The following is a 230,686-nucleotide window of genomic DNA, read 5'->3' as shown; positions in this document are numbered from 1 at the left end:
ATGTCCTTAAAAACAGCCAACATTTATTTATTATTAAAAAAAGAGCCTAACAACTGAAACATTTATTAAATTTGTTCGACTAATCTTTAAACTAATTTGCAAAAATAGGGTATTTTAAAATATGGCGAAAGTAAAATATTATTACGATTCTGTAAATCTAGCATATCGGAAAATAAAAATCAGAAAAAGACGAAAAGTAGGCTTTGCCATACTGTTTTTATTAGCCTCTGCTATATTCGGATTCTTAACCTTTATCATATTATTGAACACTCCCTATTTTGACACCCCAAAAGACCGTTTGCAGGCTAGGGAAATTGAAAATTTAAAATTGAATTACGCCATTTTAAACAAAAAAATGGATGAGATAGATGATGTAATAGAAGATATTGAGGATAGGGATAACAATTTATATCGAGTATATTTTAACACTGCGGCAATTTCAGAAGAAAAACGAAAAGAAGGATATTCCAATACGCATCGTTATGCAGCCTTACAAGGGTATAACAATTCAAAACTAGTATCCACCACCACTGAAAGAGTTGACGCGTTGAGTAAAGAATTGGCCATACAATCTAAATCATTGGATGAAATTGTAAAATTAGCCAAAGCCAAAGGCAAACTGCTCTCGGCAATCCCAGCGATTCAACCCGTAAAAAATGAGAGTTTAAAACGAATGGCATCCGGATTTGGTTACCGATCTGATCCGTTTACCAAAGCCAGAAAAATGCACGAAGGAATGGATTTTACAGCCAAAACAGGAACACCAATCTATGCTACAGGTGATGGAGTCGTTGCAAGAGCAGACAATACCGCTTCTGGATTTGGAAACCATGTAGTAATCAGACATGGTTATGGATATGAAACATTATATGCCCATTTAAGCAAATACAATTGCAGACCGGGAAAATCGATAAAAAGAGGTGACATTATTGGTTATGTTGGTAGCACAGGACGGTCCGAAGCACCACATTTGCATTACGAAGTACACAAAAACGGAAAAGTAGTGAACCCGCTAAATTTTTATTATGGCAATATTTCAGCAGTAGAATACGTTGCTATTTCAAAAATAGCCAATCAGGAAAATCAGTCTTTGGATTAATTTAGAAAAGTATTCAGTGTTCAGTTAAATAGTAATCAGTACTAGGAGACTATAAAAGTGTTCAGAAAAAAAATAAAAAATATGCATATTGAACTTTCACCAGATAAAAGATACTACAGCATAGGCGAAGTCGCCAAAGCATTTGAAGTAAACGCTTCCTTGATTCGTTTTTGGGACAGTGAATTTGACATTCTGAAACCTAAGAAAAATGCCAAAGGAAATAGAATGTTCACGCCCGAAGATATCAAAAATTTACAGCTTATTTATCATTTGGTTAAAGAAAGAGGATTCACTTTAGAAGGTGCCAAAACCCATTTGAAAGAAGGGCAAAAGAAAACCATGGATAAATTTGAAATTATCAGTAAATTAGAAACCATAAAAATGCAATTAATCAGTATTAAAAACGAGTTATAAGCCCCCTAACCCCCAAATGGGGGAATAAAAAAAACAATAAACACATTAAAACAACAAACAAACTTTAAATTAAACAATCATGAGAAGATTTTTGCCTTGGATTATCGGAATTGGAGTAATAATAGTAATTGCTTTTTGGGTGATGGGATTAAAAAATACAGCGCTACGCCACAGTCAAGCAGTTGGAAAAGAATGGGGTAACGTTGATGCAGCCTATCAAAGGAGAAACGACTTAATTGGCAATTTAGTAAACACTGTAAAAGGTGCTGCCGATTTTGAAAAAAGCACTTTGACAGCAGTAATCGAAGCTAGAGCAAAAGCAACAGCTGTTACCGTTGACCCAACCAATATTTCACCTGAACAATTAAGTGCTTTTAGCAATGCACAAAGTGGCGTATCAAGTTCATTGTCAAGATTATTAGTGTCTGTAGAACGTTATCCAGAATTAAAAGCAAATGCTAATTTCTTGAAATTACAAGACGAATTGGCTAGTACAGAAAACCAAATTTTAACAGCAAGAACCCGTTTTAATGAATCCGTTGAAATATACAACGGCTATATTTTAGCGATGCCACAAAGCTTTTTCTTAGGAAGCTATAAAGAAAAACCTTTCTTCAAATCTGTTGAAGGTGCAGACAAACCTGTTGAAGTAAAATTCTAAAGCCTCCCCACCCCCTCCAAAGGAGGGGCTTAAAGAGGAACTAATAATAAATCTAACACAGATTTCACAAATTCTCACAAATTTTATCTGTGAAATTTTTGACCCGAGCGGTAGCGAACAGGCGAAGCAAATCTGTGTTCAAAAAATAATTCCAATGTCAAAAGTAGAAGATTTTTTAAGCGAAGAAGACGAACAGGAAATTGTCGAGGCTATTCGAATAGCCGAGAAAAACACTTCTGGCGAAATTAGGGTTCATTTAGAAAAAACGACTTCTCTAGATGCGTATGATCGTGCTTTAGAAGTTTTTCAGGATTTAAAAATGGATGAAACCGAATTGCAAAATGGGGTTTTAATCTATCTGGCTGTTGAAGACAAAACCTTTGTGATTTGCGGTGATAAAGGGATCAATGATATTGTTACCAATACTTTTTGGGACAGTACCCGAGATGTTATGGTTGCCCAATTCAAACAAGGAAATTTTAAACAAGGATTAATTGATGGTATTTTGAAAGCTGGAGAAGAGCTCAAAAAACATTTTCCTTGGCAAGAAGGAGACACCAATGAATTATCAAACGAAATATCAAAAGGATAATGAAAAAAAGCCAAAAAGCAGAAGGCAGAAAGCAGAAGGCAGAAAGCACAAATCATTTAACAATATCGGGGTGGAAATTATTTCTTTTTGCTTTTGCATTCTTAAATAGTGGTTTTTTGTTTGCTCAATTTACAATTCCAGAGAAACCTAGTTTTCAAACATCGGTTTATGATTATGCCAATGTTTTGAGTCCAGAAGAAAAAGCGCAACTCGAAGAAAAGTTAATTAAATATTCTGATTCTACTACAACTCAAATTGTAGTCATTACTATTGAAAGTCTGAAAAACGAAGATGTTAGTCTATTAGCTACTAAATGGGGGCAAACATGGGGTATTGGCGGAACAGCAAAAGATGACAATGGGGTTGTTATACTATTAGCCAAAGCAGAAAGAAAGATAGCTATTAATCCTGGCTATGGTCTCGAAGATCGATTGACAGCAGGAATTGGTGGTGAAATAATTAGAAACATCATCATTCCCGAGTTTAAAGCGGGTAGTTACTACAAAGGTCTTGACAAAGGAACGGATGCTATATTTGATGTTTTCAAAGGCAAATACAAAGGTGAACGCAAACAAACTAAAGAAAAAAGCTTTCCAATTTTTCCAATCATTGTCATTATAGTAATCATTTTATTTTTATTTTCAAGGAATAAAGGAGGTGGCAGTGGGAATTCAGGAAACCGTGGAGGAGGAATTGGCCCTAGCCTACTCGATGTCATTATCCTAAGCAGTCTTGGAAGAGGCGGCGGAGGTGGTTTTGGAGGCTCTTCAGGCGGTGGCTTTGGAGGCGGTGGCGGAGGTGGCTTCGGCGGAGGTTTTGGCGGTGGCGGATTCTCTGGCGGAGGCTCAAGCGGTGGCTGGTAGAAAAATCAAATAAACAAAAGAGAGTTCAACATGGACTCTCTTTTGTGTTTTAAAAAAGACAATATTTATTTTGAAAACGGATGCCCTAGCCCAGACAGTAGCGGCATCCTTTCTTGTCCCGATTTTTCCTCGGGACAAGAAAGATACAGCGGATGGCTGGATAAAGCTCCTTATTAAAAAAATTATAACTTTTCTAATCTATGACCGTAATCAGATTGGATTCCTAAAAAATTATATTTTAAAAAATTAAAAAAAAAGCTATATTTGATTCTTTAAAAAGAATATACTTATTTTTTATATTCGTTATAACAAATTATCACGACAATATGCTTTCACATAAGACCAAATATGCCCTTAAAGCGCTTCTTTATTTAGCACAACAAGATGAAAATCACATTTCAAGAACCATTGAAATTGCGGAAGGCGCATCCATTCCAAAAAAGTTTTTGGAACAAATCCTTTTGGATTTAAAAAGAGGACATTTTGTAGGCAGCAAGCAAGGAAAATATGGCGGATATTATCTTTTAAAAGACAAAGAAACGATCACTTTGGCCGATATTCATCGATTATTTGATGGTGCAATAGCGTTACTTCCTTGTGCCTCCTTAAATTTCTACGAGCGTTGTTCCGATTGTGTAAGCGAGTCGGAATGCTCATTACGACACGGGTTAGTGGCTATTCGAGAAGAAACTTTGAAAGCCATGCAAGGCATAACAATTGCCTCATTGGTGAAAAAATAAAAAAATATATTTTAAACTATACTAATTTTATAGAATTAATTATATATTTGCACCGAATTAACGTATGATTAACAATCAAAATTAAGAAAAATGCAAACGAATCACACTCAAAAAAAGAGAGTCAGGAAAACGATTATTTTAAGTTTAGAAAAAAACATCAGTCCAATGATGTGTATGTGTATGTGCTAGTATCATAAAAAAAAATTGATTTTAAATTCTACTAATTACATATAATATACCCAATAATGAGAACTATCTATACCAAAATAATTTTAAGTCTAATACTACTATTCATTTTTTCAACTTCATTTGCACAAAACATCGTAAAAGGAGTACTAACAGATAACCAAAAAAATCCTTTAGAGGCAGTAAATATTGTTATAAAAGGAACTACATACAACACAACTTCTGATTCAAGTGGAAAGTTCACAATTGATACACCACAAAAACCACCTTTTTCTATCCTTATACAATATGTGGGTTACAAAACAAGAGAAATCAAAATCGGTTTAATTTCAGACAATCCCTTAGAATTAACACTAAATACAGAAGATGAAAATGTTTTATCTGAAGTAGTTGTTTCTTCAAGACGCCGAATAGAAAAAGCACAAGAAGTACCAATTGCCGTTTCCGTTGTAACTGGAAAACAAGCAGAACAAGCTGGGGCATTCAACGTTAATCGAATAAAAGAATTAGTTCCTTCGGTTCAATTATACTCATCCAATCCAAGAAATACAGGAATAAACATTCGTAGTCTTGGTTCTCCTTTCGGATTAACCAATGATGGTATTGACCCTGGTGTTGGTTTCTATGTTGACGGTGTTTATTATGCTCGCCCAGCGGCAACAACTTTAGATTTTATTGATGTTGAACGAATTGAAGTTTTACGTGGACCTCAAGGATCCTTATTTGGCAAAAACACAACTTCTGGAGCTTTTAACATAACTTCTCGTAAACCAAGTTTTACTTCAGGAGCTGACTTTGAATTGAGCTACGGAAACTATGCTTACTTACAAGCCAAGGCATCAGTAACTGGGGCTTTGAGTAAAAAAATTGCAGGTCGTATCTCCTTTTCAGGTACACAACGTGATGGTATAATCGATAATATTAGAACAGGAAAACCTACCAATACACTAAACAATCAAGGTATTAGAGGGCAATTGCTATTTACTCCGTCTGAAAACACCAACATTATATTGGCAGGTGATATTACAACACAACATAATGACGGATACGCTCAGGTTGTTGCTGGTGTTGCACCAACGCAAAGAGCTGCTTACCGCCAATTTAATGCTATTATTGCCGATTTGAATTACCAACTTCCAAGTTTGAATGCCTTTGACCGCAAGATTGACCACGATACGCCTTGGCGTTCCAACCAAGATTTAGGTGGAGCATCCCTTACTATCGATACAAACATTGGAGGAGGTACTCTTACCTCAACAACTGCTTGGCGTTTTTGGACTTGGGATCCATCCAATGACAGAGATTTTACAGGATTACAAGTATTGGCGAAATCGCAAAACCCTTCTAGACAAACACAAATAACGCAAGAAGTTCGTTATGCAGGTCAGATCACTTCTAAAATAAGTGGAGTTGCTGGAGTGTTTTTTATTGATCAAACATCAAAAACAAATGGTACAGAAGAATCTGGAAATGCTCAATGGAGATTTTCGCAAAGTAGTACAAGCGCATTATGGAAAACTCCAGGACTTTTTGAAGGATATGGAATACGAACAAATTCAAAAATACATTCGACCAGTGCGGCAGTATTTGGACAATTGGACTGGGCTGTAACAGAACGTTTGCACGTGTTACCAGGTTTACGATACAATTACGATAAGAAAGCAGCTGATTACGACAGAAAAACTTATGGAGGTCTACAAACAACCGATCCTGCATTGATTAAATTACAACAATCTGTATACACGGACCAAGCCTTTACTTCGGATACAGACAAAACTGATTTTTCTGGAAATATAACAGTCTCTTATAAAGTTTCTGACAAAATTAACGGTTATGCAACTTATGCTAAAAGTTACAAACCAGTTGGTGTGAATGTAGCGGGACTTCCAAGTCTTGCAGGAAAACCAATTCTGGAACTTGCCGTAATTAAACCAGAAGATGTGAACCACTATGAATTTGGGGTAAAAACATCACCATTAAGAAACTCAATACTTAACTTAACTTACTTTAATACTGAAATTAAAGATTTTCAAACGAATGTTCAAGCTGCTGAATTGGGTGTGAATCGTGGATATCTTGCCAATGCAGATAAAGTAAGAGTTCAAGGTGTTGAACTAGATGCTAGTTTTGTACTTAATAAACATTTTGCTTTCAACGCGGCAGCAACTTATACTGACGGTAAGTATGTTAAATTTACAAATGCTCCGCTTCCTCTAGAAGAAACAGGAGCTGCAGTTTCCTTCAAAGACGTTTCAGGAACTGATTTGCCAGGTGTTTCAAAATGGGCAGGAAGTTTAGGTGGAGAATATAGTAAAGACGCAAAATTCTTCTCTAACACGGGAAAATTATTCGTAGCCTTAGACGGATATGCTCGCTCTGAATTTTCTTCAAGTCCTTCAGCATCTAAGTATTTAATAGTTGATGGTTATGCTATTTTTAATGGCCGTCTAGGTTTCCGTGCATCAGAGGGTTTATCTATTCACATTTGGGGACGTAACCTTTTGAATAAAGATTATTACGAACAATTATTGCCTGCTGGAGGAAATTCTGGACAATATGCCGCTGTTCTGGGAGACCAAAGAACGTATGGAATTACGCTTCGTTATTCTTTGTAAAATAAAAAATAAGAAGAACCCTCAAAATAAATTTTTGAAGGTTCTTTCTTTTTTACCATATAAAATACTAACGACTAGCATAAGAATAAAGTCAAAAATATTGTTTTCAACAGTAATTCATTTTATAAAAATCGAATATGAAACATATAGACTAAATATAACCAACAATTTATACAGCGTTTATTTACATTTGCAAAAATGAAATAAACCCAATGAAAACCATCAGAATCTTTTGTCTTTTAGCAGTGTGTTTTGTATCTAGAGCCCAAACCAAAAAAAATGTAGATCATCAAATTTTACTATGGACTCGCTATTACAACCAATTAACAATAAACAACAAATGGTCTTTACACACTGAATTTGACAATCGGATTTTTATAAATCCTACCGAAGAAAATCTATATGTAGTACGAGTACAAGGACGTTATAAAATTAACAACAACCTAGAAATTGGTGCTGGATATGCCTATTTTTCTGTCGCTACACAAGTTCCTGAGGCCAGTTATGATTTCAGAATCCCAGAAAACAGAGGACAACAAGATATTACTTGGAAAAAGGAAGTGGGCAACTTTACCATGAATCAACGGTTTCAAATAGAAGAACGATACATTCACAATGCCGATAAAGTTGGGCTACTTCCGGGAACTACTTTTTATTGGAGATTTAGATACCGACTTCAAGGTGAATATTCCTTTTGGAAAAAAGACAGTCAGTATTTAAGAACAATTGTGTATGATGAATTGATGGTTAATGGAGGAAAAAATGTTGTTTATAATACATTTGACCAAAATAGAATTTACAGCGCTTTGCAATATGGCGTTACTAAAAATAGTGCCTTTGAATTGGGGTATTTAAAAAGTTTCCAACAACGTCCGAGCGGTTTTGATTATTTTGACAGAGATATTATTCGGTTTACCTTTTTTCATAAAATAAAAATAAAACATAAAATACAGACTAATTAAAGTTTTATGGAATTCTGTTCCAAAACAAAGTTAATCTACTTGTTTTCTCTATTGTTTTAATGAAAATAGCAACCTCAATTCTACTGATACAAACTATTAAAGAAAAACAAACATGAGTACAGAAAAACTGAATTATACTTTAATTGATTTAATAAAATATTTCCTAAAGCTGGGCACAATAGGCTTTGGAGGCCCAGTAGCTTTGGTTGGCTATATGCATCGCGACTTGGTAGAGAATAAAAAATGGATCAACGATTCCGACTTCAAAGAAGGACTAGCCCTTTCACAATTAGCTCCTGGTCCATTGGCTGCTCAATTGGGAATTTACATTGGCTTTGTACATTTTGGTGTTTTGGGAGCTACACTTTCAGGATTAGCCTTTGTTCTTCCCTCCTTCATAATGGTGGTTTTATTAGGCATTGCTTACCAAGCGTATGGCGGATTACCATGGATGCAAGCTATTTTTTATGGCATCAGTGCTGCGGTAATTGGGATAATTGTATTGAGTTCCTATAAGCTTACCGTTAAATCCATCAGCAAATTTGAAGTTCCTGCGATAAAAAACAATTGGTTACTTTGGATATTTTATATCGCAGCTACCGTCCTTACAGCTGTAACTCAAAAAGAGGAACTGTTGTTGTTTGTTGCTTTAGGTTTTATTTATATGATCGTAAAAGCGCCACCCGAATGGATTAAACGCCCGAAAACTGCTTCTTTATTTTTTCTGACAACTGCTGGATTATCGAGTATTGAACTTGGAAAATTAGGAGACTTAGCTTGGTTTTTCATCAAAGCAGGAGCCTTTGTTTTTGGAAGCGGACTCGCCATCGTTCCCTTTTTGCACGCGGGTGTTGTCAATGAACACGGATGGTTGACCGAACATCAATTTGTTGATGCAGTAGCAGTAGCAATGATTACACCCGGGCCTGTTGTAATTACAGTGGGCTTTATTGGGTATTTAGTCGCGGGAGCAACGGGAGCAACAATTGCCGCTTTGGGCGTTTTTCTGCCTTGCTATTTATTTACAGTAATTCCCGCTCCCTATTTCAAAAAAATATCACAAAACAAAAGCATCAAAGCATTTGTTGACGGAATAACCGCTGGAGTAATTGGCGCTTTGGTGGGGGCTGTAATTGTAATTGCGCTCCGAACTATTGTAGATATTCCAACAGCAATGATTGCTACAGGTACCGTTCTGATTCTCACTTACATCAAAAAAATACAAGAACCTCATATTATTGCTATTGCAGCTCTGTTAGGAGTTTTACTTAAACTGTTTTAATTTTATATGACTATCCGTGACTAGTACCATTTCAAAGAATGCATTATATTATTGAATGTTAGTCATAAACTTTAGCCTTTCTGTTTTTTTGCGTCTCTGCTCCTTTAATTGAATTTGGGCTCGCAAAGGCGCAGAGACGCAAAGTATATATTCAATATTTGAACTCTTGGTATGAATTGCGGACAGTCATATAATTTTATAAAAAAAGCGGTTGTCAATGACAACCGCTTTTTTCTTATTTTTCTCTGATATAAATATCAATTGGCACTCCTGAGAAGTCCCATTTTTCTCTAATTTTATTTTCAAGGTAACGTTTGTAGGGTTCTTTAACATATTGTGGCATATTGGCAAAAAACACAAACTGAGGCGTTGGTGTTGGCAACTGCATACAATATTTAATTTTCACATATTTTCCTTTAGTTGCTGGTGGTGGATACGCTTCAATCACTTTCAGCATAAATTCATTGAATTTAGAGGTTGCGATATGTTGCTTTCTATTTTCAAAAACCTGAACTGTTGCTTCCAATGCTTTCAACAAACGTTGTTTGGTCAAAGCCGAAACAAAAAGAATAGGCACATCCGTAAATGGCATTAATTCTTTTTTGATTTTTTCTTCGTAATCACGAGTTGACATGGTATCTTTCTCTACCAAATCCCATTTGTTTACCAAGATCACTACCCCTTTACGGTTTTTCTCAGCCAACCAGAAAATACTTTGATCTTGTCCTTCAAATCCGCGGGTGGCATCAATCACCAAAATACAAATATCAGCATGTTCAATCGCACGAACCGAACGCATTACGGAGTAAAACTCTAAATCTTCTTTCACTTTCGCTTTACGACGAATACCCGCCGTATCGACCAAGTTGAATTCAAAACCAAAACGGTCAAACTTCGTATCAATAGCATCACGAGTAGTTCCCGCAATATCCGTTACCATAAAACGTTCTTTACCAATTAAAGCATTGATAAAACTCGATTTTCCAGCATTTGGGCGACCCACTACTGCAAAACGAGGCAAAACTACTTCTTCTTGAACCGGTTCAGGTTTCACTGGAAAAGCTTCAATCAAAGCATCCAATAAATCTCCTGTTCCACTTCCAGATATACTGGCAAAAGTAAAATAATCACCCAAACCAAGATTGTAAAACTCAAGAGCGTCTTTTTCACGCATGGCGTTATCTACCTTGTTCACCGCCAATAAAACGGGTTTAGTTACTTTTCGCAACAAACGGGCAACAACATCGTCCATTGGGGTAATCCCCTCTTCAACATCTACCACAAAAATAATAACATCGGCTTCATCGATTGCCAATTCTACTTGTTTACGGATTTCACCTTCAAAAACATCATCCGATCCACGAACGTATCCTCCCGTATCAATCACAGAAAACTCTTTTCCGTTCCACTCGCTTTTACCATAGTTTCTATCTCTGGTTACCCCAGAAACCGAATCTACAATAGCTTCTCTTCTTTGTATCAGCCTATTAAAAAGGGTTGATTTCCCTACATTAGGTCTTCCTACTATCGCAACAATATTGTTCATAATATAAATTCAAATATTTATTTCTCCCGAATACTGCTTTCCAGTTTCGGGTTGCAAAGGTAGTGTTTAAAACCATGAATATCAATTTTTTTGGTATATTAGCACAGCCTTACCAACTTAACCACTTCATTTCTAAAATTATGGACACCAATAATGAGATCCGTTTGCGTTTGCGCTTTTACAAAGAAGTCAATCAGAACATTGATTCCCTGCGACAAAAATTCATCCAATTTACGACCACCCATTCTCCAGATTATATTTTAAAAATAAAAGAATACCACATTTGGATCAACATCAAAGGCAACAAAAAAGCCTATTGGTCACCGCATTTGCATCTCGAAATGGAATCCAAAGGCGAAAACCAAACCCATATTCGAGGACTATTTGGCCCCGATCCCAATTTATGGACGTTTTTCATGTTTTTACACTTTATGATTGCGGGAACTTTCATCATTTTTTGCGGCATCGCCTACTCTGACTACATTCTAAAAAAATCCACAACCAGTGATTTTCTTGTAATGTCTCTTATGGTTTTCGCGTGGTTTCTACTCTATGTCATCGCCAAACAAATCCGAAGAAATGGCGAAAATCAAATGAATGATATCGAAAAATTGTTTCTGGAAATCATAGAATATCAATAACAAGTAGCCAATCCAGCTCTCCATTGCAACTCCTCGCTCAAAAAGGAGTTGTTCCAATGCGCTTGCACGAGCTTCTTACAGTCGCTCAGGAACAACAACCTTTTTTCACTGTGGGGTTTTCATTTCACACGAGCGAAACGAACTGGCGAAGCAATCTGGGCTAAAAAAAAATCAGCATTAGAAACAAATTCCAATACTGATTTAAAATTATTTAATTTCAATCTTTTATAGGTCATCAAATTCACTGAACATTAAAAAATTGAACACTGAACACTACTTATTGATTATATCCAAAACGCTTCAACATATTCGCGTTGCTTCTCCAGTTTTTATTCACTTTAACGTACAATTCAATATGGATTTGCTTACCAAAGAATTTCTCCAAATCGGCACGAGCTTCCATTCCCACTTTTTTCAAAGCAGCGCCTTTGTGACCAATAATAATTCCTTTTTGGGTATCGCGCTCCACCATAATCAAAGAACGAATGCGGATGATATTCTCATCTTCAAAAAATTCTTCCGTTACGATTTCAACTGCGTATGGAATCTCTTTACTGTAGTTCAATAATATTTTTTCACGAATCGTTTCATTCACAAAGAAACGTTCCGGTTTGTCTGTTAATTGATCTTTTGGATAATACGCTGGTGATTCCGGCAACAACGAAATGATTCTTTGAAAAACTTCGGGAACATTAAAATTCTGCAAAGCCGAGATTGGATAAATTTCGGCGTTTGGAACTTTAGCAGTCCAAAAAGCGACTTGTTCTTCCAATTGCGTTTGATTTGAATTGTCTATTTTATTCAACAATAACAAAACTGGAATTTTAGAATGGATAATTTTATTAAAAAAAGCTTCGTCTTTCAATTCCTGCTCACCAATCTCTACCATATAGATCAAGACATCGGCATCTTCAAAAGCGGACTTCACGAAGTTCATCATCGATTCCTGCATTTCGTAGGCCGGTTTGATGATTCCAGGTGTATCCGACAAGATCATTTGAAAATCTTCTCCATTTACAATTCCTAGAATTCTATGACGTGTTGTTTGTGCTTTTGACGTAATAATGGATAACCTTTCACCAACAAAGGCGTTCATTAGTGTTGATTTCCCAACGTTTGGATTCCCTATGATGTTTACAAAACCTGCTTTATGTGACATTTCTACTTAAATTTATGTTGCAAAGGTAGTCATATCAAGTCAATACAGGAAATAAAACATTTTTTAAAGTTTTCATTGGATTTGTCAAAATTCGGCGTATCTTTGCACCCGAAACATCGCGGGATAGAGCAGTAGGCAGCTCGTCGGGCTCATAACCCGAAGGTCACAGGTTCGAGTCCTGTTCCCGCTACTAAGGTAGCCTTATTGAGATTACAAAACGCACATCGCGGGATAGAGCAGTAGGCAGCTCGTCGGGCTCATAACCCGAAGGTCACAGGTTCGAGTCCTGTTCCCGCTACTGAGAACGACCCATCAACATTTTGATGGGTTTTTTTATGCTTATCATTTTCATCACCTCCCGTAAACAGTGGAATTAACTCAAAAATACCGTTCACTTTTTTGGTTAGATATTCCCTATTTTCTGACCTAATGGACAAACCTTCTGGAAACACTAATTTTTGAATTCTTATCTTATTCTCAATATCTCCTCTACCCCAACAATCACTGATATTTTTGATTTTTTCAACTACTTTTTCTATATGAATCTGGTGGTTAGATAATTTTTTTTCATTACTCTCAATTTGCTCCTCGATGGCTTTTAATTCACCTTCAAATTGCAAAATGTATCGATTGTATTTTTCATCACCGAAATTTGGATTGTTAAAATAACGGTCATCCAGATTTTTCATTTTAATTTCTAAATCTTTTTTCTTCAAAGTTAAACTCTTCATTTCTTCCTTCGCTTCAGCATTCATAGTACCAAAGAGCTTATTTAACTGCAACTTAAAAGGTTCGATAAATTGACTGTTAAGTGTATATTTTGACAATAAAACTTCAAAAGAATCATTCAATCCTTCCGTTTTTGACCTTTTCGTAGTTGAAGCATTATAACTAGCATTTTTACATTTTTGACACTTATAATAGTGCAGAGATTTCTTCTCAACTATATAGCTAGTAAGCAAACAACCACATTCACAACGCAAAGAACCTATTAATGGCCTAAACTCACTAATCTTTGTTTTAGAGTATTCTACCTTATCAGCATCTTTTCTATTGCTTGTAAGCATCTTTTCAACTTTCCAAAAATCTTCTTCACTAACCAATCCTACCCAATTTCCTCTTATTGGTTCTTCAATTAATGAATTTAACAACACTCCACAATAGAAGGGATTTCTCCACATACTACTTAGAGCTTGCTTAGTGATTCCTAAACCTAAAACTTCAAGTTTTTGCTGAATCACATAGTCTCGTTCGCCACGGAGCTTCCATTTCCAAGCTTTTTTCAAAACCTCACCTTCTCCATTAATTGTTATCGATTGAGTTTGTTGAACCAAAGCATAATCGTTTACTTTTTTTCCTCTCATGGTATAGCCTCGAGGAACTTTACCAAGCCAATTACCAGCTTTTAACAATGCTTTCATCCCAGGGAGAGTCTTCTCTAGCCTATCCATGTTTTCTTTTCTTGCCTCAAGAAGCTTATTATAGATATCCATCTTTTTATACTCATTATCCGTACAAAGTCCAGATGATGTCTCAATCAAATGCACTCCCAACTTATCAACCAGTTCATGCACAATACCTATGGCACTTGCTCCAGAACGTGAAAATCTATTGATAAATTTTATCGCAATAGCGTAAGGTTTCTTCTTAGCGCTCTTAACCTCATCCAGCAATCTCACAAACTCTTTCCTTGTAAAATCACCCGAGGCACTTTCATAAGTCCCTCCTAGCATTTTCCCCAAAGAATATTCCTTTGCATTAGCAAATTGAACTATTTCAGTCCTTTGTTCCTCTAAACTATAATTTTCTAACTGTCCCTTGGAGCTAACTCTTGTATAACCCCAAATTTCTTTTACCTCAACTTTTTCAGCTACTTTTTCTTTCTGAAATTTTTTAAAACTCTCTATTCCCATCTTTTTATTCCTTTATATTATATCCTATTATAGCTAATTGAAATAAACTTTCTATTATTTCTTTGGCCTCTGATTCTGATATTTCCTCAAAACCTTTAAATTTTCTTAACTCTTCAATTGTTAATTTTGTATTGTCTTCATTTAATCCATCATTGTACATTGTTAAAGCTTCTGCACTCTCTCATTTTTTTATGGCAGGAGATTTATTATTTTGGTCACAGCATACCAAACCCAATCATAAAAAAATTACGATTAGTATTTAAAACAATCCTAAAACTCTAATTTTTGATTAAAATAAAAATAGGAATGCCCGTAAGAATTGAAAAATCCTTATCTGAATTATAAAATTTGATGTGCTGAAACCACTTTTTAAGTACAAAGTGGATAATTGATTGTTATCGTCTAAACAGTAAAAACTGCCCTCATACGGTTCTGGGTAAACTACTAAAAAGAGCTGATTTAAGAGTCAGTTTATGGCTTTGTAGTAATTATATACAAATGTACGATTTTATTCCCATATATACAAGTATTTGTAATCACAAGCTACCCATTAGGCTGATTCTAATAGCATTCTATTGTATAGTTGATGTACTGTTGGAGCGAGGAATTGATTACCATATCGAGTCTTGAAGTTTAGCTCGTTGAGGTATTTAGCAATCTCCCTGTAACTCATCCCTCGTTCTTTACAACTTAGAATAACGGACTGAGCTTGTCTATTCCTATCGTTGTTGATAGCGTTTTCCTTAATCTTTTGAATACCTTTAGCTCGTGCATCACTATTAAGATTCTTAGGATTACCAAGAACGACCCCGATTTTGCGTAATTCGGCTAATGCTAAACGAGTCCTAGAACTAATTAATTTGGCTTCTTGCTCGGCCAATGCCGAAAAAATATGAATCGTAAAATTATTTGCTGAAGGCATGTCCACTGCCAAAAACTCAATACCAGCATCCATCAAAGAACTTACAAAACTAACATTACGAGACAAACGGTCTAGTTTAGCGATTATGAGTACCGCTCTGTCCTCTTTTGCTTGTTGAATAGCTTTTTGTATTTCAACACGCTCCTTTTTATTTGTACCAGTTTCAATTTCCGTATAGTCACCTATAATTTTCCCGTTTTGGGAGATTACATATTTTTCTACTGCTGTTCTCTGAGCAGACAAACCTAATCCACTTAAACCCTGCTCTTTTCGGCTAACACGATAATAAGACACAAATTTTTTCATAGCTTCAATTTTAAGTGTAATAAACCTTAGACGTCCGTTTGTGATTTATTACATGACAAATATCCAGGTGTAATTTGGATAATCCTAGAAAAATCCTGGATTTCCTGGGCTTGCTGGATTTTTGGAGAATTTGGCACAAAAAAAAACGAGGTCTTAGCCTCGTTCTTTGGATTGCAATAATTTTTGAAACTCTGAAAATTCTTTATCGGTCAAATCTTCCATTTTAAAACTGATAGGTAATTTTAGCGGTTCGGACACCAGAATCCGTTTTAACTGAGAAAGCTTAAGCTTAATTCTCATCAGCTATGGTCTTCTTGCTGTTATTGATAAAATCCCAGTCCTCTCCATTTAAACCTTCCTTTGTCATATAGAACAATCCAGCTTTGTATCGGTCATAACTACTCACATCAACTCGGTCATAATTGAAGTAGTCCTGAATATCGGTTACAACCTGCTCGTGAAGTCGCTTATCTTCGATATAAATCACAAAATGATTGTGATAGCCTTTCCTGTTCGTGAATGGTTCGGATTTAAAAAACAGTCGCAATTCTGTTGAATTACCGTATTTCTCAGCCAAACAATCATAAAGACCGTGCATTTGCTTAAAACAGCTATTCTTGTTACGTTCCAGTTTGTACGCCACCGTAAAGAAAAAACTCCAGTCCATCTGCCAGAACGCATGCTGTAGACTCTCTTTATCCGCTAAACAGTCGATAAGGTTTCTCATGGATTGGTTTTCCTGTCTTAGGATTTTATTCTCATCAAACATGACTTCACTGTCAAAATATCTGGCGTGGCCTGTTGGAAATAGTCGCTTTCCATTTGGTTTTTTAGTTTCTAGGAATATGTCTTCATTCTTTTTGTAGAAGCGGTAAATCGTACTTTTGCTTGCTTTTGTGCTTATTATAAATTTCTTTAAATCTTCATATTTCATTTCATTGTTGATTAGTATCTCGTTATTGGCAGATACAGGAACTCCATACAAGGAGGTAAGTCAAGCATCTATGTTTATAAATACTAACAAACTTTCAAAAGTGTAGCTTTTTGGTACTTTTTTTGAAAAATATTTTTTTGATTAGGAAAAATAAGTGTTTCAAAGTGAGACATTGTTACGTGGAATTTCAAAAATTTGCGCAATTTTCGTTTGAAGCATGAATGGTAACGATTGAATTACGTACACTTTTTGCCCCACGGGCGGATAACTTGAAGAAGTAAATCAGGGAATTTAGTAATGAAATAGCCGATATGGGAGGAGGCGGGGTGTATTGAAATCCGATTCAAATTATTTTTAGGTCTTCCAGTGGATGCTGGCTAATCTAGGTACATAATTAAGTCTTTAGGTACATTTATAAACATAATAAACTTCTAAGTGCTATTGTTTACAAAACATATAAAAAATTGCTTATCGGTCAGGTTATACATATATTTGTTTTAACATAACTTGCATCTTACAATGTTATGTACTCACGATAAAACCCTAAAATTTGGAAAAGGAAAAAATAACAAATGAGATATTAATAGAAATACATGGCAATTTGTTGCACCACATATCCGAAACCTTCTCAAATAATAACAAAATCAATAAGCAATTTGGACATTGTGAAGACATATTCCATTACACATCAATAAATGGTTTTATATCTATAATTGAAACTCAAAGTCTTTATTGTACCAATGTAAATTTTTTAAACGATTCAAAGGAACTTAAGCATGGAATAGAACTAATCTTAAAGGCATTAGAAATCGTGAAAAATTCTGAAAATAATGACATAATTGAGAGTACAAAAAATAATATAGAAATCTTAAATAAAACGGAGAAATATGTTACTTGTTTTTCCAAAGATGGAGATTCACTAAGCCAATGGAGAGCTTATGGAAATGATGGAAAAGGAATTTCTTTAGGATTCGATTTTTCAGGTCTAAAAAATAATTTTAACAAAAATCTTACTGGGCTACACATAGAATATGACGAACGATTACAATACGAAGCAATTGAGGAATTTATTAAAATTATTATTGCTTTTTATAACAATATTAAAAGCAGATTTGATTGGAGCGAACATGATTTCAATCATACTACCTCTATCTCAATTATAAGATTTTTAAATCACATCATTTACTCATATAAACACCCTTCATTTATAGATGAAAAAGAGTATCGACTGCAATTTGAACTTAAAAAAAATAGTAAAGCAGATATTTTATTCAGAACATCTACAAACCTAATTATCCCATACACAATAATTAAAAACTCATACACCGCCTACTTAGAAACTAAGAAACCAAACGAAACCGAACCTATTTTTGGAATAAAAAAACTCCCCTTAAACAAAATAATTATCGGCCCAAGTTTAGACTATGAAATTGTAAAAATAGGATTAGAAAAATTTCTAATTATGAATGGTTACGAGAATATTGAGATAATCAAATCAAATGTTCCATATAGAGCATAGTGATTTTTAAAAATTATTACTAGTTATCAAAACACTGGTTTTCAAAAATATTCACTAGCACAAACAATTTTATAGAAATCATCAATAAATTGGTTAGATTTATCAAGATTTCCCGCTACTAGAAAAGCTTCAGAGAAATCTGGAGCTTTTTTTTATGATCTAAAAATAGATATATGAGAGAAATTAATTAAATCTATTTCTTATATTCAAAACAATCATAAACCTAAAAAAAAGACTAATCAATTACGAATAGCCTTTTTTTTATGCTTTTAAGAAATTGGCTTACACAGCAAACAAACCTTGCTTGTGGGCATTGTATAAAACCAAATCGTAAGGAACTAATTTTACACCTACTTTCTCTGAAGCAGCATCAAATTGAATACCGTTATGTTTTCTAAACAAGTAAATCTCCTTTAAGCAATTAGACAAACTCTGGTGAATAAATGTCGTAAAAGTCGGTAACTGCTTATCGCCTACCATTAAGTCAATTTGGTAATTCGAACTGCTTTTTGATAAATTGTTCCCGATTATTCTTAAAGTAAATGTTGTTGGGATTCCGTTTTGTTTCCCTTGATACTGTACTACCATACTATTTAAAATTAAAATGTGGTTAAATTAAAATTATTATCCAAACTCTATATTCATTGAATTCTTTATTAAAGCTTTTATAAATACGAAATCGATATAATAACAGCTCTAAAATTATTAACTTATAACAAAGCTACTCAATAAAACCGTTTCAAGCCCAATTAAAGCATGTAAATTTTTCATAATTTATTTCTCAAAATGACTATTATAAACCACAAACACTTTTAAACTTTTAGAAAACGAAAAACCCTGTAAAGTATGAATTTACAGGGTATTCTAACTAAATGTATTAAAACAAACAACTTTCAAAATCTTTAACCTCGCAAAATTACTATCCTTTTATAACGGGTAAGGAAATCACATTCCCTAATTCATTTCGCATGGTCATATTCAATTTATCCAATAATGACAATTTATTGGAAACCATACCAGTAAACAAATTATAAGATATATTCATTTTTTTTAAATGTGTTAATTTTTCCAATTCTAAAGGAACAGTACCTTTAAAATCATTATCAAACAATTGTAAATTTTCTAACAATAACAAATTCCCAACTGCGGGACTTAAAGTGCCGGAAAACTTATTACTGTACAATGACAAAAACTTCAAAGATTTTAAATTATAAATCGAAACGGGCAATTGTCCTTTAAAAGAATTCTCATACAGCGATAAAGATTCCAAATTAGAAAGCTTCCCAATTTGCGGAGGCAATTCACCGGATAAAATGTTTCGATCCAATGATAACACTTTCAAATTTGGAAGTGCACAAACCGATAGCGGTATAAACCCTGTCAATCTACAATTAGAAAGATTCAATAATTGTAACGATTTCAAATTACCAATATTAAGAGGTATTTCCCCATTAATCAAATTTGAACCCAAATCTAATTCCTGTAAATTGGTCAAATCACTGATCTCAACTGGAATTCGACCTGTTAAATTATTACCCTTTAAGTTTATCGATATTACCTTATCGTCTAAAACTTTAACCCCATACCATTTGTCCATAGGCAACGAAAGATCCCATTTCTTGATCCATTTACTACCATTGGTAACTTGATTGAGTTTTATTAAAATTTCTTTATCAGCTTGTGAAACTTCCGCAAAAACAGAAAGTGTAAAAAATATGGAAAATAGTAAAGTAATTTTTTTATTCATAAATTTCAAATAAGGTTCATCGAATCAAAAATAATTAAAAAGTTCGCTAACCAACAATAAAAATCGATAAATTAACGTAAATATTCTTTTTATACGTACTATATCTTACAAATAATTAACTACATAATTTAAAAATAAAATCAAAAAGCGCAATAATTTAGAAACTAAACTATTGCGCTTTTCACTCTAAAAATCAAATAATATAACACCAATTAACTAAACCATAAATATTATAAAAACTATTCATCTGCAGCCAAAACACCTTTTGCATCAGTTGCAACCTTCAATTTGAAAGCAACACCAGATTCATCTACCATCGTAAGATTAAAATCATCTTTTTGTGCCAAGGCTTTGTTTACTTCACCAGTAAAAGAATTATACGATAAATTTACACTTCTTAAATTTTCCATTTTAACAATGGTATACGGAATTTGTCCTTGCATTTTATTGTCAAACAAACTAAGAGTTTCCAACGATTTTAAGTTTTCAATATTCCAACTAATATTTCCTGAAAATTTATTACTACTTAACAACAATTGTTTTAAATTCTTAAGTTCATACAACGAAGCAGGAAGTTGGCCAGATAATTCATTATTGAATAAAGACACTACTTCTAATTCTTTTAAATTGCCAATTGCAACTGGTAATTCACCAGAAAGATTATTCATAAAAAGCATTACTACTTTTAAATGAGGAATCTCACAAATAGAATTCGGTATTGTTCCTGATAATTTATTAAAAGCCAGATTCAATTCTTTTAAATTTTTTAAAGCTCCAATTTTTTCAGGTATGTTGCCTGAAATTTGATTTTTAAATAAATTCAATTCTTCCAGATTTTTCAGATCTGTTATATCTGCAGGTAACGTTCCAACCAAATTGTTATTGGCCAAAATAATTGCTACCACCTTATCATTTTGTATTTTAACACCATACCAACTTTCAACTGGAGCAGTCAAGTCCCATTTTACTTTCCACTGAATGCCATTTGTTTTTTGATATAATTTGATCAAAATCTTTTTCTCTACGTTTGAAACATTAGCAAATACCGAAACTGAGAAAACAACTGTAATAAATAATGCAATACTATTTTTCATGATCTTTATTTTTACAATTTGATATAATAAAAGTAATGAAAAAATACAATTAAATGCAAATAAAATCGTTTAAATACATATTATAAATTATTTTATAGTCATTTATTTACAATTAATTGCAATTTGAGCCTAATTACAGTTAAAAAAAAATAATTACATTTGATATCCTAACCTTAAAACCTAAAAATATGGAAATGAATTGGATAGCTATTTTAGTAAGTGCCTTTACAACATTAGTAGTTGGATTTATTTGGTATCACCCAAAAGTATTTGGAACAACTTGGATGAAAGAAACTGGACTTACACAAGAAGAACTCGCAAAAGGGAATATGCTGAAAATTTTCGGACTTACTTATATCTTCTCCCTTTTTATCATTTTAACCGAAATGTCATTAACAATACACCAGTCTGGTGCGATAGGAATGGTAGGTGGCCCTTTTAAAATAAGTGAGGCACTCCCCTCATTTAAGGCATTTATGACCGACTATGGAACTGCCTTTAGAACGTTTAAACATGGTGCCTTACACGGCTTTATGTCGGGTTTATTTTTTGCTTTCCCTGTAATTGCAATAAACGGTTTATTTGAAAGAAAATCTTGGATATACATTTTGATACACGCTGGATATTGGCTGGTTACCTTGACCATAATAGGATCATTGATATGCGGTTGGTTATAAATCAATGTTAAATAACAAAGCCTTATTTCTAAACTCAATAGAAATAAGGCTTTTTAATTAAAATAAACTTTCAATTTGTTTGGCCAACTCAAAATCTTTAGTTGTCACCCCGCCCGAATCGTGTGTGTTCAAACGAATATTTACTTTATTATATACATTAAACAATTCTGGATGATGATTCATTTTTTCGGCCAAAACTCCAACTTGGACTATAAAACCAAGTGCTTGCATAAAATTCTTGAATTTAAATTCCTTTTCTATAGCATCTTCTTTAAAATGCCAGTTCGCCAAATCTACTAAAAAAGGTTTCGCTGACTCTTCATTATATGTTTCCATAACGTATTGTTTTTATAAAGTTAGATAATTTAAAACAATACCGTATAAAATTAACTTTATTGGCTAAATTTGAATAAAAATACAAATCCAATTTGAAAACAACTCTTTCTTATCAAATATATGAAACCAAAGACCAACTTCCTGAAAACTGGGATGATTTAGGTTCCAAAAATATTTTTTTATCTAAAGAGTATTTTGAAATATTAGAAAAATCTGCCCCTTCTAATATGACTTGCCATTATATTGGTATTTTCGAAGCTAAAATTTTGGTTGGTATTGCAATTTCACAGTTTTTAGATTTAAATAAATTAGAATCATTTGGAGATAGGGATCGATGTGTTAAAGCTTCCGTCCGGAAATTTATTCTCAAAAACTTTGCTTCTCATGTATTGCTTATTGGAAATAATATGCTTACGGGCCAAAATTCTTATGTTTTTTCAGATTCAATTTCAGCAATAGAAGGTATTAAAACCTTAAAGAAAGCAACTGAAACTTTAAAAACAAGATTTAAATCCATTGGAAAAAAGGTTCACATTACGACTTTTAAAGATTATTCTCAAAAAGATGCCGACAACTTCACTATCGATTTATTCAAAAAAAACTATAGGTATTGCATCCAACCAAACATGATTTTTAAAATTAAAGTGGAATGGAAATCAGAGCAAGATTATATAGATTCCTTAACCAAAAAATACCGCGATCAATACAAAAGAGCCCGAAAAAAAGCAGAAGGGATTGAAAAGAGAAAATTACATTTGGAAGATATCATTAAGTATGAGGATACTATTTATGATTTATACCATCACGTTGCACAAAGCGCCCCTTTTAATACTTTTTTTCTAACTAAAAATCATTTTAGAGTTTTCAAAGAAATTCTAAAAGACAAATTTTTATTTTATGGTTACTTTTTAGATGAAAAACTTATTGGTTTCAATACGTTAATCAAAAATGGAAATGCGATCGACACCTATTTTTTGGGTTATGATGATACTATTCAAAAAGATAAAATGTTGTATTTAAACATGCTTTATGACATGATTGCCTATTCTATTAATAAAGGATTCAAAGAAATTATATTTTCAAGAACTGCTTTAGAAATCAAGAGTTCAGTTGGAGCAAAACCATTGGAAATGTATGGCTTTATGGAACACAATAATTCACAAATAAACAAACACGTTCCAAAAATATTTCCATTATTAGAACCCGAAATTGTTTGGAAAGAAAGAAGCCCTTTTAAAGAGTAATCAGTTTACAGATTTCAGAAGGCAGATTTCATTAAGAATTTAGACAAAAAGAAAGCGAAAGTTCGTCAAAATAGACAAACTTTCGCTTAGCTCAAATAACAAATTTGATCTTACTAATACCTACTTACTGACCTCAATTTACTATTCTCTGTATTTTATTTTCTACAAATTATCAATTTCTTCCTGGACAATTTCCCAATCAAGTAGCAATTTATCCAACTCCGCTTTCTTTTTGTTATAGGCAATAAAAAAGGATGCATCTTCAATATGCTTATCATAGTTAGAAGCTAATAACTTATCATCATGCTGAATATCTTTTTCCAATTGCTTTATTTGACTTTCTACTTTGCTTAATTTGTTTTGCAGAGCCTTTCCCTTTTTTTGATCTTCGTAGGAAGCTTTGTTGCTTTCCTTTGCAGCAGTAGCTTTCAAAGCATCTTTTTTCTCCACTTCACGCATATTTTCCATATTGCGTTCTTCTAAGAAATAATTGATATCTCCTAAATATTCTTTAATTTTCTGATCTTTAAATTCATAAACAATATTTGACATTCCTTGCAAGAAATCTCTATCGTGAGAAACCAGCAATAAAGTTCCTCCAAACTTTTGCAAAGCCGCTTTCAATACATTCTTAGATTTAATGTCTAAGTGATTGGTAGGTTCATCCATTAACAAAACATTGATTGGTTGCAGCAATAATTTACAAAGCGCCAAACGGTTTCTTTCACCTCCAGAAAGGACTTTAACCTTTTTTTCAACATCATCTCCACGAAACAAAAAAGAACCCAGCATATCGCGCACTTTCATACGGTTGGTATCCATAGCCGCATCTTCCATCGTTTGCAACAAAGTAATTTCGCCATCTAAATATTCTGCTTGATTTTGAGCAAAATAACCCAATTGTACATTATGCCCAAGCTTAATAGACCCTTGATATTCAAATTCATCAACAATGGCTTTTATGAAAGTTGATTTTCCTTGTCCATTTTGACCAACAAAAGCAATTTTACTTCCACGCTCTACTAACAAACTAATATCTTTAAGAATCGTTTTGTCACCGTAGCTTTTAGTTACATTTTCAGCTTCTATAACTACTCTACCCGGTTCTTTTGAAACTGGAAACGAAATATTCATCACCGAATTATCATCTTCGTCCACTTCAATACGTTCTACTTTGTCCAGCTTTTTAATTAAAGACTGTGCCATAGAAGCTTTAGAGGCTTTAGCCCTAAACTTCTCAATTAATTTTTCGGTTTCTTCTATTTTTTTAGCTTGATTTTTTTGAGTAGCCAATTGCTTTTCACGAATTTCATGACGTAATTCAAGATATTGAGAATACGGTTTATTAAAATCGTATGCTTTACCAAGTGATATTTCAATAGTTCTGTTGGTTACGTTATCCAAAAACATTTTATCGTGCGAAACAATAACAACAACTCCAGGATAATTGCGCAAAAAACTTTCTAGCCAAATAATACTTTCAATATCCAAGTGGTTTGTAGGCTCATCCAGTAATAAAACATCATTCGATTGCAATAATAATTTCGCTAATTCAATACGCATTCTCCAACCTCCTGAAAAAGTTTCGGTTTGATTGTCAAAAACTTCACGTTTGAAACCCAAACCTAAAAGAATCTTCTCGGTATCACCAACATAATTATAGCCACCTAATAAATCAAAACGATGTGTATAATCCGAAAGATCTTCAATAATTTGACTGTATTCTTCACTTTCATAATCAGTTCGAGTAACCAATTGATGATTGATATCGGCTAATTTTTTTTCAACTATTTTTATTTCAGTAAATGCTTCGTAAGCTTCTTCTAAAACGGTTCTACCCACTTCAAAATCAATATCCTGACGCAAGAACCCCATCCGAATTTCTTTTTCTTGCGAAATTACTCCTGAATCTGGAGCAAAATCTTTTGCCAGTATTTTAAGCATAGTCGATTTCCCTGCTCCATTCTTTCCAACAAGACCAACACGGTCTCCAGCTCCCAAACGAAAAGTAACTTCTTCAAACAAATAAGAACCACCAAACGAAACCGATAAATTATGTATATTAAGCATCTATTAATTATTTTATTCCTTAATGTATTAGTAAATTTGTGCTTTCTAAAAATAGAAAAATTAAATTTTTTGCAAATGTTAAAAAAAGGATCCAAATTATATAGCATTTTAACAGGAACTTGTCCAAAATGCATGAATGAGAGTATGTATGTGGATAAAAATCCTTTACATTTAGGTTCCGTTCTCAAAATGAATGAAAATTGCAGCCATTGTGGCCTTAAATATCAAATTGAACCTTCTTTTTTTTACGGTGCAATGTATGTTAGTTATGGACTAAATGTTGCTTTAGGAATAGCTGCATTTATAGTATCCTATCTTTTTTTTAATGCTAGTATAAAAACTTCCTTTATCATCATTATTGCAACATTAATAATATGTTTTCCAATAGTATTGCGATGGTCAAGAAACATTTATATCAATATGTTCGTATCTTATGATCCTACCACAAAAAAATAACTAAGATTTTTTTCCTTTTTTATTGGTAAATCTCTTTATATCTATTTCTTTATCCAATATAAAATCATTTTCTATATGATCAAACAATGCTTTAGCCATTGCTGGACCAAGCATTACCCCACGTGTGCCTAAACCATTCAAAATATGAAATCTTTTGTATTGGTCGTGGGTGCCCACTAGCGGTCTTCTATCTTTTACGGTAGGTCGAACTCCTGCAAAATGTTGAACAACTTCAAATTCACAGGAAATTATTTCACGAATTCGTTCCATCAATTCATTTTTTCCTTCTTCTGTGGGCAAATCGGTTTTGTCTTTCCAATTGTATGTTGCTCCAACTTTAAACAAATCATTCCCTAATGGCAAAATAAAAACACTGGTATTAACAATAACATCTAAATTCAAATTTGGAGCTTTAATAATAAACAATTCCCCTTTTGTCCCATCCAAAGGCAATTGATTAAAAAAAGGATTGGAATGCAAACCAAAACCTTCGGCAAAAACAACATTTCTTGCTTTTATACCTTTATAAGTAATAAAATCCTCTTGAATGATTAATGCATCATAATCAAAAGTTTCCTTGACCAAAAGTGAATGTGACAAAAGATATTTTTGATAGTTTACAAGCAATGCGGCAGTATCAACGTAACCCGTTTGTAATACTTCACCATATCCAAAAGGAGACTCTATTCCATCATAATTTTTAAAACACAAACTGGTTGACAAAAAAGAAGCTAAAGACTCTTTATCGGAAGCAGAAAACCAATTATTTTGCTCTTCAATCGAATAAAACTTACGCAAAATTGGAATTCTAAAATCAAATTTGATTTGAATTTTAGAAGCTAAATTAGAATAAAAATCACTCATTATTTCCAGTTGTTCTTTAGCACGCCATACTTCGCTAAAACGTTTCAATATAACAGGATTATATAACCCACCGGCAATTTTGGAAGAATTCTGCGAATCATTATCAAATACCAATATACTCCTATTATATCTCAAAGCACATTCAGCAAAAGAAATACCAGCAAGTCCAGAACCAACAATTAAATAATCAATCATAACTTTGTAATAATTAAAAAACAAAAAACTCTTACCTAAATAAAGTAAGAGTTTTTATTATAAAATAATGGAATTTTAGTAATTCCACATATCGTGTTCAAAATCACGAATTTTATCTTTAATTCTATCCGATTCCAATAACTGATTCAATGCATTTTCATTTACATATTCAGTAATTAAACGGTCACCATAAACATTTTCTTCCTTGTAAATAATACCACTAAATTGTCGTGAATCTAAAATCCTATCAAAAGAAATTGGCATAGAAGAATTTTTTTCATTAAATGCTAAATAACCGTGAAGATAATCTCGAACAGAAGGATAAAATATCCAAAACAAATCGATATAATCTGGATTGTCATTACCAACTTCTCTAGCTTCAGGAGCAATAGGACAAATTCCTAACAAACGATATTTCAACTCACTTTGACGTTTATCAAAATACCAATATCCTTTCAATTTGTATCCAGTAATATCTTGAGCTGTTAATTCCTTTTTATTAATAAACTGAGGATCTAAAACCTGTCCAGCAGCTGCAGGAATAATAACTTTCTCTCTTTTTCCTTTTACAGTTTTATAAGTAACAGTTTCTTTCGGAAAATAAGCATCACGATTCGCATTAATAATTTCTTTACCAGCATCTGTAGTATCAATGTAAGTAAAAGAACTACTCATATCTTTAAAAGTCTTTTTGGTATTAAAATAATCATCCGTATACACTTCAGTTATCTTATTTGTTTTAATCCCTTTTATTAATACATCAAACAAAGATCTCCTGTCTTTACCTATATTAACAGAATCAATAGGGAAATAAAGAGGAAAATTAAAACGTTCGCTCAAATCAACAATCTCCCAAGTTGTTTTTCCCATTAAAATATCTCTATCATCAACATAACCATAAGCTAATGGTTTATCATTATCAAGGGACACTTGAGATTTAGTCTTTACACCTATTTGATCCGGTGTTTTAGCATTAAGCAAATTAGATTGTGCGAATGAAGCAAAACTTCCTGCAACAAATGCTACAACAGCTACTAAATTTTTAGTTTTCATCTTTAATTAATTATTAAGTTATTTAAGTAGGTAAATTTTTAACTTAAATATTATTGTATTTCGTAAATTACTACGGCAGTTCTTGAAAGCATGATATCCGAACCAACTAATTTAGTTTTAATATCTGAAATCGTTACTTGGTCACCTCTTGTTGCTCTTGCTAAAGCAGTTTTACATTGAGCATTAACTCTATCTCCAGATACTATTACAGCAGCTTGTCCAGCAACTTTTAACGTAAACCCAACTACATTTAATTTTACATCAAAATCAAAATCAGGTAATTTTGCAGAAACTTGAGAAACTTCCAAACGAGATTTCGCTCCTTTTACAACTCCCATTTCTCCACCAATAGCTCCAACTGGAGGTGGTATACCTTTTATTCTATAGGTCTTTTTATCAGAAACTTTAGATCCATCAGGCAAAGTTCCAGTCACATTGATAACTACTTCAGATCCCTGACCAGGATTCATATTGTAAGCTCCAGCTTTACCTGCAGAACTTAATCCAGGTGCAGAAGCACTAACTTTGTCAGCTGAAATACCAGCAAAAGAAATAGTCATAGGATTAGTAACTCCTCTGTATACAACATTCATTTTATCAGCAGAAATAGTAGCAGAATTTGGTTTAGGTACTACTACATAATTACCAATAATTGGAATCGCAACAGGTTTACCATCTTCCATAAAAGTAAAATTACCATTAATATCATGTTCACCAACATTACCGGCACCAAAACTAAAATCAACTTGACCATCATGTAGCGCAGATCCAAGATTAAGATTACTACCGTTCACCACAACTTTTGTAGGTACTGTAGATTTATCAAAACGACCTAGTACAATTTTTCCCTTTACCGCTTCACCAGAAAAGAAAGCTGATTTCTCAGGAATTACAATAGCAGTATAATTTTTCATAGATGCTGCAGCTACAGCAGTTGCACCAGTTAATCTACTTAAAATTTGATTTTCGATAGTATTAACATCATTTTGAGTAGCTGTTAATTTAGCAACTGACGCTATTAAAGGAAAATGTTTAAAATTATAATCTAAATTATTTTTCTTTACACCCTCTTTATCTACAACATCACCAGTATTAAATTTAGTATTAAATTCAGCTACAATATCTTTAAACTTAGGATCATTTCCTAAAGTAGCTACTATAGTAGATTTGTAAGTATCAATAGCAGCTGCTACTTCTTTACCTTTTGCTGATAATCCATCACCACTAAACCAAGATTCATCTAATTTTGATGAATTATCCATAGTCTCGTATGGCAATTTACCGTCTTTTTCTCTTTCAATATCTTTAGTAAAACCTTGTTTAAGAGATTCAATATACTTGTAAAAAGTAGACGATGCAATAGCTACTTTTTTTCCGATTTCATTAGGAACTTTATATTGCTCTGGTTTGTCTTGAGCTTTCAAATCCAAATCTGCTAAAATAGCCTCATTTGATGTTATAGCCAAACCATTTGCAGTTTCAAATCTTTCGTTTATTAATCCAAAAGCTGATAATACTTCTTTGGACATATTTAATGCTAACATTGCAATGAAAACCAAATACATAAGGTTAATCATCTTCTGTCTAGGGGTTAGTTTTCCTCCTGCCATTTTTTCTAATTAGTTTATTATTAATTTATTTAAATAGTTAAAAAACTAATTATCCTTTATTACTCATTGCAGTAAGCATTCCTCCATAAACATTATTTAAAGAAGCAATATTTGCGGTCATTGATTGCATTTGTTCTTTTAATTTGCTAGCGTTTTCAGCAATTTCTTTATTAGCTTCAGCATTTCTTGATGCACTTTCTAATTGAACTTTATAAAGACTATTTAAAGATTCCATTTGAGCAGCAGCCATAGATAATTCTTCACTATATTTTTTTGTAGCAGCAATTGAATCAACTGTTGGAGAAATATTTCTAGAAGCATCTTCAAAATTTCTGATGCTAGTTCCTAAACTATTCATTAAAGCTCCATCAATCTTAGCTTCTTTTAACATTGCATCTAATTTTGAAGATAACATACCATCTGCATCTTCAGAAACCACATCATTTCGCACAATCTTTTCACCGCCAGCTAATTCTGGATACACCAAAGACCAATCCAATTCATGTTCAACTGGTTCAAATGCAGAAAGAGCAAAAATAAAAGCCTCAGTACAAAGACCAACAATTAATAATGCACTTGCTCCAGGGTAATGTTGAATTTTAAAAAGTGCTCCAATAATTACTACTGCCGCTCCCATTCCATACGTAAAATTCATTGTTTTTTTGCTCAATATAGCCATCTTTGTAATTTTTTTTAGTTAATTTATTAGGTTTATTTAAATTGATTTAGGTTATTTTTTATTACTTGTACTATTACCGGTTGTTTGAGTTCCCATGTAATCTTGAACTGTTCTGAATCCAATGTAACTTCTGGCAGAATCTGAATACTCAAAAGCACGAGTACTTACCTGAAGGAAATAAGAAACATCTTTCCAAGATCCACCTCTTATAACTTTACGTTTATTAGAATTATCAATAACAGCAGGATTCATTGTAGAAACAAAATCATAAGAATTTGCATCATAAGCAGAGTCCGTCCATTCTGCAACATTACCAGCCATGTTGTATAAGTTAAATCCATTAGTTTCATACGATTTAGCTTCTACAGTATACAAAGCATTATCAGCTGCATAATCACCTCTATTAGGCTTAAAGTTTGCTAAGAAGCAGCCTCTATCACTTTTTGTATAAGGGCCACCCCAAGGAAAAGTAGCAGATTCTAAACCACCTCTAGCAGCATATTCCCATTCTGCTTCTGTTGGTAATCTAAATGAATTTACATTGTCAACATGATTTTTCTTTGACTTTAAATAGCTGTTTTTATTTAACGTTCTCCACGCACAAAAAGCTTTGGCCTGACTCCAAGTAACACCTACTACAGGATATTCCCCATAAGCTTTGTGCCAAAAATAATCATTATGCATTGGCTCATTGTAGGAGTAAGCATAATCTTTAATCCAAACCGTAGTATCAGGATATACTTTTACCTCTTCAGTTCTTATAAAATCTTGCCTTTTACCAACTTTTGCTTTAGCAGCTGCCTGAATATCCATCCAAGTATAACGGAATTTTAATTTATTTACATCTATCGTTCTCAATCCATTGTAGGAAGCTTCTAGAGGCAGATACATAGAATCCATAACTTCTACATAGTATTCGTCTGGATATTTTTTGGTATCCTTAATTAATTTAGCTTTTCTATTTAACCTTTTATATGCATTTGGATCCTTATCAGTACCAATACTATAATAATTTTCATACATGTATTTATCATATGCAGACATTTTCTCTGGATCAGAATCATTAAAAGAATAATCTGCTATACTACCATTACTTTTCCCTTTACCTTTAGCATCACTAGCGGCACCCTGACCACTATCTTCTGCTAAAATAGCTAAACGAAAACGAATTGTAGAATCTTTTACCCATTCTACAAACTGACGGTATTCGCTATTTGTAATCTCAGTTTCGTCCATATAAAAAGACCTTACAGTTACAGTTTTTGTTGGAGCATCACCTACATGAGCAACATCATCATCTGATTTACCCATTATATATGAACCTCCTGGCACTAATGTCATTCCATAAGGTTTTTCGGGATGCCATTTTGCTCCTTTTACACCAACCAACTCACCTTTGTCGCTTGATCTACCACAGCTAATCAACACTGTTAAAATTGCCGTAAATGCAATGAAATTCTTCATAAAAATTGGGGTTATCTATTCATTATTATCTTAAGACTGCAAACCTATTTATTTTTAACCTAAAAAACAATACTTTTTTAGTCTGTAATTATTTGGTCAAATGTATATTAAAATTTCTTAAAAAAAAATATTTTGTCGTTAAAGCGATTAAAAAGTGCGATAAAAAACACTTTTTTAAAAAATTTGTAAGTATATCAGAAATGACTAAAGTATTTGCATAATTTTAACATTTCTAATCATTAAAAGTCAATACAAAAAAAGACTTTTCAAAATCAAACAACATTTTTTCTTTGAGCTTTCCACCATCTTTCAGGCATTTCTTGATTACAAGCAGCTAAATATTCTTCATACGAACACGGTAACAACGTATTTTTTTTTAACTTATTGTTCGAACTTGAAATAAATGGTATTTCAATCCACCATCTATCTGTTTTATCACTTTTATAAAAAATCAAATCCTCATCTTCTAATGGGACAATATATTTTAAATAATTTTCCCTGCTTCCAAAAGGATATTCATTTGATCTATAGTGGTATCCTTCGATAAAATACCAAAATATTTGAGCTATTAAAACTGCCTCTTGTTTCGTATTATGATGGTTAAAAACACCAAAAGAACTTACTTTATCACTTATGCCGGCATATCTGGACAAAGAGCAAATTTCTTTTCCATTAAAACCATTTGGATTGAAAACATTAAAATTGCCAGAATCAGCTGATTTCACACTATTTAAATCGATACTAACTAAATCAGCATCTCTAAAAACGGGTTCAGCAATTGAAATATTATTTGACACCTCGCCTAGTCGATATGCATCGAAAAACAATTTCTCAACTAAATCGATTTCTTCTTGAGAATTGAAATAGGTTTGATATCCAATGTTACAAAAATTAAACAAATTATTAGGTTCTTCAATAATAATTTTTGTCAAAAAAGAATCTGAACTGATTCCTTCATTTTCCCTTCCAAAATCAAACTTACTATCGATAGCCACCAAATTGACCATTTGCTCTAAATTATCATAAGCACGATACATTGCATAAGTCAAATCTTGAGAACCTCCAATAACTAAAGGGATGATTTTCTTCTTTACAAGACTCGATATAATTTTCTTCAGTGCAAAAAAAGTATCTTCTTTTGTGTTACCAGCAAGAATATTTCCTAAATCAGCAATAGTAGCTTTCCAATTTCCTGGATACATTCCATACAATTGTTTCCGAATAGCGCTTAAATCATTATCATTACTTCCGTTCTTATTGCCTCTATTTTCCAAAACACCAATTATTGCAATATCAATTTTATCCAAATCGGGTATAGCATCATTAGTATGTATAACAATTTTACTACCAAATTGTTGAGCAGACAATTCTAAAATATGATTTAGAAATTCCTTATCTAATGGTTCTAAAAAGTCAAACTCCATTTTTTATATTTTTTCATTCCTTATTTCACACCAAAACAACACTTATTTATGAAAAAGAGCGAATCGTTTGAATGTTATTCTTTATTTCTTTTTTGCAACAGCTTTTTTGGCAGCGGGCTTCGTAGCAGCTGGTTTCTTAGCAGCTGTCGTTTTTTTAGCTGCAACTTTTTTAGCGGGTGTTTTTTTAGCAATCATTTCCTGAACTTCTGCCAATGTCAATTTTGTAGCATCAACATCTTTGCTTAATTCAATTTTTATTTTGCCTTTTGTAATAACAGATCGACCCCATCTTGCTTTTTCAACCAAAATCCCTTCATCTTCCCAGTTATGAAGCACTTTATCAATATTCTTTTGAAGTTTATCTTCAATTAAAGCTTCAATATCTGATTGAGATAAATTATTAAAATCGTATTTCTTACTTACATTAATAAAAATTCCGTTCCATTTTATAAACGGACCAAAGCGACCAGTCCCCTTTTGTACTCCTTCGCCTTTATAAACAGCAATTGGTGCATCGGCAATCGCTTTTTCATCTATTAATTCTTGAGCTCTTACCATAGAAACATCCAAAGGATCCTCCCCTCTTGGTAAAGATATAAAAACAGATCCGTGTCGTACATAAGGCCCATAACGACCATTACTCACTTCTACTTCTTCATCTTTATATGTACCCAAGTTTTTTGGAAGCAGAAATAAATTTAATGCTTCTTCTAAAGTTATATTACCAATATTTTGTTCATTTCTGAGGCTTGCAAACTTTTTATCTTCATCTTCAGCATCGCCAATTTGTGCCATTGGTCCAAATTTACCCAAACGAACTGAAACCGGCTTACCAGATTCAGGATCAATCCCCAATATTCTTTCTCCACTTTCTCTATCCGCATTGGCTTCAACATCTTTTACTGTTGGGTGAAATTGATCGTAGAACTCCTGCATCATCTTTGTCCATTCAATATTTCCCTCAGCAATTTCATCGAAATCATGTTCAACTTTAGCTGTGAAATTATAGTCCAAAATGTTTCCAAAGTTTTTTACCAAAAAATCGGTAACAATTGTACCAATATCCGTAGGAACTAATTTCCCTTTATCAGAACCTGTGTTTTCTTTGAGCAACTTCTCTATCATTTTACCCGATTGCAGAGTCAGCTGCGTATAATTTCTCTCTTGCCCTTCTAGATTACCTTTTTCAACATAATTTCTGTTGATAATTGTAGAAATCGTAGGAGCATAAGTTGAAGGACGACCTATTCCAAGTTCTTCTAATTTTTTTACTAAAGAAGCTTCAGTATATCTTGCAGCTGCTCTAGAATATCTTTCGGTTGCAGTTATGTAATTATTTTGTAATGTCTCATTAACCTTCAATGCAGGCAACAATCCCTCTTGTTCCTCTTCTTCATCATCGTGTCCTTCAAGATAAACTTTTAGGAATCCTTCAAAAAGCAAAACCTCTCCAGAAGCAGTAAATATTTCTTCATGATTATTTGCTTCAATTTTTACATTGGTACGTTCTAATTTAGCGTCACTCATCTGAGAAGCTAAAGTTCGTTTCCAAATCAAATCATACAATCGAGCTTGATCTCTATCAATATCAACTGTATGAAGAGACATATCAGTTGGACGAATGGCTTCGTGAGCTTCTTGTGCCCCTTTGCTTTTATTGACAAAAGTACGTGGATTAGAAAATTCTTTTCCATAAGACTTAATAATTTCGGCTTGTGCAGCATCCATAGCATCTTTGGACAAGTTTACACTATCTGTTCTCATATATGTAATAAGTCCAGCTTCATACAAACGTTGTGCTAATTGCATGGTTATTCCAACAGGCAAATACAATTTTCTAGCAGCTTCTTGTTGTAAAGTCGAAGTTGTAAAAGGTGATGTAGGAGATTTTTTGGTAGGCTTGGTTTCTAAATCAGCTACCTTATATGTAGAACCTATGTTTTGTTTTAAAAAATCTTCGGCTTCTTTTTTTGTATTGAAATTTTTTGGAAGTTTTGCTTTGAAAGACTTTCCTACTTCGTTTGTAAATTCAGCCACTACAGAATACGTTGCCACTGCAGTAAAATTTTGAATTTCGCGTTCTCTTTCCACAATCAAGCGTACTGAAACCGATTGAACACGTCCGGCAGACAAACCTCCTTTGACTTTTCTCCAAAGCACCGGTGATAATTCATAACCAACCAAACGATCCAAAACTCTTCGAGCCTGCTGTGCATTAACTAAATTATAATCAATTTCACGAGGTTTATCAATAGCTTTAAGAATAGCCGACTTGGTAATCTCATGAAAAACAATACGTTTTGTTTTTTCTTTTTTAAGTTTCAATTCTTCAGCAAGATGCCACGAAATAGCTTCTCCTTCGCGATCCTCATCACTTGCTAACCAAACCATATCGGCATTTTTGGCTAAAGTCTTTAATTTAGATACTAATGCTTTTTTATCTGCGGAAACTTCATATTTGGGTTTAAATCCGTTTTCAACATCAACCCCAATTTCTTTGGAAGGCAAATCGGCTATATGCCCATAACTTGACTCTACCTGATAATCACTTCCTAGAAATTTCTCGATTGTTTTTGCCTTTGCAGGGGACTCAACTATCACTAAATTCTTTGCCATTTTGCTTATGTTTGAACCGCAAAAGTAATTTTTTTTTTTAAATATCGGCCTTTCCTTGATTTTAAAAACCATTTTAATCGGCAAACAAACCATTCCTACCAAACAAAACTCCTAATTATTTAGCCTTTTATTATTAATGCTAAATGTAAATAACTAAGATTGAAAAACAACAATTAAAGTCAATTACTACAAGAAGTCCTTTTACAATTAAGAAAACAAACCTTTCTTTTCCTACTATAATATATAGGTAAGGACAACTTGAACTTATATTTATTTTTTTAGTAAAACCTTTAAATAATTAGTTAAATTTACTACAAAAGACCAAATCTAACCTTTACTATTATATAATGAATCGAAATGAACAACTAGAAAAACTCAAAAAAAACCAAATTTGGGACTTCATCGTAATTGGCGGTGGCGCCAATGGCTTAGGTGTTGCGGTGGATGCGGCAAGTAGAGGTTTTAATACTACACTTTTAGAAGCGGTAGATTTTGCCAAAGGAACCTCAAGCCGAAGCACTAAATTAGCTCACGGAGGTGTTCGTTATTTAGAACAAGGTAATTTATCCCTTGTCATAGAAGCTTTAAAAGAACGAGGTTTAATGAAAAAAAACGCGGGACACTTGGTCAAAAACGAATCCTTCATTATTCCTAATTACAATTGGTGGGGTGGCTATTTTTATACCATTGGATTAAAATTATATGATTTATTAGCTGGAAAACTAAGTCTTGGAAGTTCAAAATATTTATCGAAAGAAAAGACACTGGAATTAATCCCATCCATAGAATCAAAAGGATTGCAAAGTGGTGTCCTCTACCACGACGGTCAATTTGACGATTCCCGATTCGCGATTAACCTAGCACAAACTGCAATAGAAAAGGGAGCTTGCGTAGTCAATTATTTAAAAGTTACACAATTACTAAAAGACAATAAAAACCATATTATAGGAGTCATAGCTTCTGACCAAAAATCAGGAGAGGAATATACGATACAAGGCAAAGCTGTGATTAATGCAACGGGAGTATTTACCAATGCTATTATGAAGATGAACGATACGGTTTATAAAAAATATATTGTTCCAAGTCAAGGTATCCATTTGGTATTTGACAAAACTTTTTTACAAGGAGAGAATGCTTTAATGATTCCAAAAACAAGTGACGGAAGAGTACTCTTTGCTGTGCCGTGGCACGATAAAATTATTATGGGAACTACTGATACTTTGGTAAAAAAATCAGATCTTGAACCAATAGCACTCGAAGAAGAAATTGATTTTGTACTAAAAACAGCTCAAAGATACTTAACTAAGAAACCAACAAGAAGCGAAGTCCTTTCGGTTTTTGCAGGGTTAAGACCTTTGGCAGCACCTGAAAAAAAAGGACAAAGCACCAAAGAAGTCTCTCGTAGCCACAAAATAATTGTATCCGAATCCAGATTAATCACCATCACTGGCGGCAAATGGACCACGTATCGAAAAATTGCAGAAGACATTGTTGACAAAGCCATAAAAGTGCATCAGTTACCGAAAAAAAAATGTAAAACGGAACATTTGGCTATTCATGGAAATAAGAAAAACTGTGCTGAAGATTTTGAAAATCACTTATATATTTATGGAACAGATAAAACAGCAATCATAGAACTACAAGAAAGGAAACCTGAATTGAAAGAAAAACTACATCCAAATTACAATTACACATTAGCTGAAGTGGTTTGGGCTATTCGCCAAGAAATGGCTACTACGGTTGAGGATGTTTTGGCGAGACGCGTCCGGTTGCTATTTTTGGATGCTCGAGCTGCAATTGCTAGTGCTGATAAAGTGGCACATTTACTAGCGAAAGAATTAGGACATGATGAAAACTGGATTCAAAATCAATTGGCCGAATTTAAAACAGTGGCCAATGGTTTTCTTTTGAAAGAGTTTCGAATTCCATAAAAGTAAATAGGAATTTATATTGGAGAAAAAACTAACTAAATACCTAACAGGTCCTGAAAAACTGCTAGGGTATTAAATTCCACAAAATGCAATTCTGAAAACGAATGCCTAGCCCCGATTACAGTGAAAAGCCCGGAGCGAAAAAAGTAAAAGTTTCCTGTTCTAGAAAAGCGACCAAAGGAAGCTCTTTCTAGGACTTTGGAAACTTTACTTTTTTTGTGAGGACTTGTAGAGGAAAGCGGGAAATAGCTCCTCTATAAAACACAGCTTTCAATTCCAATATAAAAGGACATAAAAAGTTGTTAATTCTTCGGCTGACATCTTGTCATAATCACTGTATTTGCCTTATCTTTGCACTTTGAAAATACCCAATGGAAAAGATAATTGAAGAAAACAAACAAGGAAATAGCCTTGTTATAGAACATAAACCAGAGAACACCAAAAAACTTTTTATAGAAAGCTATGGCTGTGCGATGAATTTTTCGGACAGTGAAATTGTGGCATCTATATTGTCTGATTGCGGATATAACACCACTTCGGTCTTGGAAGAAGCTGATTTGGTTTTGGTCAATACTTGTTCGATTCGGGACAAAGCCGAACAAACGATACGCAAACGTCTGGAGAAATACAATGCCGTAAAACGCATTAATCCAAAGATGAAAGTGGGCGTTCTAGGCTGTATGGCGGAACGTTTGAAAGAGAAATTTCTTGACGAAGAGAAAATTGTAGACCTTGTTGTAGGTCCTGATGCCTACAAAGATTTACCGAATTTATTGAGTGAGGTTGAAGAAGGACGTGATGCCATCAACGTGATTTTATCGAAAGAAGAAACGTATGGTGATATATCGCCTGTTCGTTTGATGAGTAACGGAATAACAGCTCTCGTTTCTATTACTAGAGGTTGTGATAATATGTGTACGTTTTGTGTGGTACCTTTCACTCGTGGGCGTGAGCGCAGCCGTGAACCCCAAAGTATCATGAATGAAATTCAGGATTTGTGGGACAAAGGCTTTAAGGAAATCACCCTTTTAGGTCAGAACGTAGATAGTTATTTGTGGTACGGTGGCGGATTGAAAAAGGATTTCGTCAATGCAACTGAAATGCAAAAAGCAACAGCAGTAGATTTTGATCAATTATTGGAAATGGTAGCGGTGGGTTTCCCGAAAATGCGTATTCGTTTTTCGACATCGAATCCACAGGATATGCATGAAAGCATTTTGCACGTTATTGCCAAATATCCTAACATTTGCAAGCATATTCACTTACCAGTACAATCAGGAAGCAATCGAATCTTGAAGGAGATGAATCGTTTACATACCCGAGAGGAATATATGGATTTGATTGACAAAATTCGTTCTATTATTCCTGACGGAGCCATCTCACAAGATATGATTTCAGGTTTTCCGACCGAAACAGAGGAAGATCATCAAGACACTTTGAGTTTGATGGAATATGTAAAATATAATTTTGGTTATATGTACAGTTATTCTGAACGTCCGGGAACATTGGCGGGAAGAAAAATGGAAGATGATGTTCCTGAAACTGTCAAAGCAAGAAGATTACAGGAAATTGTGGATTTACAACAAAAGCATGCTTGGAGTCGTTCTGAGGAATTCATTGGCAAAACAGTGGAAGTTTTAGTCGAAAAAGTTTCGAAAAAATCTAAGGAAGAGTTTTCGGGAAGAAATTCACAAAGTATAACTGTAGTTTTTCCGAAAGAGAATTATAAAATAGGAGATTTTGTAAATGTGAAAATCACATCTTGTACCTCCGGAACTCTGAAAGGGGAAGCTGTTGGATATTCAAATATGAATTGATTTTTTCACCACAAATCACACAAATCACACAAATTAATTTCTTGAATAAATTTACAAAATGACTGATTCTAATGACTTTTATTATAAAAAGGATGAAAACTACGAAATCGTTGGACTGTGTATGGAAGTGCATCGACTATTAGGCCCGGGTTTACTCGAAATAGTTTATAAAGACGCATTAGAAATAGAATTCAGAAATCATAATATCCCTTATGAAAGAGAGAAAGAATATGCAGTAGAATACAAAGGTGTCATTTTACCACATAAATTTTATGCCGATTTTGTAGTTTATTCAGACATTATTCTCGAAGTAAAATCAATAAAAGAAATTAGCAATGACCATCTAGCGCAAACATTAAACTATATGAAACTAGCAGACACCCCGATAGGGATTATTGCAAATTTTCAAAATAAATCATTAGTTCACAAAAGGCTAATTAATACTTGAAATACAAATTTGTGATAATTTGCGTAATTTGTGGTTAAAGAAAATTACATTTAATGAGCTACAAAAAAGGCTTCAAAAACTAAAAAAAAATTAATATGACTAAAAAAAATATACTTGTCGCTTTAATTACTTTTATTGTAGCTTTTGGAACAACATTCTATGTCATTAGAACTTATTTTCCAAAACATAAAGTTGAAAAAACAACTATCCAAAAAGATACGTTGACAAAGCCATAACAATAGAACACTTTTATTTCATTAGATATAAAAAAGTTTGAAAATTTAGATTTAAAGTTAGCTAAGAAATTGAAAAAGTAAACCTTAAACTAAAAAGACTAAAAGCAAATGGATACAGTACAATCAATAAAACAACGATTTGAGATTATTGGGAATGACCCAAAGCTCAATCGTGCGATAGAAAAAGCAATTCAGGTTGCTCCTACCGATATTTCGGTTTTGGTGGCTGGTGAAAGCGGTGTTGGAAAAGAAAATATCCCAAAGATTATACATTCTTTATCTCATAGAAAACACGGAAAATACATTGCTGTAAACTGTGGTGCCATACCAGAAGGAACCATTGACAGTGAACTTTTTGGACACGAAAAAGGAGCTTTTACAGGTGCAACTAGCACTCGTGAAGGGTATTTTGAAGTAGCCAATGGAGGAACTATTTTTCTTGATGAAGTTGGTGAATTACCATTGACAACTCAAGTACGTTTGTTGCGTGTTTTAGAAAATGGAGAATTCATAAAAGTAGGTTCGTCACAAGTTCAAAAAACAAATGTGCGAATCGTTGCCGCAACAAATGTTAATTTGTTCAAAGCAATTGAAAAAGGCAAATTCCGTGAGGATTTGTATTACCGTTTGAGTACAGTGGATATTACTTTACCTCCACTACGAGAACGAAAAGAAGACATTCATTTGTTATTCAGAAAATTTGTTGCCGATTTTGCCAATAAATATAAAATGCCCCCATTAAAACTAGATGAAGGTGCTATTGCTTTATTACAAAAATACCGTTGGAGTGGTAACATTCGACAATTGCGAAATGTTGCTGAACAAATTTCGGTTTTGGAAACCAACAGGGATATTACTGCTGCAACGTTACAAACCTATTTACCCACTGAAGGCAGTAATTTACCTTCGGTAATAAAAGACAAAAAAAACGATAGCGACTTTAATACCGAAAGAGAGATTTTATACAAAGTCCTTTTTGATATGAAAAGTGATCTGCATGATCTAAAAAAACTAACTTTAGAATTAATGCAAAATGGCAATTCCAATGTACAGGAAACCAACAAATCACTTATCAAAAAAATATATGGTGCCAAAGAAGAGGATAGCGAAATAGATTTTGAAGAAGAACCAAGAACATCATATCTATCTAATACTAATATAGAACAAGAATATGAAGAACAAGATTCGAACAATTATCTCTTAGCCGAAACCATCGAAGAGGAAGAAGTGTTGCGACTCGAACAAAAAGAAATCGAAATGATTAAAAAATCATTAGAAAAAAACAAAGGAAAACGAAAAGCAGCTGCCGATGAGTTAGGAATTTCCGAACGCACTTTGTATCGAAAAATAAAACAATTTGATTTATAACAAAAATTTTAAATTTAAATTCCAAATCCAATTTTTATACATTTGAAATTTAAAACAAATTAGAATTTACACCATTTAAGAAATCGATGTGATTTCAAAAAACACTAAAAATCATCGAGTTACAAAGTAAAAACAAACCGATGAGAGAAACAAAGATTAAAAATGGTGAAAACCTAAGCCAATAAAAATACAATTATTCAATTCGTATGAAAAAAGCATCCTATTTTTTTTTAATAATTAGTTCATTTCTTCTAAGCAGTTGTTCGGTTTACAACTTTACGGGTACTGGCAAAATTGACGCCAAAACTTATCAGGTGAATTTTTTTCAAAATAATGCAGAACTTATAGAACCGGGTATAGACAGAACTTTTACACTAACTTTACAAGAGTTAATTCAAGGTCAAACCAATTTGCAATTAGTGAAAAACGGAGCAGACTTAACCTATGAAGGTGAAATTACAGATTACAGAATCAGTCCAATGACTGCAACAGCTAATCAACAAGCTTCACAAAACCGATTAAAAATTCGAATAAATGTTCGCTTTACAAATAAAAAGAAAGAAGCAGATGATTTCGAAAAAAACTTTGAATTTTATTATGATTATCCAGCATCCCAGCAATTGACTGGAGCAACGAAAGATGCCGCAATCAAAGAAATTTTCGAAAGAATCACACAAGATATTTTTAATGAATCACTTGCAAAATGGTAATCTTTTAAAGAAAAAATCGGATTCAGATTCGCAGCGTTAGGCTAGAAAAAATCAACTTTATAAAATTTGAATTATAAACAAAAGAAACTTAAATCACAGAATATATTCTAAACAAATGAACATTAGTAGCTATAATTATTTATTAAATCAACCCGAAGAGATCAATGAAATTCAAACGGTAGCTTTAGAAAAAGTATTGGATGAATTTCCTTATTTTCAAAGTGCTAGAGCTTTAAGATTGAAAGGGCTTTACAATCAAAATAGCTACAAATATAATTTTGCTCTAAAAATTGCAGCTGCACATACAACAGACCGAAGTGTACTTTTTAATTTTATCACTTCAGAATCGTTCACCGCCATTCAAAAAAAGACGTACGAAAAAAAGATACAAGAACTTCTCAACATAACAGTAATTGACAGTCAGATTATTGAAAAAGAAGAAATACCTACAATTGCAGCAACACCTTTAGAACAATCCATTCTTACTTCGATAAAAGAAGCCACATTAAATACCGAGAACTATCATGGTATTACTTTTGAAAAAGCTGAAATTGATAAAAATATAGAACAATCGATACTTGATTCCATTAAAGAAGCGACACCAACAAAGAATGAAGCTGAAACAACCGAAGCTGAAAAAAAATTAGAAATTGGAAAACCATTAGATTTTTCAAAATCAGAAACACATTCCTTTCATCAATGGCTTCAAATTTCAAGGATACAACCAATAATAAGAGAAAATCCGACAGAAAATAAAAGAATGGCAAAAGAACCTATTATTGACGAGGATAAAAAGAAAAAAGCAGAACTAATCGACAAATTCATTGAAACCAGTCCAAAAATCCCTCCCATTAAACCCGGAGTAGTATTTACCCCGAATTTGGACCTTAACAAAGAAGATAACTCTTATTTAATGACGGAAACTTTGGCTAAAGTATATTTGGAACAAAAAAAATATCAGAAAGCAATACAAGCTTATGAAATATTAATTTTGAAATATCCAGAAAAAAGTAGTTTCTTTGCAGACCGTATAAAAGATATTAAAATAGTACAACAAAATAACAATTAACAATAAATAGTATGTTTTCAATTTTTTTAGTTTTAATTACAATAGTATGTTTTCTATTGATCGTAGTAATTATGGTTCAAAACCCTAAAGGAGGTGGATTATCTTCTACAATAAGTGGCTCTCAAATGTTAGGTGGTGTACAAAAAACTACTGATTTTTTAGACAAAAGTACTTGGACATTGGCTACTATATTAATTGCATTAATTTTACTTTCAGGATTAAGTTTCACTGGAACTTTGAGTGATTCTGATTCAAAAATTATTGACAAAACAGAATCTGCAGCACCAACAACTGCTCCAGTTAAAAATGCACCTGCACAAAATGCACCTGCAACTCCCGCCAAATAAATTATTTCACATAAATACTGTAAGTGCCAGCCTGTCAAAGCTGGCATTTTTTATAAGAAATAATGGCAGTTATCAAACAATGGCATAATTTCTGAAATGTATAAATCATTAAAAAACAACAAAAATATAAAATCATGACTTTAAACATTAAACCACTTTCAGATAGAGTTCTTATTGAACCAGTTGCAGCTGAAACGAAAACTGCGTCAGGGATTTTTATTCCAGATACGGCTAAAGAAAAACCACAAAAAGGCACTGTTGTAGCAGTAGGAAATGGAACTAAGGACCATACGATGACAGTAAAAATTGGAGATTCTGTACTTTACGGAAAATACGCTGGAACAGAATTAAAATTAGAAGGAAAAGATTATTTGATAATGCGTGAGGATGATATCCTTGCGATAATCTAAACCTCTAAACCTTAAAGAGGGAATAAAAACTTGAAAATTTAAACTTTCAAACTTTAAACAAAAACAAAAATGGCAAAAGATATAAAATTTGATATTGAAGCACGTGACGGATTGAAACGTGGAGTTGATGCATTGGCGAATGCAGTAAAAGTGACCCTTGGACCAAAAGGTCGTAACGTAATTATTGGAAAATCTTTTGGTGGACCAAACGTAACCAAAGATGGTGTTACTGTAGCCAAAGAAATAGAATTGAAAGATCCATTGGAAAACATGGGTGCTCAAATGGTAAAAGAAGTTGCTTCAAAAACCAATGATTTGGCTGGAGATGGAACAACTACTGCTACTGTATTGGCACAAGCCATTGTGAAAGAAGGATTAAAAAACGTTGCTGCAGGTGCAAACCCAATGGATTTGAAACGTGGTATCGACAAAGCTGTTGAAGCTATTGTTGCTGACCTTGCTAAACAAGCCAAAGTTGTAGGAAGTGATTCTGAAAAAATCAAACAAATTGCTTCTATTTCTGCCAATAATGATGAAGTAATTGGAGAATTAATCGCTAATGCTTTTGCAAAAGTGGGTAAAGAAGGAGTAATCACTGTGGAAGAAGCCAAAGGGACGGATACTTATGTAGATGTTGTGGAAGGAATGCAATTTGACAGAGGATACCTTTCTCCATACTTTGTAACCAATCCAGAAAAAATGGAAGCAGAACTAGAAAGTCCATACATCCTTTTGTATGACAAAAAAGTTTCTTCTCTAAAAGAATTATTGCCAATACTTGAACCAATAGCACAAACAGGAAAACCATTATTAATTATTGCAGAAGATGTTGATGGGGAAGCTTTATCAACTCTTGTAGTAAATAAATTACGTGGAGCCTTGAAAATCGCAGCTGTAAAAGCACCAGGTTTTGGAGACAGAAGAAAAGCAATGCTAGAAGATATCGCTATCTTAACTGGTGGAACTGTAATCTCTGAAGAAAGAGGATACACTTTAGAAAATACTACTCTTGAAATGTTGGGTACTGCAAAAAGAGTAACTATCGACAAAGACAACACTACCATTGTAAGTGGTGCTGGTGAAGCAGATATGATCAAAAATCGTGTGAACCAAATTAAAGGTCAAATGGAAACTACGACTTCTGATTATGACAAAGAAAAATTGCAAGAGCGCTTGGCTAAATTAGCTGGAGGTGTTGCTGTTCTTTATGTTGGTGCTGCTTCTGAAGTAGAAATGAAAGAGAAAAAAGACCGTGTTGACGATGCGCTTCATGCAACTCGCGCAGCAGTTGAAGAAGGAATTGTTGCAGGAGGTGGAGTAGCTTTATTGAGAGCTAAAAATGCACTTAGCGCAATTGTTGCAGATAATGCAGATGAAAAAACAGGAATCCAAATCATTTCTCGTGCAGTAGAATCTCCTTTGAGAACAATTGTAGAAAATGCTGGTCTTGAAGGTTCTGTAGTAGTTGCAAAAGTTTCTGAAGGAACGGGAGATTTTGGATACAATGCCAAAACTGACGAATATGTTGATATGCTAAAAGCTGGAATTATCGATCCTAAAAAAGTAACTCGTATTGCATTAGAAAATGCAGCTTCAGTTGCGGGAATGATATTGACAACTGAGTGTGCATTAATTGACATCAAAGAAGAAAATGCAGGTGGAGCTCACATGGGTGGAGGTATGCCTGGAATGATGTAATATCAGAGTATTAAGATTTTATTACAATTTATTAAGATCTCTCAATCAAATAAATCCGTCTTGAATTCGTTCTTGACGGATTTTTTTGTTTTGTTCCCAGAAATTGTTTTAACCTAATTTCAATTATTCTTTTGAAGCAGAAAGATTTGGCTTGTTTGACTATATCTCTCAAAATCTATCCATAAAAAAAACCGTCTTGCTCAATTGAGCAAGACGGTTTTTTAATATTTCTTAATTTTTTAATGATGAACCACTTTTTTCTTAATTAATTTTAGAAAAACAGGCAATGTTGACACCAGAATAATTCCTATTACAATTTTCTCAATATGCTCTTTTAAGTCAATACCCATTTCTAAAAACATGCCGTACAAATAATGTCCAGAAAATATTAAAACAAAGGACCATAAAAAAGAACTCAAAATATTATAATACATAAATTTCTTTTTATCCATTGTCCCTATACCTGCAACTATAGGAGCAAACGTTCTAACAATAGGCAAAAACCTAGCGTAAATAATCGCTTTACCGCCATGCTTTTCAAAAAATTCTTTGGATTGAAGCAAATATTTTTTCTTAAACAAAAGGGTATCTTCTCTATTGTATAAGTAATACCCGCTTTTGGCTCCAAACCAATAACCTACCATATTACCAAAAACACCTGAAAAAGCGACCAATGTCGAAAGAAGAACAAGATTTATAAAATCACTTTCTATAAAAAGGATATTCTGAACTAAATCACGGCTATAAATTCCAGCCAAAAAAAGCAAACTATCACCAGGAAGAAAGAAACCAGCAAAGAGACCTGTTTCTGCAAAAACAATGAATAAAACAATGTACAAACCTAGTTGAATGCCACCAATTGTAAAAGTTATATAAAATTCAGGATTTACTAATTGGGTCCAATCAAAGTTACTCATAAAAAAATTTTTAGGTTGTGAAAGTAAGGATAATTTAGATGAACCACAATTTATTAAGTCACTTTAAAGTTTAATTAACGATTTTCTAAAGAAAAAAAGCATCAGAATCAGGTAATAGATTTGATGCTTTTGAATACTTTCAACATAAACTATAGTCTATCATATTGACAACAAGAATGAAGGCTATCATACGCTTCTTTTGTTGATTTTACTTCATCTGTATCATGTCCAACTTTGGCGATCGCTTTTTTTACATCTAATAAAGAACATTTTTCTTCATTTATAATAACACTCAATTGGTGCGTTTCAATATTCCAGGACGCTGATTTTACTCCTGGCACTGAAAATGCTGCTTTTTGAATTCGTTTCTGACATTGTTCACAATTCCCATTTACTTCAGTGGTATATTTAGCATTTTTATTTTTTTGCGTTTGGCCTTGAGCTGAAAGCCCTATAAAAACTAGCAGCATAACTGCAACTATATTCTTAATTGTGCTACTTTTGAAACTGTTTCTGAATTCTTTTTTTATTGTTTTCATTTTTTTTATATTTTAAAATTGTTGTTATTTTTTGTTATTTTAAGAATTAACGTTATATCTATTTTATTCTAAAACGCAAGCCTGCATAATACATCTGACCAAATACTGGCGCATACAAAATTGTAGCATCAAAATAGGGTCCAAAAGGGTTTTGTGCATCCAAGATAACTTGATTTTGTGTATAATTACCAATATTCTCTCCTCCTACATACACCTCAAAAGTCTTTGAAAAAACTTTTGTGACTTGAGCATTCATCAAAGAATAAGAAGGAGAATTTTCAGAAAGTTGGTACCCTATAGGATTAGAAGCTGTATTAGGTAATTGTTGTTCCCCAATCCAATTGTAAGTAAAATCAAACTTCCATTGTTGTCCTTTATCCTTAACATGAGTTTCATATCCTAAATTTCCAAAGAAACGATGTGCCGCCTGCAATGGTCTTTGGTATTTCCCTGATAAATAATCGGTTTTGATATCATAGTATTTATAGGCAGAACGCAATTCCAAATGTTTTGCCAATTCGTAATTGAATTCCAATTGAAAGCTATTAGCAAATGAAACTCCATCTAAATTATGAAAAATCACTTGCTGTGGACTTTGCATTACATCTACCACCACTTGATTCTGGAAATTGGTTCTGTAAAAATCAATAGTTACATCTCCATTTCTATTGAACAATTTAAAACCTTGCATAAAACTCAAACCATAATTCCAAGCAATTTCAGGATCCAATCCATAAAGTTTTCCTCCCGTATTTACAATATTGAACGTTCTGGAACTGGCAAACAAATTTTGGTTTTCGGCAAAAATATTGGCAGGACGCTTTCCTCTTCCTGCTGAAACTCGCAACACTCCTTTCTCCCAAGGATTGTACTTCAAATGCAATCTTGGAGTAACAAAAACCCCCAAACGATTTCCAGAATCTACTCTACCTCCCAAAATCAAACTAAAATTATCTTGATTATCGAAAGTATACTCAAAGAAAGCACCAACTGTATTGTCTATCCTACTATAATCAGTTGTATTGACAAACTCCGAATATTTATCGTAAGTAAAATTCAATCCTGTTGCAAACTTGTTTTTTTCGTTATTGATAATTGAATTAAAAATCAAATTTGAATAAAAACTATTTTGTTTGATGTTGTACCCATTCAATCCAAAATACGAATCTTGGTCATAACTGGAAAATGCATTTTGAAATCCAATGCTTTGATACGGCATATCCTTAAATACATATCCAATTTTTGTAGAAACATCTATTTTTTGGGTATCAATTTCCGATCCCCAAGAATTCGTTGTTCCTTTATCAGTATCTGGATCAAAACTCAATTGCCCCATTAATTTTGAATCATTCATATATTGAAAATTAATAAAACTAACCCAACCAGTCTCGGCATTGTAATACTGATAGCGATTGAGTAAATTGATTTGTTTTTGCAAAGGATTGTCTAGAAAACCATCATCATTGTTATCCATTTTGGAATTTCTCATATTTCCGTGAAGCAATAAACTGGTGGCCCATTTATCTGATAGTTTCTGATTAAAATTGGTATTCAATTCAAAACGGGAATCGGTCGAACCGTACGCATTTAATAAAAATGGCACATCAGATAATGGCTTTACCAATTCAGTATTGATTTGTCCTGAAATACTTTCGAACCCATTGACTACACTCCCAGCGCCTTTGGTAATTTGAATACTTTCTATCCAAGGTCCAGGAGTAAAAGAGAGACCAAAAGCTTGCGAAGCCCCTCGAACAGAAGGTACATTTTCTTGGGTCATCATCAAGTACGGACTAGTCAAACCCAACATTTTAATTTGTTTGGTTCCCGTTAAAGCATCCGAAAAATTGACATCAATGGATGGATTTGTTTCAAAACTTTCGGCAAGGTTACAACATGCCGCTTTGAGAAGTTCTTTTTTGGTAATTAAGCTAGTATTACCAGTAACTGTGTATGATTTTTGAATGCCCTTGCGTTTGGATTGGACTTTAATTTCCCTCAAAGTATCTTGCGAATAGGAACTAAAACCAATAAACAAGAGTAATAAAACCACTGTTATATTTGTTTTCATAATTTAAATTATAATGGTTAAAAATTTAGAACCCTAAAAAAACAGGTTCTATTCTAATTAAACATTACAATTTATCGTAAAGGAGATATTGGCTGTACAGCTTGAAAAGTGGCGGTGCATTGGCATCGCAATAATAGGTAAGAGTCGTGTTATTTTTGAAATTATTTACTGCAGTAAAAACAATTGAATGCGTTTCTGGAATGAGGAACGCATAATCCATTTGAAAAGAAAATGATTTAAAAACATTACTTTCTGTTTTTTTCTGGATAACAACTTTTTTGTCCTTGCAGCAACTGTCTTTTTTAGAAACTATCTTTTCACAACAACCTTTTTCACTTTTCAATGAAGACAAAGGAGAATTCAAAGAAACGGAGGCTAATTTACCCCCACAATAATGCACATTAAAAGCAAGTCCTACATTGGAAACCAATAGTAGAAAAGCAAGAAATAGGCTTATTTGTTTTTTGAATACCATACTACAAAATTAAAACTATTATTTGTGGAATAAATCAAATTCTTGTTAAACTTTAAAAAAGATTAAAACTACAATTCAAATACTTGACCCATCATTGGAATAACACATTCAATTCCGTATTTTTCTTGAATTTTTATTCTAAGTTCATCTGCTGGCTCGTTTTCTCCGTGAACCAAAAAAACTTTTTTAGGTTTCTCCTCCATATTTGAAAGCCAATTCACCAAGTCCTTTTGATCACCATGTGCTGATAATCCTTCAATTTCTAGCACTTTAGCTTTTACTTCATAATATTTTCCGTGAATTTTTATCTCTTTTGCACCTTCTAATAGTTTTCTGCCGCGAGTACCCTCTCCTTGATAACCAATAATAATTACTGTTGTTTCTGGCAATCCAATATACCGCTCCAAATAACTCAAAACTCTACCTCCAGTAACCATTCCACTAGCCGCAATTACAACTTTGGGTTGCTTGTTATAAATGGTATTAATTGTTTCTTGATAATCTGAAATCAACGTAAATGATTTGCACATAGCAGTAAATTCATCAGAACGTAAACGATGCCATTTTCTATTATTAACAAAAAGTTCTAACATACTTATTCCCATTGGAGTATCAATTATATAGGGAATATTTGGAATTCTATTTTCTTCTTTCAGCTTCCAAATCAAGTACATTACACTTTGCACACGTTCCACTGCAAAACTTGGAATAATAACTGTTCCACCATTATGAACTGCATTATTAATATACATTTCAAGTTCTAATTTAGGATCTGTATCAGGATGCAATCTATTTCCATAAGTACTTTCGAGGAAAACATAATCTGCTTTTTGGGGTTTTGTGGGTGGATACATTAACACATCATTATCACGGCCAATATCCCCTGAGAAAACAACAATTTTATTTTCAAGCCGAAGCTCTACCGTACAGGCTCCAAGAATATGTCCAGCATTGGTAAAAACGGCTTCGATTTCTGCGTCCAATGAAACACTTTCGTTCGGATTTATAACCCTAAAATGCGGAAAAACCTTTTCTGCTTGCGCAACAGTATAAAGAGGCTCCGCGATTTCATGTTTTGAATATTTTCCTTCATTGGCCAATTTGGCATCTTCCTCTTGAATTTTGGCACTATCCAAAAGAATCAATTTGGCAACATCCTTGGTAGGACTTGTACAATAAATTTTACCATCGAAACCTTGATTGACGAGCCTTGGCAACCAACCACAATGATCCAAATGGCCGTGAGTTAACAAAACAAAATCTATAGTAGAAGGTAAAATAGGTAAAGGCTCCCAATTTAATTCTCTCAGTGGTTTCAAACCTTGAAATTGACCACAATCAACCAAAATTCGAATACCGTTGCTTTCTATCAAAGTTTTGGATCCGGTAACAGTTCCAACTCCACCAATACATGTGATTTTCATTTTTTTATAAATTTTGATTAATCAAAAAAAGTAAAAACTTTGTGTTTTAAAAACCTAGTCTCTTCAAAAAACTATATCAATCTACACAGCTCAGACGCTTCTTTCATTACGTTTTTAATCCTAGTTGCGCTTAAACCTATTTTCTCTAAATCTGCTCTATTATTAACAATTTCACGAACCAAAATAATATCCAAAATCAATAGTTTCTCTTTTTCAGAAAGTGTCAATGTTGTCAAACAGGTAATGGGATACAATTGCCGATTATCAATTTGTGTTTTTAAATTATTTTTAAAAGGATAATCCCAACTTAATAAATTGAGTTCAGAACATTTTGCAAAATCAATTGCATCCGATGTAAACCGATTATTAGTCACAATCCAACATTTTGAGATGTTGTCATTTCTAGAAAAAACCTCATGATTTCTAATTTTTAGATCATTAAAACGGGACAAAATATACATTGGTACTTTTACATCAGTAGCGGCATCTCGCCCGACATGAAACTTGCATTCTATCATAGCAATAACATTGTCTTTTTTGACAAGGACATCTATTTCATGCGAAACACATTTACCCTGGAGTATCATATTTACTTTAGTTTCATAATGTTCTAAAGAAAAAAGTCGAGCAATAAACTTTTCAAAAAAGAAACCTGCTGGCCCTAACAATCGAATCGCTTCTCTTAGATTATATCGAGCAGCATGTGAATTGGAAGCCTTTTTTAAAAGTCCAAAAGCCATCTTGTAAATTTGCTTAGTCGAAATCCCCTCGTATATTTCTTTTTCAATAAGATGCAAGACATCATCAACAACAGCAGACGTTGCTCCTGATTTCAAAAGAGATTGTTTCAACTTTGCTCTATTAAAATCAACAATCGCACCTGAATGTTTAATAATTTTCATCTTAGTTGTACTTGCTAAATCAGCCTTAAATTCTGATTAAAGATACAAAAAAAAGAGGCTTATTTGTTTAATTTTTGATAATAAAATGCTGGTATAAAAAGAATTAGAAACAAGGGCTGGATTAAAAATCGGCGCACATAAAATAGCAAAAGATTATTTTGGTTTCCGTAAAAATGAAGAACAGAAAAGAATCCAACAATTAATATCACAAAGAAAAATAAATATAAAATTGAAGCAAACTGAATCATTTCCCTGTCCTTAAAAAGACAATAAACAATTACCAATGAAACTATTGCATTCAAAAAAAAACGAAAAGACATACCTAAAAACAACCAAAAAGCATTATAATCTGGCAAAGACTTATTTACATAATCTCCTTCGAAATAGTGTAAAAAAGGATCGTAAAACAATTGATTCTCGAAAGTTCGAATACTTATCAATAAGAACAACAATAGAATTAATAACAAAATTTTCCGCTTGTTCTGTAGTATCTTATTTAGCATATTTCGAGAATTTATTGACCCATATTATCCATAAAACAAAAATGGATCCGTAAATAATCAATGGAAAAAAAACACCATGCAATAGATGATTTTGCTTTGGAAAAAAATACAACAAAACTATTAGAGCCGCAATACGAAGTACATTTAAAATATAGATCAATATACTTCCAGCAAAAACAAACAATAAAGTATTTTTTAAACTTCCTGAAAATGCTACAACAAAAGAAACAAAAAGAATGATTACACTTATTCCATTGCAGCCTTCCACTATTCGAGCAACCCTTTGATTTTGAAAAACAACTGAAAAATAGGGCTCATTTACCGCTTCTTCAAAACGTATCGACTGGTAAAACCAAGAAAGAAGAATTTCAGTATTTTTAGCAACAAATTGAGTTATTGAGTCCGCTTTATTATTATCAAAACCATTTAAAAAAAATTGATAGCATAAAGTGAGGAGTATATAAGTTCCAAAAAAAGCGGAAAGAAAAAGCAAAAATGGTTTATAAAGGACTAGGTATTTTTTCATTCGTAATTTAATTTTTAGATAGAATCCCGGAACTATCGGGAGGAATCACCACTCTGCGTCCTTTCCTGTTTATTTGGTATAGTGATTTCAAAATAAATTTTTAACAAATTTATGCAATTTTAAATTTGGCTTTAAATACTTTTGCATAAAAAATAACAAACCATGACTTTTAAAGAATTACAACCTATAGTAAGTGAGATTATCTTAGATACTACTTTAATTAGAGACGAAAAACTCTTAGCCATTTGTCAACTTTTGAGTGATTCCATTTCCTATTACAACTGGGTAGGTTTTTATTTTGCTAATCATGAAGCCAAAACTTTACACCTTGGCCCTTACGTAGGTGCCGAAACGGACCATACTGTTATTCCATTTGGAAAAGGAATTTGTGGACAAGTAGCCGTTTCCAACAATAATTTTGTGGTTCCTGATGTAAGTGCGCAAGACAATTATATTGCCTGTAGTTTTACTGTTAAATCAGAAATAGTAGTCCCTTTATTTGTAAATGGAGAGAACATCGGACAAATTGATATTGACAGTCACGTAATTGATCCATTTACAGCCGAAGACGAACGTTTTTTGGAGTTTGTGAATGGGGAAATTGCAAAATTGTATTAAAAGAATACAAAAATCCAATCTTTTTTCGCTTTAAATGAAAATCGTAAAATAACTTCATCAAAAAGAATTTTCAATGCATCATTGACTCTTTTTTTTAGATTTTAATAATATTTTAGATTTTTCAAAAAATAAATAGTACTTTTGCACCCGTCTTACAATAGCTGTATGACATACATAAAAATCATTTAAATAATATTAGCATGTATTTAACTAAAGAGATTAAAGAAGAAATTTTCGCTAAACACGGAGAAAAAACAAACACTGGAAAAGCAGAAGCGCAAATCGCTTTATTCACTTTCAGAATCACTCACCTAACTGAGCACTTGAAAAAAAATCGTCATGATTACAACACAGAGCGTTCATTAGTATTGTTAGTAGGTAAAAGAAGATCTTTATTAGATTACTTGAAAAAGACTGAGATCAACAGATATCGTGAGATTATCAAAGTATTGGGTATTAGAAAATAATCAATATATAAAGAGGTGCGAAAGTGCCTCTTTTTTTTATTAGCCCCCCAACCCCCAAAGGGGGAGCTAGCAAATAATTCCCCCTTTGGGGGCTAGGGGGCTAAAAGTTTGTTTTTCATTGGGTTTTAGGCATTAACTACGCAACAACAACACAACTAAAACCTATGTTAAACTTAAAGAAAAAAAAATTATGATTCCACAATTATTTGTAGAAAGTATCGATTTAGGTGATGGCAGAAACATCACAATCGAGACAGGTCGTTTAGCCAAACAAGCTGACGGATCTGTTGTAGTAAGAATTGGTAAAACTGTTATTTTAGGAACAGTTGTATCATCAAGAAAAGCAAGTCCTGGAATCGATTTTTTACCTTTAACGGTAGATTACCGCGAAAAATTTGCAGCAGCAGGTCGTTTTCCTGGAGGTTTCTTCAAAAGAGAAGCGCGTCCAAGTGACAGCGAAGTGCTAACCATGAGATTAGTTGACCGTGTTTTACGCCCACTTTTCCCAAATGATTACCACGCAGAAGTTCAAGTTATGATACAGTTAATGTCTCATGATGAAGAAGTTATGCCAGATGCACTAGCAGGATTAGCCGCTTCGGCAGCACTTGCTTTGTCTGACATTCCTTTTGAAACTTTGATTTCTGAAGCTAGAGTAGGTAGAATTGACGGAAAATTCATCATCAACCCTTCTCGTGCACAATTGGAATTATCAGATATAGATATGATGATTGGAGCTTCAAACGATTCTATCGCAATGGTAGAAGGAGAAATGAAAGAAATTTCAGAAGCAGAAATGCTAGAAGCCATCAAATTTGCACACGAACATATTAAAGTACAAATTGCAGCTCAAGAAAGATTGGCAAATGCATTTGGAAAAAAAGAAGTTCGCACCTACGAAACTGAAAAAACAGATGATGCTATTTACGCCAAAGTAAAAGAAGCAGCTTATGATAAAATTTACGCTATTGCAAGCAAAGGTTCTTCAAAACAAGAACGCTCTGCAGCATTTGATGCCGTAAAAGAAGAAGTAAAAGCATTATTCTCTGAAGAAGAATTAGCTGAAAATGGAGATCTAGTTTCAAAATATTTCTACAAAACCAACAAAGAAGCCGTTCGTAACGTAACTTTAGACTTAGGAACGCGTCTTGATGGAAGAAAAACTACTGAAATTAGACCAATTTGGTGTGAAATTGATTATTTACCATCTGTTCACGGGTCGGCTTTGTTTACTCGTGGAGAAACTCAAGCATTGGCAACAGCAACATTAGGAACTTCTAGAGAAGCTAACCAAATTGATTCACCATCAGAACAAGGTGAAGAAAAATTCTATTTGCACTACAACTTCCCTCCTTTCTCTACAGGTGAAGCTCGTCCGTTAAGAGGAACTTCAAGAAGAGAAGTAGGTCACGGAAACTTGGCTCAAAGAGCTTTGAAAAATATGATTCCTGCTGATTGTCCTTACACCATTCGTGTGGTTTCTGAAGTATTAGAATCAAACGGTTCTTCTTCTATGGCTACCGTATGTGCTGGAACATTATCATTAATGGATGCAGGTATCCAAATGATACGTCCTGTTTCTGGAATTGCAATGGGATTGATTACTGACGGAGAACGTTTCGCCGTTTTATCCGATATTTTGGGTGACGAAGATCACTTAGGAGATATGGATTTCAAGGTAACTGGAACTTCAGAAGGGATTACAGCTTGTCAAATGGATATCAAAATTGACGGATTGAAATATGAAATTATGGAAGCGGCTTTAGCACAAGCTAGAGACGGTCGTTTGCATATTTTAAACATACTTACTTCTACACTTGCGGCTCCAAAAGCTGAGGTTAAAGCGTATGCTCCAAAAATCATCACAAGAACCATTCCTGGTAACTTTATTGGCGCGTTGATTGGACCTGGTGGAAAAGTAATTCAAGAATTACAAAAAGCTACAGGTACCACTATCGTAATCAATGAAGTAGACGAACAAGGAGTTATCGAAATTCTTGGAACAGATCCTGCTGGAATTGAAGCAGTACTGGCCAAAATCCAATCGATTACTTTCAAACCTCAAATGGGCGAAGCTTATGAAGTGAAGGTAATCAAAATGCTTGATTTTGGTGCAGTTGTAGAATATACTGCTGCTCCTGGAAATGAAGTATTGCTTCACGTTTCAGAACTAGCTTGGGAAAGAACAGAAAACGTTACCGATGTTGTAAACATGGGTGATGTATTCATGATTAAGTATTTAGGTTTAGATCCAAAAACTCGTAAAGAAAAAGTATCTAGAAAAGCCTTGATGCCAAGACCTCCACGTGAGGAGAAAAAAGAGTAATCCAATCTTAGTTTACTAAAGGTTTATTTATAGAAAGAACCCCGTTTCATGCATGTGAAACGGGGTTCTTCGGTTTTTAATCCTAATTAGGGCATGACCCCAATAGAAAATGGAGCCCAATATACAAACCGCTTATTCGGCTCCATTGGCTATTGCGGTCGGGCTATCCGCCTTTACAAGGTAACTTGCTCCTATCCCTCATGCGGTCTTATAGGATTAAAATTAATTTTTACATTGAACCATTAAGTCATTAAGGTTCATTCAGCCCTAGAAAACTTAATTTTCTTAATCTCTTAATCAATATTGTTTCCTTAAGGAAGATATGACATTCCGACGGAGCAGGAATCACACTCGTGACTAACGAAATCGATCCCTCTTTCGTCGGAATGACAAACTGCATGAATTAGAAAGCATTTGTTTACTTAAGGAAAAGACATTGATCTCTTAATGGCAAAATTTTCTTTTTTTTACCCACGCCAATTATGGCAGATCCAAAAGACAAAAAAACCTTTGCGCCTTTGCGTCTTAGCGGTTAACTCCCAAGTCAGCAATTAAAGAAATCCGTGAAAATCTGTTCCATCCGTCAAATACGTGGCTCAAAAACACACAAAACAAAATTTTGCGCCTTTGCGCCTTTGCGAGAAAACAAACAAAAAAAAGCTTTGCGCTCTTTGCGTAACCCTTTGCGCACTTTGCGGTTAAACTCCACAAAACCACTATAAAAAATCCGCTTTAATCCGTTCCATCCGCCAAATCCGTGGCCAAAACCAACACACAAAACAAAACTTTGCGCCTTTGCGTCTTTGCGAGAAAAACAAACACAAAAAAAACTTTGCGCCCCTTGCGTAACCCTTTGCGCACTTTGCAGCTAAACTCCACAAAACCACTATTAAAAAATCCGCTTTAATCCGTTTCATACGCCAAATCCGTGGCCAAAACTAACACACAAAACAAAACTTTGCGCCTTTGCGTCTTTGCGAGAAAAACAAACACAAAAAAACCTTTGCGCCCCTTGCGTAACCCTTTGCGCACTTTGCAGCTAAACTCCACAAAACCACTATTAAAAAATCCGTGAAAATCTGTTCCATCCGTCAAATCCGTGGCTCAAAAACACACAAAACAAAACTTTGCGCCTTTGCGCCTTTGCGAGAAAAACAAACACAAAAAAAACTTTGCGCCCCTTGCGTAACCCTTTGCGCACTTTGCAGCTAAACTCCACAAAACCACTATTAAAAAATCCGTGAAAATCAGTTCCATCCGCCAAATCCGTGGCTCAAAAACACACAAAACAAAATTTTGCGCCTTTGCGAGAAAAACAAACACAAAAAAAACTTTGCGCCCCTTGCGTAACGCTTTGCGCACTTTGCAGCTAAACTCCACAAAACCACTATTAAAAAATCCGTGAAAATCTGTTCCATCCGTCAAATCCGTGGCCAAAACCAACACACAAAACAAAACTTTGCGCCTTTGCGTCTTTGCGAGAAAAACAAACACAAAAAAAACTTTGCGCCCCTTGCGTAACGCTTTGCGCACTTTGCAGCTAAACTCCACAAAACCACTATTAAAAAATCCGTGAAAATCTGTTCCATCCGTCAAATCCGTGGCTCAAAAACACACAAAACAAAACTTTGCACCTTTGCGTCTTTGCGAGAAAAAAAACACAAAAAAACCTTTGCGCCCCTTGCGTAACCCTTTGCGCACTTTGCGGTTAAACTCCACAAAACCACTATTAAAAAATCCGCTTTAATCTGTTCCATCCGCCTAATCCGTGGCCAAAACACACAAAACAAAACTTTGCGCCTTTGCGTCTTTGCGAGAAAACAAACACAAAAAAACCTTTGCGCTCCTTGCGGTAAAACCCAACAAATCAACTATTTAAAAAATCCGCATTAATCCGTTCCTTCTGTAAAATCCGCGGTCAAAACCAACTTACAAAACAAACCTTTGTGTCCCTTGCGTAAAACTTTGCGTTCCTTGCGGTTAAACAAACCCAACAACAAATACTATTACAACTTTTTAAACGAATAACTCAAAATAATAACAAAAACATTACAAATTATTCAAAGAAAAAAAATATCTTTAACGTGAAAATTAGTATCTATTAACCAATTAAAAAAACAACTATGTGCGATTCTACAAAAGAACTATCCTTTACCCCTTACCCAACCGTCCAAACCACCAAGATTAACACTTTACCGTTTACTTTCCTAGAACCAGGCGAGGTTAATTACCCAGTAGCCCCATTGGTTTCTGCAAAATTCTACACCCCAAAAGGTGGTGTTTTAACCCTAAAAGTTAGAGCTACAGTATACATGAACTCCGAAATTCCAGACGCTCCTGTTGTAGAACCACCTGTTGAAAAAGATGGCGTTTTGACTATCAATTACGATTATGATTTTTCTATGGAGACCCCAGAAACTTGTGATGTATGGTACGTAGAACTAGATTATACCTCTGCTACAGTGGGAGACATAACTACTGTTGAATCTTTTATGGTAAACTTAGATCCTGAAGTCTCTAGAGGAACAAAAGTAGATGTTACTCCTTAAAACCTTTAAATTATTACTTATAAAATAATATAATGATAAAATTCAAATTGTATTTAATTTCAATACTATTCTCATTTCCTTTGATTCTTCATTCTCAAGATAAATCAGAAAATGATATTATAAAAAAAAAATTACAAAAAAAAGTAGTTGAATATAAATCTGAAATAAATTTTATTAAATCCCAATCTTTTTTTTTTAAAAAAGATTGGGATTCCTCAATTGTATATTCCATGAAACAATTGAGTTTAAATAAACATAAAGAATTGAATGATTATTGTCATTTTTTTAGAGGAACAGGTTTTTATAGTAAAAAACTTTTTAAAGAAGCCAAAAAAGAATACTTACAAGTTTCTAATCAATTCACATTTTACCCATTAACTCAAATTTACTTAGGTGGAGTTCTACTTGAATTAAGAGAATTTAAAAATGCAATTTATTATTATGAAGAAGTTATAAAAAAGCCTTTAATTCAAAAACAGACTTATAGCATAAACAAAATATATGAAGGACTAGGAAATACTTATAGTTGTTTGAAAAAATATAAGGAAGCAGAAAAATATTTAATTAAAAATTTACAATCGAAAGAGGAAAATATAAATAAAACTGAATTATATAATGCATATAATAGTTTAGCAAATCTATACTATGCACAATACAAAGACAAACAAGCTATACATTATTTTGAGCAAGCCTATTTGTTATCCAAACAAATAAAAGATTTTGACAAAAAATACCTTTCTTCTTTTAACATGGCAGCAGTAGAAGAAAACAGAGGCAACTTCAAACAAGCATTAGTATACAGAAAAGAATCAGAGCAATGGAATGATTCCCTATACAATCAAAACAAAGTCTGGGCACTCGCAGACTATGAGAAAAAATATGCGGTAGCGCAAAAACAAAAACAAATATCGGTACTTAAGGTCGAAAACAAACTAAAAGACACCCAACGAAATACGATGTTTTTTTCTACATTGGGTTTATTATTGCTATTAGTAGGAGGCGTTTATATCTATGCACAAAAAGTAAAAAATGCTAGAATCATCCTCACTCAAAAAGAAAAACTAGACGAGCTCAATACTACCAAGGATCAATTGTTCTCCATAGTGAGCCACGATTTGCGCTCCTCAGTCAACGCGCTCAAAACCAGCAATGCCAAATTGACCACTTCGCTAGAAACCAAAAACTACAGTGAGCTCGACCAGCTCCTGCATCAAAACAGCGCCATTGCAAACGGCGCCTACAGTTTGCTCGACAACTTGCTCCATTGGGCTTTGTTGCAAACCAAACAGTTGTATTTCAGCAAAGATTCGGTGCATTTGTATTCCATCGTGCAACAAATAGAATACAACTACAAACCTTTACTGCTCGACAAAAGCATTGCTTTTGAGAACGCCGTTTCCAAAAATAGTTTTATCTTCGTGGATCTCGATTCGCTAAAAATTGTTTTGCGCAACCTGCTCGACAATGCTATCAAATTCTCCCCAGAGAACAGCAAAATTAGTTTTTACACAGTCGAAACCCATACCGATTTTTGCCAACTAGTGATTCAGGACAGCGGTTTGGGTATGAATCAAAACACCATAAACGAGTTGCTCGAAGACAATGAACTATTGGCCAAGAAAAGCAATTCGGAAATAATAGGAACTGGCCTTGGAATGCAATTGTGCAAACAAATGATCAAGAAAAACGGAGGAACACTAGCCATAGAAAGCGAACTCAACAAAGGAACCAAAATGATACTTTCGTTCCCAAAAACAGAACAAAATGGATAACATCAATGTACTTATTATAGAAGACACCCCAGAGCAAAGTGATGCGCTGAGCAAAGTCTTACTGGCCAACAAATACAACATTGTAGGGGTTGCCAGAAATTATACAGATGCCCTGACCTTATTCTACCAAAACCCCGTAGACATCATAGTAATCGATGTCTTCCTTGACGGAAAACCAGACGGAATCACCTTTGCCGAGACCATCAATATTGTACCAAATGCATCAAAGCCGTTTGTGTTTTTGACCAGTTCACAAGACCGCCAAATTTTTGAGAGAGCCAAACTCACCAAGCCTTTCAGCTTCCTGATGAAACCCTTCAACGAACTGGAAATTCTCTACGCATTGGAAATGGCTGTCGAAAAATTCTATGAGCAAACCAATGTTTTCCTGAGCGAAGACCAAGACACCGTAATCAGCAATGATTGCATGTTCATCAAAAAGAAAAATGCACTCAAAAAAGTGTCTCTCCAAGACATAATCTACATAGAAGTCGAGGATCGTTATTGCAACATCATCACCGAGAAAGAAAAATTTGTTATCTTGATTTCGCTCACCAAAATCAGTGACTTACTAGACAAAAACAAATTCACCCGCACCCACAGAAACTACATTGTCAACACCGACAAAATTGAAGAAATCATCCTAGCCGACAACCTTGTCATCCTCAAAGGAAACCATAAAATAAATCTAAGCGACTCTTACAAAGACTTCATCAAAAAAATGAATATTTTGTCTTAGGAATTAGTTTTGCGCTTGTATGTCATTGCGTGCGTGTGTCTTTGCGAGGCACGAAGCACCCGAGTGAAACGAACGGAACGTTAGCTAATCTCACTTAGCATGTCCGTTGCCACAATTTCAAAAATTAGCTTTTACTACTCTTGATAGTCCATTTCATTCTTTCAATAGCTATGGGAATCTCACATGTCTCTTCGTGTGCAGAAGGTTTTTTGCGTACAATCAAAAATTATTGGCACTCATAACAACAAAAACCCATTTCATGACATTGCTTTTTTAAAACAGTATTTACTACTGTAAATTTACTTTAGAATTAAAATCCAAAAAACACCACCATGAGACTAGAACTTAACAACCAAAAAAATATGCAACTCAAATCCATTTTTAACAAACTCAATCCTTGGATTGGACTTATAGCGTCATTGTGCCTCATCATACCGAGTTTATATGACATCCTAGACGACCCATTACTGTTTACATCAGATCACTTGATCTTAGGCGCAGGTATTTTCTTAATGGTTTTATTTTTAAAACAAATATTTGATAGAATCATCAATTTTGATGAAATAGAATAATCATAATAAAAAATAGCTAATGCCATTTAGTCTATTTCTTGTATAACTAATGCTTTCCAATTAACAATTAAATTAGTTTGAAATACCTGTTTCATTTTTTTGAGACAGGTATTTTTTATTTTTAATAAAAAAGATTAAACTTTTGTAACTTTTTTGAAACAGCATACGTATAATAACTTGTACACTTAAAAAATTGAGGAGACAAAAACATGAGACAACTTAAAATCACCAAGCAGGTTACCAATCGTGAAACCGCTTCATTAGACAAATATTTACAAGAAATTGGAAAAGTTGACCTTATTACCGCTGACGAAGAAGTAGAATTAGCTCAAAAAATTAAAGCTGGGGATCAAAGAGCCTTGGAGAAATTGACAAAAGCCAATTTGCGTTTCGTAGTTTCGGTAGCCAAACAATACCAAAATCAAGGTCTTACCCTACCCGATTTGATCAATGAAGGAAACCTTGGTTTAATAAAAGCAGCACAACGTTTTGATGAAACTCGTGGATTCAAATTCATCTCTTACGCCGTATGGTGGATTCGTCAATCGATTCTTCAAGCTTTGGCAGAACAATCTCGTATCGTTCGTTTGCCTTTAAACAAAATTGGTTCTATCAATAAAATCAACAAAATGTATGCCTTATTAGAGCAATCTAATGAGCGCCCACCTTCTGCTGAAGAAATTGCAAAAGAACTTGATATGACCGTAAATGATGTAAAAGAGTCTATGAAAAACTCTGGACGTCACTTATCAATGGATGCACCTCTTGTAGAAGGTGAAGACTCTAACCTTTACGATGTATTGCGTTCAGGTGAATCTCCAAATCCAGACAGAGAATTAATTCACGAATCATTGCGAACTGAAATTGAACGTTCCCTAGAAACATTGACACCAAGAGAAGCCGATGTGGTGCGTTTGTACTTTGGTCTTGGCGATCAACACCCAATGACACTCGAAGAAATTGGTGAAACTTTTGACTTGACTCGTGAGCGTGTACGTCAAATCAAGGAAAAAGCAATTCGTAGATTGAAACACACTTCTAGAAGTAAAATCTTGAAAACGTATTTAGGTTAATTTAAAATATCCCCCAAATTAAAATTTTTAGATACTTTAAGGTTTAAATCTTTTAATTCAAAATGAACAACAGTCTGATTAACTGTTCGTTTTTTGATTGATGATTGAAACTCCGGCTGATTACCGGAGTTTTATTTTTTAAAACATAAACTAACCATTATAAACTTAAATCGTTTTACAAGAAATCTTTTAAAATTTGAAACATTAAGAGATTAAGAAAAATAAGAATACATTCAATCCCTATTTTTAAACAGTCCAAAATCAAAAAACGTTAATCTTAAATCAAAAATCATTATGCCTTTGCAGTTAAAAAAACTAATTTTGCAAAAAACTACAAACTAGTAAAGATGCATTGCAGTGCATCTCAACGTAAAAACTACACAATGAAGAATACAATTATTGCTCCATCAGTTTTGGCCGCCGATTTCGCCAATTTACAACGTGACATCGAAATGATCAATAACAGCCAGGCCGATTGGTTTCATATTGACATTATGGATGGTGTTTTTGTACCCAATATTTCTTTTGGAATGCCAGTACTTGAAGCTATTACAAGACATACCAAAAAAACAGTAGATGTCCATTTGATGATAGTCAATCCAGACCAATACATCAAAACGTTCAAAGCATTGGGAACAGATATTTTGACCGTACATTACGAAGCTTGCACCCATTTGCACAGAACCCTTCAAGCCATCAAAGCCGAAGGTATGAAAGCAGGAGTAGCATTAAACCCACACACTAGTATTGATTTATTGGAAGATGTAATCAACGACATCGATATGGTTTGCATCATGAGTGTAAATCCAGGTTTTGGAGGACAATCTTTTATAGAAAACACATACGCGAAAGTAAAAAAACTAAAAGACCTAATTACCAGAAAAGGAGCGTCAACTATCATAGAAATTGATGGCGGGGTAACCAACAAAAACGCTTTGCAATTGGTCGAAGCGGGTGCCGATGTACTTGTTGCGGGAAGTTTTGTCTTCAAAGCCGAAAACCCAACACAAACTGTAGCTGATTTAAAAAAACTGACAACAGTTTAAAATCATAGTTCCATCGGAAAGTTCCCCAAATTTTCGAATTTCAAAACTTTCGTTATTACCAAATAACAACAATAATAAAGGCTATTTAGCATTAAAATACAAAAGTCCCAATAAGCAACAAAGCTACATTGGGACTTTCTTTAGTAAACACTTAATCTTACATTCCTTATTTATACTGATCAATTAAATATTTGATCAAATCAGTAGTCGTAACAATCCCAACCAATAAATGATCTACACATACCGGCAAAGCATGAAACTCATTATGTGCCAATATCTCCGCTGCTTCTTTAATAGTTGTTTCTGGAGTAATTGTAATTAATTTTTTTGCCATTACTTGTTCAACTGTAAACATATTGTAAACGGTAGTATCTATAACCTCCTCATCATCATCTATCGCATCAGCAAAAGATATGCGTAATAAATCAGTATAACTTAACATTCCAATTATTGTTGCACCATTAACCACAGGAATATGTCTGATTTTATGATGCTTGAAAAGAGATTCGGCTTTAGTTAAATCATCCGAAATTGTCAGTTTAATAATATTTTTGGTCATAATAGTTGACACGGGAACATGCTGTCTCATAACGCCTTTTCTTTAAATTATAATGTAAATTTAGAATAGAAATTTGAGCAAAAATATGATGTTTATCAGTTGTTATTAAAAATAAAATTGAATAGACAATCAGGCTTTCACATCTCAATATTTCCTACAATATTTAACATCATTACAACAAAAACAACCTACGTAAAAGTACTCGAAAGAACAAGTCTTTTTTTTTAGTTTTTTTCTTATTTAATCATTCAAAATAAATATTTTTGAAAGACTAATCTTTATTTATAGACATTTATTGACAGAAATAATTAACACTATTGAACTATTTGCACTATAAAATCAGCTCATTTTTTAATAAATAGCCCCCTAAAAACGTTCCTAAATACCATTTTTACTAAGAAAATTCATATTTAACAAAAAATTAACATTCCTACAAAATAGTGTACGAATTTTTTGGTAGTTTTACTTTGTAAATAAATAAATTTATAACTAAAACATTTTTATTATGTCATTTTCAACAACATTGACCGTAGGCGGGAAAGATTACAAAGTACTTTCTGTAAGCTACGATTTAGCACAAGAAACTGACGCTTCAGGGCGTCCATCTACAGTAACTCGTGGAGGCAGAATCATGGTAGAGGTAGAATCTACTGGAGGAACAGAATTGTTTGAATGGATGACCAACAATTTCGAAAGAAAAGATGGGTCAGTAAAATTCATCAAACGCGATTCAAACGCAACTCTAAAAGAATTGAAGTTTACAGAAGCTTACATGGTGAAGTACAAAGAAAACTTTGACCACACTGGTGAGAATCCGTTAACAGAAACTTTTATGATTTCAGCTCGTAAAATTGCAATGGGTGGAGGAGAATTTGACAATGCCTGGGTATAATCCTAGAGACTTTGTCAAACTTCTTTAAGCTTGAACCTTTAAAGGAAGTCTATTTACGGACTTCCTTTTTTGTATTACAAATAAAGCTTTTACAATTTCATATTATTTAGGACTTATTTTTAAATCAAAATCTATATCCTAAAATTTCAAAAAAGTCAAAAACCAAAATTATAAAATATGAGTTTTTTATCTACCTTTCATGTTGACGGAGAAGAGTACAATGTACTAGAATTTAATATTGATTTCAAACAAGGAACAGACACTACTGGCAAGCCCATAGGTGGGCCAAAAGGTGGCGCGATAAAACTTACCGTTGAAGCCACACAAAACACAAAATTTCTATCTTGGATGCTCAACAGCGAATTGACAAAAGATGGTAAAATAATTTTTTATCGCAGAGACGCTTTGAGTAAAATGAAAGAGCTAACCTTCAAAAAAGCTTTTTGCATCAATTACCACGAACAGTTTACCAGCACAACAGATATCCCGATGAAAATAACCCTTGAGATAATTGCAAAAGACATTGTCTTTGGAGACGCCAAATTTTCAAACAACTGGATCGCTTTAGACTAGTGACTTTTTTAGTTTTCAGTCGCAGTAAGTAGTAGAAGAGTAAAATATATCCTAAAAAGATCTTAACTCTTAACTGACAACCGACAACCTTTAACTGATAACCGATTAAACCCCAACCTCATGATTACATACGCAGAACAAGTACATTTAGACATTAGCGGTTTCGCGCCAACTGTGATTTATTATGATTTGAAATTGGAACAGAAAATGGCAGATCACCACCATTTTTCGTTTGTGTGGCAATACACCAATACCGCCATTATAGAACCCAGCGCTCAAGCCAAAGCCATACGAGATTACTTAGGACGTGATGTAATCTTTACTTTCAAAAGCCTTACCGGAGTACAATTGATGGCCAAAGGAGTAATCAATTCACTCGAATCTATTGATTTACATGGAAGTCCCGCAGGTTTGCATGTAACGGGAATAAGCCATAGCATTTTTCTAGACGACATGAAAAGGTCAAGGACCTTTATAGAACAAGATTTAGAAACCATTGTAAAAAATATTCTAGCCGAAGGTCCGGGTGATTTTTACAATCGTGAAGCCATTATCCCAACCTACGATCCCAATTTTACTTATATGCCACAATACAACGAAACCAACTTTGATTTCTTGAAAAGGCTAGCACAACGTTACGGACAATGGTTTTATCACGATGGAATGCGCATGCAATTTGGACAGTTAAAACCCAGCAAAGTAAAACTCACCAACGGTGCCTCTTTGCATCATTTCAAGATACAAACCCTATTGCATTCTCACAAAGAATCGCTGGGTGGTTATGATTACAACAGCGCCTCAAACATCAAAAATGCGGCTGCCAAAACCACTACCGGAAGCGGAGACGGATTTGCAACCGCTGTTGGATACAGACAAGGAGCCGTAAGACAACCCGACTTAGAAGTAGGTGCCTATACTGCACAAGCACCCGATTGTAGTGCACTTGCCGAAATGGTCAAACTGCAAACCAATGGAAAAGATGCCAACAGTATTTTTTACAGCGGTGTTTCTTATCTTCCGCTTGGAATAGGTCAAAAATTTACGATTGTAAACAACACAGTAGAACATAATTTAGTTGTAATAGAAGCCACGCATCACTCGGAAGTACACGGGAATTATACTTGTGCTTTCAAAGCCATCCCCTCGGATGTTGGCGCACCACATTACACCAATGTGCATGCTTACGCCAAAGCCGAAAGTCAACCCGCCAAAGTAATCGACAACAACGACCCCGACGGTTTAGGTCGAGTAAAAGTAGAATTTTACTGGGCTGGAGGAAACAGGAAGAGCGACTGGATGCGCCTTATACAACCCCACGCAGGAGCTGGAAAAGGTTTTTATTTCATCCCGGAAATCGACGAGGAAGTCCTAGTAGGTTTTGAAGGAGGAAGTGCCGAAAGACCTTATATAATGGGAACAAACTACAACGGTAGCGAAAGTTCAGGTTACAACACTAGTGGCAATGACCAAAAGGTAATTCACACCCGCTCCGGTACCAAAATGATTTTTAACGATGCCGAGGGAAGTGTTTTTATCGAAGACCCGTCTGGTAATACTTGGAAAATGGATGGTCAGGGAAATATTGACGTGACTGCTCCTAAAAATTTCACAGTAAATGCTGGGGAGAATGTAAGTATAACGGCAGGAAAAAACGTAACTGTAAGTGCTGGGGAGAATATATCCTCAAGTGCTGGAAATGACATAATAGATACATCAGGAGCAAATATAAATCAAATAGCAACTGCAGATTATATGTTGATGGCAAAAAACATAACAAAGATAGCAAGCGATAATTATTCAGCAGATGCTAAAGACATCACGAGAAATGCTTCTGGCAAAATCGAAGCTATTTCGGTAAAAGAACACGTACAAAATAGCAAAGGCAAAATTCAGAATCTATCCGGTGAAAAATCATTAAATGCTTAAGGTATGGGTGTAATAAATATTTATGCTACTAATTTTAAAGAAAATGTATCTGGTAGTATTAGAGAAGATGGCGGTCAAATAGTTAATCAATCAGAAGCAAAAGTTGTCCAAAATGGCGCAAAAGGTGTAGATTATGACAAAAACAAAGAACGTAAACCACCAACAGACATTAGAATTACCAAAGTTGAAGGTCCATTTGATGACAAAGGCAAACTAATTAAAAAAATTAATTTAGGGACTTCCTATATTTACAAAGCAACAACTTCTAGAAAACCAAAAAAAGAAGAGATTGCATTACTAAAATGGTCTATAAAATTTGACCAAGGTGATCGCTTAATTATAAATGGAGTAGCTTCTCTCAACAAATTAGACGGAGATAAGATAATTATTAATCTTAAAATCAATCAGGAATTTGAAAAAGGAAAAGTTTATGCTTTTTACCAAAAAGCAGATGAAAGCGTTAGTGTAGAGCTTAGTTTGAAGAAAGTGAAGTTCCCAATTTTAATTCTTCAAGGATCAAGAAGAAAAGGAAAAAACAGAGAGAATAATGGCACTGCCTTAGATATGCTGTATAAAGATTATTCTATTGATGCTGTAGGATATGAAAAATTACGAAAACAATTATTTGATGAAACATATAATGTTGAGAAACAAAATAGTTTTTATAATGTGAATTCTCGAACTGATAACGCAAAAAAACAATCTGATTTAAAAATTGAAAAAATAAAAAGCTTTTTAGATAAATCTACTGATGATTTATTTAAAATATTTAGAAATGATATTAAAGGCTATTCTAGTGGCGAAATAGAGACAGTCGCTATAGAAATGGTTGATAAGATGGAGCAAAATACGGGAGGTGAATATACAAATAAGAAATTAACTTCCGCAGTAATAGGTCATGAAAATTCCAAGACATTTATCTCGGCAACAAAAAAAGTCATTAAGGAATACTTAAAAGAGAATAAAGGAAATATTGAAAAGTTAGAAATTATTGATGACTCTAAAGGATTATTGTATGAAAAACTAGTAAGAGATAAAGTCGACAATCCAAAATTTGGTGATTGGTTTAGTGGATTAGGAATTACAATTAATGATGTATGGGCATATCAGATCTACATTACAGATTTTAAAGTAAATAAAAATACTTTTCAAATGAAATTAGAATATATTTATTGGGACCATTTTGGTTTAGATTATCCAGATATTCAAAAATTTGACAAAGACATCTTCTATAGTTGGTTTGTATTGCAGCACTATAAAGGGTTTAAGCCTTTTATAACTAAATTGGATATAGCTGAAGAATTAAAAGGCACATTTTAAATTTGTTATTCTAGAATCATTATAACAAAAAAGTGGTTTTCTAGTCTTTAAATAATCTATAAATATGAAAAAAAATATTTTACTTTTAAACATTTTACTAATTATCAACTTCTATAGTTGTACTAATAACAATATTATGATTATTGAGCCAATTGATAAAGAATTTAATGAGCAATTACTAACAGGAAAGGGACTAGATTCTAATTTATTTAGCACGAAAGAATTACTTCAATACTATCAAATTTCAAATTTTAGTAATTTAACTCAAAATGATTTTCAGCTAAAATTGAATGAATTTGTAAGTGAAAATTATAAGATAAATAATTTCAGTAATTTTACAATTCTTTTTTATAAAAAAGAAAGTTTTGTAAATTACAGTAACTATGTCTATGAAGCAGCCAGAGATAATCAAAACGGGAGTATTGAAGAATATAAAAGCAATCTGATTGCGAAAATAGTAATTATCAAAGCAAAAGACGATCAAGAAAAGGCGGCTCGACATACGACCCTTTATGATAAAGATTCAGTTGTATTGGAGAAAATTGATAAAATAAATTTAAACTAAGTGACAGTACTCCTCCCGTGATTCTTTTATAACAATAATCATGGCAGCTTATTTAAACCAATTAACAACCACAAGGCTCTTATGAAGATAGTGGATTTGCAATTCTTTCCCATTCAATTATCACTCCCAATTTATTTTTTATCCATCTTTTTTTTACTTTATAAATGTACTGTGCGCGTACGGATTGAAAATCTATGCTTTCGTATGTAGACTTATCCGTGTCATTGGAATAAGGGATATATAATAATAGATGATGAAGAAATCGGCAATTCTTTAAATTCAAAAGATTGGTTTAAAAAAGGTTGGAATGAAACTTTATTAAATTCTAAACGAGCTTTGATTTTCCAAGATCTGGTGATTCTCCTGCGGGCATTTTGCCTAATGGAATGTATAAATTTGAAAAAGGAAAGAAACCAATTCTAAATAATTAAAAAAATGAAATCAATTTACAAACCCTTTATTATTGCCTTTTTTTGTGCAATACTAACGATAATTCAAGCCTATATTGCAATGGGAGAATATGCAAAAGAATTATCGTCGGGTTGTATAGATTGCTCTTTTAATGAAGTATTAATAAAACATGCAATTGTGCTAATATTCATTCCGATTGTTATAATGCAACTTGTGTCTACTTTTATTTTTAAAAAACAGTATTTCATTTCAATACTCATTGGTGCTTTTTTAATTTTTGTTTGGCTTAAAATAATAAATACTGATATCTTTGAGACAAGAGTATCTAGTTGGAGTTCATTCACTAATGAAGATAGAGATTCATTTGTTTTTAAGCGATCATTTCAACCAATTTCAATTTGCATTATCATTTACAAAATATTCATATTAATTTTGGACAAATACATTAAGCAACCCCAAAATAGTCTAGAATAAATGAAACTTTAAATGATAATTATTATAATTTGTTTAACTAGTTTTTATTGTTCAAAAACCGCTTTCGTTTTTAAACTACTTTTTTAGTAGAATAAAATTCAAAAAAAAAATATTATTCTCCCCTACCTAGTTCATCTATAATCAAACGATACGGAAAAACATTCGATGATCTTTGCTTCAAATACTTCATAAAGCTATCACAGAGATAATCCCATTCGGTTACAGAAATATGTTGCTTTTCTTCTGGATTCGTTTTGATGAATACATCAACTGTTCTACTAAATCCAGCTTTAATTGAAACTTCTTTTCGAGTACCTTTTTCAATTCGAACCTCCAAAAGTATGTTTTTAAAATGATCGTGCGCAAAGGCCTTTATATCGGCAAATGTTACAATTCGGCCTCTCGTAAGCAATGCATTACGGTAGGCTAGAATTCGATCTTTATTGTTTTGTCTATTGACTCCTCCCACAGTATTGGTAAACAAGGTGGTTTGTTTGCTCACAAAATACAAATCGTCTTTGGACTCCAATATCGTTCCAGCTTTGATGTCATTACCATCTTCGGCACAAGTAGACCAATATTGAGCCGTAAAATTTTTACCTTTTTCTGTATTGTGCTTGGGTCTAATCATCAAATAAGGAGCATTGTTTCTGGTAAAACTGCTTTCTTTGGCTTGCTGTTCTACCGAAGCTAGTAATTGATTAATCTCAGTTAATGCACTTTTCATAAAATCTTGTCCAAGATCCGAAAACGAAGAACTCTCATCCTTTAATAAATCTAATACGTTTTGCAACAACTCAGAGGCCGTTCTAGAATCAAAACGAGATACACCTCCAGTTCTTAAAACAGCATTTCCTTCATCAACCATACCATCATTGAATTCTTTTATTTCGTAATGACTGCCCGATGGATCTACAACAGTATCAATATCGAGGTAGTTATTGTCCTCAGTATCCAGTGCCATATAACTCAAAAAACTGCTTAACTCTCTAGTCAAAGAGTGCAATTTCTTATTGATTACCGGAAAACAATTCGTCGTTATCGATACATTGTCAATAATTTGTGGCACCAAAGATTCTGGGAAAATCATTTTAATCCAAACAATTTTGTTTTGATTCTCGTTAGTTAACTCTTCAAAAACTTTATATTCTGACGAATAATCTGCTATATTTTTAGGCGATATTTTCCCTTTCAAAGTAAAAAAATTATCAAAATAAAACTCGTTTACTTCTCTGGAAACTTCAACCAAATGCGTGTAATTTCTGTTGATAATGGAATCAATATTCATATCATTAAAAGGGACATTATATCCCTCTTGCACCTTTATTTCTTTATCATCATGATAACATTTCAATTGCTTCAAATAATATTGAAACATCTCTTTTTGATGCGTATTTTTTATATCAATATACAACATAACATCCTCGAGTTCCACAACATCAGGACTTGTAATTTCAATCCCTAGAATGATTTCACCTGCGGGTAAAACAGATTTATAACCATGAACAGGTTCTTTGTAAAACAGATTCGAAATTTCCAGCAAATTTCGCTCATACGCCATGTACTTCACATTACAAGACGTCAATTTCACCTCCAATGTTGGCGAAAGAAAAATCTCTTTCACAATCGGTTTCAGCGGATTGTAAATATTATGCATCCTGCGCCCCACTACCATTTGGTTTTTCAGGGAGACTTTCAGGTTGTTTTCCAAGGGCAAAGCATGAAGAATTCCACGAGCTGGCTTGGCTCCCGAAGTCACCTCCGGAAACATAATTTCCAAGACACGCTCCACCACACGAGTTTTGGAATCTTCCAATTCATGCGAAACTTTTTCGAGTTCATAAGACAAGGCATTGAGTAATAAACTCACCACAGGATCAAAAGTCGTTTCCATCTCAATATCCGAAAACCCCCAAGCTCTCGCCGCTCTCTTCAAAACTCTGTCTTTTATTCTTTCTTGTCTCATATTTTCTAAAAAAATGAATGAATCTCTTTTTTCAACAGTCTCTTTACAAAACGGTTTTCAATTATATTTATTCTATAATAATCATTTGGGCGTGACCCCGTTGAGAAAAGGGGCTTACTTATAGCACTGCTTACAAAGCCCCTTTCCTCAACGGCGTCGGGCTATTGCCACTACTTCGGTAGTACGGCCTATCCCTCACGCAAGCGTAACCAAGACCTTTAGTGGAATTATATTTTCATAATAGAAAATACACATTACACCTCCAATACTAGCTCTTTCGTCCAGTGTACTTCGCCATTCTCAATAGAAACAGTCATACGGTCTCCTTCCTGAACTTCACCCGAAATAATTTTTTTAGCAAGTGGTCTTCTCAAATGACTTCTAATAATACTTTTAATAGGTCTTGCTCCATATTTGGCATTATAACCACTTTCGGCCAAATGCATTTTGACTTCCATAGGAATATCAACCGTAATATTGATGGTTTTTAGCAAGTCCATGAATTCTTTTTTAAGATGGACTTCAAATATTTTCAAAGCATTGTCTTTACTGATTGGTGCAAAAGGAACAATCTCCGTAAGCCTACCCAAAAATTCAGGCCTGAAAAAACGACCCATAATTTCCATCAATGAAGTCGATGTTGGAATCTCATTTCTATTAAACGATTCCACTATATGATCGGCACCAATATTCGAAGTAAACAATATAATGGCATTCGAGAAATCGCCTTCTTTTCCTAATCTATCGTGTAATTTTCCCTCGTCCATTATTTGAAGAAAAACATCATAAACAGAAGTATGCGCTTTTTCAATCTCATCAAAAAGCACAATCGAATATGGTTTTTGTCTTATTTTGTTGACCAACAAACCACCTTCTTCATAACCAACATATCCTGGAGGTGCGCCATAAAGCAATGCTGCCGAATGTTCTTCCTTGAACTCCGACATATCAAAACGGATAATAGCGGTCTCATCTTGAAAAAGAAACTCGGCCAAACTTTTGGCCAACTCCGTTTTTCCAGTTCCCGTAGGTCCTAGAAAAAAGAAAGAAGCAATGGGCTGACCCGATTTACTCAATCCCGATCGGGATTCCAGAATTGAACCCGCCACAGTGGCTATGCAATGATCCTGACCAATCACGCGCTGACCTAATACTTCTTCAATCGAATTGAGTTTAGTTTTTTCTTCTTCTTTTAATTTCCCAACAGGAATTCCTGTTTTTTGAGCAATCACAAGAGACAAATCAAAGGCTTCAATATGCACTCTTTTGTCCAATGCCTTTTCTTCAAGTGTCTGCAACAACGATTCAATATACTGAAATAACAGTTTTGAATTCTCAAACTCTTCACTATTATGATCGTCAACCACCATCAAAAAAGTGGTTTTTTTAATCAAATCCTGTAAGAACCAATTGGCTTCTTTCAGCAATTGTTCTTCTGTCAACTCCATTTCGTTGGTTTTCAAAACTTGAAGTTTGTTCATCAAAGATTCTTTCTCTTTCAAGAAAGTCTCCCCAGAAGTTTTCAAAACCGACATGGTATGATCAATCAAATTTATAGCCGATTCCGGCAAACTTTTTTCTTTCAAATACCGTCTCGACAACCGAATTGATTCAGAAATGGTTTCTTCGTCAATCTTTATTTTATGATGTTCTTGATATACTTGTATCGATTCTTTTATCATTCGAAACAAAGTATTGTTATCTGCTTCTTCCAATTTCAACAACTCGAACATTCCTGCCAAGCCCTGCTCCTTCTCTATTCGTTTCGAATATTCCTCAACAGTCGATGTAGCAATAATGTTCAAACCTTTGGCCAATTCTCCTTTCAATACATTCGAAACTCCAGAATCTCCTCCATTTTTATCTAGCAAAGTATGAATCTCTTCAATAATCAAAATCGATTTTGGGTATTGTCTTAATTCCTGAATACAATTGCGCAAACGATCCTCGATTTCGCCTTTGTAAGATGCACCCGCAATTAAAGAAGACAAATCCAACTCAAATAATTGCACCTTATGCAACACATCTGGCACTTGATTCTGAATCACATTTAGAACTAGATTGTCAATCAAAGTTGATTTACCAATACCTCTATCTCCTATGATTAGCACATTGGGTTTGGAGAAACGACACAAAATTTCTTTCATGGTATTCAGCTCCGTATCACGTCCAATTGCAATTCTATGTTTTTTATTTTTTTCTAAATTTCTATGAATACAATACTTTCCTAAAAATCCTTTTTTCACCTCTTGCTTACCTGAATTTCCAACTTCTTGTGGTGCTAGAATTTGTTCTTCCAACAATTCGTTCCTAGCAATTGGATAGGTTTTCATTTGGTCAAAATTGAACCCTACGCCAGGTGAACTCAAAGCTACCATTACAGCAAAAAGTGAGATAGATTCTTCGTTCAGCATCACACGAACCAATTCGGCTTCATTGATAATGGCATCGATAACATCACTGGGCTCAGCATCCAAAACATGATTTGTTTTGGGTTCATCTTCCATTCGAACCTCGGCCCACTCGTCGAGATAATAAACGTCTTTTCCCATACTTTCAAGCTGTTTCAAAAGGGAAAAATCCCTATTCAGCATTGCTTTTAATAAATGAGAAGCGGTGTAAACCTGATTCGAATTGTTCTTAGCAATTTTCTTAGCAATTTCAAAAGCAGTGATTAATTCCTGACTGAAAATATTTTTTTCTTCTTCCATTTTACTTTAATCTTTGGACCAAATAAGCAGTGATTTAACTTTGTAACTAATATTCAACCCTTTGACACAGTTGGTCATTTTATCCTTATTCAACCGAATGGCGTCAATTCGAATCTTTTTTCCCTTAATATTATCACAGAATTGTTCAAAAGTTAAAAGATCTTCGCCATTTTTAACAACTGGCATTTCGTAATTTCCGCATAAAAATTCTTCAAAATCATCTTTTACTTTACTCCCTTCAGCCACTTTTAACAATAGAATTTCAAATTGATCTTCGGATATTTTTGGTGCTTTTTTATCTGTCTTTGTTGAGTCCTTTTTGGCTTCCGTACGGGACGCAACAGGAATGTATTGCAACATATCTTCTAATGGGTCTTTTTGTACTTTCCCTTTTGGCAAAGAAAATTTTTCGGGTTCTTTTTCATATTCATAAGAAGCGACATCCAATGGATTAATTTTTTTAATTTCTTTTGGATGGACATAAACAGCAATTCTGGCCACACTATTAAAATTACCATTTGCAACCAAAGTGATAATTTTTTCTCCTGCTTTTGTAAATATGTAAACAGGATTTTGAGTAGTATCGTCAATCCCATTATTTTCGCCAAAAGACCACTCCCAAGTTCTTCCACCGTCTTTTATCCCTCTAAAATAAGTGGGCTGACCCACAGTAATAATTTTGGAGGCAAAAATAGTAGGCATTTCACTTTTATTTACACTATGATTATCACTGATAGTGACTTCTTTGGTATGGATACAAACTCCATTTAATGTAAGTGAAACAATGTATTTTCCTGACTGTTTGTAGATGTGAAAAGTATGTTGTCTGGTATCAAATTCCGAACCATCTCCAAAGTCCCAAAGCCAAGCATTTGCGTTCTCTGTTTTGTCATAAAACTCTACAGATTCTTCACTTTGAAAGTGCTCCGATAAGACGTAAAATTTGGCAGTATCACAGTCTACCCGATTAAAAAATTGCACTAAAAAATATACAATTGAAAGTAATAAAAAAAGTACAAAAAACAGCACAATCTTTAGATCAAACTTAACATCAAAATAACCTTTTTTCATCACTACTTTTATATTTTAAGAAAAAAACAAATCATCCGTTTTTCAATAATTGTGTATGATTTTAAATACAAACATATACTTTTATTAGATTCAAACATAACAAAATATAAGAATTATTTTTAATAAAAAATAGAATAAATAGCTACAAAATAAATTTAAAAGCTGATTTACAATCACTTAAAACAATATTATAAAAAATATAATATTATAAAAATTATAAAAACCACGTATAAATACGTGGTACTTACTTTCTTACTTTGATTGTATTATAATTAAGTTTTATTTTACAAAAAAAATTTGTTTTTAAAATTATATTTATACATTTGCCCCATACCACATTTTTAAAATTGAATTTTCAAGTCAATTAGAAAATTTTCCAAAAACCATTTTATTTTATTTATAATACTTTATTTATATTTTAAATTAAGAAAAACCACAAGTTATTAACTTGAATTTCTACTGATTTAATTCAAAGAAAGACTTGTCTATCCGATCACTTTTGACATAGGAATAGGCAGTGTTTTTTATTTATAAAAAAATAAAATTCAACAAAAAATTAACACATAAAAAGAAAGATTTTGAAACAATTTGAAATCTTTAAAAAAATATAAACCTACAAATGAAATATAAATTAGTGCTGTTGCTATTATTCACCATTCTGCTTGGCTGTGGAAGCGAAAATTACATAGCTCAAGTTCCATTCAAATACGATTATTCTGTTGATTTATTGAAAAAACAGAATAAAATGAATGAAAAGGCACTAGAGAATCAAGCAGTTGTCAATGATAATACCGAAAATTTAAGTGATGAAGTTTTAGCTATAAAAGAAAAATACAGCATTGTACTTGGAGTAATGCCAAAAAAAATAACAGATTACAAACTATATTCTTACATCGACAAATGGATTGACACTCCATACAAAGACAAAAGCTTTTCTAAAGATGGGATTGATTGTTCTTATTTCATTCAATCACTTTACAGTTCTGTTTACAAAGTAACACTCCCAAAAGACCCTGCAGGAATGTTTAGATCAAAATCATTGCAATTATTTACAGGACGTGGTTTTCTTGAAGAAGGAGATCTAGTATTTTTTAGATACGACAAAGATCATCCTATTTCGGATGTGGGTATGTATTTGCACAACGATAGAATCTTGGCTTGCACAGATAAGGGCTTGGCTATTTACAATTTTAATGACGAATATTTTCAATTACGCTACATCGCATCGGGCAGGATAATTGAAGAAGCAAAGAAACAGTCAAATGGAACTAAGTAAAATAGTCAATCAAATAGAAGAAATCGCTCATGATATTCGGGCTGAGATCATTGTCAATGAACTTATTCAGAGCAATGCACTAACTGAGAACAATATTATCATTGCAAATGAAGGCCAGTTTTCCAGAGCATATCGCCATGATATACTGAGTGCAAACATCATAGATGATAATTTTGACAGTCGAGAATACCTCAAATTACAACTCTCCAGAGATAGTATTTACGACACTTTACCCGAAGGATTCATGCACAGCCCTAGTGACAATGGCACCGAGAAATCAGTAAACCAAATGATTCGGGAACACAAACATCAGAAAAAAAAGGAGGCTGAATCGCGTAATTTCTTTTCCCCGTTTGAAAACGAAATATTTCACTATAGAACAAAAATAGAAAATACAGAACGTGATTTTCTTTATAAACTGAATGGCAGTAAACCATTAGAGTTTTTCTACGAATTCTGGGGATTATCCAAAGATTTTCCAGCTGTACTGGTTTCCAAATTGATTCAATTATTGCCTTATGCTTATAAAATTGTCGGTGATATTGACCTATGTTGTCGTTGTTTGTCAAGTATTATAGAAGAGCCTATCCGTTTCAAAACTTCGGGATCAAAAGAATACAGCGACAATAAAGAAGAAATTACACTCGGGGATAATCGATTGGGGATTGATTTGATATGTGGCAACAGCTATATGGATTATTCGTATAATGTTACAATCGAAATAGGGCCCATTACTAAAAATCCATTTGTGAAATTTATAAATGATGGAGAAATAAAAAAATTTATCGACTGTTTCTATGAGCATTTCTTTCCAATGGAAGTTGAACTCAAGACACTTTTGATAATGAATCAAGACATAGAAGAATTTAATTTTAATACTGAGCCTGTATTAGGCTACTCAACAAGAATATAAAATGATCAAAAACCATTTAAGGGATCTTATCGACATAAGACTTATTATAATTATAGTAATATTAATAGCAATTACTGTCGTTTTGACTATGATTTTTAGTGACAAAGTAAAAGAATTTGATAAAAATTACAAAAGAAAATTTTACATCTATGCTTTGTCATTTATGTTCATTTATGCTTTAGTAGCATTTTTGGGTTTCAACAAACTTTTCTCTAAGCTGTCCGACGAGTTTTTGTTTTATCAAATCTCAACCCTACTGTTTGGTGGGATGCATGTATTTTTTTACCGTTGGTATTTTGATGAATTCCATTTAAAAACACTCCCCTCAGAATTGCTTTTTTCGTTAGTGATTGTATTGTACTCCAGCATACCCTTTATATTAATCTACACTGCTCTAAGTGGATTGGAATTTACGCTATTAATGTGTTCCCAATTTATTGCCTTTTTCATACCAACATGGGTCAACGGGTTATTTGAATACATGATCCAAATTCCGCCAAAAATATATGTGACTTGGAAATTTCCAGAAGAAAAAAATGCTTACGAAGATTTGCTCGATGCAGAAATTAGAGATCTTTTATTGATTACGTTATTAATTAAAAAAAATGAAAATGATAAAGAATACACATCAATAAGAGCAAAAGGACCAGTACGAATGGACTTTGGCCGTTTGTTTTACCATACAGCACACGATTATAACAAACACTTTTCGAACCAGCCAATACAACTCAATTTTGATGGAAAACCTTGCCATTGGGTCTTTTTCTTGCAACCCAAATGGAATGAAAAAGTAAAATATGTCGATGCAAGATATACTTTGGGAATGAACGGAATCACAGAGAATTCGGTTATTATTTGTGAACGAAAAGAAAAACAAATTGTAAACAAAAAAGAGGACAAAACAATAGGTTTCATTCATGAAAACCAAGACAACTAATACAAACAAACTACTAATACTATAAAAAAATGGTTGAAAAGCTGAATCATTTTCCAGTCAATTGGATTGACGGAATGAAGATTAACAAAAGTCATTTTTTGGCTATGCAAGAAAATGTTGCAGAGTTAGTAAATGACGCTATAGGCATACACACTACCCCAATGAGCTATGGTTTGTTGAACTTGGGAAATCAAAATAAAGAGGCTATAAAAATCACTTTGGGTATTGACAATCACAAACTATTGCGAGTAAGAGTCGAAGAATGCCATGCCATTACACCCAATGGTTCCCGTATTGAGATAAGCCGAAATTTTACAGACACATTGGATTTACAAATTCCGTATGCCGAAGATACCTATCAAATTAAAGAAGGAGAACAACACGTTTTGTTAGCGTGTATTTCTGTAAATTCTATGAAACGCATTCCTTTTGGTGAGCCAGATCCAGAAGAAGTTCCTCCTCGTTATCCGAATACCCAACCCGAATACAAACTCCATTTGATAAATGCAGATGAGTTTCGTTCTGGAATAGGGTACGGAGGTTTTTATCTGGCAATTGGTAAAATCGTAATTGGTGATACCACAACATTAGACGAAGCTTATATTCCATCTTCGGTAACGGTATCAAGTCATCCCAAACTTATTGATTTGCAATCCAGTATTGCACATAGTTTTGGACAGCTCGAAATATATTCGGTACAAATAGCTCAAAAAATCAATAGAAACCAGCAAACTGGTATTTTGGTTCAAATGATGATGGGATTGGCCGATTTTACCGCCAATTATTTGGGGCAAACACTAACACAATTTCGTTGGTTTTCTTTGCATCAACATCCTGCAAGCATGTTTAGCTCAGTAGTTTCTTTGGCCAGAATTATGAAAAATTTTATCGATTCCAAATCAGGATCTGGTAAAGAAGAACTCTTAAATTATTTTGCAGATTGGTGTGATCTTTCACAAGGGGATTTCGAAACTTTATTTACCACTTTGATCAATACCAACTACGATCATGTCCATATTGATAAAACAGCTACGGTATCCATTCAGTTTTTAGAAAAAATAGAAAAACTTTTCGAAACCTTAAACAGATTGGATTACATCGGTAAGAAAAAAGAAAATATCGAATTATTTGTAGCCGAAACAGATAAAAACGATAGCATTATGAACAACAGTAAAAGACATAGTTTCTTTATAGAAAAATAAAAAAATGGAAGTATTAAACAAACAGGAACGTCAAAAAGCATTCTTTGCATTTTTAGTGGTTTTTATCTTAACAATAACAGTAATATTAATTGCAGCATCTTTCAATTTTTATATGCCAAGAGCTGAAAATAAAGTATTGAAATCTCAAAATGAGAAACTGAACAAAGAATTTGATTATCAAACCAATTTTGCTGTAAAGATTGACAGTGTTCGAACAGTAGTCGATTCCATAAATGCACCAAAACAAGACAACGATTTTCAACAACGATTGGCAAATGTGATCTTGGCAGACATTTATCAAAAACTACCAAAAGACTCTATCAACAATAAAAAGATGTACAACAATATCATCTTGGCCTACAAGCAAATTATAGATTACAAAAAAGAAATCAGAAGCCTTACCCATAATGCACACCTTATCGACAGTTTGAACCAATCGGCTAAAACCTATAAAGAAGAACTTGAAAAAGTGCGCAGAGACTTAGACGTTTGCCGACAAATCTATCAAAATCAATAAGTAAGGCTTCTTTAGCAAAACAAAATCACGCTACACTTGAAAACAACAGACAGAATCTATACCATTCAGAAAGGAGATACTTTGCAAAAAGTAGCTCAGGAACTTGCTATAGCCCCTCTGGAATTGAGAAGGTATCATAATATTTATTGTGAAATACCCGATTTGATTGAAGCTGATTTTCCAAGTCATTTAGAGGTATTGCTTTTGCCACCCGTTAAAAACGACAATGAAATAAATGAAACAGTAGAAAAAAAACGAAGAAAAGTTAGTTTTTCAAAAGGAAATACCTTGCCGTTTCTACCAGCAGGATCGCAAAAGAATTACAATGTAAAATATACAATCGAAGAAGGTGACGAAAAAGACATCCTAAATTTTGAAACGAATGTAAAATGGATTGCAATTGACAAAAATGGATTTCATCTTTTTGAGATTAAAAGAGCTAAAGCTATTTATATCAACACCCTTGCGCCCGACACAATGATGGATGAGATGGATGCAAAAACAACCGAAGCTCTTTATCCGTTACAAGTTGTAGTAGATTCAACTGGCAAATGGGTTGATGTTTACAATTATAATGAAATAGTGGAGCGATGGGAAAATACAAAAAAAGAAATCTTAGACTATTACGAAGGTGATGTAACTCAAATTCATATCAAACATGTAGAGCAATACCTCGAAACCAAAGCAAACTTGATGACTGCTCTTAAATCAGATTATTTTTTGAACGCATTCTTTAATGGTATTCACGTAGGGTATACTCCTGAATACACTTTTGAAAACAACATTACATTTCCTTTGATAAAAGAAGAAGAAGCCCTTTTTAAAGTGCAACAAAAAGTAGAGCCTTTTTTAGAAGAAAACCATTCAATCAAAGTGGAACAAACTGGCGATTATGTAGATATTGACATTGCATTTGAATTGGATCCTTGGGAAGGAAATTACAAAGCAACTTATTTCTTGAATCCCGATAACTATTGCATCGAAAAAATGGAATTGGAATGTTGCATAAACTACGATTCCCCTGTAAAATCAACCATCACAATTGAGGGTATTGAAGAAGTAGAAAAACAAACCATGGACACAAACCATCAGCTGAATTAAATTCGATTTATAAAAAACAAAGAAATTAAAGTTTCAAAAAATCAAAGCAATGAGCGAAAAACACATAGTAGTACAAGGAGCCACCGTAAAATGCAAATTTAGTGTAGAACCCAAGTTGGATAAACTAAAGGTAAAAACACAGAGTAAGCATTATGCGAATGACAAAGATGCCTCAAAAAAACTCATTGCAACCGACAAAGAAATTGGGCAAACCCTTGAGAAAAATACTTTTGGCAAATGCAAAATGCAACCCAACGGAAGCGGTGATTATTTGCCATGCCAAGCGGTGATTACCAAATGGTCTGGATTTTACGACAAAGTAACGTTGTCCAACAAAGGAAAGATATTATTGGAAAGCAGTAAAGCAACCTGCCCCATAGGTGGACCAGATTGCATTACGGTGGACAAACACGGACAAAAAGCAGAACCTGGCAAGCAAAATGCAAAAAAAGCAAAACCACAAGTAAGCAACCAAATTAATCCCTTGGTCAATAAAGCAAAATTTCAAGCCGAAGTGAATGGAACTGATTCTATTTGTATATAAAAGAAAGTAGTATGTCTGAATTAAAAATAACAGGAAATCCAGCACCCGTAGTCGGTAAAGAAGAATCGTACTCGGTAAGCCAATTGTTGCCTTCATCAATCCCTACAGAAATTTTAAATGGATCAAAACCAAATCCTTTTGAATTTCCAGTAGAATGGTCAGTGCATGTATTGGAAAATGGCAAATGGATCAAAAAAGAGGAAAATAACAAAACAGGAAATAAAGTTTTCTATAAATTTATACAAAAAAGTCTGGAAAGAAAAGGCATCCGCATCCTTGCAAAAAAAGGAGAGCAAACTGCCAGATTAGATGTAAAACCACACAATGCCGAGAGTCCAAAAATAGACAGTATTGAGTTTCTGGACAAACAAGGAAAGAAACCTTCCAAGCCTTTAGCTTATGGCCAAACACTCAAAGCAAGAGTTCATTGCCTGCACATGGAGAGACGCACAGTGTATGCTACCCTATGGGAAGACGACGCTCCTGGCGCAGGGCACAACAAAGCCAATGAGAAGAATAAAATGAAAACACTTCCCGGCATTGTAAAAAATGGAATTGCCGATATTGATTTTGTTTTAGAACCCGATTTTGCCAAAATTGCCAATGCCGTAAAAGCCAAAGGTGATGCTGACGAAGGCAAAACACATGAGTATTATGTCACTGCCGAAATTTTGAACAAAAAAACAGCAAGCACTAATACTAATGTTGCCAATCCTAGTTACAAGGATACAACAGCAAAACCAGCAACTCCCAAAAAAGAAACTCCTGCACAGAAAAAAGGGCTCTCCAAAAAACAAGAGAAAGAAAAATCTATTTTGGATGATGTTATTGATTGGTGGGAGGGAAAAGTTAAAATAGAGCCAATAGTACTTCCAAATCCAATTGATGCAATCAATAGTGTGTTAAAGATTTTTACTCCTGATAAAAAGGATGATAAAAAAACAGAAAATGGAGTTTGCGTTTGTAAAGATTATGATCTGATTTGGGGAAATAAAGTAAGTTGTGATTTTAGAAAGAAAGTTGTTGAAATTTCAAATAGATTAGGTAAAGATCCTAATTTATTAATGGCAGCTATGGCTCTTGAAACAGGAAGAACATTCTCGCCAACTGCAGGAAAAGGATCAAGTTACGTGGGTTTAATTCAGTTTGGCGATGATGCTGCTGAATCAATTGGAACTTCAAGAGGTGCTCTTCTAAAAATGACTGCACTACAACAGTTAGATTATGTTGAAAAATATTTAGGTAAAAAGAAATCTAAATTAGTAACATTAACAGATTTCTATTTATCAATTTTAATGCCTGTAGATGTAGGAAAAGGGAGTACTCCAAATCACGTAGTATTTGATAACGAATATACCTTAGTATACAAAAAAGATGGGGTATCCCTAACTGATTTAAGTAAATCTAGGCATTACGGTTACAGACAAAACCCCGCTTTTTTTCATGAAAAGGGAGAAAAAGAAAAAGTTAAAAAAGGAGGTGGTAAGAAATATGACGGAGAAGGAAAGACTTACATATGGGAAATTGAAAAATTTCTTTCCGCTATATATGATGAGGGTAAAACCCAAAAAGCTAAAGTCTTATTATGTAATAAAGAGGAAATCAAAAAGTCAGAACCAGAAATAGATTCAGGCACTTGGAATGTAATTATAACAGAAAAATATACTGGAAAAAAGTGTACACATGAAAAAGCTCGAGATAATTGTAGAAGAGGTAAAATTGAGGTATATGATCATAATAAAAAACTTGCATTTACAATTTCAGATTGCTTACTAGAAGGGGTTGCAGGAGAAGATAGAATGATTACAAATTCTGACGCTCCATATGGAGTCTATGGAATATCTGCTTCTCCTTTCATAATAGGTTCAACTTCAGGGAGCAAAAGAATCTCCTATGGACCTAATCCAAGATTATCGTTTGAGCCCATAAAAGGCAGTGGAGATGAAGCTGATAAAAGCGGAAGATCTGCCATTAGAATACATGGAGGTAGACAGGAAGACAAAACAACATTTGATCCTTTACCTAATCCTGTTTTAAAGAGAACACAAGGATGTATCAGAATACTTGATACCGATGCTAAGTCTTTTTATGATTGGTGGGTAGATTTTCATGAAAAATATCCAAATATAAAACCAGGAAAATTAAAAATAATAAAATAATAATTATGAAAAATATTTTTTTAGCAATCTTAATCACCATATCAATATCTTGTAAACAACAAAATAATGATGAATCAAATAATAATACTGAAATGACAAAAGAAAAAAATAAAGAAATGATAAATACAGACGAGACTTTATTGAGTGGACTTAACCTTGCTAAGGTAACTTTTTCTGGTGAAAAATTAGAAATGAAAAAATATAAGTATAATGATACTTATATAGAGAATATTAAAATGGCTGATTTGTTAAGTAAAGAATATAGAGAAGGCTTTTTTAAATATATAGCGAATTCAGTTGTTGATAGTGATGGTGAGTTTAAAGCTACTTTTTTTTCAAAATTGCTTTTAGAGAGAATAATACAGTTAAAGGACACAAATGCTTTCTATTTATTAACAGAGTCTTCTAAAAATCCTTCCATATCATACAACGGAATTGAAATGATAAGCGAGTATGTTTTTGATGATTTATTAGAAAACGCTACGTTCTATGTAAAAGAGTCTTCTAAATATAATGACAATACAATTATAGAATACATTTTAAATGATATGGCTCCAAGGTACATTAAAACGGAGGCTGAAATAAAAGATCCTACAAGGATGTGTGCTTGTGATGATTTACAAAAAGGTGCTATTTTATTAAGCAAAGATACTTTAGACGTAAAAAGTAATTTAAAAAAATTTAAAGAAAAATTTAAATCTGAAAAAATAATTGAAATTGATTGTTCCCCAAGCTTAGAGAATGGATGGAAGTCCACTACAAACGAATATTATGATATAAAATTATTTATAGATAAAAATTTAGAAATTAAATTAGATAATAAAGAAAAAATATTTTATGAAGTAAAAATTGTACCTATACTTAAAGATTATATCATAAAATAAAATTTAAACCTGCAGAAAACCCTATATCACAGATTTAAAATCCGTGTCCCTAAGCAAAGAGAACAAATAAAGAATTCTAAATGTTTTAAAAAAATACACTAAGAAATTATAAAAAATGAAATTAATTAAATTATTAACACTGCTTCTTCTTTTTACTTCTTGCAAAGGTAATAATGATTCAGGAACTCTTAAAACAGAAGAAAAAAATATAGCCACAAATATAGTGGTTAACGAAACTGATTATTCAGATGAATCATTAGATAATCTTTTAAAATGCGGTGATTATTCATACATGGACGGGTACTTTACAATCCCTGATTATGGATGCATCTACGAATCAAATAAAACGAATAAATTAGGAAATGTAGATATATATGTAATTCCTAAAGAAAAATTGAATTTAAATGTTGATAGCGATATTGAAAAAGAGGAAAAAAAAATTAACAAAATGGATATCAACAATTTGAAGAAATCCTATGATATATACATATTTATAATTGAAAAAAAATATTTAAAGTATAACGTCAATATGGATGTTCCTTACTATCCTAATTACCCATACAAACAAATAATTTTTAAAAATACAAATGGCTTGTGGAAAAATACCACGACTCTTAATATAAATAATGAAGATGATACACAATACAAAGATTGGAAAGAGAAATTTTTAAATAACTCCAACCAGATATCAAAAGATAAAAAAATCGAATTAAAAGGTGACTATGTAATCAAGACTAATGTTTCTAGCGTGGAAACTGGTGATCCAATTGAGATTAGTTTTTATTTTAATTTTAATAGTTCTGAAGCTATTTTAAGTATCGGAACAAATAATTCACTTGAAGCATATTGTGAAGGAACTTATAGTATTATTCAAGATAACAGTACTATTAAATTAAAATATACAGGTGAAGGAACATGTACTTCAGACGAAGGCGAAAGTATATTTTTGATAAAAAAAGAAAAAGATCAATATTATATAAAAAGCAAAAGATTTTATGATTATAAATGGCAAATATTAAATAAAAAATGATTTAAATACTGACCTGCAACAGTTTACAATTCATATACACAGAGAAAAAATAAAATAGTTCTTAAATACCCAATAGCGCAGATTTGTAATCCGTACCCACAAAGAACATAGAGAAAACAATTCTGAAGGGATTCTGAATATATAAAAAAGTTCATTGACATTTTGAAAAACAAAAAGATAGCTCATGAAAACTAACGATGCATGCTGTAATAAACACGATGCGCTATGGGTTTATAAAAACAAGGAGTATATAATCTATATAGACAAAAGAAGTGAAAAGGATATTTATAATTTACAAAAAAATTAGTAAATAAATAATTAGTAATAGAAAATACCTATGCTCTAAGACAAATTAGAAAAATTAAAAATATGAAAAATTCAATAATTTCACTTTTGGCAATCTATGCATTAGCACTAAATTCATGTAATTCTCAAAAAAAAGACAATAAAATTAAAGACCCTAAAAAAGAAATACAAGCCATAGACCAATACACTGGAACTTGGTTGTTTTTAGAGAAAAAAAACAATGAATATATTTATTGTACCGATGCTTCAAAATCAATTACAGTCAACAAAACATCTATAATTGATCATACTCCGATGGAAGATTCTGAATATAAAATTGACCACATAGCGCAAAAAAACAATTTAATTTATATCTATTTAGATAAAAAAGAAACCTCTTTCTATCGATTTAAATGGATCAATATAGAAAAAGGAATTGCTAAATGGATTTTAAACAATTATGATGGAGATGTATATATTAATAAATTACATTTAAATAATGTCAAAAAAGAAAAGTGTGAAGAAGAAGACAAACCTAAAGGAATGCAATGCGAAATAAAAAATATTTCAAAAATATATGATTTTAAAATTTCAGGAACTGATTTTGAAAATAAAGATAAAAATACAAATCCTCTAATTGCTGAAATCAGTATCATTAAAAAATCAGAACCAACTAAAATACAGAAAATTCGTTTTGAACCAAGTTCATGGGTAATGTTCAGCGATGTTCCTTGTGATGCCATTTCATACTTTAAAAGCGAAAAAAATATAAAAGAAAACATTGAAAGTCATCATAATTTTATAATTGCTGATTATAATTTTGATGGATTAGAAGATTTTGCATATGTCTGGGATAATGGAGGCAATGGTGGTTTTTTATATTCTTTTTACTTGCAAAACAGTAAAGGCGAATTTTTTGAAGCTACCGATTTCCCGATGCAAAATGGCCCATTCCCCTCTGAAATAAATACTAATAAAAAAACTATTTCAATTACTGGTCCTATCGGATGTTGTAAAATCAATACAACGATCTATCTTTTAGATAAAAACAATAAATGGAAAATGATTTCTACAAAACAAGAAGATATCAAATAAGACCCGATAACGAAGATTTGAAATCCATACCCACAAAGAGAATAAACAAAACAATCCTCTACGGATTCAAAAAATAGAAAATTACCCCTAAAAAAACGTTCTTTTTTATTTTAAAAAACAGAACACCAAAGATTAAGATCCCAGACAAAAATACCACAAACTTGTCTATTCCAATTATCAAGCCAAAAGCCTGAAGGAGAAACTCATGCCTAAAAAGAAAAAATCCAAAAACACAACATACTGAAATACGCTGGAACACAGCTTAAAATATAAATCTATAAATCCGTAAAAAAGCAAAACAAACAATCATTTAAAAAAACAAAGACTATGTTAACAAATTATGGAATTGGAGGGAATGAGGTAAAATTGGACGCTGATGAAGCCATTAGCGCAATTCCTCAAAACAGAACCCTTATCGCACAAAAACTTACTATTGACACTCCTGTAAAACCAGAATTAGTAGAAGGAATCACTAGTATTGAAAAAGCTTTTGAACACTTTAAACCAGAGGTTAAAGTAAACTTCGAAAATGCTGAAGGAGCAACTAAAACCGAAGCTTTGAAATTCAAAAATCTTGGAGATTTTGGTGTAAATGGGATTACAGCTCAAAGCACTTTCTTATCGGACTTAGAAACAGAAAAAGACCAATACCAAAAAATTATTCGTCAATTGAAAACGAATAAAATTTTGAAAGCAGCTCTAGAAGACGGTGATGCCAAAAAAGCATTATTAGAAAGCTTAGGCGGGTTAATTAATGAATTAAAAGACAACAAATAAAAACCAACAGATGAAAGATAATACGACAAAAGGAGCATTTCAAGACAATGGTGGAGATGTTGCAGTAATGGAACGTAAAGTTGCCAGTTCAGTAGAAAAAAGTGTTGAAAAATTGGCCAAATATGGTGGTTTCGACTTATTGGAAATGTCTATTGAAGGAACTCAAAACCTAAATCCAGATAGAAAAGCAAGAAGAAAAATTTTCTTGGGCGAAATAAACAAAGCCAAAGAAAGAGAAACTTTGATGAAAACCCTTGAACTTTGGGTTGCTGTCTTAAACAACAACGAAGCGTTGACAGACATGGTTGCGCAATGTGAAGACAAAAGCAAAGAATCGGAAGTATTGCTAAAAAAGAATCTTGTAAAAGCGGTTGAAGACACAAGAGAGATAGAAGCTGCTTATAGAACACTTTCTTTATTTTACAAAAATACTGAGACCGACAAAGTAAAAAACATCACTATTGTAAATGCCGATATTGAGCAATTAAAAGATCTTGACAATACTCGTTTCATAGATGCCATTCATTCTGAATTGGTTGACAACTACGATCGTTTGGATTTAAAAAACAACTACGGTATTGTCGTGATTCCTGGTTATTTGGGATCCAACAAAGTAGTTGAAAAATGGGCTAAAATAGCACACGAAAATAAAGTAATGCTGGTTACCGATTTTGAACATTTGGACGAACCGGATGATGTTATGGAAATGTTTGACGCTGCCAACTTAACAGGAGGTGATGTTTATCGTTCGAATGTAATTATGACTTGCAACTGGTTAGTAGGTCGTGGTCGTTTTGAGCAAATTGGAGAAGGTGAAGATTTATACATCGCTCCCTCTGCTGCTCTTGCTGGTAAAATCTACAAAACATTAATGTCACAAGTAACTGCTGGAAAGAAATTTGGTGGTATCAACGAAGTAGACGGTGTGAAATTTGACCTTAAGAAAAGTGAAATTGCCAACCTAGAAAACATGGGATTGGTTCCTATGGTTAATGAGTACGGTAAAGTTATGGCGTTTTCTGCAAAAACTTTGTTTAGCGGAGATAACTTAGGTTTGCAAACCTATTCTGTTGTACGTGTATTTGATTATGTGACCAAAGTTTTAATGGATTTCCTTAACCGTCGTGCTTTTGAAAATTTCACAGCCAAAACGCGTAAAGAAATCATGGGACAAATTGTAAGTTTCTTGGACGGAATTACTGGACCAGACAAATTGATAGAGAATTTCGAAATTCGTCGTTTTGAGCAAGACCCTATCCAAAAAGACAGAATCTATGTAGACATTCACATGAAGCCTTACTTTCCTGCAAAGAACTTCCTTATCAAAATGGATGGTCACAAAGGAGATGACGGAACAGAATGGGATACTGATTACGAACAAAAATAATCCTTTGATTTTATCTATAAAAAAGGGAACACATTTTTTGTGTTTCCTTTTTTTAAAAAACTATTTCAAAGAAAATCAAATGTCATAATTCAAAACCAATGAAATCGCCATGACTAAAGTTGTCACAAGCACCAATAAAGATGAAGCGATAACATATTCCAATAAAAAAGAAATTTTATCTACATATGAAACCATTTCAAAAAAGTTTGATTTTAATTCTAATGATTTCTTTTTCCATAGCAATACAAGCTCAAAAAAAGAAAAAAAGCCATCCCTTAGACGACATCAATTGTCCTATAACTCAAAATGAATTACTACTCGACGGTAAGCATTTTGCAAGTGTCCCTCCTCTGTTTTTAAGAGTATATAATGAAAGTGCCGAATATGCAACACTTCAACTTGGAAAGAGAAAAGGAAATGTATTTTTGTTTTTCAAAATATTTACAGATAATACCTGTGTCAAGCAAGAACAACCCCTAGAACTTTATTTTGAAGATGGAGAAATTTTGAGTTTAAAAAACCAACTCAAAGTAAACTGTGATGGAAATGTAGTACTCGAATTGAGTGTACGTGAAATTACAAAAATAAGAAGCCACATGGTCAATAAAATAAAGCTTTTTACTCTAAATAAAGATTACGAGTTCAGCCCAACAGATGCCGACAACAAACTTTTAAGAGAGTATTTAACCTGTTTGAAGTATTACAAAGTCAAAAATGATTAATTTCTAAAACTTCCAGTAATAGAAACAAACCTTTTCTAATAAAAACACTTAAAATATGCCAATTCCACAATTGAATCTATCCCTTGGACTTACAGACAATGATGGATCGGTATTTTATGCCGGTTCTGGAGAAGGAAAAGTGATTGTACGAACCGATTCTGCCTTGATAAAACACACGATTAGCATTACAATTTCAGAACAAGAAGTGGGTACGATTTACCTTAAAACACATCAGACTAATTCCGAAATCCCATCCAAAATTGAGATTCCAACCTATCAAATGATTCTTACGGATGATAAAACCAATGAAAAAGAAATTTATAAAGTAACCCGAGATACCTTTATTTATAAAGAACAAATCACCAAAAAAAGTATTTGGAGTTTCTTGGGATTAAAATTTTTAGCACCAAAAAATTTCTTATTCGAAAACATTCCCTTTGAACCATTGAAGGAAGAAATCGAAACTTTTGATATTTCTCGATATAGAAAACTCAATTCAGACGAACTGACTTATACTTTTGAGAAAGACAATCAAACCATACAGCTTTTTGCTGGAGATATTAATTTGTTACAAATGCAAAAAGGGATCAGTTATTTTATCATAGTTGACGAAAACAATGGAAAAAGATTGATTGGTGACCTACTCTATCGGGAGAAGTTTTTAAAACTTACACCAAAAGTAAAACTGAATATAGTGAAACGAAAAAAAGTTTCCAAAGCCTTGCAAACTGACCTAAAAGGAAAAACGGATCGACTTATTTATCTATAAAAGCAATACTTATGAAAGGAGCATTTTACAAATTACCAGTAGATTTTGGCACAATAATTCAAAAAAAAGAACTTGAAAAAACATCTTTGGAACATTCTATTGCCCAACAAATAATTCTATTGGCAACTACTACTTTTGGAGAATGCAAATTTGACGAAACCTATGGTTCCAAAATATGGGAAATCGATTTTGATCTTTTGATGAACGAAAACACCTTAAAAGAAATCATTTCAAAAACCATGAAGCAATCGTTGCATCAGCACGAAGAAAGAATAAAAGTCAATGAAATAAAAATTGAATTATCCGAAACAAAATACACGGTAAAAGATGTCAATAGAGCCAAAAAAAGAGTCGATATCATTATTGAAGCTACCGTAAAAAGCACAAACAGACCTTTTGATTTTAGAGGTTATTTCTTTGTGGGACCTTTATCATACAAATAGAACTAAGACTATCAATTTCAAAACTAAAAACATTTAATGCTTTTGATTCAACATCAGGCTCACTTTGTTATAAAGATTGGGAAATTGCTTTTCGAACTCCAATGGTGTTTCAAAAAAATTCTCTAGGATTACCGCTAAAAATTCAAACTGATTTGTAAATGCATAAATCCTGAAATACTCGGATGCTATTAATTGTTCTCTAACGTTTGGAATACTTACTTCCTCATTTATTTCAGTATACATTCTAGCAAAAAGTAGTGCACTAATATCATTACTGCGCATTCCCTGATGGTGCAGCACGTGTGCAAATTCATGTATTCCAAGATTCAAATTATCGTTGGTTATATCAAATCCTTTTTGGAAATCTTCCCAAGAAAAAACTACTGCTCTTGCATTGGGATTAAACTCCCCTTTAGGGTATTGTTTGGATAAATTTGAATAATAGACGGATGGGTAAATAATAATTTTATCAAAAACGTTACAAAGATATTGTCTCATACCAAAAGACAACATAGTAATTGTGGCTGCAATATGGACTTTTACTTCTTCTGTAATTACAAAACTATCGCGACTTACAAATTCGTAATTATCTAAAAAACGAGCAACTCGATGTTCAAAATAAACCTTATTTTTATCTGATAAGTTGTTGTAAAAGGTGAACTCATTGGTAAGAAAATCAATTGCAATTGGACTTATTTTTTTGGGAAAAGGACAAAAATGTACAAAAACAGGTTTGTCAAATAACAAACCGTAACAATATTCTACAATCCTAAACAACACCCGAAGTAAAAGACCAAAAGCCAAAACAAAAACCATAATAGTAAAAAGGAGTGCGATATTTTGCATAAAAAAAACAGAACTATTTGATATTAAGTAATAAAAAAAGCAAAACTGTAAAGTACTACAATTTTGCTTTCTGATCGTGACCACGGCAGGGTTCGAACCTGCAACCCTCAGAGTCGAAATCTGATATTCTATCCAGTTGAACTACGCAGTCGGTATACATTTTAGATTTATGATTGCAGACTTTAGATTTAAAACCTGCAATCAATAACCATTTTTTAAGTCAATAATTTCTTCACGATGGTAGAAATGGTTTTTCCTTCGGCAGTTCCTCCAAGTTGAGCAGCCGCTAAGCCCATTACTTTTCCCATTGATGCAATACCTGATGCACCTGTTTCAGCAATAATTTTCGCAATCACTACTTCTACTTCGGCTTCACTTAATTGTGCTGGCAAGAATTTTTCGATTACTGCTATTTGTGCCAATTCTGGTTCAGCTAAATCCAAACGATTTTGTTCTGTGAAAATTCTAGCGCTTTCTTTACGTGTTTTAACTAATTTTTGAAGTAATTTAATCTCTTCATCAGCTGTTATTTCTTCTTTGGATCCTGAAGCTGTTTGCGCTAATAACATTTCGGATTTAATAGCTCTTAATGCTTCTAATGCTACTGTATCTTTGGCTCTCATGGCGGTTTTGATTTCGTCCATGATTTGTACTGATAAACTCATAATATATTTTAGATTTTAAATTGTTGAATTTAGATTCAAACTACAATCTGAATACTGCAATCTGAATACTTTTTTACTGCCCCAGATGGTAATGAAAAGCCTTTTTGGGAGAAACTAATTTTTTCTGGAACTAGAAAAGCGACTGATACCGATAGTTATCGGGACTTTCTTGTTCTAAGAAAAAATAGTTACGACAAAAAGCTTGTAATATACAGCTGGATAAGGCCCGACAAATTTAGAAAATTTTACTCGCAATAGCAACAACTAGTTTTAGCATTACGATCAAAAAGATAACCCGAAAATAGAATTAAATTTTCGGGTTATCTCAAAAAAATGGCTTGAATTTATTAATCTACATTGTCATGCAAATAGGAGTTATTGGAACGTAACTGTAAATCATTATTACTGTCTGTTCCAACGGATATCCTTGAAGTTGCATTGTTAGAAGGTGAATTATTCAAATCGATACCAAATCTTTTGTAAGCTGGTTCTCTTTCTAATTCATCTACTCTTGAAACGCTATCATGAAACTTGTAATTGAAATCTTTTAATTTTCTTCTTCTCTCTTCTGCTCTGAATCTCAATGTTTCTTCGATTGTCATATCAACTGGAGAATTATTTTCTAAAACAGGTATCTCTGCTGGAGTAGCGGACACTTGCTTCATTGTAATATTCAATTCAGCTGGAATTACTTCTTCAATTACTTTGGCTGTAGGTTTACATTCTAACAATTCATTCTCTACTTCCATATATTCTTCAAGTGAGTATTTTATAATACCATTCTCAGATAATTCGGTTACAGGAACAAACTGAACGGGCTGAACAACATTTATCTCACGTGTTTCATTTGTCAATTCGAACAAGAAATTAGAATCTACTTTTGGCTGAACCGGCTCTGGAGTAATCAAAGGTAAATCAAAAGAAAATGAAACTTGTTCTTGTTTTTCCTCAAATCGAATTGACTCAGACCTCACTTCTCTAATTTGCTCTACTACAGGATTTGTTACTATAAAATCGATTTCTTTCATTGGAGAAACAATTTCGAAAGTAACATCTAAATTTTTAATAAATTCAGACATTCCAATTAATTCATCTTCGTTTATTGCTGCAACCACAGGTTCAGGAATCGTTATATCTTCAACTAGATCGAAAACTATTCTTTCCTCAGTATTAGAAACTGGTAATTCACTATTTAAATTAAATCCAGCAACAGTATTTTTGGTTAAATCAAAAACACCTTTTTGATCCTCTCCTAAAGTATGAATAATCTTTTTAGGCTCAACATTTACGATTTCATTTTGTTGTTCTACATTAAAACCGGTAGCTATAATTGTAATTGCAACGGCATCGCCTAGCGTTTCGTCTTCACCAACACCCATGATAATATTGGCATTAGAACCAGCTTCGAATTGAATATGCTCATTAATTTCGGCAATTTCGTCGATTGTAATTTCATTAGAACCAGAAACGATAAGCAACAATACGTTTTTGGCACCCGTTATTTTATTATCATTTAAAAGAGGTGAATCTAAAGCAGAAACAATTCCTTCTTTTGCTCTATTTTCTCCAGAAGAAACAGAAGATCCCATAATAGCAGTACCACTATTATACAATACTGTTTTGGCATCACGTAAATCGATATTTTGAGTGTAGTGATGTGTAATTACTTCGGCAATTCCTCTTGAGGCTGTTGCCAATACTTCATCTGCTTTAGAAAATCCAGCTTTGAAACCAAGATTTCCATACACTTCTCTTAATTTATTATTATTGATTACGATTAAAGAATCAACTTGTTTGCGTAATTTTTCTATACCAATTAAAGCTTGTTCTTGACGTACTTTACCTTCAAACAAGAATGGTAAGGTCACAATACCAACTGTAAGAATATCTCTTTCTTTTGCTAATTGAGCAATTACTGGCGCAGCACCAGTACCTGTTCCACCACCCATTCCAGCAGTGATAAAAACCATTTTTGTATTTCTATCCAACATTTTTTCAATATCGGCAATACTTTCAATAGCAGATTGATGGCCTATGTCTGGATTTGCTCCAGCACCAAGACCTTCAGTTAAATTTACACCTAACTGAATTTTATTTGGCACAGCACTATTTTCTAATGCTTGCGAATCGGTATTACAGACGATGAAATCAACGCCTTTTATACCTTGTTTAAACATGTGGTTAATGGCATTGCTACCACCTCCACCTACTCCTATTACTTTGATTACATTTGATTGATTTTTTGGCAAATCAAATGATATACTTCCAAATTCAGTGTTGCTTGACATCGTATGGGTTTTTAATTTTTTTTATTTATCTATAACTACTCTAGGCTTGGGGCAAAAAGGAGGTTTGATAACTTATTCTATTCTTATTATTATTCTGCGTTGTCTAAAAAATCCTTTATTCTGTCCACATATTTATCAAAAAACGATCTTCTAATTTTGTTTTCAGTCGTTTCTTCTTTTATAGAATCTACCTGAAGTATTTTTTCAGGTTGCACATAAACTTCTTCTTGTAACTCTACTTTTGTTTCTACAATAGGCTCTCTGTAATATGCTACTTTTTCAGGGCTAAGTATCGCTTGCATTTTAACAGCACTTTGCGAGTTGTTTTCTATGCTATTCATAACCAATCCTACTGCTGTTGCATACAATGGACTTGAAATTTCTTCATCAGAATTACCCGCCAAATGCTCATTTGGGTAACCTATTCTTGTATCCATTCCCGTTATATATTCCACCAATTGCTTGATATGTTTCAATTGTGCGCCTCCTCCAGTAAGAACTATACCTGCAATTAATTTTTTACGTGGATCTTCATGTCCATAGGCTCTCACTTCGGTAAAAACTTGTTCAATTATCTCGACAACTCGTGCATTGATTATTTTTGAAAGATTCTTCAACGAAATTTCTTTCGGTTCTCTCCCTCTTAATCCAGGAATTGAAACTATTTCATTGTCTTTATTTTCACCTGGCCAAGCAGAACCAAATTTAACTTTCAATAACTCTGCTTGTTTCTCTATTATCGAACAACCTTCTTTTATATCATCAGTGATAACATTTCCTCCAAAAGGAATTACGGCAGTATGTCGAATTATGCCATCTTTAAAAATAGCCAAATCCGTAGTACCTCCTCCTATATCGATTAAGGCAACACCTGCTTCTTTCTCTTCCTGACTTAAAACTGCATCGGAAGATGCTAAAGGTTCTAATGTTAAGCCTGACAATTCAATACCTGAACTTTGAATACACCTACCTACGTTTCTGATAGACGCAGCTTGTCCTACGACAACATGAAAACTACTTTCAAGCCTTCCACCATACATCCCGATAGGTTCTTTAATATCGGACTGCCCATCAATTTTGAATTCTTGAGGCAAAACATGAATAATTTCTTCTCCTGGCAACATAGCCAATTTGTGAACTTGATTGATTAGCAAATCAATATCATTTCCTCCGATTACTTCTTCTGGATTACTTCTGCTGATGTAATCACTATGTTGAATACTTCGTATGTGCTGTCCTGCTATACCAACTACAACATCTTTTATTTTATAACCTGAATTATTCTCTGCTTCAAGAATTGCTTGTTGAATGGACTGTATTGTCTGAGTAATATTATTTACAACACCTCTTGACACACCCAAGCTTTTAGATTTACCAACACCTAAAATTTCAAGTTTTCCATATTCATTTTTTTTGCCAATCATGGCAACAATTTTAGTCGTCCCAATATCTAGACCTACTGCAATATTCTCTTTTTCCATTTTCTATTATTTTGTGCAAACTACTTGTTCCGTAAATCTGAGATCTATTTTTTTATATTTATACAAAGAACTATCCAAACTTACTTTTTGAAAAAAAGCTTTATAGTTTTGAAATTTTCGTTCTGCATTGATCGAACTACCAAAATCAATTTGATAATTATAATTTCTATTGAGCATTAATAAGCTACCATTAGGCATAATTTGTATACCAATGATGTTCTTTCTTAAAAACGCATCATCATAAATTATTTTAAATAATTTAAATAAATCTTTGTTGTTTTTCTTGTTTATCTCCCCAGAAACAAGTGGAACTCGAGCTGTAAAATTTGACGATAATGGCATGGTATTTCCTTCACTATCAACATAAAAAGAACCCTCATCATTAAAGACCCTAGCAATAGGTGTCTTTTGTTTTACAACTGCTTTTAAAACACCATCAATACTCACATACACATCTGCTTTCTCGATCATTTTTTGAGCATTTAATACTAGCTCCAATTTATTCAAATCTAACCTATCTTTTCTTATGGTTGTAACATTCGAATTATTTTCTATTAACAATTTATTAACCGTTTCGTTTTTTAAAAAAAGTGCGTTTTCACCTATAAAAACCACCTCTGTTTTGATCAATTTCCTTTTAGAATTTCGTTTGGATGTAAACGAAAAAAGAAAAATCACCAACACAAACATCAGTAATAATCTTATATTATTCCAATTAAAGACTTTCATACAATGCTTTTTTAATTGACGGTACCATTTCTCCTAAATCACCAGCTCCAATTGTAACAATCACACGAGCATCATTAGCCAAAATAGCGGGAATTAAATCCTCTTTACTAACTATTTTTTTATGTCCATTTGTCATTTTATTCATAAGCCATTGTGAAGTAACTCCTTCCATTGGTAATTCACGAGCCGGGTAAATATCCAACAAAAATACTTCATCAAAAGCAGATAAACTTTTGGCAAAATTATCAGCAAAATCTCTAGTTCTACTGAATAAATGTGGTTGAAAAACAGCTAAAACCTTTTGTCCTGGATACAATTCACGAACCGCCTGGTGAACAGCATTTATCTCGGTAGGATGATGTGCATAATCATCAATATACACTAAATTTTCTTCTTTTATTTGATAGGAGAAACGACGTCTTATCCCTTTGAACGAAACCAAAGCTCTGGCAATAACATCGGTTGGGGTGCCGTAAGTTATTGCCATTGCTAATGCCATCAAAGCATTCATTAAATTATGCTTACCTGGCAATCCGAAACGCAAATCTTTTATGAGTCCGTTTGGGGCTTTAACATCAAAAACATAACTACTGTTTTCTATTCTTACATTGAAAGCTTCAAAAACTGCTTCATCATTTACCGCACAAACTACCCCTTTTATTGGTAATTCGTTGGTAATAAAAAGGTTGCTTTTGTCTTCAATTTTATTAGCAAATTCTACAAATGAAGCTTCAATAGCATCACTAGTTCCATAAATATCCAAATGATCTGCATCCATAGAAGTGATACAGGCAATATCTGGATGTAAATGTAAAAATGAACGATCGAATTCATCCGCTTCAACAACTGTAACCGTTTTCCCGTTTCCTATTAAATTGGAATCATAATTCTCAACAATTCCACCAATAAAAGCGGTTACATCAGCACCACTTTCATATAAAATATGTCCTAAAATACTAGAGGTCGTCGTTTTGCCATGCGTTCCTGCCACAGCAAAACAAAACGTATCTTTGGTGATAATACCTAAAACTTCCGCTCTCTTTTTTACTTGATAATCACGTTCCAAAAAATAATTCCACTCTGAGTGGGTCACAGGTACTGCTGGAGTAATAATCACTAAAGTATTTTCAACGTAGAAATCATTCGGAATACTGGCTATATTATCTTCAAAATGAATATCAATTCCGCTTTCTATCAACTCACTTGTCAGTATAGAAGGCGTTTTATCGTAACCCGAAACTTGTTTTCCAATGGCTTTGAAATACCGAGCCAAAGCACTCATTCCGATACCACCGATACCAATAAAATAGACGTTTTTAATTTGATTTAAATTCATTTTATCTTTATTTAGATTATTACAACCTATTCTTCATTTTCAGCTTTTACCAATCAATTTAACAATTTCATCCACAATTTGAATCGTTGCATTTGGTTTTGCTAATTTCTTCATACTCTTGCCTAGAAACTGTTGTTTCCCAATATCTTTAATTAAAGATTCGAAAACGATCATAAAATCATCTTCCAACTGGGATTCTTTTAATAAAATAGCCCCTTTTTTATCAACTATAGCTTGAGCATTTTTAGTTTGATGATCTTCTGCCACGTTTGGTGATGGAATAAAAATAACCGGTTTAGCAACCAAACATAATTCTGAAACAGAAGAAGCACCTGCACGAGAAATAATTATATCAGCAGCAGCATATACCAAATCCATTCTTTCTATAAAAGGAACAACTTGAACATTGTATTTATTGTACTTTTGATATTCATCAAAATAAAATTTACCACATTGCCAAATAATTTGAACATTTAAGGAAAGCAGATTATCTAGTTCTTTTTCAATCAATTGATTAATCCTTCTAGCACCAAGACTACCGCCTAAAACCAAAAGTGTCTTTTTGTTTGTATCCAATTTAAAATATTGAATTGCTTCTGTACGTTTCGAAGAAATATCCATTAAATCCTGACGAACAGGATTTCCAGTTAAAATCATTTTTTCTTTAGGGAAAAATGATTCCAAATTATCATAAGCCACACAAATACAATTGGCTTTTTTACTTAATAATTTGTTGGTAATACCTGGATATGAATTTTGTTCTTGAATAACAGTTGGTATATTCATGCTATTGGCCACCTTAAGCAATGGACCACTTGCAAAACCTCCAGTTCCAATGACAACGTCGGGTTTAAATTCTTTTAGAATTTTTCGTGATTCCCATAAACTATGGATTAATTTAAAAGGAAACATTGCATTCTGAATGGTTAATTTTCTTTGCAATCCAGCAATCCACAACCCTTTTATTTTGTAACCTGCCTGAGGCACTTTTTGCATTTCCATTTTGTCTTTGGCTCCAACAAACAAAATCTCTGAATCTGGAAATCGAAATTGCAATTCATTTGCTATGGCAATTGCAGGATAAATATGTCCTCCTGTACCTCCTCCACTTAAGATAAATTTATGCTTGGCCATTTTGAAAAATTTTATAAATTGATGCTTGTGTATAACTTTAAACTGTAAATAATTGTATTTTAAAAATAACTAAATCAAATAAATTCAGTTATTTCAAAACAGCATTCATTGGATTTGAAGAATTATCCGAAATCGAATAATCATTTATCTCAATATTATTTTTTTCGTTTTTAAAATCAGATTCTTCAAGATTAGTTTCGATTTCTTTATCAATCAATCTTTGAAGTACTTCATCCCTTTTTTCTTTTTCTAATTTTTCTTGTGCAATTTCTTCTTCTTTTTTGGTAACGCTTAAAATTATTCCGAGTCCGAAACAAGTCATCCAAATGGAACTTCCTCCACTACTTATTAACGGCAGTGTTTGTCCAGTAACGGGCAATAATTCAACGGCAACTGCCATATTAATCATTGCTTGAAAAATCATGGGAAAACCCAGCCCTACAACCACTAATTTTCCAAAAAGAGTATTGGCTTTGTGCGATGCAACCACAAAACGAAATAACAAAAGTAAATACAAAACCAAAACCCCAACTCCACCTACAAGCCCATATTCCTCTACAATTATAGCATAAATAAAATCGGATGAAGATTGTGGTAAGAAATTTTTCTGTACGCTTTTACCTGGCCCTAAACCATAAATTTGACCTGAGGCAATCGCTATTTTAGCTTTTTCAATTTGATAATCATCTTCATCTGCTTTGTTACTTGTGAAATTTTCAATTCGGCTTCCCCAAGTTCCTACTCTACTAAAAAATCTAGAATCAGGAAAAGCTTTAGCTATTAAAATAAAAAATGTCAAAAACAACACACCGGTTCCAACGATAAAACAAATATACTTTATCGGGTATCTTCCAATAAAAACGATCATAATTACCATCGAAAAAATCAAAGCTGTGGTAGAAAAATTGGCTGGTAATATAAAGATCAAAGTAATAAATACCGGAAGCCATAACTCCCACAAAGAGGATTTAAAAGTAATAGGATTTTCTCTTGTCTTAGACAAATAACGAGCCACGAAAATAAACAAGATGATTGCGGCCACAGTTGAGGTTTGAAAAGATAAACCTATAAAAGGTATTTGAATCCAACGGCTGGCATTGGCTCCCGCAATTACAGTTCCTTTTACCAAAGTGTAGGCTAACAAAATCCAAACGATAGGCAGACCAACTTTTGAAATTGCTCGAAAATAGAGATACGGAATTTTATGAACCCAATAAATAATTAAAAAGCCAATACAGATATGTGCAAAATGCTTCACCAAATACCCCAAAGTATTTCCTGTACCATGACCGAGATAAGCTAGATTACTACTTGCACTAAAAACGGGCATAAAGGAAAATAGGCCCAATAAGGCCACGAATGACCAAATACCTTTATCCCCTTTTAGCTTGTTAATTAGTTCTTTCATGATATTTTTGTTTAAAGGTTTATTTTGTTTAAAGTATAAAGTTGAGTGACATCAACCTTAAACTTTTAACTGTTAAACTCTTTCCTTTTATAAATTCTTTACCGCTTGCTTGAATTGTCTTCCTCTATCTTCATAGCTTTCAAACAAATCAAAACTGGCACAAGCCGGTGACAATAATACTGTATCTCCTTTTTCAGATAAACGTTGAGCCATACGAACGGCTTCATTCATACTGTTTACTTCTACCATAATATCTACTACGTTCCCAAAAGCATCAATTATTTTTTTGTTATCCACACCTAAACAAATAATTGCTTTTACTTTTTCACGCACTAAAGACATTAATTCATGATAATCATTCCCTTTATCAACACCCCCTACTATCCAAACTGTAGGAGTATTCATACTGTCTAAAGCAAAGAATACAGAATTTACATTTGTAGCTTTAGAATCGTTTATGTATTGAACATTTTGAATTTTCAACACTTTTTCCAAGCGATGTTCAACTCCTTGAAAATTAGATAAACTTTCACGAATCGTTTCCTTTCTAATTTGCAAAATCTTTGCTACTGAAGTTGCTGCCATTGCATTTTTCAAATTATGTTTTCCTTCCAATGCGATGTATTCCGTGTCCATTGTAAACTCTTCTTGATTAATCCTTACTTCCATTTTATTATTTTTTATATAAGCTCCTTGTTTGAATTCGTCGGTTAACGAAAAAGGAATTAATTGGGCTTTCACTTTATTTTTACTTAACCATTCTAAAATGGCTTCATCATTTGCATCATAAATAAGGAAATCTTCCTCTGTTTGATTCATCGTTATTCGAAACTTAGACTCAATGTAATTTTGATATTTATATTCATATCGATCCAAATGATCCGGACTAATATTAGTTAAAATTGCAATATGTGGTTTATACGTTATAATACCATCCAACTGAAAACTACTCAACTCAATAACATAAAAATCAAAATCATTATCAGCAACTTGCCATGCAAAACTTTTACCAACATTTCCAGCTAAACCAACATTCAACCCAGCGGTTTTCAACAAATGGTACGTTAACATTGTTGTGGTTGTTTTACCATTACTTCCAGTTATCCCAATGGTAACTGCGTTTGTAAAAGGAGCTGCAAATTCAATTTCAGAAATTATCGAAATCCCTTTACTTTTTAACTGTTTGACTATTGGAGATTTATCTGGAATACCGGGACTTTTCATCACGATATCGGCATTCAAAACCAACTCTTCTGTATGTTTTCCCTCTTCCCAAGCAATTCCGTTAATAATAAGAACCTCTTTATAACTTTCTTTTATTTTTCCAAAATCAGAAACAAAAACATCATATCCTTTTTTCTTCCCAAGAATAGCAGTACCAACACCGCTTTCTCCTCCTCCTAATATCACTAGTCTCATATTATCTCAATTTCAGCGTTACAATTGACAATATGGCTAGCATAATAGCAACAACCCAAAATCGGGTAACTATCTTACTTTCATGATATCCTTTCTTTTGGTAATGATGATGCAAAGGAGACATTAAAAATATCCTTCGCCCTTCACCAAAGCGTTTTTTTGTATATTTAAAATAGGCCACTTGCAAGACAACAGAGAAATTTTCGACTAAAAATATTCCACACAATAGCGGAATTAATAATTCTTTACGAACGGCTATAGCCAAAACAGCAATGATTCCACCTATTGTTAAACTCCCTGTATCTCCCATAAAGACCGAAGCCGGATAGGAGTTGTACCAAAGAAAACCAATCAAAGCACCTAAAAATGAAGCAATAAAAACGGTCATCTCTCCAGAATTAGGTATATACATTATATTTAAATAATTAGAAAAAATAATATTCCCCGAGACGAAAGTAAAAATCGCTAATGCAAAAACCGAAACCGCAGAAGTTCCCGCAGCTAATCCATCAATGCCGTCCGTTAAATTTGCTCCATTTGAAACAGCAGTAATAATAAAAATCACAATTGGTATAAAAACTAGCCAAGCCCATTTTTCATAGCCTTCACCAGTCCAAGCCAGCAATTCTGCATAATCAAACTCATTATTTTTGAAAAAAGGAATAGTAGTTGCTGTTGATTTTTCTTCTAAAGAAGCAGGATTAATTACAGCTTCTGTAGATTGTCTAAAAATATCTGCTTTCCCTGTGTCGGTTCTAACCGTAACAGCAGGACTGAAATACAAAACGGAGCCAACTATTAAGCCCAAACCAACTTGCCCAACAACTTTAAAAATACCTTTAAGGCCTTGTTTATCTTTCTTAAAAATTTTGATGTAATCATCTATAAAACCAATTGTACCCATCCACAAGGTGGTTACAATCAATAAAACAATATAAATATTATGAAGTTTTGCAAAAAGCAATACAGGTACTAGTGTAGCAAAAATGATAATTATCCCCCCCATGGTTGGCGTACCCGCTTTTTCATTTTGACCTGCTAATCCTAATTCACGCACAGTTTCACCAACTTGCTGTCTACTCAAAAAACCAATAATACGTTTTCCATAAATAGTAGACAATAATAAAGACAACATCAATGCTAAGGATGATCTAAAAGTGATGTATTGAAAAACACCTGTTCCAGGTACATCCATTACTTTGTCTAAATATTGAAATAAGTAGTATAGCATATCTCTTTGTTTATTTGGTTAATCGTTAATTTGTTTAATCGTTCCGTCTTTTACCATCCTGTTAAATGAATAAACAAACAACCGATTAAACTATTATTTTACTAATTGTTCTAAAATTTCCTTTACAGTTTTCATATCGTCAAAATCATGACGCACTCCTTTGATTTCTTGATAAGTTTCATGTCCCTTACCAGCAATCAATATAATATCATTGGATTGTGCTAATTGACAAGCCGTTTTAATTGCTTGAAATCTGTCGGTAATCGACAAAACTTTTTTAATATTCTGTACCTGAATCCCATTTTCCATTTCATGGATTATTACTTCAGGATCTTCATTTCTAGGATTATCAGAAGTTAAAATCACTTTATCACTCAACTCTGAAGCGATCCCAGCCATAATTGGACGCTTAGCTGCATCCCTATTCCCGCCACAACCTACAACTGTAATTAATTGTTCATTATTGGTACGCACATCGTTTATCGTATTCAAAACATTTTCGAGAGCATCTGGCGTGTGGGCATAATCTACAATAGCTGTTATATTCGTTTTGGAAACAATATATTGAAATCGGCCAGAAACACTTTCTAATTCTGACATTAATCGAAGTACTTCTAAACTGTCAAGTCCAAGTTCTACGGCTGTTCCATATATTGCCAATAGGTTATAAGCATTAAAAGTTCCAATCAACTTTACCCAAACTTCATTACCGTTTATTTTTAGTAACAAACCTGACAATTGATTTTCAAGAATTTGCGCTTTGTAATCCGCATATGTTTTCAATGCATAAGTAAGCTTCCTTGCAGAAGTATTTTGAAGCATTACTTGTCCATTTTTATCATCACTGTTCGTAAGCGCAAAAGCACTACTTGGCAAATGATCAAAAAAGGATTTTTTTACATCTCTGTATTCCGCAAAAGTAGGGTGATAATCTAAATGATCATGAGATAAATTTGTGAATATCCCTCCTCTAAAATGCAAAGCTTCGGTACGTTTTTGATGAATCCCATGTGAACTTACCTCCATAAAACAATAATCAACCCCTGCATCAACCATTTCCTTAAGATAATGATTTATGGTTATCGAATCTGGCGTGGTATGCGTTGCTTTATATTCTAAATCGTCAACTAAAATTTTGACTGTAGAAAGTAATCCCACTTTGAAACCCGCTTTTTTGAATAATTGATATAATAAAGAAGCTATAGTTGTTTTCCCATTTGTACCTGTAATTCCAACTAATTTTAATTTTTGAGAAGGATTTTCAAAATAATTGGCCGCCATAAAAGCTAGCGCAGCATTAGTATCTTTCACACAAACATAAGTTACTCCATTTGCTAAATTTTCCGGAAGTGTTTCACAGATAACAGCCTTTGCTCCTAATTTGATGGCTTTTTCTATAAAATCATGCCCATCAGACAATGTCCCTCTAATGGCAATAAAAACATCCTCATTTTCAATTTTTCTAGAATCAAAATTCAAGTGATTTACTGCAATTTCGGTAGAACCATTTAAAGATTCTATTGCTACTTTATATAATATGTCTTTTAATATACTCATGATAATTCCAATAGAATTGATGAATTTTTTACAATACTTTGACCTGATTGAACGGATTGTCTCTTAACCTTCCCTACGCCAATCACTTTAACTTTAACACCCAAATTTTCTAACAATGCTACAGCATCCATTCCCGCCATACCTTTTACATTTGGAATCAAGTTTTGCTTTTTCTGCATTTTTACAAAATAAGCGTTGTAACTATTATCTTGTTTTGGATTTGGATTATCTAATTTTTTTATCACATTATTAGACGGAGTATCTGTAAATATTTTTTGGGCAATTCTTTTAAAAACTGGCCCTGCTACATCTGCACCATAATAGTTATTATTAGAAGTGTTTGGTTTATGAACTACCACAATACAGGAATACTTAGGGTTATCAGCAGGAAAATAGCCAACAAATGAAGACGCGTAATACTTATCCATTCCTCCATTATGAGCATAATTCACTGCCGCAGTCCCAGTTTTACCAGCCATAGAAAAATCTTTAGAATACAATTTTGCCCCTGTCCCTTTTTTTACCACATTCGCCAAAACTGCCTTAACTTTTCGTAACGTTTCAGGCGAACAAATTCTCGGGTTCATTACCTCCGTATTGTATTTTTTTATGGTTTTATTCCATGCCTTTATTTCTGACACTAATTGTGGTTTAACCATCACTCCATTATTGGCAACTGCATTATAATACGTTAAAGTTTGTAATGGTGTAACCGAAACTCCATACCCAAAAGCCATCCATGGAAGTGAAATATTAGACCAATTTTTATCACTTGGTTGAGGAATAAAAGGTACTCCTTCCCCTCTAAAAGCCAATCCTAATTTTTTATTTAAACCGTAAGAATTAATGTGATTTACAAACTTTGTAGGATTATTTTTGTAATTATTATAAACTGCTTGAACCATAACTGTATTAGATGAAACTTCAAAACCACGTGCCAATGAAATTTTTCCATATCCTCCTTCATGAGAGTCTTTAACCTTTTGACCAGAATACGTAATTATCCCACCGTGACTATCATAAACACTACTTGTATCAGCTACTTTATCTTCAAGTATTGCCATTAAGTCAACCAATTTAAAAGTCGATCCTGGTTCATGAGATTCAGCATAAGCATAATTGGTAGTTTCATAATAACTACCATCAGTAGCTCTTCCTAAATTTGAAATTGCTTTAATATGTCCTGTTTTTGTTTCCATAACCACAACACAACCATGATCAGCCTCATACTCTTCTAGTTGTTTCAACAATGCATGATGTGCAATATCCTGAATGTAAACGTCTATAGTTGAAATCACATCATAACCATCTTGAGGCTCCACTTCATTTACATCTCGAATGGGTTTCCACTGCCCTTTGGCAATTTTTTGTTTTAATATTTTACCATCTTTCCCGTTAAGATATTTACTAAACGCCCACTCGATTCCTTTTCCATCAGAATACCCTTCAGGCATTTTTCTTTCGTAACCAATAGTACGTTCTGCAATCTTACCAATTGGATGTTCTCTAATTGTCTTTTGCTCAATTATAATTCCACCTTTATAAGCACCCAAATTAAATAATGGATAGCCTTTTATTTTCATATATTCTGTAAAACTTAAACCTTGGGCTACTAAATAATATCTGTTTTTATGAACTCTTGCTCTACGTAATTCATTTTGAATTGAGCTACTTGATTTTTTAAGCAACATCCCCAATGAATCTGACAATAATTTTATATTTTTCTCAAAATTTTCCGTTTTAGGCGCTACAGCATCAAAACGAATAGTATAATTGGGAATTGAAGTAGCCAAAAGACTGCCATCTGCAGAATAAATATTCCCCTTATTTGCAGGAATAACAAAATTCTTAACGGTTCTTTCTTTTGCTAATTGTCTATAATGATCCCCATCAACCCATTGAATATTCGTTAACTTCACTGCAATAGCCATCGCCATCATAAAAATGAAAAAGGCAACCAAGTAGGTTCTATAGGATATATATTTATCTTCTACTGCCATATTTTTTCTAAGAAATTTTTTTCTTCAGGTGCTGCAACTTCAATTTTAACTGGGGGAACTGTGGATGGAAAAATTTGCTTTCCTTCCATTTTGGCCGAAACTGTGGATTCCATTTTTAGTTTCATCAACTCCGAACGTCTATCTACAAATTCTGAACGTAATTCTTTTACTTTATTAGTCAATTCAACAATCTTAAATACTTTTTGTTCGTAACGTTGTGTATTGGCAATCATTATTATAGCAAGTAAAATCACAAAGACAATAAAACGCCAGTTTTTGACTGCATTATCATCTATAAGGAACTGTGCTTTTAATATGTTATAAATTCCTCCCTTCATTTTTATTATTTTTTTTCTGCAATTCTCAATTTAGCACTTCGGGCTCTACTATTCAATTTTATTTCTTCATTATCAGGAACAATTAATTTTCCGATGGTTTTAAAAGGAACGGAGAAATTTCCATAAAAATCACGCTCTGGCTCCCCTTCGAACATTCCATTTTTTATGAATCTCTTCACTAATCTATCTTCTAATGAATGGTACGAAATCACACTCAATCGTCCTTCAGGTTTCAAAATCTCAAGTGATTGTTCCAAAAATTCTTTTAAAACATCCATTTCCTGATTCACCTCAATACGGATCGCTTGATAGATTTGAGCCAATATTTTATTACGAACTCTTTCGGGTAAAAATTTCATCAAGACCTCTTTTAGCTCGTCTGTAGTTTTGATTAACCGATGTTCTCTAGCCTCTACAATTGTTCTTGCCAAAGCTGGTGCATTTTTGAGTTCACCATAATCTAGAAAAACACGTTTAAGATTTGCCTCATCGTATTCATTGACAACCCGATAAGCATTCAAATCATTTTTCTGACTCATTCGCATATCCAAATCAGCATCAAAACGGGTAGAAAAACCTCTTTCAGCAACATCAAACTGATGCGAAGAAACACCCAAATCACCTAAAATGCCATCCACTTCTTTCACACCATAAAAACGCAAAAACCTTTTAATAAATCTAAAATTTTCGTTAATTAATGTAAATCTTTCATCAGGTATAGCATTCGCCAAAGCATCTTCATCTTGATCAAAAGCAAACAATTTACCATTTGGCCCCAGCCTACTCAAAATCTCTTTTGAGTGACCTCCACCACCAAAAGTAACATCCACATAAACTCCATCTGGTTTTATATTCAAGCCATCTACCGAAGCATGAAGCAATACAGGATTATGATATTCCATTTTCGTCGTCATTTAAATTACCCATTACCTCCTCTGCCAAATCTGCAAAATCAACATCTGCACCGTCAATTGATTTTTCATACAAATCCTTATCCCAAATCTCTACAATATTAACTGCAGAAGAAAAAACCACATCTTTAAAAATGCTGGCAAAAACTACTAAATCTTTAGGAACCAACAATCTACCCAGCGCATCAATTTCTACCACTTTGACTCCAGCGGTAAATCGACGAATAAAGTCATTGTTTTTTTTTACGAAACGATTAAGTTTGTTGATTTTTTTCATCATCAAATCCCACTCAACCATAGGATACAATTCCAAACAGGGCTGAAATACAGAACGCTTCAAAACAAAACCGTTTTGAAGCGAGGAAGCCAATTGCTTTTTTAAGGGAGCAGGTAATAAAACCCGTCCTTTTGCATCGACTTTACACTCATATGTCCCTATAATTGTGTCCAAGTGAATTGTATTAATTGTATTAAGCAAAAATATATAAAATATTACCACAATTTACCACTATCTACCACTTTGTTAATAAGTTTAACCACTTTTAACCAAAAACGCTTAGTTTATAGACAATCAGAACATTAGCTTACATCTGATTAATTTGTAAGAAAGAATGTGTTTTGTTAAAAAACACCTATTTTTTAAAAACAAAACACCTTCTTAAAAGGATATATAATCAATTATTTATTAGTTAAAAAATTGACGAAATATTTATTAAACACCATTTTTACCATTGGAGAGAATAAAAGGTTAAAAAAAAGCCACTAAAATTCTTTTTAATTTTATAAACCCTATATTTGTGAAAAATTGAAAATTGTCATTTAAAACATGGAAAAATACTATAAAAAAGAAGGCAAATACGGATATTACGAAGCAGGTGAAGGAATTCCGATTGTCATCTTACATGGTTTAATGGGGGGGCTTAGCAATTTTGACGCTGTGGCCAGTTACTTTTCTAATAAAGGATACAGAATAATAATCCCCGATTTGCCTATTTACACACAAAACATATTAAAAACAAACGTAAAGAGTTTTGCTGTCTATGTAAAAAACTTCATTACTTTCAAAGGATTAGACAGAGTTATACTTTTAGGAAATTCACTTGGTGGTCATATTGCTTTATACCATACCAAAATGTTTCCAGAAAAGGTTTCTGGACTAGTAATTACAGGTAGTTCTGGACTATACGAAAGTGCCATGGGAGATAGCTATCCAAAACGAGGTGACTATGAATACATCAAGAAAAAAGCCGAAGATGTATTTTACGATCCTAAAATAGCCACTCCAGACCTTATAGACGAAGTATATGCAACCGTAAATGATCGTTTAAAATTGATCAAAACCCTAACTATTGCAAAAAGCGCCATTCGTCACAATATGGCCAAAGATTTACCAAAAATGCATGTACAAACTTGTATTATTTGGGGAAAAAACGACAAAGTTACACCGCCGGATGTTGCCGAAGAGTTCCACAAACTTTTACCCAATTCCACTTTATACTGGATTGACAAATGTGGTCATGCCGCGATGATGGAACAACCAGAAGAATTCAACACACATCTTGAAGACTGGTTGACTCACACTCACCTAGCCGAACACTAATCATAGAAGGAGAAATTTACACATAACACTATGAAAATTAATACCGCCGAATTTGTAATAAGCAACTCAGATGTAAGCAAATGTCCAAAAGATTTCTTGCCTGAATATGCTTTTATTGGCCGTTCCAATGTTGGTAAATCTTCGTTGATAAACATGCTAACCAATCATAAAAAATTAGCAAAAACATCAGGAAGACCAGGAAAAACACAACTAATCAATCATTTTTTGATTAATAACAATTGGTTTTTGGTTGATTTACCGGGTTATGGCTATGCAAAAGTTTCAAAAAAAACAAAATCTATTTTTCAAGAATTCATCACTGATTATTTCGAAACAAGAGAACAATTAGTTTGTGCTTTTGTTTTGATAGACATTCGCCTAGAAGCACAAACTATCGATATTGAGTTTATGTCGTATATGGGAGAAAGTGAAATTCCGTTTTGCATTATTTTTACCAAGGCTGACAAAATCAGTAAAGTAAAAATCGATTCTCATATTGCAGCTTACAAAAAACAAATGTTTGCCAATAATTGGGCTGAAATGCCGCATTATTTTGTGACCTCAGCAACTGAATCCACTGGAAAAGAAGAATTATTAAGTTATATAGACGAAGTGAACCAAGAAGTAAACAAGAATAATTCTGAGTTTTAAAGCTAATTTATGAAACTAAAAACGTATTTCCTTTTTTTTATCTTTTTAACAACTTTATCTTGCTCTACACCTAGATATATTTTAACGAATCAGGGACAAAGCATTGGAGTAGATTTCACAAGGGGAAAATGGCTCTTAAACGAGTTAGATTGTCAAATAGATTGCAAAGAAAAATTAACGTTGGAGACTTTCGAATTTTTCAAAAAAAACCTAAATGACAGTCTGTTTTATATGAAAAATACCAAAGGACTACTTGTGCCCAAAAAAATACCATTAAATCCTAATCAAACTAAGTTAAAAGAATTAAAAGAAGGTACTGGTTTTGATTATTTTATAAACATTTCGACAAAAAGAAATAAAAACGAAATGAACAGCATTGAATTGTACCAAACTGATAATGAAGTGGCAATAAATCAAAGCGAAGTTACTTTAGAAATATATGATTTAAATAGTAAATTAATAATTTATTCTCAGAGAGTAGTGGGTTCTACTTCTAAAGAGAAGAATATATCTGTTTGGCAAACACCTAAATCTGACAAGTTAATTGATAATATCAACTTTTACAAATCAACAAATGGCTTAATGTTAGGAAGTTTAAAGAAAATTCTAAAAGATTTAAAAAAGAAGTCCATAAAGAATTGACACAAAAATTATAATTATCATTTCAAATTGACAAATTTGCTAAAAATCCCAAAACTGAAACGAATTTCAATTTTGGGATTTTTTAATTACAATCAACTCATCAAAAACTAATTCCCTTCATTAAAAGCTACTAATTTTTGAAAATCATTTATTTTTAAATTTCCTTGAACCTTTACAAGCAAAACTTGAGAATCATTTTCAAGTTCAACTATAACTTCTTTCAACTGTTCTCCTTTTTCAAAAGAAAAAATACAGATTTTTTCATTTCCTTTTGTGGTATATACTATTTCCTCAAAATTATTTTTCTTTAAAAAAACATCAAAATTGGATTTTAAAAACGCAGGATTGGATTTGGAAACCAAAACCTGATATTTTTTTATTCCTGAAACCTGTTTAGTAAATTCTCTAAATTCCTTGTCCCGAATGAGCGTATTGATTACAAAAGCCGAAACGCCAAAAGAGATAGCAACCTCATCTTTATTTTTTTTTTTGAATGTTTCATAAGGTGTCTTGGTTCCACAGGATAACAAAACAAACACTATCGATAGTACAAATAAATTCTTCATAATTACTGTTTAAAAAAAAGACGACTAAACCTATCTTTTGTAACAGACAATTATAAAAAAAGATAAAAACTATTGTTTCAAATCCAACTTTTCTGCAAAATAATCACAAAAATCAAGCATTGTATCCGACATTTTCTCATCATTTGTCGCTCTTTTAAAAGTCTCTGCCATTGAAACCAATGTTTGATGGAAGAAAATTTTCATTTCATCAACAGGCATTTCTTTAGTCCACAAATCGATACGCATACTTTCTTTGGCTTTGCTATCCCAAACATTTAGCATAATTGCTTTTGTTTCTGAAAGCGCGACACCACCATCTTCTGCTGTCCAAAAAAGTTTTTCTGGAACACGGTTTTCGTCTAATTCAACTAAAAACTTTATTTCTGAGGTTTTATTATTTGTCATTATTTTTTGGGTTTGTATTTTGATTTTTCGAAAATTTCTTTGGCATCCATTTTTAGTAATTCATCTATTTTTACATCATTATTTTCCATATATGAACGCACTATTTGCCAACCCATCCAAGAACCAATTTGGCCTGGAGAATCATTATCAATTTCCAAGTAAAATTTAGAAAAAGGAGCCGGATCAATAAAACGAGAAGTTAACTTTTGTTCATCGCTAAACAGCATTTCCTTTTCAATAAAATAGCGCCAAATATAACTCTCATTTTCTTGACACCAAACTATTTGCTCAGGGGTATAACCCATTTTTTCCGCATCACTGTATTCTGGTAATAAAATATCTTTTAGATAGAGTTGTTTTCCAAAATAAATCATTTTAGACAGCAAATTCTTTTCCACTGGAGGAGCGATTTTACCGGTAGAAAAACTACTTACAACATCTGGCATCATCTGTCTTTCTTCAAAATTTTGTTTGAGATACTTTGGAAAAGTATAGAACTTATGATCCTTACCCAAATACAATTCTAGTGAAATTATAACTAGTGAATCAGCATAAATCGCTTTATTCGAACAATCCATATCTGAGATCAATGTGATCACTTTTGGTGTTTTAGTCTTTGGAAAATAGTATTTTAAATGTTGCACTAACTCTTCAACATTTTTTTGAATTCCATCTGCTGTTGGATATTTTTTTTGAACCTCAGTATAAACTTCTCTCCAAATTGGTGCATTCATCTTATTCAACCAAACTGAATCGTTTATTTGTGGATTAAAAAAATAAGGATATTGTTTTTTTAATTTTGCCAAATCATTTGGAGACGTTTCGAAAAATTGCTTATCAAAACGTTCCACTTTTATTTCAACAGGAGCCTCTTCAATAGCTTTTTCGATTTTACTTTTTTGATCACAGGAACAAAAAACAAAAGAAATCACCAAAGGCAAAAGAAATAACTTCATATATTATTTTTATTTATTAGAGTTTAAAATATAGAACACCATTAAATTTAGAAACTATTTATCTGAAACAAATTTGTTATTAATGACGAATTCCTATTTATTTTATTAATTTATCAATACAAAAATATATTTACCGTATAATTCATAAATCTTCATCCCTTTTTTCAACCGATTTAAAACATACAACATGAATTGTATTATTTTATATAAATTTGTTTCGAAGGAAAACTATAAAAATTTTGCTTAATTTTTTTGCAAATATACATTCCTGCTTTTTAAAACTTAAACTATTATGATTAAAAAAAGAACTCTTCAAATCGAAAAAGTAAATACTCATATTGTAGAATGGCTAAAAAGCTATGCTGAAACGGCAAAAGTTAATGGATTTGTTATTGGAATTTCAGGCGGAGTAGATTCTGCCGTAACCTCAACCCTCTGTGCACAAACAGGTTTGAAAGTATTGTGCGTTGAAATGCCAATTCATCAGGCACTTAGTCATGTTACTAGAGGTCGTGAGCACATTGAACAATTAAAAAAACGATTTCCAAATGTTAGCAGTGTTGAAGCAGACTTAACATCGGTTTTTGAAGATTTTAAAAAACAAGTTCCAGAAACAAGTGATTTACACAAGTCAAATTTGTCTCTAGCCAACACTCGTTCCCGACTAAGAATGACTACATTATATTATTTTGCTGGAATTTATGGACTATTGGTTGCTGGAACAGGAAATAAAGTAGAAGATTTTGGAGTGGGTTTTTATACCAAATATGGAGATGGTGGAGTAGATTTGAGTCCAATTGCAGATTTAATGAAATCGGAAGTATATGAACTAGGAACATATCTTAAAATTCCAAGTTCAATTTTAACAGCTGCCCCAACAGATGGATTATTTGGAGATGACCGAACTGATGAAGACCAAATTGGAGCAAGTTATGATGAATTGGAATGGGCGATGCATGTAACTGATTCAAATACAGAAAGTAATAATTTAACAGAACGAGAAAAAGAAGTTTTAAAAATCTACAAAAAACTCAATAAAAATAACCAACACAAAATGAATCCGATACCAGTTTGCACTATAAACTGTTAAAAAAAAATATTTTGTCCGAAAAATTAGACTTATATAAAATATTTTTTTTAATTTTATATCTTCAAAAACAATCCTAAAACTAAATACCATGATTAAAGTTTGTTTAGCAGATAATTATCCTGTAGTGCATTTTGGAATAAAATCGTACTTCAAAGACCATTCCGAAATCTCCATCGTTGCAAATGTTGGAAATTTTGCAATGGTAAAAGACATCCTTCTTACCAAAGAAATAGATGTTCTTGTTTTAGATCTAGAGCTAGAAGGCCTAGCTAGTATTTTCGAAATCAAATCGATTTTGAAAAATTTCCCTAAGACAAAAATCATTATTTACAGTGGTCTTTCAGAACAGATTTACGCTCCAAATGCTATTAAAGCAGGAGTTTCCGGTTTTGTTCACAAAACCGAAAAACTGGAAACTTTAGGTCAATCGATCATTAAAGTAAACCAAGGTAAAATCATCATGAACGAAACAGTGATGAAAAACATTGCTTTGATAGCCAAACAAAGCAAAAGCGAACGTTTGTACAGAAAACTATCAAACCGTGAAGTTGAAGTATTGCGTTATTTAAGTGATGGTAAGAAAAACCATGAAATCGCTGAAATTTTGTCGCTGAACGAAAAAACAATCAGTACTTACAAATTACGATTGTTAACCAAATTAAACGTTACGAATCTAGTAGATTTAGTAAATAAAGCTAAAACTTTGGAGATCGTTTAACTGTATCGCGACATTACTCTTCCTAATTTTTTTGAAAACGAATTTATTAGTTTGTAGTAATCCATCGCCATAGACATAGACTCTGTATTATCTGAACCTGGTTCATTTGATACAGAGTTTTTTAATTCATCTATGATTTTATCTACCAAATACCATCTCATTGTCAAAATAGTTTCTGAAACATATTGACTGATCGTCTCATTCTTTGTTTTAGGTATAATGTTTTGTCCTTCCCAATTATGCAAAACAACTCTTTCGTCTTCCATTAATATATCGGTAACTTCTTGAGCGAAGTCAGAATTGAGATGCATTAAATATCTTTCGATTTCTAAATTTTCATTTTTAAGGAAATACTGAATTAAATCATTGAAAATATCACGAAATAAAGGATTTGCAAGCTCGACTTCATCTTCCTGCAAACTCAAATAAATTCTCTGATAGACTTTATATTCTTTTTTTTCCGTTACCGTTTCGATTTCTCCACCTTCATTGGTTTTTAAGTATACATCTTCAAATTCTTCCGTTTTATTTCCATATAAGAGAAGAATTTCAATAATTTTTCGCTCCAAACGATACAATACATCAACTTTTGAAGTCTCGACTGGATTTTCGTTTTTTACAATTTCGAAAGCCTTTTGTTCCTGTTTTGCTTTTTTCCCAACTTCAGAAACATCTTTTTGGACCATTTGTGCCAATGTACTCGTCAAAACTTGTTCCGAAATATCCATAATTCTGGAACACTCCTGAATATAAATTTCACGTTGGATTCTATCTGGTATTTTAGAAATACTAGTAACCATATCCCGAATCAAATCGGCTTTCTTTATCGGATCATTTTTGGCATCATCCATTAAAAGCGATGCTTTGAACTGAATAAAATCCTTAGCATTTGTATCCAAATAGGAAACTAAATTTTCGTAGGACGTTTTTCTGGCAAAACTATCTGGGTCTTCACCATCAGGAAACGCACAAACTCTCACGTTCATTCCTTCTTCAAGAATCAAATCGATTCCACGAATAGAAGCACGAAGTCCTGCTGCATCACCATCAAAAAGAACGGTAATATTTTTGGTCAATCGATTAATTAACCGAATTTGATCTGGCGTAAGCGCAGTACCCGAAGATGCAACAACATTTTCTATACCCGATTGATTAAACTGAATAACATCAGTATATCCTTCAACCAAAAAACAATTATTTAGTTTGGCAATAGACTGTTTGGCTTGAAAAATACCATATAATACTTTACTTTTATGGTAAATATCACTCTCAGGAGAATTTAAATATTTAGCTGCTTTTTTATCATTAGTCAAAATTCGACCTCCAAAACCAAGCACCCTTCCTGACATACTTTGAATAGGAAACATCACTCTGCTTTTGAAACGGTCAAAGGGGCGATCTTCTCTAGCAATGGTCAAACCCGTACTTTCAAGAAACTCCATTTTATACCCTTTACCTAGTGCTTCTTTGGTAAAAGCATCCCATGTTTCGGGTGAATATCCCAAAGCAAACTTTTTGATAGTTTCGTTTGTAAAACCACGTTCTTTAAAATAAGAAAGTCCAATAGCTTTTCCCTCCTCTGAATTCAATAAGATGTCCTGAAAATATGTTTTGGCAAACTCAGACACAAGATACATACTTTCCCTTACATCAGTTATCTGTTTTTCTTCGTCTGTTTGCTCGGTTTCTTCAATTTCAATATTGTACTTTTTAGCCAAATAACGAATGGCTTCTGGATATGTAAAATGAGAATGTTCCATCAAGAAAGCAATAGAATTTCCACCTTTTCCTGAGCTAAAATCTTTCCAAATCCCTTTTACAGGCGAAACCATAAACGAAGGAGAACGTTCATCCGAGAATGGACTTAGCCCCTTAAAATTACTCCCAGCGCGTTTTAACTGAACAAAATCACCAATAACCTCCTCTACTCGAGCAGTTTCAAAAACGGTATCTATAGTTGCTTGTGATATCAAAATTATATGAATATTTAATTGCAAAAAGCTCGAAAAATCGAACGAATACAAAAATACACAAATCAAACTTCATAATTCAAAATAAAAAAAGTGCTTCATCACTGAAACACTTTTTAAATTGAAACAAATTACTAATCATTAATTAAAATCGAAACGAATTCCTAACGAAATATTATTTTGATCTACTGGATTGTTTTCAAATAAAGGTTGCAGATCATATTTTAAATACAAACTTGTTTCTTTATACCCTATATAAGTACTCAAGCCGTAATTAAAGTCGTTTACATTATAGTTCCCTTTAATTTTTTGGTCTACACTATTTCCTATATTATCATCAAAACAAAATATCTGTTTCGATTTAATACGGAAACCTGCATAACCTCCTAATCCAACTCTCCAACTTTTATGTGTTTTAAAATAATCGGTATCCTCTCGAATTTCTTTCTTACTAAAATCAAATTCCAAATGCATCGGAACCATGATATATACATTTCTGAAACGAGATTCATCCAAATGAACCGAACTTGCAACCAAATTGGTTTGAGCTCCATTTTTCTCAAAATATCGGTTATCGGTGGCTCTTAAATTATTATACATCAATGACATTCCATATTTAAAATGCAACAGATTATCCTCTTTTAAAATTCTGGTATTAGACGTAAAACCCCATTCATAAAAATGCGATTTCCAATATTTAAAATCCGAATTTGCTACTTGTTTATCTGTAACTAAATTATTGGCACCAAAAGCAAACACAAACTGAGAAGTCGTTCTTTTTTCACCTTTATTGACTTTCTTTTCAAAAAAATCTTTTGGAAATTTGATTGAAATTGAAGCTGAGGAATCTTTAGATACACTTTTTAACTTCCCATCCACTTTATCTTGAACAATTTGATGCAGTTCTTCCTCAAGTTTTGCTACTTGATCTTCAATTGCAATTGCTGAAGCTTCGGCAAATGCTTTCTTCTTTTTATCGGCATCGTCCAGTCCAATTTTATTTTCAGATAACTGAACATTTATTTCTTCTACCTGAATTTTAAGTTTTTCTTTTTCGCTTTTTACAACAGCTTCAATTTTAGAAGCAATTTCTTTTGTTCTGTTTTCGAATGAATTTTGGGCATATATTTTGCTCGCAAAAAGACATACCAATGTTGCTAAGTAAATTTTTAAATTTCTCATGATTGTTTTTTAATTAAAAGGATTGATGATTTATTCTGAATTTCTATTGCTCAAAGCTACCGTTGCCATTTTTATTTTTTTATTAACCACTTTGAGTGCTTTTTCTCTAAAACTAAGCTCTAATTCACCATCTACTTGTGAAAGCAATTCCTTAGAATCAACCTTTACATTAGATTGAAAAACCTCAGTATTCTCATTTTTAGAAAAAGAATCTACAGATGCTAATAGTTCGTCAACATTAACATACTTAGATTTTCGAAGAACATTTTTTTGTTCTGTTTTTTGATTGATGATTGAAATCTGTTGTTCTTGATTTGTTGCTTTTTGCTCAAATTGATTATCAGTATTTTCGAAAACAATATTTTCATTTTCCTTTGGTAATTTTTTTATAACCTCAGAAGGTACTGAAAAACTACTTTTCAAATTTATTCTTTTGGAACTGGTTAAAGGTTTTGAAATTGATTTTACTTCAGGAACCGTTTTTGAATCAGTAACTACAATATCATTTTTTTTAAAAACAACTTCGTCTTGATTTTGATTAAAATATATACTTCCTATTAACAAAAAACCCAAAAGACTTGCTGCAACATACATCCATTTAAAATTACGTTTGGGTTTTTCAACAATTGTAAGCATAGCATCAAGCCGATCCCAAGAAACAGAAGACGGCATTATCTCCCGTGACGAAAGCTTTTTTTTAAATTGATTTTCAATTGCACTTTTTTTCATTGTTTCTATATTTCTTAATTCAAAAAAATATTCAAATTGTATTACTCAAGAATACTTCTCTTTATTTTTTAAAATAGTAATTTGATTTTTTAAAATTCTTCGAGCATGAGCAAATTGTGATTTAGAAGTACCTTCATTAATAGAAAGCATACTAGCAATTTCTTTATGCTTATATCCTTCAATTGCAAATAAATTAAAAACGATTTTGTAACCATCGGGTAAACTATCAATTAAACTTTGAATGTCTTCAATAGAAAACTGAATATTGGTTTCGTTATCTGTTTCTTCAAAACCAACAGAATCATCTAAAAAATGAACTTTTTTTTGAACCCTAATAAAAGAGACACATTCATTAATCATAATTCTTCGAATCCAGCCTTCAAAACTACCTTTCTTTTCGAATTGTTTTAAGTTTACAAAGACTTTCATAAACGCAGTAATCATAACATCTTCGGCCAGTTGTATGTCTTTTATGTATTGTCTGCAAACACTCAACATTTTTGGAGAAAATTTTGAATATAGGCGTTGTTGTGCCTGCCGATTATTTGCGACTGCCAAATCTATAATTTCATTTTCTTCCTGATATAAATTAATTACTTTCAAAATGTTTAAAAAGTGTTTCTATAACTATAGACGAGAATTAATGTAAAAAGGTTGCATGGATTTAAAAAAAAGTTAAAATTAAAAGCATCATTTAATTTTAAAAATAACACAAATCACTATTTGTAAACAATTTAGAAAATAAAAACTATTTTTTAGTAAGACTCAAAGTTTATTTATTTCTTTCTTTCTATTACGTAATTAACCATTAAAATCAAGGCTGATTTATAGTCGGATTCGGGGTAATCATTCAACAGCAATAATGCTTCCTGTTGAAATTCTATCATTTTATTTTCGGCATAAGCCAATCCGTGATTGTCTTTTACAAAAGTGATAACTTCTTTAACTCTTTTTTTATCTTTATTATGATTTTTTATCGAATTGATCAGCCAACTTTTCTCTTTTGAAGTACAATTATTGAGAACGTGAATAAGAGGCAAAGTCATTTTTTGCTCTTTGATGTCGATTCCAGTTGGTTTCCCAATGGCTTCATCTGAATAATCGAATAAATCATCTTTAATTTGAAAAGCCATTCCGATAAGTTCACCAAATTTACGCATGTTCTCTACTTGAACTGTATCCTCAACAACGGATCTTGCTCCTAATGCACAACATGCGGCGATAAGGGTAGCCGTTTTTTTTCGAATTATTTCATAATAAATGGCTTCTGTGATATCGAGTCTACGGGCTTTTTCAATTTGGAGTAATTCCCCTTCACTCATTTCCCGAACTGCTACTGAAATAATTTTCAATAAATCAAAATCTTCGTTATCAATAGAAAGCAATAATCCTTTGGATAATAAATAATCACCTACCAAAACAGCAATTTTATTTTTCCAAAGGGCATTGATTGAAAAAAAACCTCTGCGGCGGTTGCTATCATCTACAACGTCATCATGTACTAATGTTGCTGTATGTATCAATTCGATCACACATGCACCTCTGTAAGTTCTTTCATTTACTGAACCTTTTGAAACCATTTTTGCCATTAAAAAAACAAACATAGGTCGCATTTGTTTTCCTTTTCTATTGACTATATAATAAGTAATTCGGTTTAAAAGCGCCACTTTGGAAGACATTGATTCGTAGAACTTTTTTTCAAAAAGTTCCATCTCGTAAACTATTGGCTGCTTTATTTGTGTAGTGATATTCATTTAGATGCCAAATATACTATTTTAAATAAAAATACGTTAATCAATTAATATTAAGTGCACGTTATTTGTCCTGAGGCAATATTTAATTTGCAATGTATAACTGACTTCAAATTCTTTTAAAACATGATTAAAACTTTATAAATATAAAAAATTTTAAAGCCCTAATTAATCATAACAATTCTACTCAATAGATTCTAATAGATCAGCATTTTTTTTAACAGCTGATTTAAACCATTTTGAAATTTACAGATCAAACAAGAATTAACAAACCATAAAATTTATAATTATGAAAACTAAAAATTTAATTATTGCTTCATTTATGACAATTGCCTTATTTATTAGTTGCGACTCAACTGATAAAACGGCTGATACACCAACCGCTATTTCTACAGAACAAGTTAATGCTGATGCTAAAATTGATGCTTCTATTAATGATGTCTCTAATATTATTGAAGATCAATTTTTGGTAAAACAAAGCGTTACTAGTAAGTCTGGCGAAAAAATTAAAAGTATTTTGCCTGCTTGCGCAACTGTAACTTGGACGCTAACCAATGGGGATTTTACAGGTTCAATTGATTTTGGAACAGTAGGCTGCGCACTTGACAATGGAAATGTATTGAAAGGAAAAATTACCCTAACTTTCTCTGGTAACTTCGCAACTCCCGAACAAACGATTACGTATACTTTTGATGAATTTTATCACAACGGTAAAAAACTACAAGGAAGCAAAACCATTACCAGATCACTTAAATCTACTGAACTGTTAGCAACTGCTCATCCCGTATTCACTTGTGCTGTAGACATGACCGTGACATTTGATGATGGTTCTGTTTATACTAGAACCGAGAACAAAGTTAAAGAAATGGTAGAAGGTTATGACACTTTGGGCAATTGGGACGATAATGTTTTCCTTGTTACTGGAAGCGGAACTACTACTATGCCAAATGGCGACAAATTATCCAGCATTATCAAAACACCGTTACGTTATGTTATGGCTTGCAAACAACCGTTCCCAGTTGCAGGAACTGTTTTGAAAGTCAAAAATGACATCGAAACTTTGGTTGATTTTGGAAACGGTGACTGTGACAATCTTGCGACAGTAACTACTGGAGGTGTAACAACTACAATTGAATTAAAAAAATAATATCTAACTAGAAATTAGCTATTTACCAAACTAGAAAAAAACCTTAAAAAAGCAGAAATTGCACTTTTAAGGTTTTTTTATTTATATCAACATTATAGCTAGATCTATGCTTCTTTATTGGCCAATTGCCCGCAGGCGGCATCAATATCTTTACCTCGACTTCTTCTTACTTTGACAACAATTCCAATAGCTTCGAGTGCTTTTATATATGCATTTATAGATTCTTCAGAAGCTTGTTGAAACTCACCATCATCAATAGGATTGTATTCGATTAAGTTTACTTTACAAGGTACATATTTACAAAATTTCACTAATGCATCAATCGATGCTTTATCATCATTGATCCCTTTCCAAACCACATATTCATAGGATATTTTGCATTTTGTTTTTCGATACCAATATTCTAAAGATTCTCTTAGATCGGACAAAGAAAAATTTTCGCTAAACGGCATAATTCGAGAACGAATTTCATCAATAGCAGAGTGTAATGATACTGCTAATTTGAATTTCACATCATCATCGGCTAATTTTTTAATCATTTTAGGAATACCCGAAGTGGAAACCATTATTCGTTTGGGAGACATTCCCAAACCTTCTGGAGAAGTAATCATTTCAATGGCTTTCAAAACATTATTGTAATTCATAAGCGGTTCTCCCATTCCCATAAAAACAATATTAGACAACGGATGATTGTGATACAATCTACTTTCTTTATCGATAGCAATAACTTGGTCGTAAATTTCGGCAGGTTCTAGATTGCGCATTCGTTTCAAACGAGCGGTTGCGCAAAAATTACAGTCTAAACTACAGCCTACTTGACTTGAGACACAAGCTGTTGTTCTTGTTTGAGTAGGAATCAACACACTTTCGACAACCAAACCATCATGCAAACGAACTGCATTCTTTACCGTTCCGTCTTCAGAACGTTGCATGGTATCTACTTTGATATGATTGATCACAAAATGTCCTTCTAACATAGCACGAGTATTTTTGGACACATTAGTCATATCTTCAAAATGATGTGCTCCTTTACTCCATAACCATTCATAGACTTGATTTCCTCGAAAGGGTTTATCTCCGTTGGTTACAAAAAAATCTCTCAATTGATCTTTAGATAGGGCTCGTATGTCTTTTTTCTCGATTTGCATGGTGCAAATTTAATGACAATTTGTTGAATTATTTCATCAATTCGCAGAAATGCTCATGTGTTGTTTTGATAATTTGATAACTTTGACAAAAATTAGAAAAATGCATTTTATCTCCCAAGAATTAGAAGATTATATTGAGCAACACTCCGAAAAAGAGCCTACATTATTAGCGGCTTTAAACAAAGAAACCTATCAAAAAATATTGTTACCTAGAATGCTTAGCGGTCATTTTCAAGGAAGGGTTTTGAGTATGTTGTCTAAATTGATTCGACCAGTAAATATTTTGGAAATCGGTACATACACAGGTTATTCCGCATTATGCCTGTGTGAAGGTATGCAAGAGAACGGGCAATTGCACACGATAGATATCAAGGAAGAATTGGTTGATTTTCAGCGCAAGCATTTTGACAAATCGCCTTGGGGTAAACAAATTGTACAGCATTTGGGTGAAGCCGTTGCCATTATTCCTAATTTAGATATAAAATTTGACTTGGTTTTTATTGATGCTGACAAAGAAAATTACCTGAATTATTTTGAAATAATTGTACCAAAAATGAACAAAGGAGGAATTATTTTATCCGATAATGTATTGTGGAGCGGAAAAGTATTAGAGCCTGTTCATCCCAACGATGTAAGCACCAAAGTCCTAATAGAATACAATCAATTACTTAAAAATGATCCAAGAGTAGAAACGGTTTTATTACCTATTCGTGATGGATTGACGGTGAGTAGGGTAATTTAAGATTTTAGATTGCAGATTTGGTGTTACTAAATATGAAATTGTCTGTTTTATGAGGTCTTTTACATCTAAAATCTTTAAATCGTTAATCAAAAATCTTAAATCCTTTGTACTGCCCATTGGTAGGCTTTATACATTACAAAACCAGTAATTAATCCGCACAAATACCCAGAAAATATGTCTAAAGGATAATGCAAACCCAAATAAATACGGCTGTAAGCAAAAATTAATGGCCATAGAAAAAGCAGTCCGAAATACTTAAATTGTTTCTTAAAAATAAGATACAAAAAGGTTGATACCGCCATAGTATTAGCAGCGTGCCCAGAGAAAAAACTAAAAGAGGTACGCACTTGAACGACTCTTATAAAAGTATTGATTTCGGGGTTATTACAAGGTCTAATTCTTTGAAAAGTGTATTTGAACAGATTGGTTATTTGATCTGTAGCCAAAACCAAAACAGCAACAAAAAGCAATAAATACCCTGTTTGCTTGATTCCTAATTTTCTATATATAAGGTAAAACAATAAGAGAAAAAAGGGAATCCAATTGACTTGTTTGGTTATGATTAACCAAACTCCATCATAGGTTTCGGATCCTAAACTGTTTAGATAAATAAATAATTGAGTATCTAGCGCGAGTATTTTTTCTAGCATTACATCTGACGTTTTACGGGGCCAGTTATATCGTCTATTAATGGAGTCCCATCTGCATTGACAGTTCCGCTTATAACGCTATCCTTGGTTTTATTAATTTCGGAAGAAAATGTATCTGTAATTCCGTTAAAAGTGTTAGTCGTTTCTCCTAAAAGATTTGATTTGGCTTTATTAATTTCAGAATTGATATTTCCGGTTAAATCATTCAAAGTTTTTTGGTCAAAACCATTTGCTTCAGCACCTTTTTGAATTTCACTCTTAATATCATTAGTAGCATTTTTAAGTTGAGCCATAGCTTTCCCCATAGTACGCGCCATTTCAGGAACTTTATCAGAACCAAAAAGCATCAATACGATAAACATGATAAAAACTAATTCTCCTCCTCCTATTCCAAACATAATTTTTGCTTTTTAATCTGACAAAGATATTAAAATTTCAAACTTAGTCTTTTAATTATTTCATAAAAAAAATTGCTAAGATTCTAAGTTTTTCAGACTACACGTCTTCGTTTAACTTATAAAATCTTAGCAACTTAGAACCTTAGCTTAATTACTTTAAATTAATCAAATTTAGATTTTGTTTCCACTTTTGGCCAAGTATTGTTAGATACATCAACATCAGCAGTTTCAAGTTTTGGATCAATTTGAATTTGTTTTATGGCCTTAGTGGTAGCATATACTTTTTTGGCTATTTCGTTATTCTGTCTCCAAATTTGTGCTGGATATTTGTAATTATCTACAGATCCATCTTCATATGTGATTTGAACAATAATAGGCATTGGCATTCCTCCAGGCTTATTAAACTCCACTTCGTAAAAGTATTTTGGATTTTTTAAATTGGTTTTTTCTTCCGCTGTAAGTTTTTGATTTATATATTCAGCAAGTGAACTTACTTCATCAATTTTAAACGGCTTCTTTATATTAGGATCCAATTCAGAATTATCGTTTGCAATTAAATACACAAACGGCCCTTTATCTTGCCCAAATCTACCTTTTCTAACTTTTGCATCTTTCAAAGCAATTGTTGGCGTTTCGGTAACATAATATTGTTTTACCTCATTAATTCCTATGTCAACAAAGTCAGTTGAATAAAACCAACCTCTAAAAAACCAATCCAAATCGACTGCCGAAGCATCTTCCATGGTTCTAAAAAAGTCTTCAGGAGTTGGATGCTTGAATTTCCATCTGTTAGCATACATTTTGAACGCATAATCAAACAACTCACGACCCATTATTGTTTCTCTCAAGATATTAAGTCCTGCTGCTGGTTTTCCATATGCATTGTTGCCAAACTGAATGATATTTTCAGAATTTGACATAATTGGTTCCAAGAATTTTTGATCACCGCTCATGTATGGAACAATATTCTTGGCTGGCCCACGTCTGGAAGGGAAATTTGTATTCAACTCTTGTTCCGCCATGTATTCCATAAAAGAGTTTAATCCTTCGTCCATCCATGTCCACTGACGTTCATCAGAATTGACAATCATCGGAAAAAAATTGTGTCCCACTTCATGAACTACAACTCCAATCATTCCATTTTTAATTTGTTCACTAGTCTTTCCGTTTTCGTCTGGACGACCAAAATTCCAACAAATCATAGGATATTCCATTCCTTGATCTTCTGCCGAAACAGAAACTGCTTTTGGATACGGATAATCAAAAGTATGAGAAGAATAACTTTTTAAAGTATGAGCCACTGTCATCGTTGAAGTTTCTCCCCAAAGCGGATTAGCTTCTTTTGGATATACCGATTCTGCCATAACTACTTTTCCGCTCAATTGAACCGCCATCGCATCATAAATAAATTTTCTTGAAGATGCTATTCCGAAATCTCTAACATTTTTGGCACTAAATTTCCAGGTTTTCTTTTGATTGGAAAAACCTTTTTCCGCAGCTTCGGCTTCTGCTTGCGTTACAATAACCACAGGTTTATCAAAGGTTTTTTGAGCCAAAGCATATCTTTTAACTTGTTCTGGCGTAAAAACTTCGCTTCTATTTATTAATTCACCTGTAGCATCAACCACGTGATCTGCGGGTACCGTAATATTTACATCAAAATTTCCAAATGGCAAAGCAAATTCTCCACCACCCCAAAACTGCATGTTTTGCCAACCTTCGACATCATTATAAACAGCCATTCTTGGATAAAATTGAGCAATGACATACAGCCTATTACCTTCTTTTTCAAACAATTCATATCCGGAACGACCTCCATCTTGTTGGTAATTATTGATATTGTACCACCATTTTATAGAGAATGAAATACTGGTTCCTGGTTTCATTGGAGTTTCCAAATTGATTCGCATCATCGTTTGATTAATGGTGTAAGACAATGGACTACCTTTTACATCTTTTACATATTCGATATTGAAACCACGTTCTAAACCCGGTTTTAAATACTCATTGGTAAATTTATTAACCGGCAAAACTTGTTCGATTTTTTCGTTTTCAACCAATGGAGACTGCGAATTTTTAGCAGCTTGATTTTGATCCAATTGAATCCACAAATACTCTAAATTATCTGGAGAATTGTTGTAATAGGTAATAGTTTCGGAACCACTCAGTTTCGCGTTTTTATCATCTAGTTCCACATCAATTTTATAATCAGCTTGTTGCTGGTAATAAGCTGGTCCTGGAGCACCCGAAGCAGTACGAAACATATTGGGAGTAGCCAATAAATCATACATTTGGCTAAACTTGTTGGTATCGTATTTACCTTGCTGTTTGACAGCTGGCGTTACTGTTTTTTCTTGTGCCAATAAAATGGTAGGAAGAATAAATAATAAAGAAATGGTTCTCATAAACTAAAATTGGAGTTTTTATAGGCCGTGAAAATACCATTTTTAAACAGAATTGTTAATATTCCTCAATATTTTAACACTTGTTTAGTAGAAGTTTCTGTAAAAAGAAAACTATTTTTCTTTCCGTAAGCATTAATATGCATAATGTTTTGTTGCTCTGAGAAACAATCCAGCAATAAGGAATTAAAAATTTCGACTGAATTAATTTTTGATAAATCTTTACAATTTAAATAGCAAACTAATACATCACCATCCATTTCTTTACTTAAAAAATGTATGGGTTTTGAAAGACCATTCACCTTAATAGTCAATTTTTCAGAAAAATATTTCTTTAAAAGATCAATTGATTCGACTGTTTCCTTATCGTTACCTATACAGACCTTTTTATTGTATTTTTTCTCTAAAGCTTTATTAAGATCGTCAATAAAAATGCGAGAGGTAATTTGAAGCATTTTCTTTTCGGGCACATAATTTATTTGGTAAATAGCCATATAAAATTTGTGAACACCAAAACTGCTCATAAAAAACGTCAATAATACAAGAGAAATTGCTATTCTTTTTTTCATTTTTCTAAAGTAGCAATATTTTTGAATTCCCTGTTTTTAGTAATCAAAAAATCCATTATTTCAAATTGTTGATTAGTTTTGGAAAAAGTTTTAGCTTTTGGATCGTTTTCACAAAACAATAAGAAAAGCCCAATTTCGTCATCTTTTAGTTTTAAATCATCTGTAAAGAAAGAATAATTAACATTCTGCATCGCTAGAGTAGTAAAACTAATCTCTGAAACCAAATCCTCTTTTGTTGGATTGCTTTTTAACAGATTCCTAAAAATCTTATGGTAAACTCGAATTACGTCCATATTATTGGGATCACCTGTACCAGTAGGCATCATTAAAATATTGTCTGGAGAAGATTGTCGGTCATCGTAATATTGTTTGTCTACAATTTTTTGAGAATTTGCAAATTCAGGATGTGGTCCATGTTTGGCATAAACAACAACCGATAGTAATTGCGTCGCAACAGCATTCAGTTTTATTCTATAAAATGAAGATGCTATATCGGATTGTGACAGCACCACTTTTTTACTTTTAAAACCTAAACTAGTAAAAACTAAGGTATCATTAACTTTGGCCAATATGCTAAAAAACCCTTTTGTGTCAATAACTGATCCTGTTTTTGCATTTACATTAAAAACCAACCCGTTTTCGATGGCAATAGAATCGTTTACCACTTTTCCATGCACTGTTTTTCGAGTCAATACTTGACCTAAACAAAGTTGACAACTCAATAACAAAACGAAGATCACTACTACATTTTTCATTTACAATCACTTAAAGATTAAACAGGCAATATAAAGCAATTTTCAATTTAAACATTGCCTTTTCACTTATTAAAATTACAACTTTATTTTATTCTTAGCCCTTTGAACAACTGTTATTTTTTTAAAAAAGCAACAAAACAAAGGTTTGTATAAAAAAATTATCTCTTATTTAACTCTTTATTTAATTCTAAAAAACTTTTGAATTCACGATTTTTGTTAACCAAAAAATCCACAACTATAAATTTAGCATTGCTTATGAAAATCACTTTCCTTTACCATTGGTTTCACAATAAATCAGAAAAAGATCAACAATTTAAGTTGGCCCAAAAACAACTTTATACTATTAAAATTAGTACCCTATAAACATTATTCTTCTATTCTAATTTTATTATAAACAGTTGCTAAATTAGTAATAAGAAACATAGACATTGTTTTGTTTTTAAAGTTTAAAGACTCAACAAATTCAGGATCTTCCACACAATAGTACTGAAATCCTTTGATAAGTTCCTGAGGTATTTTCAAGGTATTTGTATAATATTTATTCCCAAAAAGATATTCCATTTTCTTTAATAAAAGTTCCTTTTTTTCTATCTCAACATTCATTTTAAGAACATCTCTTTCTCCTGAAATAAAATTAAAAAAACCTTGAACGCCACCAGAACCAGAGTACAATCGTCGTTCTTGAGGAGTGAATTTAATTTGTCCTTTTGGAATAATCCCTAAATTTTCAGCGGTAATATTGGCGTATTTATTGATTATTACTTCATCCAATTCGATAGCATTAAAAGTCATATTAACTTCCAACGCTCCTGATTCATACTCAAATTTGTAAACATATTTCCGAAGAAGTTTATAATCAATTCCTGAAAAACTTAAAATATCACCCACTTTTGCCTGAATAGAGAAACAGCCCTGAGCATCAGAGACAGCTATCATTTTATTAGTAAAATTAAACACACTGATTCCTGCCAATTTGGTAGAATCGGAAGCAATTATACCCGTAATTACTTTATCTTCTTTAACTTGAGCAATCATAAACTGAAACCCATTAAACAAAAACAATAGTATTAAAATTTTCTTCATATTATTAATTGAAATCATTGAACTTCAGTATCTGTTGCCTTATCTTTATTAAATTTAGTAGCCAATCCAACTATTAAAAACATACACATTGTTTTATTTTTTCCTTTTAAAGATGCTACAAAATCAGGATCCTCAATACAGTAATATTGAAAACCTCTTACATAATCTTTAGAAATTTTTAAAGTTTCCAAATAATATTTATCCTCAAATAGGGTTTGTAATTTGAGCATTAAAAACTCTTTTTTCTCGACAGAAACTGCTTTTTTAAGCATTTTTGTTCTTCCACTAATCGCATTCAAAATTGGGTCAACTGCCAAAGCTCCACCCAATACACCCAACAAGTGTGTCGGCTTAAAATCTCCTGCGGTTTGCAATTTTCTTTCTGCAGGGGTCAATTTTATTTGATTTTTAGGGATTATTCCTAAATTCTCAGCAGTAATATCAGGACGCGTATTTATAAAAACTTCGTTTAATTCGATACTTTTTGGAGTTAAATCAACAAGTATATTTCCAGTTTTAAATTCTTTAGTATTGATATATTTTCGCAAAGTTTCATAATTAACAGCCGAGAAGCTCAAGATATCTCCTTCATTAACCAAAATCGAAAACGAGCCATTGGAGTCTGAAACCACCATATTTATATTGGAAGTATTTAAGATATTTATACCCTCTAATGGAATCCCATTCGAAGAAACCTGTCCTTTGATCCTTTTAGCTAAAGTTACTTGAGCAGTTACACCAACGGATGCAAGCAAAAACAATAGTGAAAAAGTAAAATTATATTTCACAAGCTATTTATGTTTATAATGAGTACTTTTTTTAACAACAACTCTATTTTCTAAAACACAGCAGGCTTGTTTTGTATCATTTTTTTTTAAATGAAAATTAGCTTTCCGCTTATTAAAACAATCATTTTCAAAAAATTCTTGTGACTGTATTTGTAAGCTTAACGAAATAAATAACGGAATTAAAAAAAGTAAAACTTTTGCCATAGTCACAATTATAAAGTGTAAAAGTATCCCAAACCCATCCAAATTAATTATTAATGGTTTGGTAAAAGTTTGTTAATTAAAAAATGATTATTTCATTAAAAAACCAATCGTTTTATACCTTTACTTAAAATTTTACAAAGTAAAAAAAATGAAAAACTGTATCATAGCAAGTACATCCACACTTCACGGCGGAGATTATTTAGAATATATTTTACCCGAATTGCAATTGCATTTTCAAAACTGTAAAACAATACTATTTATTCCATATGCACGACCAAGCGGCATAACCCATGACGAGTACACCTCTAAAGTCGCACAGGCATTCGGTAAAATAAATATAGTAGTGAAAGGAATTCATGAATTTGAAAACCCACAAGAAGCTATTCATAATGCAGAAGGAATTTTTACTGGTGGAGGTAATACCTTTTTACTGGTTACTCAATTGTACAAAAATGACCTTATGAATATTCTTGCAGATACCGTAAAGGCCGGTACACCTTATTTAGGAACAAGCGCCGGAAGCAACATTTGCGGATTGACCATGCAAACTACAAATGATATGCCAATTATTTATCCACCGAGTTTTCAAACTTTAGGGTTAATCCCATTCAATTTAAATCCACATTATTTAGACCCGGACCATCAATCCCAACACATGGGGGAAACAAGAGAAACGAGAATAAAAGAGTTTCATGCGTTTAATACTTTACCCGTTTTAGGATTACGCGAAGGAAGCTGGCTAGAGGTTAAAGGAGACAAAATCACTTTAAAAGGAAATTTACAAGCTCGCCTTTTTAGGCAAAACCTATTACCCGAAGAACTAGAAACAGGAAGTGATTTGAGTTTTTTAAATTAAAGCATTCAAACTCAAATTAAAAAAATAGACCATTAAGATATCAAGTTATTTAATATCTTAATGGTACATAAAAAAATAATTTTTTGAGTAAAAAAAAAACCTCAAATTTTCATTTGAGGTTTTTGGAGCGAAAGACGAGGCTCGAACTCGCGACAACCAGCTTGGAAGGCTGGAGCTCTACCAACTGAGCTACTTTCGCATTAATCATTAAAAATTCCCTTTACAATCAAATAAAATTTGATTTTAGAGCGAAAGACGAGGCTCGAACTCGCGACAACCAGCTTGGAAGGCTGGAGCTCTACCAACTGAGCTACTTTCGCATTATTGAGGTGCAAAGATAAACAATAAAAACAGTTATTTGCAAATTTTTTTTCAAAAATAAACGCAAGAATAACGAAGTATTTTTCAACCATTTTAAAACTAAAAAGTTATGTATTAATTTTTTTTTAATTACCATACAAAATATTCAAAAAACAACCTCTTTAGAAACATTTACTAAAAGGTAAGCTATCATTTGAAAAGTAAAACCAATACTATTATTTCATTTTAAAGAATACAATAGATCCACTAAAATCATATTGACTGTTTCTAAAAAGCATAAATTAACAAGAAATATTTCAGTATACTAAAATAATAATAGCATCTTTGTACTCTAAAAATAATTAAAAATCAGAGAATGGTAGTTTTAGATATAAATAAAACAAGAAAAGCTACTATTGTATTGTGAAAACACCATACAAAACCTCAACTGCTCTTGTTTAATTCACAAATAGCTTTTATATGCTTTTGAAAAAATTAAACACCTTATATAGTTACGACTGTTTTACTTTAAAATTTGTAAGTCAACATTGATTAATTATAAAAACTGAATTAATGAATAAACTTTCCTTCCTTATTATATTTATGGCTTTTGTAAGCTGCAAAAAAGACTCTATCATAAATATTGACTCATTAACAGACTCAAAAAAAAATGATAAAGATGGATCGATCCTTGCTATTGACACACTTTTATATGCTCCTTTTAAAAGCAAAATACTAAATGAATTCTATAATTCCAAAGACAACGAGACGGTTTGGCAATCTGAAAACAACAGAAAAATAATTATTAAAACCATCAAAAACTGTGAGACGGAAGGTTTAAATCCAGACGATTATAACATCACTAAGCTATCCGAACTGGAAAAAAAATTCTCTGATCTAGATGAATCAGAACAAATAAATTATGACTTATTACTAACTTATAATTTTCAAAAATATTTAACCCACTTACATAATGGCAAACTCAATCCTAGAAAAATTTACAACAACTGGGATTTACATATTAATGAATTGGACATTAAAACTATTTTAAACAATGCCATAGAAAAAGATTCTTTAATTCATGAAATTGAAAAATGCCAACCAAAAGCTTTAACATATCAAAAGCTGATAAAAGCCCTACAAATTATCAATAAATTTCCTGACGAACAAACTCCATTAATAGTTACAGAAGATAAAATTTATCATAACAAAAAAAACATAGCAGTAATCAACATCAAAAAAAAATTAAGGTATTGGAAAGATTTAAAAGCCAAAGACAGCATCACTTCAACTTATGATGATGATACTTTTGAGGCTGTAAAAAAATTTCAAACTAGACATGGTTTAATTTCAGATGGCATTATTGGAAAAAGCACTATAACTGCTCTTAATTTCACAAAAGAAGAAAGAAAAAACCAAATCATAGCCAATCTAGAACGCTGGAGATGGTTTTCTAAATCCTTTGCAGAAAACTACCTCTTGATTAATATCCCCAATTATAGTTTGAACGTAATAGAAAAGCAAAAAATCACTATGAATAAACGTATAGTTGTTGGAAAAATTAATCGAAAAACTCCAATCCTTACCTCTATTTTACAGACCGTAGTTTTCAACCCAACTTGGACCGTACCACCAACTATCCTGAAAGAAGATTTATTACCCGAAATGATTAAAAACAGAAACACCTTGAAAAACAAAGGCATTGGTATTTATGACTCAAAAAACAAGGAGATAGACCCTTTAGATTGGAATGAAAAAAGACCAAGAGGCTATCGCTATATTCAAAAACCAGGGTATTACAATTCGCTAGGAGTCGTTAAGATTAATTTTCCAAATAAACACAGCGTCTATTTACACGATACGAATCACCGTAATTTGTTTGAAAGAAACAATCGTTCCTTGAGTTCAGGATGTGTTCGAATAGAAAAACCATTGGAATTGGCTCAATTATTATTAGACAATCCAGTACAGTATTCTAAAGAAAAAATAGATTCTATTGTTGCAACAAGAGAAACATTATTTATAGGAATAAAAAAACGCTATGCCATATACCAATGGTACTGGACAGCGTGGAGTGAAAATGACGAATTAATTTTTAGAGATGATATCTACAAACTTGATGCCGATTTATACAAACAATTACGAAACTAATTTCATTCTATTTGTTTTATTCAATGATGGATGATAAATAAATAAGCAAGCTCCACCTTTAATCATATCAATAACATCTGAAGCAACATCTACAGGAACTGCGGGACAACCTTGACTTCTTCCTAATCGATTGTGTGCTCTTATGAAGGCTTCAGAAACATAATCAGCGCCATGTATTACAACAGCTCTTTTGCGTGCTTGATCATTTAACCCTTTCTCCAAACCATCAAGTTTTAGAGAAACTCCATGTTTTCCTTTATAAACTTCTCCTGTTGCATAAAACCCTAAGCTACTTTTGAAAGATTCTGGAGTATTTGAAAAATTATTGGCAAATTCATCACCTGTATTTCTCCCATGTGCCACTAGAGATTGAAACAACACTTCATTGTTTACTAAATCAATAATCCAAAGACGTTTTGCGTTTGAGGACAAACTAAAATCTACTACTGCAAGAATGTCTTTTTTAACCAAACCTTTTTCTTTTAAAGCATAAAATCCTTTTAAGGCTTCTGCAAAACATTCTGATTTAGGTAATTCAAAACGATTCCCTTTTAGAGATTTATAAACCTCTATAATTTTGGTATCTAAACTTGAAGTCAAATTAGAAGCTACTTTTCTATTTGTAGCTGTTTTTAATGTATTAGTACCATTATCCTTAAATGAATATGAAAAAAACATATAAATTGAAGCAAATAAAACTTTGTAAACCATTGTATATCTATTCGTTAACCAACTTTTGGGGATTACAAATATACAAACAATTACTACTCATCAAAATAAATTTGCATTTAATCGGTAATATTTAACTTTTTATCGATATTTCTTTTTTATAAAAAAAATTCAAAAACACAATTTTTTAAAAATTTATATTACTTTTGTTACAAATCACTAGTTTTTTATGACCAAATTTCTAAATATTTTAGTTTTTTCTATATTCCTTAGTAACTCCTTGCTTTATGGTCAAAAAAAGACTCTTAATACGAAGTCTATTACATCCAAGATTTTTGTAGATGGAAAGGTATCTGAAGAAGAATGGAATACGGCCGAAACAGCTTCAAATTTTGTTATGTATCAACCAGATAACGGAAAACCAATTAGTGAAAATAAAAAAACAGAGGTAAAAATTCTTTATGACAACGACGCAGTATATATCGCTGCCATTATGCATGATGAAAACCCCAGTAAAATAAAAAAAGAAATTACAAACAGAGATAGTTTTGGTGTAACCGATTATTTTTCGGTATTCATTAATGGCTTTAATGACGGCCAACAAGATTTTAGATTTTATGTTACTGCTGCGGGAGTTCAAATAGACTGTATTACGACTGAAAGTTACAATGATTATTCTTGGGATGCTATTTGGGACAGCAAAACAACCATTACTGAACAAGGATGGGTTGTCGAAATGAAAATTCCATATGCAGCTATCCGTTTCCCAAATACAAACAAACAAACTTGGGGTGTCAATTTTCTTAGAAACATAGAACGTGATGTACAAATTTATTCATGGAACCGTATCGACACTAAAATTGGCGCCGAACTTACACAAAATGGAATTTTAGAAGGCATAGAAAACATTAAAACCCCTACCCGATTATTCTTTATTCCTTATGCTTCTTTTTACAATCAAAAAGATGACAACCAATCAGACAGTACTTTTAAGGGAGGGCTAGACATCAAGTACGGAATTAATGATGCTTTTACACTAGATGCAATATTAGTCCCTGATTTTGGTCAAACTAAATTCGATAACATTGTCTTAAATCTCGAACCATTTGAACAACAATTGAACGAAAACAGGCCATTCTTTACTGAAGGAACTGAATTATTTTCAAAAGGTAATCTCTTTTATTCCAGAAGAATCGGAGGGGAACCTACTGGATATCCAGATCTATCTAAAAATGAAGTAGTCACTAAATACCCCGGAACTGTTGATTTACTGAATGCCATAAAAATATCAGGCCGAACCAAAAACGGATTGGGAGTTGGTTTTTTAAACGCCATAACCGAAAAAACCTTTGCTACAATAAGAGACACAGTTACTCAAAACATTCGAAAAGAAGTTATTGAACCATTAGCCAATTACAATGTAGTAGTTTTAGATCAACGATTCAATAAAAATTCATCTGTTACTTTTATAAATACCAATACTACTCGAAATGGAGATTTTAGAGATGCTAACGTTGCTGGTCTTTTATTTGATTTAAACACTAAAAAAAACAGTTATAACTTAAATGGTGATTTCAAATACAGCACTATAAACACTACTGAAGATTATAACGGGTTTAAAACTTCCTTAGGTTTCAAAAAAACAAGTGGAAAAATTCGATATGAATTCTCAGGAAAATACATTTCCGAAGACTATGATGTCAATGACTTAGGAATCATATTTTACACCAATTACCATGCAGCATACGCCAATGCGAGCTATAGAATCCTAAATCCTACCTCGATTTTCAATACTTTTAAAATTATTGAAGAAGCCAATCTGGAAATTCAAAATACAACTGGAAAAATTCAGGAAAATTTCTTAAAAACAACAATAGGAGCCAAATCAAAAAACAACACCTATTATGAATTTTCCGTTTTATACGCTCCAAAAGAAACTTTTGATTTTTATCAACCATTGGCTAGCGGAAGATATGTTTATATTCCAAAAAGATTGACTTCGTATTTTGGATTTGAATTAAACAGAAATCACCCTTTAACAGTAGACGCAACAGTTTCGACAGCGCAATATGATGAAGAAAACAGACAAACTTATGGTATTTATATCAATCCAAAATACAGATTCAACAATCAATTCTCACTAGAATATGCTTTTGATTATTTAACCAAAAGAAATGATAGAGGCAGAGTAGGAAGTGACACTAATGGCATCGTATTTGCCGAAAGAAATCGAGAAACACTACAAAATACCCTTACAGGAAAATTTGCTTTAACCAATAGAATGGCACTTAATCTTGATGTCCGTTATTATTGGTCTTATGCTGAAAACCATGAGTTTTTCACGCTTCAAGATAACGGTTATCTTACCCAAAATCCCTCTTATAACCTTAATAAAAATAGAAATTACAATTCTTGGAACTTGGATTTATCCTATTCTTGGTGGTTTGCCCCTGGAAGTCAAATGTATATTTTATGCCGCAACTATGGTTTAGAAGACACTCGTCAAGTAGAAAAAGACCTCTCCTCCAATTTAAAAAATATTTTCAACAGTAATTTGACAAACATTATCTCTGTAAGTATTCGCTACTATATTGATTACAATGTGGTAAAAAATAAATTTTAATCTTTTTCTCATAAACTGTAACATTGCAACAATTCGATAGTCTATTGATTGAAACAATTTTTAATTCTCGTATTTCGAAACTGAAATAGGAGATTTAAAAACTTTGATTACACAAACTATCGTTTTTATGAAAAATAAGTATTTCGTTTTTTTTCTTTTGTTTTTTGCTTTAGGATACGGACAAAAAAAATCATTACAAACAAAATTTATTTCCGAAAAAATCACTTTGGACGGAAAGTTAGATGAAGCCATTTGGCAATCTGTCCCAATTGCTACAGACTTTGTTATGTTTCAACCTGATAATGGAAAAAAAGTAGACGAAAATAAAAGAACAGAAGTTCGTGTACTCTATGATAACGAGGCCATATATATTGGCGCATTACTCTATGACAATGAACCCAACAAAATATTAAAGGAAATTAGCAAAAGAGACGATTTTGGAACCGCCGATTTTTTTGGTGTATTCGTGAATGGCTATAATGATGGTCAGCAAAATTTTCAGTTTTTTGTAAATGCAGCAGACGGTCAAGCAGATTGTTTAGCAACCGATTCTAATGGTGAAGACTATTCATGGGATGCTGTTTGGGATAGCAAAACAGTTCTAACTGATTTTGGTTGGATAGTCGAAATGAAAATCCCTTATGCTGCTTTACGTTTTTCTAGTGAGACCAAACAAACTTGGGGTGTCAACTTTTTTAGAGAAATAAGAAGAGATCGTGCTAAGTATTCTTGGAATTTCATAGACTCAAAAATTGGAACATTCACCCAACAAAACGGAATTGTTGAAGGTATTGAAAATATTAAAACTCCTACTCGACTTTTCTTTTTACCCTATGCTTCCTTTTACACCTATGCCAATGCTGACCGAAAAACTTATGGAGAATTAAAAGGAGGTTTAGATATTAAATATGGTATAAATGATGCCTTCACACTTGACGCTATGCTGATCCCAGATTTTGGCCAGACCAAATACGATGATCGAATATTAAATTTAAGTCCATTCGAACAGCAATTCAACGAGAACAGAGCCTTTTTTACCGAAGGGACGGATCTATTTAGCAAAGGAAATCTATTTTATTCCAGAAGAATTGGAGGTCCGCCTTCCTTACATCCAAAGAAAGAAAAAAATGAAGAACTAATTGATAATCCTGCAAGTGTAGACCTCTATAATGCTACTAAAATTTCAGGGAGAACAAAAGGCGGTTTAGGAATTGGCTTTCTCAACGCTATTACCCAAAAAACGTACGCTACTATCAAAAACAATGACACTCAAGAAATAAAGCGTGTTTTAGTAGAACCTTTAACCAATTACAATGTATTGGTTTTTGATCAACGTTTTCACAAAAACTCATCGATGACTTTAATAAACACTAATGTAACTAGAAATGGTTCTTTTAGAGACGGTAATGTTTCTGCTTTGGTTTGGGATTTAAACACTGTAAAAAACACCTATAATCTAAACGGAAATTTTGAATACAGTCTTGTAAACATTATAGAAAGCAAAAAAGACGGAATCAATACCACTTTGAATTTTGCAGAAACGAGTGGCAAATACCGCTATAATGTAGGAACCAATTTGGTCTCTAAAGATTTTGACAGTAATGACTTAGGAATTAATTTTGAGACCAATTATTATGCTTTTTACGGAAACACCAGTTATCGTATTCTAAATCCAACAAAAACATTTAACACCTTCAATTCTCATATTAACGTTTACACTCAATTCCAGAAAGAAACTGGTAAAGTACAAGCCGATGAAATCAATCTAAACATAAATTCCTCTACAAAAAAGAATCATTATATTGGATTTGGAATGAATTATCGTCCAGTAGAAACTTATAACTATTATGAACCAAGATCGAATGGTCGATTCAACATTGATCCCACACGTTTGGGAGGTTGGCTTTCGATTTCAACAAATTACAATAACAAATTCGCATTTGACATAAACCCTTCCATTGCAATATTAAATGAATCCAAAAGAATGTCATATGGATTTTATTTAAGTCCAAGATACCGTTTCAATGACCATCTATCGTTAAACTATGAATTCAACTTTTTCCGTCAAAACAACAACAAAGGTTATGTTGATAGTAGTGATAATAATGATGCTCTGCCTGCCGAAACTATACTTTATGCTAATCGAAATGCAATCAATTACACCAATAGTCTAAACGGAAAATACTCTTTAAACAGCAAAATGAATTTTGATTTATCTGCCAGATACTATTGGTCGTATACTGAAAATAAAAACTTTCTAAAATTAGAAAACAATGGTAGACTGAGCGATTATAATGGTTATACAGAAAATAAAAACCAAAATCTGAATACTTGGAATCTTGATGTTTCATACAATTGGTGGTTTGCTCCAGGCAGTCAATTGACGCTTTTATACAGAAGCAATGCCGCAAAATATGATAATTTGATCAATAAAGATTTTGGAAACAACTATACTAGCCTACTCAACAATAAAGATTTAAGTCATGTATTATCCATTAGTGTAAAATATTTTATAGACTATAATCAAGTGAAGAATATATTATAAAATCAATTACTAAAGACAAATACGATTCTTTAAAGAGATATCCTTTTAAACGACAAAAATATCTTCAAAAAACCCTGTTATTCCTACATGGTTTTCGAAGATTTTTTTTTGCATTTAATAAAGAAAAAAAGACTTTTTTCAACACATTTTTAAGTATTTGTTGCACTTCTCTTTTTTATGTATAATAGTAGTTTTGACTTCTTTATATTTTTTGCGAAAGCCTTATCTTTACAAAAAATTTAATGCTATGAACAAAAAAGTAATTTTAATGATTTTAGACGGTTGGGGAAAATCTCCTGACCCGAAAGTTTCTGCAATTGATAATGCAAATGTTCCGTTTATAAATAGTCTCTATACAAAATACCCAAGCGCACAACTTAGGACTGATGGTTTACATGTTGGTCTTCCGGAAGGGCAAATGGGAAACAGCGAAGTAGGACATATGAACCTTGGAGCTGGAAGAATTGTTTACCAAGATTTGGCCAAAATCAATCTTGCCGTAGAGCACAAAACTTTGGTAAAAGAACAAGTTTTACTTGATGCTTTCGAATACGCCAAAAGCAATAACAAAAAAATACACTTTTTAGGTTTACTTTCTGATGGTGGTGTACACTCTCATACTTCACACTTGAGAGGTTTAATAGATGCTACACAAGATTATGGATTAGACAATGTGTTTGTACATGCTTTTACAGACGGTCGTGATGTAGATCCAAAATCGGGAAAAAAATATGTAAAAGATTTAGAAGAATATATTGCGAACACAACTGTAAAATTAGCTTCAATTACTGGCCGTTATTATGCAATGGACAGAGATAAACGTTGGGAAAGAGTAAAACTTGCCTATGATGCTGTAGTTAATGGAACTGGAACTCATTCAACAGATGCTGTAGCCAGTATAAAAGAAAGTTACAAGAATGATGTCACTGACGAATTTATTCACCCAATTATTATGGTGGATGAAAAAGACCAACCTCTTGCAACTATTAAAGAAGATGACGTGGTTATTTTCTTTAACTTTAGAACCGACAGAGGACGTGAATTGACCGAAGCGCTTTCGCAAAAAGATTTCCACGAGCAAAACATGCACAAATTGAAATTGTACTATGTAACGCTAACCAATTATGATGAAACTTATGAAAATGTAAAAGTGGTCTATAACAAAGACAACATCACAGAAACATTGGGTGAAGTTTTAGAAAAAGCCAACAAAAAACAAATTCGTATCGCCGAAACCGAAAAATACCCTCACGTAACCTTTTTCTTTTCAGGGGGGCAAGAAACTCCTTTTGAAGGTGAAACCAGAATCTTGAGAAATTCTCCAAAAGTAGCAACTTACGATTTGCAACCAGAAATGAGCGCTTATGAATTGAAAGATGCTTTGGTTCCTGAATTAAACAAAGGAGAAGTTGATTTTGTTTGCTTGAATTTTGCAAATGGTGACATGGTAGGTCATACAGGAGTTATGAGTGCAGCCATAAAAGCTTGTGAAGCAGTAGATGCATGTGTGAAAGAAGTTGTTGAAGCGGCTCTTGCCAATGATTATACCACAATTATTATTGCAGACCATGGTAACTGTGAAACAATGATCAATCCTGACGGTACTCCAAATACAGCTCATACCACAAATCCAGTGCCAATCATACTTGTTGACAAAGACTTAAAAACCATTCATGATGGAGTTTTAGGTGATATTGCTCCAACTGTTCTTGCTTTGATGGGAATCGAGCAACCAGCTGCAATGACTTGTCATTCTTTACTATAATAAATAAAAAGCGCCAATTGGCGCTTTTTTTATGTTTAAACATTTCAAAAAGTGGGCGTAAATTAGTTTATGCTCACTTTTTTATTCCATTTTGTTGAGCAATTCAAAATATTCTCTTTCAACACTTTCTTGATGATTGGGATGTGCAATTCGTACCATTTCTGAAGCACGTTGTCTTAACGTTTTCCCATATAAATCTGCAATACCGTTTTCAGTAATAACATAATGAATATGCCCTCGAGTGGTTACCACTCCAGCACCCTGTTTCAAGAAAGGAACAATACGACTTTGACCATTTTTTGTGGTTGATGGCAAAGCAATTATCGCTTTTCCACCATCACTTAAGGAAGCTCCACGTATAAAATCCATTTGACCACCTACACCAGAATACATTCTTGGCCCAATAGAATCTGCACAAACTTGGCCGGTTAAATCGACCTCAATAGCCGAATTGATGGCAATCATTTTGGGGTTTTTTCGGATTCGAGCAGTATCATTCACCGTTGAAGATTCTCGTAACTCGATAAAAGGATTATCATCTACAAAGTCATACAAACGTTTGGATCCCAGAACAAAAGTCGACAATACTTTCCCTCTTAATGAGCCTTTATAATTGCAATTGATCACATTACTTTCAATTAAATCGATTACACCATCCGAAAACATTTCGGTATGTAAACCTAAATCTTTATGATTACCCAATTTGCTTAAAGCGGCATTTGGAATCGATCCAATACCCATTTGTAGCGTACTTCGATCTTCAATCAAAGAGGCAATATAATTCCCTATTTTATCCTCTTCGGTCGTAAAAGGCTCTACTTCATGAGAATAAATAGGCACATCTACATTTACCAAATAATTTATTTCAGAAACATGAAGAATTCCATCTCCAAAAGTCCTTGGCATTTGAGGATTTACCTGTGCAATAACAATTTTTGCGTTTTCAATCGCAGCTACCGAAGCTTCAACAGAAACCCCAAGTGAACAATATCCATGACTATCTGGAGGAGATACATGAATAAAAGCAACATCCAATGGCAATACATTTTTTCGAAACAAACGAGGTAACTCACTCAAAAAAACAGGTGTATAAGAACCATTTCCTGCTTTTAAAGTATGACGAACATTTGAACCAATAAAAAAAGAATTCACATGAAAACTATCCGCTAATTCTGGATTAGCATAGCGTGCTTCACCTTCCGTATGCAGATGACAAATTTCAACATTTCGTAATTCTGAAGCTCTCTCGGTTAGGGCATTGGCAAGAATCGTTGGAGCAGCCCCGGCGGCTTGAAGGTAAACTCTATCTCCCGATTTCACAACTTTTACGGCTTCTTCAGCAGTTACATATTTTTCCATAAAAATGTTATATTTATAACAAAAGTAAAACAATTGGAGAAAATAAAATATGACAACGCTCATATTTCAAAAAACCCAAATAAAAGTTAATATTTCATAATTAAAAGTATTACTATTATATTTGCAATAAATTATTTCAACATGGATCAAATTCTTTCAAACATCAAAATCCAAATCAACGACAAACTGTATGTAAAGGACCCTGAAACTTCTATATTAGGCAAGAAAATCATTCAAGAAAGTATTATTTTAATTGATTGTATAGGCTTTGATGATTTTACCTTTAAAAAATTAGGAGAAAAAATAGGCTCAAACGAAAGTTCTATCTATCGTTATTTTGAAAACAAACACAAATTATTAGTATATTTATCTTCATGGTATTGGAGCTGGATGGAGTATCGATTAGTATTTGCCATATCAAATCATTCTGATTCATGGGAGAAATTAAAAAAAGCAATATCGATAGTCACTGAAAAAGTAGAAGATGATCAAAAAACATTACACATTAACGAATCGATATTAAACAAAATCATAATTGCAGAGTTCACTAAAACTTTTCACACCAAAGAAGTAGATCAGGAAATCAAAGAAGGCTTTTATACCATTTACATCAGAGTCATCAATAGATTAACCACTTTTATAAATGAAGTAAAACCAGAATATTTATATGCAAAAAGTTTAGCTTCCAGCATTGTTGAAGGAGCTTTACATCAACACTATCTAAAAGATCACATGCAATCTATTACGGATTGCAATCAAAATACAAGCCCAACCCTTTTTTATTTCGATTTAATCGAAAAAATACTTAAAAAATAAAAAATATGACTTCATTAAAAAGACTGTTTAGACTTTTGGAATTAGACAAAAAAGACGTTTCGCAAATCTTTTTCTATGCTATTTTTGCTGGTATAGTGAGTTTATCCCTTCCTTTGGGCATTCAAGCGATTGTCAACTTTATTCAATCTGGTCGAGTAAGCGCATCTTGGATTGTTTTGGTTATTTTAGTTGTGATAGGAGTTGCCCTTGTCGGGATATTATCATTAATGCAGTTGCGTATTACCGAAAATTTGCAACAAAAAATGTTTGTGCGTTCGTCTTTCGAATTTGCTTCCAGATTGCCAAAAATAGAATTTAGAGAACTTTATGGCCAATATCCTCCCGAATTAGCCAACCGCTTTTTTGACACATTAACGATACAAAAAGGAACTTCAAAACTATTAGTAGATTTTTCGGCTGCTATATTACAAATCGTTTTTGGTGTAGTATTATTGTCTTTATACCATCCCTTCTTTATTGTATTCGGACTCTTATTATTGGTGCTTTTATTTATTATTTTTAAATTTTCATATAGTGAAGGAATTAAAACCAGCCTGAAAACCTCTAAAAACAAATACAAAACAGCAGGTTGGATTCAAGAAATTGCACGAAATAATTTCAGTTTTAGAAACGAACTGAACTATGATTTTGCTTTAGAAAAAAACAACGGAATTATAAAAGATTATTTATACTGTCGTGAAAATCATTTTAATGTCATCAAGAGACAGTTTAGTCATCTTATCATTTTTAAAATAATTATCACAGCCAGTTTATTGATTATAGGAGGTTATCTTGTATTGAGCCAGGAAATGAATATTGGACAATTTGTTGCGGCAGAAATCATTATTTTATTGGTAATAAATTCAGTTGAAAAAATAATTCTTGGTTTAGAAACCTTTTATGATGTATTGACAGCAGTAGAAAAAATTGGACAAGTCACCGATATGGAATTAGAAGAAGATATTACTGTTGAAAACAAAAGTTGCTATACCAATATCAGTCTTGAAACCGAAAATATGAATTTTCAATTTCCAGGAACTAACTTTGGAATATTAAATTCTATCAACTTAAAAATAGATACAGGAGAAAAAATTATAATCGATGGAGAAAATGGTTCTGGTAAAACAACCTTAATTAGAGTTCTGTCAGGCCTTTTGCACCCAACTTCTGGAAACTTTTATATAAATGATGACACTTTTAGAAAAATAGACATCAAACAATACCGTTCTAGAATTGGTAGTATTATACAAGGAGAAACCCCTTTTGAAGGAACAATTCTAGAAAACATAACTTTTAATGACAAAACCATCAAAACGGAAGATTTAAAATGGGCATTAGACGCTGTACAACTTACTGGGTTTATAAAAACATTACCTGAAGGACTCGACACTCAAATTTTCCCAGAAGGTAAAGAGCTCTCCTCATCCAATGCTCAAAAAATATTATTAGCAAGAAGTATAATTCACAAACCAAATATTTTATTTTATGAAGAACCAACTGATAAAATGGATGTGAAAGTTGCCAATGAAATCATTGACTTTATAACTTCTGAAAAAAACAAATGGACAGTAATCGTATCCTCTCAAAATCCTCATTGGCTTACAAAATGTACTCGAGAAATTACCATGCAAAAAGGAACAATTCTATCAGACATTAAAAAATAAGAATATGTTAAATATATCCAACAAAAACACAATAAATAATAAGGCTCTAGAAAAGTATTCCACAGTGAAGAATTTGAGCAACAGACCTCATTATAAAATTTTGAACAGAATAATTCTTACCGTTTCAATTTTAGGAATTATTGCACTTTTCTTGCCTTGGACTCAAAACATTTCGGGATCTGGTGCGGTAACAACATTAAAACCAAATCAAAGACCCCAATCGATTCAATCTGTTATTTCGGGTCGAATAGAAAAATGGTATGTTCAAGAGGGGAATTATGTGAAAAAAGGCGATACCATTCTGTTTATTTCAGAAATAAAAGAAGATTATATGGATCCGAATTTGGTTAAAAACACAAAAAACCAAGTAGATGCAAAAAAACAGTCTTTGGAATCTTATGGTTCAAAAGTAGCAACACTTTCAAAACAAATGCAAGCCATAGAAAGAGAAAAAGGCTTAAAACTCAAACAAGCTGAGAACAAAATAAAACAAGCGCGTTTGAAAATAAAAAGCGACAGTATGGATCTTGAAGCGGTAAAAACACAATTAAAAATTGCCAATACCCAATTCAATCGTTCCCTACAATTAAACAAAGAAGGATTAAAAGCGTTGTCTGATGTTGAAGAAAAACGTTTAAAATTGCAGGAAGTCGAAGCTAAAATCATCACACAAGAGAATAAATTTTATACCAGTAAAAATGAATTCATCAATACCGAAGTAGAAATCAACCGAATATCAGCAGAGTATTCTGAGAAAACATCCAAAGCACAAAGTGATCAATACACAGCGATGAGTAATCAATACGATACCGAAGCGCAAGTAAGCAAATTAGAGAATCAATACGCCAATTACAGCATTCGAAATGGCATGTATTATATCAAAGCACCACAAAGTGGTTACATTAATAGAACTTTGCAATCTGGAATTGGAGAAAACATTAAAGAAGGAACTCCAATTGCTACAATTATGCCCGCAAAATATGACATTGCTGTAGAATCTTTTGTAGACCCAATTGATTTGCCTTTAATTAGAAGAGGTGAAAAAGTAAGGGTTTGGTTTGATGGTTGGCCAACAATTGTATTTTCTGGATGGCCGGATATGTCTTATGGAACTTTTGGTGGTGAAGTCGTAGCTATAGAAAACTTTATCAGTGACAATGGAAAATTCAGAATCCTAATTGCTCCAGACAAAAACGAGGCTCCATGGCCTAAACAATTAAGCATAGGATCTGGCGCACAAACAATTGCATTACTAAACAATGTACCTGTTTGGTTTGAATTTTGGAGAACACTTAACGGTTTTCCTCCTAATTATTACAAAGGAAAAGAGAAACCTTCAAAAGAAAAAAAATAACGAAACAAGTATGTACTATTTCGCACAAAGAAATGGTTATTTACTAGTTCTATCTGACTATTAAAAATTAATAAAAACAGTTCTACACTAAATCGTATGGGTTTTAAAAATTAAAAATTTAATTTTTCTTTGCACCATTAAGCTATTAAGGTTCATTAAGTCCTAGAAAACTTAATTTTTCTTAATTTCTTAATGGTAAAAATTTTTCTTTATTCTTTTCTTACCCACACAATTCTTGGTAGAATCATAAAAACTAAGAGATGAAACACCTTCTTTTACTACTAACATTATTAGGAACAACTATTTATAGTCAGACCAGTACCGAATCTACATTACCTCCAAATCTCAAAGAAATGAGTTATAATGAGTATTTGGGTTTTGTAAAAAAATACCATCCATTGGTAAAAAATGCCAACTTAGAAATCAGCAAAGCGCAAGCTAACCTGATGATGGCACGTGGTGGATTTGATCCAAAATTGGAATTGAATTATAATAAAAAACAGTTTCAAGGCACTGAATATTATTCGATACTAAACAGCAGTTTCAAAATCCCAACTTGGTACGGAATAGACATAAAAGCAGGATTTGATGAAAACGAAGGCTATTATCTTGACCCGCAAAACAAAACTCCTAGCAACGGATTGACTTCGCTCGGAATTAGTGTTCCTCTTGGACAAGGATTACTGATTAATCAAAGGATGGCCGATTTGCAAAAAGCTAAAATTCAAGTCAAATTAAGCCAAGCAGAGCAAAAACTAGGAGCCATTGCCGTTTTGTACGATGCTTCGGTAGCGTATTTCAATTGGAAGAAAAATTACGAAGAATATTTGCTTTATGATAATTACAGCACCAATGCCCAAAAACGCTATGAAGGAATTGAATCTTTAATCAAACAAGGAGACAAACCAGCTATTGACAGTGTTGAAGCAGGAATTGTTGTAAAAAACAGACTGTTGGCGCTCGAAGATTCAAAATTAAAATTAACAAAAGCAAAACTAGAATTGTCAAACTTTCTATGGTTAGAAAACAACATCCCACTAGAATTGGCAGATATTATTATTCCTGAAAAAAAGCTGGACCAAACTATTCAGGAAACACTTAATATAAGTGATTTGGTCAATCAGGAATTTTCGTTGATAAACCATCCGAAAATCGAAGCACTACAGAGCAAAATTGATTTATTGACGGTAGAGAAAAAAATGAAAGCCAACATGCTTTTGCCTAAAATTGATCTAGGATATTCCTATTTGGCGCAGCCCAATCCAACTAAACCCAATAGTACTGATAATTACAAAGTAGGTGTCGATTTTTATTTTCCTTTGTTTCTTCGAAAAGAAAGAGGCGGTTTGAAACTAGCACAATACAAAATACAAGAAACTGAATTTACGAGAGATTTAGAAAAAGTACAATTAACAAACAAAATAAGTGCACAAAAAACAGAAATTCAGTCACTGACAAAACAGCAAAAATTAATTAGCAAACTGGTAACTGATTATGAAACTATGTTAACATCCGAAGAGCGATTATTTACACTAGGAGAAAGTTCTCTCTTCCTTATTAACTCGAGAGAAAATAGTTTAGTGAGCGCTCAACTTTCTCAAATTGCATTAGAAAATAGATTTTATACGTCCAACTCAGAATTGTATAAAATCATGGCCAATCCGAATTGATTTACTTAAAAATTCAATTTCGCCATTATTAAATCCTGCAAGGTTTTTTTAACCTTGTAGGTTTACAAATCAAATACAATACCTACAAGGTTAAAAAAAACTTGCACGAAAACCAATTCGGAATCACAATACAAAATTATGCAACACAAGTTCAACAGCATAAATCAAAAGCCCCACCAAACCGCCTACAAGTGTTCCGTTGATTCGAATGTATTGCAAATCACCACCAATTTCTAGCTCTAATTTTTTGGAAACCTCATCGGTATCCCAACTTTTAACGGTAGAAGAAATCAATTCACCAATCATCTTTTTATTATTGATAAGCACGGACAGCACATCATTTTTGATAAAATTATTAATCTTGTCCATCATCAATTGATCGGCTTGTATTCCTTTTCCAAAACTCTGAATCATATTGGCAATACTATTTTTGATTGTTGACTCCTCGTTTTGTTTTAAATCATTAGTAATTGCCATTTTAATTTCCAACCAAATTCCGCTAATATAATCCTGCACTTCCTTTTTATTAGCAAAGCCAAGAACCAAATCATTAACCTTTTGTTGCATTTCGGGTGATTCTTTCAACTCGATTATGAAATTCACCACATAGTTGTTTACTTTTTTTCGAATAATACTGTCTTGATGACTAGCCTGATCCAGAAAATTATAGAGTCCATTAAAAATTCCTTCTGTTATTTTTTTATCGGCTAAGCCAAAAGAAAGAAAAGGAGTCGAGCTTTTTACTTTTTCTTCAATCACATGTTTGTTGTTTTGCAATTCAACAATTAGTGTTTTCAAAACATTGGTCACCAATTCTTCTTGTTTATCGCTTTTGGCTAATGATTCTAAACCAAGAGCAATCCATTCTGCGAAATTTACTTTACTTAATTTACCACTAAACTGCGTTTGTATAAAACGTTGCACTTCTTCATCATCAATTGTTTTTAAAAGACCGGGAATTACATTTTCAGCAATTAAATTCGCTACAGTATTAGCGTTTTTTTTATCTATCAACCAATCCGAAGCTTTTACAGCTACATTAAATTGATCGATTTTAAGTTCCAATTTTTCTCTGGTCAAAAACTCATCTGAAACAAAATTCCCCAGATTCTCTCCAATTTTATCTTTATTACTCGGAATCAAAGCGGTATGCGGTATCGGGATTCCAAGCGGATGCCTGAACAAAGCCACGACGGCGAACCAATCCGCAATTCCACCCACCATTGCAGCTTCACTGAAAGCTTTCAACCAATTTATCTTATAGACATTGGCTACAAAAAAAAGAACAACAGCAAATCCCAAAAGAATACCTGCATTTCTCTTCATTTTAGCCAAATCCTGTTCTTTTTTACTGTCTTCTTCTTCTATGGATGCATTCATAATATAACGAATTGATTTCTTAGCTAATTTAAGCAACTAAACTTTGAAAATTAACCGCAAGGTACACAAAGAATACCGCAATCCCCATAGCTCAGTGTCATTAAGGTTAAGGGATTTCTAGCTAGGTTTTCTCTAAATCTAACCCTCGCAAAGACGTAAAGAAAAAGGGCCCACACTTTGCGTCTTTGCGTCTTCGCGAGAATAATAAGAGCTTAACTTAATCACATTGCCCATAGCCATCAGAACGCTAAGCTTTGCGGACATTGCGCCTCCTTTGCGAGCATTGCGGTTAAACTTAAAAATTAAAACAAACCCAATACAAAAAAAATAATTTTAAAAGTGTATTTTTGCAGACTGAAAATTCGAAAATATGATTATTCAAAAAACCCTTGAGGAAATAGAATTAATGCGCGAAAGTGCGTTGATCGTATCAAAAACATTAGGAATGATTGCTTCTGAAATAAAAGAAGGAGTTACCACATTATATCTAGACCAAAGAGCCGAAGAATTTATTCGTGATCATGGTGCTGTACCAAGTTTTCTTGGTCTTTATGGTTTTCCAAATTCATTGTGTATGAGTCCAAACTCTCAAGTGGTGCACGGAATTCCAAACAATACGCCATTAGAGAGTGGTGATGTGATTTCGGTAGATTGTGGTGCTTTCAAAAATGGTTACCACGGAGACCACGCCTACTCTTTTGAAATTGGAGAAGTGGCTGAAGAAACTAAAAAATTATTACGCATAACCAAAGAATCACTATACGTTGGAATCCGCGAATTGCGTGTGGGTAACCGTGTGGAGGATGTTGGTAATGCAATCCAAAAATATACGGAAGCACATGGTTATGGTGTTGTTCGAGAACTGGTAGGTCACGGTGTTGGTCAAAAAATGCACGAAGATCCAGAAATGCCAAACTACGGTAAAAAAGGCCGTGGAAAACTTTTGATTGAAGGAATGGTCGTTGCTATTGAGCCGATGATTAATATGGGAACCAAAAACATCAAACAGCACAAAGACGGTTGGACAATCACCACTGCAGACGGAAAACCATCTGCACATTTTGAACACGATGTGGCCATTATAGACGGGAAACCTGAGATTTTATCGACTTTTGCCTATATCTACAAAGAATTGGGAATCGTGAGCAATGAAGAAGATGAGTTTAGAAAAGTGCCTTTGGTTATTTAAAACACAGATTTCACAAATTTGCACAGATTAAAATAATATTGAAATAAAATCTTCTAACGCTTAAATAAATTATTGCAATTAATAAAAACTAAGCCAAATATCTTTTCTACGAATTAAAAATGGAAGAATTTCATCTAAAGGAAGAAACGTATAAAATAATTGGAATCTGCATGGAAGTCCATAAAATTCTAGGCAAAGGTCATAGTGAAATAATTTATGGCGATGCACTAGAATATGAGTTTAGGAAAAATAGCATTCCTTTCGAAAGAGAAAAAAAATATAATATTACATACAAAGACATAATTCTGCCTCATCATTATTTTTCAGATTTTGTGATTTTTGAAGAAATAATTTTAGAAATAAAAGCAATTCAAGAACTCTCAAGTAGTGAAATAAAACAAACGCTTAATTACCTTGCAGCATCAAAAAACAAAATTGGTTTACTAATAAATTTTGGAGAAGATAGCTTGAAATACAAACGAATCATACTATAAATTAATCTGTGAAAATCTGTGAAATCTGTGTTTAAACTTATACTCAATACAATCCCACGTCCCATTCTTATTCGACTAAGTTATGTTGCACGTCCTTTTATCGCTTTTTCATTAAAAGGAGATAAATATACAGACCCTATTGACGGGAAAAGTTTCAAATCATTCTTGCCTTATGGGTACGAAACACAACGCAACAATGTGCTTTCGCCAAGTACACTTTCGTTGGAAAGACATCGCTTGCTTTGGTTGTATTTAAACGAACAAACTGATTTTTTTACGGCTCCAAAGAAAGTATTGCATTTTGCGCCAGAACAGGCTTTTTATAAATTGTTCCGCAAACAAAAAAATTTGGATTACACTACAACTGACTTATTTTCTCCTTTGGCAGATGTAAAAGCAGATATCTGTAATTTGCCTTTTGAAGACAATCAATACGATGTTATTCTTTGCAATCACGTATTGGAACACATTCCGGATGACACCAAAGCGATGCAAGAATTGTACCGTGTTTTGAAACCTGGTGGAATGGCTATTTTGCAAATCCCTCAAGATTTGAATAGAGACGTAACCTTTGCAGACGACACAATTACAGACCAAAAAGAACGTGCAAAAATATTTGGACAATACGACCACGTACGTATTTATGGCCGAGATTATTTTGATAAACTAAGAAGCATCGGTTTTACAGTTGTCGAAGAAGATTACACCAATAAAATAGCTCCCGAATTGGTAGAAAAATATTGTTTAGCAAAAGGAGAAATCATTCCAGTTTGTTTTAAATAAACACGATTATTGATAGTTAAAAAATTCAACACAGATTTCACAGATTTACACAGATATATCATTAGGTTAGATAATAATCTGTGTAAATCTGTGAAATCTGTGTTTAAATAATCACATTTGGAAACCAAAAACTCCTTTCAGTTCTGCTTTGATATTAGTTTTGAGAAAAGGCTAAACAGCCATATTCCAACTACTTATATTATAGGACATACAGAAGCTATAACTTATTTAGACAAGAAAGCGAGTCCCGAGGTACTCCAAAGTTTTGGTGTGATTGTTGAAAATTTAGATACAAACACAAAAAAAGTTTTATCCCTTTGCGAAGCACTCAAACCCGAAGTGATTTTCAAAAAATTCCGCAAAAATAGCAAATCAGCCAAAAATATGGAAGATTTGTTCAAAGACAGCAAACTGGAATTTGGGATTCGGCAATTCATAAAAACGAATCTAGACCAGTTCTACACTTTAGTTTGTCAAAATAATTTTCCACTTTCAATGAATTTGGGAAAAGAAAAAGATTTTCGCATTAGCAGAATCGACACTACTAATCCAAAATTAGAAACCAGTCTTGAATTTGACAAACACGAAAACGGAATTTCGTATACGTTACTTTTAAAAGACGAAGCCACGACATTCTACCCATCAAACACGGACATCACACTACTTTTGGACGAACCTGGCTGGCTAGTTGCTTACCATAAATTGCGTCTTTTAAAAAACATTAACACCAAAAAAATCATTCCTTTTTTGAAGAAGAAAACCATCGAAATTCCTTCGAAAATGGTTTCTGAATACTTTGAAAAATTCATCAAGGATGTGGCAAAAAAAGCAGATATAAAAGCCACCGGATTTGCAGTCGAACTCAAGGACAAAATAAAATCTTGTTCGCTCGAGTTGGCGCACGATTTTTTCAAAAACACCTACTCTCTGAACCTTATATTCGACTATGACGGTTTTAGTTTTGACAATAGCAAAACCAAGAAAATCCACTCCGAAATTGACACCCGCAATCTGGATGAAATCAAATTGATTCAATATAAAAGAACAAGTGAAGAAGCTATATTTGAAAACAAATTGGCAGAACTGGGTTTATCCAAAACAGAGAATGGTTTGTTTGGGCTTTCGCCAAAAGAAGAAAAACAAGACCCTTATACCACTATTCAATGGATAATTGAAAATCAAGAAATTCTCGAATCTTCTGGTTTTTCAGTTAAAGATTTAAAAATTGACAGCAAGAAAATCGACTCTCATAAAGTGGCTATTCAATTTTCGAATGACATCAAAAGCGATTGGTTTGACATCAAAATGATTGTGGTTTGCGAGGCATTTGAATTTAGCTTCGCTGAAATTGTTCCGAATATAAAAAACCGAAACCGACTCTTTCTTTTACCAAACGGCAATTATTTTTTGATTCCGATAGAATGGATGACACTTTACGGACCAATGGCGAAATTAGCAAAAGTTCAAAACGGAAATATTATTTTACTTAAAAGCAATTTTGCTGTTTTGGATGGAATTTCAGAACTTAAAAATTCAATACATTTAAAAGGAGAGGTCGAATATCAACCTTCCTCTTTGATAAAAGCAACGTTGAGACCCTACCAAATTGAAGGAGTCAAATGGCTTTTGGAACATTATAACAATGGCTTAGGCGCTTGTCTGGCTGATGATATGGGATTAGGAAAAACACTGCAAACCTTGACTATGCTTGTTGCCGTGCAAGAACAATTGGATTTTGAAAAAAACGAAAACATTCAACTTGATTTGTTTGGAAACGAAATTATTACGCCTAAAGAATACCTAAAAGCATTGATTGTTCTGCCTTCGTCCTTAGTTTTTAATTGGTACAACGAAGCTCGAAAATTCACACCGCATTTTCGAAGAGTGCAATACATTGGCAACGACCGAAAACTGCTTTCTAAAAAACTGGAAAAATACGATTTGATTTTTACGAGTTACGCGGTCGTTTCCAGAGACATTACGATTTTGGAAAAATACAATTTCAGGTATTTGATTTTGGACGAAAGTCAATACATCAAAAACAAGAATTCTAAAATTTTCAAGTCGATTAATCAAATAAAAGCCAGTCATAAAATATCGTTGAGCGGTACTCCAATAGAAAACTCTCTTGATGATTTATGGTCTCAAATGCAATTTATCAATCCAAATATCATGGGTAGTTATTCCTTTTTTGCCGAAAATTATAAATTACCGATCGAGAAAAAACAGGATGAGAGCAGTTTATTGGAACTGAAAAATCTCATAAGTCCTTTTATATTAAGACGCACCAAAGAACAAGTTTTAAAAGACTTACCAGAATTGTCCGAACAGATTTTCTATTGTGACATGGAGCCCGAACAGGAGAAATTGTATGAAGAGGAAAAATCGAAAGCACGAAACTCGCTATTAAAAACGGATGGTTCTGGAGTAGACAAAATCAACATCATCAATACCTTGATGCGCTTGAGACAATTGAGTAATCACCCAAAAATGATTGATTCCAAATCCGAAATGGATTCGGGAAAATACATTGCGGCAACTCGTTATCTCGAGACTTTGGTCCAATCCAACCAAAAAACGATTGTTTTCAGTTCGTTTGTGTCCAATTTAAATTTTTACAAAACGTGGTGCAAAGAAAACAAAATCGATTTTTGCGAACTCACTGGAAAAACTCCTTTAAAAGAACGAGAATTTCAAGTTAATCGCTTTCAAGAACAAGAAAAACCATTGTTATTTTTCATCTCTTTGAAAGCAGGTGGCGTTGGACTCAACATTACCAAAGCTTCTTATGTTGTTTTTTTGGATCCTTGGTGGAATCCTTTTTCGGAAAAACAAGGAATTGGTCGTGCGCATCGAATTGGCCAACTGAATAAGGTAAATGTGATTCGGTTTATTACCAAAAATACCGTTGAAGAAAAAATCATTCGTTTGCAGGAAAGCAAAAAACTATTAGCTGATTCACTTTTGGATGAAAATTACATGAGTGCAGAAATTGAGGAGAATTTAGATTTTATTTTAGAGTAAAAAATAGAATCTGCCATTTCGCTATTATCAAATATATCATTATAATTCCCGTTAATTTGTATATTTACCATTCATGAACAAATCGCTATCAATGAAAATAATTGCTGTTTTACTGTTTTCTTTATTTTACATCAATTCTTCAGCACAAGTCGAGACTGAAATAGCACCTCCATTCAATATCAAAACAGCTTCTTTTGTCCAAAACAGTCAAAACGTGGTTCCCATATTTAAACTTGGAGACTCTTTTCAATTTCAATTTGATGATTTGTTTGGCAATGAAGCCGACTATTATTACGAAATCACCCATTGCGATTACAATTGGGTTCCAACAGACATTCCAAAAAGCGAATATTTATCAGGTTTCGATAGCCAAAAAATTCAAGAATACATTAATTCTTTCAACACTTTACAAATTTTTACTCATTATAATCTAACCTTACCCAACAACTTTAGCAAGATAGTATTAAGTGGCAATTATGTCTTGACTATATTAAATTCAGACAAAGAAGTAATTTTAAAAAGATATTTTATTTTGTATGAGGATTTGGCATCTGTTCCTGTAAAAATAAAACGCCCTCGAACAGTCAAAAACATTTATTCAAAACACAACTTAGAATTTGAAATCAAACCTGGAGATCAACTATTTTTTCAAAATCCGATGCAAAACCTAAAAGTTCTTTTGCTACAAAACGGGAAATTCAACACTGCGATAAAAAACATTGTCCCACAATATACCTTGAGCAGTAACTTCGTTTACAAATATGATCAAGAAACACAATTTTGGGCGGGTAATGAATTTTTAAATTTTGATTCGAAAGACATTAAAAATGCAAACAACTATGTGAGTTTCATCAACTCAGAGAATGATATTTACAACACCCATTTGTTTACCAATAATGACAAATCGAGTTTTCCATATACAAATTTTTCAGATCTTAACGGAAATTTCTCCGTTAGAAAATATGACGCAGAAAACCAACAAATAGAATCTGATTATTCATGGGTCTATTTTAGTTTATCGGCACCATTGACAAACCCGGAATCTTCCATTTATGTGGTTGGCATGTTTAACAATTACAGTATGTCACCAGAATATAAAATGGACTTCAATACTGAAAAAGGACTTTACGAAAAAGCCATTTTAATCAAACAAGGATTCACTAACTTTCAATATCTGACCGCAAACAACAAAGGATATATTGATCAGGAAAATGCTATAGATGGGAATTTTTACCAAACCGAAAACGATTATACTGTTCTAGTATATTACAAAGGAAACACAGATCGCTATGAAAGAGTGATAGGAAAAGGATCTGCTAATTCAATTAATATTACGAATTAGAAAACTTTATTTATTTTTAAAAGGATTATTTATTTTTTTTGTAAATTTGTCGACATACAGCACTTAATTAGCTCTTTAACATGGTTTCACAAATAACAAGAGGCATAAAAATTTCAGTTTTGACTAGTTTTGAAGGTACCTACTTCAAAAACTACAAAATTCACTTTGCCTTTAGTTATGAGATTACAATTGAAAACCATAGTAAAGATTCCGTACAATTAACATCACGTCATTGGGAAATTTACGATTCTTTAAACGATTTAGAATTTGTAGACGGAGAAGGTGTTATTGGGAAAAAACCAGTTTTAAAACCTGGAGAACAACACACTTACAGTTCAGGTTGTTTATTATCATCTCCTTATGGAGCTATGAAAGGCTATTTCAATATGATTAATTTTACTTCTACAAAATCATTCAGAGTAATTGTACCAACTTTTAGAATGTGTGCCCCTTTTGCTTTAAATTAATTTGACTTTTATTATGATATTTTTATCATGATTTAAATCTTTCCTTCGTACTTTTGCATCAAATTATCTAATTGTTTACTATTTAATTATAAAGATATGTTAAAAGGATTTTTCAATGTACCCAATGCGGTAAATGAGCCAGTAAAAAGTTACGCTCCCAATTCTCCAGAAAAAGCTTCAGTTCTAGCAGCTTACAAAGCCATGTGGAATACTAAAATCGATGTTCCATTGTATATTGGAAGCGAAGAAATTAGAACTGGGAATACCAAAAACATGACTGCTCCACACGATCATCAGCATATTGTGGGAACCTATCATTTAGCCGAAAAATCTCATGTTGAAAGCGCCATTGCCAACGCATTAGAATCAAGAACAGCATGGGCCAATATGGCTTGGGAACAAAGAGCCGCTATTTTCTTGAAAGCAGCTGAATTAATTGCAGGTCCATACAGAGCCAAAATAAATGCAGCAACAATGATTGCGCAGTCCAAAAATATATTTCAAGCAGAAATCGATGCTTCTTGCGAATTAATTGATTTTTTACGTTTCAACGTTGAATTCATGTCACAAATCTATGCGGATCAGCCAAAATCAACTTCAGATATGTGGAATCGTTTAGAATACAGACCACTTGAAGGTTTTGTCTATGCAATTACACCATTCAACTTTACCGCTATAGCTGCCAATTTACCTGCAAGTGCAGCAATGATGGGGAATGTTGTAATTTGGAAACCAAGTGACAGCCAAGTATTCTCAGCAAAAATCATTATAGATGTTTTCAAAGAAGCAGGAGTTCCTGATGGTGTTATCAACGTTGTTTTTGGAGATGCTTTGATGATTACAGATACTGTTTTGGCGAGCCGTGATTTTGCTGGAATTCACTTTACAGGATCAACACATGTTTTTAAAGATATTTGGTCAAAAATAGGAACCAACATTCATCATTACAAAACCTATCCAAGAATTGTTGGAGAAACAGGTGGTAAAGATTTCATCATCGCTCATCCAAGTGCTAATGTTAAACAAGTGGCTACTGGAATTGTTCGTGGAGCCTTTGAATTTCAAGGACAAAAATGTTCAGCTGCTTCAAGAGCTTATGTACCGCAAAGCTTATGGCCAGCATTAAAAGAGCAATTAATCATTGATACTAAATCAATGAAAATGGGCTCTCCGGAAGATTTTGGCAACTTTATTACTGCGGTAATTCACGAAGGGTCATTTGATAAATTGGCAAGTTTTATTGATCAAGCCAAAAAAGATGCTGATGCTGAAATTATAGTTGGTGGAAATTATGATAAATCTGTTGGATATTTTATTGAACCAACTATTATTGTAACTACAAATCCAAATTACAGCACAATGGCAACGGAATTATTCGGACCGGTTATGACAATTTTCGTTTACGAAGATGCGAAATGGACCGAAACATTGAAATTAGTAGATTCTACTTCTGAATATGCTTTAACTGGAGCTGTTTTCAGTCAAGACCGTTATGCAATCGAAGAAGCAACTACTGCTTTACAAAATGCAGCAGGTAATTTTTATATCAATGACAAACCAACTGGAGCTATTGTAGGAATGCAACCTTTTGGTGGAGCAAGAGCTTCTGGAACCAATGACAAAGCAGGTTCTGCCTTGAACTTATTGCGTTGGGCTTCTCCAAGAACTATTAAAGAAACTTTTGTAACTCCAACAGATTACAGATATCCTTTCTTGGGAGAATAAAGCCCCCTAACCCCCGAAGGGGGAATTAGAAAGAAATAAAAACTATAACCCCACAAAAATTCAATTTATTTTGAAATTTTGTGGGGTTTGCTTTTTATATGCAATTTAATCTTGAAAGTTTTTAATCTACACCACAAACTTCAAAGGCAAGTGCACCACTTTCTTGGTTTCAAAAAACTCATCTTCAAAGAAATCCGAAATATTATATTCAGTTGCTTTCGGAAAATCTTTTAGTTCTTCGGTTAAGTCTCCCCCTTTTAGATAAAGAATACCGTTTTTTAATTCGTGTTTGTTTTGTTTCTTTATTTTTGTTTTTACCCAGGAAACAAAATCGGGCATATTGGTCACTGCTCGACTTACAATAAAATCAAAATCCCCTTTTACATTTTCGGCACGAAGTTGTTCTGCTTTTACATTTTTTAACTCCAATGCTTCGGCAACAGCTTGAACAACCTTAATTTTTTTAGCAATGATATCAATTAGAAAAAAACGGGTTTCAGGAAAAAGTATAGCCAATGGAATACCAGGAAAACCACCGCCAGTACCCACATCTAGCACATATGTTCCGGGTTCAAACTTATTTATTTTGGCTATAGCCAAAGAATGTAATATGTGTTTAGTATACAAAGAGTCAATGTCTTTACGGGAAATAACATTGATTTTTTCATTCCAATCATGGTATAAAAAATCCAATTTTTGAAACTGTTCCTTCTGATTATCAGACAGGTTAGGAAAATACTTTAGAATCTCGTCCATCTTAAAAATTTTTAACAAAAGTACTGCTTTTAGCTTATAAATATTTAACTCAATATTGTATGTTGAAAATTTATATTAGTTACCTTTGCAAATATTCAAAAAACATATGAACAATACCCCACCTACATTTGCTAAGCAAGACAATTTGAAGTTTTTCAGAACACTTAACTCTCGTGTAAACAGCTATTTCAAAGAAAATAATATTGAGAAAACCGGAAATTGGAAGATTCATTTAAAGACTATTATTCTTTTTACTGTCTTTCTTGTTCCTTACTTTTTGATTCTTACATTAGATATGCCATTTTGGGCACACCTACTTCTAACAATTGTCATGGGAATTGGAATGGCCGGAATTGGAATGAACGTAATGCACGATGCCAATCACGGATCGTATTCAACCAAAAGTTGGGTAAATAAATTCATGGGTGGAACGATATATGTATTAGCTGGAAACGTACACAACTGGCAAGTACAACACAACGTTTTGCACCATACTTACACCAACATTATTGGTCATGACGAAGACTTAGAAGCAGGAAGAATTATGCGTTTCTCTAAAGAAGCCGAATGGCATAAATTTCATAAATTTCAACAATACTACGCGGTATTTTTATACGGATTATTGACTTTCAATTGGGCCATAACAACTGATTTCAAACAAATGAGCAGTTACCTAAAAAGAAAATTATCTTATGGTGAACCAAAAAGCCCAAAGACACTTTGGACAACATTAATCATCACTAAAGTTATTTACTTGTCTATTTGGATTGTTTTACCAATCGTAATTGGAATCACTTGGTGGAAAGTTTTGGTTGGATTTTTCATCATGCACTATACTGCTGGATTAATCTTAAGTATTGTTTTCCAATTGGCGCATGTAGTTGACGAAGCTGCCAATCCACAACCAAACGAGGCTGGCGAAATGGAAAATACATGGGCAATTCACCAATTATTCACTACCGTTAATTTTGCACCAAAAAATAAAATTGTTAACTGGTATACTGGTGGATTGAACCACCAAATCGAACACCACATTTTTCCGCACATTAGCCATGTACATTATGGGAAAATTGCACAAATTGTAAAGGAAACAGCCAAAGAATGCCAATTACCTTATTACGAATACAAGACAATGACAGCCGCTGTTGTTGCCCATTTCAAACATTTAAGAACACTAGGGTTAGAACCCGCACTATAATAATTATCTAAAAAAAGAATAAACCAAAAAATTACATTTTAATGAGTAATCCACTTTCAGACAGAATTAACAATTTAGCTACATCACAAACATTAGCGATGGCTGCATTGGCAAGAGAATTAAAAGCGCAAGGAAAAGACATTATCAGTTTAAGTTTAGGAGAGCCAGACTTCAATACTCCAGATTTTATCAAAGAAGCAGCTAAAAAAGCGATTGACGAAAACTACAGCACCTATTCTCCTGTAGAAGGGTATGCAGAATTGAAAGAAGCAATTTGCAGAAAATTCAAAAGAGACAACGATTTAGATTACAAACCGTCACAAATCGTGGTTTCAACAGGAGCCAAACAATCTTTGTATAACATTGCACAAGTAATGCTAAACGATGGTGACGAAGTTATTTTACCAGCACCATACTGGGTTTCGTATTTCGAAATCGTAAAATTATCAGGAGGAGTTCCTGTAGAAGTTCCAACTTCTGTAGATACTGATTTCAAAATCACTCCAGAGCAATTAGAAGCAGCTATCACACCAAAAACAAAAATGATGTGGTTCAGTTCTCCTTGTAATCCGAGTGGATCGGTTTACAACAGAGAAGAGTTAACTGCTCTTGCCAAAGTTTTAGAAAAATACCCACACGTATACGTAGTGGCTGACGAAATTTATGAGCACATCAATTTCTCAGGAACTTTCTGCAGTATTGCTTCTATTCCAGGAATGCTAGAAAGAACCGTTACCGTAAATGGTGTTGCCAAAGCATTTGCCATGACAGGATGGAGAATTGGATATATTGGAGCACCAGAATTTATTGCAAAAGCGTGTACTAAAATACAAGGACAAGTAACCAGTGGAGCCAACAGTATTGCACAACGCGCTACTATTACAGCTGTAGATGCTGACCCATCTGTATTGAAACACATGGTGGACGCTTTCCACAGTCGTAGAGATTTAGTCGTAGGATTGTTAAAAGAAATTCCAGGAGTAAAAATCAACGTTCCAGAAGGAGCATTCTATGTATTCCCAGACGTTTCTTCTTTCTTCGGAAAAACACTAAAAGGAACATTTATCAAAGATGCCAATGATTTCTCAATGTATCTTTTAGCCGAAGCTTGTGTAGCAACCGTAACAGGTGACGCTTTTGGAAATCCAGATTGTATCCGTTTTTCATATGCCACCAGCGAAGAATTATTAAAAGAAGCATTACGCAGAATTAAAGAAGCGGTTTCACTTACAGAAGTTCTAGCATAACATAAACTTGTTTAAAGTTCAAAATAGTTTAAGGTTTAAAGTTTCATTACTTTTTACTTTAAACTATTTTTTTTTATGAATATTTGGGCGTGCCACCATAAAACAAAGGGGCCAACTTAGCAAACCGCTCAGTCGGCCCCTTTGCTTTATGCTGTCGGGCCATCCATGCTACTTCGGTAGCTTATTCCTGTCCCTCACGCGAGCTAGCGGTTAAAAACACGTTTAAAATATTTCAAGAAATAAGCAAAACACAATAGGCATTCCTAAAAAAAATTCACACAAATAATGTATTTTTGTGATAATTATACAAACCAAAATAAAACCACAAACCCTTAACCTTTCTAAACTTTTTTTAATGAAAATATTACTTCTAGGCTCTGGCGAATTAGGAAAAGAATTTACAATCGCAGCACAACGCATCGGACAAACCGTAATTGCTGTCGATAGTTACGAAAATGCACCCGCAATGCAAGTAGCACATGGATTTGAAGTCATCAATATGCTCGATGGAGATGCATTGGACAAAATTGTTGCCAAACACCAGCCCGATTTTATCGTTCCCGAAATAGAAGCCATAAGAACCGAACGTTTTTATGATTACGAGAAACAAGGAATTACGGTTGTACCATCTGCGAAAGCGGCAAACTTCACCATGAACCGAAAAGCCATTCGAGATTTGGCTGCCAAAGAACTTGGATTACGTACCGCTAATTATCGCTATGCTACTACCGCACAAGAATTACACGAAGGTGTAGAAGCGGTTGGAATGCCCTGTGTGGTAAAACCACTAATGTCATCCTCTGGAAAAGGACAATCGACTATAAAAACCATTGCCGAGATTGACAAAGCATGGCAATATGCGGTAGAAGGTTCTCGTGGTGATGTAGTTGAAGTTATCGTCGAAGCTTTTGTTAAATTCAATTCGGAAATCACTTTATTGACTGTAGTTCAAAATAACAACCCCACATTATTTTGCGCTCCAATCGGTCATAGACAAGAACGTGGCGATTATCAAGAAAGCTGGCAACCCGCAAAAATATCCGATAAGGATTTATACGAAGCACAAGACATGGCCGAGAAAGTAACAGAAGCTTTGGGTGGAGCGGGATTATTTGGTGTCGAATTTTTCCTTGCTGATGACGGTGTTTATTTCTCAGAATTATCTCCAAGGCCACACGATACCGGAATGGTTACTTTGGCAGGAACACAAAATTTTAATGAATTCGAGTTGCATTTACGTGCCATTTTAAGTTTACCAATTTTCGAAATCACACTAGAAAAAGCAGGAGCTAGTGCTGTTATTGCAGCTTCTGAAAACTCAGAAAACCCAAGCTATTCTGGTTTGAATAAAATTGCATCTTTACCCAAAACCGATTTTAGAATTTTCGGCAAACCAACTTCAAGACCCTATCGCAGAATGGGTGTTGCTTTGGTCAACGATACCTTAGACACTCCAATTGAAGAAGTGGTAGAAAAAACTAAAGAAGCTGCCAAATTAGTAACAGTACACCCTTAAAACCATGAAAAAAGCAACAATAATTACAATATTCTTTTTTTCTTTTGCTTTACAAGCACAAGAAAAAAACACAAAAGTAAATACTCAAATCGTTGAAGTTTCTTGTGGGGAATGCAATTTTGGCATGAAAGGAAAAAGCTGTGATCTAGCAGTTCGAATCGATGGAAAAACATATTTTGTAGATGGAACCAAAATTGACGATCACGGGGATGCACATGCCAAAGATGGCTTTTGCGAAGTGATTAGAAAAGCTGAAGTTACTGGAGAAATTATAAACAATCGCTTTCAAGCCACAACTTTCATTTTACTTCCAGAGCAAAAATAAATGGCTTTAATACTCGAAAACATTGCGCAACATATAGATCTCACTGCACAGGAGCAAGAACTTTTTTTGTCCAAAACTGAAATCCAGCATTATAAAACTAAAACGATTTTATTGAATAGTGGCGCAATTTGCAAACACTCTTATTTTGTAAATTCGGGTATTCTGCGCAGTTTCAACATTAATGACAATATTGTAGAACACGTAATGAGTTTTGCTTGCGAAGGCTGGTGGATTGGCGACATGTACAGTTTGATATCCCAGAAACCAGGCAACTTATTTATCGAGGTCTTGGAAGATGCCGAAGTGGTTTTATTATCCAAAGAAAATCAAGAAATATTGTATCGGGAAATTCCAAAACTAGAACGTTTCTTCAGAATACTTACCGAAAATTCACTCGTAGCCAACCAAGAGCGCTTAATGGACAACCTCAGCCTCACTGCCGAAGAGCGTTTTGAAAAATTCTGCAAAAAATACCCCACTCTCCTTCAGAAAGTTGCCCAAAAGCAGATTGCTTCCTATTTAGGTGTGACTCCTGAGTATTACAGTAAAATGAAATCCCGATTACTTAGAAAATAACTTCTTAATCTAGATTAAGTGTCAAACGCTCAAAACGATTGTAAATTTGTATAACAAAAATTACTAAATTTATACATCATGAAAAATACAGTTTTACACAAAGCAGATACAAGAGGGCATGCAGACCACGGATGGTTAAACGCTTATCATAGTTTTAGCTTTGCCAGTTGGTACAATCCAGATAGAGTTCAATTTGGCGCTTTACGCGTTTTGAACGACGATACAATTGCTGCAGGAATGGGTTTTGGCACACATCCGCATGACAACATGGAAATTATTACCATTCCGCTTGAAGGTGATTTGGCACACAAAGACAGTATGGGTAATGCCGAAATTATAAAAAATGGTGATGTTCAAGTAATGAGCGCCGGAACTGGAATTCAACACAGTGAATATAATCCAAATGCGGATCAACGTACCAAACTTTTTCAAATTTGGGTATTCCCAAAAGTAAGAAATGTAGAACCTCGTTACCAACAAATCACATTGAACACTGCTGAGCAAAAAAATAATTTTGCTCAAATTGTATCTCCAAATCCTGATGATGCTGGAGTTTGGATTTATCAAGATGCTTGGTTTCACTTAGCTGATTTTAGTGCCGGATTTTCAAAAAAATACGAACTAAAAAAAGAAGGCAACGGCATGTACGCTTTTGTAATATCTGGAACAATTACTATTGACGGTCAGGAATTGGAGACTCGTGATGGTTTAGGAATAACTGATTTCGAAACTTTGGACATCAAAGCAACAACAGACGCAAAGTTTCTATTAATGGAAATCCCAATGGCTTATTAATTTAGCGTAAAAGTAACTAGGATTCTAAGTTTCTGAGAGATTTAGAATCTCAGGAACTTAGAATCTTAACAAAAAAAAACCATGAGCGATACAGTAACTATAGAATTCAATGACAAAAACGGTAGTTTCAATATTACAAACGAAGGCAGAAAAGTAGCTTTGATGACTTTTGTATTTGCCGGCCCCAATAAAATAATCATTGATCATACCGAAGTTTCTCCCGTATTTAATGGCAAAGGTCTGGGCAAAAAATTAATAGAAAAAGCCGTTGAAGTAGCAAGACAAAAAAAATGGACAATTATTCCGCTATGTCCTTTTGCAAAAAAAACATTTGAAAAAAATCCTGAATATAATGACGTACTCTAAATTAAATTATTTGAAATGGATCCAAAAAACATCAAAAAAGAATACACTAATGGCGAAGTAACTATTGTATGGCAATCCGGAAAATGCATTCATTCCGGAAATTGCGTACGCAACAATCCTGACGTTTTCAAACCGAAAGAACAACCCTGGATTACGCCCGAAAGTTCAACAACGGAAAAAATAATAGAGACCATAAACAAATGTCCATCAGGAGCGTTGAGTTTTTACAGGAACAAATAGATTTAATCCTCATTTAATTTCCGAATCACTTTGGCAGGATTACCCACTGCCAAAGAATTTTCGGGAATATCTTTGGTTACTACAGATCCCGCACCAATTACACAACCATTACCAATTGTGACTCCCGGACAAATTACAGAGTTCCCTCCTATCCAACAATCATCTCCAATAGAAACAGGCTTTGAACTTTCAACAGTTCTCCTTTCTATGGCATCCAGCGGATGAGTAGCCGTGTATATATGAACGCCTGGTGCAAAGAAAACATTTTTGCCAATAGTCACTTTCATAGTATCCAAAACCACACAATTGACATTAAAATACACATTCTCCCCCGAATGGATATTGTACCCATAATCACAATGAAACGGTGGCTCTATATACAATCGCTTATGAGAATTAGGCAATAACTCCCGGAGAATAGCACGTGATTTCCCATTCATCAAATATTCTGTAACATTTAATTTATGCAATAATTTTTTTGCATTAGTACGCTCTTGCATAAGTTCTTTATCATTGGCAAAGTAGATTTCGCCTAAAAGCATTTTTTCTTTTTCTGTCATTTTAAAAAAATTTCAATATCAAATTGCAAATATACCAGCTGTTTCCGAATACCTATAAACATCTTCATTTTTATATTTATCCATAATCATTTGAGCTTTAAAGAAACATAATGTAGATTCAGCCCCTTGATTAATATTCACATTTTTTTCTTCCAATCCATCATAAGAAGCACCATTTACAGGATTATAAATAATCTGATTCAGGTGATTATTCCCCAAGAACCAAGAAAAAGCCATATTTAGCTGGTTTTTATATTTTACATTTCCAGTTACTTCATAAAACAAATGTAAGGTAATAATTGTTGTTGCCACTTCAATAGGCTGCTCTCCATAAGCGTTTTTTTTCTTACCTTTTACAAACCAGCCTCTGTTGGAGATTACGCTAAATTCCCCTTTCATAAAATAATGAGAAAGCAAAAAATCAAATGTAATTAAGGCAATTTTTTTATATTTTAAATCCCCTGTTGCCAAAAAACCATACATCATCGCCTCAGGCAACACATTATTTACATACGTCATATAATCCTCATACCAACACCAATTTTCATCAGAATTGATATGATAATGATTGAGCAATTTATCTGCGAGTTGAATAATATTGTTTTTTATTTTTTCCTCAGGATTAACGGTGTAATAGTGATATAATCCCTTTAAGGTATAGGCAATTGCTCTTGGAGAAGTAACGGAATCAACATGAAATACGGCCTTATCCCAAACTTTTTGAGCTTGTTCAACAAGAACATAAGGAAGCAAATTATGATTGGATAATGTATAACCCAAACTCCACAAAGCTCTTCCATTAGAATCCTCAAGATTTACTAATTCATTTTGTGATGTCAAATCTAGATTTAAATCTTTATAATTATCAAATTTACCGTCATCCCTTTGTATTCCTGCCACAAAATTCAAATAGATACTAACCAAGCTCAAAACATCAGCATCTTTGCTTGAATTGTAATACATAATTAGGTTAATTAATGCTCTAGCGTTATCATCCAAGGTATAACCAGATGAAAAATCAGGTTGACTAAAATTTGAAAATTGTAGCATTCCATATTCGGTGGTCAATTCCTTAATATGATTTAATTTTATACGTGGGAAATTCAATTTTAGGTTTTTCTTGTTTTCAGTCACTTCTGCAAAAAGGAATCCATATTTTATGGCTATGTTTTCCCAGGTAGTTTCATGGGTTAATGCATATCCATTTTGACTCATTTCTAATCTTTTCTCCTTATTTTCAACCAATTCTAAAATAGCCTCTTGAAACTCATTGGGTTTATCAAATTCTTTTAATAATATTCCGATTCCTGAGTTCAAATCTTCTTTGGCATGAGCTATTGGTGTCGAGATAATAGCACAACCACAACTCATGGCATAAGCAAAAGTGCCACTAACAGCTTGATTGGGATCCTTGGAAGAAAACAAATAAATATCAGACATGATCAAATAATTGAGAAGTTCTTTTAAATCTAAAAATTCATCAATAAAGATCACATTATTCTCAATTTTAAGTTCCTTAGTAGTCTCAACTAGCATAGTTCGGTATTTTTCTCCTTCTTTATTCAAAACTTCGGGATGCGTTTTTCCGATTACCAAATAAATCACTTCGGGGTGTTTTGCAATAACATTTGGCAAGGCATGCAAAACAGTTTCTATATTCTTATTGGCACTAATTAATCCAAATGTTGATAAAACAATTTTATCAGAATAGTGAAAATCCTTTTTAATTTTCTCCTTTTGATCCCAAAGAACCATATGTGTCCCATGCGGAATTACCCTTAATTTTGACTCCAAACAATCATAGTCTTGCATCAAAATCTCTTGGGATTTTTTTGTGAGAACCACAATTTTGTTTGACAAATCAATGATGGCTTGAACAATTTTTTTTAATTTATCATTTGGTCCAGGCAATACTGTATGAAAAACGGTTGCAACAGGTTTATTTACAGCTAGTAAAAAAGACAATAAATAATCCCCATAATCACCTTCAAAAAGGCCAAATTCATGTTCGACACAAACCATTCCAATATCGTCACGATTATTAATCTTTTCGGCCAAAAGACGGTAATCATTAATAGAGGCAACATTTAACATAAAATGAACATCTGGATCATATTCGAATTGATTTTCTTTTTTTTGCAAGGCACATACTTCTATTGGTAGCGATTTTCCAAAGACCAATTTAACGGAATTTACTATATCATTAGAAAAAGTTGCTATTCCACATTGTCTAGGTGGGTAGGAACTCATTAATAACATAGTTTTATTTTTCTTTAATTTCATGGCTATTACTTTTATTGCTTATGCATTTAATTAGAAATCAATTGCTATATAAAACATCAACTTATTGTTTGCTTTTCTTTAAGGCATCCAATAATTCTACCAAGTCTACCACAGCATAGGTAGAGGAATAATCGGACACTGCATAGGGTAATATTAGGCTGTTATTATGAATTATTGAACCACAGGAATACACTACATTTGGCACATAACCTTCTCGTTCGTCTTCAAGAGGGCTAAGCAAGGGCTCAGCTAATCTGCCAATTTCTTTGCTAGGATCCTCTAAATCAAACAATGAAGCACCAATACAATACCGTCTCATAGCACCTACACCATGTGTAATTACAAGCCAGCCTTCTTCTGTCCATAAAGGTGATCCACAATTACCAATTTGGGTATATTCCCATGGATATTTGGGTTTCTGAATAATTTGTGGATTTTTCCATTCGTTAGGACGTTTAGAGTACATCAAATAATTATTGACCCCATCAATTCTGCCTAGCATGGCATATTTACCTTTTATTCTTTTAGGAAACAAAGCCATACCCTTGCTTTGTGATCCTTCACCATATAAAGGCATTATCCGAAAAGTATAAAAATCTTCTGTTGTAATTAATTTTGAAAGTATCGAATGTCCATTATAAGCAGTGTAAGTTCCCATTACACTATCGAAATAGCCATCATCACTAAAACGAACAAAACGGGCATCTTCAATTCCTCGGCTTTCTGTATCAGAAATAGGAAAAATAACACGCTCAGAAATATCGGAATCATGTTTAAATTGCACATCATAAAAAGAATCCAACAACCAAATCACCTCTTCATAAGCCTCACTTTTTTCTTTACTTGTATTTGGATTTGCCAATTCTTTCATCAAGGCATTTTTCAACACTTCATACTCAAAAACTTCTGGAAAATCACATAAAATATTTGAATAAATATCCAAGGTATGCATTTCTGCTAATTTAGAAAGAACTCGCTTTTTGTTAAACATCATTTTATGCAAAACCTCTGCTTTTTCAATATCATCACCAATACGCATCATTCGCAAATTATTCTCTTTATCTATAATTCCTCTTCTAAATACGATAGAGGAAACATGGCCTTCTCCAGTCGCCCGAAACGAAATAACAACCCGTTTTTCACCCTTTTCCAGACTCGTTTGATCAAAATCTTCCACCATGGATGGGTTAAAAAAAGCAGCAGACTCTATGGAATATTCCATTGTAAGATAAGAGCCTATTAGTAGTTTTTGTTCTTCTGACAAATCAGCTACATTAATTTGCATTTCGGCAATTATATTCGAAATATTTTGAAAATTACTATAAAAAATTTCCGAAATATTACGGTGTCTTCGTGCAAATCCTCTATTTATTTGTTCCAGGGTATGAGAAACTTCATAATTACTCATAACCAATATACGACCAACAAGTTCTTTGGTACGTTGTTCTCCACTATTGAAATATCGAGCCACAACCCTACTTGAATCAGGCATAAATTTCAAGTCTTTTCGAGTAACAGATACTTTCATAAAAAATATTAATTTAATTAAAATATAATAAGTAAGCATATTATGATTGTAGTAGGAAGGGCTTTTTTTAGAACTAAAGCCAATTTATTTCTTAATGACGCAACACTTCATTAAATCGGATAGAGGCATCTATTTAAATATAAATACAGATTAAAGGGTTTTGTTATTTTAGGGATAACAAAAGTTTAAAAAAATTTAGTCAGAACTTTTTAAAATTTTTCTAAACAAACACTATCAAATATACGAATAAAAAACAACTTAACTTAATGATAATTATCACATTACAAATACTCTAAAAAAAACTTATTTAAAAAATAAAATCCCCTCATTTAGCCCTGATTACTCTACTATGCTTTTATTTTCAAAAGCGTTCATTGAACTTCATTTGCAATAAAACGCATTTTATTCCAAGGCAAGTTTTTGATCACTGCCATGGAATAAAAGATGGAAAAGAATAGCAGAAGAACTGTTCTTAAGAAGCAAAAAATTGCTGCTCCTAAAAAAAGTAGTATTTTTGCAATCTGAAAAAACAAATTAGTACCCAGAAAAAGCTGAAGGGTTAAACTTAAAAAACAACAGATGAAAGCATACGTATTTCCAGGTCAAGGCGCACAATTCACCGGAATGGGCAAAGACTTATATGAAAACTCACCATTAGCAAAAGAATTATTTGAAAAAGCGAATGAAATTTTAGGTTTCCGCATTACCGATATTATGTTTGAAGGCACAGCAGAGCAATTGAAAGAAACCAAAGTAACGCAACCAGCTGTTTTTTTACACTCGGTTATTTTGGCTAAAACCTTGGAAGATTTTAAACCAGAAATGGTAGCAGGTCACTCATTGGGTGAATTTTCGGCATTGGTGGCTAATGGCGCTTTGTCTTTTGAAGATGGTTTAAAATTAGTTTCGCAACGTGCGCTAGCGATGCAAAAAGCTTGCGAAATCAAACCTTCAACAATGGCTGCCGTTTTAGGATTAGCAGATAATATTGTAGAAGAAGTTTGTGCATCAATTGATGGAGTTGTGGTTGCTGCCAATTACAACTGCCCTGGACAATTAGTAATTTCGGGAGAAACTACAGCTGTAGAAAAAGCCTGCGAAGCTATGAAAACTGCTGGTGCAAAACGTGCATTATTACTACCTGTTGGCGGAGCTTTTCACTCTCCAATGATGGAACCTGCTAGAGAAGAACTAGCGGCAGCGATTGAAGCGACAACATTCTCTACCCCTATTTGTCCAGTATATCAAAACGTAACGGCAACTGCAGTTTCATCACCAGAAGAAATAAAGAAAAATCTAATCATACAATTGACTGCTCCAGTACGTTGGACCCAATCTGTACAACAAATGATTGCTGATGGTGCTACTTTATTTACCGAAGTAGGTCCAGGAAAAGTATTAGCTGGTTTGATTGGGAAAATTGATAAAGAAGCTGCAACAGCAAATGCTTAATTAATTTTTTAGTCAAAACCGACTTATAAAACAATCCTCATGAACAGTTGTTTATGAGGATTTTATTATTTACAAAAAAACCAAATCATCAACTTGACAATTTGGTTTTTTTTATAATGTGAAATCTAACTTCTAATTTTCTGTTCCCATTTCCAGGCGCTCTCCATGGCTTCATCCAAAGAAGACTGCGCTTTCCAACCCAATATATTATTGGCTTTATCGGTATTTGCGTAAGCTTCGGTAATATCACCTTCTCTACGGGGTACAATTTTGTAAGGGAGTTTTTTGCCGCTTACTTTTTCGAAACTTCGAATGACTTCCAACACAGAACTTCCTGTTCCAGTTCCAAGATTGAATGTTTCTACTTTTTCTGTATTTTTTTTATTTAACAAACGTTGTAAAGCGATTACATGGGCTTTCGCCAAATCGACTACGTGTATATAATCACGAATGCAGGTTCCATCTGGAGTTGGGTAATCATCTCCAAAAACAGCTAATTCCTCACGCAATCCAAAACCAGTCTGGGTTATAAAAGGCACTAAATTTTGAGGAACTCCTATTGGTAACTCCCCTATTTCAGCCGACGGATGTGATCCAATTGGGTTAAAATAACGCAGCAAAATTGCGTTAATATTCGTCGCTTTTGCAACATCATTTATTATCTCTTCCCCTATTTTCTTTGTATTTCCATATGGAGACATTGGCTGTTGTACAGGAGCATCTTCAGTAATAGGCATTTCTTCCGCTTGTCCATAAACGGTGCAAGAAGAACTAAAGATGAAGTTGGCTTTATCTTGTTTTGAAAGCTCTTGCAAAAGGAAAATCAAAGAAGCAATATTGTTTTCATAATACAACAACGGATTTCCCACACTTTCTCCAACCGCTTTTGATGCCGCAAAGTGAATAACTCCATTAATGTCATTATGCCTTTTGAAAAAATCCTCCACGCTTTTTTTCTCGCGTAAATCTAACTGTTCGAATAGAGGCATTTTGCCTGTAATAGTGACAATACCTTTCAAAACTTCTTCGGAAGAATTAGAAAGATTGTCAATAACAACAACATCAAATCCCTCATTTTGCAATTCTACAACAGTATGAGAACCGATGAAACCTAAACCTCCTGTAACCAGTATTTTCATATTTGCTTTTTTTTGCTATAGATACAATTTCTTGAGTCTCTATAATTAATATGTGAATTTTTAATACACAAAAAAGACGCGACAAATCGCGCCTCTAAGTGGATTATTTTAAAAACTCTAAAACGCTATCCGTAATAAATTTTATTTGTTCATCATCAAGTTCTGTATGCATTGGTAATGAAATCACTTCTTTTACTAACTGATTTGTTACTGGGAAATCTTCTTCTTTGTAACGCACATCCAAATAGGCTTTTTGAGAATGCAACGGAATTGGATAATAAATAGCACAAGGAATTCCTTTATCCAACAAATGCTGCATCAAACCGTTTCTATCGGCATCTATAATGCGTAATGTGTATTGATGAAAAACATGACAATCACAATTATCACAAATAGTTGGCGCAATAATATTTTTATGTCCTTCAAAAGCAGCGGTATATTTTCTGGCTGCATCTTGTCTTGCTTTTCCGTATTCATCCAAAAAGGGTAACTTGGCATTAAGAACTGCAGCTTGAATACTATCCAAGCGAGAATTTACTCCTACTACATCATGATGGTAACGTTCGTACATTCCATGATTTACAATCCCTCTTAATTTGTGTGCCAAAGCATCGTCATTGGTGAAAATTGCTCCACCATCACCATAACATCCTAAGTTTTTTGATGGAAAAAAAGAAGTAGAAGAAACATGTCCAATAGTTCCTGCTTTCTTTTTTGTTCCATCAGAGAATTTACAATTGGCTCCAATAGCTTGAGCATTATCTTCAATTACATATAAATTATGTTCCTTGGCAATAGTCATAATAGCTTCCATATTGGCTGCACGACCAAACAAATGAACCGGAACAATTGCTTTAGTTTTTGGAGTTATTGCTTTTTTAATTGCTTCAATAGAAATATTCATATTTACCAAATCTACATCTACTAAAACAGGTGTTAATTGTAGCAAAGCAATTACCTCAACAGTAGCTGCAAAAGTAAAATCGGCAGTAATGACTTCGTCCCCTGGTTTCAAATCCAATCCCATCATAGCAATTTGCAAAGCATCAGTTCCATTTGCACATGGAATTACATGTTTCACATCTAAATATTCTTCTAACGATTTTTGAAATGCATGAACCTGAGGCCCATTGATATAAGCATTGGTATCCAAAACTTCTTGAATAGAAGCATTAACAGTTGTTGCAATTTTATCGTATTGACTTTTTAAGTCAACCATTTGTATTTTTTTCATGTATTCTTTTTTAACATCTCATGCCATTCACGAGACCAATTAATAGAAGTAAACTTGCCGTAAGACCAAATTTTACATCAATTTAGCAATCCCAAACAAGCACAACAAAAATAGTTATTTAATGAGTTTAAACCAATGAAAATAACACAAAGAAAATGTATTTTTACAAAAAAAAATATCAATGCATTTTCTCTACAATTTAACTATTCAATTCGTCCAGTTAGCATTAAAAACCATTGCCCTATTTAGCCCAAAAATGAAACTTTTTGTGAACGGAAGGAAAAATGTATTTTCTATATTGGAACAAAAAATAGCCACTCAAGATCGCACAATATGGTTTCATGCAGCCTCTTTAGGAGAATACGAACAAGGCCTACCCGTAATTGAAAAGATCAAAGACAAATACCCAAATCATAAAATTGTAGTTACTTTTTTCTCTCCTTCGGGTTACGAAGTACGCAAAAACAACACTATTGCCGACGTAACAGTTTACCTTCCTTTGGATACACCCAAAAACGCCAAAAAATTTTTAAAATTAGTACATCCTGAACTCGTATTCTTTATTAAATATGAATTTTGGATTAATTACTTAGATCAATTACACAAAAAGAACACTCCTACCTATTTGATTTCAGGGATTTTTAGAGAAAAACAATTATTCTTTAAATGGTATGGAGGATTTTACAGAAAAGCTTTAGACACTTTTACTCACTTTTTTGTTCAAAATGAAATCTCAAAAAAACTAATCACTCAGTTAGGCAAAACAAATGTTACAATTTCTGGAGACACTCGTTTTGACAGAGTGGTAGCCATTTTAGAAAAAAACAATTCATTGGATTTTATAAGTCAATTTAAAAACAATAAAACAACAATCGTAATAGGAAGTTCATGGCCGAAGGATGAATCTTTACTCATAGAATATATCAATTCTTGCACAGAAGATGTAAAATTCATCATTGCTCCCCACAACATCAAAACAGAACAAATTCAGCTATTACAAAAAAATATAACAAAAAAATCTATTTTATTTTCTAAAAAAGAGAACCTTGATTTATCACAATTTGACGTGTTTATCATTGATACTATTGGTATATTGACAAAAATATATAGCTATGCAGATATTGCCTATGTCGGCGGTGGTTTTGGAAACCCAGGCGTTCACAACTTATTAGAACCTGCAACATTTGGCATCCCTATAGTAATAGGACCAAATTACTCGCACTTTGACGAGGCTACAAAATTAGTTCAATTAAAAGGCTGTTTTTCTATTAAAACCCATCAAGAATTAAACGCAACATTTTCAATACTAATTGATAATAAAACAATTAGACTTAAAACAGGTAAAATATGCGAATCTTTTGTACAAAAAAACAAAGGAGCAACAGAAACTATTTTAAACAAAATAAAACTACCTCTATAAATCAAAATAAAACAAACAAACCAACACAAAAAAACTCAAATAAAACACACTAATCCCTTACATTCCATTAGTTATTAGTTTAAGCTACACAACCAAAAATACTATTAATTCCTAAAAAAAATTAAAACGTTAATTCCTTTACAGGAAACACTTATAAAAACATGAATTTCAACACATAGAGACAACTTTAAGTTCTCATTTATGTTTAAAACACTGACCTGAACTCATATTACAATTTAACTTTTACAAATATTTTCTGATTATTATATCCTAAAAAGAAAAGCTAAAGTCCTGATAGAAAATTATTTTAAAAAAATAAATGAAAAAATATTTTACATATTAAAAATTTTATATCTTTGCCACGAATTAATAATTAACCTTTATATTAAATTAAGATGAAAAAAGTATTTTTAAGTTTAGCTGTTGTTGCTGTATTAACTGTTGTATCATGTAAAAAAGCTGACGCACCTGCTGAAGAAGCTGTAGCTGTAGATTCTACTGCTGTTGTTGCTGATACTACTGCTGTTGTTGCTGACACTACTGCTGTAGCTGCTGACACTACTGCTGCTGCTCCTGCTGCAACTCCTGCTGCTGCACCAGCTAAGTAATTTCAAATTACGCTAGAAAAAAATAAGCTGCATTTTATGCAGCTTTTTTTTTGGTTTTATTTTACTGCAAACAGCTTACACCAACAAATAAAACCCCAAAAAAAATGCTACCCAGAAAATTTCCAAAATAGCATTTTTTTATTCAATAAAAGCTTCGAATTCAATCCAAAAAAATAAAATCATTTTCCGAGAAATCCAATATCTCTGATACCGAAGCATATTTTACAATTTCATCAATACCTTTCTGAACCCTTAATTCTGTTGTATACTTTCTACTTAACGCAATTTGTGCACCATCCAAAAAAAGCTTAAAAAAGTACTTATTCCCTGGTGATTTAAATTTAGAAAAAGTTGCCAATTCTATATTGTTTTTAAAATATTCTATAGCTTCCTCACATTCAAATTTAAGCTCATATCGCATACTAGTAAAAATCACTTTCCCTTTTCTTGACGTAAATACAAATTTGTAATGATCATCAAATCTTTTACTTATTACAAAAGCCCCCATTTGATTTAAGATTTAAGATTATAACACCTGAAGAATAAAACAATAAAAAAAACCAACCACTATACCATAAAAAAAAGCCCCAAACATAGTTTGAAGCTTTCTTGTACTCAGAGCGGGACTTGAACCCGCACGAACATTGCTGTTCACTGGATTTTAAGTCCAGCGTGTCTACCAATTTCACCATCCGAGCGAATTACTTTATGTTTTATACTTAAAAATTAAATAAAAACAAACCAAGTATTATTTGGTACTTGAGCGAAAAACGGGGCTCGAACCCGCGACCTCGACCTTGGCAAGGTCGCGCTCTACCAACTGAGCTATTTTCGCATTTTCAATTCTTAAAAAGAACAGCAACACTTGATTTCTATTAACTCACCTAACTTTATCAATCAGAGGAGTTCGTTGAACTTGTTTGCGGTTGCAAATTTAGAACATTTATTCAATTACACAAGCCTTTTTTTTAAAAAAATTGAAGAATAAAATTAACCTTCTGACAACGATTTGTTTAAGAATAAAAAAAATAAATTTCAAATTTCCAGAATCCGTTTTTATCACAATAAACTAAAAACTCACCTTCTTGATAACATCCTTTTTATTTCATTGAGCTTCATCAATGCTTCAACAGGAGTGATGGTATTTATATCTAAATTTACGATCTCTTCTTTGATTTCTTCCAACAACGGATCATCAAGATTAAAGAAACTCATTTGCATCTCTTCTTTATCCGATTTGATCCCTACAAGAGCATCGCTAGAATGATTTTTTTCTAGCTTTTTCAACATTTTCTGCGCTCTTGATATAACAAGCTGAGGCATTCCAGCCATTTTTGCTACATGAATTCCAAAACTATGTGCAGATCCCCCTTTTACCAATTTACGTATAAAAAGTACCGTATCTTTTAATTCCTTGACCGAAACATTATAATTCTGAATTCGAGGCATCGAATCACTCATTTCATTCAACTCATGATAATGTGTCGCAAACAAAGTTTTAGGTCTGGAGGGATGTTCATGCAAAAACTCTGCAATAGCCCATGCAATAGAAATTCCATCATAAGTACTGGTTCCTCTTCCTATTTCATCTAGCAACACCAAACTTCGGTCTGAAATATTATTCAAGATAGAAGCAGTTTCATTCATTTCTACCATAAAAGTAGATTCACCCATCGATATGTTATCACTCGCTCCTACTCTAGTAAATATTTTATCCACTATTCCCATTCTAACACTCTCGGCAGGTACAAAACTTCCCATTTGAGCCAACAATACTATTAATGCAGTTTGACGCAAAATAGCCGACTTACCAGACATATTAGGCCCCGTAATCATGATTAACTGCTGTACTTCCCTATCTAAGAAAACATCATTAGCAATATAAGGAACTCCAACAGGCAATTGCTTTTCGATAACAGGATGCCTACCATTTTTAATTTCAAGTTCAAAAGTATCATCAATATCTGGACACACGTATTTATTTTCGATAGCCAATTGAGTAAACGAACACAAACAATCCAATTGCGCCACCAAATTGGCATTCATTTGAACAGGTTTAATATATGTAGCAATCCAACTCACCAATTGCTCAAACAAATCGGATTCGATTTTATGAATTTTTTCTTCTGCTCCAAGAATTTTAGTTTCGTATTCTTTTAATTCTTCGGTAATATATCGTTCAGCGCTGACCAACGTTTGTTTTCTTATCCATTCTGGCGGCACTTTATCTTTGTGTGTATTTCGAACTTCGATATAGTATCCAAAAACATTGTTAAATGATATTTTTAGAGAAGAAATCCCCGTACGTTCGGACTCTCTTTTTTCGATTCCCTCCAAAAACTGCTTTCCAGAAGTAGAAATGGCGCGCAAATCATCCAATTCAGCATTAATTCCTTTTGCAATAGCATTCCCTTTTGCAACTGCAACAGGCGCATCTTGATTCAAGGTGATTTTTATCTTTTCACGCAATAAATCACAACTGTGCAAACTATCTCCAATTACTTTTACAGCTTCTTGAGGACTTGCTAAAGCTAAAGTTTTCACAGGAATAATAGCATCCAAAGATTCTTTAAGGTAAACCACCTCGCGAGGCGAAACCTTACCTGTAGCAATTTTAGAAATCAAACGCTCCAAATCTGAAATCTGCTTGATTTGGTTTTGAATGTTTTTCAAAATATCTTGATTTTCATTCAAATAGGAAACTACCTGATGACGGCTTTTTATTTTATTACTATCCTTTAAAGGCAAAGCTAACCAACGTTTTAACAATCGTCCCCCCATTGGCGAAAGTGTTTTATCAATCACATCTAAAAGTGTAACTGCATTTGGATTATAACTGTGATACAATTCAAGGTTTCGAATCGTAAAACGATCCATCCAAACATAAGCATCTTCGGCAATTCTCTGAATAGCCGTAATATGTTGCACCTTATTATGTTGTGTTTCTGATAAATAATAAAGAATAGCTCCAGAGGCAATAATTCCTTCATTTAATTCCTCGATTCCAAAACCTTTTAAAGAAACCGTTTGAAAATGTTTCGTTAATATTTCAAAAGCATAATCTTCTTTGAAGATCCAATCTTCAAGATAGAAATTATGAAAATCTTCACCGAAAATTTCGCGAAAATCACTTTTATTATTTTTTGGAACTAAAACTTCAGATGGATTAAAATTTTGAAGCAGTTTATCGATGTATTCAGCATTGCCCTGAGCTGTTAAAAACTCACCCGTAGAAACATCCAAAAATGAAACACCAATTGTTTTATTGGCAAAATAAATAGCTGCCAAGAAATTATTGGTTTTGGACTGTAAAACCTCATCATTCATAGATACTCCAGGAGTTACTAATTCTGTAACACCACGCTTTACAATAGTTTTAGTCATTTTTGGATCTTCCAATTGATCACAAATTGCAACACGAAGGCCCGCTTTGACTAATTTTGGCAAGTAGGTATTAATGGAATGATGCGGAAAACCCGCCAGTGCCGTTTCCGTTTCAGAACCCGCACCTCTTTTTGTCAATGTTATTCCTAGGATTTTTGAAGCACGAACAGCGTCTTCCCCAAAAGTTTCATAAAAATCTCCCACACGAAACAACAAACAAGCATCAGGATATTTCCTTTTGATTTCATTGTACTGTTTCATTAATGGAGTCTCTTTAACTATCTTATCTTTTGCTGCCAAAATTGTTGTATTTGAATGAATAAAAAACTCAGCGAATTTATAATTTTATATACAAAAAACTAAGGAGAAAAAAATTTAAATTAGTTTTAAGAAAAATTTACATTGCAATTTTGTTTATTTGTATAAATTTGTCACATAATTCAAAAAACACTATGAAAAAAATATTTCTATTAGCTATGCTAACTGTTTTAGGAGTAACCACTTCTAATGCTCAAGACACCTCTAAAAAGAGCAAAAAATCAAAAACGACTGCAGTTGCTGCTTTACCAAAAGTAGACGGTGCTGGAATGGTTTTTGAAAATGAGACAATCGATTATGGAACTGTCGCTCACAATGCAGAACCAAATCGTCAGTTTGTGTTCACTAACAATGGTAACAAACCATTAATTATTACAAACACACAAGGATCATGTGGATGTACAGTACCTACAACACCTAAAGAACCAATTGCTCCAGGAGCAAAAGGAATTATTGGAGTACGATATGCTACAGACAGAGTTGGACCATTCACAAAAACGGTAACGGTAACTTCAAATGCTGAAGGACAACCATCAAAAGTACTTACTATAAAAGGTACAATTTTACCAGATGCAGCGCCAGTTACAAAAAGCTAATATTCCTTTTTAAAGATAAAAGTAAAGGCTTCCTGATTTTGGGAAGCCTTTTTTATAAAACACTATTGAACAAATGAGAAAACTCGAAAATAGCGAACTAGAAAGAAAATCTATTGAAGATTTTAAGAAATCCAAAAAAACTCCACTGATATTGGTTCTAGATGACATTCGCAGTTTACACAATATTGGCTCTGTATTTAGAACAGCTGATGCCTTTTTGATCGAAAAAATAATACTCTGTGGAATCACTGCAACACCTCCGAACAAAGAAATACACAAAACCGCACTTGGCGCTACAGAAACCGTTTCTTGGGAACACCAAGAGAATGTACTAGATGTTATCACCAATTTAAAAAAAGAAAATATCACTACACTGGCAATTGAGCAAGTACAAAGTGCTGTTTTTCTTCAAGATTTCAAAGTCAATAAAGACCAAAAATATGCTTTAATCTTCGGAAATGAAGTTTATGGAGTAGCACAGGAAGCTGTAGCAATATGCGATGGATGTATAGAAATCCCACAATTAGGCACTAAACATTCTTTGAACATTTCTGTTAGTGCTGGGATTGTAGTTTGGGATCTATTCAAACAATTTAATAAATAAAATTAATTTACAAAAATTCCTTTTTTTTTATAATAAACTTCAAAACAATTCCTTACAATTTGTATTAAATGCTTATTTTTATAAAATGAAAATTTATACGCATTTCTACATACTAATACTTTTAGTACTTACAACTCATACTATTTGTACTGCTGAAAACACCTATAAAAACCCTCCCAAAAAGGGATTTACAACTTCGATCCTAAAACCAAAACGCAAAGCTGATTTTCTTGCAAACGTAGCTCCAATAGTTACTGCGACTGACAATCAAACTTATTGCCCATTAACAAGCGTAAACATTGCAACCACTATCAATATTGTCGATCCAGATGACACTACTACTGATGCAATTTATATACAAATTTCATCTGGTTACATCAATGGACAAGACCAATTAATCTTCAATAATGCCCTGTTGCATCCTAAAGTGACAAGCAGTTGGAATTCAAGTGAAGGAAAATTAACGCTAAAAAGCCCATCTGGAATCCCAGTAACATACGTTGATTTTATAAGTGCCATCAAAGATGTTCAGTTTAGCAATTCTTCCCCTTCCCCTACAGGAACCAGAAATTTTTCTATCAGTATAGGTCAGGCCAATTATTTACCTCGAAATGGTCATTATTATGAATATGTTCCTGGTTTAGGAATCACTTGGACCAGCGCAAAAACCGCGGCAGATACAAAAACATACTATGGACTTAAAGGGTACTTAGCTACGCTTACAGCTGCAGATGAATCACAATTAGCAGGAAAACAAGCCCCAGGAGCTGGTTGGATCGGCGGCAGCGATGCCGAAACAGAAGGCGTTTGGAAATGGGTAACAGGCCCTGAAGCTGGAACAATCTTTTGGAACGGAACCTCTAGTGGTTCTAGTCCAAATTTTGCCTTTTGGAATTCCAACGAACCGAATCAATTAGGAGATGAAGATTACGCCCATATTACAGCGCCAGGAGTAGGCATAACTGGCTCTTGGAATGACTTATCCAATATAGGCGACACTAATGGCGATTACCAACCCAAAGGTTATATTGTAGAATATGGAGGAACAGCAGGAGATCCAATTCTACAACTTTCGGCCAGTACTACATTAACAATCGCATCTATTACAAGCACCACACCTAATCACAGATGTGATTCTGGAACTATTACATTACAGGCTACCGCTTCTGCAGGAATAATTAATTGGTATGATGCCTCAATTGGAGGTACTTACCTAGGAAATGGAACAAGTTTTATTACTCCAAGTATAAACACTACAACAAGTTATTATGTAGAAACCTCAACAACCAGTTGCTCAAGTATTAGAACAGCTGTCGAAGCTAAAATAATTAATACACCCGTAATCTTAACAACAAACTCACCTGTACCCAATTGTGGTCCTGGAGTATTTAATTTAAAGGCTACATCGACGATTGGAACTGTAAATTGGTACTCGCAAATTGGAGGAACAATACTAAGTACTGGATCAACATACTTCACACCTCAGATTACCAAAAACACCACTTATTATGCCGAAGCTATAAACAACGGCTGCACAAACGGATTAAAAATCCCAGTTGCTCTTATTGTTTACCCGCTACCTGTAGTGAATGATGAAACAGTAAAAAAATGCAGCTCGGATACAGCTCTACTGGACGCATCAATTGCCAACATGACTTATCTTTGGTCAACCGGCGAAATTACCCCAACAATTGTAGCTACGAATATAGGAGTATACTATGTTGACATAACCAGTCCTGCACCAGAAAATTGTACTAATCGAAAAACAATTACCGTACAAGAGGACCTAAAACCTAAAATAAAAAATATAATCGTTGACGAAACAACCGTTAGCATAGAATTAGTACAAAATGAAGATTATTTTGAGTACTCAATTGACGGAATTAATTATCAAAACTCAAATGTATTCACTAATGCTCCCAGCGGTTTACAAATGGCTTATGTTCGAGACATCAACCAATGTAACAATGACTACAAACCTTTTATAGTTATAATTGTTCCAAAATTTTTCACACCAAACAACGATGGAAATAATGATGTTTGGGAGATAAAAGGACTGATAAATTACCCTTTAGCACAAGTAACACTTTTTGACCGTTACGGAAAACTAATAACACATTTAGATTCCTACTTTCGTAGTTGGGATGGAACTTTTAATAAAAATCCTTTACCAGCAACAGATTATTGGTATGTTATAAAATTAGATAAAGATAGTCCCGAAGTCAAAGGCCATTTTTCCTTGAAGCGATAAATTATAGATTACTCTTTTCTTGAATTTTATTCAAAATAAAAAGATAATCCTCTTGATTGTTTACAAAATCACGATCGGAAACATCAATTACCAAAACATTCAAATCAGTTTGGCTTTTAATATATTCTAAATATCCTTTGTTTATTTTATCCAAATATTCTGCCGTAATATCTTGTTCATAGATTCTTCCACGACTCTTTATATTTTGTAACAATCGAGTAGTGTTTTGATAGAGATAAATATACAAATCGGGTTTTGGCATTTCTTTATAAATAATATCAAAAAGAGTACGATACAAACGAAACTCATCTTCTTCCAATGTAATCTTAGAAAACAATAATGATTTAAAGATATGATAATCGGCAATAATAAAATCTTTGAATAAATCAAATTGTGACAAATCATCCGACAACTGTTGATACCTATCGGCCAGAAAAGACATTTCTAATGAAAAAGCATAACGACTTTGATCATCATAAAATTTAGGCAAAAATGGATTATCGGCAAAACGTTCCAATACGGTCTTCGCATTAAAATCTTGAGCCATTTTTACAGCCAAAGTAGATTTTCCAGCACCAATATTCCCTTCAATAGCAATATAGTTGTAGTGATTTAGTCGAATAGAGCTCAACGGGTTTTCTAATTCATGTACTACTTCGCAAACACTATCATCGGGAGTAATTTGAATCAACTCTGAAATGGATTTTTTCAAAATAGGATGTTGCCAACCTATAGTCAAATCCTGAAAAGGCAACAAAACAAATTTTCTATTTTGCATTAATGGATGCGGAATTTGAAGATGCTCAATATTGATTATTTCTTCATCAAAAGCAATCAAGTCAACATCAATAATTCGAGATTGATAACCTAGTTTTTCATTGCGAATACGGCCCAGTTTTTTTTCAACTTCTAAAATTTGCTCCAAAATTTGAATTGGTGATTTGGAAGTATGCAAAAGCAAAGCACAATTAAAAAAGGCTTCGCTTTCAAAACCCCAAGATGGAGTTTCATACAATTTAGAAACTTTTATAATAGTACCTATTTCCAAATGAATCAATTCGAGACATAATTCGATGTTTTTCAAACGATTGCCTTGATTGCTTCCAAGAGATAAAATGACCTGATGTTGTAATTCCATAATTACCACAAATTAAGTAAAAGAATTTTAGATAAGCAGTATATTTGCCTCTAGTGTTACAATTTATTTTCATCATAGAATGTAACAAATCAATACAATTTACTACTTATTAGAAAAATAAATTTATATGAGATTTTTAGGAAATGTAATGGCTACCATTATTGGAATTTTTGTTTTTTTTATGCTATTCTTCTTTGGGATTATACTCATAGGAGCCATTTTTGGTGGAGAATCCGAAGGGGTTGAAGTCAAAAACAATTCAGTAATCGAATTGAATCTAGAAAACATCTCCAATGATTACGCCGGAAAATACAAAGACCCTTGGATGGATGTCTTCTCGGAGAAAAAAAGCATCGGACTTACAGACATCATCAATGCTATTGCTGTTGCAAAAACAGATAATGACATTAAAGGAATATCGATTTTAAACGAAGATTCTTCTCTAGGATTAGCCCAAAGTAAAGAATTGAGAGAAGCTCTGATTGATTTTAAAAAATCAGGAAAATTTATTATGGCTTATGCCAATAATTATTCACAAAGAGATTATTACCTGAACTCTGTTGCCAATACCATTTATTTAAATCCAGCAGGAGACCTTGATTTCAAAGGATTATCAACTGAAATTATGTTCTTTAAAGATTTACAGGAAAAATCAGGAATAAAAATGGAAGTTATCCGTCACGGAAAATACAAAAGTGCCGTTGAACCATTCCTAGAAAACAAAATGAGTGATGCCAATAGAGAACAAACAACCGCTCTATTAAATTCAGTTTGGAATTCGGTTATAACCGATATTTCAGAAAGTCGTCATATTTCAACAGCTAGGTTGAACGAAATAGCAACTGGTCTATTGGCTCGTACTCCAGAAATGGCCAAAGCCAACAAGCTTATTGATATTGTTGCTTATGAAGACGTCTACCATGACGCCATCAAGAAAGCCTTGAAAGTACAAAAGAATGAAGACTACAATAAAGTATCAATAACTGATTATGCACAAAAAACAGCAACAACTTCTATACTCTCAGAATCAGACAATCAAATTGCTGTAATTTATGCGCAAGGTGAAATTCAAAGCGGCGAAGGAGATGTCAACGTAATTGGTGAAGGTTCTATGCGTCGTTCCCTGCAAGAAGCCAGAAAAAACAAAGACATTAAGGCTATCGTACTTCGTGTTGACAGTCCAGGAGGAAGTGCTTTGACGTCGGATTTGATTTGGAGAGAAATCGAGTTAACCAAAAAAGTAAAACCAGTAGTTGTATCTATGGGAAATTATGCAGCTTCAGGAGGCTACTATATTGCTTGTAATGCCAATAAAATTTTTGCAGAAAAAAATACGATTACAGGTTCAATTGGGGTTTTCGGAGTATTGCCTAACTTTAGCCAATTATCCACTAAAATCGGAATTCATACAGAACAAGTTACCACCAATGAAAACTCCAATTACAGTCCGTTTGTTCCATTGAACGAAAAATTCAAAGGCGTGACTCTTGAAGGTGTAGAACGTGTTTATAAAACATTTGTAACTCACGTTGCCGAAGGAAGAAAAATGACATTTGCACAAGTAGATTCTATTGCACAAGGTCGTGTTTGGACAGGATCAGAAGCTTTGAAAATAGGATTGGTAGATAAAATCGGAAATCTAAATGATGCCTTAAAAGAAGCTGCTTCTTTGGCCAAAATCAAAGATTATTCTACACAAAACTTTCCTGAGTATGAAAAAGATTTTAGTGACATATTGGCTAAACTTCCTTTTGCCAAATCTAAAGAAGCTTTAATCAAAGAAGAATTGGGAGAAGAAAATTATTTTGTATTACAACAAATTAAAAAAGTACAACTTCAAAAAGGAATTCAAGCCAGAATGCCTTTTGAAATAAACATTCAATAATTTTTATTCTTAAACAATTAGAAACCCTTTCAGTTTTAAAATCTGAAAGGGTTTCGCTTTTATGAAAAGGTTGTGATTTGAAAATCATAAATTAAAATTAAAGAATTGTAATACCATATTTCATTATAAAAACAAATAGTACCTTCGCATGATGTTTTTACCAAACAACAAATAAACAAACCTTCTTTTATAAAAATAACCCCAAATTATTTAACCAAAATGCCAAAGAAAATTTTAAAAATAGTTGGAATTATACTGATTCTACTTGTCGCTTCCTTATTTGCTATTCCGTATTTCTTCAAAGATCAAATAAAAGCTAAAATCACCGAAGCCATCAATGAAAAAGTAGATGCCAAAGTTTCATTTGCAGATGCAGATTTAAGCTTGTTCAAAAATTTCCCTAAAGCAACAGTAACTTTAGATAAATTATTAATTATCAACAAAGCTCCTTTTGAAGGAGATACTTTGGTTTCTTTAGGTGAATTGAATTTAAAAATGTCCATCAAGGAATTGTTTAAAGGCAAAGAAGAAGCCATGCAAATTGAAGGAATCACTTCAAAAAATGGGTTCATCAATATTATTTTCAACAAAGATGGTATTGGGAATTTTGATATTGCTTTAAAAGACAACAAACCAAAAGAAGAAGGCAAAAGCGACCCAATGCTTTTGAAAATTAAAAAATACCAAATTGAAAATTTCAAGTTTCAATACTTTGATGAGTCCTCACAAGTACGAATGGTTATTGACAGTTTGAACCACGAAGGAGCTGGTGATTTTAATAACACAAAATTGGATTTAGACACCAAATCGACTGCTAAACTATCTCTTAATATGGGCAAAATCAATTACATGAAAAATGTTGCCTTGTCACTTGATGCTGTTTTAGGAATTGATTTAGAAAAGAGCAAATACACTTTCAAAAAGAATAAAGCATTGATCAACCAATTGCCTTTAGAATTTGACGGTTTTATACAAATGGTTGATGCTGGGCAGGTTTATGATTTAAAATTCAAAACGCCAACATCCTCGTTCAAAAACTTTTTGGGTCTGATTCCAGCAGCTTATGCTTCGAGTTTAGAAGGTGTAAAAACCACAGGAGATTTTACCGTTACTGGTTTTGCCAAAGGAATGCTGACGGATACTACAATTCCGAAATTCAACATTGCTATTGCTTCCAACAATGGTTCCTTTCAATATCCGAACTTACCAAAATCGGTTCAAAGTATTGTAATAGATACCAAAATTGTAAATGAAACAGGTTTAATGAATGATACTTATGTAAATTTAGATAAACTTTCTTTTAGAATAGACCAAGACGTTTTTGATGCGAAAGCCAACATAAAAAACATTAGCACAAATGCATTGGTAGATGCTGCTTTGAAAGGTACCATTAACTTGGCCAATCTTTCCAAAGCCTATCCTATAAAAATGGACAAACCGCTTACGGGTATTTTGAAAGCCAATGTAACAACCAAATTTGATATGGCTTCGGTAGAGAAAAGTCAATACCAAAACATCAATAATGTAGGAACAATAGGTTTAACAGGATTTAATTATGCTGACGGTAATGGCAAAAACATGACCATTAATTCGGCTTTGGTACAATTTAATCCAAGTCAGGTACATTTGAAACAATTTAATGCCAAAACAGGAAAGAGTGATCTTAGCGTAACAGGGGTTTTGGATAATTTTTATGGTTTTATGTTTAGAAAGCAAGAATTAAAAGGAAATTTTAACTTGACTTCCAACCAATTGGCTGTTAGTGATTTCATGACAACCGCTACTGCCCCAGTTGCTGCAACTGAAGAAACACAAAAAACCAAGAAAGCCGAACCTTTGAAAATTCCAGCTTTCCTTAATTGTACGCTTACCGCAAAAGCCAATACGGTTTTGTATGACAACTTAACTTTGAAAGCGGTTTCTGGGAAAATGATTATCAAAGACGAAAAAGTTACTTTAGAGAATGTAAAAACATCGATTTTTGGAGGAACAATTGGTGCTAACGGTGCTGTTTCCACAAAAGGAAAAATACCCGTTTTTGACATGAATCTTAATTTGAACCAAGTTGATATTCAACAAAGTTTTACTCAATTGGATATGTTGAAAAAAATTGCGCCAATAGCGGGAATTGTAAATGGAAAAGTAAACACCACCATCAAATTGAATGGAAATCTAGATGCTACTGAAATGACACCCGATTTAAAAACACTGACAGGCGATTTGGTTGGGCAATTACTATCGACTACTATTAATGCAGAAAACTCAACAATGTTAAAAGCATTGAGTTCTAATTTAAAATTTATAGATTTAAGTAAAGTAAACCTCAATGACATCAAAGCGGCACTAACGTTTAAAGACGGTAGAGTATCTGTAAAACCATTTGATGTAAAATACCAGGATATTAAAGCCGTTGTAGGCGGTACACACGGTTTTGACCAAAGTATGGATTATAACATCAAATTTAATGTACCCGCAAAATATCTGGGCAAGGAAGCAAATGCGTATATCTCAAAAATGTCACCAGCAGATGCAGCCAAATTTGATAATATCCCTGTAACGGCATTGATGACCGGAACATTCAGCAGTCCGAAAATTTCTACCGACATGAAAACGGTGTTGACCAACTTGACCATGCAATTGGCCAAACAACAATCGGATAAATTGGTTAAAAAAGGAGCTTCAGAGTTGGATAAATTACTGAACAGCGGTAAAAAAACAGATGCTGACACCACTAAAACTAACGCTCAAAAAGAAGACATCAAAAAGAAAGCGGGCGATTTATTGAATGGTTTGTTTAAGAAGAAAAATTAGAAGCTGAGAAGCTAATATACTAAGATTTAATCCTAACTTATTTTAAAAATGAGTTAGGATTTTTTATTTTAAAAAGAGGCCTCAATATCTCATTGCAATCAAAATTTCTTGATTAGCGTGAGCGTGAGGGATAGCGCCAAGTTACCGAAGTAACGGCAATAGCCCGACCCCGTTGAGCAAAGGGGCAGCCTGAGCGGTACTATAAATAAGCCCCTTTGCTCAACGGGGGCACGCCCAAATAGTATTTAAAATTCTAGTTTTACACTTTCAATCGCACCACATAGCCTTCAAAACTTCGAATATTAAAAACCGTTCCATCCTCAAAAATAAGGTATTGACCTTTGATTCCTGTAAGTTTTCCTGTGAAACTATGCATTTTGTCCAGGCTCAAACTGTTTACTTTTTTTGGGTAACTCAATACTGGAAAATGCATCTCGTACAAATCGTTTTTATCTGAATAAAAATACTCTTGTACTTCGGGTGGAATTAAATTTTCAAGTTTTAAACGCTCGGCAATAAGATCGACATGTACAACATCGTTTTGTAGCATTTTGCGCCAATTGGTTTTATCGGCATAATGGTTTTTGAGGGCTACCTCGGTAATCCCTGCCAAATATCGATTGGGAACTTCGACAATTGAAATCGCTTGAGACGCGCCTTGATCAATCCATCTTGTTGGCACTTGAGTTTTTCGAGTCACTCCAACTTTGACCTCACTAGACAATGCCAAATAAACGATATGGGGTTGCAGTTGGACTTTTTCTTCATAATCCAAATCACGGTCTGCAATGCCTAAATGAGCAGTACTCAACTCAGGCTTCATAATCCAATCTCCCACAGCAGGACTCGAATAAAAACAATCATAGCAGAATCCTTGGCGAAATATTTTTTTCTTTTTACCACAATTGAGACATTGATATCCTTCAAAATTGATTTCCAACTCTTTGTTTAATAATTGATTCATGTTCAAAAAACTGTTTTCGAAAACCAAGTAATATTGAATAGGATCACCGAATTCAGTCTGCATTTTGGAAAGTACACCTTTGTATGTCATTGGAGATTTAGATTGTAGCGTAGTGATTTCAGAATATTAATTTCAGTACACTTCATAAATTTTAGATTATATAATATCTATTATTGAAATAGAATCTTTAATGTAAATAAATTGTTTTTTACAAAAAAACACTATTTTTGATACGTTGGCAAAGTTACAGTTTGTCAAATGATATTCAAATCTAAAATCAAAAATCAGCATTCTAAAATCACAAATCCTCATGCCTTTATCCATCATCAATTCTATCGCTTCTTGGTTTTTAAAACAACGAATTCATCAAATTGAGCTTTTTTTAAAATATCCAAATGAAGTACAAGAAGAATTATTGATGAATTTGATACGTTCTTCAGAAGGTACCGTATTTGGCAAACAATATGATTACGAATCCATAAAATCCTATCAGACTTTTACAGATAGAGTACCCATATCAACCTATGAAGATCTAGAACCTTATATCGAACGAACTCGAAAAGGGGAGCAAAATGTACTTTGGGAAGAACCCATAAAATGGTTTGCAAAATCCAGCGGAACCACTAATGCCAAGAGTAAATTTATCCCCGTGAGTAATGAGGCCTTAGAAGATTGTCATTATAAAGGAAGTAAAGATTTGTTGTGCATGTATTTGAATAACAACGAGGATTCTGAAATGTTTTTGGGAAAGAGTTTACGATTGGGAGGCAGTTCACAGATTTATGAAAACAATAATACTTTTTTTGGAGATTTGTCGGCTATTTTGATAGAGAATATGCCTATTTGGGCTGAATTTAGCAGCACACCCAGCAGCAAAATCTCTTTAATGAGCGAATGGGAAACCAAAATGAGTGCCATCATTAATGAAACAATCAACGAAAATGTAACTAGTTTTGCAGGAGTTCCTTCTTGGATGCTAGTTTTAATGAATAAGGTGCTGGAAGAAACAGGAAAAACAAACCTTATGGAAGTTTGGCCTAACTTGGAAGTATATTTTCACGGAGGTGTAAGTTTTGATCCCTATCGAGAACAATATCAAAAAATACTTCCTCAAAACCAATTCAAATACTACGAAATTTATAATGCCTCCGAAGGCTTTTTTGCCATTCAGGATTTAAATAATTCTAGTGATTTACTGTTAATGCTAGACTACGGGATTTTTTATGAATTCATTCCGATGGATACTTTTGGCACACCTGACCAAAAAGCCATCCGATTAGCGGATGTGCAATTATTCAAGAATTATGCCATGGTGATTACCACTAACGGCGGATTATGGCGATATCTTATTGGTGATACTGTTCGTTTCACCTCTTTAAATCCTTATCGTATTCGAGTTACGGGGCGCACCAAACATCATATTAATGTATTTGGAGAAGAATTAATGGTCGAAAATACAGATCAGGCCATTGCCAAAGCTTGTCATATTACCCAAACCGAAGTAGTGGATTATACTGTTGCTCCAATATTCATGAAGGATAAAGAAAAAGGAGGCCATGAATGGATGATTGAATTTAAGAAAAAACCAAAAGACATTGCCACATTCCAAAAGACTTTGGACGATACGTTACAATCCTTAAACTCGGATTACGAAGCCAAGCGTTACAACAATATGACTTTAAATCCCTTGGTTATTAATGTTGCTAGAGAGCGATTATTTTACGATTGGCTTAAAGAAAGTAACAAACTGGGAGGACAACACAAAATTCCAAGATTATCCAATAAAAGAGATTATCTGGAGCAATTGAAAAAAATGTAAATCCTAAGTTTATAAAATTGGCATTATAATCATTAGCTTCCTTTCTTGTCATATCTTATTATACTATTGGTTCTATTTTTGATGGAACAAGATGTACTGAAAATACTCAAAAAAGATCAATAAAAAGTAAATTCACAGCAATTAGAATATCCTTTTAATTTTATGCCTTTAAAATAAAAAAACCTGCTCAATTGACTGAGCAGGCTTTTACAACTATTTAATTATCAGAACTTAAGAAGCTATCTCCAATCGTTTCAATAAATTTTTATTTAGTGTTTCTTTGGCGTATTCCACATCAATTTCTAATTTTTTATCATCAGAACTCGGTAATTCATACATCGCATCTGTTAGAATAGCTTCGCATAACGAACGCAATCCACGAGCACCCAATTTATATTCTAAAGCTTTTTCAACAACAAAATCTAAAGCTTCGTCTGTAATCGTGAATTCAACCTCATCCATCAAAAATAATTTTTGATATTGCTTGATTAAAGCATTTTTAGGTTGTGTCAAAATCGCACGTAACGTTTCTCTATCCAGAGGATCCATATGAGTTAAAACAGGCAAACGCCCAATGATTTCAGGAATCAATCCAAAGTCTTTAATGTCTTTTGGGATAATGTATTGCAACAAATTGTCTTTGTCGATATTATCCACATTTTTAGATGTAGAATACCCAACTGCCTGACGGTTCAAACGTTTTGAAATAATACGCTCTACTCCATCAAAAGCACCACCGGCAATAAACAAAATATTTTGTGTGTTTACCTCAACAAATTTTTGATCTGGATGTTTACGACCCCCTTTTGGTGGTACATTAACAACAGTTCCTTCCAATAATTTCAATAAAGCCTGTTGCACACCTTCTCCCGAAACATCACGAGTAATAGAAGGATTATCGCTTTTACGGGCAATTTTATCAATTTCGTCAATGAAAACAATTCCTCTTTCGGCTTTGGCAACATCATAATCGGCAGCCTGCAAAAGACGCGTCAAAATACTTTCGACATCTTCTCCCACGTAACCTGCTTCGGTTAGCACTGTTGCATCAACAATAGCAAGTGGCACATCCAACATTTTGGCAATCGTTTTGGCTACCAAAGTTTTTCCTGTACCAGTTTGCCCTACCATGATGATATTGCTTTTTTCAATCTCTACTTCGTCGTCTAATTGCTGTTGCATCAAACGTTTGTAGTGATTGTAAACCGCCACCGACATTACTTTTTTGGTTTGTTCTTGTCCAATTACATATTGATCAAGGAAAGCTCTAATTTCTTTTGGTTTCTTTAAAATCAAATCACCTATGAGCTTAGAACCTCTATTCGTTTTTAATTCTTCCAAAACAATTCCGTGTGCTTGTTCGATACATTTATCACAAATGTGAGCATCGATGCCCGCAATCAATAAATTGGTTTCTGGTTTCTTTCTTCCGCAGAAAGAACATTGTAATACTTGTTTTGCCATCTTTTTAGATTGCAGATTTCAGACAACAGATTTCAGATTGCAATAAACTGCTATCTAAATTCTGTTATCTGTTATCTAATTTAACTTCTTCTCAACACTTCATCAATCATTCCGTATTCTTTGGCTTCATCGGCAATCATCCAATAATCACGTTCACTGTCTTGGTGTACTTTATCAAAAGTTTGACCAGAGTGATGTGAAATAATTTGGTATAATTCATCTTTTAATTTCAACATTTCGCGTAAGTTGATTTCCATATCGGTAGCAACACCTTGTGCTCCTCCAGATGGTTGGTGAATCATAACACGAGAATGAGGCAATGCCGAACGTTTTCCAGCCGCACCTGCACACAAAAGAACAGCTCCCATAGAAGCGGCCATTCCAGTACATATTGTAGCTACATCTGGTTTGATGTATTGCATCGTATCATAAATTCCTAAACCTGCATAAACACTTCCTCCAGGTGAATTCAAATAAATCTGAATGTCTTTGGAAGCATCAGCACTTTCTAAAAATAATAATTGAGCTTGAACGATATTTGCAATTTGATCATCAATTCCTGTGCCAAGGAAAATAATTCTATCCATCATTAATCTAGAAAAAACATCCAATTGCGAAATATTCAATTGACGCTCTTCTATAATATAAGGAGTCATATTTTTAGGATTCATGGCTGCTACTATTTTATCATAGTACATTGCATTTACCCCTTGACCCTTAATCGCAAATTTTTTGAATTCTTTTCCGTAGTCCATTTTAAAAAAGTTTATAAGTTTATAAGGTATATTTTCTAATGTTATTTAATGTTTTAATGGTAAAGCAAAGGTCGTACCTTTTTACTTTTTGTGACAAACTGTCTCATTATAATTTTTAAGTAAGTATTCAACTATCTCAAATTGATATTCGTTACCCATTTCAAACAAAAGAGCGCCAAAGCAAAAATCTTTTGACGCTCAAATATAACATTTTTTTTCTTTAGATTATATATAGAAAAAATCCCTTTCCCCTATATGATTGCCTTTTAACTTATTCCCCCTTCGAGGGTTAGAGGCTTTATTCTCCGTAAGAAGCAGCAATAAATTGATCGTAAGTTACTTCTTTAGTTGCTGGATTCGCTTTTTCTTTGAATAATTCAAGTAATTTAGCCGCAACCACTTGATCAGAAAGTCTTTTTACTTCTTCTTGGTTCGATAAAACTCTAGCCACAATTCCTTGAACTTCTTCGTCAGTAGGATTTGTTTGTCCAAATTGAGCCATTTGTTGTTTGATTGCATTTGTAGTAAATGATTTCAAATCTTCAAAAGTAATTTGAATATTGCTTGTAGCCATTGCTTTTCCTTCAATCAATTGAAAACGCAATCCTCTTTCAGATCTTGCATATTCTACGATTGCTTCTTCTGGAGTCAATTGTTTTTCCCCTACAGTTTGCAACCATTTAATTAAGAATTCAGATGGCAAATCAAATTTTGTATTTTCGATCAAGAAATCTTGAACATCAGCCAATAATTTTTGATCCGCTTGTTGCGCGAATTGAGATTCAGCATCTTCTTTGATTTTTGCTTTCAAGTCTTCCAATGAAGCTACAGTTCCAGCACCAAAAAGTTTGTCGAACAATTCTTGATTCAATTCAGCCAATTCAGCTCCATTGATAGCCTCGATAGTAAAATCAACATCTACAGCCAAACCGTGTACATTGTCGTGACCTACTTTCAAATAATCCATCAATTGGTGGTCGTCTTCAAATAAACCTTTAGTATTTACAGTAACAACATCACCTACTTTTTTACCAATGAATTGATCAGCAGTCGCTTTATCTTTAAAAATTGCCAAAGCAATTGTAGTTGCATTATTGATCTCTTCAGCCTCGTTAGAGAAAGTTCCAGTAATGTCAGACTCAGCTACAACAACTTCTTGAGGAATTGGAGTACCAAATTGTTTTTGGATACGAGCAACTTGACCGTCAATTAATTTATCATCGGCAGTAACGATATATTTTACGATATCATTTTTAGCTTCAAGATCTAATTCAAAATGAGGAACCAAACCAATTTCGTACTCAAAAACCAACTCTTCATCATCCCAGTTGAAGTTTTCGTTAACTTTAGGAAGTGGAGTCCCCAAAAGGTTTAATCTTTCTGATTGCACATAACGCTCCAAAGCCAAATCAACAACTTTCTTAACTTCTTCTTGTTTGATAGCCTTACCGTATTGTTTTTCTACAAGGTCTTTTGGCACAGCTCCTTTTCTAAACCCTTTTACAGTCGCCAAAGGCATTTTTTCGTTTATTCTTTTTGCTACTTGTCCTTTGTAATCCATGTGAACAACTGTCATTACAATCGTTTCATTCACAGCGTCTATTGCTACTCTTTTGATATCCATCTTCTTCTTTAATTTACATTATAAAATTGGGTTGCAAAATTATGAAATTTTTGCAACCCAAACAAGTATTTTAAGAATTTGAATTTTAGCTGATTATTTAAGGAAATCAGGAGAGAATTTATGCCACAACAAAAATCATTTGGGCGAGACCCCATTAGAAAAAGAGGCCTATTTTACTATACGCTCATTCGGCCTCTTTCCCTAATGCGGTCGGGCTATTTGCGCTACTTCGGTAGCCAGCGTCTATCCCTCTCGCAACGATTAAACGAGATATTTAGTTAAAAAAACAATGTTTAAACTAAAAAATCTGTGTGCCAAACTATTTATTAAAACTCAAAACAGAAACCTCATCCCCAACCGAAACATTCCCCAATCCCAGTCCAATCACATTTTGACCAAATAGAACTTTATTGCCAAAATTTCTGTATTTCGCTAATGTTTTCAAAGGATCTTTTCCTGAAATGATTCCTTTTTCTTGATCAACAGTTGTCATCACGCAACGGTCACAAGGCTTCACTCCTACAAAAGAAACATCCCCAATTCTAAAGTCACGCCAAGTATCCTCCTCAAAAGCGTCACCATTGGTAAAAACAAAATTCGGACGAAAGCGATTCATCGGAACAGGATTTTTCATTCTCGAATTCAAATCGTCCAACGAAGCCTGACCAATAATCAAAAAAGGATAAGCATCAGAAAACGAATTGTTTTCGACTCCCGTGATGGCATATTTGGGATCTAATTTTCGCTCACTCTCTTCTGGCATATAAACCAATCGTACCGAAAAACCCAATTGCTTTGTAAACCAATCGGTAATCGTTGCACTTACTTCAAAAGCATCTATCAAATCATCCCAAACAGTAACTGTTATTTTAGACTGGGATCCCAAAAAAACAGGCCGAAGTGGAATATCAATTGATTCCAAATTAAATCTGTGCGTAATTCGCAAAAAATCAACAACAATCTCAGTATTAAAAAGCGCCAATTTAGGATACTCCCGTTGTGACAAAAAGCGCCCATCATCATCCACCAATAACCAACGCCTATCCAATTCCAAACCTCGGTCTGTAACTTTGGATTTTTGCAATTGGATTCCACCAAATGATTTTACAGGATAAATCCAAATTTCTGAAAGTTGCAACATACCGTATTTTTTTTCGAAATTAAGAAAAAGAGGATACAAAAAAAAATCCCGAAATTTATAATTTCGGGATTTTTACTTTATTAAATTTTGCTAGCGAATTTGTTTTAAATAACATATTAGATAATTTGGAAAAAAAAAAAAATCGATTCGATCTTTTAACAAAAACAACATGAAGAACAAAACATATAATGTGTAGCCCGTAGCGGAATCGAACCGCTCTTACATGGATGAAAACCATGCGTCCTAACCGATAGACGAACGGGCCTTGCTTTTAATTGCGGTTGCAAAATTAAAACTATTTTTGAGATGTACAATACTAGTGACTAAAAACCATTTAATCAAAAAACATTTATTTTATAAGACATTAATAATTAATAGTTTCTGAAAATATTTATGAAAGAAAAAAATCAAATTATTGAATTTTATTTTTTAAACAATAAAAATACAAAAGTGTTTTCTTTCATTTTAGGAGGTAATGCAGTATTTTTAACTCAGCTGATTTGTAGAAAAAAGCATAAAATCACTCAAAACTAAACTTATAAAAAACTAAAAAAAGAATTGCGTTTATTCAACTCCGAATTCAATATTAGCTTAAAGAAGACAAAAAACATCTTGAACTAAAACCAAATTTTATCCAAAATAAATTAGATAAAAATCTAAATCAAATAGATTTTTTTTTAATTTTTTTTTAGACCGTTAAAAGCAATATATTATACAAAACCTTTTAACTTACTATCGATAAAAAATAGTACTTAATGCTTTAATGTTTTTGAATCCATTTTTTTTTCAGTCAAAACCTTACCGCATTTAGGACATTTTCCTGGCTCGTCTAATACAGAACCATCCATAGTACAAATGTATTTTTTAGATTTAACAGAGGACGTTTGACTTCCTTTTACAGCAGTATTGTGCAAAACTGTTTTAGTGACCACCAATTCCATACCACACTTGCCACATTTCCCTTTTTTATCACTTATTTCATTAGAATGCATAGGACAAGCATACATCGTTTTTTGAACTTCTTTTTGAACAGCATTTTGTGTTGTTTGAGCCCAAACAGCAGAACCCATAGAAAAGAATAGAACTAATGCAATTATTAATGTTTTCATAATTTCAATTGGAATACGTTATACGATAAAAAATATCTGAAAAAATTTCAAAACAATCTAAAAGAATAACAATTTAGAAAAGACACAAAATATACATATAGAAATTGCTAAACACCAAATAGATTTAGCACCAATAAATGTAAATCCAAATAATTAGATCAACTTATTTATATCAAAGTTAGTGAAATAAAATCTTAGTGTTTAAATTTCACTAAAACATTAAACAAATTTTAATCCAATTTATCTTTACCAATAATAGCATACACAATGGATTGAGACAAAGACAATATAATACTAAAAAGCATTGCTACCCAAAAGGTATCCACATAAAAACCCCCAACAATTTTTGTACACAACACTATTATTAAAGCATTAACCACCAATAAAAACAACCCCAAAGTAACTATTGTAAATGGCAATGTTAATAATACCATTATGGGTTTTATAAAAATATTAAGCAATCCCAATACTACGGCCACCAACATAGCAGTATAAGGCCCTGCTACATGGACTCCAGGTAAAAAATGAGCGATCCCAAAAACTAGCCCTGCTGTCACAATTATTCTTATAATTAAATTCATAGTAGCACTTTTAAAATTTCAATAAATATAATAAAATTTCTACACTAAAATAAATTATTTCAAAAAAGCACTTGCTAATTCATAAAACAATTTTGGATTTTCGGCATGCAACCAGTGTCCAACATTTGGAATGGTCGTAATTTCTGAAACTGGAAAATAGTTCTTAATCATATCAAAATCACTATCTAATATGTAGTTAGAATTTCCACCTCGAATAAAAAGAGTGAGCTTTTCAAATATTGAAGCAGCTGGCAATGCTTTTCCAATTTCTTCAATTTTTTTATTAAAAACTTTCAAATTGAATCGAAAGGCTAATTGCCCTGGCTCTTGCCAATATAAACTTTTCATCAAAAATTGACGTGTTCCAAAATCAGGAATATGAACTTTTAAAACTTCCTCAACTTCATTCCGACTTGGTTTTACTGAAAAATCAACTGCATTTAAACCTGCCAAAATATCTTGATGATGTGGCGCATAAAATTTTGGTCCTATATCTGCCACTATCATTTTATCAACTAAATTAGGATATAAAGTTGCCACTAGCATTGCTGTTTTTCCCCCCATTGAATGACCAATAATAGCAATTGACTCCAAACCGTTTGCCTGACAATATTCAAACACATCTAGAGCCATCAATTCATAACTAAAATCATCCGAATGAAAACTACGTCCATGATTACGTAAATCCAATAAGTGCACCTGAAAACCATCAGCCACAAATTGAGTGCCTAATGATTTCCAATTATCGGACATTCCTAGAAATCCATGAAGTATAAGTAAAGGCTTCCCTGTACCTTCTATTTTTGAGTAAAGCATTTTTAATTCAGATTGAAGATTATAGATTTTAAAATACATATTTATTAAAACTGAATTCTAAAATCTCAAAATCTATTTAAAATTTCATTTTTTTTATATTGTCTCGTCTTAATTATGATTGAAAATATGTAAATTAAATATATATATCAACATTGTTAATCAAAAACTAGAAAATCATTTCAATTTATGCAAATACATATTCACCACATTTTCTAATCCAAGATAAATTGCCTCGGAAATTAAGGCATGACCAATAGAAACTTCTAACAATCCAGGAATATTTTGATTGAAAAACTGAATATTATCCAAACTCAAATCATGCCCTGCATTAATTCCTAATTCCAATTCATTAGCCAAAACAGCCGAAACGACATACGGATCAATACCTTTTTTATTACCCAAACTATATTGATGTGCAAAAGACTCGGTATACAATTCTATTCTTTCTGTTCCAATTTTTTTTGCTCCTTCTATCATTTCAAGAACTGGATCCACAAAAATAGAAGTTCGTATTCCGTTTCGTTGAAATTCATGAACAATTTCTGTTAAAAAAGAAGCATGTTTAATAGTGTTCCAACCCGCATTTGAAGTTATGGCATCGACAGCATCGGGAACTAAAGTCACTTGAGTTGGTTTTATTTCAAGAACCAAATCCACAAAAGATTGCTCCGGATTCCCTTCAATATTGTATTCTGTATATACAATTGATTTTAAATCTCTTGCATCTTGATAGCGAATATGACGCTCATCAGGACGTGGATGAATTGTTATTCCCTGACCTCCAAATTGCTGAATATCAGTCGCCACTTTTAATAAATCAGGCACATTTCCTCCACGAGCATTACGCAAAGTGGCAATCTTATTTATGTTAACGCTAAGTTTTGTCATGAAAACAAGTATTAATAGATATTTATAATATATGATTGGACAAAAATACAAAGTAAAACCTAGCAGAATTTGTATAATTTTGATTATTTTGCATCGATTATTGAGGATCCATTTTATGACTGATATTAAAAACTATATTACAAACGACTACAAGGCCATTGATGCCAATGAAACCATTGGAACTGTTCAATCTTTTTTTGACGAGTTGACCTATTCCCATTTCCCTGTAGTAGAAGAAAGTATTTTTATCGGAAGTATCGCTGCTGATGATATAGAAACTTTTGATAGCGACAAAAAAGTAACTGATTACAAATATGTACTCGAACATTTTTTTGCCAGAACTACAATGATTTGGTTAGATGTTTTGGAAGTATTTGCTAAAAACCATACTAATTTAGTTCCAATATTGGACGAAAATAATAAGTATGTTGGTTATTATGAAATTGAAGATATTATTAAATTTTTTCATGAAACTCCTTTTTTGAAAGAACAAGGAGCAATTTTAATAGTAAGTAAAAATACTATCGATTACTCCATGAGTCAAATAACTCAAATTGTCGAAAGTAACAATGGAAAACTTTTAGGCTTGTTTATTTCAAATTCAGACATAAACACGATTGAGGTTACCCTAAAAATAAGTGTTGGCTCTTTAAATGAAATCATTCAAACCTTTAGAAGGTATAATTATGACATCATTTCAGAACATAACGAAGACAATTACATCAATAATTTAAAAGAACGTTCTGATTATTTAGACAAATATTTAAACATATAATTATTTGAAATTTTCAATAAAACCCACAAAAAACAAAGCTGAACAAACACTTAAAAAGAAATAAATGAAAGTAGCTATTTACGGCCAATATTATTTAGTAAGCACAGAACCAATCATAAAAGACATTTTTGTGTTTTTCAATAATAACAATGTTGAAATGGTTATTGAATCCGATTTCTTGAATATGTTATATGAAAAACAAATTATCAAAAAAGAATATAAAACCTTTTCATCACATAGTGAATTGGATTCAAGTTTTGACATGTTGATTAGTATTGGTGGTGATGGAACTATTTTAAGAGCTGTGACTCTTGTTCGCAATTCTGGAGTCCCAATTTTAGGAATAAATGCTGGTAGACTCGGTTTCTTAGCAACTGTTCAAAAGGAAAACATAGCTGAATTTATGCAATTTGTGATTGACAAAAAATATAAAATTTCAAAAAGAACTTTACTAAGCCTAACTTGTTATCCAGAAAATAAAGACATTGATGGACTAAATTTTGCAATGAATGAGATTTCCGTAAGTAGAAAAGAAACAACCTCGATGATTACAATTGACACTTACTTGAATGATGAGTTTTTAAATTCATATTGGGCAGATGGTCTAATAATTGCAACACCTACAGGATCTACTGGTTATTCACTAAGTTGTGGAGGTCCGATATTAACACCTGATGTAAAAAGCTTAGTCATCACTCCTATTGCTCCACATAATTTGAATGCAAGACCACTTGTTGTGCCAGACATTAACGAAATACGTTTAAAAGTATCTGGTAGAGAAGAAAAATACTTGGTTTCCTTAGATTCAAGAATAACAAGTGTAGCTAACGAATCTATACTTACCATAAAAAAAACAAATTTTAAAATAAACATGGTAGAAATTCCCGAAGAAACATTCTTAAAAACATTGAGAACAAAATTACTTTGGGGAGAAGACAGAAGGAATTAAATAAAATATACGATTACCACATATTTCATCGTTTCTATCATAAGTGTTGTAGATAAAAAAAGGATACTGGTCTAAAAAAAGACACTATTCCTATGTTAGGTATTGAATACTATTGATAATTATTATATTTGCAGGCAATTTTAAATTTATGAGTAAAATTTTCATTCCAATTTTATGCTTTTTATCCTTAACATCTATTCATGCTCAAATTCATGAAATTGGTGTTTTCCTTGGTGGCAGCAATTACATAGGAGACATTGGTTCAACAACCTATATTGCACCAAACGAACCTGCTTTTGGAATTTTATATAAATGGAATAAAAGTCCAAGACACTCCTACCGATTCTCCTATACACAATCACAAATTTCAGGAGATGACAAAGAATCCTCAGAAATAGGAAGAAAAAACAGAAAATACAGTTTTGTTAATAACATAAAAGAACTTTCTGCTGGATTAGAGTTTAATTTTTTTGACTTTAATTTACATCAAGAAAGCCCAAAGTTCACCCCATACGTATATAGCGGAATAAGTTACTTTTTCTATGACGAATTATATTTGATTTCTGGTGAAACTAAAAAAAACAATATCAAAAACTCCATTGCAATACCAATGACATTAGGTGTTAAAACTAATTTTTCAAGAAATTTTGTTTTAGGACTAGAGGTAGGCATTCGATATTCTTTTACTGATAATATTGACGGAAGCAATCCAAGTGATAGCAATATGTATAAATTTGGCAATTTAAATAATAATGATTGGTATGTATTTTCAGGAGTAACTTTGACGTATACTTTTGGAGAAAAACCATGTTACTGTGCAGAATAAACACGATGTTAAAAGAAAAAATAAACACTAAAAATATACCATCCCACCTCGCCATAATTATGGACGGGAATGGTCGTTGGGCTAAACAACAAGGATTCCTAAGAACACTAGGACATGAGAGTGGATCAAAATCTGTAAAAAAAATTATTCAGGAATGTTTAGATTTAGGAGTACAGTATTTAACCCTTTATGCTTTTTCTACAGAAAACTGGAACAGACCCAAACTTGAAGTAGACACACTAATGCGAGTTTTGATTAATTCATTGAAAAAAGAACTCAAAACAATGCAGGAAGGCAATATCAAAATGAATGCAATAGGAAACATTGATAAGTTACCAAAAAATGCCCAAAAGCAATTAGCAGAAGTCATTGATAAGACAAAAGAAAATACGAAAATGACATTAACTCTGGCATTAAGCTATGGATCTAGAGAAGAATTAGTAAATGTTGTAAAAATAATCAGCGATAAAGTTAAAAATAATATAATTTCAATAGACGCTATTGACGATTCAATTATAAATGAGCATCTTTACACGCACAATCTACCAGATGTTGATTTATTAATAAGAACAAGTGGTGAACATAGAATAAGTAATTTTCTGTTGTGGCAAATAGCTTATGCCGAATTATATTTTACGGATGTACTTTGGCCAGATTTTAAAGAAAAAGATTTACATGAGGCCATCATTAGCTATCAAAAAAGAGAACGTCGATTTGGAAAAACAAGTGAACAAATTAAATAAATTTTTAGTGTTACATAAAAGCTTAAAACTAGTCCTTACCTTTTTATTATTAGGAACATTTACTCAAATCAAAGCCCAAGACAGAGTCCCATTTGACCAAGGTAAAAAATACATTTTAGCTGATGTCAGCGTAGTTGGTGATATTAGTTTCAATCCACAAACAGTAGTCACATTTGCTGGACTTGAAAAAGGACAAGAAATTACCATCCCTGGTGAACAAATCAGTAGTTCTATAAAAAAACTAGGAAAACTAGGCCTTTTTGATGAAATTTCATTTTATGTAAATCGTATTGAAAACGATAGCATTTATCTAGACTTAAACATTAAAGAATTACCAAAAATAAATCAGGTAAAATTTGTTGGTGTATCCAAAAGCAAAACCGAATCTTTCATTAAAGATAATGGTTTGACAAACGGTAAAATTGTGACAGAAAACTTGATTACAACTACAAAAAACTATATAGAAAAAAAATACAAAAAAGACGGTTTTTTCAATACAAAAGTTCATATTACCACCACAAAAGACACTTTAAAAAGCAACGAAGTTAACATGCTTGTAAAAGTAGACATGGGTAATAAAGTGAAAATTTATAAAATCGACATTGAAGGAAACAAAGAGATTGGTACTAAAAAGTTACTTAGTTCGATGAAGAACACAAAACAGCGAAACCCTATTAACATTTTAAAACGCTCTAAATATATAGAAGAAAAATACCAAGAAGATTTAGAAAAAATAGTCAGTGATTATAAGAAAATCGGATACCGCGACGCTCGTATTATAGGAGACTCTATAGCTTACAATGAAGAAAAAAAAGGTATTTATATAAAAATTAAAGTAGAGGAAGGTATTAAATATTATTTTGGAAACATCAAATTTATTGGTAACACGGTTTATTCAGATGAAGGATTGAGTAGCATGCTGGGTATCCGACCTGGTGATGTATACAATGGCGTATTACTTCAAGAAAGAATTGCAGATAAATCAAAACCAGATGGAGAAGATATTACAAATTTATATCAAAACAACGGATATTTATTTTCAAATATTAATGCGGTAGAAACAAAAACAACTGATAATAAAATTGATTTTGAAATTAGAGTTACTGAAGGGCCTATTGCCTATTTCAATAAAATTACTGTTGTAGGTAACGACAAAACTAATGACGAAGTTATTTATAGAGAATTAAGAACTCGTCCAGGAGACAAATACAACAAAGCGGAGTTAGTTAGAACCATTAGAGAGATAGGTCAATTGGGATTTTTTGATCCTGAAAAAATTGATCCTAAATTCAAAAATGTTGATTCTGGTGCCGGAACAGTAGATATCGAATACAATGTTGTTGAAAAAGGAGCAAGCCAAATCGAACTTCAAGGAGGATATGGAGGCGGAGGTTTTGTTGGAACCTTAGGCCTATCATTTAATAACTTTTCAGCAAGAAACTTATTCAACAAAGACGCTTATCATCCACTTCCAATGGGAGATGGTCAAAAAGTAGCATTACGTTTACAAGCAAGTTCCTATTATAAAACGTATAGTTTATCTTTTTCTGAACCTTGGTTTGGAGGAAAAAGACCTGTTCAATTTAGTAGCTCATTTGCTTTTAGCCAACAATACAGTTCCAACTATCAAACACAAAGAGTAGACAAATCAAAATACATTAATATCACCTCTTTGTCAGTAGGTATGGCAAAAAGACTAACTGTGCCAGATGATTTTTTCACACTTTCTCAATCGATTAGTTACCAACAGTATGACTTACATAATTATCTTTATGGAATGTTTACATTTGCAAATGGTACTTCAAGAAACTTATCCTATACAGTAGGTCTATCTAGAAACAGTAAAGGTTTTAACCCTATTTTCCCAACTTATGGAGCAGAATTTGGAGTTACAGGTGAATTTACACTTCCGTATTCTGTATTTAATGGAATTGATTATGCTAAGTTAGGGGATCAAGAAAAATACAAATACAAATATACCGGCACCTCTTATGTTGACAATAATGACAGAGTTGTAAATGCAGGTGATTATCTAGACAAATTACCAAGTTCATCCTATACCTCTAACAAAGTAGACAAATACCAAGATGCAGTTGCAGATCCTGCAAAAGTAGATCAAGAAAAATACAAATGGTTAGAATATTATAAAGTTCAAGTAACTGGAGATTGGTTTACTTCTTTATACAAAAAATTAGTTTTACGTACCTTAATGCAATTTGGATTCTTAGGTGCATACAATCAGGATCGAGGAGTTATTCCATTTGAAAGATATTATTTAGGTGGAGACGGTATGGCTGGAAGTTCTATAGACGGAAGACAAAACATACAGCTAAGAGGTTATGAAAACGGAGCATTAACTCCTGCAAATTCAAACGGAGATGCATATGGTGCTACTATATATAATAAATTCTCATTAGAATTACGTTATCCAATAACATTAAAAGCATCAGCTTCTATTTATGCACTAGCATTTGCAGAAGCAGGCCAATCCTATGAATCATTATCAAGCTACCAACCATTTAATCTGGCTCGTTCATCTGGTGTTGGTTTAAGAGTATTCATGCCTGCATTTGGATTATTGGGTATTGATTTTGGTTATGGCTTCGATGCTGTACCTGGAGCAATCAAACCAAGTGGATGGCAAACGCATTTTATAATTGGTCAACAATTTTAAATAACTTTGGTGTAAAATTTCTAAAATTAAAAATTATGAGAAAAGAATTTTTATTTATAATTTTATCGCTTTTTGTAGCTACAACAAATCTAGCTCAGACCAAAGGAAACAAAGTGGGTTATATTGATATGGAATACATTTTACAAAATGTTCCAGACTATATTGAAGCCAAAGCCCAGTTAGAACAAAAAGCTCAAAAATGGAAACAAGAAATTGAAACCAAAAAAATAGAAATAAACAAATTAAAAGATGCTTTAAAAGCGGAAAAACCATTATTAACAGCTGAATTAATTGAAGAAAGAGAATCAGAAATTAAATTTCTTGAGACTGAAAAATTAGATTATCAACAAAAAAGATTTGGCGCAAATGGAGATTTAATAATCCAAAAAGCAGGTTTAATAAAGCCTATTCAAGATCAAGTTTTTACTGCTGTACAAGATATAGCTGAAGCTAGAAAGTATGATTTTATTTTTGATAAATCATCACATTTAACCATACTGTTTGCCGCCAAAAGATTTGACATAAGTGATCAAGTCATCAGAGTATTAAACCGCACTGAAAAAAGAGAGCAATTAACTAAGAAACAGCAAAAAGAATTAGAAGCGAAAGAAAACTTAGAAAACGAAATAGACGATAATCCTGTTTTAGCCGAAAGAGAAAAAGTATTATTAGATAAAAAAGCTGCTAGAGAAAAATTAGTCGCTGACAAAAAGTTAGCACAAGAGGAAGCTAAAAAACAATACGAAGAAAAAAGAAAAGCTTTACTCGCTGAAAGAGAAGCTAAAAAGAAAGGTACAACTGTAGTAGAAACAAAAACAACTACAACAGAAAACGCGACAACAACAAATGCGGCTGGTCAATCTGAAAAATCAATAACAGAAACCGCTAAACCAAATGTACAAGAAGAACGCAAAAAAGCTTTAGAAGAAAAAAGAAAAAAAATACTTGAAGCAAGAGAAGCTACGAAAAAAGCTGCCGAAGAAAAAAGAATAAAAGAACTTCAAGAAAGAGAAGCCGCAAAAAAAGCTTCAGAAACAAATACAAAAGAAAACAACTAAACAAATTCTAATTATTTAATTTTTTAAAACGATGAAACAATTCAAAACTTTATTAATTGCAGCGACACTATTTTTTGGTGCAACTCAAATTTCAAATGCTCAAACTAAGGTAGCTCATGTTGATGTAAGTGAAATCATGACAAAATTACCAGCTATGCTTGATGCTCAAAAACAACTTGAAAAATTGAGCGGTACTTATGATGCTGATTACAAAAAAATGGTGGAAGAATACCAAACTAAATTAAAAAAATACGAAGCTGAATCTGCAACTGTTGGCGAAACTGTAAATCAAGAACGTTCTAAAGAAGTTCAAGATATGCAAAAAAGAATTACTGACTTTAGAGATAATGCTCAAAAAGAATTACAAGCTAAAGAATCAGAAATTGTAAAACCAATTATGGAAAAAGTAAGAGCTTCTATCCAAAAAGTTGGTAAAGCTAAGGGTTTCCAATATGTACTTGACGGTTCTACTTTATTATTAGCTGATGGAACAAACATTACAGCTGATGTAAAAAAAGATTTAGGATTTTAATTAAAATACAATAAATCATAAACTGCTCATCCAAAATATTGGATTGAGCAGTTTTTTTTTACACCATAAAATGTAGTATATTTAACTATTGCTTATTTATTAATATCATGACAAACGACAAACCAATTGGTATTTTTGACTCAGGAATTGGAGGAACCTCCATCTGGAAAGCCATCCATGATTTATTACCAAACGAAAAAACCATATATTTAGCCGACAGTAAAAATGCACCCTATGGACAAAAAACCAAGGAAGAAATCATCGCATTAAGTATAAAAAACACTGACCTGCTAATCCAAATGGGATGCAAACTAATAGTAGTCGCATGTAACACAGCTACTACCAATGCCATTCAGGAATTAAGAGCTAAATATACCATTCCTTTTATTGGTATAGAGCCCGCCATTAAACCCGCCGTTACCCATTCTAAAACTCAAACAATTGGCATCCTTGCCACCAAAGGAACCTTAAATAGCGAACTATTCCACAAAACAACTGAGAAATACCAAGACACCAAAATCATAGAGCAGATAGGCCATGGATTAGTTCAACTAATAGAAAATGGAGAAATAAATTCACCAGAAATGACGCAATTACTTCAGTCTTATCTTAACCCCATGATTGAAGCCAATATCGACTATCTAGTTTTGGGATGTAGTCATTATCCCTATTTGATCCCTCAAATAAAAAAAATCCTCCCAGCACATATTCAAATTATCGATTCTGGTGAAGCTGTAGCGAGACAAACCAAAAACATACTTAGGGACGTAGTAGGTCTTTCAAACGCAAAAAGTAGTCAGCCTATATTTTACACCAATACTAATCCGAAAGTGTTAAATGAAATTTTAGAAAACAAATTTAAAGTTGAAAAAAGGGATTTTTAAATTATTCTAATTTATTCCTAACAAACCAAATGCCATCTAAATTAAGATTCAAACTCAACTTATGATAATTTTCCTTAATTAACGGATCAGTAATTCTCCCTTTTTGACCATAGGTATATGAAATAAACAAAGAAGAAGACAAATGATCCAACGGCAAGGAAGCGCCTATAGAAAAACTTTTATCTTGAATTTTTTTACTATCCACCTCCAAATAGCCCGTATCATAATTTAAACCTGTTGCGAATTTTATTCTATCCAAATAATTTCTTGAAGTTTTAGCTTTAATATATGACAATCCCATTGAAAATTTTTCTTGGTTTGAAAAATAACCATACATATCGGATTGATTAGTGGAATCCCAAAATTTCTTTTCATAATCAAAAGAGACATTTAGTTTGTTTTTAAATACTTTATTGAAACCAACTCCAATTTCCATTGGCAAATAAAAATCATCTGTATCGATTAATTTATCTGTTTCCAAATTACTTTCACCGGAACCGCTAACAACAGTAACCGATTGTTTATTTGTCGCATTTACTCGAGATGGTGCTTTAACATTTAAACCAAAAGTCAATAATGGATTTATTTTAAATTGTGAACTTACTATAGGTCGAATACCTTTATAACTAATTTCCTTATCGATTGTTGTATTAGAATTATTAATAGTAAAGGTTCTATTATCAGTGGTATTTCCAAAAAGAACAGAAGCAGAAAACCCTAAAGACCATTTTTTACTTAATTTATATGCATATGAAAAATCAAAATTGTTTAGTCCTCCTGTACCAACAACATCCAAATAATAATAGGCATCAGCTCCATCAATAATTGGAATTTTTAATTCTGAAATCTTAAAAGAAGAACTTGAGTAGGGCATCATTGCAACACTAAATGCAGATTTATTATTTATTGGAAAAGCAAATGCAAAATGGGAAAACTGAGAATTATTTCGGCTTTCCTTTCTAGAATTGTCTTCAAAAGAAGTTTGAATTCCTGTTCCTCCTACTTCAAAAAAGAAATTATTCGCTGGAATATCAACAAGAGATGCAGCATTTTTATTATTAATAAAATTTTCCGAAGACAAAGCGATTCCTGTCGTACCGAGAGCGGGAATTATTCCAAAATTAGAATCATACAAACTCCCTAAGCCATACAATGAATAAGGAGAAGTTGCAATACTTTGAGAAAAAGAAAGACAATAATTAAAAGACGCAACAACTATAAAAAAAATAGATTTTTTCATTTAATAGGTAATATAATAGATTTGTAATTTTAATTTATTCTCCTTATTATTTTGATCCCCTAATACAACTCTATCGACCACTTTAGACAAAATTGGCATCGTAATTAATAATCCACTTTTTTTATCTGATTCTTTTAACATTTCTTTCTGCAAATAAGAACCCAACAGTACTTCGTATTGAACATCATCCCCAAATTCATTATCCGACCTATTCAAGGCTGCTGTCACGGTCTCATTATTTGCATTTGTAAGCTTACTCTTTATTCGATTCATATTATCTACTAAATAGACCCCCAAAGTTTGAGGCAAAGGAAACAGCTCTGAATATGAATATTTTACTGGTTTCAATAATAACTTAGCATCCACTATTGCGCCTTTTTCAGCCAAATATCTCAATTGCTTTACATTTGGAAAATTAATTCTACAAACTAAACCCGTTCCTGATTGTACAAATCCTTTATTTCCGGAATAAACACTAGGCAAACTCTCATTAGATGAAGGCAAATCTTTTATAAGTGTATCATCCCTATTTGAGGATATAACATTAAATTGCTTTGCTGCATTAGAAGGTATAAAGTCTTTACTGTAAGACTCTTCAGTATCACCTTTAACCTTGGAATAATAAAGTCGTAAAGTACTAGACATATTAAAACCAATTACACTTGATGATGAACTATTCGAAGAAGTAATCATAAAACCTTTTAAATATTCAGTCAAATCACTTTCATCTGAAATCTCATTATTTTTAAACTTATTAAATAACTCTAAACCAAAATTATTATCTAATTTAATATTTATACTATCCTTACCAATTGGTTTTGGTTTGTAAGTTATGCTACCTAAAATTGAATTATCATAATTCAAAACCGAATTATTATAAAAACTATTGTCCTCTTTATTGGGTTTAAACTTTTGTAAAACCCTATGAACATTCAACGTTTGTACTTTTGTTGTATCGGCATAATAATAATCATCATATCGCATAATCATAGCAATAGAATCAAAAACATAACCTGTAGCATCGGTATCTGAATTTTGACTGTAAAGATTAAATGAGCTAGTTAATACCTGGAAATAACTATCCGCTTTTATAGTCCCAAAAAGAGGATCATCATAATTACCAACTAAAATTCTACTTTCACTCGAGGTGACTAAAGAATCTAACCTGATTGTAGAAAGAGTAACCGTCATGGTATCTATAGAAATCACTTTGTTTTTTATCGATAAATAATCCGAACCTACCACAAACTTACCCGCATCAACATCGGAATCACAAGAAACCATTAGAATACTCAAAAACATGAAAAACAAAAACTTGTACATATTTATTTTTTTGAACAAATATAAAAGCCACGATCAAAGCTATCCTAATAACATATACCATCAGGAATATTATATCTATAAAAACTCATAATTACTCTACAACTCCAAATCCATCTTTATTTCGCTGTTTATCCTTTATTATCGGCTATTTGTCTATAGAATGAAGCCATGTATATATATTCTTTTTTATTCGGTAACAACCCATTTACTTTTGAACCAATATTAAAAAAATGAGAATAAACAACTTTACTAAGCTTTTGATTTTAATACCTTTTATTGGTATCAATGCACAAAAAGGATGTGCCCTTGATTGGAATTTGCAAACTGAACCTATTAATAAAGGAACTATTAAACAAACAGAAATTGGTCTAACTCTTTTTAAAACAATAGATGCAAAAATAAAACTGACGAATATATTTAGTTACAAAAGCACAACCATTACAGACGAATTAAAAGATTATTTACTAAAGGATTATGCTACAAATTACAGCAGTACACATTTCAATACTTATGAAAATAATTTTGAATTTTCAAAACAGTTAAACGATAAAACAAGATTGACATTTGGCATTCAGCCAACACTTAATTTTGAAAATCATATAACTTTTTCAGATGTCATGCTTTTAGGAAGTATTGAAATCAATTATAATATTAATAAAAATAGCAGTGTTGATTTTGGAATAAAAAGAACAACACTTTTTGGAACAGTGGATTGGCTACCCACTTTTACATATAATCACCAATTCAATGAGCATGTCTATATAAAATTGGGTTTCCCAAAATCATCATTCAGCTTTTCGAATTCGATACGAAATAAATTTAGCATAAATAATGATTTTAATGGCTGTAGTTATAATCTTGATGAATACATAATTAATGATGACCTAAACACCGTTTCTAAAGTAGGCTTTTCACAAATGGAAACTACGTTACAATTAGCAAGAAATATGGATAAATCTTGGATAATTACAGCCAAAGGAGGGTATTCGACGAATAAAGAATTCAAATTTTCAGATAATAATAAAACATACGAAATAAATCAGAAACAGAAAAACGGAAGCCTCTTTTCGATTAGTATAAAATACAAAATTTAAAAACTGTCCCAATAAAATTTACTGATAAATATAAAATAAACGAGAAAATTAACATCATCACAAATAAATAAATTTTAGACATATGAAACATTTTAAAAAAGGAATAATACTTAGTACTTTGCTAATTAGCCTATTTTCAATAAGCTGTAGTGACGATGATACAGAAGAAAAATTAGGAAATTGGATTAAAAAATCAGCCTTTGATGGACCTGCCCGTTCAAGTGCTACCAGTTTTGTAATAGGGACTTTTGCTTATGTTACTACTGGTTATACGGGAGATGAATACCTAAATGACTTATGGGCATACAATTCAGCAGGGGATTATTGGGAACAAAAAGCAGATTTTATCGGTATAGCAAGGAGCTCAGGATCAGGATTCGAATTAAACGGAAATGGATATGTGGGATTGGGATATGATGGTACGAATAAATTAAAAGATTTTTATGAATACAATCCTGATACTAATATTTGGACAAAAAAAACTGATTTTGCAGGAACAGCACGTTATGGTGCTGTAGGGTTTCAAGTAGGTGGAAAAGCATTTTTCGGGACTGGTTATGATGGTAATTACTTAAAAGATTTTTACCAATATAACGCAACAGACAATACTTGGACTCAAGTTAATGGATTTAGTGGAAACAAAAGAAGAAATGCAACTGTATTCGTAATAAACGATATTGCCTATTTAGGAACAGGACTAAACAGTGGCGTAAATCAAGTAGATTTTTGGGCATTTGATCCAATTACTGATATCTGGACAAGAAAAAGAGATTTAGATGATGATGGAACTGATCACGATGCCTATTCAATTAAAAGAGCAAATGCATCAAGTTTCTCCATTAATAGTTTGGGTTATATTACTTGTGGTGAAAGCGGAAGAACAATTTGGGAGTACAATCCAAAAACAGATATTTGGAAAGAAAAAACATCCCTTGAAGGATCTGGAAGATCTGATGCACTTGGAATTACAATCAAAGGCGAACGAGGATTCGTTATACTAGGAAAATCAGGAACATCCTTTTTTGATGATGTCTGGGAATTTAAACCATCCGAAGAACAAAATGATGATGACAATTAATACTAAAGCAAAATTCTTCCGGAAAAACATCCGGAAGAATTTCAATCCTCTTTTTAACATATACTTAATTATATTTTTGACAGGAACATTTATCTTCGTTTTTCTAAAAAAAGAAGAAAATTTTAAAGTTGAATCTATAAAAATCATAAATGGTTGGGGCTATACTATTTCAAACAACAATAAAATAATAATAAAACAAACCATTATACCCGTTGTTAGTCAACAGAAATCTTTTCAGACTGAAAAGGATGCCTTAGCAGTAGGCCATTTAGTATTACATAAATTAGAATCAAATTCATCACCCACAATCACAAAAAATGATTTAATCTCATTAAAAATAAAAATATAAATGAATATTGATATCGTAAAAAATCATATCTATAATAAGATCTTAATACATTGTATAATATGGTGTTTTTTTATAAGCACATCTCTTATTCAGTTTTACGAAAGTCCCTTTCATATTAATAGTGATTTTTATGTTCAATGGTTAACTGGTATTTTACTATTCTATTTAAATTATCTTTATTTAGTTCCTAATCTACTTTTAAAGAAAAAATATGTCAATTATATAAGTATCATTTTTGTACTCATAATCATTATAATGTTTATAAGGCAACATTTTATATCAACTGAATTTCTGGAAATGAAACCCCAAAAGGACATCAATTTTCAAAAGTTTCAAATGAATAAAAATGGAATACAACATATTGGTCCTAGAAGAGAACAACCTCTCTTTTTTAAAATAATCCCTTCCTTTTTTTACCTTTTAATAGTTGCCATTAGTACAATTATTAAAACCCTATCTGAATTTTATAACGACCAACAAAACAAATTAATATCTGATAGTCAGAGGACAACAGCTGAGTTGAACTATTTAAGAAAGCAGACAAATCCACACTTTCTCTTCAATTCATTAAATAGTATTTATTCCCTTGCCCATAAAAAATCAGATTTAGTACCAGATGCAATTGTAACATTATCCGAAATGATGCGATATATGCTATATGAAACGGACAACAAGACTGTTTTATTAGAAAAAGAAATTAGCTACATCAAAAATTATATAGAGTTACAAAAACTGAGGCTAAATAACATAGAAAACTTAACAATAAACATTCATGGTGATACCAAAAATAAGTTTATTGAACCAATGTTATTAATTTCATTTATAGAGAATGCTTTTAAATATGGAACTGATTATAAAGGCGCTACATTTGTAAAAATTAAGATAACTATCACGGAAAATATTTTAGACTTTTGGGTACAAAACAAAATAGAGAACACTAAAAAAGATCCGGTAAATTCTGGAATTGGTTTAACAAATATCAAAAATAGGCTACTTTTACTTTATCCAAATGCGCATACATTAAAACTAACAACAACAGATTCATTGTATACGGTAAATTTAATTTTACAATTGGATAAAATACAATTAGAATCCAACAACTCTTTTTAAATCAATTCTTAAAAACTAAAAAAAATGAAGTGTGTTATTATAGATGACGAACCTTTAGCAGTAGAATTATTGGTAGAATTCGTAGGACGAATTGATTCTCTAGAACTAGTCACTACCTTTACCAATGCAATTGATGCCATTTCCATAATCAATCAATCTCAAATTGATCTAATCTTTTTAGATATAGAAATGCCTCATTTCTCAGGAATTGATTTTATCAATGCAATCGAAAACAAACCGTTAATTATTTTCACAACAGCCTATTCCGATTATGCTGTGGAAGGTTTCAATCTAGGCGCAGTTGACTACTTGGTAAAACCAATTCCATTTAATCGATTTTTAAAATCCGTTTTAAGAGCCCAACAAATTAATACACCAAAGAGTATATCTGCAACAAATCAAAATGCAAATCCTCCAGAAATCGAACAAGATTTTATTTTTGTACGAGCAGAATATGAAAATGTCAAAATAAATTTTAAAGACATTCTATTTATCGAAGGTTTAAAAGATTATGTCAAAATTTACACTACTGATAATAAATACATTCTAACACTAATCAGCTTAATAAAGCTTGAAAACTTATTGTCCTCTAAAGGATTTTCAAGAATACATCGTTCTTATATCATCAACATAAAGCACATCAAATCCATCCAAAAAAACAAAGTTTTAATTGCAGATAAAAGAATTCCAATTAGTGAAAGTTATAAAAACGTTTTTTTTGAAAAGATAAATATTTAAACCAGAATCCGCAATAGACTTAGCAACGAAGCTAAATTATTCAATAAAAGTAAAACTAACGGACTATTTTTGAGGAAAACGAAGTTTATTAGTGAATGCCAAAAAAATAGCAACCAATGAACTAATACTTTTGACTTTCATTTTTTGAAAATAGGAGCACGTTCTTCGTTGTGTAGAACAATTTAGATATGATAATTTTCTAATCCGGATTTTGGGTTTAATTGATTCTTATTGTTAAAAAAATTGTATTCCAAAAACACTTATTTATTATCAAATAATTTCTATAAATTAAACAAAAAATTACTCTTCTTTAAACCAGCTTGAATACATTACATAATTATTTGAAATACGTTCTATCTCACCAGCAAAATTTGATTGATCTATATCTTTAACTTTCTTAGCTGGAACACCAGCCCAGATAGAACCTGACTCAACAACAGTATTTTGAGTGATTACTGCGCCTGCAGCAACAATAGAATTACTTTCGACTATACAATTATCCATAACGATTGCCCCCATACCGATTAATACATTATCATGGATCGTACAACCATGTACTATTGCATTATGTCCTATGGAAACATTATTACCAATTATTGTTGGATGTTTTTGATAGGTACAATGAACAACTGCTCCGTCTTGAATATTTACTTTATTTCCAATTTTAATATAATGTACATCACCGCGAATTACTGTATTAAACCAGACACTACATTGAGAACCAAAAGTTACATCACCCACTATAGTTGCATTCTCAGCTACATAACAATCTTCAGGAATAACAGGTGATTTTCCGTTTACAGGCTTAATTATCATTTTCTTTTATAACTTTTTAATTAATCGCAGGACAATTACAATCGTATTTTTCAGGTTTGCATAAAAAGTTAATACCTAGTGTAAGCTGATGAAATCCTGCATTATCATATTGAATATCTCCCAATAGATGAGTATATGTATAGGCAAACATGAAATTTTTATAATTTAAACCTAGAACTGGAGTAATATACTGCAATTTTTGACTGTTTGTTCCGCTTCCGCTAATGTATTCGGCTCCATCAAAACTTCTTCTGTAAGATAGACCTCCCCATAATTGTCCCATTTCTAGTTTCTTATAGGCTTTTAAGTTCATATCCAAAGCACTTTCCTTTGTTTTATCTACATATTGATACAGCAAAGAAGGCTCCAATAATATCTTATCGGCATTACCAAAAACATAACCTCCGCTAACTATAAATTTTCTCAAATTATCACTTTCATATTCGGTATAAATAGTCTGTCTTGTCTCTAAAACATTCTTAACTACTGCATTAAAACTAAAATCAAGATAATTATAAGATGCTCCTATATCTAAATTAAAATAAGAAGCTTGCTGAACAACATTTCCAAGGAGTGGATCATAATCTCCTGAATTTTGAAAATCAGTTTCATCCAATTGACTTTGATTTACACCTACATTTATACCAAAGGATAATTGATTTAAATCTACTTCATCCCTTGAAAACATAAGATGATGTGCATAAGTTGCTTTGAAACCAAATTGGGAATGATACCCATTAACATCATTAAAAACAATAGCACCAACTCCAGATTTATCACCAACCCTACCATTGTAACTTAATGTTTGGAGAGCAGGTGCATCAGTTTGATCAAACCATTGTTTTCTTGCAGTAAGCCTAAGTTTATGGCAATTGGATGCACCAGCCATAGAAGGAAAAATTAAATAATAATTATCCGATAGATAATCTGAATAAACGGGTATTCCTTCCTGTGCGAAAGTAGTTAAAGTGATAAAAAAAAAGGCAAAAACAAATTTGATTTTATTATACATTAAGGGGCGGTTTTATAAAATTAATCACGAAAAAAAAACTTTTGTTAATTTATTCTTTAAAATATCAAATATAGTTAATCATAGAAAATAACTTCACTAAATTTGTAAAAAATCACAAAAATCATGACAAAAGTTACTATAAAAGAAACCCAAAACCCAACAATATTAAAATTTGAATTTCCTGACTTCATTACTCAAAACGAAAGTTTCGAATTTAAAAACATCGATGAAGCAAAAGCGTCTCCTCTAGCCCAACAATTATTTTATTTACCATTTGTTAAAACAGTCTATATATCAGGTAATTTCATTGCAATTGAAAGATTTAGCATAGTTGAATGGGACGATGTAAAAGACGCTGTTGCAGAACAAATTGAAGCCTTTATAAACAAAGGAGGAATAATCATAGCCATTGATGAAAACAAAACAAAAAAACAGCCTATTACCGTTTATGGTGAATCTACTCCAAATCCTGCTGCACTCAAATTTGTCATCAATAAAATGATTACGAAAAATGCTATTGAGTTCAAAAACATAGATCAAAGCGCACCTTCACCGTTAGCAACTGAATTATTTAAATTCCCTTATGTAAAAGAGGTCTTTATAGATGAAAATTACATCTCTGTTACCAAATACGACATCAATGAATGGCAAGATATTACACTTGAATTAAGAACTTTTATAAAACAATACATCGAAAACGGAGGTACTGTGCTTGATGAAACTATGATTCAAACTATTGTTAAAGACGAAAAAACAAAAGACGAATCATTTGATTCACTTGATGAAACATCTCAAAAAATCATTAACATACTTGAAGAATACGTAAAACCGGCTGTAGCCGCAGATGGAGGAAATATTCTTTTTGATTCCTACGATAGTATAACAAAAACCGTAAAAGTAATTATGCAAGGTGCATGTAATGGATGTCCCTCATCAACTTTTACCTTGAAAAGCGGCATCGAAAACATGCTAAAAAGTATGTTGAATGATGAAGGAATAAAAGTAGAAGCTGTTTAAAACCATTAGCTATACAATAACATTACAAAAGCGTTTCTAAAATTAGAAACGCTTTTTTTTTAAATTCCTATTTCAATTCAAAACAGAACAGTAAGCACTCTCACTGTATGAGAAATACAAAAAAACAATATACCGTAATCCATTGCTGTACAATTATTTAATATGGTAATTATAAAAATAAAGTTTACATTTGGTTTTTCTAACCTAAAAAGTAAAAACCATGGGAATAACTTCATTTTTTAAAAGTGTATTTGGCACAGCCAAAGAAAAAGCAAGCGAAATAGTAGAACAAGCAGAAAACGTAATTGAAGAAACAAAAGAGGCCGCTCAACCCTATTTAGACAAAGCCGAAACATTTGTGGACGAAACTGTGACAACTATTAAAGAAACAGCAACGCCTCAAATTGAAAAAGCAGAGGCTTTTATTGAAGAAACGGTAAACAAGGCAAAAGAAGTTGCATCACCTCAAATTGAAAAAGCCGAAAACTTTATAGAAGAAACAGTGGCCAAAGCAAAAGAAATTGCCAGTCCTCATATAGAAAAAGCTGAAGTTTTTATTGAAGATACGTTAAACAAAGCTAAAGAAACTATAACTCCAATTATAGAAAAAGCAGAAACAAGTATAGAACAAGCCATTGATAGCACAAAAGGAAAAACAACTGCTCCAGAAGAAACTTCAGAACTAAAAAACTTGGATACAACCTCAACAAATTCTGAAGAAGTTCCAAAATAGCATTTTATAAAAATATTAATTTCTTATTTTTGCAATCCAATTATGGCCTTCTCATATGAGAAGGTCATTTATGATTTAAAATATGACTTTAGACCCCAATTTCATCGCTGGTTATGCCGACACCTTTATTACGGCACTTATAAATTATTCTCCAAAAGTTATTTCCGCTTTTCTAATTCTTTTTATTGGACTTTATTCCATTCGAATTATCAATAGAATTATTCGAAAAATAATGATCCAAAGAGAGCTAGACCCAACATTAACCAAATTTCTAGCCGACATATTATTGTGGGCATTAAGAGTCTTACTTTTTGTTACTTTTATTTCAAAATTAGGAATAGAAACCTCCTCTTTTGTAGCTATTTTGGGTGCAATGGGACTCGCTGTTGGTTTGTCATTACAAGGTTCATTGTCTAATTTTGCTGGAGGAATGCTAATCATCCTTTTTAAACCTTTTAAAGTTGGAGATACTATTGAAGCACAAGGTATTTTGGCTACGGTACAAGAAATTCAAATTTTTGTAACCAAATTAATAACAGCCAATAATCAAACTGTTTTTGTACCCAACGGGTCTTTATCCAATGGAACAATCACAAACTATTCGATGCAAGGTACCCGAAGAGCTGATTTGACAATCGCTATATCTTATGACACTGACATCAAAGAAGTAAAAAACATCATAACAAAAGTGCTACAAAGCAATCCCAAAGTATTAGCTTCACCTATAGCAGAGGTATCCGTTAAGAATCTTACTGATAATGCTATTCAAATTGCCGTTAGACCTTGGGCCAAAAATGAAGATTTGGGTAGTGTAATCTCGGATACATTAGAAAATTGCAAATTGGCATTTGATGAAGCGGGGATCACTTTTCAACCGTATGTTACCGAGTTATCAAAAAGTAATTAGCAAAAACCAAACTATTTTTTTGAAGTGGTAATTAAAAAATCTTTCAAATAATAAGGTTCAAAATAGGCGACATCAACTGTGTCGTTTATTTTGTATTTATCAAAACTCAAAGCACACATTTCGTTGGCAGAAGGATATTTAATAGCATCTAAGAATACAAAATTATCATTTGTCAAAACTGTTTTGCATTTTTCATTGCAATCACCTACAAAATAAACTGTCCCTTGTAGTTCTTCAAAAGATTTTTCGGTTATAATCTCGGCCAATACTTCTCGTTTTTTTTCTAATAAAGGAGAAAAAACAGCACTATACACTTCCATTCTACGGGCATCAATCATAGGAACAATAAAACCTTCAGCAACTGTAACTTTCAAGGCCAATGACTGCAAAGTGTCAACCGCAATTAATGGAATTTCCAGAGCATAACACAAGCCTTTAGCTGCCGAAATACCTATTCGCAATCCCGTATAAGATCCTGGCCCTTGACTTACGGCAATTGCCGCCAAATCTTTATACCCTATTCCCGCCTCGCTCATAATTTCTTCTATAAAAACATGCAAACGCTCCGCATGCGAATACCCTTCTTCTGCAATTTCTTTGCACAATATCATTTTTCCTTCTTTTGCCAAAGCAACAGAACAATTTTTGGTAGCGGTTTCAATGTTAAGTATATACGACACGTTATTAATTTTAGGTTGTAGATTTTAGATTTTTTATTATAAAATCATGAAATAATGAATACGATTGCAAATTTACACCTAATTTTTAAATTTCCTTTATAAAACAAAAAACACGTCCAGGAAGTTCAAGACGTGTTTTTATTTTTATATTCTTCAAAAGAAACCGAACAATAATTTATACCATTTAATGATTAAGGAAACTATTTTTTCTTGTCTGTTTCGGTTGGAACAAATACTTTATCTCCAGAATTTAGATCTTTGGAGACGGTAGAATAAGGCCCTGTGATAACAACATCGCCTTTTTTCAATCCTGAAACTACTTCAATATTTGTATCATCTTGAATTCCAGTTTTTATGATTCTAATTTTAGCTTTATCGCCTACTTTTACAAAAACACATTCATATTTTTTGTCACTTTTCGGAGCTTCCTTTTTGTCGTCAGACTCAGGTCCGTCCATTTTGATTTCTTTTACGGCAGTAGTATCAGACTTCACAACAACAGAACTGATAGGAACATGAACCACATTCGTTTTTGTTGTAGTGATAATATCAACCGTAGCGGTCATACCTGGTCGGAAAGGAGAATAAGAAGACGGTTTCCCAACCATTAAATCTTGATACGATTCTTTTAAAATTCTAACTTTTACCTTAAAATTAGTTACTTGATCTGCTGTTAAAGCCGTACTTGCTGAATTTGAAATACTGGTAACAACACCTTTAAATTGTTTTTTCAAATAGGCATCCACTTCTACATTAGCCAAATCCCCAACTTTTATTTTTACAATATCATTTTCGTTTACATCTACTTCAACCTCCATATTGTTTAAATTGGCAACTCTTAAAATTTCGGTTCCAGCCATTTGTTGCGTCCCTAAAACTCTCTCGCCAAGCTCTACATTAAGCACAGAAATGGTACCATCAGCAGGAGCATAAATAGTAGTTCTACCCAAGTTGTCTTTGGCTTCATTAACAGTTGCCGAAGCACTTTTTACATTATAAAAAGCAGATTGTTTATTGGCTTTTGCCACTTCAAAAGAAGCTATTGCCTTATCCCAATCTGATTTTGAAATAATCCCTTTTTCAAACAAAGTTTTATTTCTTTCATAATTTGCTTTTGCTTCATTAAAAGAAGCTTCTGATTGACTTAAACCGGCTTTAGTTCCAGACAAATTCGAAACAGAACGATTGTAGCCCGAAGTATATAAATCTGGATTAATTTTTACCAATAAATCTCCTTTTTTTACTACTTGACCTTCTTTTACATTAAGTGAAATAATTTCGCCTGAAACTTCAGATGAAATCTTTACTTCAATTTCGGGTTGAATTTTACCCGTTGCCGATACTGTTTCCACTATTGCACCCGTAACCACATTGGCGATTTCAATTTCTTTTCCTTTATCTTTATTTCCTAAGACACCCGCTTTTGAAAGTCCAATTAATAAAGCTATAATTACTACTGCCGATCCTAATAAGATGTAAATTGTTTTTTTTGACATGATAAATTAATTTTTGATAATTGGAATTCCAAAATAAAATTCTAATATTTTGATTTTAAAGATATAATCGTATTTGGTTCTAATAACTTCTGATTGTGCATTGGTAAGCAACGTTTGTGACTGATTAAAATCGAAAGAATTCATTAACCCCACTGCATATTTTTCTTTTGCATAATTATAGGCTTCTTCTCTAGATTCTAAAGCTACAATGGCAGACTCATGTGCATTCAAAGCTCCTTTGGCATCTGTGAAAGCAGTGTAAACATTTCGTTGCAAATCCAAATCTTCTTTTTCCAATGCAATTTTAGATTTTTCTAAAGCAACTTTGGAACGTTCTACATTATTTCTTACAGAGAATCCATTAAAAATAGGAATCGACAATTGTGCCCCAAAAGAATGCCCTTTGTTATTACTAAATTGATCCATAACAGGTTCTGGACCTCCTAATACCGCCACTGAATTAGGTCTCAAAACGTTTTGGTTCGTGCCTTCTACATAACCAACAACAGAGGTAGGATTTGCTGTATTTGGAGCAGAACCGGTTACAATATCGCTATAACTTGCTCTTGTATTAAAATTATAAAAAGCAGATAAGGTAGGTTGATAAGCTCCTTTTGAAATTGCCACATCTTTTTCAGCGATTTCCAAATTGGTTTGTGCAATTTTCAATTCTGTTCTACTCTCTTTTGCTTTTGCATAAATATCCATCGGTTTTATCGACATAATATTATTTTCGTCTTTAGCATTAGTATCGTCTATTACATCAAAATCCCAAAATTCTTTTAATTGTAATAATTGAGCCAAACTCAATTTAGAAATTAATAATGCATTTTCGGCTGTAATAACATTTTGTTTATTAGAAGCCACTGTAGCTTTGATATCTAATAAATCGCCTCGTGGTATAGAACCCGCTTTTACCAATTCTTCGGAACGTTTGTATTGTTTTTCATTTATTGATAACTGTTCTTGTTGCACTTTTAGATTTTCTTTATTAAAAAGCACTTGCAAAAAAGCATTGGCAACATTCAAAGCAATGTCTTCCTGCATTTTTACCAATTTGTATTTGGAAGAAACAATAGAAAGATTAGCTTTTCGCAGTGTATTTTGATTCTGCATTCCTTTGTAGATATCTACTCCAACATTGGCTCCAAGGCTTGTAAATTGAGTAGTTTGATTTCTCAAAAGACCTGTTGTTATATCTTGATTTAGACCAATATTCCAAGAATGGTTAGCACTCAAATTAGCACTTGGTAAAAAATTTCCAAAAGCGCCTCTTTTGTCTATACTAGCCGAAAGCGTATCCAATTCGGTGTTTTTTATAGAAATATTGTTTTTTATAGCATACTTTACACACTCTTCTAAAGTCCATACTTTGGTTTGTGCTTGAGTCGATAATCCTATCAGAAAGACTAAAGCGATACTAAAATAATTTATTTTTTTCATTTTTATTGGAATAAAAGCGTAACAAATATACTACGCATATTTAACTTAATTTGTAATTCAAAAACCTTTTTTTAGCGATTATTTGGGTTTAACCTCTTCCGTAATTAACCCTTGATTCCATACTTTTATTTTATCTGTGGGTTTAATTCCACTTTTTACCTGAACATAGATTCCGTCACTTACACCCAATGTAATATCTTTTCGTTGAAACTTTTGTTTCCCTGTTTCTATTTCAACATAAGGCTTTTGTGTTTTTTTGTCAAACTGAATCAATGATTCTTTTAAAGCTTGCACTTTATCTGCTTTTTCTAATATAATGGAAGCATTAGCACTCAAACCTGCTCTGATAAAAGTATTATCTCTATTGGTTAATGTTGCTTTTATTTCGAATTGAATAGCTCCGTTTTCCGTTTTCCCTTTTGGAGCTATATAAGTCAATACAGCTTCGAATTTTTTATTTTCAATGGCTCCAATAGTAATTTCGATAGGCATATTTAATTTGATCTTTCCTACTTCAGACTCATCTACTTTACCAACAAATATCATTCTTCCAATATCGGCAACACTAGCAATTGTTGTACCTTCATTGAAATTATTACTCTCAATGACTTGATTACCCACTTTTACAGGAACATCGAGTACCATTCCATTTACTGTTGAACGAATCAAAGTATTGGCATAACTACCCAATCCAGAAGTTGTACCCGTTTTTACAATATCAAAACCTTGAATGGATGCACTATAATTTTGTTTAGCTTGGCTATAAGCCAATTGAGCAGCATCAAAATCATTGGCAGAAATAACCCCTTTGTCAAACAATGTTTTTTGTCTTTGAAATAATTTCTCTTGATTGTCCAAATCTATTTTGGCCGTTTTAACTTGATTTTGCGAATTACTTAAATTGGAAACATTGGCAACTACTTTGATTTTGGCAATCATGTCACCTGCTTTTACAGTTTCTCCTGCTTTGATATATACTGCTTCAATAATTCCAGAAATATTGGGTTTAATTAATACTTCTTCGTCTGGCACAATATTCCCAGTAGCAAGAGTACTTTTTATAATAGTTTTCACTTCTACTTTGTCCGTTTCAAAAACAATAGGAGATTCCTGGTTTTTGGCGTACAAATAATATAAAGCCCCGAAAAAAACTATCGCTATAAGAATCAATACGGTTATGGTTACTCCTTTTTTCATTTTGTAAATTTTATTCGATTATTATTTTTTTTTGATTGATTTTCTATTCAGTTCGTAATGCATCGACTGGTTTAATGTTAATGGCTGTTTGTGCAGGAATAAAACCTGCTAGCAATCCTGACCCCACTAATATAAGCAAGGCTATAAAAACAACAACTAAGTCCACACTTGGATTTATAAACATCATTCCTTCTGTAGGCATTGAAGCTAATATCATATTCAATATAGCAAGTAATCCCGTTGCAACAGCAATACCAAACATACCTGCTATTATAGTTAAAAAAATAGCTTCTAATAATATTTGAGATCGAATGGCTCCCGGTGTTGCTCCTAGTGCTCTTCGGATTCCGATTTCATTAGTTCTTTCTTTTACTACAATGAGCATAATGTTTGAAATTCCAATAATACCAGATAACAATACTAAAGTCCCAACAAAATAAGCAATGAACTTAAGAACCATAAACAAATCCTGTACTTTTTGAAATTCTTTGTACAAGTCAAAATTACCAACCGCTCTTTCATCATCGGGATGAATGTAATGTCTTTCTCTCATGAATGCTAGAATACCAGGTCTAAGCTCTGTTATAGAAGCATTATCATTTGCAGTAAGCGCCATCCAACCTACAGTATCTCCAAAATTAAAAGCTTGTTGAAAAGTGGTAAAGGGAATGAAAATGTTTTTTTGAGCAGATTCGGCATTTCCATTATTTTGACCTTTGGATTTATATACTCCAACCACCATAAAATTAACACCATTTATTTTGATATAAGTTCCTATGACTTCTTCGGCATTCATATACAATTCGGCAATAACTCCTCTACCAATAATTGCCACTTTGCGTCTTGAAAGAATATCTTGCTGATTCACAAAACGGCCTTTAATAATTTCCATCTGCTCTTGCTTGATCAACTCAGGATAATCACCGTAAATGGTATAAGCTCCAGTTTTTGTGCCTCGAATAACATTACTGACTCCATTAAAATCACCTAGTTGATTACGTGGCGAAACATATAAAAGATCAGGAAATTTTTGTTTTAAAGCATCTACATCACTATTTTTAAAATCATACCTCCTAGTCTTCGGCAAACCTTTGTAAGCTTTAGAAGTAGTTTGAGTCCACATAAACATTGTGTTTGTAGCGATTCCGTCAAATCCCTTTTTGACACCATTTTCCAGACCATTTGACGCGGCTAACAAAATAACCAAAATAAATATACCCCAAAATACCCCAAAAGCTGTTAAAAGCGTTCGGAAAGTATTAGCTGTTAAAGCCTCTAAAATTTCGTTCCATTTTTCTCTATCAAACATAATTATTCGTCTCTAAGTGCAACAATAGGTCTAATTTTTGCAGCACGATACGCTGGAATAAATCCTGCCAAAGCACCTGCAATCACTAAAACAATTAAGGTTGATATCGCCACAGTAAAATCTACTTGCGGATTCCTAAAATATTCACTTTCTGCATGTGGACCAACCAATTCTAAAAGCGCCAATCCTGTTAACAATCCAATAAAACCAGAAATAGTGGTTATAAATATTGATTCATGCAAAATCATAATAATAATTGAAATAGGTGAAGCACCAAGCGCTTTTCTAATTCCTATTTCTTTCGTTCTTTCTTTTACTATAATCATCATAATATTACTTACCCCTACAACTCCTGCAATAATGGTACAAATCCCTACCCACCAAAAAAATAGTCGAATGTAAAGGTTCAAGTCATAGAACTTTTTGGCTTCTTTGACAGAATTAAAAATACCAACAGCACTTTCATCATCAGGAGCAGCACCATTTTTACTTCTCAATAATTTCCCATAATCATTTTTGAATTTTTCGGACTCGGCTACAGCTTCTTCATAGGTTTCTTTCTTTTTCATAGTATAAGCCATATAACTTATTTTATCTCCTAATCCAAAAACCTGCTGTGCTGTAGTAATAGGCACGAATACTCTACTTTCTTCTCTCTCCCCTCCAGGATCAGTAAACACACCAACTACTTTAAAATTGATATTCGCTACAGTAATTTGTTCGCCTATTGGATTTTTTTCTTTAAACAGGTCTAATTTGACCTTTTGACCAATCACAGCTGCTTTTACATTGTGTTTCAAGTCATTTAGATTAATATACCTGCCTTTTATAACGGATACATTTTCTATTTCCATACCGTCTGTATTGACACCTCTGTATTGATAATTTCCTGATTCCTTTCCATAACTTACAGTAATTCCCCAGCCACTAGCAGTAACCCCATTTTTATCCAATTGGTCACCGTATTTTTGTACTGCAAGATCAAAATCACTGTTTCTAAATTGTATTTGCCTTCCAGGATTCAATCCTTTGTAGGCTTTGGTCGTAGCGCCAGACCACACCTCGATTACTCCTGCAGCATCACGTTCAAATTGTTTTTCAATTCCGTTTTGCAACCCTTTTCCAACACCAAGAAGTATAACCAAAATAAAAATACCCGACGCCACAGAAAGCCCAGTAAGAAAGGTTCTCAACTTGTTTTTGGCGATTGCCTCAAATATTTCTTGCCAACGTTCTATATTAAACATAAGAAGATGCTCTTACTTGTTCTACCATTTTGTCATCAATGATGATTCCGTCTTTCAAAACCACGTTTCTTTTGCACATAGCAGCAATATCAGGTTCGTGAGTCACTATCAAAATCGTTTTTCCTTCGTCATTGATTCCTTGTATTAATTCCATCACCTCATACGAAGTCAAAGTATCTAATGCGCCTGTTGGTTCATCAGCTAATAAAACTTTTGGATTCGAAGCCAATGCTCTTGCAATAGCCACACGCTGTTTTTGTCCTCCGGAAAGTTCATTTGGCAAATGATGTGAATGAGATGCCAAACCTACTTTTTCTAAATATCGCATTGCAATCTCGTTTCTTTCTTTTCTCTTAACACCTTGATAATAGAGAGGCAAAGCCACATTATCCAAGGCACTTTTGTAATTAATTAAGTTAAAAGATTGAAAAACAAAACCAAGAAATTGGTTTCGGTATTTGGAAGCAATTGTTTCATTGAGTTTCTTAATTGGAACCTTGTCCAATGTATAAAGACCTGAATCTGCTTCATCTAGAATTCCCAGAATATTTAGTAAAGTAGATTTACCTGAACCTGACGAACCCATAATGGCAACTAATTCCCCTTCTTTGATATTGAAATTAATTCCTTTTAGCACATGCAATTCGGAATGTCCCATTTTGTATGATTTATGCAAGTCTTTAATTTCAATCATGATTTTGTATTTTATAAAGGAAAGTATGTCTCTTCAAAATTTAGCATTAAGAAAACGGAATACTTAAATTACTAATTAAAACATAAGACTTATATCCATCTAATTTGTTACACGCTTAACCAAAAAATATATTTGTTTTGTTAAATTTGCCGTCAAAACACAAAACAAATGCTAAAATCATTTTCTATTCTATTTTTTTCCTTGTCTACTCTAGTTATTCTAACATCAAGTTGTTCTTCGGCCTCTCAAAAAATAGAATCTTTAAAACCCGAACCCGATGATGCGGTTCCATTGACATACAATAGTTCGCCCTCCTATATTAATCTACCGGTTAGCATCAAACTAAAAGACATCGAAAATCAAACCAATACTCTAATGAATGGTTTAATTTACGAAGACAATACCATCGAAGATGACAATATTGAGATCAAAGTTTGGAAACAATCTCCAGTTACCATAACCAATGATCACGGAAAAGAAGGCGAAAAATTAAAAACGGTTTTACCTTTAAAAATATGGGTTAAATACAGAATTGGCACCAAAACTTTAGGTGTTGATTTATACAAAACTCAGGAATTTAATCTTAATGGCGTAATCACTTTACTAAGTAGTGTAGGTTTAAACAATTGGAGATTAAATTCTAAAACAACTTTAAAATCTCTCGATTGGGTCGAAAGCCCCACTATGACAGTATTTGGAAAAAATATGCCTGTTACTTATCTCATAAATCCTGCAGTAAGCATCTTTAAATCAAAAATTGA

Annotated in this window: 204 protein-coding genes and 8 tRNA genes (1 of these 212 cut by a window edge); 114 read left to right on the top strand and 98 right to left on the bottom strand. The window is 32.9% G+C overall.

From position 1 onward, the window contains the following. Positions 1–121 precede the first annotated feature (121 nt). The 10 genes from OZP06_RS11080 to OZP06_RS11035 all read left to right on the top strand — a co-directional run bounded on the left by OZP06_RS11080 (position 122) and on the right by OZP06_RS11035 (position 9,414). Positions 122–1,099 carry a M23 family metallopeptidase gene (locus tag OZP06_RS11080; RefSeq protein WP_269221898.1) on the top strand — a complete coding sequence of 326 codons (978 nt, stop codon included), beginning with the start codon at positions 122–124 and terminating at the stop codon, positions 1,097–1,099. 81 nt (positions 1,100–1,180) lie between these two features. Further along, entirely contained in the window at positions 1,181–1,513 is a 333-nt protein-coding gene (locus OZP06_RS11075) for a MerR family transcriptional regulator (protein WP_269221897.1), read from the top strand. Between the two features lie 79 nt (positions 1,514–1,592). Then, positions 1,593–2,174 carry a LemA family protein gene (locus OZP06_RS11070; RefSeq protein WP_269221896.1) on the top strand — a complete coding sequence of 194 codons (582 nt, stop codon included), beginning with the start codon at positions 1,593–1,595 and terminating at the stop codon, positions 2,172–2,174. Positions 2,175–2,328: 154 nt separating this feature from the next. After that, positions 2,329–2,766, top strand: a complete 438-nt coding sequence (locus tag OZP06_RS11065; protein ID WP_269221895.1) for a TPM domain-containing protein — start codon at positions 2,329–2,331, stop codon at positions 2,764–2,766. Continuing rightward, a complete protein-coding gene (locus OZP06_RS11060; RefSeq protein WP_281237803.1) occupies positions 2,766–3,629 on the top strand; it encodes a TPM domain-containing protein in 864 nt (287 codons plus the stop codon). Before OZP06_RS11065 ends, OZP06_RS11060 begins: the two co-directional genes overlap by 1 nt. A 30-nt stretch (positions 3,630–3,659) precedes the next feature. Further along, a complete protein-coding gene (locus tag OZP06_RS11055) occupies positions 3,660–3,806 on the top strand; it encodes a hypothetical protein (protein ID WP_269221893.1) in 147 nt (48 codons plus the stop codon). A gap of 149 nt (positions 3,807–3,955) precedes the next feature. Beyond that, positions 3,956–4,369: an Rrf2 family transcriptional regulator gene (locus tag OZP06_RS11050; protein ID WP_269221892.1), complete on the top strand. Its 414-nt coding sequence runs from the start codon at positions 3,956–3,958 to the stop codon at positions 4,367–4,369. A 245-nt stretch (positions 4,370–4,614) separates the two neighbouring features. After that, entirely contained in the window at positions 4,615–7,170 is a 2,556-nt protein-coding gene (locus OZP06_RS11045) for a TonB-dependent receptor (protein WP_269221891.1), read from the top strand. A 212-nt stretch (positions 7,171–7,382) separates the two neighbouring features. Continuing rightward, a complete protein-coding gene (locus tag OZP06_RS11040; RefSeq protein ID WP_269221890.1) occupies positions 7,383–8,132 on the top strand; it encodes a DUF2490 domain-containing protein in 750 nt (249 codons plus the stop codon). A 112-nt stretch (positions 8,133–8,244) separates the two neighbouring features. Further along, positions 8,245–9,414, top strand: coding sequence for a chromate transporter (locus OZP06_RS11035; RefSeq protein ID WP_281323716.1), 1,170 nt, complete (start codon positions 8,245–8,247; stop codon positions 9,412–9,414). A 235-nt stretch (positions 9,415–9,649) separates the two neighbouring features. On the opposite strand, the gene der is transcribed toward OZP06_RS11035, so the two are convergent. Continuing rightward, positions 9,650–10,960, bottom strand: a complete 1,311-nt coding sequence (der, locus tag OZP06_RS11030; protein WP_269221887.1) for a ribosome biogenesis GTPase Der — start codon at positions 10,958–10,960, stop codon at positions 9,650–9,652. 74 nt (positions 10,961–11,034) lie between these two features. Here der and OZP06_RS11025 point away from each other — a divergent pair, with 74 nt between their 5' ends. Continuing rightward, positions 11,035–11,601 carry a hypothetical protein gene (locus tag OZP06_RS11025; RefSeq protein ID WP_269221886.1) on the top strand — a complete coding sequence of 189 codons (567 nt, stop codon included), beginning with the start codon at positions 11,035–11,037 and terminating at the stop codon, positions 11,599–11,601. A gap of 277 nt (positions 11,602–11,878) precedes the next feature. Here the strand turns inward: OZP06_RS11025 and era are convergent, their stop codons facing one another. Next, positions 11,879–12,760 carry a GTPase Era gene (gene era, locus OZP06_RS11020; RefSeq protein WP_269221885.1) on the bottom strand — a complete coding sequence of 294 codons (882 nt, stop codon included), beginning with the start codon at positions 12,758–12,760 and terminating at the stop codon, positions 11,879–11,881. Between the two features lie 117 nt (positions 12,761–12,877). Here era and OZP06_RS11015 point away from each other — a divergent pair. Then, positions 12,878–12,950, top strand: a tRNA-Met gene (locus OZP06_RS11015). Between the two features lie 35 nt (positions 12,951–12,985). Beyond that, positions 12,986–13,058 (top strand) — tRNA-Met (locus tag OZP06_RS11010). 1,619 nt (positions 13,059–14,677) lie between these two features. Here the strand turns inward: OZP06_RS11010 and OZP06_RS11005 are convergent. From OZP06_RS11005 to OZP06_RS10995, 3 genes are all read right to left on the bottom strand, one after another. Beyond that, positions 14,678–14,833 (bottom strand): hypothetical protein, encoded by a 156-nt coding sequence (locus OZP06_RS11005; RefSeq protein ID WP_269221884.1) that lies wholly within the window; start codon positions 14,831–14,833, stop codon positions 14,678–14,680. 390 nt (positions 14,834–15,223) lie between these two features. Beyond that, complete coding sequence (locus OZP06_RS11000) at positions 15,224–15,838, bottom strand: recombinase family protein (RefSeq protein WP_281323715.1); 615 nt, start codon at positions 15,836–15,838, stop codon at positions 15,224–15,226. Positions 15,839–16,190: 352 nt separating this feature from the next. Beyond that, the gene (locus tag OZP06_RS10995; RefSeq protein ID WP_281323714.1) at positions 16,191–16,886 is read right to left on the bottom strand and encodes a hypothetical protein; all 696 of its coding nucleotides are present in this window, start codon (positions 16,884–16,886) and stop codon (positions 16,191–16,193) included. A gap of 499 nt (positions 16,887–17,385) precedes the next feature. On the opposite strand from OZP06_RS10995, the gene OZP06_RS10990 reads away from it, so the two are divergent. Beyond that, positions 17,386–18,354: a DUF2971 domain-containing protein gene (locus OZP06_RS10990; protein WP_269221881.1), complete on the top strand. Its 969-nt coding sequence runs from the start codon at positions 17,386–17,388 to the stop codon at positions 18,352–18,354. Between the two features lie 282 nt (positions 18,355–18,636). Here the strand turns inward: OZP06_RS10990 and OZP06_RS10985 are convergent, their stop codons facing one another. From OZP06_RS10985 to OZP06_RS10975, 3 genes are all read right to left on the bottom strand, one after another. Beyond that, on the bottom strand, positions 18,637–18,942 hold the full coding sequence (locus OZP06_RS10985; protein ID WP_269221880.1) for a hypothetical protein: 306 nt from the start codon (positions 18,940–18,942) through the stop codon (positions 18,637–18,639). A 331-nt stretch (positions 18,943–19,273) separates the two neighbouring features. Further along, positions 19,274–20,101: a Two component regulator three Y domain protein gene (locus tag OZP06_RS10980; protein WP_269221879.1), complete on the bottom strand. Its 828-nt coding sequence runs from the start codon at positions 20,099–20,101 to the stop codon at positions 19,274–19,276. A 239-nt stretch (positions 20,102–20,340) separates the two neighbouring features. Then, positions 20,341–21,195, bottom strand: coding sequence for a leucine-rich repeat domain-containing protein (locus OZP06_RS10975; RefSeq protein ID WP_269221878.1), 855 nt, complete (start codon positions 21,193–21,195; stop codon positions 20,341–20,343). Positions 21,196–21,383: 188 nt separating this feature from the next. Here OZP06_RS10975 and OZP06_RS10970 point away from each other — a divergent pair, with 188 nt between their 5' ends. Then, the gene (locus OZP06_RS10970) at positions 21,384–21,872 is read left to right on the top strand and encodes a DUF1761 domain-containing protein (RefSeq protein WP_269224600.1); all 489 of its coding nucleotides are present in this window, start codon (positions 21,384–21,386) and stop codon (positions 21,870–21,872) included. Between the two features lie 57 nt (positions 21,873–21,929). Here the strand turns inward: OZP06_RS10970 and OZP06_RS10965 are convergent, their stop codons facing one another. Then, positions 21,930–22,208: a 4a-hydroxytetrahydrobiopterin dehydratase gene (locus tag OZP06_RS10965; protein ID WP_269221877.1), complete on the bottom strand. Its 279-nt coding sequence runs from the start codon at positions 22,206–22,208 to the stop codon at positions 21,930–21,932. A gap of 92 nt (positions 22,209–22,300) precedes the next feature. On the opposite strand from OZP06_RS10965, the gene OZP06_RS10960 reads away from it, so the two are divergent. Then, a complete protein-coding gene (locus tag OZP06_RS10960) occupies positions 22,301–23,452 on the top strand; it encodes an 8-amino-7-oxononanoate synthase (RefSeq protein WP_281237814.1) in 1,152 nt (383 codons plus the stop codon). Between the two features lie 162 nt (positions 23,453–23,614). Here OZP06_RS10960 and OZP06_RS10955 read toward each other — a convergent pair whose 3' ends face one another. Further along, a complete protein-coding gene (locus tag OZP06_RS10955) occupies positions 23,615–25,522 on the bottom strand; it encodes an ABC-F family ATP-binding cassette domain-containing protein (RefSeq protein WP_269221876.1) in 1,908 nt (635 codons plus the stop codon). 75 nt (positions 25,523–25,597) lie between these two features. Between OZP06_RS10955 and OZP06_RS10950 the strand changes: the two genes are divergently transcribed. After that, on the top strand, positions 25,598–25,978 hold the full coding sequence (locus OZP06_RS10950) for a DUF983 domain-containing protein (RefSeq protein ID WP_281237816.1): 381 nt from the start codon (positions 25,598–25,600) through the stop codon (positions 25,976–25,978). Here OZP06_RS10950 and OZP06_RS10945 read toward each other — a convergent pair whose 3' ends face one another. The 7 genes from OZP06_RS10945 to topA all read right to left on the bottom strand — a co-directional run bounded on the left by OZP06_RS10945 (position 25,979) and on the right by topA (position 35,883). Further along, positions 25,979–27,037 carry an FAD-dependent oxidoreductase gene (locus OZP06_RS10945; protein ID WP_269221875.1) on the bottom strand — a complete coding sequence of 353 codons (1,059 nt, stop codon included), beginning with the start codon at positions 27,035–27,037 and terminating at the stop codon, positions 25,979–25,981. It abuts the gene before it with no gap. Positions 27,038–27,112: 75 nt separating this feature from the next. Next, positions 27,113–28,090, bottom strand: a complete 978-nt coding sequence (gene gldN / locus OZP06_RS10940; RefSeq protein WP_269221874.1) for a gliding motility protein GldN — start codon at positions 28,088–28,090, stop codon at positions 27,113–27,115. 50 nt (positions 28,091–28,140) lie between these two features. Beyond that, a complete protein-coding gene (gldM, locus tag OZP06_RS10935) occupies positions 28,141–29,700 on the bottom strand; it encodes a gliding motility protein GldM (protein WP_269221873.1) in 1,560 nt (519 codons plus the stop codon). Positions 29,701–29,749: 49 nt separating this feature from the next. After that, on the bottom strand, positions 29,750–30,379 hold the full coding sequence (gene gldL, locus OZP06_RS10930; protein WP_269221872.1) for a gliding motility protein GldL: 630 nt from the start codon (positions 30,377–30,379) through the stop codon (positions 29,750–29,752). Between the two features lie 51 nt (positions 30,380–30,430). Continuing rightward, complete coding sequence (gene gldK, locus OZP06_RS10925) at positions 30,431–31,843, bottom strand: gliding motility lipoprotein GldK (RefSeq protein WP_269221871.1); 1,413 nt, start codon at positions 31,841–31,843, stop codon at positions 30,431–30,433. Positions 31,844–32,115: 272 nt separating this feature from the next. Further along, positions 32,116–33,267 carry a formimidoylglutamase gene (locus OZP06_RS10920; protein WP_281237822.1) on the bottom strand — a complete coding sequence of 384 codons (1,152 nt, stop codon included), beginning with the start codon at positions 33,265–33,267 and terminating at the stop codon, positions 32,116–32,118. A gap of 81 nt (positions 33,268–33,348) precedes the next feature. Continuing rightward, the gene (gene topA / locus OZP06_RS10915) at positions 33,349–35,883 is read right to left on the bottom strand and encodes a type I DNA topoisomerase (RefSeq protein ID WP_281323713.1); all 2,535 of its coding nucleotides are present in this window, start codon (positions 35,881–35,883) and stop codon (positions 33,349–33,351) included. Positions 35,884–36,230: 347 nt separating this feature from the next. On the opposite strand from topA, the gene OZP06_RS10910 reads away from it, so the two are divergent. The 9 genes from OZP06_RS10910 (at position 36,231) to groL (ending at position 45,917) form a co-directional block, all read left to right on the top strand. After that, complete coding sequence (locus OZP06_RS10910; RefSeq protein ID WP_281323712.1) at positions 36,231–37,814, top strand: glycerol-3-phosphate dehydrogenase/oxidase; 1,584 nt, start codon at positions 36,231–36,233, stop codon at positions 37,812–37,814. 371 nt (positions 37,815–38,185) lie between these two features. Next, the gene (gene miaB, locus OZP06_RS10905; RefSeq protein ID WP_269221870.1) at positions 38,186–39,631 is read left to right on the top strand and encodes a tRNA (N6-isopentenyl adenosine(37)-C2)-methylthiotransferase MiaB; all 1,446 of its coding nucleotides are present in this window, start codon (positions 38,186–38,188) and stop codon (positions 39,629–39,631) included. A 58-nt stretch (positions 39,632–39,689) separates the two neighbouring features. Beyond that, positions 39,690–40,079 (top strand): GxxExxY protein, encoded by a 390-nt coding sequence (locus OZP06_RS10900; protein WP_269221869.1) that lies wholly within the window; start codon positions 39,690–39,692, stop codon positions 40,077–40,079. A gap of 344 nt (positions 40,080–40,423) precedes the next feature. Next, entirely contained in the window at positions 40,424–41,683 is a 1,260-nt protein-coding gene (locus OZP06_RS10895) for a sigma-54 dependent transcriptional regulator (protein ID WP_269221868.1), read from the top strand. Between the two features lie 206 nt (positions 41,684–41,889). After that, the gene (locus OZP06_RS10890; RefSeq protein WP_281323711.1) at positions 41,890–42,393 is read left to right on the top strand and encodes an LptE family protein; all 504 of its coding nucleotides are present in this window, start codon (positions 41,890–41,892) and stop codon (positions 42,391–42,393) included. A gap of 115 nt (positions 42,394–42,508) precedes the next feature. Then, entirely contained in the window at positions 42,509–43,462 is a 954-nt protein-coding gene (locus tag OZP06_RS10885) for a tetratricopeptide repeat protein (protein WP_281237829.1), read from the top strand. An 11-nt stretch (positions 43,463–43,473) separates the two neighbouring features. Continuing rightward, on the top strand, positions 43,474–43,809 hold the full coding sequence (secG, locus tag OZP06_RS10880) for a preprotein translocase subunit SecG (protein WP_269221867.1): 336 nt from the start codon (positions 43,474–43,476) through the stop codon (positions 43,807–43,809). A 134-nt stretch (positions 43,810–43,943) separates the two neighbouring features. Beyond that, positions 43,944–44,219, top strand: coding sequence for a co-chaperone GroES (locus OZP06_RS10875; RefSeq protein ID WP_077374652.1), 276 nt, complete (start codon positions 43,944–43,946; stop codon positions 44,217–44,219). 69 nt (positions 44,220–44,288) lie between these two features. After that, positions 44,289–45,917 (top strand): chaperonin GroEL, encoded by a 1,629-nt coding sequence (gene groL, locus OZP06_RS10870; protein ID WP_269221866.1) that lies wholly within the window; start codon positions 44,289–44,291, stop codon positions 45,915–45,917. 239 nt (positions 45,918–46,156) lie between these two features. Here groL and OZP06_RS10865 read toward each other — a convergent pair whose 3' ends face one another. From OZP06_RS10865 to xrtF, 8 genes are all read right to left on the bottom strand, one after another. After that, positions 46,157–46,834: a VTT domain-containing protein gene (locus tag OZP06_RS10865; RefSeq protein ID WP_269221865.1), complete on the bottom strand. Its 678-nt coding sequence runs from the start codon at positions 46,832–46,834 to the stop codon at positions 46,157–46,159. A gap of 149 nt (positions 46,835–46,983) precedes the next feature. Next, on the bottom strand, positions 46,984–47,373 hold the full coding sequence (locus OZP06_RS10860; RefSeq protein WP_348651430.1) for a heavy-metal-associated domain-containing protein: 390 nt from the start codon (positions 47,371–47,373) through the stop codon (positions 46,984–46,986). Between the two features lie 58 nt (positions 47,374–47,431). Next, on the bottom strand, positions 47,432–49,444 hold the full coding sequence (locus tag OZP06_RS10855; protein ID WP_269221864.1) for a TonB-dependent receptor: 2,013 nt from the start codon (positions 49,442–49,444) through the stop codon (positions 47,432–47,434). Between the two features lie 64 nt (positions 49,445–49,508). Next, positions 49,509–49,919, bottom strand: a complete 411-nt coding sequence (locus tag OZP06_RS10850) for a hypothetical protein (protein ID WP_269221863.1) — start codon at positions 49,917–49,919, stop codon at positions 49,509–49,511. A 68-nt stretch (positions 49,920–49,987) separates the two neighbouring features. Beyond that, positions 49,988–51,343 (bottom strand): MBL fold metallo-hydrolase, encoded by a 1,356-nt coding sequence (locus OZP06_RS10845; RefSeq protein WP_269221862.1) that lies wholly within the window; start codon positions 51,341–51,343, stop codon positions 49,988–49,990. A 71-nt stretch (positions 51,344–51,414) separates the two neighbouring features. Further along, positions 51,415–52,245 carry an ATP cone domain-containing protein gene (locus OZP06_RS10840; RefSeq protein WP_269221861.1) on the bottom strand — a complete coding sequence of 277 codons (831 nt, stop codon included), beginning with the start codon at positions 52,243–52,245 and terminating at the stop codon, positions 51,415–51,417. Positions 52,246–52,304: 59 nt separating this feature from the next. Beyond that, positions 52,305–52,748, bottom strand: a complete 444-nt coding sequence (locus OZP06_RS10835; protein WP_281323710.1) for an exosortase F system-associated protein — start codon at positions 52,746–52,748, stop codon at positions 52,305–52,307. Continuing rightward, positions 52,738–53,274, bottom strand: coding sequence for an exosortase family protein XrtF (xrtF, locus tag OZP06_RS10830; RefSeq protein WP_281323709.1), 537 nt, complete (start codon positions 53,272–53,274; stop codon positions 52,738–52,740). Before xrtF ends, OZP06_RS10835 begins: the two co-directional genes overlap by 11 nt. Before the next feature lie 162 nt (positions 53,275–53,436). Between xrtF and OZP06_RS10825 the strand changes: the two genes are divergently transcribed. From OZP06_RS10825 to rpe, 9 genes are all read left to right on the top strand, one after another. Next, positions 53,437–53,892 (top strand): GAF domain-containing protein, encoded by a 456-nt coding sequence (locus tag OZP06_RS10825; protein WP_269221860.1) that lies wholly within the window; start codon positions 53,437–53,439, stop codon positions 53,890–53,892. A 200-nt stretch (positions 53,893–54,092) separates the two neighbouring features. Then, entirely contained in the window at positions 54,093–54,359 is a 267-nt protein-coding gene (gene rpsO, locus OZP06_RS10820; RefSeq protein WP_269221859.1) for a 30S ribosomal protein S15, read from the top strand. Between the two features lie 190 nt (positions 54,360–54,549). Then, positions 54,550–56,685: a polyribonucleotide nucleotidyltransferase gene (locus tag OZP06_RS10815; protein ID WP_281323708.1), complete on the top strand. Its 2,136-nt coding sequence runs from the start codon at positions 54,550–54,552 to the stop codon at positions 56,683–56,685. 2,123 nt (positions 56,686–58,808) lie between these two features. Beyond that, entirely contained in the window at positions 58,809–59,234 is a 426-nt protein-coding gene (locus OZP06_RS10810; RefSeq protein ID WP_269221857.1) for a hypothetical protein, read from the top strand. A gap of 32 nt (positions 59,235–59,266) precedes the next feature. Beyond that, positions 59,267–61,006 (top strand): tetratricopeptide repeat-containing sensor histidine kinase, encoded by a 1,740-nt coding sequence (locus tag OZP06_RS10805; protein ID WP_281323707.1) that lies wholly within the window; start codon positions 59,267–59,269, stop codon positions 61,004–61,006. Next, positions 60,999–61,745, top strand: coding sequence for a response regulator transcription factor (locus tag OZP06_RS10800; protein WP_269221855.1), 747 nt, complete (start codon positions 60,999–61,001; stop codon positions 61,743–61,745). The genes OZP06_RS10805 and OZP06_RS10800 overlap by 8 nt, the downstream gene beginning before the upstream one ends. A gap of 332 nt (positions 61,746–62,077) precedes the next feature. Beyond that, positions 62,078–62,317, top strand: coding sequence for a hypothetical protein (locus tag OZP06_RS10795; RefSeq protein WP_269221854.1), 240 nt, complete (start codon positions 62,078–62,080; stop codon positions 62,315–62,317). Between the two features lie 209 nt (positions 62,318–62,526). Further along, complete coding sequence (locus OZP06_RS10790; protein WP_026707723.1) at positions 62,527–63,390, top strand: sigma-70 family RNA polymerase sigma factor; 864 nt, start codon at positions 62,527–62,529, stop codon at positions 63,388–63,390. Positions 63,391–63,773: 383 nt separating this feature from the next. Continuing rightward, on the top strand, positions 63,774–64,436 hold the full coding sequence (rpe, locus tag OZP06_RS10785; RefSeq protein ID WP_269221853.1) for a ribulose-phosphate 3-epimerase: 663 nt from the start codon (positions 63,774–63,776) through the stop codon (positions 64,434–64,436). Between the two features lie 166 nt (positions 64,437–64,602). Here rpe and OZP06_RS10780 read toward each other — a convergent pair whose 3' ends face one another. After that, complete coding sequence (locus OZP06_RS10780) at positions 64,603–65,025, bottom strand: CBS domain-containing protein (RefSeq protein ID WP_281237898.1); 423 nt, start codon at positions 65,023–65,025, stop codon at positions 64,603–64,605. 475 nt (positions 65,026–65,500) lie between these two features. Between OZP06_RS10780 and tssD (OZP06_RS10775) the strand changes: the two genes are divergently transcribed. From tssD (OZP06_RS10775) to OZP06_RS10750, 6 genes are all read left to right on the top strand, one after another. Beyond that, positions 65,501–65,887: a type VI secretion system tube protein TssD gene (gene tssD / locus OZP06_RS10775; RefSeq protein ID WP_160376505.1), complete on the top strand. Its 387-nt coding sequence runs from the start codon at positions 65,501–65,503 to the stop codon at positions 65,885–65,887. A 177-nt stretch (positions 65,888–66,064) separates the two neighbouring features. Then, entirely contained in the window at positions 66,065–66,460 is a 396-nt protein-coding gene (tssD, locus tag OZP06_RS10770) for a type VI secretion system tube protein TssD (RefSeq protein ID WP_269221852.1), read from the top strand. A 120-nt stretch (positions 66,461–66,580) separates the two neighbouring features. Further along, positions 66,581–68,386 carry a phage baseplate assembly protein V gene (locus OZP06_RS10765; protein WP_269221851.1) on the top strand — a complete coding sequence of 602 codons (1,806 nt, stop codon included), beginning with the start codon at positions 66,581–66,583 and terminating at the stop codon, positions 68,384–68,386. Between the two features lie 3 nt (positions 68,387–68,389). Continuing rightward, positions 68,390–69,706, top strand: coding sequence for a DUF3289 family protein (locus OZP06_RS10760; protein ID WP_269221850.1), 1,317 nt, complete (start codon positions 68,390–68,392; stop codon positions 69,704–69,706). 64 nt (positions 69,707–69,770) lie between these two features. Next, positions 69,771–70,271, top strand: coding sequence for a hypothetical protein (locus OZP06_RS10755; protein ID WP_281237900.1), 501 nt, complete (start codon positions 69,771–69,773; stop codon positions 70,269–70,271). A gap of 435 nt (positions 70,272–70,706) precedes the next feature. Beyond that, positions 70,707–71,156 carry a hypothetical protein gene (locus tag OZP06_RS10750; RefSeq protein ID WP_269221848.1) on the top strand — a complete coding sequence of 150 codons (450 nt, stop codon included), beginning with the start codon at positions 70,707–70,709 and terminating at the stop codon, positions 71,154–71,156. A 112-nt stretch (positions 71,157–71,268) separates the two neighbouring features. Here OZP06_RS10750 and OZP06_RS10745 read toward each other — a convergent pair whose 3' ends face one another. The 3 genes from OZP06_RS10745 to OZP06_RS10735 all read right to left on the bottom strand — a co-directional run bounded on the left by OZP06_RS10745 (position 71,269) and on the right by OZP06_RS10735 (position 76,904). Continuing rightward, positions 71,269–73,122: a type VI secretion system baseplate subunit TssF gene (locus OZP06_RS10745; RefSeq protein ID WP_269221847.1), complete on the bottom strand. Its 1,854-nt coding sequence runs from the start codon at positions 73,120–73,122 to the stop codon at positions 71,269–71,271. Between the two features lie 254 nt (positions 73,123–73,376). After that, positions 73,377–75,833, bottom strand: a complete 2,457-nt coding sequence (locus OZP06_RS10740; protein WP_281323706.1) for an ATP-dependent Clp protease ATP-binding subunit — start codon at positions 75,831–75,833, stop codon at positions 73,377–73,379. A gap of 6 nt (positions 75,834–75,839) precedes the next feature. After that, complete coding sequence (locus OZP06_RS10735; RefSeq protein ID WP_269221846.1) at positions 75,840–76,904, bottom strand: PKD domain-containing protein; 1,065 nt, start codon at positions 76,902–76,904, stop codon at positions 75,840–75,842. 619 nt (positions 76,905–77,523) lie between these two features. Here OZP06_RS10735 and OZP06_RS10730 point away from each other — a divergent pair. The 16 genes from OZP06_RS10730 (at position 77,524) to OZP06_RS10655 (ending at position 92,945) form a co-directional block, all read left to right on the top strand. Next, complete coding sequence (locus OZP06_RS10730) at positions 77,524–78,180, top strand: NlpC/P60 family protein (RefSeq protein ID WP_269221845.1); 657 nt, start codon at positions 77,524–77,526, stop codon at positions 78,178–78,180. Continuing rightward, complete coding sequence (locus OZP06_RS10725) at positions 78,167–79,093, top strand: hypothetical protein (protein ID WP_281323705.1); 927 nt, start codon at positions 78,167–78,169, stop codon at positions 79,091–79,093. Before OZP06_RS10730 ends, OZP06_RS10725 begins: the two co-directional genes overlap by 14 nt. Position 79,094: 1 nt before the next feature. Beyond that, on the top strand, positions 79,095–80,030 hold the full coding sequence (locus tag OZP06_RS10720; RefSeq protein WP_269221842.1) for a TssN family type VI secretion system protein: 936 nt from the start codon (positions 79,095–79,097) through the stop codon (positions 80,028–80,030). Between the two features lie 29 nt (positions 80,031–80,059). Beyond that, a complete protein-coding gene (locus OZP06_RS10715; RefSeq protein ID WP_269221841.1) occupies positions 80,060–81,232 on the top strand; it encodes a hypothetical protein in 1,173 nt (390 codons plus the stop codon). A gap of 4 nt (positions 81,233–81,236) precedes the next feature. Then, positions 81,237–81,749 (top strand): type VI secretion system TssO, encoded by a 513-nt coding sequence (gene tssO / locus OZP06_RS10710; protein WP_269221840.1) that lies wholly within the window; start codon positions 81,237–81,239, stop codon positions 81,747–81,749. Positions 81,750–81,785: 36 nt separating this feature from the next. Then, the gene (locus OZP06_RS10705) at positions 81,786–82,850 is read left to right on the top strand and encodes a peptidoglycan-binding protein LysM (protein ID WP_281323704.1); all 1,065 of its coding nucleotides are present in this window, start codon (positions 81,786–81,788) and stop codon (positions 82,848–82,850) included. 49 nt (positions 82,851–82,899) lie between these two features. Further along, complete coding sequence (locus OZP06_RS10700; protein ID WP_269221837.1) at positions 82,900–83,394, top strand: DUF4280 domain-containing protein; 495 nt, start codon at positions 82,900–82,902, stop codon at positions 83,392–83,394. Between the two features lie 11 nt (positions 83,395–83,405). Beyond that, positions 83,406–85,553 carry a hypothetical protein gene (locus OZP06_RS10695; protein ID WP_269221836.1) on the top strand — a complete coding sequence of 716 codons (2,148 nt, stop codon included), beginning with the start codon at positions 83,406–83,408 and terminating at the stop codon, positions 85,551–85,553. A 5-nt stretch (positions 85,554–85,558) separates the two neighbouring features. Next, complete coding sequence (locus tag OZP06_RS10690) at positions 85,559–86,437, top strand: hypothetical protein (protein ID WP_281323703.1); 879 nt, start codon at positions 85,559–85,561, stop codon at positions 86,435–86,437. A gap of 115 nt (positions 86,438–86,552) precedes the next feature. Continuing rightward, positions 86,553–87,467, top strand: coding sequence for a hypothetical protein (locus OZP06_RS10685; RefSeq protein ID WP_281323702.1), 915 nt, complete (start codon positions 86,553–86,555; stop codon positions 87,465–87,467). Positions 87,468–87,836: 369 nt separating this feature from the next. Then, entirely contained in the window at positions 87,837–88,847 is a 1,011-nt protein-coding gene (locus OZP06_RS10680; protein ID WP_269221831.1) for a hypothetical protein, read from the top strand. A 327-nt stretch (positions 88,848–89,174) separates the two neighbouring features. Then, positions 89,175–89,624 (top strand): hypothetical protein, encoded by a 450-nt coding sequence (locus OZP06_RS10675; protein ID WP_269221830.1) that lies wholly within the window; start codon positions 89,175–89,177, stop codon positions 89,622–89,624. A 67-nt stretch (positions 89,625–89,691) separates the two neighbouring features. Continuing rightward, positions 89,692–91,011: a DUF5458 family protein gene (locus tag OZP06_RS10670; protein WP_269224598.1), complete on the top strand. Its 1,320-nt coding sequence runs from the start codon at positions 89,692–89,694 to the stop codon at positions 91,009–91,011. Positions 91,012–91,196: 185 nt separating this feature from the next. Beyond that, complete coding sequence (locus tag OZP06_RS10665) at positions 91,197–91,733, top strand: hypothetical protein (protein WP_281323701.1); 537 nt, start codon at positions 91,197–91,199, stop codon at positions 91,731–91,733. A 55-nt stretch (positions 91,734–91,788) separates the two neighbouring features. Further along, positions 91,789–92,502 (top strand): hypothetical protein, encoded by a 714-nt coding sequence (locus tag OZP06_RS10660; protein WP_281323700.1) that lies wholly within the window; start codon positions 91,789–91,791, stop codon positions 92,500–92,502. An 11-nt stretch (positions 92,503–92,513) separates the two neighbouring features. Beyond that, on the top strand, positions 92,514–92,945 hold the full coding sequence (locus OZP06_RS10655) for a GPW/gp25 family protein (protein ID WP_281323699.1): 432 nt from the start codon (positions 92,514–92,516) through the stop codon (positions 92,943–92,945). A 33-nt stretch (positions 92,946–92,978) separates the two neighbouring features. On the opposite strand, the gene OZP06_RS10650 is transcribed toward OZP06_RS10655, so the two are convergent. The 16 genes from OZP06_RS10650 to OZP06_RS10575 form a co-directional block, all read right to left on the bottom strand. Then, the gene (locus tag OZP06_RS10650; RefSeq protein ID WP_269221826.1) at positions 92,979–93,791 is read right to left on the bottom strand and encodes a zinc-dependent peptidase; all 813 of its coding nucleotides are present in this window, start codon (positions 93,789–93,791) and stop codon (positions 92,979–92,981) included. 77 nt (positions 93,792–93,868) lie between these two features. Next, positions 93,869–93,942, bottom strand: a tRNA-Arg gene (locus tag OZP06_RS10645). Positions 93,943–94,006: 64 nt separating this feature from the next. After that, positions 94,007–94,456: a GatB/YqeY domain-containing protein gene (locus OZP06_RS10640; RefSeq protein WP_269221825.1), complete on the bottom strand. Its 450-nt coding sequence runs from the start codon at positions 94,454–94,456 to the stop codon at positions 94,007–94,009. Positions 94,457–94,803: 347 nt separating this feature from the next. Further along, positions 94,804–96,744, bottom strand: a complete 1,941-nt coding sequence (ftsZ, locus tag OZP06_RS10635; RefSeq protein WP_269221824.1) for a cell division protein FtsZ — start codon at positions 96,742–96,744, stop codon at positions 94,804–94,806. An 89-nt stretch (positions 96,745–96,833) separates the two neighbouring features. Continuing rightward, on the bottom strand, positions 96,834–98,225 hold the full coding sequence (gene ftsA / locus OZP06_RS10630; RefSeq protein ID WP_281237917.1) for a cell division protein FtsA: 1,392 nt from the start codon (positions 98,223–98,225) through the stop codon (positions 96,834–96,836). Between the two features lie 6 nt (positions 98,226–98,231). After that, positions 98,232–98,954: a cell division protein FtsQ gene (locus OZP06_RS10625; RefSeq protein WP_269221823.1), complete on the bottom strand. Its 723-nt coding sequence runs from the start codon at positions 98,952–98,954 to the stop codon at positions 98,232–98,234. Further along, positions 98,941–100,290, bottom strand: a complete 1,350-nt coding sequence (gene murC / locus OZP06_RS10620) for a UDP-N-acetylmuramate--L-alanine ligase (RefSeq protein ID WP_269221822.1) — start codon at positions 100,288–100,290, stop codon at positions 98,941–98,943. The genes OZP06_RS10625 and murC overlap by 14 nt, the downstream gene beginning before the upstream one ends. 39 nt (positions 100,291–100,329) lie before the next feature. Next, on the bottom strand, positions 100,330–101,424 hold the full coding sequence (gene murG / locus OZP06_RS10615; protein WP_269221821.1) for an undecaprenyldiphospho-muramoylpentapeptide beta-N-acetylglucosaminyltransferase: 1,095 nt from the start codon (positions 101,422–101,424) through the stop codon (positions 100,330–100,332). Between the two features lie 88 nt (positions 101,425–101,512). Beyond that, positions 101,513–102,832, bottom strand: coding sequence for an FtsW/RodA/SpoVE family cell cycle protein (locus OZP06_RS10610; protein ID WP_269221820.1), 1,320 nt, complete (start codon positions 102,830–102,832; stop codon positions 101,513–101,515). Positions 102,833–102,919: 87 nt separating this feature from the next. Then, positions 102,920–104,251: a UDP-N-acetylmuramoyl-L-alanine--D-glutamate ligase gene (murD, locus tag OZP06_RS10605; RefSeq protein ID WP_269221819.1), complete on the bottom strand. Its 1,332-nt coding sequence runs from the start codon at positions 104,249–104,251 to the stop codon at positions 102,920–102,922. Position 104,252: 1 nt separating this feature from the next. Continuing rightward, positions 104,253–105,482, bottom strand: a complete 1,230-nt coding sequence (gene mraY, locus OZP06_RS10600; protein WP_281237922.1) for a phospho-N-acetylmuramoyl-pentapeptide-transferase — start codon at positions 105,480–105,482, stop codon at positions 104,253–104,255. A 93-nt stretch (positions 105,483–105,575) separates the two neighbouring features. Next, positions 105,576–107,039 (bottom strand): UDP-N-acetylmuramoyl-L-alanyl-D-glutamate--2,6-diaminopimelate ligase, encoded by a 1,464-nt coding sequence (locus OZP06_RS10595; RefSeq protein WP_269221818.1) that lies wholly within the window; start codon positions 107,037–107,039, stop codon positions 105,576–105,578. Beyond that, on the bottom strand, positions 107,036–109,039 hold the full coding sequence (locus OZP06_RS10590) for a penicillin-binding protein (RefSeq protein ID WP_269221817.1): 2,004 nt from the start codon (positions 109,037–109,039) through the stop codon (positions 107,036–107,038). Before OZP06_RS10590 ends, OZP06_RS10595 begins: the two co-directional genes overlap by 4 nt. Beyond that, positions 109,030–109,377 carry an FtsL-like putative cell division protein gene (locus OZP06_RS10585; RefSeq protein ID WP_269221816.1) on the bottom strand — a complete coding sequence of 116 codons (348 nt, stop codon included), beginning with the start codon at positions 109,375–109,377 and terminating at the stop codon, positions 109,030–109,032. The genes OZP06_RS10590 and OZP06_RS10585 overlap by 10 nt, the downstream gene beginning before the upstream one ends. Before the next feature lie 5 nt (positions 109,378–109,382). After that, entirely contained in the window at positions 109,383–110,291 is a 909-nt protein-coding gene (gene rsmH / locus OZP06_RS10580; RefSeq protein WP_281237924.1) for a 16S rRNA (cytosine(1402)-N(4))-methyltransferase RsmH, read from the bottom strand. Next, positions 110,266–110,739: a division/cell wall cluster transcriptional repressor MraZ gene (locus OZP06_RS10575; protein WP_281237925.1), complete on the bottom strand. Its 474-nt coding sequence runs from the start codon at positions 110,737–110,739 to the stop codon at positions 110,266–110,268. The genes rsmH and OZP06_RS10575 overlap by 26 nt, the downstream gene beginning before the upstream one ends. Positions 110,740–111,114: 375 nt before the next feature. Between OZP06_RS10575 and OZP06_RS10570 the strand changes: the two genes are divergently transcribed. Genes OZP06_RS10570 through OZP06_RS10560 form a run of 3 tightly spaced genes read left to right on the top strand, consistent with a single transcriptional unit; the run spans position 111,115 to position 113,181 of the window. Continuing rightward, positions 111,115–111,888: an alpha/beta hydrolase gene (locus OZP06_RS10570; protein ID WP_281323698.1), complete on the top strand. Its 774-nt coding sequence runs from the start codon at positions 111,115–111,117 to the stop codon at positions 111,886–111,888. 30 nt (positions 111,889–111,918) lie between these two features. Beyond that, on the top strand, positions 111,919–112,539 hold the full coding sequence (yihA, locus tag OZP06_RS10565; protein WP_269221814.1) for a ribosome biogenesis GTP-binding protein YihA/YsxC: 621 nt from the start codon (positions 111,919–111,921) through the stop codon (positions 112,537–112,539). A 9-nt stretch (positions 112,540–112,548) separates the two neighbouring features. Beyond that, entirely contained in the window at positions 112,549–113,181 is a 633-nt protein-coding gene (locus OZP06_RS10560; RefSeq protein WP_281323697.1) for a hypothetical protein, read from the top strand. Between the two features lie 107 nt (positions 113,182–113,288). Here the strand turns inward: OZP06_RS10560 and OZP06_RS10555 are convergent, their stop codons facing one another. From OZP06_RS10555 to gldB, 3 genes are all read right to left on the bottom strand, one after another. Continuing rightward, on the bottom strand, positions 113,289–113,747 hold the full coding sequence (locus OZP06_RS10555) for a DUF4252 domain-containing protein (protein ID WP_281323696.1): 459 nt from the start codon (positions 113,745–113,747) through the stop codon (positions 113,289–113,291). 69 nt (positions 113,748–113,816) lie between these two features. Further along, positions 113,817–114,152 carry a gliding motility protein GldC gene (gene gldC / locus OZP06_RS10550; protein ID WP_281237928.1) on the bottom strand — a complete coding sequence of 112 codons (336 nt, stop codon included), beginning with the start codon at positions 114,150–114,152 and terminating at the stop codon, positions 113,817–113,819. Next, positions 114,152–115,108: a gliding motility lipoprotein GldB gene (gene gldB, locus OZP06_RS10545; RefSeq protein ID WP_269221811.1), complete on the bottom strand. Its 957-nt coding sequence runs from the start codon at positions 115,106–115,108 to the stop codon at positions 114,152–114,154. Before gldB ends, gldC begins: the two co-directional genes overlap by 1 nt. A 292-nt stretch (positions 115,109–115,400) precedes the next feature. On the opposite strand from gldB, the gene nadE reads away from it, so the two are divergent. Then, the gene (gene nadE, locus OZP06_RS10540; protein ID WP_269221810.1) at positions 115,401–116,198 is read left to right on the top strand and encodes an NAD(+) synthase; all 798 of its coding nucleotides are present in this window, start codon (positions 115,401–115,403) and stop codon (positions 116,196–116,198) included. An 88-nt stretch (positions 116,199–116,286) separates the two neighbouring features. Next, positions 116,287–116,916 carry a response regulator transcription factor gene (locus tag OZP06_RS10535; RefSeq protein ID WP_269221809.1) on the top strand — a complete coding sequence of 210 codons (630 nt, stop codon included), beginning with the start codon at positions 116,287–116,289 and terminating at the stop codon, positions 116,914–116,916. On the opposite strand, the gene dnaG is transcribed toward OZP06_RS10535, so the two are convergent. The 5 genes from dnaG to OZP06_RS10510 all read right to left on the bottom strand — a co-directional run bounded on the left by dnaG (position 116,913) and on the right by OZP06_RS10510 (position 122,551). Then, positions 116,913–118,889 carry a DNA primase gene (gene dnaG / locus OZP06_RS10530; RefSeq protein ID WP_281323695.1) on the bottom strand — a complete coding sequence of 659 codons (1,977 nt, stop codon included), beginning with the start codon at positions 118,887–118,889 and terminating at the stop codon, positions 116,913–116,915. The genes OZP06_RS10535 and dnaG overlap by 4 nt on opposite strands. Positions 118,890–119,027: 138 nt before the next feature. Continuing rightward, on the bottom strand, positions 119,028–120,068 hold the full coding sequence (locus OZP06_RS10525; protein ID WP_269221808.1) for a hypothetical protein: 1,041 nt from the start codon (positions 120,066–120,068) through the stop codon (positions 119,028–119,030). Positions 120,069–120,098: 30 nt separating this feature from the next. After that, entirely contained in the window at positions 120,099–120,797 is a 699-nt protein-coding gene (locus OZP06_RS10520) for a hypothetical protein (protein ID WP_281323694.1), read from the bottom strand. Between the two features lie 45 nt (positions 120,798–120,842). Further along, a complete protein-coding gene (locus tag OZP06_RS10515) occupies positions 120,843–121,400 on the bottom strand; it encodes an RNA polymerase sigma factor (protein WP_281237933.1) in 558 nt (185 codons plus the stop codon). A 173-nt stretch (positions 121,401–121,573) separates the two neighbouring features. Beyond that, positions 121,574–122,551 carry a polyprenyl synthetase family protein gene (locus OZP06_RS10510; RefSeq protein ID WP_281323693.1) on the bottom strand — a complete coding sequence of 326 codons (978 nt, stop codon included), beginning with the start codon at positions 122,549–122,551 and terminating at the stop codon, positions 121,574–121,576. A gap of 286 nt (positions 122,552–122,837) precedes the next feature. Here OZP06_RS10510 and OZP06_RS10505 point away from each other — a divergent pair, with 286 nt between their 5' ends. Then, positions 122,838–123,695 carry a hypothetical protein gene (locus OZP06_RS10505; protein ID WP_269221806.1) on the top strand — a complete coding sequence of 286 codons (858 nt, stop codon included), beginning with the start codon at positions 122,838–122,840 and terminating at the stop codon, positions 123,693–123,695. Positions 123,696–123,799: 104 nt separating this feature from the next. On the opposite strand, the gene rlmN is transcribed toward OZP06_RS10505, so the two are convergent. Then, a complete protein-coding gene (gene rlmN, locus OZP06_RS10500) occupies positions 123,800–124,843 on the bottom strand; it encodes a 23S rRNA (adenine(2503)-C(2))-methyltransferase RlmN (protein ID WP_269221805.1) in 1,044 nt (347 codons plus the stop codon). Between the two features lie 100 nt (positions 124,844–124,943). On the opposite strand from rlmN, the gene OZP06_RS10495 reads away from it, so the two are divergent. Next, a complete protein-coding gene (locus tag OZP06_RS10495) occupies positions 124,944–125,585 on the top strand; it encodes an O-methyltransferase (protein ID WP_269221804.1) in 642 nt (213 codons plus the stop codon). 95 nt (positions 125,586–125,680) lie between these two features. On the opposite strand, the gene OZP06_RS10490 is transcribed toward OZP06_RS10495, so the two are convergent. The 7 genes from OZP06_RS10490 to OZP06_RS10460 form a co-directional block, all read right to left on the bottom strand. Continuing rightward, entirely contained in the window at positions 125,681–126,235 is a 555-nt protein-coding gene (locus tag OZP06_RS10490; protein WP_269221803.1) for a phosphatase PAP2 family protein, read from the bottom strand. Beyond that, entirely contained in the window at positions 126,235–126,633 is a 399-nt protein-coding gene (locus OZP06_RS10485; protein ID WP_269221802.1) for a twin-arginine translocase TatA/TatE family subunit, read from the bottom strand. Before OZP06_RS10485 ends, OZP06_RS10490 begins: the two co-directional genes overlap by 1 nt. A gap of 161 nt (positions 126,634–126,794) precedes the next feature. After that, entirely contained in the window at positions 126,795–129,038 is a 2,244-nt protein-coding gene (locus OZP06_RS10480; protein ID WP_281323692.1) for a M1 family metallopeptidase, read from the bottom strand. Positions 129,039–129,103: 65 nt separating this feature from the next. Next, positions 129,104–129,604, bottom strand: a complete 501-nt coding sequence (locus tag OZP06_RS10475; protein WP_269221801.1) for a DUF6702 family protein — start codon at positions 129,602–129,604, stop codon at positions 129,104–129,106. Next, complete coding sequence (locus OZP06_RS10470) at positions 129,601–130,359, bottom strand: hypothetical protein (protein WP_269221800.1); 759 nt, start codon at positions 130,357–130,359, stop codon at positions 129,601–129,603. Before OZP06_RS10470 ends, OZP06_RS10475 begins: the two co-directional genes overlap by 4 nt. A gap of 366 nt (positions 130,360–130,725) precedes the next feature. Further along, positions 130,726–131,442 (bottom strand): hypothetical protein, encoded by a 717-nt coding sequence (locus OZP06_RS10465; RefSeq protein ID WP_269221799.1) that lies wholly within the window; start codon positions 131,440–131,442, stop codon positions 130,726–130,728. Positions 131,443–131,456: 14 nt separating this feature from the next. Next, positions 131,457–132,230, bottom strand: a complete 774-nt coding sequence (locus OZP06_RS10460; protein ID WP_269221798.1) for a carboxypeptidase-like regulatory domain-containing protein — start codon at positions 132,228–132,230, stop codon at positions 131,457–131,459. 352 nt (positions 132,231–132,582) lie between these two features. Here OZP06_RS10460 and pepE point away from each other — a divergent pair, with 352 nt between their 5' ends. Then, on the top strand, positions 132,583–133,290 hold the full coding sequence (gene pepE, locus OZP06_RS10455) for a dipeptidase PepE (protein WP_269221797.1): 708 nt from the start codon (positions 132,583–132,585) through the stop codon (positions 133,288–133,290). A gap of 123 nt (positions 133,291–133,413) precedes the next feature. Here pepE and OZP06_RS10450 read toward each other — a convergent pair. Both OZP06_RS10450 and OZP06_RS10445 read right to left on the bottom strand, forming a co-directional pair. Beyond that, positions 133,414–133,489, bottom strand: a tRNA-Gly gene (locus tag OZP06_RS10450). A 48-nt stretch (positions 133,490–133,537) separates the two neighbouring features. Next, a tRNA-Gly gene (locus OZP06_RS10445) sits at positions 133,538–133,610 on the bottom strand. 553 nt (positions 133,611–134,163) lie between these two features. Between OZP06_RS10445 and OZP06_RS10440 the strand changes: the two genes are divergently transcribed. Further along, complete coding sequence (locus OZP06_RS10440; RefSeq protein ID WP_281323691.1) at positions 134,164–135,741, top strand: L,D-transpeptidase family protein; 1,578 nt, start codon at positions 134,164–134,166, stop codon at positions 135,739–135,741. Here OZP06_RS10440 and OZP06_RS10435 read toward each other — a convergent pair. Beyond that, entirely contained in the window at positions 135,730–136,452 is a 723-nt protein-coding gene (locus tag OZP06_RS10435) for a murein L,D-transpeptidase catalytic domain family protein (RefSeq protein ID WP_269221796.1), read from the bottom strand. The genes OZP06_RS10440 and OZP06_RS10435 overlap by 12 nt on opposite strands. Positions 136,453–136,639: 187 nt before the next feature. On the opposite strand from OZP06_RS10435, the gene OZP06_RS10430 reads away from it, so the two are divergent. The 3 genes from OZP06_RS10430 (at position 136,640) to gpmI (ending at position 143,343) form a co-directional block, all read left to right on the top strand. Then, positions 136,640–139,033 carry a DUF5916 domain-containing protein gene (locus OZP06_RS10430; RefSeq protein ID WP_269221795.1) on the top strand — a complete coding sequence of 798 codons (2,394 nt, stop codon included), beginning with the start codon at positions 136,640–136,642 and terminating at the stop codon, positions 139,031–139,033. 127 nt (positions 139,034–139,160) lie between these two features. Beyond that, positions 139,161–141,578, top strand: a complete 2,418-nt coding sequence (locus OZP06_RS10425; protein WP_281323690.1) for a DUF5916 domain-containing protein — start codon at positions 139,161–139,163, stop codon at positions 141,576–141,578. A 247-nt stretch (positions 141,579–141,825) separates the two neighbouring features. Beyond that, complete coding sequence (gpmI, locus tag OZP06_RS10420; protein ID WP_281323689.1) at positions 141,826–143,343, top strand: 2,3-bisphosphoglycerate-independent phosphoglycerate mutase; 1,518 nt, start codon at positions 141,826–141,828, stop codon at positions 143,341–143,343. Between the two features lie 81 nt (positions 143,344–143,424). Here gpmI and OZP06_RS10415 read toward each other — a convergent pair whose 3' ends face one another. Next, on the bottom strand, positions 143,425–144,702 hold the full coding sequence (locus OZP06_RS10415) for an acetyl-CoA hydrolase/transferase C-terminal domain-containing protein (RefSeq protein WP_269221793.1): 1,278 nt from the start codon (positions 144,700–144,702) through the stop codon (positions 143,425–143,427). A gap of 141 nt (positions 144,703–144,843) precedes the next feature. On the opposite strand from OZP06_RS10415, the gene OZP06_RS10410 reads away from it, so the two are divergent. The 4 genes from OZP06_RS10410 to OZP06_RS10395 all read left to right on the top strand — a co-directional run bounded on the left by OZP06_RS10410 (position 144,844) and on the right by OZP06_RS10395 (position 150,206). Continuing rightward, positions 144,844–145,518: a TetR/AcrR family transcriptional regulator gene (locus OZP06_RS10410; RefSeq protein WP_281237948.1), complete on the top strand. Its 675-nt coding sequence runs from the start codon at positions 144,844–144,846 to the stop codon at positions 145,516–145,518. Positions 145,519–145,523: 5 nt separating this feature from the next. Beyond that, a complete protein-coding gene (locus OZP06_RS10405) occupies positions 145,524–147,182 on the top strand; it encodes an ATP-binding cassette domain-containing protein (protein WP_269221791.1) in 1,659 nt (552 codons plus the stop codon). 4 nt (positions 147,183–147,186) lie between these two features. Next, positions 147,187–148,536: a biotin/lipoyl-binding protein gene (locus tag OZP06_RS10400; RefSeq protein WP_281323688.1), complete on the top strand. Its 1,350-nt coding sequence runs from the start codon at positions 147,187–147,189 to the stop codon at positions 148,534–148,536. Positions 148,537–148,796: 260 nt separating this feature from the next. Next, entirely contained in the window at positions 148,797–150,206 is a 1,410-nt protein-coding gene (locus tag OZP06_RS10395; protein WP_281323687.1) for a TolC family protein, read from the top strand. 123 nt (positions 150,207–150,329) lie between these two features. Here OZP06_RS10395 and OZP06_RS10390 read toward each other — a convergent pair whose 3' ends face one another. After that, positions 150,330–151,586, bottom strand: coding sequence for a DUF445 family protein (locus tag OZP06_RS10390; protein ID WP_281323686.1), 1,257 nt, complete (start codon positions 151,584–151,586; stop codon positions 150,330–150,332). Between the two features lie 370 nt (positions 151,587–151,956). Between OZP06_RS10390 and map the strand changes: the two genes are divergently transcribed. The 7 genes from map (at position 151,957) to pruA (ending at position 160,610) form a co-directional block, all read left to right on the top strand. Then, complete coding sequence (map, locus tag OZP06_RS10385; protein WP_269221785.1) at positions 151,957–152,775, top strand: type I methionyl aminopeptidase; 819 nt, start codon at positions 151,957–151,959, stop codon at positions 152,773–152,775. Between the two features lie 119 nt (positions 152,776–152,894). After that, the gene (locus tag OZP06_RS10380) at positions 152,895–153,269 is read left to right on the top strand and encodes a GxxExxY protein (RefSeq protein WP_281323685.1); all 375 of its coding nucleotides are present in this window, start codon (positions 152,895–152,897) and stop codon (positions 153,267–153,269) included. A gap of 18 nt (positions 153,270–153,287) precedes the next feature. After that, entirely contained in the window at positions 153,288–154,052 is a 765-nt protein-coding gene (locus tag OZP06_RS10375) for a class I SAM-dependent methyltransferase (protein ID WP_269221784.1), read from the top strand. A 117-nt stretch (positions 154,053–154,169) separates the two neighbouring features. Further along, entirely contained in the window at positions 154,170–157,076 is a 2,907-nt protein-coding gene (locus OZP06_RS10370) for a DEAD/DEAH box helicase (protein WP_269221783.1), read from the top strand. 91 nt (positions 157,077–157,167) lie between these two features. Then, positions 157,168–158,418, top strand: coding sequence for a DUF5103 domain-containing protein (locus tag OZP06_RS10365; protein WP_281323684.1), 1,251 nt, complete (start codon positions 157,168–157,170; stop codon positions 158,416–158,418). Positions 158,419–158,498: 80 nt separating this feature from the next. Further along, on the top strand, positions 158,499–158,885 hold the full coding sequence (gene apaG / locus OZP06_RS10360) for a Co2+/Mg2+ efflux protein ApaG (protein WP_269221782.1): 387 nt from the start codon (positions 158,499–158,501) through the stop codon (positions 158,883–158,885). Positions 158,886–158,981: 96 nt separating this feature from the next. Further along, a complete protein-coding gene (gene pruA, locus OZP06_RS10355; protein WP_269221781.1) occupies positions 158,982–160,610 on the top strand; it encodes an L-glutamate gamma-semialdehyde dehydrogenase in 1,629 nt (542 codons plus the stop codon). Between the two features lie 126 nt (positions 160,611–160,736). Here the strand turns inward: pruA and rsmG are convergent, their stop codons facing one another. Then, entirely contained in the window at positions 160,737–161,366 is a 630-nt protein-coding gene (gene rsmG / locus OZP06_RS10350; RefSeq protein ID WP_269221780.1) for a 16S rRNA (guanine(527)-N(7))-methyltransferase RsmG, read from the bottom strand. Positions 161,367–161,472: 106 nt separating this feature from the next. On the opposite strand from rsmG, the gene OZP06_RS10345 reads away from it, so the two are divergent. The 8 genes from OZP06_RS10345 to OZP06_RS10310 all read left to right on the top strand — a co-directional run bounded on the left by OZP06_RS10345 (position 161,473) and on the right by OZP06_RS10310 (position 167,629). Beyond that, positions 161,473–162,564, top strand: a complete 1,092-nt coding sequence (locus tag OZP06_RS10345; protein ID WP_269221779.1) for an acyl-CoA desaturase — start codon at positions 161,473–161,475, stop codon at positions 162,562–162,564. A gap of 41 nt (positions 162,565–162,605) precedes the next feature. Beyond that, the gene (locus OZP06_RS10340) at positions 162,606–163,811 is read left to right on the top strand and encodes a pyridoxal phosphate-dependent aminotransferase (protein ID WP_269221778.1); all 1,206 of its coding nucleotides are present in this window, start codon (positions 162,606–162,608) and stop codon (positions 163,809–163,811) included. A 355-nt stretch (positions 163,812–164,166) separates the two neighbouring features. After that, positions 164,167–165,327 (top strand): formate-dependent phosphoribosylglycinamide formyltransferase, encoded by a 1,161-nt coding sequence (purT, locus tag OZP06_RS10335; protein WP_269221777.1) that lies wholly within the window; start codon positions 164,167–164,169, stop codon positions 165,325–165,327. Positions 165,328–165,331: 4 nt separating this feature from the next. Then, positions 165,332–165,652, top strand: a complete 321-nt coding sequence (locus OZP06_RS10330; protein ID WP_281237960.1) for a DUF6370 family protein — start codon at positions 165,332–165,334, stop codon at positions 165,650–165,652. Beyond that, positions 165,653–166,228, top strand: coding sequence for a Crp/Fnr family transcriptional regulator (locus tag OZP06_RS10325; protein ID WP_281323683.1), 576 nt, complete (start codon positions 165,653–165,655; stop codon positions 166,226–166,228). 78 nt (positions 166,229–166,306) lie between these two features. Further along, positions 166,307–167,023 carry a pirin family protein gene (locus OZP06_RS10320; RefSeq protein ID WP_269221775.1) on the top strand — a complete coding sequence of 239 codons (717 nt, stop codon included), beginning with the start codon at positions 166,307–166,309 and terminating at the stop codon, positions 167,021–167,023. Between the two features lie 81 nt (positions 167,024–167,104). Continuing rightward, positions 167,105–167,389, top strand: coding sequence for a GNAT family N-acetyltransferase (locus tag OZP06_RS10315; RefSeq protein ID WP_269221774.1), 285 nt, complete (start codon positions 167,105–167,107; stop codon positions 167,387–167,389). Positions 167,390–167,404: 15 nt separating this feature from the next. Further along, a complete protein-coding gene (locus OZP06_RS10310) occupies positions 167,405–167,629 on the top strand; it encodes a (4Fe-4S)-binding protein (RefSeq protein WP_269221773.1) in 225 nt (74 codons plus the stop codon). Positions 167,630–167,631: 2 nt separating this feature from the next. Here the strand turns inward: OZP06_RS10310 and OZP06_RS10305 are convergent, their stop codons facing one another. From OZP06_RS10305 to OZP06_RS10295, 3 genes are all read right to left on the bottom strand, one after another. Next, on the bottom strand, positions 167,632–168,189 hold the full coding sequence (locus tag OZP06_RS10305; RefSeq protein ID WP_281323682.1) for a sugar O-acetyltransferase: 558 nt from the start codon (positions 168,187–168,189) through the stop codon (positions 167,632–167,634). An 18-nt stretch (positions 168,190–168,207) separates the two neighbouring features. Then, entirely contained in the window at positions 168,208–170,472 is a 2,265-nt protein-coding gene (locus OZP06_RS10300; RefSeq protein WP_281323681.1) for a glycosyltransferase, read from the bottom strand. 61 nt (positions 170,473–170,533) lie between these two features. After that, positions 170,534–172,000: a glycoside hydrolase family 130 protein gene (locus OZP06_RS10295; RefSeq protein ID WP_269221770.1), complete on the bottom strand. Its 1,467-nt coding sequence runs from the start codon at positions 171,998–172,000 to the stop codon at positions 170,534–170,536. 579 nt (positions 172,001–172,579) lie between these two features. Between OZP06_RS10295 and fabD the strand changes: the two genes are divergently transcribed. Further along, positions 172,580–173,452, top strand: coding sequence for an ACP S-malonyltransferase (gene fabD / locus OZP06_RS10290; RefSeq protein WP_269221769.1), 873 nt, complete (start codon positions 172,580–172,582; stop codon positions 173,450–173,452). A 125-nt stretch (positions 173,453–173,577) separates the two neighbouring features. Here fabD and galE read toward each other — a convergent pair whose 3' ends face one another. Further along, positions 173,578–174,591 (bottom strand): UDP-glucose 4-epimerase GalE, encoded by a 1,014-nt coding sequence (gene galE, locus OZP06_RS10285; RefSeq protein WP_281323680.1) that lies wholly within the window; start codon positions 174,589–174,591, stop codon positions 173,578–173,580. Positions 174,592–174,694: 103 nt separating this feature from the next. Further along, positions 174,695–175,825, bottom strand: coding sequence for a DegT/DnrJ/EryC1/StrS family aminotransferase (locus tag OZP06_RS10280; RefSeq protein WP_281323679.1), 1,131 nt, complete (start codon positions 175,823–175,825; stop codon positions 174,695–174,697). A gap of 181 nt (positions 175,826–176,006) precedes the next feature. Here OZP06_RS10280 and OZP06_RS10275 point away from each other — a divergent pair, with 181 nt between their 5' ends. Both OZP06_RS10275 and OZP06_RS10270 read left to right on the top strand, forming a co-directional pair. Further along, on the top strand, positions 176,007–177,245 hold the full coding sequence (locus tag OZP06_RS10275; RefSeq protein ID WP_269221767.1) for a glycosyltransferase N-terminal domain-containing protein: 1,239 nt from the start codon (positions 176,007–176,009) through the stop codon (positions 177,243–177,245). 395 nt (positions 177,246–177,640) lie between these two features. After that, positions 177,641–177,853, top strand: a complete 213-nt coding sequence (locus tag OZP06_RS10270; RefSeq protein ID WP_269221766.1) for a hypothetical protein — start codon at positions 177,641–177,643, stop codon at positions 177,851–177,853. Positions 177,854–178,013: 160 nt separating this feature from the next. Here OZP06_RS10270 and OZP06_RS10265 read toward each other — a convergent pair whose 3' ends face one another. The 4 genes from OZP06_RS10265 to mutS form a co-directional block, all read right to left on the bottom strand. Beyond that, on the bottom strand, positions 178,014–178,361 hold the full coding sequence (locus tag OZP06_RS10265) for a DUF1508 domain-containing protein (RefSeq protein ID WP_281237970.1): 348 nt from the start codon (positions 178,359–178,361) through the stop codon (positions 178,014–178,016). A 104-nt stretch (positions 178,362–178,465) separates the two neighbouring features. After that, a tRNA-Leu gene (locus tag OZP06_RS10260) sits at positions 178,466–178,551 on the bottom strand. Positions 178,552–178,615: 64 nt separating this feature from the next. After that, a tRNA-Gly gene (locus tag OZP06_RS10255) sits at positions 178,616–178,688 on the bottom strand. A gap of 242 nt (positions 178,689–178,930) precedes the next feature. After that, positions 178,931–181,537: a DNA mismatch repair protein MutS gene (mutS, locus tag OZP06_RS10250; RefSeq protein WP_269221764.1), complete on the bottom strand. Its 2,607-nt coding sequence runs from the start codon at positions 181,535–181,537 to the stop codon at positions 178,931–178,933. Between the two features lie 152 nt (positions 181,538–181,689). On the opposite strand from mutS, the gene OZP06_RS10245 reads away from it, so the two are divergent. The 3 genes from OZP06_RS10245 to OZP06_RS10235 all read left to right on the top strand — a co-directional run bounded on the left by OZP06_RS10245 (position 181,690) and on the right by OZP06_RS10235 (position 185,006). Beyond that, the gene (locus tag OZP06_RS10245; RefSeq protein WP_281323678.1) at positions 181,690–182,151 is read left to right on the top strand and encodes a DUF1573 domain-containing protein; all 462 of its coding nucleotides are present in this window, start codon (positions 181,690–181,692) and stop codon (positions 182,149–182,151) included. A gap of 73 nt (positions 182,152–182,224) precedes the next feature. Beyond that, positions 182,225–182,755, top strand: a complete 531-nt coding sequence (locus tag OZP06_RS10240) for an RNA methyltransferase (RefSeq protein WP_269221762.1) — start codon at positions 182,225–182,227, stop codon at positions 182,753–182,755. A gap of 85 nt (positions 182,756–182,840) precedes the next feature. Then, positions 182,841–185,006 (top strand): T9SS type B sorting domain-containing protein, encoded by a 2,166-nt coding sequence (locus OZP06_RS10235; protein WP_269221761.1) that lies wholly within the window; start codon positions 182,841–182,843, stop codon positions 185,004–185,006. Between the two features lies 1 nt (position 185,007). Here the strand turns inward: OZP06_RS10235 and folK are convergent, their stop codons facing one another. After that, positions 185,008–186,144: a 2-amino-4-hydroxy-6-hydroxymethyldihydropteridine diphosphokinase gene (gene folK, locus OZP06_RS10230; protein WP_269221760.1), complete on the bottom strand. Its 1,137-nt coding sequence runs from the start codon at positions 186,142–186,144 to the stop codon at positions 185,008–185,010. 127 nt (positions 186,145–186,271) lie between these two features. Here folK and sppA point away from each other — a divergent pair, with 127 nt between their 5' ends. Then, positions 186,272–188,029 carry a signal peptide peptidase SppA gene (gene sppA, locus OZP06_RS10225; RefSeq protein ID WP_281323677.1) on the top strand — a complete coding sequence of 586 codons (1,758 nt, stop codon included), beginning with the start codon at positions 186,272–186,274 and terminating at the stop codon, positions 188,027–188,029. 219 nt (positions 188,030–188,248) lie between these two features. Next, positions 188,249–190,840 carry an AsmA-like C-terminal region-containing protein gene (locus OZP06_RS10220; RefSeq protein ID WP_269221759.1) on the top strand — a complete coding sequence of 864 codons (2,592 nt, stop codon included), beginning with the start codon at positions 188,249–188,251 and terminating at the stop codon, positions 190,838–190,840. Between the two features lie 259 nt (positions 190,841–191,099). On the opposite strand, the gene OZP06_RS10215 is transcribed toward OZP06_RS10220, so the two are convergent. Beyond that, positions 191,100–191,894 carry a DUF2797 domain-containing protein gene (locus tag OZP06_RS10215; RefSeq protein WP_281323676.1) on the bottom strand — a complete coding sequence of 265 codons (795 nt, stop codon included), beginning with the start codon at positions 191,892–191,894 and terminating at the stop codon, positions 191,100–191,102. 220 nt (positions 191,895–192,114) lie between these two features. Between OZP06_RS10215 and OZP06_RS10210 the strand changes: the two genes are divergently transcribed. Then, a complete protein-coding gene (locus OZP06_RS10210) occupies positions 192,115–193,623 on the top strand; it encodes a GH3 auxin-responsive promoter family protein (protein ID WP_269221758.1) in 1,509 nt (502 codons plus the stop codon). A 231-nt stretch (positions 193,624–193,854) separates the two neighbouring features. Here the strand turns inward: OZP06_RS10210 and clpX are convergent, their stop codons facing one another. The 9 genes from clpX to OZP06_RS10165 all read right to left on the bottom strand — a co-directional run bounded on the left by clpX (position 193,855) and on the right by OZP06_RS10165 (position 202,001). Then, positions 193,855–195,087 carry an ATP-dependent Clp protease ATP-binding subunit ClpX gene (clpX, locus tag OZP06_RS10205; RefSeq protein ID WP_269221757.1) on the bottom strand — a complete coding sequence of 411 codons (1,233 nt, stop codon included), beginning with the start codon at positions 195,085–195,087 and terminating at the stop codon, positions 193,855–193,857. Between the two features lie 80 nt (positions 195,088–195,167). After that, positions 195,168–195,842, bottom strand: coding sequence for an ATP-dependent Clp endopeptidase proteolytic subunit ClpP (clpP, locus tag OZP06_RS10200; protein WP_269221756.1), 675 nt, complete (start codon positions 195,840–195,842; stop codon positions 195,168–195,170). Positions 195,843–196,140: 298 nt separating this feature from the next. Next, entirely contained in the window at positions 196,141–197,466 is a 1,326-nt protein-coding gene (locus OZP06_RS10195; protein ID WP_269221755.1) for a trigger factor, read from the bottom strand. Positions 197,467–197,785: 319 nt separating this feature from the next. Beyond that, positions 197,786–198,607 carry an MOSC N-terminal beta barrel domain-containing protein gene (locus OZP06_RS10190; RefSeq protein WP_269221754.1) on the bottom strand — a complete coding sequence of 274 codons (822 nt, stop codon included), beginning with the start codon at positions 198,605–198,607 and terminating at the stop codon, positions 197,786–197,788. Between the two features lie 193 nt (positions 198,608–198,800). Continuing rightward, positions 198,801–198,872, bottom strand: a tRNA-Glu gene (locus OZP06_RS10185). A 487-nt stretch (positions 198,873–199,359) separates the two neighbouring features. Then, a complete protein-coding gene (locus tag OZP06_RS10180) occupies positions 199,360–199,716 on the bottom strand; it encodes a heavy metal-binding domain-containing protein (protein ID WP_281237983.1) in 357 nt (118 codons plus the stop codon). 230 nt (positions 199,717–199,946) lie between these two features. After that, positions 199,947–200,297, bottom strand: coding sequence for a phage holin family protein (locus tag OZP06_RS10175; RefSeq protein ID WP_269221752.1), 351 nt, complete (start codon positions 200,295–200,297; stop codon positions 199,947–199,949). 54 nt (positions 200,298–200,351) lie between these two features. Continuing rightward, positions 200,352–201,113: an alpha/beta fold hydrolase gene (locus OZP06_RS10170; protein ID WP_281323675.1), complete on the bottom strand. Its 762-nt coding sequence runs from the start codon at positions 201,111–201,113 to the stop codon at positions 200,352–200,354. A gap of 174 nt (positions 201,114–201,287) precedes the next feature. Further along, complete coding sequence (locus tag OZP06_RS10165) at positions 201,288–202,001, bottom strand: pyridoxine 5'-phosphate synthase (RefSeq protein WP_281237985.1); 714 nt, start codon at positions 201,999–202,001, stop codon at positions 201,288–201,290. A gap of 115 nt (positions 202,002–202,116) precedes the next feature. On the opposite strand from OZP06_RS10165, the gene OZP06_RS10160 reads away from it, so the two are divergent. The 8 genes from OZP06_RS10160 (at position 202,117) to murI (ending at position 210,442) form a co-directional block, all read left to right on the top strand. Next, positions 202,117–202,776 carry a CBS domain-containing protein gene (locus tag OZP06_RS10160; protein WP_269221751.1) on the top strand — a complete coding sequence of 220 codons (660 nt, stop codon included), beginning with the start codon at positions 202,117–202,119 and terminating at the stop codon, positions 202,774–202,776. 64 nt (positions 202,777–202,840) lie between these two features. Beyond that, the gene (locus OZP06_RS10155; protein ID WP_281237986.1) at positions 202,841–203,725 is read left to right on the top strand and encodes an NAD kinase; all 885 of its coding nucleotides are present in this window, start codon (positions 202,841–202,843) and stop codon (positions 203,723–203,725) included. A 148-nt stretch (positions 203,726–203,873) separates the two neighbouring features. Then, on the top strand, positions 203,874–204,551 hold the full coding sequence (locus tag OZP06_RS10150) for a DUF6089 family protein (RefSeq protein ID WP_269221750.1): 678 nt from the start codon (positions 203,874–203,876) through the stop codon (positions 204,549–204,551). 5 nt (positions 204,552–204,556) lie between these two features. Continuing rightward, the gene (locus OZP06_RS10145; protein WP_269221749.1) at positions 204,557–205,294 is read left to right on the top strand and encodes an isoprenyl transferase; all 738 of its coding nucleotides are present in this window, start codon (positions 204,557–204,559) and stop codon (positions 205,292–205,294) included. Beyond that, positions 205,227–207,968, top strand: a complete 2,742-nt coding sequence (locus tag OZP06_RS10140; RefSeq protein WP_281323674.1) for a POTRA domain-containing protein — start codon at positions 205,227–205,229, stop codon at positions 207,966–207,968. The genes OZP06_RS10145 and OZP06_RS10140 overlap by 68 nt, the downstream gene beginning before the upstream one ends. Positions 207,969–208,003: 35 nt before the next feature. After that, a complete protein-coding gene (locus OZP06_RS10135) occupies positions 208,004–209,026 on the top strand; it encodes an OmpH family outer membrane protein (RefSeq protein ID WP_281237988.1) in 1,023 nt (340 codons plus the stop codon). Between the two features lie 31 nt (positions 209,027–209,057). Continuing rightward, the gene (locus OZP06_RS10130) at positions 209,058–209,558 is read left to right on the top strand and encodes an OmpH family outer membrane protein (protein WP_281237989.1); all 501 of its coding nucleotides are present in this window, start codon (positions 209,058–209,060) and stop codon (positions 209,556–209,558) included. Between the two features lie 107 nt (positions 209,559–209,665). Next, on the top strand, positions 209,666–210,442 hold the full coding sequence (murI, locus tag OZP06_RS10125; protein ID WP_281323673.1) for a glutamate racemase: 777 nt from the start codon (positions 209,666–209,668) through the stop codon (positions 210,440–210,442). A gap of 1 nt (position 210,443) precedes the next feature. On the opposite strand, the gene OZP06_RS10120 is transcribed toward murI, so the two are convergent. Beyond that, positions 210,444–211,682: an aromatic hydrocarbon degradation protein gene (locus tag OZP06_RS10120; protein ID WP_269221747.1), complete on the bottom strand. Its 1,239-nt coding sequence runs from the start codon at positions 211,680–211,682 to the stop codon at positions 210,444–210,446. After that, positions 211,683–213,005 (bottom strand): DUF4270 family protein, encoded by a 1,323-nt coding sequence (locus OZP06_RS10115; RefSeq protein WP_269221746.1) that lies wholly within the window; start codon positions 213,003–213,005, stop codon positions 211,683–211,685. Positions 213,006–213,235: 230 nt separating this feature from the next. On the opposite strand from OZP06_RS10115, the gene OZP06_RS10110 reads away from it, so the two are divergent. The 5 genes from OZP06_RS10110 (at position 213,236) to OZP06_RS10090 (ending at position 217,374) form a co-directional block, all read left to right on the top strand. After that, positions 213,236–214,099, top strand: coding sequence for a DUF6268 family outer membrane beta-barrel protein (locus tag OZP06_RS10110; protein WP_269221745.1), 864 nt, complete (start codon positions 213,236–213,238; stop codon positions 214,097–214,099). 82 nt (positions 214,100–214,181) lie between these two features. Further along, positions 214,182–215,177, top strand: coding sequence for a kelch repeat-containing protein (locus OZP06_RS10105; protein ID WP_269221744.1), 996 nt, complete (start codon positions 214,182–214,184; stop codon positions 215,175–215,177). A 76-nt stretch (positions 215,178–215,253) separates the two neighbouring features. Further along, positions 215,254–215,526, top strand: coding sequence for a DUF4907 domain-containing protein (locus OZP06_RS10100; RefSeq protein WP_269221743.1), 273 nt, complete (start codon positions 215,254–215,256; stop codon positions 215,524–215,526). A 336-nt stretch (positions 215,527–215,862) separates the two neighbouring features. Continuing rightward, positions 215,863–216,636 carry a sensor histidine kinase gene (locus OZP06_RS10095; RefSeq protein WP_269221742.1) on the top strand — a complete coding sequence of 258 codons (774 nt, stop codon included), beginning with the start codon at positions 215,863–215,865 and terminating at the stop codon, positions 216,634–216,636. A 24-nt stretch (positions 216,637–216,660) separates the two neighbouring features. Beyond that, on the top strand, positions 216,661–217,374 hold the full coding sequence (locus OZP06_RS10090; RefSeq protein WP_281237996.1) for a LytTR family DNA-binding domain-containing protein: 714 nt from the start codon (positions 216,661–216,663) through the stop codon (positions 217,372–217,374). 300 nt (positions 217,375–217,674) lie between these two features. Here OZP06_RS10090 and OZP06_RS10085 read toward each other — a convergent pair whose 3' ends face one another. Then, a complete protein-coding gene (locus OZP06_RS10085) occupies positions 217,675–218,190 on the bottom strand; it encodes a gamma carbonic anhydrase family protein (RefSeq protein ID WP_269221740.1) in 516 nt (171 codons plus the stop codon). 16 nt (positions 218,191–218,206) lie between these two features. Further along, positions 218,207–219,202, bottom strand: a complete 996-nt coding sequence (locus OZP06_RS10080; RefSeq protein ID WP_281323672.1) for a type IX secretion system membrane protein PorP/SprF — start codon at positions 219,200–219,202, stop codon at positions 218,207–218,209. 123 nt (positions 219,203–219,325) lie between these two features. Here OZP06_RS10080 and OZP06_RS10075 point away from each other — a divergent pair, with 123 nt between their 5' ends. The 3 genes from OZP06_RS10075 (at position 219,326) to OZP06_RS10065 (ending at position 221,859) form a co-directional block, all read left to right on the top strand. After that, positions 219,326–220,219, top strand: a complete 894-nt coding sequence (locus tag OZP06_RS10075; RefSeq protein WP_269221739.1) for a NifU family protein — start codon at positions 219,326–219,328, stop codon at positions 220,217–220,219. 220 nt (positions 220,220–220,439) lie between these two features. Continuing rightward, complete coding sequence (locus OZP06_RS10070) at positions 220,440–220,952, top strand: YtxH domain-containing protein (protein WP_269221738.1); 513 nt, start codon at positions 220,440–220,442, stop codon at positions 220,950–220,952. An 82-nt stretch (positions 220,953–221,034) separates the two neighbouring features. Beyond that, positions 221,035–221,859: a mechanosensitive ion channel domain-containing protein gene (locus OZP06_RS10065; RefSeq protein WP_269221737.1), complete on the top strand. Its 825-nt coding sequence runs from the start codon at positions 221,035–221,037 to the stop codon at positions 221,857–221,859. An 11-nt stretch (positions 221,860–221,870) separates the two neighbouring features. On the opposite strand, the gene tsaB is transcribed toward OZP06_RS10065, so the two are convergent. From tsaB to OZP06_RS10030, 7 genes are all read right to left on the bottom strand, one after another. After that, positions 221,871–222,539: a tRNA (adenosine(37)-N6)-threonylcarbamoyltransferase complex dimerization subunit type 1 TsaB gene (gene tsaB, locus OZP06_RS10060; protein WP_281237999.1), complete on the bottom strand. Its 669-nt coding sequence runs from the start codon at positions 222,537–222,539 to the stop codon at positions 221,871–221,873. Between the two features lie 200 nt (positions 222,540–222,739). Continuing rightward, on the bottom strand, positions 222,740–224,035 hold the full coding sequence (locus OZP06_RS10055) for an efflux RND transporter periplasmic adaptor subunit (RefSeq protein WP_281238000.1): 1,296 nt from the start codon (positions 224,033–224,035) through the stop codon (positions 222,740–222,742). Between the two features lie 6 nt (positions 224,036–224,041). Further along, on the bottom strand, positions 224,042–225,478 hold the full coding sequence (locus tag OZP06_RS10050; RefSeq protein WP_269221736.1) for a TolC family protein: 1,437 nt from the start codon (positions 225,476–225,478) through the stop codon (positions 224,042–224,044). Between the two features lie 78 nt (positions 225,479–225,556). Continuing rightward, the gene (locus tag OZP06_RS10045) at positions 225,557–226,675 is read right to left on the bottom strand and encodes an efflux RND transporter periplasmic adaptor subunit (protein WP_269221735.1); all 1,119 of its coding nucleotides are present in this window, start codon (positions 226,673–226,675) and stop codon (positions 225,557–225,559) included. Between the two features lie 43 nt (positions 226,676–226,718). After that, positions 226,719–227,984, bottom strand: a complete 1,266-nt coding sequence (locus OZP06_RS10040; protein WP_269221734.1) for an ABC transporter permease — start codon at positions 227,982–227,984, stop codon at positions 226,719–226,721. Between the two features lie 2 nt (positions 227,985–227,986). Further along, positions 227,987–229,231 carry an ABC transporter permease gene (locus tag OZP06_RS10035; protein ID WP_281323671.1) on the bottom strand — a complete coding sequence of 415 codons (1,245 nt, stop codon included), beginning with the start codon at positions 229,229–229,231 and terminating at the stop codon, positions 227,987–227,989. Further along, complete coding sequence (locus tag OZP06_RS10030; RefSeq protein ID WP_269221733.1) at positions 229,224–229,925, bottom strand: ABC transporter ATP-binding protein; 702 nt, start codon at positions 229,923–229,925, stop codon at positions 229,224–229,226. The genes OZP06_RS10035 and OZP06_RS10030 overlap by 8 nt, the downstream gene beginning before the upstream one ends. A gap of 168 nt (positions 229,926–230,093) precedes the next feature. On the opposite strand from OZP06_RS10030, the gene OZP06_RS10025 reads away from it, so the two are divergent. Continuing rightward, positions 230,094–230,686 carry the 5' portion of a DUF4403 family protein gene (locus OZP06_RS10025; protein ID WP_269221732.1) on the top strand. The gene runs 826 nt beyond the window's last position, so the window shows 593 of its 1,419 coding nt (coding positions 1–593); its start codon is at positions 230,094–230,096; its stop codon lies beyond the right edge, outside the window.

The organism is Flavobacterium sp. IMCC34518 (assembly GCF_027111095.2).
Classification (GTDB): Bacteria; Bacteroidota; Bacteroidia; order Flavobacteriales; family Flavobacteriaceae; genus Flavobacterium; species Flavobacterium praedii.
The sequence above is the reverse complement of the archived record's forward strand: the minus strand, read 5'-3'. Positions and strand labels throughout refer to the sequence as shown.

Bases quoted from the DNA above. Each gene is read 5' to 3' on its own strand.
- OZP06_RS10245 (WP_281323678.1), top strand. From the start codon at position 181,690: ATGAAAAAAATATTTCTATTAGCTATGCTAACTGTTTTAGGAGTAACC.
- OZP06_RS10505 (WP_269221806.1), top strand. From the start codon at position 122,838: ATGAAAACTAAAAATTTAATTATTGCTTCATTTATGACAATTGCCTTA.
- OZP06_RS10875 (WP_077374652.1), top strand. From the start codon at position 43,944: ATGACTTTAAACATTAAACCACTTTCAGATAGAGTTCTTATTGAACCA.
- rpsO (WP_269221859.1), top strand. From the start codon at position 54,093: ATGTATTTAACTAAAGAGATTAAAGAAGAAATTTTCGCTAAACACGGA.
- OZP06_RS10310 (WP_269221773.1), top strand. From the start codon at position 167,405: ATGGATCCAAAAAACATCAAAAAAGAATACACTAATGGCGAAGTAACT.
- OZP06_RS10865 (WP_269221865.1), bottom strand. From the start codon at position 46,834: ATGAGTAACTTTGATTGGACCCAATTAGTAAATCCTGAATTTTATATA.
- OZP06_RS10805 (WP_281323707.1), top strand. From the start codon at position 59,267: ATGATAAAATTCAAATTGTATTTAATTTCAATACTATTCTCATTTCCT.
- OZP06_RS10735 (WP_269221846.1), bottom strand. From the start codon at position 76,904: ATGAAAAAAGGTTATTTTGATGTTAAGTTTGATCTAAAGATTGTGCTG.
- ftsA (WP_281237917.1), bottom strand. From the start codon at position 98,225: ATGGAAAAAGAGAATATTGCAGTAGGTCTAGATATTGGGACGACTAAA.
- OZP06_RS10345 (WP_269221779.1), top strand. From the start codon at position 161,473: ATGAACAATACCCCACCTACATTTGCTAAGCAAGACAATTTGAAGTTT.
- OZP06_RS10065 (WP_269221737.1), top strand. From the start codon at position 221,035: ATGACTTTAGACCCCAATTTCATCGCTGGTTATGCCGACACCTTTATT.
- OZP06_RS10650 (WP_269221826.1), bottom strand. From the start codon at position 93,791: ATGCAAAATATCGCACTCCTTTTTACTATTATGGTTTTTGTTTTGGCT.
- OZP06_RS10590 (WP_269221817.1), bottom strand. From the start codon at position 109,039: ATGGCAGTAGAAGATAAATATATATCCTATAGAACCTACTTGGTTGCC.
- gldB (WP_269221811.1), bottom strand. From the start codon at position 115,108: ATGAAGTTATTTCTTTTGCCTTTGGTGATTTCTTTTGTTTTTTGTTCC.
- OZP06_RS10975 (WP_269221878.1), bottom strand. From the start codon at position 21,195: ATGAAAAATAGTATTGCATTATTTATTACAGTTGTTTTCTCAGTTTCG.
- gldL (WP_269221872.1), bottom strand. From the start codon at position 30,379: ATGGCTATATTGAGCAAAAAAACAATGAATTTTACGTATGGAATGGGA.
- OZP06_RS11070 (WP_269221896.1), top strand. From the start codon at position 1,593: ATGAGAAGATTTTTGCCTTGGATTATCGGAATTGGAGTAATAATAGTA.
- gldM (WP_269221873.1), bottom strand. From the start codon at position 29,700: ATGGCAGGAGGAAAACTAACCCCTAGACAGAAGATGATTAACCTTATG.
- OZP06_RS10475 (WP_269221801.1), bottom strand. From the start codon at position 129,604: ATGAAAAAAAGAATAGCAATTTCTCTTGTATTATTGACGTTTTTTATG.
- OZP06_RS10885 (WP_281237829.1), top strand. From the start codon at position 42,509: ATGAACATTAGTAGCTATAATTATTTATTAAATCAACCCGAAGAGATC.
- OZP06_RS10755 (WP_281237900.1), top strand. From the start codon at position 69,771: ATGAAAAAAAATATTTTACTTTTAAACATTTTACTAATTATCAACTTC.
- OZP06_RS10860 (WP_348651430.1), bottom strand. From the start codon at position 47,373: ATGAAAACAATAAAAAAAGAATTCAGAAACAGTTTCAAAAGTAGCACA.
- OZP06_RS10485 (WP_269221802.1), bottom strand. From the start codon at position 126,633: ATGTTTGGAATAGGAGGAGGAGAATTAGTTTTTATCATGTTTATCGTA.
- yihA (WP_269221814.1), top strand. From the start codon at position 111,919: ATGAAAATTAATACCGCCGAATTTGTAATAAGCAACTCAGATGTAAGC.
- OZP06_RS10165 (WP_281237985.1), bottom strand. From the start codon at position 202,001: ATGACAAAACTTAGCGTTAACATAAATAAGATTGCCACTTTGCGTAAT.
- clpP (WP_269221756.1), bottom strand. From the start codon at position 195,842: ATGGACTACGGAAAAGAATTCAAAAAATTTGCGATTAAGGGTCAAGGG.
- OZP06_RS10170 (WP_281323675.1), bottom strand. From the start codon at position 201,113: ATGCTTTACTCAAAAATAGAAGGTACAGGGAAGCCTTTACTTATACTT.
- OZP06_RS10330 (WP_281237960.1), top strand. From the start codon at position 165,332: ATGAAAAAAGCAACAATAATTACAATATTCTTTTTTTCTTTTGCTTTA.
- OZP06_RS10045 (WP_269221735.1), bottom strand. From the start codon at position 226,675: ATGAAAAAAGGAGTAACCATAACCGTATTGATTCTTATAGCGATAGTT.
- OZP06_RS10405 (WP_269221791.1), top strand. From the start codon at position 145,524: ATGACTTCATTAAAAAGACTGTTTAGACTTTTGGAATTAGACAAAAAA.
- OZP06_RS10390 (WP_281323686.1), bottom strand. From the start codon at position 151,586: ATGAATGCATCCATAGAAGAAGAAGACAGTAAAAAAGAACAGGATTTG.
- OZP06_RS10520 (WP_281323694.1), bottom strand. From the start codon at position 120,797: ATGAAAAAAAGTGCAATTGAAAATCAATTTAAAAAAAAGCTTTCGTCA.
- sppA (WP_281323677.1), top strand. From the start codon at position 186,272: ATGAGATTTTTAGGAAATGTAATGGCTACCATTATTGGAATTTTTGTT.
- gldN (WP_269221874.1), bottom strand. From the start codon at position 28,090: ATGAAAACTAAAAATTTAGTAGCTGTTGTAGCATTTGTTGCAGGAAGT.
- tssD (WP_269221852.1), top strand. From the start codon at position 66,065: ATGAGTTTTTTATCTACCTTTCATGTTGACGGAGAAGAGTACAATGTA.
- OZP06_RS10435 (WP_269221796.1), bottom strand. From the start codon at position 136,452: ATGGTTTACAAAGTTTTATTTGCTTCAATTTATATGTTTTTTTCATAT.
- OZP06_RS10690 (WP_281323703.1), top strand. From the start codon at position 85,559: ATGAAAAATATTTTTTTAGCAATCTTAATCACCATATCAATATCTTGT.
- OZP06_RS10825 (WP_269221860.1), top strand. From the start codon at position 53,437: ATGACTTTTAAAGAATTACAACCTATAGTAAGTGAGATTATCTTAGAT.
- OZP06_RS11005 (WP_269221884.1), bottom strand. From the start codon at position 14,833: ATGTACAATGATGGATTAAATGAAGACAATACAAAATTAACAATTGAA.
- OZP06_RS10140 (WP_281323674.1), top strand. From the start codon at position 205,227: ATGAGGCCATCATTAGCTATCAAAAAAGAGAACGTCGATTTGGAAAAA.
- OZP06_RS10495 (WP_269221804.1), top strand. From the start codon at position 124,944: ATGCATTTTATCTCCCAAGAATTAGAAGATTATATTGAGCAACACTCC.
- OZP06_RS10295 (WP_269221770.1), bottom strand. From the start codon at position 172,000: ATGAAAGTATCTGTTACTCGAAAAGACTTGAAATTTATGCCTGATTCA.
- OZP06_RS11035 (WP_281323716.1), top strand. From the start codon at position 8,245: ATGAGTACAGAAAAACTGAATTATACTTTAATTGATTTAATAAAATAT.
- OZP06_RS10795 (WP_269221854.1), top strand. From the start codon at position 62,078: ATGAGACTAGAACTTAACAACCAAAAAAATATGCAACTCAAATCCATT.
- OZP06_RS10175 (WP_269221752.1), bottom strand. From the start codon at position 200,297: ATGAATTTAATTATAAGAATAATTGTGACAGCAGGGCTAGTTTTTGGG.
- OZP06_RS10655 (WP_281323699.1), top strand. From the start codon at position 92,514: ATGAAAGGAGCATTTTACAAATTACCAGTAGATTTTGGCACAATAATT.
- OZP06_RS10680 (WP_269221831.1), top strand. From the start codon at position 87,837: ATGAAAAATTCAATAATTTCACTTTTGGCAATCTATGCATTAGCACTA.
- OZP06_RS10300 (WP_281323681.1), bottom strand. From the start codon at position 170,472: ATGAAATTAAAGAAAAATAAAACTATGTTATTAATGAGTTCCTACCCA.
- OZP06_RS10525 (WP_269221808.1), bottom strand. From the start codon at position 120,068: ATGAGAAATTTAAAAATTTACTTAGCAACATTGGTATGTCTTTTTGCG.
- OZP06_RS10695 (WP_269221836.1), top strand. From the start codon at position 83,406: ATGTCTGAATTAAAAATAACAGGAAATCCAGCACCCGTAGTCGGTAAA.
- OZP06_RS10535 (WP_269221809.1), top strand. From the start codon at position 116,287: ATGATTAAAGTTTGTTTAGCAGATAATTATCCTGTAGTGCATTTTGGA.
- OZP06_RS10720 (WP_269221842.1), top strand. From the start codon at position 79,095: ATGATCAAAAACCATTTAAGGGATCTTATCGACATAAGACTTATTATA.
- OZP06_RS10090 (WP_281237996.1), top strand. From the start codon at position 216,661: ATGAAGTGTGTTATTATAGATGACGAACCTTTAGCAGTAGAATTATTG.
- OZP06_RS10835 (WP_281323710.1), bottom strand. From the start codon at position 52,748: ATGCTAAATAAGATACTACAGAACAAGCGGAAAATTTTGTTATTAATT.
- murI (WP_281323673.1), top strand. From the start codon at position 209,666: ATGACAAACGACAAACCAATTGGTATTTTTGACTCAGGAATTGGAGGA.
- OZP06_RS10410 (WP_281237948.1), top strand. From the start codon at position 144,844: ATGGATCAAATTCTTTCAAACATCAAAATCCAAATCAACGACAAACTG.
- OZP06_RS10895 (WP_269221868.1), top strand. From the start codon at position 40,424: ATGGATACAGTACAATCAATAAAACAACGATTTGAGATTATTGGGAAT.
- mraY (WP_281237922.1), bottom strand. From the start codon at position 105,482: ATGCTATACTACTTATTTCAATATTTAGACAAAGTAATGGATGTACCT.
- OZP06_RS10740 (WP_281323706.1), bottom strand. From the start codon at position 75,833: ATGGAAGAAGAAAAAAATATTTTCAGTCAGGAATTAATCACTGCTTTT.
- OZP06_RS10555 (WP_281323696.1), bottom strand. From the start codon at position 113,747: ATGAAGAATTTATTTGTACTATCGATAGTGTTTGTTTTGTTATCCTGT.
- OZP06_RS11025 (WP_269221886.1), top strand. From the start codon at position 11,035: ATGAATATCAATTTTTTTGGTATATTAGCACAGCCTTACCAACTTAAC.
- OZP06_RS10510 (WP_281323693.1), bottom strand. From the start codon at position 122,551: ATGAATATCACTACACAAATAAAGCAGCCAATAGTTTACGAGATGGAA.
- OZP06_RS11060 (WP_281237803.1), top strand. From the start codon at position 2,766: ATGAAAAAAAGCCAAAAAGCAGAAGGCAGAAAGCAGAAGGCAGAAAGC.
- OZP06_RS10780 (WP_281237898.1), bottom strand. From the start codon at position 65,025: ATGAGACAGCATGTTCCCGTGTCAACTATTATGACCAAAAATATTATT.
- OZP06_RS10315 (WP_269221774.1), top strand. From the start codon at position 167,105: ATGAGCGATACAGTAACTATAGAATTCAATGACAAAAACGGTAGTTTC.
- folK (WP_269221760.1), bottom strand. From the start codon at position 186,144: ATGGAATTACAACATCAGGTCATTTTATCTCTTGGAAGCAATCAAGGC.
- OZP06_RS10890 (WP_281323711.1), top strand. From the start codon at position 41,890: ATGAAAAAAGCATCCTATTTTTTTTTAATAATTAGTTCATTTCTTCTA.
- OZP06_RS11050 (WP_269221892.1), top strand. From the start codon at position 3,956: ATGCTTTCACATAAGACCAAATATGCCCTTAAAGCGCTTCTTTATTTA.
- map (WP_269221785.1), top strand. From the start codon at position 151,957: ATGATTATTCAAAAAACCCTTGAGGAAATAGAATTAATGCGCGAAAGT.
- OZP06_RS10220 (WP_269221759.1), top strand. From the start codon at position 188,249: ATGCCAAAGAAAATTTTAAAAATAGTTGGAATTATACTGATTCTACTT.
- OZP06_RS10055 (WP_281238000.1), bottom strand. From the start codon at position 224,035: ATGTCAAAAAAAACAATTTACATCTTATTAGGATCGGCAGTAGTAATT.
- pruA (WP_269221781.1), top strand. From the start codon at position 158,982: ATGTTAAAAGGATTTTTCAATGTACCCAATGCGGTAAATGAGCCAGTA.
- OZP06_RS10610 (WP_269221820.1), bottom strand. From the start codon at position 102,832: ATGAAAGAACTAATTAACAAGCTAAAAGGGGATAAAGGTATTTGGTCA.
- OZP06_RS10790 (WP_026707723.1), top strand. From the start codon at position 62,527: ATGAGACAACTTAAAATCACCAAGCAGGTTACCAATCGTGAAACCGCT.
- OZP06_RS10365 (WP_281323684.1), top strand. From the start codon at position 157,168: ATGAAAATAATTGCTGTTTTACTGTTTTCTTTATTTTACATCAATTCT.
- rlmN (WP_269221805.1), bottom strand. From the start codon at position 124,843: ATGCAAATCGAGAAAAAAGACATACGAGCCCTATCTAAAGATCAATTG.
- OZP06_RS10470 (WP_269221800.1), bottom strand. From the start codon at position 130,359: ATGAAAAATGTAGTAGTGATCTTCGTTTTGTTATTGAGTTGTCAACTT.
- rpe (WP_269221853.1), top strand. From the start codon at position 63,774: ATGAAGAATACAATTATTGCTCCATCAGTTTTGGCCGCCGATTTCGCC.
- OZP06_RS10110 (WP_269221745.1), top strand. From the start codon at position 213,236: ATGAGAATAAACAACTTTACTAAGCTTTTGATTTTAATACCTTTTATT.
- fabD (WP_269221769.1), top strand. From the start codon at position 172,580: ATGAAAGCATACGTATTTCCAGGTCAAGGCGCACAATTCACCGGAATG.
- ftsZ (WP_269221824.1), bottom strand. From the start codon at position 96,744: ATGTCAAGCAACACTGAATTTGGAAGTATATCATTTGATTTGCCAAAA.
- OZP06_RS10760 (WP_269221850.1), top strand. From the start codon at position 68,390: ATGGGTGTAATAAATATTTATGCTACTAATTTTAAAGAAAATGTATCT.
- nadE (WP_269221810.1), top strand. From the start codon at position 115,401: ATGATTAAAAAAAGAACTCTTCAAATCGAAAAAGTAAATACTCATATT.
- OZP06_RS10715 (WP_269221841.1), top strand. From the start codon at position 80,060: ATGGTTGAAAAGCTGAATCATTTTCCAGTCAATTGGATTGACGGAATG.
- OZP06_RS10415 (WP_269221793.1), bottom strand. From the start codon at position 144,702: ATGGAAAAATATGTAACTGCTGAAGAAGCCGTAAAAGTTGTGAAATCG.
- tssD (WP_160376505.1), top strand. From the start codon at position 65,501: ATGTCATTTTCAACAACATTGACCGTAGGCGGGAAAGATTACAAAGTA.
- OZP06_RS10040 (WP_269221734.1), bottom strand. From the start codon at position 227,984: ATGTTTGATAGAGAAAAATGGAACGAAATTTTAGAGGCTTTAACAGCT.
- OZP06_RS10195 (WP_269221755.1), bottom strand. From the start codon at position 197,466: ATGGATATCAAAAGAGTAGCAATAGACGCTGTGAATGAAACGATTGTA.
- OZP06_RS10095 (WP_269221742.1), top strand. From the start codon at position 215,863: ATGAATAAAAATGGAATACAACATATTGGTCCTAGAAGAGAACAACCT.
- OZP06_RS10150 (WP_269221750.1), top strand. From the start codon at position 203,874: ATGAGTAAAATTTTCATTCCAATTTTATGCTTTTTATCCTTAACATCT.
- OZP06_RS10985 (WP_269221880.1), bottom strand. From the start codon at position 18,942: ATGGTAGTACAGTATCAAGGGAAACAAAACGGAATCCCAACAACATTT.
- murG (WP_269221821.1), bottom strand. From the start codon at position 101,424: ATGGCCAAGCATAAATTTATCTTAAGTGGAGGAGGTACAGGAGGACAT.
- OZP06_RS10215 (WP_281323676.1), bottom strand. From the start codon at position 191,894: ATGACATACAAAGGTGTACTTTCCAAAATGCAGACTGAATTCGGTGAT.
- OZP06_RS10395 (WP_281323687.1), top strand. From the start codon at position 148,797: ATGAAACACCTTCTTTTACTACTAACATTATTAGGAACAACTATTTAT.
- OZP06_RS10270 (WP_269221766.1), top strand. From the start codon at position 177,641: ATGAAAAAAGTATTTTTAAGTTTAGCTGTTGTTGCTGTATTAACTGTT.
- OZP06_RS10160 (WP_269221751.1), top strand. From the start codon at position 202,117: ATGACTGATATTAAAAACTATATTACAAACGACTACAAGGCCATTGAT.
- era (WP_269221885.1), bottom strand. From the start codon at position 12,760: ATGTCACATAAAGCAGGTTTTGTAAACATCATAGGGAATCCAAACGTT.
- OZP06_RS10955 (WP_269221876.1), bottom strand. From the start codon at position 25,522: ATGCTTAATATACATAATTTATCGGTTTCGTTTGGTGGTTCTTATTTG.
- OZP06_RS10685 (WP_281323702.1), top strand. From the start codon at position 86,553: ATGAAATTAATTAAATTATTAACACTGCTTCTTCTTTTTACTTCTTGC.
- OZP06_RS11040 (WP_269221890.1), top strand. From the start codon at position 7,383: ATGAAAACCATCAGAATCTTTTGTCTTTTAGCAGTGTGTTTTGTATCT.
- OZP06_RS10945 (WP_269221875.1), bottom strand. From the start codon at position 27,037: ATGATTGATTATTTAATTGTTGGTTCTGGACTTGCTGGTATTTCTTTT.
- OZP06_RS10155 (WP_281237986.1), top strand. From the start codon at position 202,841: ATGAAAGTAGCTATTTACGGCCAATATTATTTAGTAAGCACAGAACCA.
- OZP06_RS10440 (WP_281323691.1), top strand. From the start codon at position 134,164: ATGAATAAACTTTCCTTCCTTATTATATTTATGGCTTTTGTAAGCTGC.
- OZP06_RS10670 (WP_269224598.1), top strand. From the start codon at position 89,692: ATGGAACGTAAAGTTGCCAGTTCAGTAGAAAAAAGTGTTGAAAAATTG.
- OZP06_RS10585 (WP_269221816.1), bottom strand. From the start codon at position 109,377: ATGAAGGGAGGAATTTATAACATATTAAAAGCACAGTTCCTTATAGAT.
- OZP06_RS10340 (WP_269221778.1), top strand. From the start codon at position 162,606: ATGAGTAATCCACTTTCAGACAGAATTAACAATTTAGCTACATCACAA.
- OZP06_RS10730 (WP_269221845.1), top strand. From the start codon at position 77,524: ATGAAATATAAATTAGTGCTGTTGCTATTATTCACCATTCTGCTTGGC.
- OZP06_RS10570 (WP_281323698.1), top strand. From the start codon at position 111,115: ATGGAAAAATACTATAAAAAAGAAGGCAAATACGGATATTACGAAGCA.
- gldC (WP_281237928.1), bottom strand. From the start codon at position 114,152: ATGACAAATAATAAAACCTCAGAAATAAAGTTTTTAGTTGAATTAGAC.
- apaG (WP_269221782.1), top strand. From the start codon at position 158,499: ATGGTTTCACAAATAACAAGAGGCATAAAAATTTCAGTTTTGACTAGT.
- OZP06_RS10135 (WP_281237988.1), top strand. From the start codon at position 208,004: ATGAGAAAAGAATTTTTATTTATAATTTTATCGCTTTTTGTAGCTACA.
- rsmH (WP_281237924.1), bottom strand. From the start codon at position 110,291: ATGACGACGAAAATGGAATATCATAATCCTGTATTGCTTCATGCTTCG.
- miaB (WP_269221870.1), top strand. From the start codon at position 38,186: ATGGAAAAGATAATTGAAGAAAACAAACAAGGAAATAGCCTTGTTATA.
- clpX (WP_269221757.1), bottom strand. From the start codon at position 195,087: ATGGCAAAACAAGTATTACAATGTTCTTTCTGCGGAAGAAAGAAACCA.
- OZP06_RS10950 (WP_281237816.1), top strand. From the start codon at position 25,598: ATGTTAAAAAAAGGATCCAAATTATATAGCATTTTAACAGGAACTTGT.
- OZP06_RS10750 (WP_269221848.1), top strand. From the start codon at position 70,707: ATGAAATCAATTTACAAACCCTTTATTATTGCCTTTTTTTGTGCAATA.
- purT (WP_269221777.1), top strand. From the start codon at position 164,167: ATGAAAATATTACTTCTAGGCTCTGGCGAATTAGGAAAAGAATTTACA.
- OZP06_RS10560 (WP_281323697.1), top strand. From the start codon at position 112,549: ATGAAACTAAAAACGTATTTCCTTTTTTTTATCTTTTTAACAACTTTA.
- OZP06_RS10910 (WP_281323712.1), top strand. From the start codon at position 36,231: ATGAATCGAAATGAACAACTAGAAAAACTCAAAAAAAACCAAATTTGG.
- groL (WP_269221866.1), top strand. From the start codon at position 44,289: ATGGCAAAAGATATAAAATTTGATATTGAAGCACGTGACGGATTGAAA.
- OZP06_RS11065 (WP_269221895.1), top strand. From the start codon at position 2,329: ATGTCAAAAGTAGAAGATTTTTTAAGCGAAGAAGACGAACAGGAAATT.
- OZP06_RS10815 (WP_281323708.1), top strand. From the start codon at position 54,550: ATGATTCCACAATTATTTGTAGAAAGTATCGATTTAGGTGATGGCAGA.
- tssO (WP_269221840.1), top strand. From the start codon at position 81,237: ATGGAAGTATTAAACAAACAGGAACGTCAAAAAGCATTCTTTGCATTT.
- OZP06_RS10625 (WP_269221823.1), bottom strand. From the start codon at position 98,954: ATGAAAGTCTTTAATTGGAATAATATAAGATTATTACTGATGTTTGTG.
- OZP06_RS11075 (WP_269221897.1), top strand. From the start codon at position 1,181: ATGCATATTGAACTTTCACCAGATAAAAGATACTACAGCATAGGCGAA.
- OZP06_RS10280 (WP_281323679.1), bottom strand. From the start codon at position 175,825: ATGAAAAAAATACAAATGGTTGACTTAAAAAGTCAATACGATAAAATT.
- OZP06_RS10700 (WP_269221837.1), top strand. From the start codon at position 82,900: ATGAGCGAAAAACACATAGTAGTACAAGGAGCCACCGTAAAATGCAAA.
- OZP06_RS10920 (WP_281237822.1), bottom strand. From the start codon at position 33,267: ATGGAGTTTGACTTTTTAGAACCATTAGATAAGGAATTTCTAAATCAT.
- OZP06_RS10105 (WP_269221744.1), top strand. From the start codon at position 214,182: ATGAAACATTTTAAAAAAGGAATAATACTTAGTACTTTGCTAATTAGC.
- OZP06_RS10965 (WP_269221877.1), bottom strand. From the start codon at position 22,208: ATGGAAACATATAATGAAGAGTCAGCGAAACCTTTTTTAGTAGATTTG.
- OZP06_RS11045 (WP_269221891.1), top strand. From the start codon at position 4,615: ATGAGAACTATCTATACCAAAATAATTTTAAGTCTAATACTACTATTC.
- OZP06_RS10430 (WP_269221795.1), top strand. From the start codon at position 136,640: ATGACCAAATTTCTAAATATTTTAGTTTTTTCTATATTCCTTAGTAAC.
- OZP06_RS11055 (WP_269221893.1), top strand. From the start codon at position 3,660: ATGGACTCTCTTTTGTGTTTTAAAAAAGACAATATTTATTTTGAAAAC.
- OZP06_RS10320 (WP_269221775.1), top strand. From the start codon at position 166,307: ATGAAAAATACAGTTTTACACAAAGCAGATACAAGAGGGCATGCAGAC.
- OZP06_RS10845 (WP_269221862.1), bottom strand. From the start codon at position 51,343: ATGAAAATCACATGTATTGGTGGAGTTGGAACTGTTACCGGATCCAAA.
- OZP06_RS10840 (WP_269221861.1), bottom strand. From the start codon at position 52,245: ATGAAAATTATTAAACATTCAGGTGCGATTGTTGATTTTAATAGAGCA.
- OZP06_RS10480 (WP_281323692.1), bottom strand. From the start codon at position 129,038: ATGAGAACCATTTCTTTATTATTTATTCTTCCTACCATTTTATTGGCA.
- OZP06_RS10130 (WP_281237989.1), top strand. From the start codon at position 209,058: ATGAAACAATTCAAAACTTTATTAATTGCAGCGACACTATTTTTTGGT.
- OZP06_RS10725 (WP_281323705.1), top strand. From the start codon at position 78,167: ATGGAACTAAGTAAAATAGTCAATCAAATAGAAGAAATCGCTCATGAT.
- OZP06_RS10765 (WP_269221851.1), top strand. From the start codon at position 66,581: ATGATTACATACGCAGAACAAGTACATTTAGACATTAGCGGTTTCGCG.
- OZP06_RS10115 (WP_269221746.1), bottom strand. From the start codon at position 213,005: ATGTACAAGTTTTTGTTTTTCATGTTTTTGAGTATTCTAATGGTTTCT.
- OZP06_RS10180 (WP_281237983.1), bottom strand. From the start codon at position 199,716: ATGAAAACATTAATAATTGCATTAGTTCTATTCTTTTCTATGGGTTCT.
- murC (WP_269221822.1), bottom strand. From the start codon at position 100,290: ATGAATTTAAATCAAATTAAAAACGTCTATTTTATTGGTATCGGTGGT.
- OZP06_RS10275 (WP_269221767.1), top strand. From the start codon at position 176,007: ATGCATTTTCTCTACAATTTAACTATTCAATTCGTCCAGTTAGCATTA.
- OZP06_RS10030 (WP_269221733.1), bottom strand. From the start codon at position 229,925: ATGATTGAAATTAAAGACTTGCATAAATCATACAAAATGGGACATTCC.
- rsmG (WP_269221780.1), bottom strand. From the start codon at position 161,366: ATGGACGAGATTCTAAAGTATTTTCCTAACCTGTCTGATAATCAGAAG.
- OZP06_RS10465 (WP_269221799.1), bottom strand. From the start codon at position 131,442: ATGAAGAAAATTTTAATACTATTGTTTTTGTTTAATGGGTTTCAGTTT.
- OZP06_RS11080 (WP_269221898.1), top strand. From the start codon at position 122: ATGGCGAAAGTAAAATATTATTACGATTCTGTAAATCTAGCATATCGG.
- OZP06_RS10850 (WP_269221863.1), bottom strand. From the start codon at position 49,919: ATGGTATTCAAAAAACAAATAAGCCTATTTCTTGCTTTTCTACTATTG.
- pepE (WP_269221797.1), top strand. From the start codon at position 132,583: ATGAAAAACTGTATCATAGCAAGTACATCCACACTTCACGGCGGAGAT.
- gpmI (WP_281323689.1), top strand. From the start codon at position 141,826: ATGAACAAAAAAGTAATTTTAATGATTTTAGACGGTTGGGGAAAATCT.
- murD (WP_269221819.1), bottom strand. From the start codon at position 104,251: ATGAGACTAGTGATATTAGGAGGAGGAGAAAGCGGTGTTGGTACTGCT.
- OZP06_RS10660 (WP_281323700.1), top strand. From the start codon at position 91,789: ATGCCAATTCCACAATTGAATCTATCCCTTGGACTTACAGACAATGAT.
- OZP06_RS10240 (WP_269221762.1), top strand. From the start codon at position 182,225: ATGAGAAAACTCGAAAATAGCGAACTAGAAAGAAAATCTATTGAAGAT.
- OZP06_RS10490 (WP_269221803.1), bottom strand. From the start codon at position 126,235: ATGCTAGAAAAAATACTCGCGCTAGATACTCAATTATTTATTTATCTA.
- der (WP_269221887.1), bottom strand. From the start codon at position 10,960: ATGAACAATATTGTTGCGATAGTAGGAAGACCTAATGTAGGGAAATCA.
- OZP06_RS10640 (WP_269221825.1), bottom strand. From the start codon at position 94,456: ATGAGTTTATCAGTACAAATCATGGACGAAATCAAAACCGCCATGAGA.
- OZP06_RS10810 (WP_269221857.1), top strand. From the start codon at position 58,809: ATGTGCGATTCTACAAAAGAACTATCCTTTACCCCTTACCCAACCGTC.
- galE (WP_281323680.1), bottom strand. From the start codon at position 174,591: ATGAAAATACTGGTTACAGGAGGTTTAGGTTTCATCGGTTCTCATACT.
- OZP06_RS10075 (WP_269221739.1), top strand. From the start codon at position 219,326: ATGACAAAAGTTACTATAAAAGAAACCCAAAACCCAACAATATTAAAA.
- OZP06_RS10970 (WP_269224600.1), top strand. From the start codon at position 21,384: ATGGAAATGAATTGGATAGCTATTTTAGTAAGTGCCTTTACAACATTA.
- OZP06_RS10210 (WP_269221758.1), top strand. From the start codon at position 192,115: ATGCCTTTATCCATCATCAATTCTATCGCTTCTTGGTTTTTAAAACAA.
- topA (WP_281323713.1), bottom strand. From the start codon at position 35,883: ATGGCAAAGAATTTAGTGATAGTTGAGTCCCCTGCAAAGGCAAAAACA.
- OZP06_RS10070 (WP_269221738.1), top strand. From the start codon at position 220,440: ATGGGAATAACTTCATTTTTTAAAAGTGTATTTGGCACAGCCAAAGAA.
- gldK (WP_269221871.1), bottom strand. From the start codon at position 31,843: ATGAAGAATTTCATTGCATTTACGGCAATTTTAACAGTGTTGATTAGC.
- OZP06_RS10325 (WP_281323683.1), top strand. From the start codon at position 165,653: ATGGCTTTAATACTCGAAAACATTGCGCAACATATAGATCTCACTGCA.
- OZP06_RS10400 (WP_281323688.1), top strand. From the start codon at position 147,187: ATGTTAAATATATCCAACAAAAACACAATAAATAATAAGGCTCTAGAA.
- OZP06_RS10595 (WP_269221818.1), bottom strand. From the start codon at position 107,039: ATGAGTATATTAAAAGACATATTATATAAAGTAGCAATAGAATCTTTA.
- OZP06_RS10145 (WP_269221749.1), top strand. From the start codon at position 204,557: ATGTTAAAAGAAAAAATAAACACTAAAAATATACCATCCCACCTCGCC.
- OZP06_RS10665 (WP_281323701.1), top strand. From the start codon at position 91,197: ATGAAACCATTTCAAAAAAGTTTGATTTTAATTCTAATGATTTCTTTT.
- OZP06_RS10675 (WP_269221830.1), top strand. From the start codon at position 89,175: ATGTTAACAAATTATGGAATTGGAGGGAATGAGGTAAAATTGGACGCT.
- OZP06_RS10855 (WP_269221864.1), bottom strand. From the start codon at position 49,444: ATGAAAACAAATATAACAGTGGTTTTATTACTCTTGTTTATTGGTTTT.
- OZP06_RS10050 (WP_269221736.1), bottom strand. From the start codon at position 225,478: ATGAAAAAAATAAATTATTTTAGTATCGCTTTAGTCTTTCTGATAGGA.
- OZP06_RS10980 (WP_269221879.1), bottom strand. From the start codon at position 20,101: ATGAATAAAAAAATTACTTTACTATTTTCCATATTTTTTACACTTTCT.
- OZP06_RS10305 (WP_281323682.1), bottom strand. From the start codon at position 168,189: ATGACAGAAAAAGAAAAAATGCTTTTAGGCGAAATCTACTTTGCCAAT.
- OZP06_RS10085 (WP_269221740.1), bottom strand. From the start codon at position 218,190: ATGATAATTAAGCCTGTAAACGGAAAATCACCTGTTATTCCTGAAGAT.
- OZP06_RS10235 (WP_269221761.1), top strand. From the start codon at position 182,841: ATGAAAATTTATACGCATTTCTACATACTAATACTTTTAGTACTTACA.
- xrtF (WP_281323709.1), bottom strand. From the start codon at position 53,274: ATGAAAAAATACCTAGTCCTTTATAAACCATTTTTGCTTTTTCTTTCC.
- OZP06_RS10265 (WP_281237970.1), bottom strand. From the start codon at position 178,361: ATGGGGGCTTTTGTAATAAGTAAAAGATTTGATGATCATTACAAATTT.
- OZP06_RS10380 (WP_281323685.1), top strand. From the start codon at position 152,895: ATGGAAGAATTTCATCTAAAGGAAGAAACGTATAAAATAATTGGAATC.
- OZP06_RS10425 (WP_281323690.1), top strand. From the start codon at position 139,161: ATGAAAAATAAGTATTTCGTTTTTTTTCTTTTGTTTTTTGCTTTAGGA.
- OZP06_RS10190 (WP_269221754.1), bottom strand. From the start codon at position 198,607: ATGTTGCAACTTTCAGAAATTTGGATTTATCCTGTAAAATCATTTGGT.
- OZP06_RS10900 (WP_269221869.1), top strand. From the start codon at position 39,690: ATGACTGATTCTAATGACTTTTATTATAAAAAGGATGAAAACTACGAA.
- OZP06_RS10120 (WP_269221747.1), bottom strand. From the start codon at position 211,682: ATGAAAAAATCTATTTTTTTTATAGTTGTTGCGTCTTTTAATTATTGT.
- OZP06_RS10745 (WP_269221847.1), bottom strand. From the start codon at position 73,122: ATGAGACAAGAAAGAATAAAAGACAGAGTTTTGAAGAGAGCGGCGAGA.
- OZP06_RS10080 (WP_281323672.1), bottom strand. From the start codon at position 219,202: ATGTATAATAAAATCAAATTTGTTTTTGCCTTTTTTTTTATCACTTTA.
- OZP06_RS10035 (WP_281323671.1), bottom strand. From the start codon at position 229,231: ATGTTTAATATAGAACGTTGGCAAGAAATATTTGAGGCAATCGCCAAA.
- secG (WP_269221867.1), top strand. From the start codon at position 43,474: ATGTTTTCAATTTTTTTAGTTTTAATTACAATAGTATGTTTTCTATTG.
- OZP06_RS10800 (WP_269221855.1), top strand. From the start codon at position 60,999: ATGGATAACATCAATGTACTTATTATAGAAGACACCCCAGAGCAAAGT.